We start from the raw sequence: 229,529 nt of genomic DNA, 5'->3' as shown, positions 1-229,529 counted from the left end.
CAGCGCGCCCAGGAATACCTTGCCCGCATCGAAGAAGAGCGGGATGTGCGCCGCAAGGAACTCGGTGTTTCCGACGAATTGCGCGATCTGCCGGGAATGACGAATGCCATTCTCGTTGCGGTCGGTGAAGACGGCGTCAAGACGGTCGAGGATTTCGCAGGCTATGCGGTCGACGAACTCACCGGCTGGCGCGAACGCAAGGATGGCGAAACGGTCAACTACCCCGGCATCCTGTCGCAGTTTGATGTCAGCCGCGCTGATGCGGAACAAATGGTCCTCGCCGCGCGTCTGAAGGCAGGCTGGATCACGGAAGAGGACCTTGCTGTGGAAGAGGCGGCGGAAGCCACCTCCGACGAAGAGGTTGCCGGCTGACCTTCGATCCCGAAAGTTGCATGACTATTCGGGAAGGGTCATGCGGGATTATCGAAGGGCGATTGAGGCGTGGAACCGGAAATGAACGACAGGACGTGCATCGTCACGCGTGACAGCGGTTCTGTCGACGACATGATCCGGTTTGTCGCCGGCCCTGACGGAACGGTTGTGCCGGATCTGAAGCGCAGCCTTCCCGGCCGGGGATGCTGGGTGAAGGCCGAGCGGCGCTATTTGGATGAAGCGGTCAAGCGCAAGCTGTTTCCGCGCGCATTGAAGGGTGCCGTCGTCGTCCCCGACGATTTCGGAGCGGTCGTTGATCGTATGCTCGCAAAATCCGCGCTTGGAAGTTTTGGGTTGGCGCGCAAGGCCGGGATTGTGGTAACAGGGGCGGCAAAAGTCGACGCCGCCATCCGCAACGGTACTGCCGCACTCGTTCTTCATGCCCATGAAGCGGCGGAAGATGGTGTTCGCAAGCTTGACCAGGCCCGCCGTTCGGTAGTTTATGCGGGCGGACCGGAAATACCCGCTCTTTCATTGTTCGAAAGCAGTGAAATGGATTTGGCATTGGGCGGGGTAAATGTGATACATGCTGCCGTACTCAAGGGAATGGCAGCTGCCGGGTTCGTTAAGCGGGCCTGGTTGCTTCAGCATTTTCGCGGTGGCCCCGAGGATCACGCCATCGCAAAAACGGCATTTGCCGCGAAGGAAACGGAAACGGAATGAGCGATACGAAATCGACAGACGACAAGACGCTTGGCGTCAATAAGAAAACCCTGACCCTGAAGCGGCCCGGCGTTGAACAGAGCACGGTGCGCCAGAACTTCAGCCATGGGCGGACGAAGTCTGTTGTGGTTGAAACCAAGAAGCGCAAGTTTAATCTTCCGGATCACAAGCCGGAGGTCGCGCCTCCTGCTGCCGCCGCGCCGGCTCCTGCACCTTCGCCCGCACCGGCCCAGGTTCGCCCGGCCGTTCAGCCTGCGGCAGCGCCGGTGAGCGCGCCTGCGGCTGCCCCGCGTCCGGCAGCGACGGCAACTGCCGCGCCGGTCGCTCAGCCCACCGCGCGCCCGGCCCAGCCGCAGCAGCGTCCTTCCGGCCAGCAGCAGCCGTACCGTCCCGCCGGCCAGCGTCCGAACGACCGTTCCGGCATGGTGCTGAACACGCTCTCGAGCGCCGAGCTCGAAGCGCGTCGCAAGGCGCTCGAAGGTTCGAAGGCGCGTGACGCCGAAGACCGCGCCAAAGCTGCGCTCGAAGCCACACGCCGTGCGGAAGAAGATGCATTGCGCGCCAAGGAGCGTGAGGAATCCGCCCGCCGCCAGGCCGAGGAAGAAGAGCGCCTGCGCCGCGAGGCCGAAGCCAAGCAGAAGGCCGAGGAAGAATCGCGCAAGCGCCAGCCCGAGCTAAAGACCGCCGACGATTCGGCGCTGAAGGCTCCGGCGCGCAAGACCAATGCTACCGAAGAAGAAGACGATCGCCGTGGACCAGCAGGTGCCCGCCGCGGTACGAGCGCCGTGCCGGCCAAGCCCGAAGTGCGCGCGCCGAAGGTTGTTCGTGGTGAAGACGAACGCCGTCGCGGCAAGCTGACACTGGGCGCTGCCCTTGACGATGAAGGCGGCCGCAACCGCTCTCTCTCGGCGATGCGTCGCCGTCAGGAGAAGTTCAAGCGCGGGATGCAACAGGAAACGCGTGAGAAGATCGCGCGTGAAGTCATTCTTCCTGAAACGATCACCATTCAGGAACTTGCCCAGCGTATGGCCGAGCGGTCGGTCGACGTCATCAAGTTCCTGATGAAGGAAGGCCAGATGATGAAGCCGGGCGATCTGATCGACGCCGATACGGCACAACTCATCGCCGAGGAATTCGGCCACACCGTTCGCCGCGTTGCCGAGTCCGATGTCGAAGAGGGTATCTTCAACGTTGAGGATGACGCTGCAGCACTGGAGCCACGCCCGCCGGTCGTCACCATTATGGGTCACGTCGACCACGGCAAGACCTCGCTGCTCGATGCCATTCGCCATGCCAACGTCGTCTCCGGCGAAGCCGGCGGCATCACCCAGCATATCGGTGCATACCAGGTTGAGCAGAACGGCCAGAAGATCACCTTTATCGATACGCCCGGCCACGCCGCCTTCACGGCAATGCGTGCCCGCGGTGCTCAGGCAACGGACATTGCGATCCTTGTTGTCGCGGCCGACGACAGCGTCATGCCGCAGACGATTGAATCGATCAATCACGCCAAGGCGGCCGGTGTTCCGATCATCGTGGCGATCAACAAGATCGACAAGCCTTCCGCTGATCCGCAGAAGGTCCGCAACGGCCTGCTGCAGTACGAAGTTTTCGTGGAATCGATGGGCGGTGAAACGCTTGACGTGGAAGTGTCGGCAAAGACAGGCGCCGGTCTCGAAAAGCTGCTTGAAGCCATCCTGCTCCAGGCGGAAATTCTCGACCTGAGGGCCGATCCGCACCGGACCGCCGAGGGCGTGGTCATTGAAGCCAAGCTCGAGCGCGGCCGTGGCTCGGTTGCCACCGTACTCGTCCAGAAGGGTACCTTGCATCCTGGCGACATCATTGTTGCCGGCAGCGAGTGGGGCCGCGTTCGCGCGCTGGTCAATGATCGCGGCGAGAACATGAAGGAAGCAGGCCCGGCAACACCGGTGGAAGTGCTCGGTCTGCAGGGTCCGCCCCAGGCAGGCGATCGCTTCGCGGTTGTCGAGAACGAAGCCAAGGCACGCGAAATCTCTGAATACCGTACGCGCCTTGCCCGTGAAAAGGCCGTGGCCAAGCAGGCAGGTTCACGCGGCTCGCTCGAGCAGATGATGAGCCAGTTGCAGGTGTCCGGCCAGAAGGAGTTCCCGCTCCTGATCAAGGGCGACGTGCAGGGCTCGATCGAAGCCATTTCCGGCGCGCTGGATAAGCTCGGGACCGATGAAGTGCGGGCCCGGATCATCCATTCCGGCGCTGGCGGTATCACGGAAAGCGATATCGCGCTTGCCGAGGCGTCCAATGCTGCGATCATCGGCTTCAACGTGCGTGCCAACAAGCAGGCACGTGACCTTGCCGAGCGCGAAGGCATCGAAATCCGCTACTACAACATCATCTACGATCTCGTGGACGATGTGAAAGCAGCCATGTCGGGACTTCTGTCGCCAGAACGGCGCGAGACCTTCCTCGGCAACGCGGAGATTCTCGAGGTCTTCAACATCACCAAGGTCGGCAAGGTTGCCGGTTGCCGTGTTACGGAAGGCAAGGTCGAACGTGGTGCAGGCGTACGCCTCATCCGCGACAACGTTGTCATCCACGAAGGCAAGCTCAAGACGCTCAAGCGCTTCAAGGACGAAGTTTCCGAAGTGCCGGCGGGCCAGGAATGCGGTATGGCATTCGAAAACTACGACGACATTCGCGCAGGCGATACGATCGAAGCTTTCCGCGTCGAGCACGTCACCCGCACGCTGTAAAAGCGTCTCTGTTAAGTTCGATGGGACCGCCGGAATGAAAGCCGGCGGTCCGTTATCGTTATTTGGATAAAATCGTTATGTCTCGTTTTGCATCATCGGGTCCCTCACAACGCCAGTTGCGCGTCAGCGAGCAGGTGCGCCACGCAGTTGCGCAGGTGCTCCAGCGCGGCGAGGTTCGTGATCCGACGCTCGAAAATGCCGTGGTTGCCGTCTCGGAAGTGCGCATGTCGCCGGACTTGAAGATCGCGACGTGTTTCGTCTCGCCCGTCGGCGCAACTGACAGCGAAGGCGTGATTACGGCGCTCAACAAGAGCGCGAAGTTCATTCGCGGACGCGCCGCGCCGTACCTCAAGCAGATGAAGTACATGCCGGAGTTCCGCTTCCGCATCGATACCAGCTTCGATAATTACGCGAAGATCGATGCGCTTTTGCGCAAGCCGGAAGTCACGCGCGACCTTCACGCCGATGATGACGATGATGGCGGCGAGCCCAATCCCGGCGATGTTCCCGGACATGACGGTAACGACTAAGATGGCAAGACAGCGCAAGAAGAAGGGCCGCCCGGTTTCCGGCTGGCTGATATTCGACAAGCCGAAAGGCATGGGTTCGACCGAAGCCGTCTCCAAGATCAAATGGCTTTTCAAGGCGGAAAAGGCCGGACACGCCGGAACGCTTGATCCGCTTGCCTCCGGTATGCTGCCCATTGCCCTTGGTGAAGCGACGAAGACGGTTCCCTATGTGATGGACGGAACCAAGATGTATCGCTTCACGGTCACTTGGGGTGCAGAACGCACGACCGACGACCTTGAAGGCGAAGTAACGCTGACGTCGGCCGATCGGCCGGACGAGGCTGCAATCAAGGCGATCCTGCCCAAATATACCGGCGTGATCGAGCAGGTCCCGCCAAAGTTCTCGGCAATCAAAATCGCTGGCGAACGTGCCTATGACCTTGCCCGCGGCGGCGAGGAAATTGAAATACCCGCCCGCGAAGTCGAGATCGACCGGCTCGAACTTATAGAGCGGCCCGACGATTCGACGGCAATATTCGAAGTCGAGTGCGGCAAGGGCACCTATGTGCGCTCGCTCGCACGCGACATGGGGCGCGATCTTGGCTGCTATGGCCATATTGCGGACCTGCGCCGCATCGAGGTCGCGCCGTTTGACGAACAGGATTTCGTGACCTTGGCCGAACTTGAGGCGGCGCATCCGCCTGTGCCCGAAGGCGAAGAGGTCGGCGAGCAATCCTATCAGGCAATCGCCGAGCGCTTTGCCGTGATGGATGCCTTTCTCATTGAGACAGGCGCTGCGCTCGATTGCCTGCCGCAGGTGGCGGTTTCAGACGATCAGGCGCACCGCATCCGCATGGGCAATCCGGTTATATTGCGCGGCCGCGACGCGCCGGTCGAGGCTGACGAAGCTTGCGTTACGAGCCGCGGCAAGCTGCTTGCGATCGGTTTCATCGAGCAGGGCCAGTTCAAGCCGAAGCGGGTGTTTACCGCTTAGCTTCTGGGTTTCGGCTGAGAATCATTTGCGGCTGGTAATTTGCCGCGTTTTCGACTATACGGCCCCCAGCGACAAGCATAGCTCTCGCTTTAACCGGCCCCCGCTGGACGACATCCCGGCCGTGGGCATCCTGTTTTTCCCTTCCAAAGAAAGGATATACGATGTCGATTACCGCTGAACGCAAGCAGGCAGTGATCTCCGAATATGCAACCAAGCCAGGCGATACCGGTTCTCCGGAAGTCCAGGTTGCGGTGCTGACGGAACGCATTGTCAATTTGACCGACCATTTCAAGGACCACAAGAAGGATAACCATTCCCGCCGTGGTCTGCTCAAGCTGGTCTCGACGCGCCGCAGCCTTCTCGATTATCTCAAGAAGGTTGATGAGACGCGCTACCAGACGCTGATCGGAAAGCTCGGCCTGCGCCGCTAACAGACTGGACCGGCGGTCGCTCCTTGCGCCGCCGGTTCTTTTCATCCCTCGCGGGTGAAACTACCATGAGACAGATCATGGGGCAGGATTGCTGGCAACTCGGCTTGGGGAGTTGCACGTTGTCTTGCCCGTGATTGGTCTGAAACGAAACGGAAGATCATCGCGGCACCAAAGGGTGCGCGTTGCCTTCCAATGAAGGACAAGACATGTTTAATCAACACAAGGTTGAAATCGAATGGGGCGGTCGTCCGCTCATTCTTGAAACCGGCAAGATCGCCCGTCAGGCTGACGGCGCGGTGCTCGCCACCTATGGCGAGACCGTGGTCCTTGCCACCGTCGTTTCCGCCAAGGAACCGAAGCCGGGCCAGGATTTCTTCCCGCTGACGGTCAACTACCAGGAAAAGACCTATGCCGCCGGCAAGATCCCGGGCGGCTATTTCAAGCGCGAAGGCCGTCCGAGCGAGAACGAAACGCTTGTTTCGCGTCTCATCGACCGCCCTATCCGCCCGCTCTTTGCCGATGGCTACAAGAACGACACGCAGGTCGTCCTCACCGTCATCCAGCATGACCTCGAAAACAATCCCGACATCGTCTCGATGATCGGCGCTTCGGCTGCTCTCACACTTTCCGGCGTTCCCTTCATGGGCCCGATCGGCGGCGCACGCGTCGGCTATATCGGCGGCGAGTACAAGCTGAACCCGACAGTCGATGAAATGGTCGAATCCAAGCTCGACCTCGTCGTTGCGGGCACAGGCGATGCGGTTCTGATGGTTGAATCGGAAGCGCAGGAGCTCGGCGAAGACGTCATGCTCGGCGCAGTCATGTTCGGTCATCGCAGCTTCCAGCCGGTGATCGACGCGATCATCAAGCTGGCTGAAGTTGCTGCGAAGGAGCCGCGCGATTTCGTCTCCGAAGACCTTTCGGCCGTAGAAGCCGCCGTTCTGAAAGTCGCCGAAGACGATCTGCGCGCCGCCTACAAGATCACCGACAAGCAGCAGCGTTACGCCGCCGTCGATGCCGCCAAGACCAAGGTCAAGGCGCATTTCTTCCCGGAAGGCGTCGAGGAGCCCGAATTTTCGGCTGAAGAGATTGCGACTGTCTTCAAGTCGGTTCAGGCCAAGATCGTTCGCTGGAACATCCTCGACACAGGCAGCCGTATCGATGGCCGCGATCTGAAGACCGTTCGTCCGATCGTCTCGGAAGTCGGTATCCTGCCACGCACGCATGGCTCTGCCCTGTTCACTCGTGGTGAGACCCAGGCAATCGTCGTTGCCACGCTTGGCACCGGCGAAGACGAACAGTATGTCGACTCGCTGACCGGCATGTACAAAGAAACCTTCATGCTCCACTACAATTTCCCGCCCTATTCGGTCGGTGAAACGGGGCGCATGGGTTCGCCCGGCCGTCGTGAAATCGGCCACGGCAAGCTTGCCTGGCGCGCCATCCATCCGGTGCTCCCGGCCAAGGAACAGTTCCCCTATACGCTGCGCACCGTTTCCGAGATCACGGAATCCAACGGTTCCTCGTCGATGGCAACGGTTTGCGGCACGTCGCTGGCCCTGATGGATGCAGGCGTTCCGCTGCTTCGTCCGGTTGCAGGTATTGCCATGGGCTTGATCCTCGAAGGCGAGAAGTTCGCAGTTCTCTCCGATATCCTTGGTGACGAAGATCATCTTGGCGACATGGACTTCAAGGTCGCCGGCACGGAAGGTGGCATCACGGCCCTGCAGATGGACATCAAGATCGACGGCATCACCGAAGAGATCATGAAGGTTGCCCTGGCTCAGGCCAAGGACGGCCGCGTCCACATCCTCGGCGAAATGGCGAAAGCCATCACCGAAGGCCGTTCGGAACTCGGCGAGTTCGCGCCGCGCATCGAAGTCATGAACATCCCGACCGACAAGATTCGTGATGTCATCGGCTCCGGCGGCAAGGTCATTCGCGAAATCGTCGAAAAGACCGGCGCGAAGATCAACATCGAAGATGACGGCACGGTCAAGATCGCCTCGTCCTCGGCCAAGGAAATCGAAGCCGCCCGCAAGTGGATCCATTCGATCGTTGCTGAACCGGAAGTCGGCGAAATCTACGAGGGCACGGTCGTCAAGACCGCCGACTTCGGCGCCTTCGTCAACTTCTTCGGCCCGCGCGATGGCCTGGTCCATATCTCGCAGCTCGCTTCCGAGCGTGTTGCCAAGACCTCAGATGTGGTCAAGGAAGGCCAGAAGGTCTGGGTCAAGCTCATGGGCTTTGACGAGCGCGGCAAGGTTCGCCTCTCGATGAAGGTCGTCGATCAGGAAACCGGCAAGGAAATCGTTCAGGAAAAGAAGCCTGCGGAAGAAGACGCAGAGTAATTTCTCGAGCGAACGCAATTGAAGAGCGCGCCCTTGTGGCGCGCTTTTTTCTTGAATGACCAGAATGGATAAGGCGATGACCGACGGCGCACTCAAGACGCTTTTTCTACCCTTTGAAAACGAAATCCTGCCGGTTCCCGAGGGCCAACGCTGGCTGTTTCTCGGCGCCGAGGCGAACCGCGACATTGCTCTCGCATGGCGCGATATCCTGACCTGCCTCCAGCCATTCAGACCGGATTTCATCGACCTTGAAAAGGCCGGGTTCAATACGATTCCGCGCCTTGAGGGCCCGCAGACATTTGATGGTGCGCTGATCCTGATCGGAAAGCACCGCGGCCGCAATGAAGCCTGGCTCGCCCAGGCTTTCACTCACGTCAGGCCCGGAGGCACGATCGTCGTCGCCGGCGACAAGAAGCTGGGTATCGACAGTTTCCGCAGGACGGTCGAGACTTTTGCGACGGTCATGGACCGCCTTTCCAAGCACCACGCCGTCGCCTTCTGGCTGACGCGCCCCGAAAAGCTGGCGAGCGACAACGTCGAAGCGCTGAAGCCGCTCCCTGTTCGAGTCGAAGACCGATACACCACAGCGCCGGGCATGTTCTCGCACATGGCAATCGACAAGGGGTCGTCGCTTCTTGCGCAGCATTTTGAAGGCCGCATCAGCGGCCATGTTGCGGATTTCGGTGCAGGCTGGGGTTACCTTGCCAGCGAACTTCTCGGCCACACCGAGAAAATGAAGTCGCTGGCGCTTTATGAAGCCGATTTCGAGGCGCTGGAAGCGGCACGGCAGAATGTGGTCGGGCCGGCCGACATCCCGGTGTCGTTCCATTGGCACGATGTCAACCGTGAAGCAATTGCAGATATCTACGACACCATCGTCATGAACCCGCCCTTCCATGCCGCACGCAGCGCCGATCCGACCATGGGGCAGGGGTTCATCGCGGCGGCGGCCAAGCGATTGAAGCCAGGCGGCCGCCTCCTTCTCGTCGCCAACCGGCAGATGCCCTACGAAGCCGGACTAAAGGCGCTGTTTCGCACGGTGACACCGCTGGAGGACAATGCCGGTTACAAGATCATCGAAGCGAAGAAGTGACATAAACAAAAAGGCCCGCCAGCGCATCGCCGGCGGGCCTTCGATAAACACTTCAAGCGCTAGATTATTCCTTGTCGTCGTCGGACTTCTTCAGTTCTTCCAGCGTCGGCATCGAGACGATGTTGTAGCCGGAATCGACGTAATGGATTTCGCCGGTCACACCGTTCGAAAGATTCGACAGGAGGTAGAGCGCCGAGCGGCCGACATCCTCGATGTCGACAGTGCGCCGCAGGGGCGCATTGCGCTTCTGGTAAGAGAACATGGCGCGGGCATCGCCGATGCCGGCACCGGCAAGCGTGCGCACAGGACCCGCCGAGATCGCGTTGACGCGAATACCTTCCGGCCCGTAGTCGGCGGCGAGATAGCGCACCATCGCTTCCAGCGCGGCCTTGGCGACGCCCATGACATTGTAGTTGGGCATGACGCGCGTCGAGCCGCCATAGGTCAGCGTCAGAATCGAGCCGCCCTCCTTCATGAGCTTGGAGGCGCGCTGGGCAACTTCGGTGAAGGAATAGGCGGATATGACCATCGTGCGGCTGAAATTGTCGCGCGTCGTCACATCGGCATAGCGTCCCTTGAGCTGCGCCTTGTCGGAAAAGCCGATGGCGTGCACGACGAAATCAAGCGCGCCCCATTCCTTTTCCAGCGTGTCGAATACAGCATCCACCGTGGCGATATCTTCCACATCGCAGGGCAGCAGGAATTTCGATCCGAGCTGTTCCGCCAGGGGCGCGACGCGCTTGCCGAAAGCCTCGCCCTGATAGGTAAAGGCAAGCTCGGCGCCATTGGCCGCAAGTTCCTTGGCAATTCCCCAGGCAATGGAATGGCTGTTCGCGACCCCCATGATGAGACCGCGCTTGCCTTTCATCAAATCACCCATGTTCAGAGCCTTTCCTGGCCACGCTGGCCGCATTCTGTTGCTCGGCTGACGAGACGATCCATTCGGCTCTCCCCTTAACCGTCGTAGCGCTGGAATACCAGCGAAGCGTTCGTGCCGCCAAATCCGAAGGAATTGGTGAGAACCGTGTTCAATTTGACATTGTCGATCCGCTTGCGCGCAATAGGCATGTCGCCGAAGGCGGGATCGATCTCCTCGATATTGGCGCTCTCGGCGATGAAGTCGTGGTTCATCATAAGAAGCGAATAGATCGACTCATGCACGCCAGTTGCGCCTTGCGAGTGGCCGGTCAACGACTTCGTCGCCGAGATTGGCGGGCACTGATTGCCGGACCCGAAGACCTCGCGAATGGCCTCGATCTCCTTGAGATCGCCGACCGGCGTCGATGTGGCGTGCGGATTGATATAGTCGATCGGTCCTTTGACATTGGCGATCGCCATGCGCATGCACCGGGCTGCGCCTTCGCCGCTCGGTGCGACCATGTCCGCGCCGTCGGAGGTGACACCATAGCCGACGAGTTCGCCATAGATTTTGGCGCCCCGGGCCTTGGCATGTTCGAGTTCTTCGAGAACGAGTACGCCAGCACCGCCGGAGATGACGAAGCCGTCGCGATTTTTGTCATAGGCGCGCGAGGCGACCGCCGGACGATCATTGAACTTCGAGGACATCGCCCCCATGCCGTCGAAGAGGACAGAGAGGGTCCAGTCGAGGTCTTCGCAGCCGCCGGCGAACATCATGTCCTGCTTGCCATACTGGATCATCTCAAACGCATTGCCGACGCAATGGTTGGACGTGGCGCAGGCGGAGGAGATCGAATAGTTGACGCCCTTGATCTTGAACCAGGTGGCGAGTGTTGCCGAAGCTGTCGAAGACATGGCTTTCGGTACGGCGAATGGGCCGACCTTCTTGCTCGATCCGGATTCGATGGTCTTCTCTGCGGCTTCGACGATGGTGCGCGTCGATGAACCGCCGGATCCCATGATGATGCCAGTGCGTTCGTTGGAGATCAGGTCCGCTTCGAGACCGGCATCGGCGATGGCCTGGTCCATGGCGACATGGTTCCACGCCGTCCCGCCTCCATGGAAGCGCATGGCGCGGCGATCGACCAGGGTCGATGGATCGAGTGTCGGAGCGCCATGAACCTGGCTGCGGAATCCATGCTTTGCATATTCTTCGGCAAAGACGATGCCTGACTTTGCAGTCCGCAGGGATTCCAGCACTTCCTGCGTGTTATTGCCGATAGAGGACACGATACCCATGCCCGTCACAACCACTCGCCGCATCGCGATCTCCTTGAAGGTGTTGCGCTGGCTGAAGGCTCAGGCAGCGCTTTCCTTGAACAGGCCAACCCGCAGGTCGGTTGCCTTATAGATAGTTTCGCCGTCGGCCTTTAGCCAGCCATCGGCAATGCCAAGGACGAGACGACCGCGCATGACGCGCTTGAAGTCGATACCATATTCGACAAGTTTGGTCTTTGGTGTGACCATGCCGGTAAATTTGACTTCGCCTGTCGAGAGCGCGCGACCCTTGCCGGGCTCGCCCAGCCAGCCGAGGTAAAAGCCGGTCAATTGCCACATGGCATCGAGGCCGAGACAGCCGGGCATGACTGGATCGCCGATGAAGTGGCAGGGGAAGAACCAGAGGTCTGGTTTGATATCGAACTCAGCGCGGATATAGCCCTTGCCGTTTTCGCCGCCTGTCTCAGAAATCTCAGTGATGCGGTCGAACATCAGCATGGGCGGAGCCGGCAACTGCGCATTGCCCTGACCGAACATCTCTCCGCGGGCACAGGCAAGAAGCTCCTCATACCCGTAGCTTGATTTCTGTTCTGGCATTCTTTCTCCCATCGACTGCTTTTGACGTTGGCGCATGGAAAGCAAGACGCTCCTGCGCATGCGGACCCTATCACAGACTGTTTCCGCCTGAAAACGCTCTCTAGAGCAATCCGAAGTCAAATGGAACCCTTGGCTTCGTTGTGCCTTCGGTGAAATCCTTATGACAGAAGATCGGCCGGAATCCGACATAGACGAATGGCCTAAATGCTGCCTATTGATCGATTTCGCAAGACAGCATATATCAAATAGTGCGGATCAGGGGCACTTTGCCCGTGGTGTGGTTTTGGATGTGGTTAACGGAGTGGCAGACGGGCCATGCATGTTTCTTACGAAATAGAGGCTGATGTTTCCTTGCAGGAGCGCTTGCGCTTTGCTGGTCTGAGGCCGACCCGTCAGCGCATCGCGCTTGCCAGCCTGATCTTCTCGAAGGGCGACAGGCACCTTTCAGCCGAGGAACTGCATGAAGAGGCGCAGGGCGCCAACGTGCCGGTTTCGCTGGCAACCGTCTATAACACCCTGCACCAGTTCACCCAGGCGGGAATGCTGCGCATCCTCGCCGTTGAAGGTGCAAAGACTTATTTCGACACCAATGTTTCGGACCATCATCACTTCTTCGTCGAAGGCGCCAACGAGGTTATCGATATTCCCGATGGTTCGGCGATGGTCGGGCACCTGCCTCCCGTGCCAGAGGGCATGGAAATCGTCAACGTCGATATCGTGATCCGCCTGCGCAAGAAGCGCGGCTAAACGATCTATCAAAACATCCTGCGCAGCAGCAGGTCGACGAAAGTGCCGGCCGCCGAGCTTTAAACCAGCCGTATCGGACCGGGATAGGCGAAACAAATACTCGTTTTTAATCGTCGAATTTCTCGTCCGGATAGGCGCCCCAGATGTCGGGCTGCTTTATCCAGCCGCTGGCGCCGCTGAAAACGACGCGGCAATAGGTGCCGTTACAGGCTTTCAACGTTCCAAGTACGCCCGGCTGGACCTTGGCGACAAGCGCGGACTGATCGTCGGCGCTGCGATAGACATTGAGCATGGCGCCGTCCTTGTCCCGCTGCCATGGCGCCGTCAGAGCCGTTCGCTTGCCGGAGAGCAATGACTGATAGACCCAGCCTTCCGTGCCTTCGGAATCGCGGATGCGTCGCCAGTTGTCGAATTCCTGGACGATCTCGACCGGGAGGCCAGACTTCAAGAATAGCCACGTCACCGCATAGTCGCGGCCCGGGCCAACGCGCAGATTGACGCGACCGGGCTTCAGGCTGACGAATCGGGGCAGGGGCAGACCGCTGGGCCCGACCTGCGCTGCCTGCGCCGGTGCGAAAGCCGGCAAGGTAAATGGCAGCCCCAGCGTCATGGCTGCAGCGAGGCTGGCGGCAGTCAGGAAGCGGCGAAAAGTTCCAATATTCAACAAGGTCGGTCCTTCGTCGTCCGGGCCTCAATCCGCGCGTTTTTCGGCAGAATGGCGGACGATCCCTATTTTTCTTTGTCTTTGATGCGCCGCCTTGATAGACAAGTGGAGGAGCGCAAAGAGCAATTGCAGTTTGCAATGACTTGGTTAAAGAGGTCTCAATAGCGCTGTCAAATGGGAGGGGAATATTGGTGAGCAAGAAGCCTCTGGTCGTCATAACTCGCAAATTGCCGGATCCCATTGAAACCCGCATGCGCGAGCTTTTTGAGGCCCGGCTGAATGTCGATGACCGGCGGCTGACCAAGGCGGAGCTGATCGAGGCGGTCAAAACGGCCAACGTGCTCGTCCCGACCATCACCGACCACATCAGCGAAGAGATTATTGCCGCCGCGGGACCCAACCTCCGCTTGATCGCCAACTTCGGCAACGGTACCGACAATATCGACGTCGTTGCCGCCGGCAAGCGCGGCATTACCGTTACCAACACGCCGAACGTTCTGACCGAAGACACGGCCGACATGACCATGGCTCTTCTGCTCGCCGCCCCGCGCCGCCTGGTAGAAGGCGCATCGATCCTTCTCGACGATGGCAAGTGGGAGGGCTGGGGTCCGACCTGGATGCTCGGCCGCCGCATCTGGGGCAAGCGCCTCGGCATCGTCGGCATGGGCCGCATCGGCACTGCGGTTGCGCGCCGGGCCAAGGCTTTTGGCCTTTCCATACATTACCACAACCGCAAGCCCGTCAATCCGCGTACCGAAGAGGAACTCGAGGCGACCTATTGGGAAAGCCTCGACCAGATGCTGGCCCGCATGGACATCATCTCGGTCAATTGCCCGTCGACCCCGGCCACGTTCCACCTGCTTTCGGCAAGACGCCTGGCGCTGATGCAGCCGACGGCGTTTATCGTCAATACGGCGCGCGGCCAGATCATCGACGAGCACGCACTTATCGAACAGTTGGAACAGCGCAAGCTCGCCGGCGCTGCGCTCGACGTGTTCGAGCACGAACCCGCCGTGAATTCCAAGCTGCGCAAGCTCGCCAAACAGGGCAAAGTGGTCATCCTGCCGCATATGGGCTCGGCGACCCTCGAAGGGCGCATCGACATGGGCGAGAAGGTGATAATCAATATCCGCACCTTTATCGATGGTCACCGTCCACCGGATCGCGTCTTGCCCGATCGCGTTTGACGGCGGAATTCAGGCAGCGACCGCGATATCGCCATCGACGGCGATCCGGACTTTCTCTCCATTCAGTCCTTCGAATTTCTCGCGGTCGAGTTCAACGGCGATCGGCGTCTGGTAGCCCATTTCCTGTGCCACGATGAGCCCGAGAAGGAGAATAGCATCCGGTTCGTGCAGAATGATTGCCGCAGGCGCAAGATCGACGGAAACCAGCTCAAGCAGCACGGCAGCGGCCGAAGAGGAACCGATTGTCCCGGGCAGGCAAAGAATCGTTCCGGCAATCGAGGCACCGTGCTCCGGATGGCGCACGTCTTCGATCAACCCCGTCTTGGGATTGACCCCGCCCCAGAAACTGATCGGCGCAGAAAGGACGAGTGCCGCGCCCTCAACTGCGGCGCCCGCAACAAGAACCTTCGCCTTCATGGCGCGGCTCCGAAACGCGGCCGACCCGCAACGGCGCTTTCCACACATTCGGCCATCGACCCATACAGCACGCCATAGCCGGTATTGCCGGGCGCATAGTGGGCGAACTTGCCGGAGTTGGTCATCAGCACGGCCCCTTCTGCCTCCGGCAAGATAGGCGTGACGACGACGCAGGTATCAGCAACGATGACAACGCCGGCGTCTTCGAGAGATTTGCGGCCGCCATTGGCTTCCAGCGCAGCCAATGCGTGGCGGCCGGTGCAGGCATAGAGCGGGATTTTGAGCTTGCGGCCGGCAACAAGCTGTTGAAGTTGGTTGAACTCCTCACCCGACAGATGCGGACTGCCGATGGCGACGGCATCGAGCCTGTCGGTGCCTGAAACAGTGGAGAGCCGCCGGCGCGAATCTGCGACCATTTCTTCGGTGACATGGATGGCCATCTCCGGCGGCTGATGCTGGAGCGCGGTGTCAAGATCGGGTGCTTCCGGCGTAACGCCCGACACGTGAAAAAGCCCGACTGCTCCGCCTGAAGCGGCCGCCGCGCCAAAGGCTTTCAAAGCGTCTTCGCCGGGATGGCGGGCAATCCCGGAAACGACGCCGACCGCGCCGCCAAGCTCACGGCCGTAGAGGCTGCCAAGAATGGGAAAGGCCACTTCGGAAGCCAGAAAGGCAGGGTCGAGACCCGACACATCGAACACAACGGTTGCGCGGCGGTTCTCCGGGAGGTGAAAGCCGTAATAGGGGGCGAAGCCGGCAATCGCGCAGGCGATGTCGAGAAAATCGCCATAGCGGTTGGTGCGGGCGCCAAGCACCGAATTGCAGAACACGACCGCATTGGATTCGCCCCAGGCGACGTCCGTGCCGGGGGCCGGACGATGGCCCGCCTGATAGGGCGCGCAGGTCCAGCTCGGCTCGCAGCCGAGCTTGCGATAGGCGTCCATCATGCGCCGCGCCATCACCCGCTCATGCGGCGGCAGCCGGTTCCTTGAACATCCGGTAAGGTCGATGGAGCCTACATTGAGTGTAGCGCGTACGGCGACTTTTGCCCTGCCTTCAACGAGCTTTTCGGCAAAAAGTGTTCCGGAGTCGCCGTGGTAAAGCGCACCGTCAATATGGGCTGAAGCGATGGGGATGAGGGAGGGGGCCCCCATCAGCCGCGCCGCTGCTGCAACGATCCGCATCGCCATGGCGGCGCCGTCACCGCCCGCACCTTCGGCAATCGATCGCTGTTCCGCAGTCAGCTCATGCGGCATCATCCGAACGCTTGCGCGCCTTGTACTTGATCGTTTCGAAACGCGAGGTCAGCGCATCATAGAGCAGGAGCCGTCCAATCAGCGGTTCACCAATTCCGGTAATGAGCTTGATGACTTCCGTCGCCTGCAAGGTGCCAATGACGCCTGGCAGAACGCCGAGCACGCCGGCCTCGGCACAGGCCGGAAGCAGTCCCGGTGGTGGCGGATTGGGAAAGAGATCGCGATAGGATGGATTGGCCTCGCCGGCAGGGTTCGCGGCATAGGGCATCAACGTCGTGACCGAACCGTCGAACCGTCCAAGCGCTGCCGAAATCAGCGGCCGCTTTTCCTCAAGGCAAATGTCCGCCAACAGATAGCGCGTATCGAAATTGTCCGATCCGTCGACGATGATATCGTAGCGGCGCAAGAGATCGGCGGCATTCTCCCTGGCGATACGCGTCTCATGGGTTTCGACGGTGACATGCGGGTTGATCGCGGCGATGGCCCGCGCGGCACTTTCGACCTTGGCCGATCCGACGAGGTCGGAGCTATGTATGATCTGGCGCTGCAGGTTTGAGAGCGAAACGCGATCATCGTCAATGATCCCGAGCGTGCCGACACCTGAGGCCGCGAGATACTGCAGCACCGGAGCGCCGAGGCCGCCGGCACCGACAACGAGCACCCGGGCACGTTTCAGCTTCTGCTGGCCCGGACCGCCGATCTCGCCAAGGATGATATGGCGCGCATAGCGTTCGATTTCAGCTTGGGAGAGGGCGGTGTTTTGCTCGTCGATCATTTTCTGCGCTGGCTATCCACTTTGCCGGTCAGCCTCCAATGCGATTGGTGCCCTTGGAGGCGCTCGTCGAGACCGACACTAGATCAAGAACGCCTCGAAATGCACGGCCGATTTGCACTCAGGCGAGAAATTTCAGCCCGCCGATGCCGGCAACGATCAAGCCGATGCAGACAAGACGGACGACGGTGGCGGGCTCGGCAAAAAGATACATGCCTAGAAGTGCAGTGCCGACCGTTCCGATACCCGTCCAGACCGCATAGGCACTGCCGACGGGAAGATCGCGCAGAGCCAGGCCAAGCAACACAACGCTGATGACCATGCTGCCGGCGGTAAGGATCGAGGGAGTAAGGCGGGTAAAGCCATCGGTATATTTGAGCCCGATGGCCCAACCGATTTCAAAGAGTCCCGCAGCGACGAGTATTATCCAGGCCATGACGACCTCCTTCACATATTTGCTCGGGCCGTCCCGGATTTGTCTGGAAGCGCCGGAAATCCAGCGGCGTTGAGGTCGTCCTCACGAGGTCTATTTAGGAAACGGCAATGTGAATGGCAAGCCTGTCGCGTGATGACTAATTTTGTTGTTTATGTTCAAGGCCGATGAAGGGCGGCAGCCAATTTAAATGGTATGTACTTAATTGAAGTGCCGGCTCGTGATGAGTTGGCGATATTGGCAACGAGGTATTTACATGGCTGTTTTGAAGACAAAATATTGCGTAAGCGCTTTGATCGTCGCTGGAACCATCTTGGCTGCATCGGAAAGTACCGCCATCGCGGCGGAACCCAACCTGGCGGCCGCACACTATCAGCAAGGCTATCTGTCGAAGAAGGATGTCACCCGCCTCCAGGATGAACTCCTGCTGCAGCGCGGCATCCAAACCTACCTGTGGGCGCTGCCCGCACTGAACATGTACGGCATGAAGGAAGGCTCGGAGAAAAAGTTCGGCAAGGGCTACAACATCCTGCCGATCTTCAAGAAGCGGCTCGACGCCAAGACGCTGATCACCACGCCCAATTCCGATGTCATCTATGCGCTTGGCTATCTCGACCTCAAGGAAGACGGTCCGATGGTGATCGAGGTTCCGCCGGGCCTGCAGGGCATCATCGACGATTTTTGGCAGCGGCCAATACCGTCGGAAGGGGAAATCGAGGGGAGGGCATGGGCCGGCGACGTCGGACTGCCCGGGCCAGACAAGGGCAAGGGCGGCAAGTATCTCATCCTGCCGCCGGACTATAAGGGCGAGATTCCACAAGGTTATTTTGTCTATCGCTCCGGCACATACGGCGTCTTTGTTTTCTGGCGTGGTTTCTTTAAAGATCCGAAGGCGCTCGAGGAGCCGGTCAAGGTGATGGAGCAGACCCGCATCTATCCGTTTGGCAAGGAAGAAACGGCAAAGAAGATGGAATTCCCCGATGCCTCGGGCGTCGCGGTAAACATGCTTTATCCGCAAGACGGTTCGGCTTTCGACATGTTCGCCCGCTTCATCGACCACGAATATGTCGATCCGAAGGATTTCGAGATGCGCGGCATGGCGGCGGCTCTCGGTATAGTCAAGGGCAAGCCGTTCAAGCCCGACGAGAGAACCAAGAAAACTCTGGACAATGCCGCCAAGACGGCCTCGCGGATGTCTCATGCTTTCGCATACGGCCCGGAGGCAGAGAAATACTATGACGATCGCCAATGGCTGAACCCGTTCTCCACGAATGCAGATTTCCGTGGCGACAGCTTCAACCTGCTCGATGCCCGGTCGAGCTTCTTTACCTATGCCTATTCCACCAGCCCCGGAATGGCGATCAACATGGAGAATGTCGGCGCAAAATATCCGAATGCCTTCAAGGATGCCGACGGCAACTATCTATCCGGCGACCACAGCTATAAGCTAACGCTGCCGAAGGACATTCCGGCCAAGATATTCTGGTCGGTGACGGTCTACGACCCGGTCACGGGATCGGGGCTCGACAACGGCCAAACGTTTCCCTCGCTCAATACGATGGACAAGCCGGTGCAGAATTCTGACGGCACAACGGATATTTATTTCGGGCCGAAATCGCCCGGCAATGGCAAAAACTGGGTAGCCACCGCCCCGGGCAAAGGGTTCTTCACGATTCTGCGCCTCTATGGTCCAACCAAGGCCTTCTTCGACAAGACGTGGAAACCAGGCGATCTCGTCAAGCTCAAATAGGAATGAACATGACGATGAGGGGGCGCTCCAAGGATCTTACCCGGCGGGCGCTCCTTGTATGCATGACGCTGATATCTACGCGGGGAGTTGCGATGGCTGACACGAAGGCACTTGAACTAATTGAAGCCGCGCATGGCGGCGACACGACGACCTTGCGGTCGTTGCTCGCGCAAGGCGTTGATCCCGACATGCGGAACGAACGCGGCGAAACGGCGCTGCTCGTTGCAACGCATGCCAACCGCATCGAGGCAGCACGCATGCTGATCGAGGCCGGCGCCGACGTGAATGCCAAGGACGGGATCGAGGATAGTCCCTATCTTTATGCCGGTGCTCGCGGTCACCTCGAAATTCTTCGCATGACGCTCGCCCATGGCGCGGATCTAAAGAGCATCAATCGCTATGGCGGCACGGCACTGATCCCGGCATCGGAGCGCGGTCACGTGGGAACCGTCCGCACGCTCATCGATGCCGGCGTTGATGTCGACCATGTCAACAAGCTCGGCTGGACAGCACTCCTCGAGGCGGTCATTCTCGGCGACGGCGGTCCCCGCCATATTGCAATCGTCAAGCTGCTTGTCGATGCGGGTGCGAACAAGGCGCTTGCCGATAGGGACGGCGTCACGGCGCTGCAGCACGCACGCGCGAAAGGCTATGCGCAGATCGTGGCCCTGCTGCAGTAAATGACATGCAGTTCATTGTGCTCGTCGCAGCTACCTCCTAGCGACCTCTTCGCCAGCCTGCACACCCCTGCCACCATCCTCGGGCCTGACCCGAGGAGCCATCGCGGATGTGCGTGAGCGCTGCCGCGGGAAATGGAAAAAATCCGTCTCCCTCTCAATCAATTGGTAACCAAGATTCTTCATTGTTCATGCAGGACAGTCGCGGATTGAGGACGCGGTTTTGTTGCCCGCAGCCTCAGTTTTGCCACGGTAAGCGTGGTTTTGCGCGGACTGTCGCGTGGGTTGAGCAGTGTGGGTACGAGTATCATGGCGTTTGCAGTCGGGGCGGGCGGAAAGCCTTCGCAAAAAAATGGCCGTCGTCGGGGTCCCGGACTAACCTCCGCCGCCTTTCTTGCAAGCCTCGGAATCATGACCGCGTTCGGCGCGATCATTCTTGCCGTTACACTGCACCATGCCGTCGCCTCGCGGTCCGAGGGCAACGCCCTCGCTGAAAGCTACAGGCCGGGTGAACGGGCGTTCGGCCCGAGCAGCATCGCGCTCGCACCCAACCTCGTCCCGGTTCGCGTCAATCCCAAATATCCCCGCGTTCCGGAACTCACCGGCACGGCCTGGCAGGCTACCGATATGGACGAGGGCTCGGTGATCTCGGCTACCGGCGAGACCGTTGTCATCACGCCGCCGAAGCCGAAGTTCGTTCTGGCGGCAACGGCGCCGCTTGAAGAGGATGCGTTTGGTGTCCGGGCTTCGGGCCTCGATACAATGCATGTCGCTTCCGTGCGTTCCTACAGCACCTTCGATGAGCCGCCTTCGCCGCAAGTCGCCTTGGCCGGTGCGCCCGCCGCTGCGGGTTATCCGTCAGACGGTCCGTTCAGCCTGGTATTGGCTGAAAAGGACCCCGGGCTTGACGATGCAGACGATGCGGCTGAAGTCCCGCTACCCGGCATCCGTCCCAACCGCCCGGCCCGGCTGGCCAAGCGCGCAACGCCGCAGCTTCTTGCCTATGCGCCGCAGGACAACGACATTCGCGATGTTGCGCCGTCCTACGAACCGCCGGCGGCCCGCCTCTTTGCCCGCAATCGCACCGCGATCTACGATATCTCGGCCAAGACGGTCTACATGCCCAATGGCGAGCGTCTTGAGGCGCATTCCGGACTTGGTCCGCTGCGTGACGATCCACGCTCCGTGCACAAGAAGATGCGCGGCGCAACGCCACCACATACCTACCGGTTGACGATGCGCGAGGCCCTCTTCCACGGCGTCGAGGCGATCCGGCTCAACCCACTCGATCCGAGCAAGCTTTTTGGCCGCGACGGACTGCTAGCCCATACCTACATGCTCGGCCCGCGCGGCGATTCAAATGGCTGCGTGTCGTTCAAGGATTACCGCCGGTTCCTTGCGGCCTTCAAGCGGGGTGAGGTCACGCAGCTTGTCGTCGTCGCCCGGATGCCGGCATCGACGACGAGCGTTGCCTCGCGGTAATCCGCTTCTTGCGGAAGCCGACCCCACGCCTGCCAACGCCCTTCTTCTGTACGGCACTCTAGAATACGGTATTCACCGATTGTCCGAGCGCCATCGCTCCGGCATACCGCGCTTGCGGGCCTTGCTGGAGCGGGTGAAACCGCGCGCCCTGAATATCCCGGAAACGCTGTTCAAGACCGTTCGAGCGATAAAAACCGGCACCACCCGCCAGCTCGAGAGCAAGCTCCACTGTCTTGATTGCATGTTCCGCCACCAGTGAACGTCCGATCATGACCTCGTTGACACTTTCGGCGGAAGGCGAATTGCGCTCGACAATTTTTACCATCCATTGATGTGCAAGCTGGGCGGCGCGCAGCGAGGTGTCCATGCGACCGGCGAGGTTCATGGAGGTCTCGGTCGGCTGCTTCTTCTTGGCAAGATGGATGGCAATGTCCCGCGCGCTTTCGGCAACGCCGAGATACACAGCATAGATCAGCGGAAATGCCGTTGTTGCGATGATCTGGAAAACCGGATGCCATTCGCCCGCCTTGCGCGAAAACGCGACGCCGGCGTCAGGCACAAAGAAGTCTTCGATCGCAACATCGTTGGAGCCGGTTCCTCGCATTCCGAGGGCTTTCCAAGTATCGACAACCTTGACTTCGGCTGACTTCATGGGAACGCCAAAGTGGATCACCTGAGCCGAACCGTCTTCCCCGCGAAGGATCGCGCCGGTCATCAGGATGTCCCCGGCATTGGCGCCTGATGTAAACACCTTGCGCGCCTTGATGCGGTAGCCGCCCTCGACCTTGGTTGCGTCGCCCGAGCCGCCGATCCAGTCCGAGCCCCCGCTCGACAACAGGATCAGCTTTTCAGCGGCAATCCGCTTCAGAAGGGGCTCGACGGCCAAAGCTTTCTGGTGGCGCCAGCGCCAGGCAGGGATCGCGACCTGATGCGTGTGCATCGAGAAAGCGAGCGCGGTCGACGAGCAGCCATGCGCGAGCACGCGCAGCATTTCGGCAAGCTCGCCAACGTCGGCGCCACCGCCGCCAAGTTCGTGGGGCACGCCGGCATGGACGAGGCCGGCCTCCTTGAGGAGCTTGTAGTTCTCCGCAACGAAAGTGTCGGTCTCGTCAAATTCCGCTGCCCTCGCAGCGAGAGCTGGTGTCAAAGAGTGCGCGATATCTACGGCACTCCCGGACGAAGCTTCGTCCGCAATGGATGATGTATGTGCCATGCTGTTCATAGGTCCTCCTTGGGGCTTCAACAGCCCATGCGCAAAGGATCCTCTCAACGCTGCAATTCGTCCAGTTCAGGAAATGTACTAGCCTATTCGGCTTCGCCCTTGGCCGTTTTCGCCCGTGCGCGCGGCGTGGCCTTCTTTGCCATTTTCTTTGCTTGGTTGAATTCGACGGCGGCGCGAATGAGCTTTTTCAAAGCGTCCTTGTCAACCTTGTCGCCCTCGTGGACGTCGATCGCGCGCCACACTTTGCCCCCGAAGCCATTGTTGAAAAGCTTATCTGGATCCGGAAGGCTTGCGCCGTGCGAGAATGTCAGCTTCACCTTTTCCTTGTGGGCATTGCCCACCGCAATGATCCCGTCGCGCTCCCATACAGGGCTACCCATCCACTTCCATTCCTCGACGATCTCCTTGTCGGCTTCAAGGAAAGTCTTGCGGAGGCTTGCGAGCATCTCGCCGCGCCAGTCGCCGAGTTTTTCGATAAGCTGGTCAATATGTTCCGAGGGATTCATGGGGTACTTGTTCCTCTTCCGGACCCGATTCGTGCAGGCAAGCCTATATTACTTGATCAAATCAGGGGACCCAGCCGGGCAGGGCGGCGGCCTGACGGATCCACGCCGCCAGTTCCTCCTCATTGATCGCGTCGTTCTCATGGATGTGAAAGTAGCGGGTGTTCTTGTCCTTGGATGCGACAGGCGGCATCGGGTGCAGCGACGCGCCGTGGAAGAAGGCGACCTTTATGTATTTGTCAAAGCAGTGGGCGCCGAGAAAGAATCCCTGACCCTCAATACCATAGAGCGGCGAGTTCCATTTCACCGCCTTTCGCACATCGGGAACGGTGCGAGCGATCAGCGCGTCCAGGCGTCGGCCGGCCTCGCTTTTCCAGCCGGGCATCGCCGCGATATAGGCCTGAACGGGGGCGTCGCCGTCAGCTTTCGCAATCTGAGGGTTTCCGCCCGACAAGAGCTTGGGCTCTGCGGGGGTGCCTTGGGGCTTGCGGGCAGGTGATTTGCCGGAGAGTTCCTTCGCTTTCTTCTTGACGGTCTTGCCCGTTTTCTTTTGGGCAACCGTACGCGGTTCATTCGAAGTATCGGTCATACGTCCAACCTTTCGAGCAGCGTTTAAAAGACAAGGCATAGTTTTATCCGCAGACTTGGGCACAAGGCAACGTTCCGACCCGAATGTCCAGCCGGTAGGATTCGACCGCGTTTTAGGGTATTCTTGCCTTAAGAAAAGGGTCAGGAAGACCGGTGGGAACAATGGAACAACGTGGAGGATACGGGCAGTTCTGTCCGGTTGCGATGGCGTCGGAGATATTGTGCTCGCGCTGGACGACGCTCGTGATACGCGAAATGCTGATGGGAACGACGCGTTTCAACGATCTGCGCCGCGGCGTGCCGCGCATGTCGCCTGCGCTTTTGTCCAAACGGTTGAAAGAGCTTGAACGTGCGGGGGTGGTAGAGGTCGTAACCAACGCCAACGGCACGACCGAATATCATCTCTCGCCCGCTGGCGAAGACCTGCGGGCAATCGTGCTCGGCATTGGCTCCTGGGGGCAGCGCTGGGTTGAATCGGAACTGTCGCTGCGCAATCTCGATCCCTCCCTGCTGATGTGGGACATGCGCCGCAACCTCAATCCGAAGCCGCTGCCAAAACGGCGCTGCACGATTCAGTTTCTGTACCCCGAACTGCCGGAAACGAGGCAGAATTTCTGGCTGGTTGTCGACGGCAGTTCCGTTGACCTTTGCGGCTTCGATCCGGGATTCGATGTCGATCTTCTGGTGACAAGCTCGCTGAAGAGCATGACGGCCATCTGGATGGGACTTTCGGCCGTCAGGCGCGAGGTCGAAGCAGGCCGCGTCGAATTCGACGGCGACCCCAGCATTGCGAGCGCCATGCAGCAATGGCTCGGCCTCAGCACATTTGCCCCACAGCAACGCATGGTCTCATAGGATTGGTGAAATCGCCGCAGCGCGGAAACCGCAAGCATGACTTGCGGCTTCCTTTGTTCCTTTCAGACGACAATCAGCCCAGCGATTTGATGATTTCGCGATAGGCTGCCTCCGGGAAAGCCTTCAGCGTACGCGTGCGCACAAAACCCTTCTGCCCAAGGCCCAGCGTAAAGCGCGCCATGACCGCGTCGTCGGGCGCCGTCATAATGCCGACCATGTCATATTCGCCCATCGTCAGAAAAAACTGATCGAACGAACCACCCATTTCCTTGAGCATTTTCTTCGCACCGTCGAGCCTGTTGGGCGAGTCCCCGGCGTTCTTGAGGCCAAGTTCGGTCCAGTTCAAGAGAACAACATATGTGGTCATCGCTAACCTCCCCCGCGGCACGGCTCGTGCCGGTGGCCGCGATTTTGCTCCCTCCGCATCCCCGTTCTAACTATAGTCCTGTTGGCGGGGTGGAACAATGCAAGGCCTGCGACAGACGCACCCGCAAAGACTTGATCAGTAGTCCATACCGCCGCCCGCAGGCATGGCTGGAGCCGCGGGCTTCTTGGGAATATCGGCGACCATCGCTTCGGTCGTGACGAGGAGACCCGCAACCGAGGCAGCGCCTTGCAGCGCACTGCGCACCACCTTGGCCGGATCGATCACGCCCATCTCGTATAGATTGCCATACCGACCGGTCTGGGCGTTCCACCCATATGCAAAGTCGCTGTTCTCACGCAATTTGCCGACGATCAGCGAACCCTCCGCCCCGGCATTCTCCGCAATCTGGCGCACGGGCATCTCGATGGCCCGCCGCACGATCTCGATGCCGACGCGCTGGTCCGCATTCTTGACCTGCAGCCCTTCAAGCGCATTGGCTGAGCGCAGGAGCGCAACGCCGCCACCGGGAAGTATTCCTTCCTCCACGGCCGCCCGTGTCGCGTGAAGCGCGTCGTCGACGCGATCCTTGCGTTCGCGCACCTCGACCTCGGTCGAGCCGCCAACCCGGATCACGGCAACGCCGCCGGCAAGTTTGGCAAGCCGTTCCTGCAGCTTTTCCTTGTCATAGTCGGATGTCGTATCCTCGATCTGGGCCTTGATCTGCACAATACGTGCATCGATATCGGCTTTCGAGCCGCCGCCGTTGACGATAATTGTGGTTTCCTTCTCGACGATCGTCTTCTTGGCACGGCCGAGCATGTCGAGTGTGACGTTCTCGAGCTTGATGCCGAGGTCTTCGCTAATCGCGGTGCCGCCCGTCAGGATCGCTATGTCCTCGAGCATTGCCTTGCGCCGATCGCCGAAGCCAGGCGCTTTGACGGCTGCAACCTTCAACCCCCCGCGCAATTTGTTGACGACGAGCGTGGCCAATGCCTCGCCCTCCACATCTTCTGCGATGATCAGCAGCGGACTTCCCGACTGGATCACGGCTTCGAGAATGGGCAGCATTGCCTGAAGGTTCGAGAGCTTCTTCTCGTGGATGAGGATATAGGGATCTTCGAATTCGACCCGCATCTTGTCCTGGTCAGTGACGAAATAGGGGGAGAGGTAGCCACGGTCGAACTGCATGCCCTCGACGATTTCGAGTTCGGTCTCGGCGGTTTTTGCCTCCTCGACAGTGATGACGCCTTCGTGCCCGACCTTCCCCATGGCGTCGGCCAGATATTGACCGATTTCTATGTCACCGTTGGCGGAGATGGTTCCCACCTGGGCAATTTCGGAATTGTTGGAGATTTTACGGGCATTGCGCTTCAGTTCCGCAACAACTGCTTCCACGGCGATATCTATGCCGCGCTTCAAATCCATCGGATTCATGCCTGCAGCTTCAGCTCTCGCGCCCTCGCGCACGATCGCCTGGGCAAGAACGGTGGCTGTCGTCGTGCCGTCGCCGGCAACGTCGCTCGTCCTCGAAGCGACTTCGCGCAGCAGCTGGGCTCCCATGTTCTCGAATTTATCCTCGAGTTCGATTTCCTTGGCGACGGTGACGCCATCCTTGGTGATGCGCGGCGCCCCGAAGGATTTCTCGATCACGACGTTGCGGCCCTTGGGACCGAGTGTCACTTTAACGGCATTGGCAAGTATATCGACGCCGCGCATCATGCGATCCCGCGCTTCGGCGCTGAATTTGACTTCTTTTGCAGCCATGGTCCTCACTCCTCCCTTTTACAAGTTCTGTAATTTTCCTTGAAAACACAGCGGAATCTGACAAGATTCACAGTGACGCATGAGTTGATCCACAAGGGAAATATTCATGACAACAAGCAGAGCATTCGAACTTCAGCTAAAAGGCTACGGTCTGACAACGGCCGAGATACATTATCGCCTTCCCGACCACCCGAGCTTTCTGCAGCTTTACATTTGGCAGGAATACGATCTTGCTCCGTCTTTCCCGGAATTGAAAGGCTTTCTTGATTTCTGGTGCAAGGACATCGAGGGGCCGCTGCACTCAGTCCGGATCGTCCACCAGCACCTGATTTCGCCGCGTGAATGGCGCGCAGTGGACGGCATCATATCCCTGCATTGACTGCGGCGCTCTTTGAAAGCATCAGCGCCGATACGAGCGCATCGGGCCTGTTCTCCCTGTTTAAAAATCCTCCGGACCATCTCGCCCGTCCACAAGCGAGATGATGGAAAACCATCAATATCCAAATGGACCGGGCTGCATACGGAAAGGTAATTTCGATGCACGGGCAATAAAAGGCCGGCGGGGCGCAGTTGCGGAGGAAAATCAAATGACGAAAAGCTATGCGCTTGTTGGCGACGCAGCGCGAGCCGCGGTACTGACCGACGTTGGCTTCGAGCACCGCGTCGAATCCGAATGGTTTTCCGCAAAAGTCGACCGCAAGGTCTTCAAGCACTTGATGAAGCGTTCAGACCTGGTCTCGCTGCGCCATTTTGGGCTCTGGCTCGCATTGCTTGCCGTATCGGGTGCCGGCGCTTTTCTGACATGGGGCACGCTTTGGTGCATTCCGTTCTTCGCCGTCTATGGTGTTCTCTACGCTTCCAGCGACCATCGCGCTCATGAACTCTCGCACGGGACGCCATTCAAGACGCGCTGGATCAACGAGGCGCTTTACCACCTCAACGGCTTCATGACCCTGCATGAGGGTTTTTACTGGCGTTGGAGCCATTCGCGGCATCATACAGACACGATCATCGTCGGCCGCGACCCCGAGATTGCAGTGCCGCGTCCGCCCGATATTCCAGGTATCATTCTCGATTTCTTCTTCCTGAAGTCCGGCCTGATCCAGATGGCGTCGATCCTGCGCCACGCCTGTGGCAGCCTGAACGAGGAAGGCCGTCACTTCGTTCCTGACAGCGAAAAGCCCAAGGTGTTCTGGTCGTCACGCATCTACGTTGCGATCTTCGTCGCGACCGGAGCCGCCTGCTGGTATTTTGCCTCGATCCTGCCTGCCCTGTACATCGTCCTGCCGCGCTTTTATGGCGGTCCGCTGGCGCAGCTCTTCAACATCACGCAGCATGCGGGGCTGGACGAGGATGTCTACGACCACCGGCTCAACACGCGGACATTCGAGACCAATCCTGTGTTCCGCTTCCTCTACATCAACATGAACTACCACATCGAGCACCACATGTTCCCTATGGTGCCGTTTTATGCCCTCCCGCAACTGCATGCCATGATCAAGGACCAGTGCCCTCCGGTCTATCCGTCCATCTGGGCCGTTTACCGCGAAATCATCCCGGCGCTGATCAGGCAGGTGAAGGACCCCGGCTATTTTGTCCAGCGGCCGCTGCCGGGAACGATTCGGGCTGCACCCGATATGCGCTTTGCCGCGCCCGCCGAGTGAACAATAATTTTGAGGAGAACTGACGATGAATGCTGTTTCGAAGACCTGGATCGAAGCGTGCGACGCCGATGACATCGACGAGGAGGATGTTATCCGCTTTGACCACGACGGTCGCACTTTCGCGATCTTCCGCTCGCCGGACGACGAGTATTATGCCACCGATGGCCTCTGCACCCATGAGAAGGTGCATCTTGCTGACGGGCTCGTCATGGACAACATCATTGAGTGCCCAAAGCATAATGGCCGCTTCGATTACCGAACCGGCGCGGCCAAGGGCGCTCCCGTCTGCGTGAACCTGCGTACCTATCCAGTCAAGGTCGAAGACGGGAAAGTCCTCATCTCCGTTGGTTAGCTTGCCGTGCGATCGGATGTCTTCTCGAAATTCTCCGGTCCATGCAGCGTGAAGTCGATCGTCGCACTATAGGGTGTCTTGTGTACGGGATGCTCGGCATAGCCGAAGTGGTGCAGCAGGACGTCGACCGCGAGCCGCGCCTGCTGCTGCGGGTTCTGGTCGATGGCGAGGGTCATCGTCCCCTCGCGCAACATTTTACACGATTGCGGGGTCAGCTCGTGCCCGATAAAGATGGGTTGGTGCTGCAGCGCGCTCTTGCGAAGGGCGAGTTCAACGGCGTCATTCGGAGCACCGGCATTATAGACGCCGACAATATCGCGGTGACGTTTCAGTGCATCGACCAGGAGCCGCTCGGAAATTTCAGAATCGTCGCGCCCCTCAAGACGCTCCGCCAGTGTAAGCCCGGCGCCGTGGACATCCATTGCATCTGTCAAACCCCGAATGCGGTCGGCATGGCCCCTGATTCCGAGGTCATAGCACAGGGCAATGACGCGACCCGGTTGCCGCGCAAACTTAGCCATGAAGTAGCCCGCCGTCCGCCCGGCAGCGTAATGGTCTATTCCGGCATAGGCGAAGCGCGCTGAGGTTGGCAGGTCGGAGATGACGGTGATCACCGGAATACCCGCTGCGGTTATGGCGCCGACGGCGCCGATGATCGCGGGATCCTCCTGCGCATAGATGATCACGGCATTGCAAGTCGTGGCGCGGATACGCTCGGCAATGTGTTCCGCTTTGTCGTCCTTGAGCAAGCTACGCTGAATGGTAACCGAGCGGTCGAGGCTGGGTGCAAGCTGCATGAACGCCTGGTTCATGCGCTTGATCAGGGGCAAATAGGGCCGCGCGAGTATTACCTCCAGGCGCAGTCCCTTATGATAGGTCGCGGGCAGGATGCGCTGCAAACCGAGCTGTCGCGCAGCCCGAATGATCTTCAAGGCCGTTTCCGGTTTGACGTTGCCGCGCTCATTGAGCAGACGATCGACCGTAGCGATACCAACTCCGGCAAGCTCGGCAACCTCGCTCAGTATGACCTTCTTACGCGCCATCAACCGCTCCGAGGCTGCATGGCGCTAGGCTGCCGGACGCTGTGGAATATCGAGGCCACGCTGCACGGCGGGCCGGGCAAGTCCGCGCTCCAGCCAGCCGGGGACATATTTCAGCCTGTCGAAATCAACGATTTCCCGCGCGCCGTAGAACCCGACAAGGTTGCGCACCCAGCCGAGCATGGAGATATCGGCTATGCTGTATTCGTCGCCCATGATCCATTCACGCCCGCTGAGCCGCGTTTCGATTACGCCGAGCAGGCGCTTCGATTCATCAACGTAGCGTTGGAGCGGCCGCTTGTCCTCGATCTCGCGGCCTGCGAACTTGTGAAAGAATCCGACCTGTCCGAACATCGGCCCGATTGCGGCCATCTGGAAGAAAACCCACTGGATGGTCTCGTACCGCAGGCTCGGGTCCGCGGGAATGAGCTTGCCGGTCTTCTCGGCGAGATAAAGCAGGATGGCGCCGGATTCGAAGAGGCCGAGCGGCTTGCCGCCCGGACCATCGGGATCGATGATCGCGGGGATCTTGCCGTTGGGATTGAGCGACAGGAACTCCGGCGTCCAGCTTTCATTCTTGCCGATATTGACCGCATGCGGCTCGTAGGGCAGCCCAAGTTCTTCCAGCGCGATCGACACCTTGACCCCGTTCGGGGTCGGAAAAGAATAAAGCTGCAGCCGGTCCGGATATTGTGCCGGCCAACGGCTGGCAATGGGGAAAGCGGATAGATCGGACATTCACGTCTCCTTGGGGGGATTTGATTCTGGAGCGGGTAGGCTAGCATGCAGGCGAACGCGCATCCACGTTGACGGGTTCCTGTGATTGTTCGGCTTTTCCGAAAACCAGTTCCGCCATCTGCCACCTACTTCGAACCGAGGCCAATCACCACTATCAAGTCCAACAACAGCGGCTGACCCTCAGCCCGCATCAGACATCAGGAGAAGAACATGAGCAGATTATCTGGAAAAGTGGCGATCGTTACCGGTGCGAGCGCCGGTATCGGTCGGGCGACGGCAAAGCTGTTCGCCAAGGAGGGCGCAAAGCTTGTCGTCGGCGCGCGGCGCAAGGAAGAGCTTGATGCACTGGTGCTCGAAATCGAGAGCGATGGCGGCGATGCCGTTGCCCTTGCCGGCGACGTGCGTTCGGAAGATTATGCCAAGGGCCTCGTCCAACTCGCTGCGGAACATTACGGCAGGCTCGACATCGCCTTCAACAATGCCGGCGTTATGGGAGAAGCGGGCCCAACAACCGGCGTTTCTGAAGCAGGCTGGAACGATGCCATTGCGATCAACCTGACCGGCTCTTTCCTTGCCGCCAAGCATCAGGTCGCGGAGATGCTGAGGCACGGTGGCGGATCGATCATCTTCACGTCCACCTTCGTCGGCTACAGCTTCGCATTCCCGGGCGTTGCTGCCTATGCCGCCAGCAAATCCGGCATTATAGGCCTCACCCAGTCGCTGGCCGCCGAGTACGGACCGCAGAATATACGCGTCAATGCGATCCTGCCAGGTGCGGTCGATACGGACATGTACCGCGAGATGAACACTACGCCTGAGTCAAAGGCATTCATCACCAACCTTCATGCCTTGAAGCGGGTCGCGACCGCGGAGGAACTGGCGCGCTCCGTGCTCTACCTGGCCTCCGACGACGCTTCGTTCGTGACCGGCACGGCCTCGCTGGTCGATGGCGGTGTCTCGATCACACGGACGTAATCTGCTCGACGTTGATCCTCGGGCCCGCACTGGTCAGGCTCGAGGGCCAAAATCAAGGCGGCGTGACAATCATCCAGGTGAACACATAGGCCTGGAGCATGACCAGAATGCCGACGAGGCAGGCCAGCACGATCGAATGCTTGAAGACAAAGCGCAGGATCGTCCCCTCATGCCCGTACCAGTTGGTAGCGGTGGAGGCGACGACGATCGACTGGGCATCGATCATCTTGCCCATGACGCCGCCTGACGAATTGGCCGCGCTCATCAGTATCGGTGAAAGACCGAGTTGTTCGGAGGTAATCTTCTGCAGATTACCGAAGAGCACGTTGGAGGCGGTATCCGATCCCGTCAGGGCGACACCCAGCCAGCCGAGCAATGTTCCGAAGAAGGGATAGAGTACACCAGTCGCGGCGAAAGCGAGGCCGAGCGTCGCATCGATGCCGGAGAGGCGGGTGAGCGTGCCGATGGCAAGCATCGCCGAGATCGTGATCAGCGAGTAGGCGCACAGCTTGATCGTCCGGCCATAGGCCGTGATCAATTCAAGTGGTTTGTAACCCATGATGAAGCCGGAAATGATGGCGGCGATCAGCATGCCGGATCCGGTAAAGGAGAGCCAGGTGAAGGCAAAGACTGCCTTTTCCGGCGTCGGGGTGGCAGCAATCGGCGCGACTTTCATGATCTGGTTGTTAAGGCCCGGCACCTCGTAGCTCAACGTTGCCCATGGATTGACCATGCCCTTGAACCAATCAGTACCCCAAAGCAGAAGCACTGCGCAGACGATGATCCACGGCGTCAGTGAGGCCCAGACCTCCTTTCGCGTCGGCTCACGTTTGGTTGTCTTCACCGGTGGAACCTGGCTTGCCGAGTCGTCGCGAATACGCAGCTTGGCCGAGGTCCAGATGACTTGCGGCTGCCAGATGCGAAGAAAGCCTATGAGGCAGGCCATGGAGATCAGGGAAGCGCCGATATCGACGATCCAGGGGTTGACGAAATTGGAAATCAGGAATTGCGGCACGGCGAAGGAAACGCCTGTGACGAGAATGGCAGGCCAGACTTCCTTCATGCCTCTCCAACCGGCAAACGCCCAGACGACCCAGAACGGTATGATCAGTGAGAAAAACGGCAATTGCCGTCCCACCATGGCGCCGAGCAGAAATGGGTCAATGCCGGTCACGCTCGACAGGCCGGCGATGGGTGTGCCGAGCGCGCCATAGGCGACCGGGGCGGTGTTGGCAATCAGCGACAGGCCCGATGCGGCAAGCGGCGAAAAGCCGAGGCCGATAAGGATCGCCGCGGTGACTGCGACGGGCGTGCCAAATCCCGACGCACCCTCGAAGAAGGCGCCGAAAGAAAAGGCGATCAGCAGGATCTGCAGGCGTCTGTCCCGGGTAACGCCGCCGATGGTGTTCTGCAGCGTCTCGAAGATGCCCTTCTCGACGGTGAGTCTGTAGAGAAATATGACGTTGAGGACGATCCAGCCAATTGGAAAGAAGCCGGTTACAACGCCAAGCAGCGATGCCCTGACCGACATGCCGGCAGGCATTGTGAAGATAAAGATGGCGACAAGATTGGCGACGACCAGGGCGATGATGGCGGCGATGTGCACCTTGACCTTATTCGAGGCGATCATCGCAAGCAGCACGACAACAGGTATCGATGCGGCGATAGTCGATAGAACGGCGTTATTGAAGGGGTTGTAAACCTGATTCCACATGTTGAATACGCTCCATGACGAATGTATGTGGCAGATGAATCGGTCTTGTCCCTAGTTGGTATGTCAAAAGTCCAATATTGCAAGGCGACTTACTCACAAAGCGTTTGATAAGTCCGGCGCCTTTCGCCGACCTCTCGGAGCAACTCAACACAATCCAGACGTGTGTTACCGTAACATACTTGCGTGTGAACGGGTTGCTGGTCACCAATGGAAGCAGAATGCTTTTGCTGTGATGCAGTTCCAACTCACGCAAATCTTCCACGCAGTTTCATGCCGCATCGGCGTCGCAGCTTGTGACGCGAAACCAGACGATCTCAGGAAAACCGGACGCAAGCCCATTGCATGGAACCAATGAATGGCGCGCGGACTTTCAACGGAGGCCAACATGAAAGTGAGAATAACAAGACACGTGGCTGCCGCGCTCATTGTTATGGGCGCATTGGTTCATGGCGCAGCAGCAGCTGACGCCATTACCGAGGAAGAGGCCACGACGATCGGCATAGATGCCTATGTCTACTTCTATCCCATGGTGACGATGGATGTGACGCGGCGGCAAGCAACAAATATCGAGGCTGGTAAAGTCATGGGGCGAGGGCCGGCCAACAGCTTCGTCAACGTTCCGGAATTTCCGACCGCCGACTACCGCGATGTGGTCAGGCCCAACTTCGACACGCTCTATTCCTCCGCCTGGCTGGACATGACCAAGGAGCCTATGGTCGTATCCGCACCCGATACCGGCGGGCGCTATTACCTCCTTCCCATGCTCGACCTGTGGTCGGACGTCTTCGCATCACCCGGCTGGCGGACCACCGGTACGGCCAAGGCCGATTACGTGCTGGTGCCACCCGGCTGGCAAGGCAAAGATCTGCCAGATGGCCTCCAGCGGATAGACGCGCCGACACCCCATGTCTGGATCATCGGCCGTACCAAGACCGATGGACCGGAAGACTACGACGCGGTTCACAAGATCCAGGCGGGCTACAAGATCACTCCGCTATCGCAATGGGGAAAGACTGCAGAAGCCGCCAAGGTGACGGTCGATCCCTCGGTCGATATGAAGACGCCGCCTAAAAAGACAGTCGACAGCATGTCCGCAAACGAATTCTTCGCCTACGCGGCCGACGTCTTGAAAATCAATCCGCCGCATATCACCGATCAGCCGATCATCGCACGCATGAAGCGGATCGGCATCGAACCCGGCAAGAGCTTCGACGCAGGCAAGCTCGATCCGGCCGTTGCAAAAGGGCTGCAAGACGTGCCCGCCCAAGCGCGAAAGCTTATGGAGTGGAAGGTGCCGACGCTTGCTCGCGTCGCCAATTATTGGTCGATGAATACCGATACGATGGGCGTTTACGGCAATTACTACCTCAAGCGGGCCATTGTTGCGCAACTCGGTCTGGGTGCAAACCTGCCTGAGGACGCGATCTACCCGCTCAATCTCGCTGATGAAAAAGGCGATCCTCTGACCGGCGCCCGGAATTACACCCTGCATTTCGACAAGCAATCACTCCCGCCGGTCGATGCATTCTGGTCGGTCACGCTCTATGATATGGAGGGCTTCCAGGTTGGCAATCCGCTCAATCGCTTTGCTGTCAGCAGTTGGATGCCGTTCAGCTATAATGCCGACGGTTCGCTCGATCTCTACTTCCAGAACAAGAGCCCTGGCGCTGACAAGGAAGCCAACTGGTTGCCCGCGCCTGCAGGTCCGTTCAACCTGACGATGCGGCTCTATGGGCCGCGATCCGAGGCCCTCACGGGAAAATGGAACCCGCCGGCCGTCATTGTCGCGCCTGCCTTGCAGCCCTTGGTGACGCAGTAACAGCAACTCTGCCCCGCGGCGCTGGCAACGGCGCCGCGCGTTTGTATCCCTGGAGCGCTTCTATTTAAGTGTGCAAAACTCTAAAACATCCCCATGAACTTCATTCGGCATCTCTTCGGTGTCTCCCGCAGCCTTTGGAAGGCGATCACGGATGAACTCCGTTCGGTCGGCCGCCCGGGGCCCCGGCTCGTCGACGAGCTTGAATGCGTCCTGTCGGTGCTGCTTGCAATTGTCTTCGCCCATGCGCTTGGGGCGCAATATGTCGGATGGGCAGCATTCAGCGGCTATGCCGTCATGCGCTCGCGGCTGTCGGAAAGTTTCATGCGCGGGACGCTGCGGATCACGGGAACGATAGCAGGCGCGATCGTTGCGCTTATCTTCGCGCCGCTTATCGCCGACAAACCATTGCCGCTCGCCATGGCTTTGGCGCTGATCGGGGCAACGACGCTCTATTTCGCGCTTGTCAGCCGGCGCAGCTATGCCTGGCTTTTTACGGGACTTACCTTCTGCATGATCCTGATCGAAGGCATGATGCAGCCCGCGAGTTCGGTCTTTCCCTTTGCCCGGTCGCGTATCGTCGAAATCCTTGCAGGCACATTTGCCTGCATCATCGTCAGCGCCTTGTCCAACTGGACCATTCGCCGCGCGCTGCGGCGAGACGAGCCGAAGACTGCGACGCCCCTCGCGACCCCGGCGGCAACGCTTTGGCACAAGGGCGCTGCGCTCCATGCGCTCCAGGCCGGGATCGCGCTGGCTTTCATTCCGTTCATCTGGCGGTGGACAGGCTTTGCCTCGCTCAGCCAGTCGAGCGTCACCATCATGGCCGTCATGCTGTTGCCCGTGGCAACGCTTGAATCAAGCGTATTGAATCCGGTCACCTCGAAGATCGCGATGCGCTTTGTCGGTTGCGCTGCCGGCGGCGTGCTTGCCATCGCGGTCCTGTTGAGCAGCCATCACTCGCCGTTGCTGATGACGCTTGCCCTTTGCGTTGCCGTGATCATCGGACGGCACGTCGAGAACGGCAATCCGGCGACGAGCTATATCGGCATCCAGTTCGCGCTTGCTTTCCTTGTCGTTCTCGTTCCCGACAACTACATGAATGCCGCGCCGGAGCCGGGTTTGAACCGCCTGGCTGGAATTTTGCTCGGTATTGTAATCCTCGAACCAGTTCTGCTCGCCTGGCATCTGCTTTTCGCTGATAAATCGCCGCCGAAAGTTGGAATGGCGACTGAACCCGACAACATGCCGAGGGAATAGCGATCAATTCGGCGCGACCGCACCGTGCGACACGTTGAAGAATTGCGCCCGTCCGCGAAGGCTGTCGAACAGCGAGGTGTCCGTGCCGGTCATGAATGCCTGGCCGCCAAGTTCCTCGATAATGTCGAACAGGGCCGCCCGGCGGCCCTCGTCGAGATGTGCGGCTATTTCATCGAGCAGCAGGATGGGCGCCATGCCGGCAAGCCTTCCAGTCAGGCGCGCATGCGCAAGGATAAGACCGATCAGCAGCGCCTTCTGCTCACCTGTCGAGCATAGCTCAGCGGGCATCGCTTTTGGCCGGTGGCGGACGAGGAGATCGGAGCGGTGCGGCCCGTCAAGCGTGCGCCCGGCAGCGCGGTCGCGGCTTCTGCCATCACGGAGCGCTCGCCTGAAAATCTCCTCCACATCGGTTGCCGCCTCAATGCCAATGCGCTGCTCAAGTGCGCCCTCGATGAGGCAATCGGCCTTGGGGAAGGGACTGCCGTCGGGCGAGCGTTCGATCATGTCATTGATCAGCCGCATCAGTTCGGCGCGCGCTGCGGCAATCGCTATGCCGAGTTCGGCCATCGGCGTCTCTATTGCATCGAGCCAGGCGTCGTCGGAGCGCTCTTCGGTAAGCAGTCGATTACGGCTGCGCATCGCCTTTTCATAATCGAGAACGCGCTTGCCATGAGCCGGGTCTATGGCGAGAACCATGCGGTCGAGAAAACGCCGCCTGTCGGCGGAGGGGCCAGTAAAGAGGCCGTCCATCGCCGGCACGAGCCAGAGGATACGCGCGTAGTCGAGAAGTTCATCGGCGCTTGCGGCGGTGACACCGTTGACGCGGACGCGCCGTCCGCTTTCGCCCGGCGCATTGCCGGCAAGGCCGGTTCCGACATCGACCGAGCCTTCCTCCGTTTCAATGGCGGCATGGATGGCAAAACCGTCAGGCGCTCCGTTGCGGGTTACATCCGTATAAACGGCGCGCCGCAATCCACGGCCAGGCGAAAGAAACGAAATCGCTTCGAGGAGATTGGTCTTCCCCGCACCGTTTTCACCCGTCAACACCACATGCGATGGCCCGAGCCGCAGCGAGAGGCTTTCATAGTTGCGAAAGTTGGCGAGCTTCAGCCGGCTGATCGAAACGCGGGCAGGTGGGAGACTATTTTCCATAGAGGCCTACCGCATGCCCCCTGGAAGGCCACTCGACCCCCGACTGCGCTTCCACGCAGAGGAGGGTGACGGGACTATAACAAGTTCACCCATTGGATGCTGCGGCGATTGCCCTAAACCCGCATCGGCATGAGGACATAGAGCGCATTTTCATCGCCCGTATCGCGCACCAGTGTCGGCGAACCGGCATCGGCCAACATGAACACCGCCTCGCTACCGGTCAACTGCGCAGTGATATCGAGGAGATACTTGGCATTGAAACCGATCTCGATCGGATCGGCGTCATAATCCGCTGCAATCTCATCGGTCGCACTGCCGGAGTCCGGGTTGTTGACGGTCAGCGTCAGCAGCCCATCGCCGATGGTAAGCTTTACGGCACGGCCACGCTCGCTCGAGATCGTCGAGACGCGATCGACAGCCGAAGCAAAGCTTTGCCGGTCGATCGAGAGCTTCTTGTCATTGCCCGAGGGGATGACGCGCTGATAATCCGGGAACGTACCGTCGATGAGCTTCGAGGTAAGGACGACCGATCCAATAGTGAAGCGGATCTTGGTCTCGGAGAGTTCGACAGTCACCGTAATATCCGGATCGTCGACGAGCTTCTGCAACTCAGCGACGGTCTTACGCGGGATTATGATGCCCGGCATGCCCTCGGCACCAGCGGGCGCTTCGAGTTCGGCGCGGGCAAGGCGATGGCCGTCGGTGGCGACAGCGCGCAGCTTCAGCTTGCCGTCGCTCTCGATGGCGTGAAAATAGATGCCATTGAGATAATATCGCGTCTCTTCGGTGGAGATGGCAAATTGCGTGCGCTCGATGAGGCTTTTCAGCGCGCTCGACGGCATGCGGAAGGTGTGGCTGAACGCGCCAGCGGTCAGCTCCGGAAAGTCGGACTGCGGCAGGCACTGCAGGCGGAAGTTCGAACGGCCGGACGTGACGGCCATGGAATTGCCATCCGTATTGGTGGCCAGCATCACCTCTGCGCCGTCCGGCAACTTACGGACGATGTCGTAGAGGAGGTGGGCCGGAACAGTCGTCGCACCGGATTGCTCGATTTGCGCGCTTGTTGCTTCCGTCACTTCGAGATCGAGGTCGGTGGCCTTCAAGGCGAGGCTGGCGCCGTCGGCATTGAGCAGGACATTCGACAGGATCGGAATGGTATTGCGCCGTTCGACCACGCGGTGGACATGATTGAGCGACTTCAGAAGGTTGGAACGTTCAAGAGTTACACGCATGATAAACCGGTCTCGCTGACTTCTATTCCGGCAGGAGGGCGGCGTATCTGCAATCCTCCTCCGGTGCGGGGCGCTTATTCCCCAGGGTCAAGCAAATTGGCAGAACTTCGCCTTAAAAAGCAAGCCTGCGGCAGGCATCAGCGTACCATACCGCAGGCTTTCTGTTGATAAGATGTGTCCTATTGGGCCTGTTCGTTGATCAGGCGCTTCAACAGTTCGAGTTCCTGCGAAAGTTTCTGGTCCTTGCCGACAATGTCCTCGATCTTGCGCACGGCATGAAGGACAGTGGTATGATCGCGACCCCCGAAACGACGGCCGATTTCCGGCAGGGAACGCGGCGTCAGCATTTTGGCCAGGTACATGGCGATCTGGCGCGGCTTGACGATCGTGCGTGTACGCCGGTTCGACAAGAGGTCCTGCTTCGATACGTTGTAGTGGCGAGCGACGATGCGCTGGATTTCCTCGATGCGGATGCGCTTGGCATCGCCCCCACGCATGAGATGGCTGAGGAGTTCATCAACGCGGTCGACGGAAAGGTTCGGTTCGAACGTCTGGCGGAACAGCAACTGGTTGAACGCGCCTTCAAGTTCGCGGCCGCTGCCGGTCACGGACTGGGCGACATGGTCGAGAATTTCCATGGAAATATCCAGCGAATGATCTTCGAGCTGGGCAGCAGCGAGACGGCGCTTGAGGATTTCGAGACGCATCGCATAGTCCGGCGAAATCATTTCCAGGGCAACGCCGCCCTGCAGACGTGAGCGCACGCGGGCATCGAGCGATTCAAGCTCGGAAGGCGGACGGTCGGCAGCAACGACGACCTGCTTGGCACTGTCGAGCAGCGTATTGATCAGGTGACAGAACTCGTGCTGGATCGACTTACCCTGCAGGAACTGCATGTCGTCAATGATCAGAAGGTCGATATCGCGAAGCTGTTCCTTGAACGAAAGCGCATTGTTGTCGCGGATTGCTGTCGCAAAGCGCCACATGAAATATTCGGCGGTGAGATAGACGACGCGGGCGCGCTCCGGACGCTTCAGCGCCTCTGCGGCGATAGCCTGCAGGAGATGAGTCTTGCCGAGCCCGACTGACGCATGAATGAACAGCGGATTGAAGCGGACGGCGCTGGCGCCGGCATCGGCGATGGTGCGCGCGGCAGCAAGAGCCACGCGGTTTGGCGTACCGTCGACGAATGTCTCGAACGTATAGCGCGGATCAAGTGGCGAGCCAAAAACCGAGTTCTGCGAACGATCGGCGAAATGCGCTGGAGCCTTCTTTTCCTGCGAGGTGGTGCCGACCGGGAAAACCGGCTTGTCACGGGCCAGCGCACGGGTCTCGGCACGCTGGGGTGCCTCGGCGTCACAGATCGGCCGGATGGCACGGCTGGCGCTGCGGAAGACGATCTCGACCTTCAGAACCTGCTCTTCTTCCTCGCGCCAGAGCGCGGTGATCATGTCGGAATAATGATTGTTGATCCACGAGCGCAGGAAGGCGGTCGGCACGGACAGCCGGACGATGCTCTTCGACGTTTCGTCGAGTTTCAAGCGGCCGAACCAGCTCGAATAGACCTCACTGCCGAGTTTCGCCTTGAGCTTGCTTTTGACACGCTCGAATATCATTTCGCTGCCGGCCGAAGCCATGTCTTTCCCCTCATCCACATGGAGCGGGACCATGGCATTTGTGCCGTTTTCCATTATTCCGCTGGTCATTGTCATCGCCTCATCCTGGTATTTCATTCGGGTCGTAGAGACGCCCGTGTTTTATATTTGCCGACGTGTCACCGTCAGGCAGTGATGACCGACGAGCCGCCCCAGTGGCCCGTCTGGTTAATGCCGTATCTAACAGATTGAGGATTTGGCGATTACGCAGTGTTGTCCTGAATAAGACTTGTTCAGAATGTCTGTCACAACCACGTTCGCATCCCTCTCGTTAGGCGCGTAAAGCCTTACGCCCGGCTCACGCCAGCGTCGCCAACCCGCTCGATTTATGAAACAACCCAACCCCGATGGGCTGAGTACTGACAAAAACCACTCGTTACGCAAACGGTCAAATCTGCGCCCGAACCCACAATTTAATAAGCCTGTTAAATGGGTTTTGCCCACCCCTTCGATGTCTTGGACCTTACAAAAACCTTTGCAGGAAGAGCAAGTCCGGCCCAAGGGTTTTTTGATGAATAAAAGGTTAATGGAATTTGATTTTTTTTAAGTGTCCCCGGCTCAACTTGGAAAAACCGTTCGGATTCAAGGCTTTTTTTGAGGCTCAGATTTTGTTGCACTGCGACCAGACCCACAGAAAAAAAATTTATAAATTTACGCTTGACAGCGGGTGTGGTCGGAGATTCCACCGGACGGTCCCGAGTTATAATTACTACCTTTTATAACTCGTTGAAAACACACACAAATTGATGATTGACGCTTTTTGTCCTAATCGATTTGTGACCACCAGATGTCATGGTTTTGATAAGCCACAATCTTTTCCCCGGGTAACGAATTTATTCCCAGAATCAGGCTCAAATAAAAAAACCCGGCTAAATAGATGCCGGGTTTTCAAATATAAATATGAAGGTCTGATTAAGCAGACATGCCCTTCAGGCGAGCCGAGAGGCGAGATACTTTGCGCGAGGCAGTATTCTTGTGAAGGACACCCTTCGAGGCAGCGCGCATGACTTCCGGCTCGACAGCCTGGAAGGCGATGGCGGCAGCCGCCTGGTCGCCGCTTGCAACCGCATCTTCGAACTTGCGCAGGAAGGTGCGCACGCGCGAGCGGCGGGATTTGTTGACTTCGGTGCGGGCTTCGATCTTGCGCGCCGCTTTCTTGGCCGAAGGAGTGTTGGCCATGATGCCTCTCTTTTCTGTCAGCTAATCGGCAGCCTGAAAGCAGCCGTCACAAAATAATAGGGTGGCCGAGGGGCCACCGAACGTTGGGGGGCTTATAGATGACGTTTGCTTTTGCGTCAACTTGGAATCGCTGATGAATTCGGGGATATTTTCGTTCAGCGATTTTTAAAGGACGGCGCCCGCTTTTCGGCAAAGGCCGCCATGCCTTCCTTCTGGTCCTCGAGGGCAAACATCGAGTGGAACACCCGGCGCTCGAAGCGCAAGCCTTCCGAGAGCGTCGTCTCATAAGCGCGGTTGACGGTCTCCTTGGTCATCATCACGACGGGGAGCGAGAAGGAGGCAATCTTCGCGGCCGCCTTGACGGCCTCGGCCACAAGGTCCGCCGCAGGAACCACCCGGGACACCAGGCCGCAACGCTCGGCCTCGGCCGCATCCATCATACGCCCGGTCAGGCACAGGTCCATTGCCTTCGACTTGCCGACCGAACGGGTGAGGCGCTGCGATCCGCCCATTCCCGGCATTACGCCGAGAGTGATCTCGGGCTGGCCGAATTTCGCGGTGTCGGCGGCGATTATGAAGTCGCACATCATGGCGAGTTCGCAGCCTCCGCCAAGCGCATAGCCAGCGACCGCAGCAATCAACGGCTTGCGCAGCCGGGTCACGCGTTCCCACTCGCTGAAATAGTCGCCGAGATAGGCGTCGGCGAATGCAAGCGTCTGCATTTCCTTGATGTCGGCGCCGGCGGCAAAAGCCTTTTCCGACCCTGTGATGACGATCGCGCCGATATCGTTGTCCTTGTCGAACGCTTCAAGTGCGCCTGCAAGGTCTGCGAGCAGCGCCGAATTCAACGCATTGAGCGCTTGTGGACGATTGAGCCGGATGAAGCCCACCTTTTCGCGCGTCTCGACGATGATGTTTTCATAGGTCATGGTTGATCCTCCTCAATCGCTAATGCTGGCACACGGGGCAATAGAAGGTCGAGCGCCCGCTTTGGACAATACGCGACACCGTGCCATTGCAACCCTTGCGCGGGCACGGGGCGCCTTCACGGTCATAGACCGAGAACGAATGCTGGAAATAGCCAAGTTCGCCATCGGCTTGCCGGTAATCCTTGAGGCTCGATCCACCGGCCTTGATCGCGTCAACGATGACAGCCCGGATCGCTGTCGCGAGTCGCTTTGCATCATCGGTCGGCGCTCCATCCTTGCCGGAAATGCTCCCTGCCGGCCGCATGGGCGAGAGTTCGGCGCGCCACAGCGCTTCGCAGACATAGATGTTGCCAAGCCCGGCTATCAACCTCTGGTCGAGAAGTGCCGCCTTCAACGGCGCCGCCTTCTTGTGAAAAAGCTTCGCCAGCAAGGCGCCGTCGAGGCGGTTTCCCGTCGGTTCGGTGCCAAGACCCTTGATCAGCGGATGGTTGTTGAGTTCGCCGGGCTCGGCAAAGAGCATGAAGCCGAAGCGCCGCGGATCATTATAGACGACGCGGCTCGTCTTGCCGTCCTTGGCGGCGAGTTGCAGCACCACGTGGTCGTGCAGCGCGTTCTTCGAGCGCTCATGGGCAAAATCGCCGGGCGTTTCCGCCGCTTCGCCTTGCTCGATGCGATAGGATCCCGACATGCCAAGGTGGCTGATGACGCCAAGACCATTATCGAGATGAAGGATGAGATATTTGGCGCGCCGTTCGAGCGCTTCGATGCGCCGTCCCGTCAAACGCTCGGCGAAGCGCTCGGGGAAGGGAAAGCGCAGGTCGGGGCGCCGCTGCTCCACGCCAAGTATGGTCGCGCCCTCCATGACGGGTTGGAGACCGCGCCGGACGGTTTCAACCTCAGGTAGTTCAGGCATCTGGGCTGCGCTCTCCCGTGCCCTTGAGGAAGCTCTTGCCGTGGAGGCCGGGGGCAACGCCGAGATGGGCGGCGACCGTCTCGCCAATATCAGCGAAGGTCGGGCGTACGCCGAACGAGCCTTTGGGCAGGTCCGGACCGTAGCAAAGCACCGGAACGCGCTCGCGCGTGTGGTCCGTGCCCTGATAGGTCGGGTCGCAGCCATGATCGGCGGTAAGGATCATGAGATCGCCCGGACGGAGCTTGGCGATAGCCTCGGGAAGGCGCATGTCGAAGGCCTCTAGCGCTGCCGCATAGCCTGCGACATCGCGCCGGTGGCCGTAGAGCATGTCGAAATCGACAAAATTGGTAAACACGAGGTCGCCATCCTGTGCGTCGTCCATCGCGACAAGGGTTTCATCGAAGAGCGCCATGTTGCCGTTGGCCTTGCGCACCTGACCTACGCCCTTATGCGCATAGATATCGCCGATCTTGCCGATGGCGATGACCATGCGGCCGGCATCGGTAAGGCGGTCCAGCAGCGTCGCCTCTGGTGGCGGCACGGAATAATCGCGGCGATTGCCGGTGCGCTCGAATGTTTCCTTCGCCTCACCGATGAATGGCCGGGCAATAACGCGGCCAATATTCAGTGGATCGACCAGCTCGCGCACGGTTTCGCAAAGCTTGTACAAGCGTTCCAGCCCGAAATACGTCTCATGCGCGGCAATCTGGACCACGGAATCGGTGGACGTATAGAAGATGGGCATGCCCGTGCGGATGTGTTCTTCGCCCAGTTCCTCGATCACGTCAGTTCCCGAGGCGTGTTTGTTGCCGAGGATGCCTGGAAGCTGTGCAAGCCGAACCGTGTCGGCGATCAAGGTTTCGGGGAATGTCGGGACGGTCTGGGGAAAATAGCCCCAATCGAACGCCACCGGAACGCCGGCAATTTCCCAGTGACCGGAAGGGGTATCCTTTCCCTTCGAGGTTTCTTCGGCCGCGCCCCACAAACCGACCGGGGCAGGGGCCCGCGATGATACCGGAAAAGCCGAGGCGATGTTGGCGGCGTGGAAGAGGCCGAGCGAGCTCATATTGGGAACAAGCAGAGGGCCTTGGCGCAGGCCCTCCTTGTCGGCCTCGCCGGCAGCACATCGTTCGACGATGTGCGCGAACGTATTTGAACCTTCGTCGCCGAAAGCCTTGGCATCCGGTGCGCCGCCGATGCCGAAGGAGTCGAGAACGAAAAGGAAAGCGCGAGCCATGCGATACTCCGAGTAAAATCAGACATCACAGATAGGTCAAACAGCGCGCCGTGACAAATCAATGGTGGCGGAGCGTCCTCAGCAGTTGGTGCAGGTAACCGCGTTTGAGCCCTGCCGGATGCGGCCATAGGTGTTCTTCGACATGTGAATTCCGATAACCGAAGCACCGGCGGCCGTGTTCGTCTGCCCGGTGATCGTCCAGGGGATGATCGGCACATAGGCAAGTTCGGCCTTCACCTGCACTACAGTGGTGCTGGGGATGCGCAGATTGGCGTCGAGCGTCACGGCGCTGCCAGCGTTGAACGGCCTTGACTCGGTCCCATTTACCACCCGCCGCGACCAGAGGACGGTCGCATTGCCGGCGGCGGATATATCGATGGAGGTTATTGTGATCTGCGGCGTATCCCGGCGATAGGGCAGCACCGTCGCCTGCCCGATCTTCATGATGTCGCCGAGCTGGGCAGTCGTGACAGTCGTTTGTTGCGTGACGAGATCGGCCACCATCGTCGCCGCCCGGCCGAGGTCCTTGTTGACGTTTACCCCCTCGGTCGTTTCGACCGTACCGAGGTAGAGCAGGATGAGGACAGGGGCAATGAGTGCGAATTCAAGCGCTGCGACGCCTCGCTTGTCGCCGATAAAGCGCTTCGCCATGTGGCCCAAATATTTCGTGGTCTTTTGTTGTTTTTGGTTGTTCATGCGTCACACTTTCGAAGCTATGCCGGAATTGAGCGTCAGACGAACGGTTCGTTTCTCCAGGTCGCGGTAGAGAACAGCAGAGTCCTCCCCGTTCCGTCGATTGTCTCGATACGATTGCGCATGAGATTGGTGAGGATTGGCCAGCGATAGAAAACGCGCAGCTGGTTGATCGTGCCTGCACCGCCGACATTGTTCATGAAACCCGTCGAATCGACGTCCCCATTCGGCTTTAGCGGGATGGTGACGGGAACGTTGGTGAAGTTCGCATAGGTCTTCAGGTCAACGACGAGGTTGGCGCAGCCGGCTTCGGGCAGGATAAGCTTTGCGCAGATGCGGTCGCGCAGCTGGTTCCCCGAGATATTTGCAGCCCTTAACTCGCCGGTACGCAAGCGCCTTGCGATTTCATCGGTAGCGTTTGCCATGACCTGCTGCGCCATGAAGGTCATTCCAACTTCGAATATGACGAAGATCAGCAGGAAGAATGGCAGCGCGATCATCGCAAATTCGATGGCAACTGTGCCGCGTCGGTTGCGCCTGAAGCGGGCAAGCAGTGCCACGAGCCGGCTTTGCCTGACGCGCCCTGTGCAGCGTAGGGCGGCAGAGGCCGCCGCGACACCTTCGTGCGATTGATTGTTTTTATCGTTGTAGAACATGGATGGAATTCCCCGACCACCTAAGGCAAGAAAATTCCTAGCATTCAGAAGTTAGAATCCCGTTCGATCCGCGGTGGAAATTGCAGTAAATTCCTTCACGATTTTTCAACCGTGAGTAGCGCCAGCTCAGTTGCCGCCGATTTTTTGATCGGATTCGGTTTCGGCAGTCGTCTTCTGCGCTGTTTCGCAATAGGGCGTACAGGAAAGTGTCTGGACGAAAGCGCGCCGATAGACGCGCGTCGTGTTGGCAACGCTGCGGCTCACCATGACCTGATCATCGACAATCGGGCTGCCATCGGCGTCCAGAATGACAATATTGGTCATGCCGAAGCCTTTCCCCGTCAAAATTACGGTGCGCGCATCCTTGACGACCGCATCGGCAATGGCGGGATCGCCGACGACGACCGTATCCGCCGGACGCGCGAGTCTCAATATTCTTGCCTGGTTCATGATCACATGGATGCCCGTATCGGCGCTCGCGGGGGCGGGGGCGAGCGCAATGGCGACAAGCGCCAAGGCGATGGTCAATCCGTACGCAGAAACAGTGTGGAATTTATTGCCGACCATGGATAAGAGCCCCTCGAAACGAATGCTTCTCAAACATGGCGTGGATTGGTGAAGGAAAGCTTAAACCCGCAAAGCTTTTGTTAATCATAACGGCGCAAGACGACGTACAAACGGTAAAATTTTATGCAAATTCTAACTATACGATTTACCTTTTAGTCACCTCTATTTCGAGTTGCCAAAGCTTTACTATTTTGTAACGGTGTTCCTTAAGATGAATGAAATTCGCTGCCACTAGCGTTCGATCAGGCGCAACCAGTGGTACGAGCGAGGACAGTCCAGATGACAGGCACGATGAATGCGATCCTCGACGTGTTCGCTCGCTTCCTGCACAACCGGTGCGGCGCTACGGCTATTGAATATACGCTCATCGCTTCGATCCTAAGCATCGCCATTCTGGCCGGCGCGAACGTGCTTGGATCATCGGTACAGACCCTTTACGGCTCCCTTGCGGACAAGGTTGCCCAGGCGCCAAACAGGTAAGGTCATGATTGAAGCCGCCATCCTCGTCATCTTTCCGTTTGCAATGGCCTTTGCGGGGATCTCCGATCTCCTGTCGATGACAATTCAAAATCGCGTTTCGCTCATCCTTGTCGTTTCATTTGTAATCCTGGCGCCGCTGACCGGCATGGGCTGGGAAGCCTATGCAATGCATTTTGCCGCGGGCGCTGCGGTTCTCACGGTAACATTCGGCCTTTTCGCGACCGGCACGATGGGCGGCGGCGACGCCAAGCTGATGTCAGCGACCGCGCTTTGGCTCGGCTGGAACATGGGCCTTGCCGAATATTTGTTGATGATGTCTGTGCTGGGCGGCCTGCTTACCCTCGCAATTCTCAACTACCGCAATTCCCATGCTGCCATAATATATGCGGACCGGATCGAGTTCATGCGGCGGCTTGCGCGCAAGGAAGAGGGCGTCCCCTATGGCATCGCCCTTGGCGGCGCCGGCCTCCTTGCATTTCCAAGCTCCCCCCTATGCCAATGGGTTATCGATCGCCTGGCGCACCTCTGATTGAGTTCGTATCCCAGGGCTTTTCCTGGATCTAAACCATTAGAAGCGTGCATTGTTAGACTGGGCGTCACCTTGTAGATTGGAACGACACCCTGGAGATTTGAACATGGCCCTAAAGCGGATGGACAATGTCGGAATCGTCGTCGAAGACCTCGAAGCGACGATCGATTTCTTTCGCGACCTTGGCCTCGAACTCGAAGGGCGGGCGACGATCGAAGGCGAATGGGCGGGACGCGTCACCGGACTGGGCGATCAGCACGTCGAGATTGCCATGATGCGCACGCCGGACGGCCACAGCCGGCTCGAGCTCTCGCGCTTCATTTCACCGCCTGTCGTCGCAGATCATCGGAAAGCGCCGGTCAACGCCCTGGGCTACCTGCGCGCCATGTTTACCGTGGACGATGTCGACGAGACGCTTGAAAGACTGAGTGCCCACGGCGCGCAACTCGTCGGCGAAGTGGTCCAGTATAAAGACTTGTATCGGCTCTGCTACATTCGCGGGCCTGAAGGGCTTCTCATCGGGCTTGCCCAAGAACTCAATTGAATACCAATACATACGGCGGGAGCGGCTGGATGACGATGGTCACGCGGCCCGCATCGACGTTTCAGAAGCCATGATCCATGTCGCCATGCGCGACGTTCTGCTGCGTCTTATTAGCTACTGACGTTCTCAAACTGACCCGCTGAGTATTCATAGATCGAAAGTCTAACGGTTAAACGCCGTTAAGCATAGATTTAAGCAATGCGTTAACCATAATTACACGATTGGCAAGTCAAAGTGCAACCGTGGGTAATCTTAGACAAAAGTCTAACGGGGTGCATTGAATGCAAAGAGCACGACTTGTCATTTTGACCGTCGCGGTCGCTGCCGCGGGCGCCGCGGGCTATATCGCGACGCAGATGAAGCCCGACGTTACCGTCGTACAGTCAGCACCCCAACCACAGATGAAATTACAGGATATTCTCGTTGCCACGGACAATCTCGGCGTCGGCACGGAACTGAACGGCCAGCTGCGCTGGCAGCCTTGGCCGGTCGATGCCCTTGCCGACGGATATATCAAGCGTGCCGACCGTCCGAACGCCGTCGAGGAACTCAAGGGCTCTACGGTTCGACTGCGCATATTCACGGGCGAACCGGTTCGTGAAGCAAAGCTCATCGGCAAGGGTCAGAGCTTCATGTCGGCGCAACTCCCGGCCGGTATGCGCGCTGTGGCGACGCAGATTGCCTCCGAGACATCGGCGGGCGGCTTCATTCTTCCCGATGACTATGTCGATGTCATCATGGTCCACGAGATCGAAACACAGGGCCAGGCGAAGCAATACATTACGGAAACCGTCCTTCGCAACATTCGCGTGCTGGCGATCGATCAGACGATCCAAGAGGACGAGAACGGTGAAAAGACCAAGCTGGGGTCCACCGCAACGCTCGAACTGACGCCGGAACAAGCTGAAGTCATCACCGTCGCGCAACAGATGGCGGCGCGCCTGTCGCTCGTTCTCCGCTCGGTTCAGGACGCCCAAGAACAGACAGGACCCGGCGCCGAATATCTCGTCAATTCGCCGGGCCGTAGCGGCAATGTGAAACTGATCAAGTCTGGAACCATGGTCGAAGTCATGGGGCGGAAATAAAAAAATGGGGCACGAAATCAACATCATGCAGCTCAAATGCGCATCCCCTATGTCGCCGCTGATGAAGGCGGCCCGCGTGCTGCTCGGCTGCAGCATAGCCGTTCTGCCATTGCAGAATACGGCGGCTGCGGAAGACGCTGTCGTAAGGCTCAACCAGAGCCAGACCGCTGGCAAGCGGATCAACCTTGGACTGAGCAAGTCGCTCGTCATCGATCTGCCGGCGGATGCCTACGACATTCTCGTTGCCAATCCTTCCGTTGCCGATGCCGTCACCCGCACGGCGCGGCGGATTTATCTTTTCGGCAAGATGGTCGGGCAGACCAACATCTTCGTCTTTGGGCCGAATGGCGAGCAGCTTGCAAGCTTCGATCTCGTTATCGAACGCGACGTGGCGGGGCTCGAGGAAAGCCTGCGGAAATATATTCCCGACTCCGACATCAAGGTCGAGTTGATGAACGACAACGTCATCCTCACCGGAACGGTTCAAACGCCGCTCGACGCCAAGCGGGCGAGCGATCTCGCCAACCTTCTCGTTTCCGGCGGTGAAGCAACGACGGGACAATATGCGATCACGGCCTCCGGCCAGGGCGGCACCAATGGCGGCGGCGGGTCGGACGTTGCCATCAGCGACCCGGACGAGGCGCGCCAGAAAAGCAAGATCGTCAATCTCATTCAAATTGCCGGTGACGACCAGGTTACCTTGAAGGTAACGGTGGCAGAAGTCAGTCGCACGGTAATGAAGCAGCTTGGTGTCAATCTCGTCGGCAAGACCAAGTCGGACGGAATATTCTTCAGCTCGACCAACATCGCGTCGCTGGCCGGCAAAAGCCTGACAACGTCAGGCGTCACCGTGCCGATATCGATCGGCAGCGCAACGATCGATTCCTACCTGAATGCCATGGAAGTGGCGGGGGTCATGAAGACGCTCGCAGAACCGTCCTTGACCGCCATCTCGGGCGAACAGGCGACGTTCAAGGTCGGCGGCGAATACAACATGATCACCGGCCAGACTTCGAATGCGCAGGGCGCCCAGTATCAGCTTACCAAGATCGAATACGGCATCGGCCTCGAGTTCCTGCCCGTCGTCCTCTCACCCGGACGCATCAGCTTGAAGGTACGGACCTCGGTTTCCGAACCGACACTTGAACAATCGATCCCGCTCGGTGCTGGCGTCAATCCGACCTACAACGGAACGACGAACAAGAACCAGGCCCAGAACCTCGCCACCAACATCATTTCATTGCGCAAACGTCTCGCCGACACCACCGTGGAACTGCCGTCGGGCGGCTCGATGATGATCGCCGGGCTGATGCGCGACGACAACCGCGCCGCGATCTCGGGACTGCCTGGAATTTCCAAGATTCCGGTCCTCGGGACCTTGTTCCGCAGCCGTGACTTCATTCGCAACGAGAGCGAACTCGTGATCATCATCACGCCCTATCTGGTGCGTCCGGTCGCCCGCACAGCGCTTGCAAGGCCTGACGACAATCTCAATCCAGCCAGCGATGCCGCCGGCATCTTCCTCGGCAAGGTCAATCGTGTCTACGGCACGAAGGAAGCCAGCCTGCCTGAAGGTCGATACGAAGGCACCATCGGTTACATTTACAAGTAAGCAGGGACGCGGACATGTCAGACACAACCACCATTCGTCGTATAAAGCCCGTCCTTGCATTGCTCGCCGTAACCCTGCTTGCAGGTTGCGCACCACGCGAGATGACGGGGAGCATTCCGGACGACTATCGCACCAACCATCCGATAATCATCTCGGAGAAGGAGCAGGTCGCCGATATTCCGGTCGGTCATGCTGATCGCAAACTATCGATTACACAGCGAAGCATCGTCGAACAGGTCATCGCCAATTATCGGGCCAACGGTTCCGGCATGGTTCACATCCTGTTGCCGGCGGGCTCGCCCAACGAACGCGCTGCGGCTGGCCTGCGCGACGATATCGCAGCAGTTCTGCGCAAGGGCGGGGTCAAGCCGTTCAACATAAACAGTGAGCGCTACAGCGCAGGCTCTTCAGATTCGGCGCCGATCAGGCTTTCCTATTCGGCAATGACGGCGTCCACGCATCCCTGCGGTCAATGGCCGAAGGATTTGCTCGAGACGGCCGATAATCGCCACTACGCGAATTTTGGCTGCGCCAGCCAGAATAATCTCGCCGCCCAGATCGCAAACCCTGCCGACCTTCTTGGACCACGGGCATCTTCGCCGATCGATGCGGAGCGCCGCAACATCGTGATCGAGGACTATCGCGGGGTTCCGTCCGACAGGCCGCATACGCCCAGCGCAGCAGAAGTCGATTACTCGTGGTGACCAACTCCCTGAAACGCGGAATCTGAAGATGAGTCTAGCCTTTGACATAGAAGACCCGGCAGGCGGAGGCACAGAGCGGTCAGCGGGCCTGCACGCCTATCGTCCGGTCCCGCGCATATCGATCGAAGCTTTTTGCGAGACCGATGCGGTCGCACGCCAGATCGCCAAGGCCAATGAAGACCGGCGCATGGCCAAGACCCATGCCCAGATTCATATGGGAGGTGTCGCGACTGCCGTTGAAATGTTCCAGACGGTGCCGACGCCCAATCTGATCCTTCTCGAAACCTCGGCAGCGCCGCGGGACATGCTGCAAAGCCTTTCCGCCCTGTCGGAAGTGTGCGACCCCAGCACCAAGGTCGTCATCATCGGTCATTTCAACGACGTCGCCCTCTACCGCGAGCTGATCAGGAACGGCATTTCCGAATATATGATCGCGCCGATCGAGCTGGCCGACATCATCGGCGTCATCGGCACGCTTTTCGTCGATCCGGAGGCAAAGCCGCTCGGCAGTGCGATAGCCTTCATCGGTGCAAAGGGAGGCGTCGGCGCCTCGACGCTCGCGCACAATATCGCGTGGTCGATTTCCTCGCTGTTCAAGAGCGAGGTCGTCATCGCTGACATGGACCTGCCCTATGGCACCGCGAACATCAATTTCGACCAGGACCCGGCACAGGGCATTGCCGAAGCCGTGTTTTCGCCGGAACGCATCGACGACGTCTATCTCGACAGGCTGCTTGCGCAATGCGCTGAAAATCTCTCGCTGCTCGCGGCACCATCGACGCTCGATCGCGTCTTTGACTTCCGCGATGACTCCTTTGCACATCTGATCGATGTCGCGCAGCGTTCGGTCCCGCATGTCATCCTCGATGTGCCGCACTCATGGAATGGCTGGACGCGCACGACGCTCGCCCGTGCCGACGAGGTCGTGATCGTTGCCTCGCCGGAACTTGCCAATCTGCGCAACACCAAAAACCTCCTCGACACGCTGAAGCAGCTTCGCCCCAATGATGCGCCGCCGCGGCTCATTCTCAATCAGGTCGGCGTGCCGAAGCGTCCCGAAATTGCGCCGCTCGAATTCTGTGGTCCGCTCGGCATCCCGGCGATGGCGACCCTTCCTTTTGAACCGGCACTTTTCGGCAGTGCCGCCAACAATGGACGGATGCTCGCTGAGACGGACGCGGCAAATCCCATTGTTCAGACCATCAACGAAATGGCCCATATCTTGACGGGCCGCATGACGCACAAAGCCAGAAAGAAGCCGGGACTGAAAGCCGTCTTCTCCAAGCTGACGCGCAAGAAATAGCGAGATCGAAGAGGCATCATGTTCGGCAAGCGCGGCGGAGGAAATCAACAGGTCCAGGAGTTTCGTGCCCCGGCGATGGAAGCGGCGCTGCCGCTCGGCAATATTGCGGCAGAGGCGTCCCGGTTGCCGCGCGATATATTGGAGCCGAAACGCCAACCGACTGAAGCCGCGAAGCCGATCGTCGTGCTCCGCGAGAAGAACGAGGCCTATTACGATACGAAATCGCAAGTCTTCACGGCGCTGATCGACACGATCGATCTTGCGCAATTGTCGAAGCTCGATCCCGATGTCGCACGCGAGGAAATTCGCGATATCGTTAACGACATCATCGCGATCAAGAACTTTGCCATGTCGATCTCCGAGCAGGAGGAACTGCTCGACGATATCTGCAACGACGTACTCGGCTATGGACCGCTCGAACCATTGCTCGCACGCGACGACATCGCCGACATCATGGTCAATGGCGCGCGCAAGACCTATATCGAAGTGCAGGGCAAGGTGCAGGAATCAGGTGTAAGATTCCGCGACAATCAGCAGCTTCTCAATATCTGCCAGCGCATTGTGAGCCAGGTCGGCCGCCGCGTCGATGAATCAAGCCCCATATGCGACGCGCGCCTGCCGGATGGCTCGCGCGTCAACGTGATTGCGCCGCCGCTCGCAATCGACGGGCCGGTCCTCACCATTCGTAAGTTCAAAAAGGACAAGCTGACGCTCGATCAACTCGTGCGCTTCGGTGCGATCTCACCGGCCGGTGCCGAACTGCTGCAGATCATTGGCCGCGTTCGTTGCAATCTCGTCATTTCCGGCGGTACCGGCTCGGGCAAGACGACGCTCCTCAATTGCCTGACGAATTATATCGACAAGGACGAGCGCGTCATCACCTGCGAGGACTCGGCCGAACTGCAACTGCAGCAGCCGCACGTGGTGCGTCTCGAAACACGGCCACCCAATCTTGAGGGCGAGGGCGAGGTCACGATGCGCGATCTCGTCAAGAACTGCCTGCGCATGCGCCCGGAGCGGATCATCGTCGGCGAGGTGCGCGGACCGGAGGTATTCGATCTGCTTTCCGCGATGAACACCGGTCACGATGGATCGATGGGAACGATCCACTCCAACAGCCCGCGCGAGTGCCTGAGCCGTATCGAATCCATGATCGCCATGGGCGGCTTTTCGCTGCCGCAAAGGACAGTGCGCGAAATCATCGTCGGCTCGGTCGATGTCATCATCCAGGCGGCGCGTCTGCGGGACGGTTCGCGGCGCATCACCCATGTGACCGAAGTCATCGGCATGGAAGGCGACGTCATCATCACGCAGGACCTCGTCGTCTACCAGATCACCGGCGAGGATGCGAATGGCCGGCTCATCGGCAAGCATGTTTCGACGGGTATTGCGCGGCCGCATTTCTGGGAGCGTGCCCGCTATTTCAACGAAGATCGCCGCCTCGCCCAGGCGCTTGATTCCATGGAAATCATGCAGGGATGACGACGCCGGGAGAATTCCACCATGTTTGGGCTTAGCCTTCCGCAGATCGTCTTCGTTGCCCTGGTAGCGCTTACCTTCGCTGCACTTGCCTATGTCTTCTTCTTCGATTCAATCGCCTCGCAGAAGCGCACCGAGGAACGGCTGAATTCCGTGAAACTCTCTGCCAGCGAAAGCATGGGCAAGTTTGTGGTTCGCGACAAGCTGGCAGAGGCGCAGAAGCGCCGGAGATCCGTTCAGGATACGCTCAAGGATATCGAGAAGCGTCAGAAACAGCGTGACAAGAACGCCAAGTCGCCGCCCTTGAAGATGCTGCTCATGCAGGCCGGGATGAGGGTGACTGTTCAGCGCTTTTATATCTACTCCGCAGTGGTTGGCGTTGTCGTCACTTTCGTCGGGCTTTTCCTCGGCTCGCCGCTCTATCTTGCCCCAGGCTTGCTGCTTGCCGGCATATTCGGCCTGCCACGCTGGTTCGTTTACTATCGCCGCGGCCGCCGGATAAAGGCGTTCCTCAAGGAGTTTCCGAACGCGATCGACGTCATCGTGCGAGCGCTTCGATCCGGCCTGCCGCTCAATGACGGTATTCGGCTCATTGCCCAAGAGGCGCAAGAGCCGGTCAAGGCCGAGTTTCGGCGCATGGTCGATGCGCAGCAGGTCGGGGTGAGCATCCCGGAATCCGCGATGCGAATGGCCGAATACATGCCTTGTCCGGAAGCAAGCTTTTTCGGGATCGTGATCCAGATTCAGTCGCAGGCCGGTGGCAACCTTTCGGAAGCGCTCGGCAATCTTTCCCGTGTGCTCCGCGATCGCAAGAAGATGGCGGCCAAGGTTCAGGCGCTGTCCATGGAGGCCAAGGCCTCTGCCTATATCATCGGTTCACTGCCCTTCGCGGTTGCTTTGCTCGTCTACCTGTCGAGCCCCGGTTACATCATGGTTCTGTTCACGACCGACACTGGTCACGTCATCATGGGCTGCGCAGCCGTCTGGATGTCACTCGGGATCCTGGTCATGAAAAAAATGATCAACTTTAAGTTCTGAGCGGAAAAGTCGAGGCCCATCAATGATCACCACCATCGCCAAAGCCATGCACAACCCCGCCTTCATCTTTGCGGTGCTCGTTGGCATATCGATATTTGCAACGCTCATGACTTTTCTGATGCCGATGTTCTCCGGCACCAGCCTGAAGACGCGGATGAAGTCGGTTGCCCTGGAACGCGACCAGATCAGGTCGCGCGAACGGGCCCGCATGGCTGCGGATGCGGAGACGCGGCGCAAGAATGGAGCGAGTTCATTGCGCGTGACCGAGCGGCAGGGTGTCAGGCAACTGGTCGAGCGGCTTGATCTCCAGCGCGCTCTTGCCGACGAGAATACCGTCAACTCTCTGCGTATTGCCGGCTTTCGCGGGCAGAACGCCCTCAATATCTTTCTTGCGGCCCGCTTTGGCCTGCCCTTTGTGACGCTCGGCCTGACCACATTGTGGATCTTCGGCATGGACGGCCTTGCCGCACAGTCGACCATGATACGGATGGCCGCCTGCTTCGCCGGTGCCTATGTCGGGTTCTACTTGCCCAATCTCTACGTCAAGAACGTCGGATCCAAGCGGCAGCAGTCGATCAAGCTTGCGTGGCCGGATGCGCTCGACCTGATGTTGATCTGCGTCGAATCCGGCATGTCGATCGAGGCAGCGTTCAAGAAGGTTTCCGAGGAAATCGGCGCGCAATCCGCAGAACTTGCCGAAGAACTGGTACTGACAAATGCCGAACTGTCGTTCCTGCCCGAGCGCCGGCAGGCCTATGAGAACCTCGCCAACCGCACCGGGCTCGAGCCGGTCAAATCTGTCGTCCAGGCGCTGACCCAATCGGAACGCTACGGTACTTCGATCGGCGGTGCGCTGCGCGTCCTTTCCGATGAAAGCCGCGACGCCCGCCTGATGGAAGCCGAAAAAAAGGCGGCGGCCCTGCCGCCGAAGCTCACCGTACCGATGATCGTCTTCCTGCTGCCGGTGCTATTCGCCGTGATCTTGGGGCCGGCCTTCATCCAGATTTCCGCCCAAGGCGGCATCTTTGGCGACGCAACACCGAAGTAAATCGAAGCGTTTCCATCAACGAAAAAGCCGCCCGGTTCGGGGCGGCTTTTTTTATTGGTTGGCCTGGTGGCACTCAGCCTTTCGGCTTTGCCTTATCCTTGTCTTTCAGCATGGTCCAGGAATTCTGCTGGGCCAGCATGGTGCGCAAATATTTCACATTGGCCTGCGCCTGCTGCGGCGAGAGCTCTTGGTTGGCGATGGTCTCGGCCTCGTCGAAGCGACCCTGAAGTCCGACCACGAGCGCAAGGTTCTGGCGGACGCGGCTGTCGGACCCCGGTGCCTTTACCGCCTGGCGCATGTAGTTTTCGGCACTGGCGAGATCGCCCGAGAGGACGTAGGACATGCCGAGATTGGAAAGGATCGAGGCTTCGTTGGGATTGATCTGCAGCGCCTGCCGGTACAGGTCGCGGGCTTCGCTTTCCTTGCCCAACTGGTCGAGGATAGCGCCTTGCGCCGACAAGAGCTTCCAGTCCGGATATTCCGGCGTCTGCGCCCGTCGCAACGCATCAAGCGCCGCTTCGAACTCGCCGGCGCTTGCCAGCGCCTTGCCGTATGCGGCGAGCACGTCCCGATCCTGCGGGTAGGCGATGGCGAGGCTGCGCATGACGGCAAGGGCCTGATCGCTGCGATTGGTCATCCTGAGGACCGCGGCAAACTTCATCGCCGTGACCTTGTCCTTTGGATTAGCCTGATAGCGCGAACCGAGGCTGGTCGATGCCTGCATCAACTGCTGTTCGTTCATCTGGTCGAAATCGCCGCTCGCGCTCGTTGCCGTCGCCGCTACAGCGGGTGAAATGGAACCTGTCGTCGTCTTGTCGGTCGTCGTGCAGCCCGATATGCCCGCCACGAGCCCCGCTATCGCCACAGAGAAAAGCATGCGGCGATTACGTTGAATAATGCCTGCGATTACCATAGTTTGCCCCGTACCCACGCAAATCAGCTGTGTTAACCCAATCCCAGGACTAGAAATATTCTGTTAACCCTAACGGACCGTTAACGACGCGCGGTGCAGCACAAGAATGACCAAGGAGAAATTCGCCGATGCCGATTGAAATCAAAGGCAAAATGCCCGATGGCAGCAAACCCGTCTGGCTGGTGCGAAGCGGCGGACTGAACGACGCGGGACTAGACGACCGTGCGCTGAACTGGGCCAAGGCAAACGGTTTTGATGGTCAGTCCGCGCGCCTGTTAATCATTCCCAACGACAAGGGTGAAGTTGCCGGAGCGTTGCTCGGTACCGGCAAAGACGATGCACGTCTCGTTGCCGGCAAGCTTGCAACGGGGCTGCCCAAGGGCAGCTGGCATCTCGCCAATGTCGTGGGTGAGCCCAACCTTGCCGCGCTCGGCTTTCTGCTCGGCGGATACAAATTCACAAAATATGGCAAGAAGGACGAGCTGGATGTGACGCTTGCCTCGCCTGCAGGGGCCGACAAGGTCGATGTGAGGCGTCTTGCCAATGCCGTCACCCTGGCTCGCGACCTGATCAACACGCCGACGAACGATATGGGCCCCGAGGCGCTGGAACAGGCAGTCCGCAAGGTTGCCGATAACTACAAGGCCTCAGTGAACGTCATCAAGGGCGACGCACTTCTCAAGCAGAACTTTCCCATGATCCATGCCGTTGGCCGTGCGGGGAGCGAGGAACCCCGCCTGATTGACGTCGAATGGGGCAAGAAGGATGCGCCGCGTGTGACACTTGTGGGCAAGGGCGTTTGCTTCGATACAGGCGGGCTCGATATCAAGCCGTCGAGCAGCATGCTTTTGATGAAGAAGGACATGGGTGGAGCGGCCAATGTCCTGGCGCTTGCGAGCCTCATCATGGATGCGAAGTTGCCGGTGCGGCTGCGCGTCCTGATCCCGGCTGTCGAGAATTCGATCTCGGCCAATGCATTCCGACCAAGCGATATCCTTGCAAGCCGCAAGGGTTTGACTGTCGAGATCGGCAACACCGATGCGGAAGGACGCCTCGTGCTCGCTGATGCGCTGGCGCTTGCGGATGACGAGGAACCGGAAATCCTGATCGACATGGCAACCCTGACCGGCGCAGCCCGCGTCGCGCTCGGACCGGACCTTCCGCCGTTCTACACCAATGATGAAACGTTCGCCGCCGAGGTCGCCCGGGCCGCAGACACCGTTGCCGATCCTGTCTGGCGCATGCCGTTGTGGCAGCCCTACGAAAGCAAACTGTCCTCCCGCGTGGCGGACACCAACAATGTCACCACCGACGGCTTTGCCGGATCGATTACCGCGGCCCTCTTCCTGCAGAAATTCGTCGGCAAGGCCAAGGTGTGGGCGCATTTTGATATTTACGGCTGGAATCCCGTCGAGAAGCCGCATTCCCCGGTAGGAGGCGAGGCCCAGGCGATACGCGCCCTTTACCATCTTCTGAAGCATCGTTATCCCAGCAAATGAACGGCTTGCCTGGGTCGGCCAAGGGGGTAGAATGGAACGGAACCGAAATGATCTCGGATACCGTCCATGTTCATCGAACTGAAGCCTATCCAGGCATTGACGCTGTGGAAGGAAATCGCGATCTCGGAGGTGCGCGATGATGCGCATGACCTTACGTTGCGGCAGATGGCCGTCTTGCTGACGGTCTATCTCGAGCCGCCGCCGCACACGATACGCGGCATGGCGGCGAAACTCGGCGTTACCAAGCCGGTCATAACCCGCGCGCTCGATACGATGGGCGGCTATGGTCTGGTTGACCGGCATCGCGATGAAAAGGACAAGCGCAACGTTCTCGTCAAGAGAACGGTAAAAGGTGCGCTTTATGTTGAAAAGCTTGGCGATCTCGTGATTGCCAAGGCAAGAGGATTACCGCTTTGACAGATCCAACAGTGTCGCTGGACAAACGACTGAATGCATATCGGCCCGACCGAGCCGATGAAAGCCTGCGTGGGCTGGTGCAGGCGGAACGCTTCGTTCCCGGCAAGCCCATGCGCATTGCGGACCCGGTGGTCGATGTGAGATCCGAGCCGCGCGGCGATGCCCCGATCACCACGCAATTCCTCTATGGCGACGACGTCCTCGTTTTCGACGACGACAATGGCTGGTGCTGGATACAGAATGAGCGCGACGGCTATGTGGGCTATGTGGTCGATACTAGCCTCGACCGGCGAACCGGCGATCCCACGCATATCGTCATTGCCCCCCGCACTTTCGTCTATCCCGGATCCGATCTGAAATTCCCGCGCACCAAAGCCCTGTCGATGGGTTCGCTTGTTACGATTACGGGCGGTGAGGAACGGCGGGGCACGTTGTATGCCATGCTGCCGAGCGGTGAGGCGATCATCGCAAAGCATCTGGTGCCGATCGACGAGGTTGCGGAAGACCACGTGGCCGTCGCCGAGACGCTGATGCACACGCCCTATCTCTGGGGTGGCGTTTCAGGCTTCGGCATCGATTGCTCGGGCCTCGTTCAGCTGGCATTGCTCATGACCGGGCAGGGCGTCCTGCGGGATTCGGACATGCAGGCAGCCTCGATCGGCGAGGCGATCGAACCGGACCCGGACTACCACAATCTCAGGCGCGGCGATTTCGTCTTCTGGAAAGGCCACGCTGCAATGATGGCAAGTCACTCGACGTTGCTCCACGCCAGCGGACATACGATGACCGTAACGCTTGAGCCATTGCGCGACGCGATCGAACGCATCGCTTATCTTTACGGCAAGCCGACCGCCGTTCGTCGCCTCACGTGATGTGCCCGCCACCTGCGCAGCGGGCACATCCCGTTCGCGCAATCAGGCGGCGGTGAGTTCGCTCACCTGCCGCAAGGTGCGGATGATCTGGAGGCAGGCCCGCGCCGCCTCCTGACCCTTCACGAGGAAATGCCGCGTAAAGAAATCGATATGCTGCTCGGTCTCCTGGAAGTGGTGCGGCGTCAGAACGGCAGACAGCATCGGCACGCCCGTTTGCATCTGCGCCGTCAAAAGCGCGTCGACGACAGAGCCGGCGACGAAATCGTGCCGGTAGATGCCGCCATCGACGACGAGCCCGGTACTTACGATGGCGTCGTAACGGCCGCTTTCAGCAAGTTTTTTGGCGAGGAGCGGGATGTCAAAAGAGCCGGGCACGTCGAAGACATCGAAGCGGGCTGGTGTCACACCTTGCCGGCGCAGTTCTTCCTCGAAGCCGAGGCGGCACTGGTCGACAATGTTTGCATGCCATCGCGCCTGCACAAAGGCGATACGCGGGGCTGGGTCTTGGGGAACGTTATTCTGGAACTGATCCATGTCTTTCTCCTTCGAGTGGACGTGAATCAGGGCACAACCAAAAAGGCGCAAGGCTGACACGGAGCCAGCCTTCACTTTCGATTGTTCTCTTTCATCCGGACTATACCGTCGGCTTCGGAATTGCACCGAAATCTGCTGACCCTCCCGGATGACCGGGAGGCGCTCGCGGGCTCGCACCAGACATCGGGTGATGCAAGGTGATTACCGCCGGTGGGGAATCTCGCCCCGCCCTGAGAACACTAACGGTTGCACCCTAGTGAATTGGTCCGGGTGGTCAAGCTCGAAGCTGCCTAGAGCAACACGGGTACTCTAGTATTGGGCCGCGCGGTCGACGATATTTTTCAACGGTTCGCCGCGTTCGAAGGATTCGATCTGGGCGACGATCTCTGGGACCAGCGCCTGCGGGCTCGAGCTTGCCGCCGCGTGCGGAGTGATCGTTACCTGCGGATGCGTCCACAGCGGGCTGTCCTTCGGCAGGGGCTCGCGGTTGAACACATCGAGCGTCACCGCCGACAGCATGCCGCGGTCGAGCGCCGCGAGAATATCGGGCTCGTTCTGCAGCCCGCCGCGTCCGGCATTGATCAGCGTCGGGGCGCCTAGCGGCCCGTGCTGCTTCATCTGCGCGAACATGCTCATTGAAAGAATGCTCTTGGTGTCGGGCGTCAGCGGCAGGAGGCAGACGACGATATCGACATCCTTGAGGAAGTCCTTGAGGCCATCCTTGCCGTAATAGGTCGTAATACCTTCCATGGTCTGCAGGCGGCGGCTCCATCCGCTGACGCGGAAGCCGAGCGCGCGCAGCTTCTGCGCCGCATCGCGGCCAAGCACGCCGAGCCCGAGAATGCCGACATTCACCTCGTGCGCCGCAGGCTGGCGCCGATCCTCGTGCCAGACGCGCTGGCCCTGCTGCTGGCGATAGCGCATCCCGAGCCGGTGATGGTCGAGCACCTGCCACACCACATATTCGCTCATGCGCATAGTCAGGTCCGGCGAGACGATTCTTACGATCGGCACGTCCGGTATCTGCTGGTCATGGAAGATGTGATCGACGCCGGCGCCGAGCGAGAAAATAACATCGAGGTTAGGCAAGCCGGCCAACGAGCCCTGGCGCTGTTTCCAGACAAGCGCGTAGCGGATCTTATCCTTGTCCGTCGAGTTGAGAACCAGTTTGCGTTTCGGCGCGGCCTTGGCAAATTCGGACACCCAAACGTCCGGGTCCCATCCCGTCACGGCCAAAAGGATCGTATCGGTTGCATTGCCAGTCATTCACTCACCGCTCCCTGTTCGGCAGTTTCTATCCTGAAGGCCGCCGCCATCAGGGCTCTCGTATAATCGGTCTTGGGCCGCGCAAAAATCTCCTCCGACGGCCCATATTCCACTGCCTTGCCATTGCGCATCACCAGCACCTCATTGGCAAGCGCCTTCACCACCTTGAGATCGTGGCTGATGAAAAGATAAGCCAGATTGTGCTTCTGCTGCAATGTGCGCAAAAGGTCGACTACCTGCGCCTGAACGCTCATGTCGAGCGCCGATGTTGGCTCGTCCAGCATGACGAAACGGGGATTGAGCACCATGGCGCGTGCGAGGGCGATACGCTGGCGCTGGCCCCCGGAAAACTCGTGCGGATAGCGGAAGCGGTTCTCCGGGTCGAGGTTGACCTCCTTGAGGGCGGCGACGACCCGCGCGTCGCGCTCATCGGCGGAGAGCTTTGGTTCGTGCACTTCAAGACCCTCTGCAATGATATCGGCCACCGACATGCGCGGCGACAACGACCCATAGGGATCCTGAAAAACGATCTGCAATTCGCGGCGCAGCGGCCGCATCTCGCGGAATGAATATTTGTTGATGTCCGTCTCGCCGAAGCGGATGACCCCTTCCGACGATATCATGCGCGACAGTGCCAGGCCGAGCGTGGTCTTGCCCGACCCGGATTCGCCGACAACGCCAAGCGTCTGGCCGGCGCGGATCGTTACGTCGATGCCGTCGACCGCCTTTACGTGATCGACCGTCTTGCGCAGGAAGCCCTGCTTGATCGGGAACCAGACCTTGATATTTTCGCCGCGCATGACCGGCGCCGCCGCAGCATTTGCCGCCGGCGGGATGCCCTTCGGTTCGGCGGCGAGAAGGTGGCGCGTATAGGGGTGCTGCGGGTTTTCGAATATCTCCCGCGTCGGCCCGGTTTCGACGATCTTCCCGCCGGTCATGACGCAGACGCGATCCGCAATCTTGCGCACGATGCCGAGGTCGTGGGTGATGAACAGCATCGACATGCCCTGCGCTGCCTTGAGATCGGCAAGAAGCTTCAAAATCTGCGCCTGCACGGTGACGTCGAGGGCGGTGGTCGGCTCGTCGGCGATCAGGAGCTTCGGCTTGTTGGCAAGCGCCATGGCGATCATCACCCGCTGGCGCTGCCCGCCGGACAATTGGTGCGGATAGGCGTTCATGCGCTTTTCCGGGTCGCGAATGCCGACTTCCTCCAGCAGCGCAAGCGTGCGTTGACGCGCCGCCTTGTCAGCCATGCCCTGGTGCAGCTTGAGGATTTCGCTGATCTGGTCCTCGATCGTGTGGAGCGGATTGAGCGACGTCATCGGCTCCTGAAAGATCATGGTGATATCATTGCCGCGCGTCCGGCGCAGCTCGTTCTCGCTGCTTGCAAGAAGATCCTTGCCGCCGAACAGAATTTGTCCTGACGGGTGCGACGCCGGCGGATAGGGCAGAAGCTTCAGGACCGACAGGGCCGTGACCGATTTGCCGGAACCGGATTCGCCGACAAGCGCCACGGTCTCGCCCTCGCCGATATCGAAGGATATGCGATCCACGGCAAGCGTCTCCTTGCCGCCCTGCGAGAAGGCGACGGAAAGATCGCGAACTGAAAGAAGCGGGGCCGTCATTTGAACGCCTTGCGCGGGTCAAAGGCATCGCGCGTGGCTTCGCCGACGAAGATGAGCAAGGACAGCATCAGTGAAATCACGATGAAGCCGGTAAGCCCGAGCCAGGGCGCCTGCAGATTGTTCTTGCCCTGTGCGAGCAATTCGCCGAGCGAGGGCGATCCAGGGGGCAGGCCGAAGCCGAGGAAGTCGAGCGAAGTCAATGTCGTGATCGATCCGTTGAGAATGAACGGCAGGAAGGTCAGCGTCGTCACCATGGCGTTCGGCAAAAGGTGGCGGAACATGATGGTCCGGTTGCGCACGCCAAGCGCCCGGGCAGCGTTGACATATTCGAAATTGCGGGCGCGCAGAAACTCGGCGCGAACGATGCCGACAAAGCTCACCCACGAGAACAGCAGCATGATACACAACAGGATCCAGAAGCCCGGCGGCAGGATCGAAGCCATGATCAGAAGCAGGTAAAGCGTCGGCACCGAAGACCATATCTCGATGAAACGCTGCGCGGTGAGGTCGAGCCAGCCGCCGAAATAGCCCTGCAGTGCGCCGGCGGTGACACCGATCACGGCAGACGCTGCCGTCAGGATCAGGCCGAACAGCACCGAGATGCGGAACCCGTAGAGCGCCCTGGCAAAGACGTCGCGCGCCTGATCGTCCGTGCCGAGAATATTCATGTTGCCGAAAACACAGTTTGGATCGTCCACGCCTTGCGGATAGCGGGCGCAGCGCTCCTCCGGCGTAAACAGCCAGAACGGCTTCGATGGCGCCGTATCGGGCAGTTCATTATTGACCGTCCGATAGGAATAGCGGACCGGTGGCCAGATCGACCAGCCATTGCGGTTGATCTCCTCCTGGATCACCGGATCGCGGTAGTCGGTCACGGCATAAAAGCCGCCGAATTTCTCTTCCGGATAATCGACGAGGACTGGAAACAGGATCTCGCCCTTGTAGGAAACAATGATCGGCTTGTCGTTGGCTATAAACTCGGCAAGGAGCGAAGCAACGAACAGGAACAGGAAGATCCAGAGGGCCCACCAGCCGCGCCGGTTCGCCTTGAAGTTCTGCCAGCGCCGGGCATTCAGCGGCGAAAGTCGCGGTCGTTTGACGGGGAGGGCTGGGGTCGTGCCGATAATATCGGTCATCAGACATCCCTCCGCTCAAAGTCGATACGCGGATCGATCCATGTATAGAGAAGATCTGAAAGCAGGCTGACGACGACGCCGACAAGGGCGAAGATATAGACGGTCGCGATCACCACGGGATAATCGCGGTTGATAATCGATTCGTAGCCGAGAAGGCCAAGTCCATCGAGCGAAAAGATCGCCTCGATCAGGAGCTGGCCGGTAAAGAAGATCGAGATGAAGGCGCTCGGAAATCCGGAAATGACAATGAGCATCGCGTTGCGGAAGACATGGCCGTAAAGAATACGGCGTTCACTGAGGCCCTTGGCGCGCGCCGTCGTCACATATTGTTTGCGGATTTCGTCGAGGAACGAGTTCTTGGTCAGAAGCGTCGTCGTCGCAAAGGCGGAAAGCAGCATGGCCGTCAGCGGCAGAGCGAGGTGCCATGCGTAGTCGATGATTTTTCCGCCCAGCGACAGCTGTTCAAAATCGTTCGATGTCAGCCCGCGAATTGGAAACCAGTCAAAGAAGGACCCGCCGGCAAAGAATACGATCAGCGCGATGCCGAAGAGGAAGCCTGGTATAGCGTAGCCGACGATGATGATGCCGCTGGTCCATATGTCGAATGACGAGCCGTCCTTGATGGCTTTTCGTATGCCGAGCGGTATCGAGATCATGTAGGAGAGCAGGGTCATCCACAATCCGAGCGAAATCGATACCGGCAGCTTCTCCTTGATCAAATTCACGACGCTGATATCGCGGAAATAGCTCTTGCCGAAATCGAAGCGCACATAATTCCATACCAGCAGACCGAACCGCTCAAGCGGCGGCCTGTCGAGTCCGAACTGCTTCTCGAGGCTGGCGATGAAAGCAGGGTCGAGGCCTTGGGCGCCACGGTATTTCGAATTGCCTTCGCCGAGCCCAAGCTGTTCCTGAGACTGGCCAAGGTCAGCGCCGCCGCCGCCGATGCGGTCCATTGCATTGCCTCCCTGACCGGTAAGCTGGCCGATGATGCGCTCGACCGGGCCGCCAGGGACGAATTGCACGATCACGAAGCAGACAAGCAGGACGCCGAAAAGTGTGGGAACCATCAGCAGGAGACGGCGGAGAATATAGGCTCCCATCAGGCAACGACTCCGCCAAAGATTAAATCGATAGACGAAACGCGCAGGACGTTTCCTTGATCTTCAAGCCTTGCCAATAGCCTTTGCCTTTGCTTCATCGAACCACCACAGCGACTCAACCGGAAAGCCGTAATCGGGCTTGGGCTCCTTGAAGCCGAACATGTCCCAATAGGCGACGAGGTGATTCGCTGAGTACCAATTTGGAATCCAGTCGCGTCTTATACGCAAGAGTCGATCGAGAACACGCATGACTGTGACCAAATCGTCGCGGGAACGCGCTTCGCCAACCTTCTCGATCAGTGCGTCGATAACGGGATCGGCGATTCCGGGAAGGTTATAGGAACCCGGCGCCGAGGCCGACCGCGAGCCGAACATCGATGTGAGCGATTCCGACGTCGGGGTCGCGTTCAGCATGACGGCCACACCGATAATGTCGAAATCGAAATCCTGAACTCGAAGCTGGTATTGAGCCGGATCGACAAGACGCAGGGAGGCATTGACGCCGATTGCCTGGAGATTGTTGATGAAAGGCGAATAAGAGCGGGTAAATACCTCCGCCTGGATCAGTATTTCGAGGTCGAGCGATTTGCCGGCACCGTCGACAAATCGGTTGTTCTCACGTTTGAACCCTGCTTCCTGTAGAAGCTCGACAGCGCGGCGTAAATTCTTGCGGTCGCGCCCTGAGCCATCGGTCGTCGATTGGATCACCGCTTCGCCGAAAACGCCCTCCGGCAGGCGATCGCGCAGTGGCTCCATTATGGCAAGTTCCTGCGGGGAGGGCATGCCGTTCGAACGAAAGTCCGACATCTCGAACAGCGACTGCGACTGCTCGTACATGCCATAGAACAGGTTCTTCCGGGTCCACGCGAAGTCGAAGCACAGCGCAATGGCCTCACGCACCTTCGGATCGCGAAAGCGCTCCCGCCGCTGGTTTACCGCCCATGCTTGCAAATGCGGGCGTTTCTCGTCGGGAAACTCGCGTTGGATCACACGCTTCTGCTGGATGGCCGGGAAATTATACTCGGTGACCCAAGTCTTTGCCGTGTGCTCCATGCGCCAGAATATGTCACCCTTCTTGAAGGCTTCGAACTCGGGCTGGCGGTCGCGGTAGAACTCGATCTTGATCGTATCGAAGTGGTTCAGTCCGCGCCGTACCGGAAGGTCCTTCGCCCAGTATTCATCGACACGCTGGTATTCGATGCCCTTGCCCGGTGCCATCCGGCCGACACGATAAGGGCCGGAGCCGAGCGGGGTCTCGAGCGTCGATGCATCGAACGCGCGGCCAGCAAACCACGCCTTTGAAAGAATCGGCATGTTGCTGGCGATATCGAGTATCGCGCGGTCGGAATGTTTGCCGGTAAAGGCGATGCGCAGCGTCTGGTCGTCCTCGGCGACGATCTCCTTCATCTCGGTCAGCAACAGCAGAAGCTCCGGATGCCCTTTCTCCTTGATCGACTGGAAACTGAAGACGACGTCGTGGGCCGTTAGGGGCGACCCATCGTGGAAACGCGCCGCGGGGCGCAGTTTGAAGGTGAATGTGTTGCGATCGGCCGTGACAGTGACGCTCTCCGCGACGAGGCCGTAGATCGAGTCTGGCTCGTCGAGGGCTTCCTCCATCAGCGTGTCGTAGCAGATTTCCATGCGCGGCGGCGCATCACCCTTGGCCGAATAGGTATTGAGCGTGTTGAAGGTCTGTGGCGACTGATTATAGAGCCAGTTCGCCGGAGAAAAGGCGAAGGTCCCGCCCTTCGGCGCATCCGGGTTGGCATAGTCGAAGTTTTTGAAATCCTTCGGGTATTTCAACTCGCCAAATGCCGATAGACCGTGCAGCGGCACGTCGGTGGCAATCTCGGCGAGCGCGATGCGTGGCGAAAAAGCGGTCAGAAGTGTTGCACTCGAAATCTTCAGAAGATCGCGCCGGTTGAGCTGCGTCATTCGGCGCGCGCTTTCAACGCCTGCTCCTTGGCCGTGTCGATCCACCATGAGAACGGGTCGATACCTGCATAGTCCGGCTGTTTTGCCGGCATGCCGAATTTGTTCCAGTAAGCGATCTTGATGCGATCGTCATACCATTGCGGGACGGCGTAGTAGTTCCACAACAGTACCCGGTCGAGTGCGTGGGTGGCGGCGACGAGTTCATCCCGGTCCTTGGCAAAGATGATCCGGTCGATCAGCTTGTCGACGGCCGGATTCTTGATGCCCATATAGTTGCGGCTGCCCGGTGTGTCGGCAGCGCCCGAACCCCAGAAATCGCGTTGCTCGTTGCCCGGCGACAGGCTTTGGGCAAGAACGTTTGGCGTGATCATGTCGAAATCGAAATCATTTAGCCGAGCAGTATATTGTGCAGCATCGACAACACGTAACTCGGCGTCTATGCCCAGCTTACGCAGGCTGCCCAAGTATGGGCCGAACGTGCGGTCGGCCGAAGGATCATTTGCCAGGAATTCGATGGTGAATGGTTCGCCGGTCTTGGCATTGACGAGCTTGCCGTTCTTCTGCTTGTAACCCGCGTCGCGCAGGAGCGTGACCGCCTGGCGCAGATTGTCCCGCTGCGACTGGGGCGTAGCGTATACGGGCAGCTTGAACTCCTTGGTGAAAACTTCGTCCGGCACGTCGCCCTTCACTGTTTCGAGGATTTCAAGCTCCTTGCCCATCGGCAGCCCGCTCGACGCGAGTTCCGACCCGGAGAAATAGCTGTTTATGCGCTTGTATTGCCCGAAGAACAGGTTCTTGCTCATGCTCTCGAAATCATAGGCCCAGGTCAGAGCCTCACGGACGCGTGGATCCTTGAACTTGTCGCGCCGGGTGTTCAGCAGGAATCCCTGCATTCGCCCAAATGAACGTAACGGAAACACGGCCTTGACCACTTCGCCGCGCCGGAAGGCCGGAAAATCATAGCCGCGCATCCATTTGCCTATACTGGCCTCCGAACGGTAGTCCTCGAAGCCTCCCTTCTTGAAGCCTTCCCACGCGGCATCCTGGTCGCGGAAATACTCGTAGCGAATACGATCGAAATTGTTGCGGCCGACATTCACCGGCAAGTCCTTGCCCCAATAGTCCGCCACGCGGCTCCAGACGATGGTATTGCCGGGTGAGGCGCTCTCGATCTTGTAAGCGGATGAGCCAAGCGGAATTTCTGTCGTTGGCTTGCTTATATCGCGCTTCTTACCGCTCGCGTCGTTACCCTCCCACCAATGCTTGGGCAGAATGGGGAAATCGCCCATGATGCTTGGCAGTTCGCGGTTGCCGCCGCTCGAAAAGGTGAACGTCACCTCGTGGTCGCCGGTTTTCTCCGCTTTGGTCACATCGTGATAATACTTATTGTACGACGGGCTTTGGGCCTTCAGCGTGTCGAAGGACCAGATGACATCGTCCACGGTGATCGGCTGGCCGTCATGCCACCTTGCTGCCGGGTTCAGCCGAAATTTTACCGAGGAATAGTCATCCGGATAGGCGATAGCCTCGGCGATGAGCCCGTAATTTGTCGCTGGCTGATCGAGGGATTGGCTGAGCAGCGTATCGTAAAGCAAGCCGCCGCCGACGGTAGCAGGCAGCCCCGCTGCTGGCGTTCCCTGCACGACAAAGGGGTTGAGACTGTCAAACGATCCGTAGGCGGTCTGGTTGAGCGTGCCGCCTTTCGGGGCATCGGGATTGACGTAGTCGTAGTGCTTGAAATCGTCGCCATATTTCGGTTCGCCGAGGATACTCACAGCCTTTCTCCATTCGGTTTCCGCAGCCTGGACACTCTGATGGGAAGCGACGGTGAAAGTGGCGAAAAGGGCAAGGCTGGCAACGAGGGGGCGAAATCGCAAATCAGGTCTCCACGGATTCTCTATAGTCATAAGTCTAAGAGAAATTGCGGCGGAGAACAGGCCTTCACGTTAAAAACACGCGCAGTTGATGCAAAAAAGCCGGGCGCAGGCCCGGCTTTTCTAAAGCAATAGTGACGGATTTAGTTCTTCGGTGCTTCCGGAGCAGCGGGAGCGGCGCCGTCGGCCGGCTTCTCCGCAGCGGGCGCGGCAGGAGCGGCAGGTGCTGCTGCGTCGGCAGGCTTGGCGGCATCGCCGCCTGCAGGTGCGGCATCAGCGGTCGGAAGCGGCTTCGGACTGTCGGACAGCGTGCGCAGATAGGCAATGAGGTCGGCGCGCTCATTATCTTTCTTGTCGCCGGCAAAGCCCATTGCCGTGCCCTTGATGTAGCCCTTCGGCGACGTCAGGAAGTGGTTGAGATGGTCGAAAGTCCACTTTTCCTGTCCGCCCTTGGAGAAATCCTTGATGGCCGAGGAATAGCTGAAGCCTTCATGTGTCGCGATTGGGCGATCGACGATGTCCCAGAGGTTCGGACCGACCTTGTTCGGGCCACCCTTTTCGCCGGTGTGGCAGGCAGCGCAGCGCTTGAAAACGGCTTCGCCGCGGGTTGCATCAGCTGAAGCCAGCAGCGTCGCGATCGGCACGGCTTCTGCAGCGGGTGCAGCAGCGCCGGCTTCGCCTTCACCACTGGCCTCGGCGGCCTGGATGATGAAGCCGGGCTTTTCTGGCGCATGCGAGTCGAAAATAGAATCGGACAGGATACCTGCCGTCATGACAACGAACACGGTTGCCAGAAACGCCATGGCATATTTGTTGAACGGGGTCGATTCCATCGTCGATCAGTGCTCCACTTGTGTCCTGTTCAAGTGCGCTCAATATCAAGTCCACTCTGACGCTTGCCTGGAGCAATTGCAGGGCTCGATGTTCAGCACACTTGCGGAGGTTCTCAATATCTGGTCAATGCAGTGCGCTGCATTTCTTGACAAGAGTCCCCTCGTGATCGCGCGGAAACTAGGTCTTTTGCTGAAGACTTGCAACACATATAAGGGCGCTTCTGCCTGAGACTTTTTGACACCTTAGACCGTGTGCAACGATGAAAATATTGACCCTGATCCCTGCCCGGATGGCCTCGACCCGGCTGCCCAACAAGCCACTGGCCGATATTGCGGGAAAGCCGATGATCGTGCATGTCGCCGAGCGCGCGATCGCCGCCGGTCTCGGGCGAACCGTCGTTGCGACAGATAGTCCCGACGTCAAATCGGCCATAGAAGCGCACGGCATCGAGGCGATCATGACGCGGGCCGACCACGAATCGGGTTCGGATCGCATCCACGAGGCGCTTCTCGCTCTCGATCCTGACGGAAACGTCGATGCAGTTGTCAATGTCCAGGGCGATCTTCCAACCATCGATGCCGATATCATCAGGCGCTCGCTTAAGCCCCTGCAATCCGGCCCTGCCGATATCGCGACGCTCGGCGTCGAAATCCGCCGCGAGGACGAGAAGACCAATCCGAATGTGGTCAAGATCATCGGTTCGCCGATTGGTCCCGACCGGATGCGGGCACTCTATTTCACCCGCGCCACAGCGCCGTGGGGTGAGGGGCCGCTCTACCATCACATTGGGCTCTACGCTTATCGGAGATCTGCGCTCGAGCGGTTTGTCAGCCTCGGGCCTTCGCCTCTGGAGCGCCGGGAGCGTCTTGAACAGCTGCGCGCGCTCGAAGCGGGCATGCGCATTGACGTCGAGATCGTCGATTCGGTGCCGCTCGGCGTCGATACGCCGGAAGATCTCGAACGGGCGCGCGAAATCCTCACTTCCTCAAAAGGCAGATAATAATGGCAACGACCAACCGCATCTCGTTCCAGGGCGAACCCGGCGCAAATTCCGATACGGCCTGCCGCAACATGTTTCCCGACATGGAACCACTGCCGTGCCCGACTTTTGAAGATGCGTTCAATGCCGTCGAGAGCGGCGCCGCCGACCTTGCGATGATTCCGATCGAAAACACGATCGCGGGGCGCGTCGCCGATATCCATCACCTGCTGCCGGAATCGCGGCTGCACATCGTCGGCGAATACTTCCTGCCCATTCATTTTCAATTGATGGTGCTGCCCGGCACCAAGCGCAGCGACATCACTTCCGTGCACAGTCATATCCATGCGCTCGGCCAGTGCCGCAAATATATCCGCAAGAACAACTGGAAGCCGGTGATCGCCGGCGACACGGCCGGCGCAGCCCGGCTCGTTGCCGATGTAAAGGACAAGACGATGGCGGCGCTCGCCCCCCGCCTTGCCGCCTCTTTGTACGGCCTCGATATTCTCGAAGAGGATGTGGAGGACACGGAAAATAACGTCACGCGCTTCGTCGTTCTCAACAAGACCAAGAAATGGGCCCCGCGGGCCTCTGATGAACTGATGATGACAACTTTCGTCTTCCGCGTGCGCAACGTTCCCGCGGCGCTTTACAAGGCCATGGGCGGATTTGCGACGAACGGCGTCAACATGACGAAGCTCGAAAGCTACCAGATCGACGGAAAGTTCACCGCGACGCAGTTTTACGCGGATATCGAGGGTCATCCGGACGACAAGAACGTGGCACATGCGCTTGATGAACTCGAATTCTTCTCGAAGGAAGTCCGCATCCTCGGCGTCTATCCGGCCGACACCACCTTCCGCAGTTCGCAGGCCGAGGAAGAGTAGTTAGCCTTCCCAGTTTTCAATCGTCAGTCCGCCGATGCGCTCGAACTCGCGGACGTTTCTGGTAACGAGGACGAGCGAGCGGGCGCGAGCTTGTCCTGCAATGAGCACATCGTAGGGGCCAATCGGCGTTCCTTCGCGTGAAAGATGGGCGCGAAGCGCACCCGCCGACCGGGCATCCTCTTGGCTGAATTCCAGGATTTGAAACTGCAGGATTTCTATGTCCGCAAGATTTTTTTCCCGCCGTTCAGATTTATAGGCCCCGAAGTAGAGCTCATGGGCCACGATCGCTGAAATGGCGATATCCTGCGGCGAATGTCGTATCATTTTGGAGCGAAATTTATCGTTGAATTTGAGAAGTGCTATGACCGCATTCGTGTCGAGCAAATACTTCATTTAAAGAAGTCCAGATCAGGCCTTTCCTGGGCTTCAGGTTGTTCGCTCGCCGCTTGCTCGAAATCTTTGTCCACGTGCCCCGACAGTGCGCTAAGCCACGCCCAATCATTCCCGATTGGTTCGAGGATTACCGCATTTCCCTGCCTGCGAATTCTCACCTCTGAGGTCTCGAAGCGAAACTCCTTCGGCAAGCGCACGGCTTGCGACCGCCCCGACCAGAAAATCTTCGCTGTGTCCATGTCAACCTCCAATGAGATATGACAAAGATATATACCATCGTGGGGATTTTCAATGCAGACTTTGATATAAAGCGTTCAACCTTCCACCCAGCTGCGGATGAGATGAGCGGCGATGGCGCCGGGAGGAGGGGTGATCAGTCCGCCCGGATGGGTCCGGTCGAGCATCGACACCACCTCGTCGCGTGAGAACCAGCGCCCGTCCTCCAGTTCGGCCCGGTCCAGGATAAACTCATCCGAAAGCGCCTCGGCATGACAGCCGATCATCAGGGAGTAGGGAAATGGCCAGGGCTGGCTCGCGTGATACAGCACCCGGCCGACCTTGAGGTTCGTTTCTTCGAAGGTTTCGCGTCGCACGGCGTTTTCGATCGTCTCGCCGGGTTCGATAAAGCCGGCCACGCAGGAATACATGCCCGGACCAAAATGCGGCCCGCGCGCCAGGAGGCACTTGTCGCCACGCACCACCATCATGATCGCCACGGGATCGGTCCGGGGAAAGTGTTGCGCCTCGCAGTTGGGGCAGGTTCGCCGGTAGCCGCCGTCACGCATGAGGGTCGCTGTGCCGCAGCGCCCGCAGTATTTGTGATTCTCGTTCCAGGTCAGGAGCGAAACCGCTTGCGCCATGGCGCCAAGTTGGTCGGGCGGGATGATGCCCTGCGTATAAACCGAGCGGTAGTCGATTGCCTGGACCGCCTCGGGCAGCGCGGCGAAATCAAAAGCGCTCGGCGCAGCGAGAACAGGCGCGCCGTCCTGCAGGCCGAGATAAACCGTGGAAGACTGCGCGGGCAGATAGGACGCTGCGTCCTTTTGTGTAAAGAAAGCATTGCCGTCAGCCACCAACACCTTGCCTTGCCCGATCAGGAGCATCCGTGCATCGGCATTGGCAAGCGCAACATCGACTGCGTCGTCGCTGCGCTTTTCAGCGTGGCGGTTGATCCGGTTGCCGGCAAATCCGACGAAATGGCTGGGTTCCTTTTCCGGGATATCGAAAAGGCGAAACGACATGCTTGGAGCTCCAGAAACGGACCCGGGGGACAGGGCATTGATGATGTTGACGGATTAAATAGCGTTGAGTATGGCGCTGGCAAAGGCCCGGGCATCTTTTTCGCCGTAGGGCTCACGGGTGCCATGGCCCCAGACCGGGCCAGGCCAGGCGGGATCGCCACTGTTGCGGGCAATCACATGAAGATGCAGTTGACGCACGATATTGCCAAGCGCACCGGTGTTGATCTTTTCGCAGTTCACAACGGATTTCAGGGCTTGGGCGGCAATGCCCGCCTCGAAAGTCAGAATGGTCTGGTCGAGCGGGGTCAATTCATGAATCTCGCATATCCCCGGCCGCTGCGGCACGAGGATGAGCCACGGCCAGCGGCGGTCATTCATAAGGCGCAGATCGCAGAGGCCCAGCCTTGCAATTGAATAGGTGTCTGCTGCAAGTTTGTTATCGAGAACGAAAGTCATGATCGATAAGAGATAACAGTTTTTTCGCGGTTTCGCTTGCTTTTTGCGCGCGGATTGACGATATGAGCCTCGGGAGGTTGGTGGTGGACGAGCCACTCGCCAACCGGGTCAGGTCCGGAAGGAAGCAGCCCCAACGAGCCAGGCACGGGTCGCCGTGCCAGCCTCCCACCTTTTCCTGTCACCTTGCCTGTGTCAAAGCCGTCCGCGGCATTGACGCTGCGGCGCATGCGGTTAGACTTCGTGAAGGGCAAGGGTCGGGAGCCTTAGCGCAGGAGCCAAACAGGACGCGATGGATACAAGAACGCCAGACAGCGCCTATCGCGTGCTCGCCCGCAAATACCGCCCGCAGAATTTCAACGATCTGATCGGCCAGGAGCCGATGGTCCGCACGCTGACCAATGCGTTCGAGACAGGGCGTATTGCCCAGGCCTGGATGCTCACCGGTGTACGCGGCGTTGGCAAGACGACGACGGCGCGCATTCTGGCGCGCGCGCTCAACTACCAGACCGCCGATATCGACAAGCCGACGATCGACCTCACCGTTCCGGGCGAACATTGCCAGGCGATCATGGAAGGCCGCCACGTCGATGTCATTGAGATGGACGCGGCGTCGCACACAGGCATCGACGACATTCGTGAGATCATCGAGCAGGTGCGCTATCGCCCGGTCTCGGCGCGCTACAAGGTCTACATCATCGACGAAGTGCACATGCTGTCGAACCAGGCCTTCAATGGCCTGTTGAAGACGCTTGAAGAACCGCCGCCGCATGTGAAGTTCATTTTTGCAACGACTGAAATTCGCAAAGTGCCGATTACCGTGCTTTCGCGCTGTCAGCGGTTCGATCTTCGACGCATCGATACCAGCGTCCTCGTGCGTCACCTGCAGAAAATCGCCGACCTTGAATCGATTGCCGTCGATGACGTGTCGCTCAGCATGATCGCGCGTGCCGGCGAGGGTTCGGTGCGCGATTCATTGTCGATCTTCGATCAGGCCATTGCCCATGGTGCGGGCCGTGTCGAGGCGGAAGCCGTGCGTTCGATGCTCGGCCTTGCCGATCGCGCCCGCATCATCGATCTCTTCGAAATGCTGATGCGCGGCGACGTCGCTTCGGCACTGAGGGAATTTCGTGCCCAGTATGATGTGGGCGCCGATCCTGCCGTGGTGCTGACGGACCTTGCGGATTTCAATCACCTGGTAACGCGCATACGGTTCACGCCCGATGTCGCCGACGACATTTCGCTTTCGGAAGACGAAAGGCTGCGCGGCAGGGATTTTGCCGAAAAGCTGTCGATCCGCGTCCTCTCGCGCACCTGGCAGATGCTGCTGAAAGGGATCACCGAGGTCGAGGAATCAAGCCGTCCTGTCCAGGCGGCAGAGATGTTGCTGATCCGCATTGCCCATGCCGCCGATCTTCCGACGCTCGACGAGGCGCTAAAGTCCCTTGAGGACGGCGGCATTCCGGCATCGCCGAATCGCAGCGAGGGATCACGTCCGGGAAATGGCGGTGCGCCGACCGCGCGCGCAGGCCAGGTGGATGCGATGGCAACGCAACGTGGTGTCGTCACTTCCAATGGCGGCGCGACGATGCGGCTTGTCGAGCCTGCCCCGAAGTCCGAACCGAGCGTCGCTCCTCCGGTAGTTGTCGAGCAGCCGCAGTCTCCAGCCGTAGCCGTTGAAAGCATCGAAGATATCGTGGCGCTCGCCGACAAGCACCGCGACATGCAATTCAAGATCATGGTCAAGAATTGCGTACGGCTTGTCAGCATGAAGCCCGGGCGGCTCGAAATCAACCTGACCGAAAACGCTCCAAAGTCCTTGCTGACGGATCTTTCGCAAAAGCTCAGCGAATGGACCGGTATTCGCTGGATGGTGTCGCTGTCGCGGGAACCGGGAAACGCTACGGTCAACGAGACAGAAACGGCCAAGCGCGATACGCTGCTCAGCGATGCGCGCTCCGACCCGGATGTCGCGGCGATCCTTGCAAAATTTCCGGGCGCCAAGATCATCAACGTGCGCATTACGGCCCCGGCTGGACAGATGGATGATGCCGTCGCAGCGGGAGATGATACGCTCGCACCGGTCGAAGAAGACGATTGACGAACAGGAGTTTTTCCCCATGCGTGACATTATGGGCATGATGAAGCAGGCCAAGGAAATGCAGGCCAAGATGGCTGCCATGCAGGAAGAGATCGCGGCTCTGGAGGCCGAAGGTCATGCTGGCGGCGGCCTTGTCACCGTCAAGCTTTCCGGCAAGGGCGCGATGACGGCGCTCAGCATCGATCCGTCCCTTTTCAAGGAAGACGATATCGAAGTCATCGAAGACCTCATCATTGCCGCGCACAACGAGGCAAAGTCGAAAGTCGAGGCGATCATGGCTGAAAAGACGCAGGCTTTGACGGCCGGCCTTCCGATACCTCCCGGTTTCAAGCTTCCGTTCTAAGGGCAGTCCACAACTGGAAGCTTATTGGAAAGCGAGATCAACTCGGCTATATTGAGTTTGGAGCGGGAACGAGCTTTCGCCCGTCCCCTTTTGCTCTATCTGGATTGAACCCGGACGGTCCATGACCAGCTCGTCCGGGTTTTCTTCAAGATAAGGCTGATACTCCACGGAAATTTCCGCATCGTTTCACTCCAAGTTCGAAAGCAAGGCTGTTGCCGCAGTCGGGGAGCCCATTCTCCCGATGCGCCGGCTGGTGCGGCGCTGCTGCTTTCGCCTTCGAACCGCGGCATCATCGTGGTGTAATTTCGAGATGGTAACGAATGCAGGGTTGTATCGCTTTTGGCATTTGAGCCGTCGAGGTTGTGCGCCCGCCAATTCCATAAATCGTCAAATTGCTCTAAACCGACGCTATGTCGAAACGAATCGCCGGTCCCGAAATCGAACGCCTGATCCAGCTCCTCGCCAAGGTGCCGGGGCTAGGGCCACGATCGGCGCGCAGGGCGGCGCTGCATCTCATCAAGAAGAAGGAAGCCTTGCTCATCCCGTTGGGTTCGGCGATGCAGGACGCCGCCGAAAAGGTGCGTGTCTGCTCGACCTGCGGCAATGTCGATACCGCGGATCCGTGCATGATCTGCACCGATCCGCGTCGTGAACGCTCGACGCTAATCGTCGTCGAAGACGTCTCCGACCTCTGGGCGCTCGAGCGGGCGGGTTCGATGAACGTGCGCTACCACGTGCTCGGAGGACGACTTTCCCCACTTGATGGAATTGGCCCCGATGATCTCAACATCGCCTCGCTTGTCGGGCGGGTCGCTGAGGGCGAAATCAAGGAAGTCATCCTCGCCGTCAATGCCACGGTGGAGGGACAGACCACCGCCCACTACATCACCGATCAACTGGCCGGCTTCGATGTGCGGATTACCCGTCTTGCCCACGGTGTTCCGGTGGGCGGCGAACTCGATTATCTTGATGAAGGAACCCTGGCCGCAGCCTTGCGGGCCCGAACGTCGCTATAGGAGACGACTTGATCATGCGCCCATGGATGAATGCCCTCTGGGCGCTGATCGGACTGATCGTTATGCTTTACACGCCGGCAAGCCTCGCTGCGTCCAGGCCTCAGGTAGAAGCGCAGTATCAGCAATGGCTGGACAACGATCTTTGGCCGGATGCCAAGGCCAAGGGGATATCGAGGGCGACATTCGACCAAGCCTTCAAAGGCGTGACGCTTAATTTCGACCTGCCCGACCTTGTCATGCCCGGAGAGAAGCCGCAGACACCGCAAAAGCAGGCGCAGACCGAATTCGGTTCGCCCGGAAAGTACTTTAACGACAAGACCGTCAACAACGTAACATCCGGCGGGACGGCGCGTGCTGGCCAATATGCACGGATATTGCAATCGGTCGAAAAGACATACGGCGTGCCGGGCGAGATTGTCCTCGCCATATGGGGCCGCGAAAGCGGCTTTGGCAGCGTCAAGATTCCGTATAATGCCTTTGCCGTCCTGGGGACCAAGGCCTTCCTCGCAACGCGCAAGGACATGTTCCGCAAGGAACTGCTTGCTGCGCTTGAAATCGTCGAGAAAGGCTATATTGGCGCCGGCAGCATGAAGAGTTCCTGGGCAGGAGCCCTTGGCCAGCCGCAATTCATGCCGACGTCCTACCTTGAGCATGCCGTTGATTTCGACGGCGACGGCAAGCGCGACATCTGGAACTCGGTGCCCGATACGCTGGGGTCGATCGCGCACTACCTTGCCCAATATGGCTGGCAGCGCGGCCGTGACTGGGGCTATGAGGTGACCGTCCCCGAGAGTGTCAGTTGCGCACTGGAAGGTCCCGACCAGGGCAAGCCCTTCAGCACCTGGGGAAAGCTTGGCATCAAGCGTGTCAATGGCAGGCCATTTCCTGCGGCGGAGGCCAAGGGCGAAGGGTTTCTGCTGATGCCGGCCGGAAGGCACGGCCCTGCATTCATCGTCACAAAGAATTTCTACGTACTCAAGGAGTACAATATGAGCGATCTCTATGCGCTGTTCATCGGCCATGTAAGCGACCGCATCGCGAATGGCGCCGCGAACTTTACCGCAGGGTGGGGCGATGTCGGCGGGCTCTACCGGTCCGACATTGCGGCCCTGCAACGGGCGCTGGAGAAAAAGGGCTACGACGCTGGCGGCGCCGACGGATTTCCAGGGTTCAAGACGCGCCGCTCGATTGGCGATTGGCAATCGAAGCAGGGCATGGCGGCCACATGCTTCCCCGACAAGGCGCTGGTTGCTGCGATCCGCTAATGCCATCGCACATTGCCGGTCTGCCGTTTGACAGCCGTCCTCAAGGAGCGTCAAATCGCTTGCCTGAACAGGAGGTGCGGCCATGGCAGCCAATGAGCGTTCCAAGCACATCACCGAGGGCATAGCGCGGTCGCCCAATCGCGCGATGTATTATGCGCTCGGCTATGAAAAATCAGACTTCGCCAAGCCGATGATCGGGATCGCCAATGGCCACTCGACCATCACGCCCTGCAATGCCGGCCTGCAGCCGCTCGCCGACGCGGCCGTGGCCGCAGTAAAAGCGGCAGGCGGCAATCCGCAACTGTTCGGCACGCCGACAATTTCCGACGGCATGGCCATGGGCACCGAGGGGATGAAATATTCGTTGATATCGCGCGAGGTTATCGCCGACTGCATCGAGACGTGCGTCAACGGCCAGTGGATGGATGGCGTGCTCGTCATCGGCGGCTGCGACAAGAACATGCCGGGCGGCATGATTGCCATTGCCCGCACCAATGTCCCGGCAATCTATGTCTATGGCGGTACGATCAAGCCCGGCAGATGGAAGGGCAAGGATCTTTCCATCGTCTCGGCCTTCGAGGCGGTGGGCTCATACATGGCCGGCAAGATGAGCGAGGAGGATTTCGAGGGCATAGAGCGTCATGCCTGCCCGTCGACGGGCTCATGCGGCGGCATGTATACGGCCAACACGATGAGTTCGGCCTTCGAGGCGCTCGGCATGTCGCTGATGTATTCGTCGACCATGGCGAATCCCGACGCGGAGAAGATCGACAGCACGGCGGAATCAGCGCGGGTGCTTATCGAGGCGGTGCGCAAGAATATTCGCCCTCGCGACATCATCACCCGCAAGTCCATCGAAAATGCGGTCGCATTGATCATGGCGACAGGCGGCTCCACCAATGGCGTCCTGCATTTTCTAGCCATTGCCCATGCTGCGGAAGTCGAATGGACGCTCGACGATTTCGAGCGCGTGCGCCGCAAGGTTCCGGTCCTGTGCAACCTGCGTCCCTCCGGCCAGTACATGGCGGTCGACCTGCACAAGGCCGGCGGCATACCGCAGGTCCTGAAGCTGTTGCTGAATGCCGGCCTGTTGCACGGCGAGTGCCTGACCATCACGGGGCGCACATTGGCCGAAGAACTCGCCAATGTTCCGGACGCGCCCCCCGAGGGCCAGGACATCATCCGGCCGATCGCCAAGGCACTCTACAGTGAGGGCCATCTTGCGATCCTCAAGGGCAACCTTGCAACGGGCGGAGCGGTCGCCAAGATCACCGGCCTGAAAAATCCGGTCATCAAGGGACCTGCACGGGTCTTCGACGACGAGCAATCGGCAATGGACGCCATACTCTCCGACAAAATCAAACCGGGGGATGTCCTCGTGCTGCGCTATCTTGGCCCGCGCGGTGGTCCAGGCATGCCGGAAATGCTGGCGCCGACATCGGCGATTATCGGCCGGGGCCTCGGAGAAAATGTTGGTTTCATTACGGATGGGCGCTTTTCGGGCGGAACCTGGGGCATGGTGGTCGGGCATGTGACGCCGGAAGCCTTCGAAGGCGGCACCATTGCGCTTGTCGAGGAAGGCGACACTATCACGATCGATGCGCACAAGCAGTTGCTGCAACTCGAGGTCAGCGACGACGAAATCGAACGCCGCCGCAGCAACTGGAAGCAGCCACCGCCGCGTTATACGCGCGGTGTCCTCGCCAAATTCGCGCAATTGGCGAAATCGGCAAGCGAAGGCGCGGTAACCGGTTAGCAGCCACTGTTCCTTGCCGGAATACAGTCTGTCAAAGCGGCGCCGGTAGGAAACGCGCGCACGACGTGCAATCTTGGTCTTTTCAAAAGAAGATCAGGATTTAGCACATGCCGGCATTGGTGAATGGAGAATGGATCAAGGGCGATGTTGCCGCCAGCGAAATGAAGGATGGCGCGTTCCATCGCGAGGCGACGCATTTCCATAGCTGGATTACGCCGGATGGCGCGGCGGGCCCGTCCGGCCAACCCGGTCTGCCTGCCGAACCCGGACGCTATCAGCTTTTTGTCTCTTACCTCTGCCCCTGGGCGTCGCGCACACTGATCTTCCGCAGTTTGAAGGGCTTGCGCGAAATCATCCGCATGTCCGTCGCGGAGCCGGCAATTGGCGAAAATGGCTGGACCTTCGCGGACCCGCAGGACGCAGGGCCGAAGGCGCCGCCCATTCGCTATCTGCACCAGCTCTATACGGCGAGCGAGCCCAACTATACCGGCAAGGTTTCCGTTCCGGTGCTTTGGGACCGCAAGGAAGGGCGGATCGTGAATAACGAGTCAGCCGACATTATCCGCATCCTCAATACGGCATTCAACGAACTCACCGGCGACCACCAGGATTTCTATCCCGAACCTCTCCGCGCGGAAATCGACCGCTGGAACGGGCTCGTCTATGACAATGTCAATAATGGCGTCTATCGCGCCGGCTTTGCCAAATCGCAGGCGGCTTATGAAGATGCCGCCAGAAGCGTGTTCAAGGCCCTCGACAAGATCGAGGCACGTCTTGCCGATCATCGCTATCTCGCCGGGCAATATCTTACTGAAGCGGATTGGCGCCTGTTTGTAACGCTTGTGCGGTTTGACGCTGCCTACCATGGCATCTTCAAGTGCAACATTCGGCGGATCGCGGATTACCACAACCTTTCCAACTATATGCGCGAACTGTACCAATGGCAGGACGTGCGCACGACTGTGAAGATCGACCACATCAAGGCCGGCTACTATTCGATTGCCCACATCAACCCGACACTCATTGTTCCGCTTGGGCCGGACCAGAATTTCGATGCGCCGCACGACCGCGAGCACCTTTTGGGCAAGGGAATTTTCAAAGGATCGTAAGCCAAACCGCTTGCCATTTCCACTCATATGTGAAAATATTATTCACAAGAGAAGATATGGGAGGCAATCATGGGACGCAACTGGCGCAATCCGCACGTTGAAAGCGTGCGGCAATGACCGGCCTTACGCCGACAGTCGGCGTTTCCTCGACGCATCCAAGAAACATGCCGGAGGCCCATGCCGCGCTGCCCGTATGGAACGCGGAAAACTGGTATTATGAGGATTGGCCTGTTGGTCAGAAGATACGATCGCTGCGGAGGACAATATCCGAAAGCGACAGCCACCTCTTCAACGTCCTCGTCACCGACATCCATCCCTATGTCCAGGACCAGATGTTCGCGGAAAGCGAGGGCATGTTCGGCAAGCGTCTGGTCGCAGGTGCCTTCGTCTTTTCCGCTGGCCTCGGCCTGGTAGCCACCAATTGCGTCAACGCTTTTTCGTACGGCTATGACAAGCTGCGGTTTATCAAGCCCGTCTTCCTGAACGACACGATCTATACGATCCGCACCAACCTCGACAAACGGCCGCGCTACAAGGACCTTGGCCTTATCCGCGCCAGCTATGAAGTCTTCAAGAATGAGGGCGAGCTCGTCCTCTACTGCGAACACCTGCAAACGGTGAAATACAAGAATCCTGCTGATTTTGTTGGAAAGACCGAAAAATAATGACTGCGAACGAATTGCCCCTGACAGGCCTGCTTGTCGTCGATATGAGCCAGTTTCTGTCGGGACCCTATGCCTCCCTGCGCCTGATGGATCTTGGCGCGCGTGTCATCAAGATCGAGCGGCCCGATGGGGGCGACCTTTCACGGCGCCTTTATCTCAGCGACACCGAAATCGGCGGGGATTCGACGATTTTCCATGCAATCAACCGCGCCAAGGAAAGCCTCGCGATCGATTTGAAGAACGAGGCTGACCTTAAGGCGCTGAAGGCGTTGCTCGCGCGTGCCGATGTGCTCATCCAGAACTTCAGGCCCGGCGTCATCCAGCGGCTGGGCCTCGATTATGAGGCAGTAAAGGCGATCAACCCACGTCTGGTCTATGCCAGCATCAGCGGTTACGGCGAGGAGGGGCCATGGGTGTCGCGTCCCGGTCAGGACCTGCTGGCGCAGTCGCGTTCAGGCCTGATGTGGCTCAACGGCGATGAAAGCCAGGGACCTGTGCCCTTCGGCCTCGCCGTCGGCGACATGCTTGCGGGGGCGGCGATCGTGCAGGGTATCCTCGCGGCCCTGGTGCGGCGGGGGATCAGCGGCGAGGGCGCCCATATCGAGACGAGCCTGATGGAATCACTGATCGATTTCCAGTTCGAGGTGCTGACAACACACCTCAATGATGGGCGCCGATTGCCGAAACGCTCCGATTTCCGCAGCGCGCACGCCTATCTTTCGGCACCCTATGGCGTCTATCAGACGAAAGACAGCTATCTCGCGCTCGCCATGACACCGTTGCCCAAGCTCGCGGATCTCCTTGGTCTCGATGCGCTTGCTCCCTACCGCGATCAACCTGCAACCTGGTTTACGGCACGTGATGCGATCAAACGCATTATCGCGGAGAAGCTGGCGACCGAGCCAACCGATCACTGGCTCGCCATACTCGAGCCTGCGGATATATGGTGCGCCAAGGTGCTGAACTGGGAAGAACTCCTGCAAAGCGAAGGGTTCAAGGTGCTCGACATGCTGCAGACGGTCGAGCGCGACGACAATGTGTCGATCGAGACAACGAGATCGCCGATCCGCGTCAATGGCAAGCGCGCCAAGTTCGATCGGGCTGCGCCACGGATCGGCGAGCATAGCGACCGCATTCGCAAGGAATTTGGGCTGTGAGCGGCATTGTTCTCAAGGGGATGACGTGGAGCCATCCGCGCGGCTATGACCCGATGGTGGCTTGCTCGCAGCTGTGGAAAGAAAAATCCGGCGTAACCGTCGAGTGGGAAAAACGCTCGCTGCAGGATTTCGAATCCTTTCCCGTGGATGAGCTTGCCCGCGCCTACGATCTGATTGTGATCGACCATCCGCATGTCGGGCAGATCACCGCGGAGAACTGCCTCCACCCGCTGGATGTTCCGGGCCGTGAGGCGGAACGGGACGCGCTCATTGCCGGCAGCGTCGGACAATCCTACCAGAGCTATTGCTGGCAGGATCGCCAATGGGCGTTCCCGATTGATACGGCGAGCCAGGCTTTGGCGTGGCGCCCGGACCTGCTCGACCGGCCGCCAACGACATGGGCAGAGGTGATGCGGCTCGCCCGCGAAGGCAAGGTGCTGCTGCCGCTGCGCCCGCCGCATACGCTGATGACGTTCTATACGCTCTGCGCCAATCTGGGTTCGCATTGCTCGACCACATTCGGTGACCTCGTAGCACCATACGCAGGAGCCAGGACATTCGCGATGATGCGTGAGATTTCAGCACTGATCGATCACGCCTGCTTCGACATGGATCCGATCGCCGTGCTCGAGCGGATGGGGCTACCGGAGGCGGACATTGCCTGTTCGCCACTGATTTACGGCTATGTCAGTTATGCGATCGAAGGTTTCAGGCCCTCGTTGATTGCTTTCGCTGACATCGCAGATGCGGGTGGAAATGGTCCCATTGGATCCGCGCTTGGCGGTACCGGCATTGCCGTTTCAGCATTTTCTGCGCATCGCGATGCCGCGACCGACTTTGCCTATTGGATCGCAAGCGGCGACGTTCAGCGCGGTCCCTATGCCGCGGCCGGCGGGCAACCGGGCCACGCAGCGGCCTGGGAGGATGCTGCGGTAAATGCCGCAACGACCGATTTTTACGCCGCAACCCGAAAGACGCTAGAATCTGCCTGGGTCAGGCCCCGGCACAATGGCTACATGGCATTTCAGCAGAAGGCCTCCGACCGTATCAATGCTGGGCTCATGAATGGACATGAGTCGGCAGCCGTCGTGGCGGATCTGAACCGACTGTTCCGGGAGAGCTTCTCGACTTAAGGGCTACATGTTCCGGCGCATTTGGCCCGCGCGCCCATAAGCGCCAGGGCAGATGCCGATGCCGCGCTGGCAATCGACCGGGCTTGACTGGGCCACATCCGGCGGCCGCGGCGACCAGGACGCATAGGTTCCACCGCCGCAGGCGCTCAAGACGAGACTGCTGAGCAAAGTGGCAAGGGTCATGAATTTCATTCTCGGCCTCGGCTGCAAGATTCCTCGCAGCCTGATAGCCGGAAACTGCGTTGAAAGTCAAAGTTGCAATTAGTAGCGCCCTCTACCCAAGGTGGGCTTGAAGGCATTATGCGACGCGCTGCTCGGCGCCATCCTTGGTTCCGCTGACCGTTGGATGCGAGTTCACCGCAATCACAACCGCCAGCGCGGCAAGCGAATTGATATCGCGATTGCCGCGGTTGAAAGCCGTCATTACTGTTTCGGCAATGACCTTCGCCTCTTCATCCGAACTGGACTTGACCACGAGCGTCGCAGCGGCCTTGTCGTAGGCTGCTTGCATGATGTCCCAGTCATCTTGAGAGTACATTGGATTCAGAGGGTTATCGAAAGCCATGGAGGTGTTCCTCTTCATTATTATTGCTCCAGCGACGGCGAGAATCGTAATCGCTGGATTGTGGCATGGCAAATCGAAACGGATTTTCAGGTTATTTAAAGGGCTTACCGCAGAGCAGCAATGAAATGCGCGCTGCGAAATGTGGCAGACGCGCTCATTCAATCGAATTCATTACAAGGGGAACCGACGCTAAAGCGTCGGCTCGGCTTCGCTGCGCTCACGGATGGCACGCGACAGGCGCGACCAGCGCGGGCTGAACCATGGGGTCAGCAACGACACTTTATCGAAGCGCTGGCGGTTGAAGGAAGGGTCGTGCTCCTCGAACGTCCAGACCTTGAAATTGGTCAACTCATGCGGTCCGAACGTATGGATCAACGGGATATCGGCAGCGTCGCGGCCGCGTGCAACCACGATGCGCCCGATGCGACGCTGGTTGTGACGGGCGTCGAACGTGTGCCACCTGTCGCCGAGGAAAACCTCGATCCAGGCGTTGAAATCCATTGGCGCCGGGTCGGCCGGCACGCCGATATCGCCCATATAGCCGTTCACGTATCGTGCCGGAATATTCATGCAACGGCAAAGCGCGACGGCAAGGTGAGCGAAGTCACGGCAAACGCCAACCCGTTCCTCATGTGCCTGGGCGGCGGTGCGTGTCGAGCGGGCAAAGCCATAGCTGAAGGTGAGCCGCTGGTTGACGTAGTCGCAGATCGACTGAACGCGGGTCCAGCCCGGCTTTATATGGCCGAAAAGGTTCCACGCGAGCTGGCTCAGTTCGTCCGTCTCGCAGTAGCGGCTGGCGGAAAGGTAGGCGAGGCATTCGGTCGGAAGCTTGTCGACCGTGATCTCGGCAGCATCTTCATGAACCGGATCCGGCAGGCCGTCGTCTTTGACCACGGCATCATAAGTCAAGGTGAGATTGCCAGCCGGAGCCAGAAGGCGGATAGCGGTATTGCCAAACAGATCCTTGAATTTTTCAAGCTTCAGATCCGGGCTGGCCACCGGTCCATTCTCGCACTTGATGTCGGCAGTCCGCGCCGATTCGAGATTGAGATAGGTGGTCATTGGAGTGGGCTGGTTGCACCTAATGGCAATCTCATAACCGACACGTATCAACATTGGCATATCCTTTAATGTTTGGAGGACAACGCCGCTTTTCCGTTAGAGTTCCGCGTCCAATCATTAAAATACAATGGCAAGCTGAAGAGCGAATGCGGCTCGGATTCCGGCCCCGCCGGTCATATTCAGCATTTATTGACCATAGACCCATAGGATTTGAAACAAAAGCCTTCCGACCCCTTTATAGGGTCATGGATGTCGAAGCATGGAGTGAAAATGATGGCGCCAGCTTCAGAGCCGATTGGAAGTATTATGACTGGAAAACGAGTGGCTAAGCCTCATCCTACGGCAAGCGTCGTCCGCGACCAGCTTCAGCGCCCGGAATTCCAGCACGCTATCCGCACCACCAGCGCCGCCAGGGTCGAAAAGAAGATGCCTAAGCAATTCCTCGACTTGCTGGAGCAACTCGACATCGCCGAAACCCGCAACAAGAAGCGCAGCTGATCGCTTAGCCCTGACGATAGACAAGGTTACCGTGCATGTCCGGATGGGCGATGCGCCCGGATTTCGTGTAATTGATAAAGCTGCCAAACCCCAATGCGAAGACAAGGAAAATGGCAAATACGATGCCAAGACGTTGAACAAGCATGACAAAATTTCCCCAGTGACCTCTTGAAAATAGACAAGGGCATCTGAACGCTGGCTGAACCATCCATTCACCTGGCGGTTCAAATGATTGCCGAATTCTTCCCCCGTTGCGCGCACCGCACGTGACGCTGAAACGCCGCTGATCTATGCTTCGCGCAAAATTGTATGATCCATCGCTTTTAAAGCACGCAGGCAAGGGAGGTTCCGGCATGAGCAAGCCATTCGACGCCATCGTCATCGGGGCAGGACAAGCTGGCCCATCGCTTGTCGGCCGGCTCACCGGAGCCGGGATGAAAGTGCTGATGGTCGAACGCAAGCTGTTCGGCGGCACCTGCGTCAACACCGGGTGCATGCCGACCAAAACCCTCGTCGCTAGTGCCTACGCTGCCCACCTTGCCCGGCGCGCCTCCGACTTCGGCATATTGGTCGGCACCGAAGTTGGTATCGATATGAAGCGGGTGAAGCAGCGAGCCGACACGGTCTCCTACAACGCGCGCACTGGCGTCGAAAAATGGTTGCGCGGCATGGAAAACTGTACGGTGATCGAGGGCCACGCGCGCTTCACTGCCCCACGCGAAATCGCAATCGGCGGAGAAACGTTCACTGCGCCCCGCATCTTCCTCAATGTGGGCGGACGGGCAAACATACCTGACATGCCCGGGATCAACGACATCGAGTACCTTACCAACACCTCCATCCTTCAACTGGATGAGGTGCCCGAACATCTGGTCGTCGTCGGCGGCAGCTATATCGGTCTCGAATTTGCTCAGATGTACCGAAGATTTGGCGCCAAGGTAACGGTGGTGGAAAAGGGACCGCGCCTTGTCAGCCGCGAAGATGAGGACATTTCCGACACCATCAAGGATATTCTCGAGGCCGAAGGCATCGCCATGCGGCTCAATGCGGAGTGCATCTCGTTCAAGCCGCATCCGAACGGCGTCGAGGTCGGCGTGGATTGCACAAACGGCGCGCCGAGCGTCGTTGGGTCGCGCGTGCTGATGGCGATCGGCCGCCGTCCCAACACGGATGACCTTGCCCTCGACAAGGCGGGCGTCGCCATGGACGAGCGCGGCTTTATCAAGGTCGATGATCATCTTGCGACAAACGTCGATGGCATCTGGGCGATCGGCGATTGCAACGGACGCGGAGCGTTTACCCACACGGCCTATAATGACTATGAAATCGTCGCGGCCAATCTTTTGGACGGTGAGAACCGGAAGGTCAGCGAGCGTATTCCAGGTTATGCACTTTATATCGATCCGCCGCTTGGGCGCGTCGGCATGACCGAGAGCCAGGCCCGCACGTCTGGCCGACCCCTCCTCGTATCAAAGCGTCCGATGACGCGTGTCGGGCGCGCTTTAGAAAAGGATGAAACGCTGGGTTTCATGAAAGTGGTCGTGGACGCCGAAACGCAAAAGATCCTCGGCGCTGCGATTCTCGGCACCAGCGGCGACGAAGCGATCCACGGTATACTCGACACGATGAATGCCGATGTCGGCTATCCGCAGCTGAAATGGGCGGTGCCGATCCATCCAACAGTGTCGGAACTTATTCCGACACTGCTTGGCGACCTGAAGCCTGCTTGATAGGGCATCTGCAGCTTCGGCAAGGTCATTCCATGACGGCGCTGTGGTCCGGCGGGGCTGCATCAGAACCGGGCTTGCGCAGCAGCATGACCAACGGAATGGAAATGATCGACATGATCATCAATAGCTTGAAATCGTCGATATAGGCGATGATCGTCGCCTGCTCGGTGATCATGCCGTCGAGCGCGGCGCGGCCGGCGGCTTTCATCGGGTCGAGATGCTGCATCACGGCAGGTGCATTGAAGGCGTGGTTGAACGGCGTCACATAGGCGGCGATGGAGGCGTGGTTGATCTGGACGTTCTCCGTCAACAGCGCCGAGACAATGGCGATGCCGACGCTCGATCCGATATTTCGCGATAGGTTGTAGAGACCCGTGCCCTCGCCGCGCATATGGGCGGGCAGGGTGGCAAAGGCGATGGTCGTCAAGGGCACGAACAGGAAGCCGAGTCCGGCACCCTGGATGAAGCCGACCGAAATGATCGTCCATTGTGAAATATCGGGTGTCCAGCCAGTCATGTCGTACATGGCCCAGGCGGTGAGCGAAAAGCCGAAGATCAGCAAGGCACGCGTGTCGATCTTGCCGATGAGGCGCCCGACGATGAACATCGAAATCATCGTGCCGACGCCGCGCGGGCCCATGACGATGCCGGCGGTAATGACGGGATAACCCATCAGCGTCTGCAGATAGGGCGTCATCAAGGCGAGCGAAGCGAGGTAAGTGACGCCGATGACGAAGATGAAGAACATGCTGACGGAGAAGTTCCGGTCGAGAAAAAGGCGGGGATTGACGAAGGATTTCTTCGCCGTGAACGTATGCACGAGCAAAAGATAAAAGGCGCCGGCGCTGATCAGCGCCTCAACCTGGATTTCGCCGGAGGAGAACCAGTTCAGCTGCTCGCCGCGGTCGAGGAAAAGCTGCAGCGTGGCAATCGCAAGGCTGAGCATGCCGAAGCCGAACCAGTCGAGCTTGGCGCCGATGTCGCGCTTGGTCTCGGAGACGAAGGCGACGATGCCGAAGAAGGCGAGCATACCGATGGGCACGTTGATATAGAACACCCAGCGCCAGCTGATATTGTCGGTGAGCCAGCCGCCGATGACGGGGCCAAGCACTGGACCGACCATGACCGAGACGCCGAAGAGCGCCATCGCCTTGCCGCGCTCGTGCACTTCGTAGATGTCGAGGAGAATGCCTTGGGAGAGCGGCACCAGTGCGGCGCCGAACAGGCCCTGCATCAGGCGGAAGACCACAATTTGCGGCAGCGTCTGGGCGAGCCCGCACAGGACCGATGCAACGACGAAGCCGACAATCGCCGTCAGGAGCACATTCTTGCGGCCGAAGCGCGCCGCGAGGAACCCTGAAGGCGGCGTCATGATGGCGGCGGCGACGATATAGGACGTCAAAACCCAATTGATCTGGTCGGCGCTCGCCGAGACGCTGCCCTGGATATAGGGCAGCGCAACGTTGGCGATCGTCGTATCCAGCGCCTGCATGATGACGGCGAGGATAACGCAGGCCGTGATTGCCCCGCGGTTCGCCACCACGGGGACCGGACCTGAAAGCGCGACAGTGTTAGCCATGGCTCTTGCTACCAAAGCCCCCAAAGAGATCTGAGATGAATTTAGGTATGCCGCGGGCGTGGCCGGTTTCGACGTCAGCGGTGACGCTCATGCCGACGCGCAGCGGCGGCTTGCCGGAAAGATCGTCGATACTGACGAGCATGGGAATGCGCTGGACGACCTTCACCCAGTTGCCCGAGGTATTCTGGGCAGGCAGAAGCGAGAAGCTCGAACCCGATGCCGGGCTGATGCTGGCAACCTTGCCCTTCCACTCTACGCCCGGATAGGTGTCGACACTGATCGTCACCGGCTGCCCCTCGCGAACATAGGTGAGTTCGGTTTCCTTCGGGCTGGCCGCAACCCACATATGCGTGGTCGAGACCAGGCTGAACCCGGCCTGCGATGCCTGCAGATAGGCGCCGACCTGCAGCGCGGAAACATTGGTGACTATACCGTCAAACGGCGCGCGCACGATGGTGCGGTCGAGGTTGCGCTGGGCATTGTCCACAGCCGACTGAGCCTGAAGATAGGACGGATTCTGTTCGACCGGCTGGTTCGGGTCGTTGCCGAGCTGTGCCAGCGTGGCAGCAGCTTCCGCCTTGGCGACGTCCACTTTCTGCTGGGCGGCGTCGAGGTCGTGCTTGGCCTGGTCGTAGGCAGCTTTGGAGACCGCCGCCGTTGCGGTCAAATCCTGCTGCCGCTGCAGCGTCTTATTGTAGAAGGGGATGTCGGCTTCTGCCTGCGTGATTTCCGCGAGCGATTGCTTGTAGCTCGCCTCGAGGTTCAGGATTTGGTTGCGGACGACACCAAGCTGGGCCTTCGCGCCGGCAAGGGCGATTTCATAAGCGCTTGGATCGAGCCGGAAGAGCACGTCGCCTTGTTTGACCACCTGGTTGTCGTGGACCTCGATCGACTGCACCATTCCCGAAACATCGGTCGAGACGCCGACCATATCGGCCTGCACATAGGCATTGTCCGTGGACATGACCTGGCCGCCGGTAACGTAGAAGTAGCCGCCGACGATTAATGCGAGCGGCAGCACCGCGAACAGGAGCGGCCGCTTCAGGCTGCGGCGCGGCCGGGCCGCTGCTGGCGGCGCTTCCTTGGTCACCGGGATTGCTGGCGTCTCGATTGTCGTGTCGCGCTTTTCAAGGACTGTCTCGCTGCGCTGTGAAGGAGCAGGGGCCTGATCCGAATTGGCGGGAATGCGCATGGAAGGTGAACCATCAGCCATGATTTTTCTCTCTATCATCGACCGGCGTCTGGCATGCGTCGATCAAGTTCGTCTTCATAAGGGTAAGGGTGCGGATGAGGTGATCGCGGTCTTCCACCGAAACGCCGGCGAGTGCCTCGCCGCGCGTGGCTTCACCAATCACGCGCATGTCGGCGAGAAGCGGGCGGGTCTCGTCGCGCAGGAAGAGCAGCCATATGCGCCGATCCGTCGGATGCCGGCGGCGCTCGACCAGGCCGCGCTCTTCGAGCTTGTCGAGAATGCGGACAAGCGTGATCGGTTCGATTTCGAGGATCTCGGCAAGGCCCGCCTGGTGGATACCTTCGTTATTAGCAAGGTATGCCAGCGTCTGCCACTGCGACCGCGTCAATCCGAGATGCTTCGCACGCTGTTCGAAGCGCTTGCGCAGCAGGCGCGCGACGTCGTGCAGCAGGAAGCCAAGGGTCTTTGTGTTGTTCATGGGTGTGAAAGCATTTCATAAGGGTGCTTATTACATTGGTGCATATAACAATGATGCTAGGCAATAAAAAGATGACAGCTTGCCCCAGCCTGCAAAAATTTGGGCTTTGCCCTCAATTTGTTGTGAAGGCGCCCCGGGGCTCGGTTTGACGGTCACTCCTGGTGGAGTTCTAGTAGCCATGTCTGCCCGATAAGGTCGTGGCCGAACGAATGGTGCTTCTCCTCATTGATCAACCGGAAGCCGGCAGCTTCGTAGATGCGGCGTGCTGAAACCAGTACGTCGTTGGTCCAGAGCTTGAGTTGGCGGTATCCCTTGGCCCGCGCCTCTTTAATGCACATTGCAACGAGTTCCCGGCCAATGCCCAAGCCACGTGCGGAAGGCTCCACATAGAGCAGCCGCAGCTTGGCAACGCCTTCTTCGTCGCCTTTGACGAGGAAGATCGACCCGGCGATCGCGCCATTATGTTCCGCCACCCACGCAGCCTCCCGCTCCGGATCGAACTGCGCGACGAACTTGCCGAGGATGTCGCAAACAAGCCCCTCATAGGTCCAGTCCCAGCCATATTCGGCATGATAAAGCGCCATCTGCCGGTGGATGATCCAGCCGATATCGCCCGGCCGCAGGCCACGGTAGGTGACGGCATTTCGCTGCGCCTCGCTTGAATCGAGAAGCGCATGTATATGGCGCATCGCCGCGACGAGCTGCGTGCGCGCGTCCGCCGCGAGTGGCGCGAGCAGCCCTTCGATCTGTTGTTGCGAGCCGAGGTCCAGCGCGGCGAACGCTTTCTTTCCTGCCGGAGTCAAAGCGATCAAGCGGTGCTTGCCGTGTGCGGGACTGACGCGCACGCCAATAAGCTTGCGCTTGGCAAATCGGGCGACGATCCGGCTGAGATGCGCCTTGTCCATCCCCAGGCTGCGACCGAGCTCGGCGGCCGTCTGCTCGCCATTATTGGCGAGTTCGTAGAGCACGCGCGCCTCGGCCAGCGTATAGTCGCTGGCCAGCAGGTGCTTGTCGAGAAGGCCGATCTCCTTGGTGAAAAATCGGTTGAATTGGCGGAATTCTTCGATGGCATTCATGGCTGGACCTCAATGTTGTCGGTGACAACATATAATGGGTCGTCGGCTTTAGGCAAGTGAGTTGCAACCGGAGGTATGCGGCATTGTCGTTCAACCGGTGATATGTTTAGTTTCGGTCCAAAAGGCGTGAAAGTGGCAAGCGTGGAAACAATCACCGATAAACCTCGGACCAGTGAGCAGAAGCCGCCGGTCGAGACCGAATTGAAGCTGCTCGTGGCAGTCGAAAGGTTCGCTGCCTTCCGCGAAAGTGCCTTGCAGCGCCTTTCCGCCCGGAACAAGGGGATCATCCGCCGGCTCGACGCGATTTACTTCGACACGCCAGATCATGCATTGTTCGACGCGGGACTGACGCTACGCGTCAGGCGCACCGGCCGGAGCTTCACCCAGACGGTCAAGCGCATGGCTTCCAACGGAGCCCTGTCGCGCCACGAATGGGAAACGCCAGTCCATGCGATGGCGCCCGATCTGGGTTCATTGCCGCTTCTGGAAATCGGCCCCCCGTTCGACAAGCTCGATCCGCAATTGCTCGTTCCAGCATTCGCCACCAATGTGCGCCGGCACGCGCTCATGGTCGACGTTCCGGGCGCCCAGATCGAGGTCGCCTTCGATGACGGGAAAGTCGAGGCAGGCGCCTGGCAGCAGCCGATATCGGAAGTGGAACTCGAGCTGAAGCAGGGGCGCCCAGCGGCACTTTATGAACTTGGCCTCAGCCTCATGGAAACCGAGCCGCTCCGGCTCGGCGTCCAGACGAAATCGGATCGTGGCTATGCACTCGCCTGCATTAAGACGCCCAAGGCGTTCAAGGCAACGCAGTCCGGGATCGGCCGCGACGATATTGTTGACGATGCCATCGCGGCTCTCCTGGGCAATTGCCACCAGCAGATTCTCGCCAATCTCGTTCCCGCCGAGCTCTCCGAAGTGCCGGATGGCGTTCATCAGTTGCGGGTGGGACTGCGCCGGCTGCGCACATTGCTTTGGCTGCTGCGCCACGAAATCGGCGCCCCGGCACTGGCTTCACTCGAAGCCGAAGCCAAGCAGCTTGCCAGCAATCTTGGACCTGCCCGCAATTGGGAGGTCTTCATCTCATCGACCATCGCCAACCTCGAGACGGTCGAACTCGAAGATATCGACTTTTCCGGCCTGAGGATGGCTGCGCATCCATTCAGGGACGAGGCCTATGTGAAGGTGCGTGAAGTGCTCGCCTCGCCGGGCGTCAATCGCTTCCTGCTTTCACTTGGGCTGGTGATCGAGCAGCGCAACTGGCGCAATGACATAAGCGCCGGAACGCTTGGCATCCTGTCGGAGCCGGTGGGCAAGCTTGGTGCGCGCGTCCTTGGCCGCATCGAGCGCAAGGCGCTTAAGCTTGGCCGACATTTCCGCCATTTGGAGCCCGGGCAAAGGCACAAAGTACGAATCACGCTGAAAAAGCTGCGCTATGCACTGGAGTTCTTCCTGCCGCTCTATGCCGGTCATGGAGCGACGGGCAAGTATCTGAAGCGCCTCTCGCATTTGCAGGATTCCCTTGGCGCCGAAAACGACATCGCGACGTCACGCGAACTGCTGCACCAGGTCAGCGAGGCAACGACCGATCCCGGCGTTCACCGCGCGATTGGTGCCGTGGCAGGCTGGCAGCGCTGCTATCAAATCAGCAAGGCAGATCAATTGCTGAGCGACTGGAAAAACTTCGAGCGTCAGCCTTTGTTTTCGGATTAGGTCTCATTGCGATGGACCGCTATTGCCGGCAGCAAAGCCGGTCCAGGTGGAATCGATATTCAGCCATGTGTTGGCCGGCTGCAGCGACTTGAAACCGACGCTGCGCGGCAGGGGTGCCGACCCGCGATCAAAGCTGTTGCGATAGAGAATGGTATTGTATTTGCGCGAACTGCGCGGCGGCGCTTCCTTAAAATTTCCATCATAGGTCCACATCAGGCGGAAGCCGTCGATGAACCCGAAGGGAAGGTTGGTGAACCTGTTCTTCTCGAACACCGTGCCATTATAGTCGGCGCCCTCGTAGCTCCAGCTTTCATATTCGACGCCGATATGGGCAAGCCGATCGAATGTGTTGTTGCGGTAGATATTGCCGAGACCGCCCCAGACCCCGGCTGTTCCTGCATCCGTGAATGTCGTTCCGACATAGAGCCCACTATTGCTATCGGAGATGTTGTTGTTCGAATATTGCAGGAAGTAGGGGCTGAGGCCCGACGTTGACGTCAATGCGACGGTCATCATGGCGTGGCGCATTTGCGAAATCCGGTTGCTGTCTACCACTGCATCGTAAACATTGCCGTAGAGCAGGACAGCCGTCGAATCCGAGTCGTGCTCGGCATAGCTCGCGCGGCCTTCGAATCTGTTGTTGTAGATGGCGATCTGCGATGCGGTGGCAGCGAATGCAAACCGGCTCGACCGGTCTGGAACGACGTTCCAGGGTCGGTCCAACATCGCCGTATTGGCTTTCACGTCAACGATATGACGACGTTGCCCTGCGCCAGCGCCGCCGACGATCACTAGATCGCGGCCGCTCCGCTCATCGGGTGCAGCCAACGCGGCGAACGTGACGCTGGTCGGCGACGCTCCGATGAAGCCATCCTTGAGCTCACTGCCGACCATTTCGAAGCAGATCTGTTCGCCCTTGTTGCAATCGACGGTGTTGCAGTCGTGCGGCGCGGCATTGTGGGAGCGATTGCCCTCCCAATACATGTTACGGAGGTTGCCGAAATGCCCCTGCGCGACGAAGAAACGGCCAATGCCGTGGCCGTCGTCACGGGTCTCATCGGCGTTGGCAAGATCGTTGCCGATCATCGAAAAGTCGCGGCCGCCCCAGAGCGCAACAACCGATTCGCCATAGCCGGTCATGCGGAACCGGTTATTGGTCATGAACAGCTGGTTGCTGCTGCCATAGAATGATCCATTTTCGATGAGCTCGGAACCATCGATGTAGATGCCGGACGAACGGTCCGTTTCCAGCGCCGGAATGTTCCATGCAATGAGCCGCACCGATTGCAGCCGCAAGTTGGAGACGGCGCCGAGGTTCATGAGCGGCTTCGAGCCGGTATTGCCATTGGCGTCGAAGGTCAGCCGCTCGAACTGCACATTGCGCTCCGCCTGGTCGATCATGCTCGCGCCGATATTGGCATCGAGCCTTATGACGGTCTGGTCCATGCCGTCGCCAAGCCAACGGACAGTGTCCGGCGCGCTCAGCGCGGAAGACACGCGATAGGTCCCGGCCGGAAGATGCACCGTTGCGGGCGCCCTTGCTGCAGCAGCCTCAAGCGCCTCCTTGATAGCGCTGGTATCGTCGCTGGTGCCATTGCCTGTCGCGCCAAACGATTTGACATCAAGGATGCGCGCTTTCTGCCCCGCCCAGGGCGACTTGCCGAGTACCCGCAGCGGCAGCGGCCCACTCCAGCCGAAGCGGCCGCCATGGCCGTTGTGGGCCCAGACCTCGTAGGAGCCAGCCGCGAGATCCGGGACCTTGAACTCGACCCGGAAGGGGTTGACGGATGTGGGGGCGACAAACAGGCCGGCTGCATTCGCAGGCTTGATGTAGATGAAGGCCGTCGACGTGCCGTTCATATGCGCAAGGTTGCGTCCGTAGAGCGAAATGGCCGTCCCTGCCGTCGTATTGTCCGGGCCGAGCCACCAGGCTTCGGTACGGTTGACGGCAAAGGGCTTGCCGCGCGCGCCGTCGTATTCCGGCCAAACGAGATACATTGACCATGCCGGCAGGGAGGCGGGGAGCAGCAGCGTTGCTGCGCTCGCATCGGCGCGCAGCGGCCTGGACGAGGAGAGGGTGCCTTCGATTGCAGTGGGCGCCTGCGCGAAAATTCCAAAGCCGGTTTGCTTGTCCAGCCCGACACCCGTCATCGAGATGATTTCATCGGGTCCAGCGGTCCGCGAGATTTCGGCAATTGCGGGCGGGCCCGCCCCGGCGGCGGCAAATACCGGTGGCGCAAAACGATCTATTTCGGATGGCAAGGTCGGTTCCGGGTTCGGAAGGGGAAAGCCAAAATCCGCCGGTTCTGCGTTTCCGGTGCCGGCCGCTGCCGATGCAGCGTTTCCAGCGGGGGCCGCAGCGGCGCCCATCAGGCCCAACACCAATACGGAACCCGCAATCAGCGCCATGATCGACCGTGGAAAATGGCGCATGCCGAACTCCGCCCCCTGTTGTTCGTGCATGAAGCCAGAGCACGCGGCGATTTGATAGAAGGCGCTCGATAAATTGAACGTGATTATCGTGTGCAACAGAAGCGCGGCGAGGAGAAACTGGTGCCGCTTGCGTGACTCGAACACGCGACCCCATCATTACGAATGATGTGCTCTACCGACTGAGCTAAAGCGGCAGGGAAGATGCTTCCCGATCCCTGAATTCGGCAGAGACGGTCATGCCGAAGGATGACGCGCCTGATACCCGCATTGCGCGCCGAATGCAAGCCTTGAGATCGCCGCTTTTTTGGGGCGTTCGAATAAGCGCGCGCGATTCCGCCATGTGATGCATGCAACAAGGCGCACATTAGAATTTTTCTATTTGCCGATAGACAAGTGCGTAGGAGCGATTAATCTCTTCTTCGCGCAGATGGGTCTCGGGAGAAGGTCGGTCTGCCAAGTCAACGGTCTGGGAGGAACCTATGGCGAAGGTTGAACTGGTCGTGAACGGGCGCGCTGTTAAAGGCGAAGCCGAAGACCGAACGCTGCTCGTGCATTTCCTGCGTGAAAATCTTGGATTGACCGGCACCCATGTCGGCTGTGACACGTCGCAATGCGGTACCTGCATCGTCCATGTCGATGGCAGGGCGGTCAAATCCTGCACGATGCTGGCAGCGCAGGCGTCGGGCTCTACGGTCACCACCATCGAAGGGCTCGGCCTCAATGGCGAGTTGCATCCGTTGCAGGCCGCCTTCCGCGAGCATCATGCGCTGCAATGCGGCTTCTGTACGCCGGGCATGCTCATGAGTTCGGCGGACCTGATCCGGCGGCATCCAGACGGCCTCGACGAAGCCACAGTGCGTCTCGAACTTGAAGGCAATATTTGCCGCTGCACCGGCTACCATAACATCGTCAAGGCCGTGCTCGACGCATCGGAAAAAATGGGGAAGGGCGCCGAAAAGGCTGCCTGATCAGCGGATTCAAGTGTAGCAGCGGCGTCGCCCCGGAGCGCTATCATCACTCCAGCCAGGCCGCCTGCGACAGGGAGAACTAACCATGGGCGTTGAAGGTATCGGAGCACGGGTTCTTCGCAAGGAGGACAAGAGGTTTATCACCGGCAAGGGCAAATACACCGACGACATGGTCGTCCCCGGCATGAAGCACGCGACGTTCGTGCGCAGCCCACACGCCCACGCCAGGATCACCGGCATCGATGTCGATGCGGCGAAGGCGATGTCCGGCGTCGTCGCGGTGCTGACGGGCAGCGAGCTCAAGGCCGACGGCATAGGCAACCTCATCTGTGGGTGGATGATCCACTCCAAGGACGGCACGCCGATGAAAATGGGCGCCTGGTCGCCGCTCGCAACCGACAAGGTGCGTTATGTTGGCGACGCTGTCGCCATCGTCATTGCCGACACAAAAGGCGAGGCCCGCGATGCTGCCGAGGCAGTCGAGGTGACCTATGAGGAATTGCCTGTCGTCGTCAACGCGCTCGACGCGATGCAGCAGGGCGCGCCGGAGATTCATGCGGAAGCGCCCGACAATCTGATTTTCGACTGGGATCTTGGCGACGAAGCAGCAACGAATGCGGCCTTCGCCAAGGCGGCACACGTCACCAGCATGGACATCGTCAATAATCGCCTTGTGCCAAATGCGATGGAGCCGAGGGCAACGCTCGGCGTCTACGATTCCGGTGAGGATCACTACACCTGCTGGACGACCTCGCAAAATCCGCACGTTGCCCGCCTGGTGATGAGTGCATTTTATAATGTCGCGCCGGAAAACAAGCTGCGTGTGATTGCGCCGGATGTCGGTGGTGGTTTCGGTTCGAAGATTTACATTTATCCCGAAGAAATCACCTGCCTGTGGGCATCAAGGAAAACCGGCGTTCCCGTCAAATGGGTGGCTGACCGCACCGAGAGCTTTCTCACCGATGCGCATGGGCGCGATCACGTTACCCATGCGGAAATCGCCTTCGACAGCGACCACAGGATTCTCGGCCTCAAGGTTGCGACGATCGCCAATCTCGGCGCCTATATGTCGCTATTCTCGAGCTGCGTCCCGACCTATCTCTATGCAACCCTGCTCTCCGGGCAATACGCCATTCCGGCAATCCACGCCAATGTGAAGACCGTCTATACCAATACTGCGCCCGTCGACGCCTATCGCGGCGCGGGGCGGCCGGAGGCGACCTATGTGCTTGAGCGCATCATGGAGACAGCGGCCCGCGAACTTAAAATTTCCCCCGCCGAACTGCGGCGCAAGAACTTCGTGAAATCGTTCCCGCACCAGACGCCGGTGATCATGTGCTACGACGCCGGCGATTTCGATGCGACGCTCGACGCGGCCATGAATGCCGCCGATTATGCCGGATTTGAGAATCGCCGGCAGGAGGCAGCAAAACGCGGCAAGCTGCGCGGCATCGGCATGAGCTGCTATATCGAGGCTTGCGGCCTAGCGCCCTCTTCCGCTGTCGGCTCGCTGGGTGCGGGCGTCGGGCTCTGGGAGAGCGCGGAGGTGAGGGTCAATGCTGTCGGCACGATCGAGATATTGACCGGATCACATTCGCACGGCCAGGGCCACGAAACCACCTTCGCCCAGCTAGCGGCGGAACGGTTCGGCGTGCCCATCGATAGTGTTTCCATCGTCCACGGCGATACGGACAAGGTGCAGATGGGCATGGGCACCTATGGTTCGCGGTCGGGTGCCGTCGGCATGTCGGCGATCGCCAAGGCGCTCGACAAGGTCGAAGCCAAGGCCAAGAAGATTGCCGCCCATTTGCTTGAAGCTGACGAAGCCGACATCGAAATCAAGAATGGCGATGTGCGCGTTGCCGGCACGGACAAGAGCGTGCCGTGGTTCCAGGTGGCGCTTGCCGCCTATACGGCGCACAACCTTCCATCCGGCATGGAGCCGGGCTTGAAGGAAGGCGCATTCTACGATCCGGCGAATTTTACCTTCCCCGGCGGTTGCCATATCTGCGAGGTCGAGATCGATCCCGAGACCGGCACGACCGAAATCGTCCAGTTCGTGGCTGCCGACGATTTCGGAAACATCATCAATCCGATGATCGTCGAGGGGCAGGTGCATGGCGGTCTTGCGCAAGGGATAGGCCAGGCATTGCTTGAAGCCACGCACTACGATGCGAGCGGGCAGCTTCTGACGGCAAGCTACATGGACTATACGATGCCCCGCGCCGTCGACCTGCCATCCTTCACCGTCACGAACACCGTGACCGCCTGTCCTTCCAACCCGCTCGGGGTCAAGGGCTGCGGGGAAGCAGGCGCCATAGGCTCGCCTCCTGCCGTCATCAACGCTGTAACCGATGCCATCAACAACAATAATCTGGCCATGCCGGCGACCCCGCAAAATGTCTGGGCTGCACTGCAGGCGGCGAAATAAGGACGCACGCCATGTATGAGACACAGTATCATCGCGCCACCTCCGTCGAAGGCGCTGCCCGGCAGATGGGTGAGGCCGAGGACGGCAAGTATCTTGCCGGCGGCATGACGCTCATCCCGACGATGAAACAACGCCTGGCGTCACCGAGCGATCTTGTTGATTTGCGTCGCATCGAAGCGCTGAAGGGCGTGAAGATTACCGGCCGCACCGTCCGTATCGGGGCGGTCACAAGCCATTATGACGTATCGACGAACGTGGAACTGGCAAAAATCTGTCCGGCGATCACCAGCCTTGCCGGCCATATCGGCGATCCGCAGGTTCGCAATATGGGGACGATCGGCGGGTCGATCGCCAATAATGACCCGGCTGCCGATTATCCCTCGGCGCTTCTCGCGCTGGATGCGACGATTGTGACGAACCGCCGCTCGATAGCCGCAGCGGACTATTTTACCGGCCTCTTCGAAACAGCGCTGGAACCCGACGAAATTATCACGGCGGTCGAATTCACGGCGCCGGACCGGGCCGCCTACAAGAAGTTCCCCAACCCCGCGTCGCTCTACGCAATGGCAGGTGTGTTCGTCGCCAAATCCGGCGATACGGTCAGGGTCGCGGTGACGGGCGCCGGCGAGAACGGTGTGTTCCGCCTCGAAGATGCCGAAACGGCGCTTGCGGCGGATTTTCACGCATCGGCGCTGGACAATTTGACAGTCGATCCGAACGGATTGCTGTCCGACTTGCACGCCTCGGCGGAATACCGTGCCAATCTTGTGAAGGTGATGGCGAAGCGCGCCGTTGCCGAAATCGCCAGCCGGCCGATGTAGGCTGCTTGGCTTCAACCCATTGGGGTCGTTGCGGCGGTTGCCATATTCACCCGGCGCAGAGTTTCGCCTTCGCCTCGTGGTATTCCCGCTCCAGCCGCGTAACAAGTTCGCCGGCAGGAACGATCTCCTTGATGGCGGCGATGCCCTGGCCGCAGCCCCAGATGTCTTTCCAGGCCTTTGCACCTGTCGTTGCCGCTTCGAAATCCATCTTCGACGGATCGGCTTCCGGCAGATGCTCGGGGTCCATTCCGGCCTTCGCGATCGAGGGCTTGAGATAGTTGCCATGGATGCCGGTAAAGTAGTTGGAATAGACGATGTCCGTCGAGGTCGAATCGACGATCATCTGCTTGTAGCCGTCGATGGCCCGCGCTTCGTCTGTGGCGATGAATGGCGAGCCGATATAGGCGAGATCCGCGCCCATGGCCTGAGCGGCGAGAATTGCGCCGCCATTGGCGATCGCGCCCGATAGCAGCAGCGGACCGTCGAACCATTCGCGGATTTCCTGGACGAGGGCGAATGGCGAGAGCGGGCCGGCATGCCCGCCGGCGCCTGCCGCAACGGCGATAAGCCCGTCAGCGCCTTTGCGGATTGCGGAATTGGCGTGGCGGTTGTTGATGATGTCGTGGAGGACAATGCCGCCATAGGAGTGGATCGCGTCGTTTACCTCGGGCACTGCTCCCAAGGAGGAGATGACGATCGGAACCTTGTATTTGACGCACATGCCGAGGTCATGTTCGAGGCGCTTGTTGGAGCGATGGACGATCTGGTTGACAGCGAACGGCGCGGCGGGGCGGTCCGGGTTCTTTTCGTCGTGATTGCGCAACTCCTCGGTTATCTCTGCGAGCCAATCGTCAAGCTGCGCCTCGGGTCGCGCATTGAGCGCCGGAAATGAGCCGACGATGCCGGCCTTGCATTGCGCGAGAACCAGTGGCGGATGCGAAACTATGAACAGCGGCGCACCAACGACCGGAATGCGCAATTTCGACTTGAGTACATCCGGCAAAGCCATCGACCACTCCCAGAAAATTTTGACGTTTGCGTAAACGTAACTCTTTTACCAGACCTGAAATATTCGGCAAGCGAAACCAGAACCATGTGATCGAGCCGCACCGCTGCAATTGGTGATCTTGATGAATAAGCGTCTGTTCTTGTCGCTAGGCACCTCAACCCTTTTATGGGGTGTATCTGGGGCTCTGCGGCCTGTACCCTCCAGGCAGCGGGCGAAGTGCCATCATTGCGCCGTCAAAGTCTTGAATAAGCAGTCGAATGCGCTATGGCTAGCCATTCATTACGAAATGATTTGAAGGAAGCGGCTGTTGGAAGCGATCGAACAAGCGATCCGGAACGCATTGGCGAAAGCCGACGCGAGGAACCCTGCCATTCGTCAGAAAATCTACGAATCAGCATGGGGTGCGCATGAGCGCTCGCTCGCGGCCAATGGCGCGCTCGAAGAGAGCCAGCGCGACGACCGTCGCGAAATGCTGAAGGCGGCCATTACGCGGATCGAGGACGAAGTGCAGGCAACCGGCGCGATTACCCCGCCGCCGGCGCCCGAGCCCGTTGCGGAGCCGCGCGAACCGATGTTCGTCGCAAATCCGGCGCGCCAACACGGGGTCGATGAGCGGATCGAGCCATCGATCGACATGGACCCGCCAGAGGTGGAAGGGCCCGCTCTTGCGTCCGAGGAGCCGAGATCCGATAATTATCGGCTGGGCAAGACACGCCGGAAAGTGCGTCGCGACGCCGAGCGGCGCAAGGCGAGCGGCTTTTCCAAGGCGCTGATCCTTTTGGCCCTGCTGGCTGTGGCCATCGGCCTTTTCTGGGTCGTCGCTTCCGGCATTATCAAGCCGGTTCCGAACATGGGGGCATCGAACACCACGAGCGCGCCGGCCTCCAGCAACAGCCAGGAGCCGATGAAGGAAGGCCAGATGTCGGCGACGGGCAACTGGATCGAGGTGTTCAATCCCGCTGACATGTCGCAGGTTGCCCTCGAAGGCCGCGCGACGGCGACGATCGCCGGCGACCAACTGGAAAAATTCGTGCGCATCCAGTCGCCGGAGGATGCCGATACGATCAGCTTCAAGGTCGGACAGGGCGTACTCGACCAACTCGCCGGCAAGACCGCCGTCTTCGATATCATTGCCAAGACTGACGACGGCAAGAGCTCGCAGATTGCGGTGAGTTGCGATTTCGGCAGTCTCGGCGATTGCGGACGCAAGCGCTTTGATGTCTCGGATGCGAGCAAGGAATATCTGGTGCAGGTGCAATTCCCGCAGGGCAATGCGCCTGCCGAAGGCGGCGTGATCAAGATCAATTCGGATGTCACGCAGTCAGGGAAATCCGTCAATATCATCGCTATTCGCGCCCAGGTCGCCAATTGAGCAAGCTGGCGCGGGCGTTTCTTTCGTCCGGCGATCTGATCGCGGATCGTCGTGCTTCCTACGCGGACATGCTGTTCGACGGTGGCGAGCATGCGGCCGCCGCCGACCTGATGCGGCAGGCGCTTGAGATTGTCCCCGAATGGGGGGCGGGATTGTTCCGCCTCGGCGAAATGGAAGAAGCTGCCGGAAATGGCGATGCTGCGGCCATCGTCTGGAAAAGGCTGGTCGAACTTGACGTCGAAGACCGTTTCGGGGCCGGCCTCAAGCTGGCCGCTTCCGGCCGGGGCGACATCCCGGTTACGCCGCCTACCGCCTATGTCGAAACACTTTTTGACGCCTATGCGCCAACCTTCGAGAGCGCACTCCTCGAAAAGCTCGAATACAGGGTGCCGGGGCTTCTGGCAGCGGCGGTGGAAGACGCCGCGCCCGGCAGACGCTTCGCCTCGGTGCTCGACCTCGGCTGTGGCACAGGTTTGATGGGCCCTTTGCTGCGTGCCAGGTGCCAACATCTCGTCGGGATCGATCTATCCGAGGTCATGCTGCAGCGTGCCGCGGAAAAGAACGTCTACGACAGCCTCGCCAAGGGCGACGTGAACGAACTCGATGTTCCAGCAAATGAAGCTGATCTCATCATCGCCGCTGATGTCTTCGTCTATGTCGGAGCGCTCGACCGCGCCTTCGCGAAGATTGCCTCTGCTCTTGCGGCAGATGGGCTGTTTGCCTTCTCGGTCGAGACGCATGACGGCGATGACGGGTTGGTGCTGCAGCAATCGCTGCGCTACACGCACTCCGAAGCTTACGCGCGCCGGCTTCTGGCGGTCCATTCGATGACGCCGGTGAGCATTGACCGCCAGACGATCCGCATGGATCGCGGCGAGCCCCTTAGCGGGCTCATTGTCGTTGCGAAACACCTTTGATCAATCCTTGCGGAAGACAAGGCGCCCAGCCCAGCCGGTGACGACAGCAAGAAACACCGCAAAGAGGCCATAGAGCAGGCTGTGCTGGTTGGCGGCACGGAAGATGCGGAATTCCAGTCCGGCCTTGACGATGTTGAGGCTGGTCGAGCTTTCACGCAGGAACTCGCCGTTGCGGAAGAGGTAGGCGCGCGCCACGTGCTTGCCAACGGGCACATTGGCCGGGAGCGACAGCGTCGCGCGAAACAGCGTCGAGGATAGAAACTGCACATCCCCCACACGCTGGTTGTAGAGCAGCTGTTTCTGTTTCAGTCGCGGCAATTCCTTGGTGAACTCCCGCAACGATGCGCTCGAATCGAAACCCTCCGGCATCGGTTCGTAATAGATGTTGTTTACGCCAAGGCTGAGTTGGGCGAAGATCTTCGGCGTCGTGATGTCCTGCAGGCTGCGCGTCGATGCCAGTGAATAGGATGCGGGAATGTTCTGGAACGAAACGGATTCCGTATTTACCCAGATGCCGAAATACCTGTCCTTGCGCCGGACGACAAAGTTCCGGGGAGGACCCTCAAGAATGACGACCACATCGTAGCGGCCCTGCCGCTGGATGAGCGGATCCGCATTGTCGAGCGCGCCGAAGACGGTAAGGTCAGTGCCCCGAAATCCCGACGTGATCGAGATCGTGTCGGTGGAGAGTCCGATCTCGATCGTTTCCTTGCTGGCCGGGACCGGTTGTTGCGCTTGGGCCGCCCGGCCGGCAACCAGGCACAGCATCATGAGCGGGATCATGGCAAGGCGCATTATGAGCCTCCCGAGACCAAGGCGAGCGTGACCGAATAGATGTCGTCCGGCGTAACGAAGAGTTCGATGGCGAGGCGAAGACCGACTGCCAGCACCAGCGTTGCAAGCAGTGCGCGCAGCTGTTCGCCCCTGAGCTTCTGGCCTATGCGTGTGCCATATTGTGCGCCAACGACACCGCCGCTCATCAGCAGCATCGCGAGAACGATATCCACCGACTGGTTGGTCGTCGCCTGCATGACTGTGGTGAACGCAGTCACGAAAACGATCTGATAGAGCGAGGTCCCGATGACGACATTGGTCGGCACCTTAAGGAGGTAGATCATGGCGGGGACCATGATGAAGCCGCCGCCAACGCCCATGATCGAGGAAAGAAAGCCAATGGCGCCGCCAAGCACGAGCACAGGAATGATGCTGACATAGATCTTGGAGGCGCGAAAACGCATCTTGAACGGCAGCTTGTGCACCCAGTTGTGCTGGCCGGGCCGCTTCAACGTCGCAAGCTGGCCAGCGCGGGTGCGGCGCATCGCCTTGATGCTTTCATAGAGCATCAGCCCGCCGATCGTGCTCAGGAACACGACATAGAGCAGCGAGACAATGAGATCGAGCTGACCGAGCTGGCGCAGGAGTACGAAGACATAGATGCCTATCGCCGAGCCGACGATACCGCCGACAACGAGCAGCGACCCGAGTTTCACGTCGAGCGAGCCGCGCTTGAAATGTGTAAGCGCGCCACTGAAGGACGAGGCGATGACCTGGTTGGCGCCCGTGGCCACCGCGACGGCGGGGGGGATATTGTAGAAGATCAGCAGCGGCGTGATCAGGAACCCGCCGCCAACGCCGAACATGCCCGACAGAAAGCCGACCGCCGCGCCCATGAAGAAAAGCACGAAGATGTTGACCGAAATCTCGGCTATTGGCAGGTAGACGCCCAATTCAAACCCCGGAACCATTGCGGTGCTACGCCTGCGGCGTGACAGCACAATGACAGTAATTCTTTAAGGTTTCTTGCCCACTTGCGGGCTCACGTCAAACTTTGACTTAACGGCGCACATTGGGCCGGTTCAAATGCGAAGATTGCGTGTCGCTTCGTTAAAACGAAGCGCATTTCCGGTTGACTTGCAGGCCGCTTGAAACGCGGTCCCCTCCCGGTCGAACCGGGAGGGGAAACGCAGTTCAGATCTGCTTGTTTTTCTGCAGAAGGTTCCTGACGAAATCCTTGTCGATATTGCCCGTCGGCTTCAAGCCGTTGTCCTTCTGGAAGGCCATGATCGCATCGCGTGTCTTCGTGCCGATCTTGCCATCCGAGCCGCCTGCATCATAGCCGTTCTTGTTGAGGATCAGCTGAACGTTGCGGATGGCCTTCTCAATGTCGAGCGCTCCTGAGGTCACCGAGCCGGTAACAGCTGGGGAATCGCGCCATTCCGCCGGAACATTGGTGGCATTCGCGTCGGGATTGAGAGGCTTGGCGTTCCAGTGCTCGACGGCAGCCCGGGCTCGCTCGAGCTGCTCGGGTTTCATGACTTTCGCTACATCCTCACGCTTCTGTGCGGCGTCGACATCACCGGCATTGGCTGCGAGCGAGAACCATTTGTAGCTTTCTTCGAGGTTCTGGGGCACGCCCATGCCTTTGGCGGAAAGGATGGCAAGGTTGAACTGGCTGTCCTTGACGCCGAGTTCCGCCGCCTGGGCAAACCAGCGCGCGGCTGCCTCGTTGTCAGGGACGCCATCGGCGCCGCCCGCAAAGAGCACCGCCAGATTGTGCATGGCGCTGGCATTGCCCTTTCCGGCCGCCAATTCGTAGTAGGACTTCGCCTTGGCAAGATCGCGCGTGACCCCAAGGCCCTTTTCGTAGAAGTTGCCAAGCCGGTATTCGGCCGGCGCAAAGCCACGCTCCGCAGCGCGGTCAAACCACTCGATGGCCTTGGCGTAGTCGCTTTCGACGCCTCGACCTTCCATGTAGCGGTTGCCAATCTCGAACAGTGCACGGCTGTCGCCCTTGGTCGCAGCGTCGCGCAGCGGCTCAGGTCCCGCCTCGACCGGGATGAACGGCAGCACGGCGGAGGACGCACCGGTTGCCGGCACGGTCGCGGGCACCGGATCGATCATGCGCTCGGAATTGATGACGCCGGCCACCGGGTCCTGGGCGGGCGCAGGCTGCGACACTGCCGACGCATTGTTTTCGGCAGGTGTTTCGGGCGCAGCGTTGGTGTGAGGCTCCGCCTGTGGCTGCTCCTGCGTGATCGCGGGCTCTTCCGGCGTAGCTGGCTCCGGTGCCTTGGAGGCGAGGTCCGTTCCCGGATGATCGACGAAGGCATTTTTCAGCTGCAGACCGGCTATCGCGATCATGATTGCACCAATCGCGAGCAGGATGGGCTTGCGCTGACGCGAGAAGATTCCGGTCTTGGTCGTGCCGTCGGTCGCGCCGTCGCCGAATGCGATGCCGCGTTTCTGATTTTCGGCCTCTGTGGCTGCTGCCTGCGCTGCGCGGCGGGCCGCCGTAATGAAATCCGCCTTGCCGCCGGCGATGTCAGTCGCAGCCGACATGTCGCGCCGTTCGTCACGGACGCGTTTGAGGATGGAATTGAGGTCGGGCATGCCAGACCCGGGCTCGAGCGGGCGGTTGAGAATGTCGGCGTCGATCTCTGTCGCCGGCTCTTCCTTGACGTCGTCCGATAGGTCGAGTGAAGGTTCCTGTGCCGCTGCCTCGCGCTTGCCGCGTACCTTGAGGCTGCGTGTAAGGCTGCCGAACAGTGATTTACGCTCCCGCGGCGTTTCCGTTGCAATTTCCGCGTCGACGATTTCGTCAGACGCAGGCTGTTCTTCCCGGGCGGATACAAGCGGCGCATCGAAGGCAGGCGCACTTTCTGCGACAGGCTCCTTGGTGAACGTTGCTGTTTCGGCCAGCGGCGCGTCCGGAGCGACGACCGCCGTGCTTTCGGCAGGTCCGAAATTCTTGTAGATCGGAACGGCGCCGCTTTCGAGCGAAGCCAGGCGATCAACGATCTTGAGCAGCGTATCGTGAATGGCCTCGAAGGTGCGGCCGTTGCGCTCGTCGGACCGTCGCGCCAGCTTCTCCAGCGTCTTCAGGTCGTCGGCGAGCTCGCGCGCGATCGAATTCTCATGATCGCTGCCGAAGTTCGCTGTATTGCGGATTGCCTCGGCCGCCGCATTGCGTGCTGCCTCGACGACCAGATCGCGATTGCCGGCGATGGCGACTTCGATGGCTTCGAGGCGCGGCGAAATCTTCGCGATTTCAGCATCGCGATCGTTGGATTGGGCGAGACGTTCGGCAAGACCGGCGATCTGCAGTTCGAGACTGCGTATGGCGTCCTTGGTGCCGTCTGCTTGCGGCAGGTTCTCGGCAAAGTAGCGGGCCATGTCATCGAAGCGTGCTTCGAGATTGTCGGTCAGGCGGATATCATTGTGCTCGACGAGCGTATGATGCTGGTCGAGGCGGCGGGTGAGTTCCTCGAAGCGCTGATCCATCTTCTCGATGAAGGCCGGGTCAACCGCCGCCGGCTGGGGCGCGGCATCGAGCTTGCTGATGATCTCCAGTACGCGGCCCTCCAGGTCGCGGAAGTCCGAAATGCTTATTGCGGCGGGCGCACTCTGCAAATGCCGCGCCACGGCCGAAAGCTGTTCGGCAAGAATGTCGAGGTTCTGCGTCGTCGTGCCATGCTGCTTGTTGAGTTGCTCGATATGATGCGCGAGTTCACCCATCCGCTTGAGAATAACGTCTGAGGTTCTGTCGTGCGTGGCTGACTCGATTGTCGAGGCAAGCGACGAAATACGTGCCTCGACGCGTTCGAACGCATCGGCCCCGGCATATTGCAATGCTGCCGGCCGCGCAGTCGCGACGATGGCGCGGCTGATCTCGTCGAGGCGCTCGTCCATCTGTTGCATGAACTGCGTCGGAATGCCCGAGCCGTGGCGACGCGACATCTGCTCGACGGCCCCGGTGAGGAGGTTGAGCTTTTCCTCGACGTTGTGCAGCGGCAGCATGTGCGAGGGCGCATCGACGGTGCGATGGATTTCGTTGAGGCGGCGTTCCAGGGAACCGAGCGCAGCCTCGGCCTCATTCGCATAATAAGTGCTGCGGCCATAGGGCGCGCGCTCATGCGTGGTCGAATGGCGCAGCCGGTTCATGGTCTCGCCATGAAGCTCTCCGCGCGAAGTGGTCTCGATATCGTCGCGCATCTCGTCGCGCAATTGCTTCAATTGGGCGGCGATGGCGGACAGGTCGTGCTTCTCTTCCGAAGGTAGGCTCGCGGAAGAGGTTGCAGGTTGTGCTGCCTGCGCGATGCGTTCGGGCAGGGCCGATTGTCCTGCGCGGGAGGCGAGGGCGGCGAAACGATCGGCGATGTCGGGCGTTTCCTCGCCGACCTCCGGCTGCATCGAGCCGCGCAACTGCGCTTCGAGGGTTTCTAGGGTGCGGTTGAGGCTGTCGAGCGACGTCGCATCGCGCCGTGCGCGGTTCACATTGACCTGTTCCATTAATGACCTTTGGTTTGTCATGGATGTCTGCTGCCCGAGTTGACGCGCCGGCCTGGCGCTTCCAGATTCGACTGGGCGGAAAAAGGTGGCCTTGGTCTGCCGAAAAGCGAATGCGCCGCAAGACGATCATTCGGGCCAATTCGGAAAGCCGGGACCTTTGCCCCACACAGTCCGACAAGCCGTGAAAAACCAACCACACATAGACACGGATCACCGACACGTTGACATTGGCGAAACGTGGTAAACAACTCGTTAAGATAAGGCGCTAAAAGGTTAAAAATCTGCTCTGCTGCTGTCGCGGTTGCGGCCTTGTTTGCAACTGGGAATTGTACGAGGTGCGACCAAGTCTTGGCGCTGCCTGTGAACTTCGACAAACTTTGACGTTTACGGAAACGTCAAAGTTTGCTAGACAAAGATAAATATGGCGGTGCCGCGTGTGGACGCCGCATCTGCTCGTTTACGTTTTGGAGGAAACCTGATGCCGAGTTACCGCGCGCCCGTTGAAGATACGTTGTTTGTCCTGAACGATGTCCTGGGATTTGAACGCTACAACAACCTCCCGGGTTTTGCCGATGCGTCGCCGGATATCGTGGAAGCCATCCTTGGCGAAGGCGCCAAACTCGCCGAGAACACGTTGTTTCCAGTGAACCAGATCGGAGATCATGAGGGTTGCGTGCGCCACGACGATGGTTCGGTCACGACGCCCAAGGGCTTCAAGCAGGCTTTCGATGCCTATCGCGAAGGTGGCTGGGTTGGGCTTGCGGTTCCGCAGGAATTCGGCGGCCAGGGCCTTCCCTATACGTTGCATGTCGCCGCCGGCGAATACATGGCATCCGCCAACATGGCGCTGGTCATGTATCCCGGCCTCACCCAGGGCGCGATTGCGGCTATCGTCACGCATGGCACCGACGAGCAGAAGCAGGCCTACCTTCCCAAGATGACCGACGGCATCTGGACCGGCACGATGAATCTCACCGAACCGCATTGCGGAACGGACCTCGGGCTCTTGCGCAGCAAGGCGGTACCGAACGGCGACGGCTCGTACAAGATTTCCGGCCAGAAGATCTTCATCTCGGCCGGCGAACACGACATGGCCGAGAATATCATTCACCTCGTTCTCGCCCGCATCGAAGGAGCGCCGGAGGGCGTGAAGGGCATTTCGCTGTTCATCGTGCCGAAGTTCATTCCCGATTTGAAAGGCAATCCGGGCGAGCGCAACGGCGTTTCCTGTGGCTCCATCGAAGAAAAGATGGGCATTCACGGCAATTCAACCTGCGTCATGAATTATGACGAGGCGACTGGCTACCTCCTCGGCGGGGAGAACAAGGGCCTGCGCGCCATGTTCACCATGATGAACGAAGCACGGCTCGGCGTCGCGCTCCAGGGTCTCTCGATCGGTGAAGTCGCTTACCAGAATGCCGCCATCTATGCCCGCGACCGTATTCAGGGCCGCGCGCTGACCGGCCCCAAGGAGCCGGACAAGAAGGCTGATCCGATCATCGTCCACCCCGACATCCGCCGTATCCTTTTGACGATCAAGTCGTTCAATGAAGCGGGCCGCGCCTTCATCCTCTGGTCTGCGCTGAAATCCGACGTCGCGCATCGCTCGGGCGATGAGGCCGAGCGCCAGCTTGCCGATGACATGCTCGGCCTGATGACACCGGTTCTCAAGGGTGTTCTTACCGACAAGGGCTTCGAACATGCCTGCATGGCACAGCAGGTGTTCGGTGGCCACGGCTACATCGAAGAACACGGCATGAGCCAGTATGTGCGCGACGCGCGCATCGCCATGATTTACGAGGGCGCGAACGGCATTCAGGCAATGGATCTGGTCGGACGCAAGCTCGGCCTCAATGGCGGCCGCGCCGTCATGGCCTTCTTCAAGGAAGTCGGCGACTTCTGCGAGGAAAATCGCAGCGACGATAATCTCGCCTTCTTCACCAAGCATCTGAAGAAGGGCTTGAACGACCTGCAGGCCGCCTCCATGTGGCTGATGCAGAATGGCATGGCCAATCCGGACAATGCCGGCGCGGCATCGACCGATTACATGCACCTCTTCGGTCTTGTCAGCCTCGGCTATATGTGGGCCCGCATGGCCAAGGCGTCGCATGCGAAGCTCGCGGAAGGCACCGAGAACAAGGCCTTCTTCGAGACGAAGCTCGCCACCGGCAAATTCTTCATGGAGCGGGTGATGCCGGAGACATCGGCGCATCTTGCCCGCATCCAGACCGGAGCGGATACGATGATGGCGCTGCCCGCCGAAGCATTCTAAGCTGCCGGTGAACGCTTTTCCGAGCCGCGCCTCACGCGGCTCCTGTAACCGAAATCGGGAGGTTAGTGATGGGTCTGCGACCGGAAGAAGTATTGGGTGTTCCGAAGCCTGCGTGGAAGACCGATGATGTCGTAATGCTGGAGGATATGGCCACCAGGTTCCTTGAGGCCGAGGTGGTGCCCCATTACGACCGCTTCGAAAAGCAGGAGATCTTCGACCGTTCCATCTGGGAACTCGCTGGGCAGAATGGCTTGCTTTGTGCTTCGATGCCGGAAGAATATGGCGGCGCCGGCGGCACCTACGCCCATGAAACCGCAATCCTCGAAGCGATCAGTCACGTCGGTACCGACGGTTTTGGCATTGCACTCCACAATTCCATCGTTGCGCCCTATATCCTCCACTATGGCTCGGAAGAGCAGAAGCGGAAATGGCTGCCGAAAATGGCGACCGGTGAGCTTATCGGTGCCATCGCAATGACGGAACCGGGAGCAGGCTCCGATCTCCAGGGCGTCAAGACCAGCGCCAAGAAGGACGGAAACCACTACGTCATCAATGGATCGAAGACGTTCATCACCAATGGCCAGCTCGCCAATCTGATCATCGTCGTCACCAAGACCGATCCATCGCAGGGCGCCAAGGGCACGTCGCTCATCGTTGTTGAAACCGATGGCCAGAAAGGCTTCGAGCGGGGCCGCAACCTCGACAAGGTCGGCCTCAAGTCCAACGACACTTCGGAGCTGTTTTTCAACGAAGTGCGCGTGCCGACCTCCAACCTTCTTGGAACCGAGGAGGGGCAGGGCTTCGTCCAGTTGATGCAGCAATTGCCGCAGGAGCGCCTGCAGATCGGCGGTTCGGCCATTGCCATGGCCGAACGCGCGATCGCGTTGACGATCGATTATGTGAAGGAGCGCAAGGCGTTCGGCAAGTCGGTCATGGAGTTTCAGAACACGCAGTTCAAGCTCGCCGAACTCAAGACGGAGGCGACCATCGGCCGGGTTTTCTACAATCATTGCGTCGAGCGGCATGTGAACGGCGGTCTCGACCCCTTTACCGCATCCATGGCGAAATACTGGCTGAGCGATCTGCAGAACAAGGTCGTCGACGAATGCCTGCAACTGCATGGCGGCTATGGGTACATGAACGAATTCCCGATCGCCCGCATGTTCCGCGACGCGCGCGTCCAACGGATTTATGGCGGCACCAACGAAATCATGAAGCTTTTGATCGCCCGCAGCCTATGAGCCGCGGGTTCGAACAGGGAGAATGAAATGACTGAGGCATATATTTACGACCACGTGCGCACGCCGCGCGGCAGAGGCAAGAAGGATGGCAGCCTGCACGAAGTGCCCGCCGTCCGCCTTGGCGCCCATGTTCTCGAGGCGCTGCGCGACCGCAACGGCCTCGACACCGGGCTGGTCGACGACATTATCTATGGCTGCGTCGATCCGGTCGGCGAAGCGGGCGCCGTCATTCCGCGCTCGTCGGCTTTTGAAGCCGGCTATGATTTCAAGGCGCCTGGCATGCAGATATCGCGCTTTTGCGCCTCCGGCCTCGATGCGGTGAATTTCGGCGCTGCGAAGATCGTGCAGGGCGCGGACGATATCGTCATCGCCGGCGGGGTCGAATCCATGTCGCGCGTCGGCATGGGCATGTCCGGCGGTGCCTGGTATATGGATCCGTCCGTAGGGCTCCCCGGCTATTTCATGCCGCAGGGCGTTTCCGCCGACCTGATCGCGACCAAATACGGTTTCAGCCGCGACGATGTGGATGCCTATGCCGTCGAGAGCCAGAAGCGTGCAGGCGAGGCCTGGAAGAAAGGCTATTTCAAGAATTCGGTGCTCGAGATCAAGGATCAGAACGGCCTGACCATTCTCGATCACGACGAACACATGCGCCCGTCGACCGATATGCAGGCGCTCGCGGCACTCAACCCCTCCTTCGTGATGCCCGGTGAAATGGGCGGCTTCAATGCGGTCGGCATTCAGGCGCACCCCGAGGTCGAGACGATCAACCATGTGCACCATGCGGGCAATTCCTCCGGTATCGTCGATGGCGCGGCCGGCGTTCTCCTCGGCTCGAAAAGTGCCGGCAAGGCGCTCGGCGCCAAGCCTCGCGCCCGCATCCGCGCCTTTGCCAATATCGGTTCCGACCCTGCATTGATGCTGACCGGCCCGGTGGATGTGACGCACAAGCTCCTGAAGCGCGCCAAGATGAAAATCTCGGATATCGACCTCTTCGAACTCAATGAAGCCTTTGCCGCAGTCGTGCTGCGCTACATGCAGGCATTCGACATCCCCCGCGACAAGATCAACGTCAATGGCGGGGCCATTGCCATGGGCCATCCACTCGGTGCAACCGGCGCGATGATTCTCGGCACGGTTCTCGATGAACTCGAACGCCGCGATCTCAATGTCGCCCTCGTTACCCTGTGCATCGGTGCGGGCATGGGCACGGCAACGATCATCGAACGCGTCTGAGGGAGAACGGACTTATGAGCTACATCAACTTCAAATTCGACGTCGACGCGGACGGCATTGCACTCGTCACCTGGGACATGCCTGACAAATCGATGAACGTCTTCACCGAAGAGGTGATGAAGGAACTCGATCAGATCGTTGATCGCGTTACCAAGGACGATTCGGTCAAGGGCGCGGTGATCACCTCCGGCAAGGATACCTTTTCCGGCGGCGCCGACCTCACCATGCTCAAGCGCATGTTCCAGATGTTCCAGGCCGAAAAGGCAAGGGACCCGAAGAAAGCGGTCGAACTGCTGTTCGAGAACACCGGCAGGATGGGCGGGCTCTTCCGCAAGCTCGAAACCTGTGGCAAGCCCTGGGTCTCGGCGATCAACGGCACCTGCATGGGCGGCGCATTCGAAATGTCGCTGGCCTGTCATGGCCGTGTCGTCTCCGACGATCCGTCGGTGAAGATGGCGCTGCCGGAAGTCAAAGTCGGTATTTTTCCGGGTGCCGGCGGCACGCAGCGCGTCCCGCGCCTGACAAACCAGCAAGATGCCCTGCAGATGATGACCACTGGCTCCAGCCTCACCGCATCGCGCGCCAAGGCCATGGGCCTGGTGCACGAGATCGCTCCGGCCAAGAAGCTTGTCGAGGCAGCAAAGAAGATGATTAAGGGCGGCCTGAAGCCGGTTCAGCCCTGGGACGAAAAGGGCTTCAAGCTTCCAGGCGGGGCCATCTATTCGCCGGCAGGCGCCAATCTGTGGCCAGCCGCAACTGCGATCCTGCGCCGTGAAACCTACGGCAATTATCCGGGCGCAGCCTCCATTCTCAAGGCTGTCTATGAGGGACTGCTGGTCCCGTTCGATACGGCCTTGAAGATCGAACAGCGCTATTTCACCAAGATCCTGCAATCGACCGAAGCCGGAATGATGATCCGCTCGCTCTTCGTCTCGCTGCAGGAACTGAACAAGGGCGCGCGCCGGCCGGTGGATGTGAAGCCCACAAAGTTCAAGAAGGTTGGCGTCGTCGGCGCCGGGTTCATGGGTGCCGGCATCGCCTATGTCACCGCCAAGGCCGGCATTCCAGTGGTGCTTCTCGACCAGAGCCTCGATGCCGCCGAGAAGGGCAAGGCCCATTCCGCCGATCTCGTCACCAAGGACGTGCAGCGGGGCAAGGCGACAGCCGAGGAAAAGGAGAAGCTTCTCGCCTTGATAACGCCGTCTTCCGACTATGCCGATCTTGAAGGCGCAGACCTCGTCATCGAGGCGGTGTTTGAAGACCGTGAGGTCAAGCGTGTGGTGACCGAGAAGGCCGAGGCCGTACTGAAGCCTGCCGCGGTATTCGCATCCAACACCTCGACGCTGCCGATCACCGGGCTTGCCAAGGTCTCGCAGCGCCCGAAGAATTTCGTCGGGATCCATTTCTTCTCGCCCGTCGACAAGATGATGCTGGTCGAGGTCATTCTCGGCAAGAAGACCTCGGACAAGGCGCTTGCGGTGGCGCTGGATTACGTGCGTGCCATCAAGAAGACGCCGATTGTCGTCAATGACACGCGCGGGTTCTACGTCAACCGCTGCGTGCTGCGCTACATGGCCGAGGCCTACAATATGCTGATCGAGGGCGTGCCGCCGGCGATGATCGAAAACGTCGCGCGCATGGCCGGCATGCCGGTCGGGCCGCTGGCGCTCAACGACGAAACGGCCATTGATCTGTCGCAGAAGATCCTGAAGGCGACGCTCGCCGATCTCGGGCCGAAGGCGATCGATCCCCGCCACGTTGAACTGGTCAATACCTTAGTCGACAAGTACGACCGCCGCGGGCGCAAGAACGCCAAGGGCTTTTACGACTATCCTGCGAAGCCCGCAAAGAAGCAGCTCTGGCCGGAACTGAAGACGCTCTACCCGCAGCAGGACCCGGACAAGATCGATATCGAGGTGCTGAAGCAGCGCTTCCTCGTTGCGATCGCCCTGGAAGCTGCCCGCGTGATGGAGGAAGGCATTGTTACCGACCCGCGTGAAGCGGACGTCGGCTCGATCCTCGCCTTCGGGTTTGCCCCTTATACGGGCGGAACGCTCTCCTATATCGACGGGATGGGCGCTGCCAGGTTCGTCGAGATCGCCAAGGGGCTGCAGCGAAAGTACGGGGCCCAGTTCAAGGCGCCGAAACTCCTTCTCGACATGGCGGAAAAGGGTGAGACCTTCTACGAAAGGTTCAATCCTTATCCGGTCGAGGAGAAAAAGCAGGCTGCTTGACGGCGTCTGCATGAATCTGAAAAGAGTGGGCAGCTTATGCCCACTTTTCTTTGGATAATAAGAAAGTTTTCCGTAATTCCCCTCGACTTTTCCAAAATTCGTTCTTAAAACACCTCTGAAGGTATTTTTTCCTTTTATCCGAGACCCAACATGTTCTCACATGACCGCATTTGGGCGGCCATAGACGCATTGGCAGAACGCCATTCGCTTTCCGTTTCAGGATTGGCGAAGCGCGCGGGGCTTGATCCGACGACCTTCAACAAATCAAAGCGTTTCGCGGTCGACGGGCGGGCTCGCTGGCCCTCGACCGAATCCCTCGCCAAGATCATGGAGGCCACGGGTGCCTCGCTCGATGAGTTCATGATGCTGGTCGTGGGCAAGGCCGTAAGGGCGGGCGGTACGGCCATCCGTTCGATACCGCTTCTCGGCTTTGCGCAGGCCGGCGCCGGCGGCTTCTTCGATGATGGCGGCTTTCCGGTCGGGCAGGGTTGGGACGTGGTCGAATTTCCCGTGGGCTCCGGCGACTCCGTCTATGCACTGGAGGTGTCGGGGGATTCGATGCTGCCGCTTTACCGTGACGGCGATACGATCATCGTCGCGCCGGGTGCTGCGGTTCGCCGCGGCGACCGCGTCGTGGTTCGCACCAGGGACGGCGAAGTCATGGCCAAGATTCTGGCCCGCCAGACCGCCCGCACGATCGAGTTGCAGTCGATGAATCCCGAACATCCCAATCGCACCTTTGACGCGGTCCATATCGACTGGATCGCGAGGATCCTGTGGGCAAGCCAGTAGGACTGATCCGCATGCGCCAGCTGCCGCTTTATATCCTGACGGTTCTGGTTGCCCTGACGCTTGTTTACGCCTTCGTTGCCCCATTCAACGGCGCGCTGGAGACTGCGCGGCCAGCCAGCGGCGACGAGCCAACGGTAACGACCGAGAATTTCGAATTGCCAGCGGAAATGCAGGACGCGCAAAGCGATGAGGCAAGCGCGGCGCCGGATGAGCCAAAAGCAGCGCCGAAGGCGGCCCGCACGGTCAAGCCGGACCTGATGTCACCTTCGATCGGTGACGCAACGCCATTGCAGAGGGTCGCGCCGCGCCAACCCTTGAGCGAGCTCGGCCAGGCCCTGCCGCCAAAACCGCCCGCGCCACCGGAACCGCCGCCATCGCTCAGACCCCCGCCACCGCCGGTGCCGGTAGACGATACGGCAAAGCCGACCTTGCTCTACCGGCCCGTGGCAATCGCGGCCGGTTCGCTCGAAGTTTCGGGCTATCGCATCACGCTCGACGGTATCGAGGAAATCAAGCCGAACGAGACTTGCACCAGCGAGGGTACGACCTGGCCCTGCGGCATGGCGGCCCGCACTGCATTTCGCAACTGGCTGCGCCAGCGTGCGGTCGAATGCGACGTGCCGGGCCAGCCGCCCGAAGCTGTCATTGCGACCCATTGCCGGCTCGGTGGTGTCGATCTTGCGCAATGGCTGGTCGAGAACGGCTGGGCTCGCGCACCGGATGGTTCGCCCCAGTCGGAAACGATGAAGAAGGCGCAAGAGGCGAAGCTCGGCATATTCGGCAGTCCACCGCCGGCGTTGCCGATTACGCAGGAACTGCCGGTGCCTGCGTTCGGGGATAATTTACCGCCGGAGGAATTGGCGGCGCCTGCCGTCCCTGCGCCGTTGCCGGTCCCGGGCGCGCCGTTCCCGCCGCCACCGCAGCAGTAGGGATCCAAGGTCGATCAAGCCGTGAGGCCCCCGGGTAAAGACTTGCGGCTCGATTTGTCCTTAGGACCCTTGTGAGGAAATGGGGCAGCCATGAGGGGGGTGTCGTAATTGCCACCCGCCGCCTATCAACCCTCGTGGCAGACAGCCTCGATATTGTGCCCGTCGGGATCGCGAACGAAGGCGCCGTAATAGTTGGGATGGTAGTGCGGACGCAGCCCCGGCGCGCCGTTGTCGGTTCCGCCGGCGGCAATTCCCGCTTTATGGAAGGCATCGACGATGTTCCGGCTGCCAACACGAAACGCTACGTGGACCGTTGGCCTGTTTGGTTCGCCGCTGGCGATCCAGAAATCCGGCTTGCCGCCTTCACCAAAGCCCGCAACGTCCGAACTGCCGGTCACGGACGCCGGGAATTCAAGGATCAACTCATACCCGATTGACGCGAACAACTGGCGATAGAACGCCTTGCTCTTTTCGAAATCGCTGACTGAAACTCCAGTATGATCAAGCATAGAGGACTCCCGCTGGTTTGCCCCTGACTACGACAGATCGCCGGCCAGGGCCTTTGCAATGAGGGCACGCGTTTCCGGGATGCCATAGAGGGCGACGAAGGAGCCGAAGCGCGGGCCGCGCTCCTGGCCGATCAGTACCTCATAGAGCATCTGGAAGAACGACACCGAGACGCCTGGACCACCTTCCGGGCTCTTCTTGGTGTGGTCCTGATAGCGCTCGATACTGCGCGCGACATCGAGAATGGCGTTCTGGATGTCGGTCCCGTCGGCATCGTCCGCGAGCGTCGCGAGTTTCTCGTCCATGGCTGCGAGGGCGCCGCGTTCCACCTCGTCGGGCGCGCGGAATTTCTTGGTCGGCTTGACGAAATCATTGAAGTAGCGGATCGCATAGCCGACCAGCGCATCAAGTTCAGGATTGTTTGCCGGAGTCACATTCCTGGCATGGCGCGAAATGAAACCCCAGAGCACGCTGCTGTTTTCGGCATTGGAGGCGCTTACGAGGTTCAGCAGCAGTGCGAAGGGCACCGGCAGGTCCACGGTCGGCGGGTTGCCGTCATGGAGATGCCAGACAGGATTGTTCAGCCGGTCCTTCCAGCTTTGACGCCCATAGGCCGAAAGATAGGTGAAATATTCATCAACCGCCTTGGGAATGACGTCGAAATAGAGCCGCTTTGCCGTGCGCGGCTTCTGGAACATGTAGAGGCCGAGACTTTCGGTCGGGGCGTAGGTCAGCCATTCGTCAATGCTGAGGCCGTTGCCCTTCGACTTCGAAATCTTTTGGCCGATCTCGTCGAGGAAAAGCTCGTAGACGAAATGTTCGGGGGCCCGGCCACCCAGTATCTCGCAAATGCGGTCATAGATGATCGCATTTGTCTGGTGGTCCTTGCCGAACATCTCGAAATCGACGCCGAGCGCTGCCCAGCGCATGCCAAAGTCAGGCTTCCATTGCAGCTTGACATTGCCGCCGGTGACGGGGAGCGTGGTCTCCTCGCCGTTCTCATCATCAAAGGTGATCGTGCCGTTCCCGGCGTCGATCTTCTTCATCGGCACATAGAGCACACGGCCGCTTGTCGGCGAAATCGGCAGGAACGGGCTATAGGTCGCCTGGCGCTCTTCGCCGAGCGTCGGCAGCATGACCTTCATGATATCGTCATACCGCTCGGCGGCACGCAGCAAGACTGCGTCGAAGCGGCCCGCTTTGTAATATTCCGTCGCGCTCGCAAATTCATAGTCGAAGCCGAACGTATCAAGGAACCGGCACAGCATGACATTGTTGTGGTCGGCAAAACTCTTGTAGTCGCCGCCAAACGGGTTAGGCACTGCCGAGAGCGGCATGTGCAGATACGGCGCCAGAAATGCTGGATCCGGCACATTGTCCGGTATTTTGCGCATGCCGTCCATGTCGTCGGAGAAGCAGAGAAGCTTGGTCTTTACCTTGTCGCCGGTCAGAACGCGGAAAGCATGGCGCACCATTGAGGTACGCGCCACTTCGCCGAAGGTGCCGATATGCGGCAGTCCCGAAGGGCCATAGCCGGTCTCGAACAACACCGTTTCAGGAAAGCCGGATTTGGCGTAACGCTTGATGATCTTCTGCGCCTCTTCGAACGGCCATGCTTTGGCCTCTGCTGCCGCCGCGATCAATTCGGGGGTCAGTTCGATTTCGGTGTTTAGGCGCGGGTTCATTCGTTATTCCTGTTAACGCTTGGATTTGATGAAACGCTCTACGTCCGCGGGTCGTCCGCGTCAATCGCACTGGCGGCACGGAGGCGCAATCGGCAATGATTTCGGGGTTAAGAGGTTCGATTAGTAGAAATCGACGGGAAAGTACCGAAGATAAAGTTCGGATGTGATGCCTTTTTCCTCGATCGCCTTCAGTGCGAAATCGAATGCATCGACAAGTTTTTGATTTTCGAGCGTGGCTGCGATCATCATTCCTTCACCCAAGAACTGCGGCGCAATGTAGGGGCCACCGACAAAGGCGCAGCAATCCTTTGCCTCGGGGCTGCCGATCCAGAAGGAAAGGTCCGAGCCGTCGCCAAATACGGCATCTATCTTCTTGGCCTGCAGATCCCTGAACATGAGTTCGCGCGTCGGAAAACCAACCCAATGGCTGTTTGGAAAATAATCGGCAAATATCGCCTGGTGCACTGAACCCGCAATCACGCCGATGGTCTTTTGCTTGAGTGTATCGGCCAAGGGTTCGGCAAAGGAAGTTTCCTTGAGCGCCATGAAGCGCGCGGGCAGGCGGATATAGGGAGCCGTAAAGGCAAACTCCTCGCGCAGGGCGGCGGTTGGTTTCAGGCCGGCGATGATCGCCTCGGCTTCGCCGCTTTCAAGCGTCGGTTGCAACTCGTTCCACGGACGAGCCTCAATCTGGCAGATGGCGGTCACGCCGAGCTCGTTGCAAAGTGCCCGCGCCAGATCGACATTGAATCCCGAGATGCGCCCCGTCGCATCGACGAAGTTGAACGGCGGATAATCGACGGTCGTCACGAAGCGAATGCGCTCGACGGTCGAAAGGTCCGGCTTGGCGACATGCTCGCGTCCATCCCAGTAATGCGGAAAATCGGATTGCGCGGCCATAGCTGGCAGCACTGCCAAAATGAAGGCGGCGAGAAACGAGGCAATCTTGCGGAAAGGCATGCGATACCGTGGTGCGATTTGATTTGGGCCAAGCTAGCACGATCTCATCACCTCAAAAAGCGCAATTGGCTGGCGGGCCTTCGCAAGCAAAACCTGAGGGGTATATTGACTATTCTCACGCATTGATCTCTATTACTTGCACTATATCGCACATATTACTACCATAAGTATACTTCAATTTATACATTCAATCTATAATTGAAAGAATTAATCATGGTATTATTGTATATATTGCGAATTTCATCGCGAAACGAGATCGGTCGGCCTGATCATCGGCCTTTACTTTAGGCGGGCGCCGCAATGCGGCAGATCGAGGCTGCCCTCGCTGCAAGACTATGCCAGGCGGGAACGGCGAAACACGCCATTATCGCAGCCTTCCGCGAAGCGGTTTCCAACCGCACCTCACTGCTCGAAGAAGTTGCGGCATCCGGGATAGCGGACGAGGCGGCAATAGGCCGGGCCATAGCGGTGGAACTCGGGCTGAGCTTTGCGGCAATTCCGGAGGGAGCGATAGTCATCGGCAAAAGTTCGGCTGTTGCACCGGATCTGCATTCACGCCGGCTGATGGTGGTGACAGCAGAAGGCGAACTTTTGCATTTTGCGGCCCCGACGCTTACCGAGATAGGCGACCTGAAGCACAGCCTGTCTTTCGATCCGGCCGCGAAAGCCCGTACGAGAATAACAACGCCAACACAGCTGCATGAATTCATCCGTTCCTACCGCGAGCGCGAACTGTTGCTGAAGTGCGTGAACAGGATGGAGATCGGCGGGCTTGAGCGTACGTCCCGGGTGGTCCTGAGCGGCACTCAGGGGATCATCCTGGGCATTGCGATAAGCCTCGGCATGATCGGACTGATTTTCCATCTTTCCACCCTCTGGGATGGCTATCACTATTTTTCGTTGCCCTTCTTCTTTGCATGCATCGCGCTTCGCTTCCGTGCAGCGGGCAGGACTGGCGAAATTCTCGCCGAAACCGGCTGTCTTGCACAACGACATGGTGAACTTCCATTCTACACCGTCATGATCGCACTTTATAAGGAAGCGGCGGTGGTGCCCCAACTTGTAAGGTCGATGCAGCGGCTCCATTGGCCAAAGTCGAGGCTTGAAGTCCTTTTTCTCTGCGAGGCAGACGACACGTCAACATTGAAGGCTTTGGCAGACCAGACCTTACCTCCGGGTTTCAAGATCGTCCCCGTTGCCAATTTCGGCCCACGAACCAAGCCAAAGGCGCTCAACTATGGGCTGCAACTGGCGAAGGGCGATTTTGTCGTGGTCTACGATGCGGAAGATCGGCCGCATCCCGACCAGCTTGTGGAGGCCTGGCGCCGCTTCGACATATCCGACGTGAGGCTCGCTTGCCTGCAAGCGCCGCTGATCATTTCGAATGCAGGCAGCTGTCTGCTGGCGCGGCTGTTCGCCTTCGAATATGCGGCCCATTTCGGCGGCCTGCTTCCATGGCTGGCCCGCCACGGCTTCATTCTGCCGCTCGGAGGAAGCTCCAATCATTTCAGGCGCAACTGCCTTGAAGCGGTGCGCGGCTGGGATCCATACAACGTCACCGAGGATGCCGAGCTCGGCGCGCGATTGGCGCGCTGTGGCTACGATGTGGGTGTGATCTCCCGACCAACCCTTGAAGACGCGCCGGTTCGCGTCGATATCTGGCTGCGGCAAAGGACGAGATGGCTGAAAGGTTGGGCGCACACATGGCTCGTTGAAATGCGCAATCCGAGAGCTTTCCTGCGCGAGGTAGGATTGCAACGCTTCATGGTGTTCCAGACGCTCGTTGCGGGGATCATCGTCTCATCGATCGTCTATCCGTTCATGCTGCTCTGGATAGGCTTTGGGATCGTCCACATCGCGCGCGATGACGCCTTTACCTGGCACAATGCGATACTCGCCCTCGATCTCGTGTGCGTTGTCATGGGCTTCCTGTCATTCCACAGGCTCGGCCAAAGAACACCGGTCGCCGCCTCGATTTCTGGATCGATCCTGCAATGGCTGCCGCTCTATTGGCTGCTTACTGCCATGGCGGCATGGCGTGCCATTTGGCAGCTCGGCAGAGCGCCCTCGCTTTGGGAAAAGACGCCGCACGACCCTTCAGGGACATTATTGCCGGAGAAAATCAGCCCGCGCCCTCACAGAAACTCATGGCCGGAGCCGATGATCAGCGCGTCTTCATTGCCGACCACATCCATGTCCCGGCCCTTATATGGCAGGCTCAAGAGAATTCTGCGGATGACGGCGATGCGGGCGCGCCGCTTATCGTTGGACCTGACAATCGTCCATGGGGCATAGGCCGTGTGCGTGCGTGCCAGCATTTCGTCGCGCGCCTTCGTGTAGTCGTCCCAGCGCTTGGCCCCTTCGATGTCGATGGGCGAGAACTTCCAGTTCTTCAATGGACTGTGCCTGCGGTCGTGAAATCGCTTCAGCTGCATGAGCTGACCGATATCCAGCCAGAATTTGAAGAAATGAATGCCATCCGCAACGAGAAGGCGTTCAAATCCCGGCACTTCTTCCAAAAAGGATTCATGCTGCTCGGGCGTGCAGAACCCCAGCACTTTTTCAACGCCGGCCCTGTTGTACCAGGAACGGTCGAACGTGACGAACTCGCCTGTCGTCGGAAAATGCGAGATATAGCGCTGGAAATACCATTGACCGCGCTCGATCTCGCTGGGCTTGGGCAAAGCCACATTGCGGGCCGAGCGCGGGTTCATATATTGGCGCAGCGTGAAGATCGTGCCGCCCTTTCCGGCGGCATCACGCCCCTCAAACGCGCAGACGACACGATTGCCGGTGTCCTGCAGCCAGTACTGCATTTTGACGAGTTCGATCTGCAGCCGCTCGACAGTCTTCTCGTATTCGTCGTTCGGCATCTTGTCTTTATAGGGATAGCCCCCTGAAGCAAGTTCGCCGTCATCGATCCAGTCCGGCAGTTTGGGATCGTCTATATTGAAAGTGCGTTTCTTGCCGTCGATCTTGAGTTTGAGAGTGGTGTCTACGCCCGCTACGGGTTTATCGGTTTTCTTTTTCGAATCTTTACCCACAGCAATCGTCCTCAATTGACACAATGGCATGTTATTGAGAGAGCGTTGTATCGTCCAGAGCCAAAAAAGGACGCCGGGCCAGGAGTTTAGTGCATGAGCATTTTGGGGCAGGAGGGCCGTACGTTTCGCCAAAAGGCTGTCGAGCGTGTGATCCAGGCACGCTTCGTGCTCGGCGCCGCCGCCTTCATTACCGCTCTTGTCCTCAGCACTCAGGCGACATGGTGGCTGAGCTTTGCCGTCCTCATGCTCGTCCTCCTGGCGGTCGTTGCGCTTTCTGCGACGCTGCCGCGCAGCGATGTACCGGCGGAATCTCCCGCCAGCGATCCGGCAATTTTCCGTCTGTCCGGCCAGCAGCTTGCCGCGCAATTGCCCGACCCGCTTATCATCTTCGACCATGGCGGGACGATCCTTTACGTCAATCCCGTCGCCAATGGCGCCTTCGGGCCGCTGGCGCGCGGCGGGGCTCTGCTCCTGCATTTCCGGGCCCCCGAACTGCAGGCGCTGGTTCAGTCAGTCATGGCCGATGGCGTCGCCCGGTCGGTAGACTTTGCCGAACGGGTGCCGGTCGAGCGCTGGTATCGAGCGACGGTTCTCCTCCTCGACCGGGCCGGTGGCAAGGACCGGCAATATCTTCTATCATTTCGCGACCAAACCGAAGCGCATCGCCTTGAACGCATGCGCAGTGACTTCATCGCCAATGCCAGCCATGAGTTGCGCACGCCCCTCGCATCCTTGACCGGGTTTATCGAGACGCTGCGCGGGCCGGCCCGCCGCGACGAGGCGGCGCGCGACAATTTCCTCGAGATCATGCAGAAGCAGGCGGAGCGCATGGCCCGCCTGATCGATGACCTGTTGTCACTGTCGCGCATCGAGATGAAGGCGCATATCGCGGTCAAGGACCAGGTGGACCTGACGACGCTGATCAATCATGTGGTGGATTCGTTGCGCCCGCTTGCGGATGATCTCGGCGTCGACATCGAACGCAAGATCGATCCCGATCCCGTCATCGTGCTTGGCGACAGGGATGAACTGACGCAAGTCTTCCAGAACCTTGTCGAAAACGCCTTGAAATACGGCCAGTCAGGCGAGCGCATCGTCGTCGAGCTCAAGCGCGGCGACGATGGTATCAAGGCCATGGTCCAGGATTTCGGCCCTGGCATACCGGAGGAACATATCCCGCGGCTGACTGAACGCTTCTACCGCGTCAATCTTGAAACCAGTAGGGCTCAGAAAGGCACCGGCCTCGGACTTGCGATCGTCAAGCACATACTGACGCGGCATCGTGCACGCCTGGTCGTTCGCTCACGGGTCGGTGAGGGCTCGACCTTCACCGTTGTCTTCGGCCCTCAGAAGGCCTGACGCCAACCGCTCGTTGAGCTTGGTGCACGGCAAACAAAAAAAGGGCGCCGAATGGCGCCCCAGTCAGAAGGAGCAAGATTAGCGGACGCGCCTGCGATCGGACGCGGGCTGATAGGCTAGGCGGGAGTGATAGCCGCAATAGGGCCCGGACTCGCCGACATCGTTGCCGCAGAAATTGAAGTCCGGCTGCAGCGGATCTCCCATCGGCCATTTGCAGGTACGCTCGTTGAGCTGCACCAGTTCGAGGCGCCGCGAGATCGGCACGACGACGTCCGTGACAGTCTTCATCACCGGCACGAGTTCAGTGCTGTATTCGGTCTGCAAAGCGGTCGCGCCGATGCTGCGGCTGACGACGCGGGTCGCGACATGCCCCGACGAACCGCCGCTGCGCGATGCGCCGGATGACCCCGTGTTGATCTTCTTGCTGCGTGTCTGGGTGGACGTGGTCTTGCCCCGCCCGGACAGCTTCAGCCTGTGAACCTTGCCGATGACCGCATTGCGGCTGACACCGCCCAGCTGTGCTGCGATCTGGCTTGCACTCAGACCTTCGGCCCAAAGTTTCTTCAGCTGTTCTACGCGCTCATCTGTCCAGTTCATCGTTTTCCTAGCTCCATATGGGGCTTGTTTATGTAGACTCCGGACTGAATCCTTCCTCGCATCTGGATTGCTCCAGATTGGTTCGATACCATATCTATTCAGATGACGAGGACGCCGTACGAAATCTAGCTTTTTCGATTACCAAGCTACAATATGCGATGACTCTGTGACAAGAGTCGGGCGCCGATCCCAGGGGTGCTTTTTTGGGTTTTCCCCAACTTGCGCGATAGACTGTTGCAGAAATGACGAATTGCAGAGTCGGTGGCAAATATTCCAGCGGATACGCGCAGAAGTTGTAGTTAATGGATCGGCTCATCCGGTTCGTGTTGGTGATGAATGGGATCAAAAGTGTTCATTTGACAATTGGGGTTCGAATGACGATATTACTGGCATATGGCCGCCCTCAAAATGGCATTGTGGGGCGGCTTTTTGATTTCAACACGGCCGTTTCTTCTTTGTAATCAGCAGTTTCGGCAAACAGGGTATTGGAGGCCCGTAACGATATGACGGACGCAATCGCGCAACCGCTTTACGACACTTTTGCTCGTGCGGATCTGCGCTTTGAGCGAGGTGAGGGTGTGTGGCTGGTGACCGAAACCGGCGAGCGCTATCTCGACTTCGCCGCCGGCATTGCCGTTAATTCGCTCGGCCATTCGCATCCCCATCTCGTCGAAGCGCTGAAGAGCCAGGGCGAAAAACTGTGGCACGTCTCCAACGTCTACGAGATCCCCGGCCAGCGCCGTCTCGGCCAGCGTCTTGTCGACGCGACTTTCGCCGACAAGGTGTTCTTTACCAATTCCGGTGCGGAAGCGCTTGAATGCGCGATCAAGACCGCGCGGCGCTACCACTATGTCAACGGCCATCCCGAACGGTTTCGCATCATCACCTTCGAAGGCGCGTTCCATGGCCGCACGCTGGCAACGATCGCGGCTGGCGGCCAGGAAAAATACCTCGAAGGTTTTGGACCCAAGGTCGAGGGTTTCGACCAGGTGCCTTTCGGTGACGAAAAGGCCTTGAAGGCTGCAATCGGGCCGGAGACTGCTGCCATTTTGATCGAGCCGATCCAGGGCGAGGGCGGCGTACGTCCCGTCCCGGATGAAGATCTGCGCGCTCTGCGCAAGCTCTGCGACGATGAGGGTATTTTGCTGATCCTCGATGAAGTTCAGACCGGCGCCGGTCGAACCGGCAAGCTGTTCGCCCATGAGTGGTCGGGCATCAGGCCGGATATCATGGCGGTCGCAAAGGGCATCGGCGGCGGCTTTCCGCTTGGCGCCTGCCTTGCCACGGCCGAAGCCGCAAAGGGCATGACCGCCGGCGTTCATGGCACGACCTATGGCGGCAATCCGCTTGCCATGGCTGTCGGCAACGCCGTGCTCGACGTCATCCTGGAAGAGGGCTTCCTTGAACACGTGCAGAAGATTGCCCTCACGATGAAGCAGGGCCTTGCGTCCATTGCCGACCGCTATCCGGCAGTCATTTCGGAAGTGCGCGGCCGCGGCCTCTTGATTGGCCTCAAAAGCGTCGTTCCCAATACGACGCTGGTCCAGGCATTGCGCGACGAGCATTTTCTGACGGTCGGCGCCGGTGACAACGTCATTCGCCTGCTTCCACCTCTGGTTGCATCGGAAGAAGAGGCGCGCGAGGCGCTTTCACGCATCGAGGCGGCGGCTGAACGCCTATCGGTTGCCGCCAGGCAGAAGAGCGCGTGAGGGACGGGCCATGACAATCAAGCAGGACCTCCGGCATTTTACCGACCTTTCAGCGCTCTCGTCCGGCGATCTGCGCACGATCCTTGACGACGCCCGCGAACGCAAGACGCGGCTCAAAGCCGGCAACATTGAAAAGCCATTTGCCGGCAAAGTATTGGCAATGATCTTCGACAAGCCGTCGACGCGCACACGCGTTTCCTTCGATGTCGGCATGCGCCAGCTCGGCGGCGAAACCATCATGCTGACCGGTTCGGAGATGCAGCTTGGCCGCAGCGAAACCATTGCCGATACGGCAAAGGTGCTGTCGCGCTATGTCGACATCATCATGATGCGCACGACGACGCATGACCGCCTGACCGAAATGGCGCAAAACGCCACGGTTCCCGTCATCAATGCTTTGACGGACGACACGCATCCCTGCCAGATCATGGCGGATATCATGACGTTCGAGGAACATCGCGGGCCAGTGCAGGGCAAGACGTTCGCCTGGACGGGCGACGGCAACAATGTACTGCACTCGCTGGTCGAGGCGGCAGCCCGTTTCGATTTCAATCTCAATATCGCAACGCCGGACGGCAGCGAACCCAGCAGCAAATATCTTGACTGGGCCCGCGGCGCCGGCGGCAAGATCAAGCTGACCACCGATCCGGTCGCTGCGGTCAAGGACGTCGATTGCATCGTCACCGACACCTGGGTGTCGATGGGACAGGAAGGGCGTGCCCGCGGCCATAACGTGTTCATGCCCTATCAGGTCAACGATGCATTGATGCAGCATGCCAATCCCGACGCTCTGTTCATGCACTGCCTGCCCGCGCATCGCGGCGAAGAGGTAACCGACTCCGTCATCGACGGACCGCATTCGGTGGTCTTTGATGAGGCGGAAAACCGGCTGCACGCGCAAAAGGCAATTCTCGCATGGTGTCTTGAAGGAGGACGTTCCAGTGTCTGATACCGGAATTCGTTCCGACGAATATGTATTTGCCGGCGACGACGCCGTTGTGCCGTTTCAGGTTGCGGATCTCGATGCCCGCGGCCGTGCGGTGCAATTGGGGCCGACGCTCGATGAGATCCTCAATCGCCACGACTATCCCGAACCCGTTGCAAAGCTGCTCGCCGAAGCCATCGTTTTGACCGTGCTGCTTGGTACCTCGCTGAAGTTCGACGGCAAGTTCATCTTCCAGTCGCAGTCGGATGGACCCGTCGACATGCTGGTCGTCGATTTCCGCACGCCAAATTCCGTGCGCGCCTATGCGCGTTACGATGAGGAACGCCTGGCGGAGGCGATTGCCGGGCACCGTACCGCCCAGGAAGAATTGATCGGCAGCGGCACGCTCGCGCTGACTGTGGACCAGGGCGAATACACACAACGCTACCAGGGCATCGTCGCACTCGACGGCTCGAACCTCGAAGAGATTGCCAAGACCTACTTCCGCCAGTCGGAGCAGATTCCGACCGATGTGCGCCTCTCTGTCGCCAAGCTCGTGGAGCGAGGCCCGGACGGCAAGCCTGTCGAACAATGGCGCGCCGGCGGTCTCATCGTGCAGTTCCTGCCGGAATCCGAGCTTCGCATGCGCCAGCGGGACCTGCCGGCCGGCGATGCGCCGAGCAATGAGGAGGACGAGTTTTTCGAGGATGACGACTGGGCCGAAATCAAGGCGCTGGTCGCGACGATCGAGAGCTCTGAACTGACCGATCCGCAGGTTGGCGCGGAACGTCTGCTCTATCGGCTGTTCCACGAGCGCGGCGTCCGCGTCTTCGATGCGGTCCGCGTCAACGACGACTGCTCCTGTTCGCGCGAGAAGATTGCCGGCGTGCTCTCAGGCTTCACGGCCGAAGAGATCGAGGACAGTATCGAAGACGGCAAGATCAGCGTCACCTGCGAATTCTGCTCGACGCACTACGAGTTCGATCCGGGCGAGTTCCTGCCGAAAAACTGACCGATCCGGCGGTCAGACCCGCATCGAAGCCGTCATTTCATGGATGACGGTGACGGCGATCAGAACAACGACGAACCCGCCGATAATCAGCCATAACGGCCATGGCTTTGGCGATTTCTTGGCAAAGAGGCCGACAATCAGTCCGGGGACCAGGGCAAGGCCGAACAATCGGCTGGCGGCGTCGGAGGCGCTGGTGAAACTCGGTAGGGTATAGCCGAGGAAATAGGCGCCGATCGCCAGTACGAAGACGATAGCGGAGCAGGTTAGGGCCTTCAGATAGGGCGCGTTGGTGCGTTCGGTTTCGGCCATCAGTTCAAGGTCCGCAATTGATCGGGAAGGTCGAGCGAGAAGGCCGGAATTTCGATATCGAAGCGCTCGCCTGACGTCGTCTGCATTGAATAGCGCCCGACCATGACCCCTGATGTCGTCGTCAGCGGACAGCCGGATGAATATTGGAAGGAGTCGCCCGGATCGAGAATGGGTTGCTCGCCGATGACGCCCGGTCCGCGGACCTCCTCGATATGGCCGTTGCCATCGGTGATCCTCCAGTAGCGGGCGCGCAATTGCACCGTCAGATCCGAGTCATTGGCAATGGTTATCCGGTAGCCCCAGACATAGCGATTTTCCTCCGGGTTGGATTGCTCCTCCAGATAGAACGGCTCGACGGTCACTTCGATATCGCGCGTTGTCGCCTTGTACATGCCTGCTCTCGATTTCACTCCTTGATATCGCCACTCACGGCCGATGCGTCAACCATTACTGGTCACGGATCGAACTAAAACCTTCGTCGGTCACGGTTCCTTTGTTAGGATCGAGGATGCAAAAGGAGCCAGTCATGATGACCCTGGAAGCCTTCGCCGCCATGGCGCACTCATTTCCGGAAAGCACGCAGAGCAGCCACTTTGGCACGACCGATTTCCGTGTGAGCAACAAATCTTCGCCACCTTGCGTCCGGAAAAACTGCGCGGGGTTCTGATGCTGACGCGCGACGACCAGGCCATGATGCGCGAGACCTCTGCAGACATGTTCGAACCGGTGCCGGGCGGCTGGGGCGAGAAAGGTGCGACCTTTGTCATTCTCGCCATGGCCGAGCCCGATGTCGTGCGCCATGGCGATGGCGTGGCGGAAGGCCGCGCCAAAATCAGTGTCGGCGCGCCACCAGCTATAGCCAGGTCCTAGCGCGATGCGTTCAGTGCCGCATCGAGATCATCGATGAGATCATCGACGTCTTCGAGACCGACGGATAGCCGCAGCAGTCCATCGGATATGCCGAGCTCGGCACGAGCCTCGTCCGTCAGGTTCTTGTGCGTCGTCGTTGTCGGATGGGTGATAAGGCTCTTCGAATCGCCGAGATTGTTGGAGATCTGGATGATCTCGAGTGCATTCTCGACCGCAAATGTGGCCTTCTTGCCGCCCTTGACCTCGAAGGCGATCAGCGTCGAGCCACCGCTCATCTGCTTGGCAACGATGTCAGCCTGTGGGTGATCGGCGCGGCCGGGATAAAGCACTTTCGAGACGGCCGGATGTCCGGCAAGGAAGTCGGCAATCTTCGCCGCATTGTTCGTCTGCTGGTGCACGCGCACGGCAAGCGTTTCGAGCCCTTTGAGCATTACCCAGGAATTGAACGGGCTAAGCCCGGGGCCCGTGTGGCGGAAATATTCGTGCAGGTTTTCGTCGATCCACTGCTTGTCGGAAAGGATCATGCCGCCGAGGCAGCGGCCGTGGCCGTCAATATGCTTGGTCGTCGAATAGATGACGATGTGGGCGCCGAGTTCAAGCGGCTTTTGAAAGAGCGGCGTTGCGAAAACATTGTCGACGATCAGCTTGGCGCCAACAGAGTTCGCGACCCTGGCGACGGCGGCAATATCGATGACTTCGAGCGTCGGATTCGTCGGGCTTTCGAGGAACATCACCTTGGTGTTGGGGCGAACTGCCTTTTCCCAATTCTCGATCCTGGAGCCGTCGATCAGCGTGAAGTCAACGCCATAGCGCGGCAGCATGGTCTCGATGATGTAGCGACAGGAGCCGAACATCGCCCGCGCGGCAAGCACGTGGTCACCGGCTCGCACCTGGCAGAGGATTGCGGCAGCAACGGCGGCCATCCCCGAAGCGGTGGCCCGCGCATCTTCCGCGCCTTCAAGGGCGCACATGCGCTTTTCGAACATGTCGGTCGTGGGGTTCGCATAGCGCGAATAGATGAATCCGGGCTCTTCGCCCTTGAAACGCGCCTCGGCTGCTTCTGCGGACGGATAAACGAAGCCTTGCGTCAGGAACAAGGCTTCGGAGGTTTCCCCGAAGCCGGAACGCAGGGTTCCGGCATGGACGAGCTGGGTGGCGGGACGCAGTTTGCGGGTGGTATCCTTGGTCATCGCTGTCTCAATCTGCCAGAAAACTGGCCAATAAAAAACCGGCCTTGCGGGAATCGCAAAAAGGCCGGACGAGACCGGGCCTCTTTTAGCAAATTATTTTACGTGGCTGCAAGCCGGCCGGCCAAATCACCACGGGATAAAAGTGCTTTAATCCTCTTGGCCGCTTGCGTCAATCGGGTGAGGCGCTAAAGCTTTTCGTCTCTTTGTATGGATGGTCGACATGGCGAGACGAGAAGCGGGCATATTGGCCGATAGCGGCATCAGGGCGCTATTTGAGGCGCGAGCACTCAAGACCGAGCGCGAATTCGACGTCGACCAGATCCAGCCGGCGAGCCTCGATCTGCGCCTCGGCAAGCGGGCCTACCGCGTACGCGCGAGCTTCATGCCGGGCCCGGGCACGCCGGTCATCGACAAGCTCGACCGCCTGAAACTGCACGAAATCGATCTGACCGAGGGCGCGGTTCTCGAGACCGGCTGCGTCTATATCGTTCCGCTCCTGGAAAGCCTGGCGCTTCCTGCCGAGGTTTCAGCCTCGGCCAACCCGAAGAGTTCGACCGGGCGCCTCGATATCTTCACACGGGTCATCGTCGATGGCGCGCAGGAGTTCGACAAGGTTCCGGCCGGCTATCATGGCCCGCTTTACCTTGAAGTCAGCCCACGCACCTTCCCGATCGTCGCGCGCACCGGCTCGCGCCTGTCGCAGATCCGCTTCCGGACCGGGCGCGCGCAACTGGAGGAAACCGAGCTTGCGGAACTCCACGCCGCCGAGACGCTCGTCGCCTCCGAAACCCCCAATATTTCCGGAGGCGGCATCGCCCTTTCAATCGACCTCACCGGCGATCAGAATGGCCTCGTCGGCTATCGCGGCAAGCATCACACAAGCGTCGTCGATGTCGACCGGCGCGGCGTCCACGATCTTTTCGACTTCTGGGAGCCGATCCATGATCGCGGCGCCCGGGAACTCGTGCTCGATCCCGACGAGTTCTATATTCTCGTCTCGCGCGAAGCGGTCCACGTGCCGCCGCTCTATGCCGCCGAGATGACGCCATTCGACCCGCTCGTCGGCGAATTCCGCGTGCATTATGCCGGTTTCTTCGATCCGGGCTTCGGCCATACGGCAGCGGGCGGCACTGGCAGCCGCGCCGTACTCGAAGTGCGCAGCCATGAAGTGCCGTTCATTCTCGAACACGGACAGATCGTCGGACGCCTGATCTACGAGCATATGCTGGAGCGCCCGCGCGCCCTCTATGGAACTGATCTCGGCTCCAACTATCAGGCGCAGGGCCTGAAGCTCTCGAAGCACTTCCGCTGACGGCGGAGCCCGCTCGCGACCCCTTGACAAAGACCGCTGTCAGCGGTCACTGATAGTGAAATGCGGGTGTAGCTCAATGGTAGAGCAGCAGCTTCCCAAGCTGAATACGAGGGTTCGATTCCCTTCACCCGCTCCACCAATCTTTTCAGATACTTACCGTCATTTTCGCGATACGCTGCTGAAGCCTATGAGGCTTGGGCCGAGGAGGGATCGAATACCAAGACGGTACCGGCGATCCACAACGCCGCTTTCGAAGCGCTCGACGGCAATCGTCCGGCTGATAGCCGATATCCAACTCGATATTGTCGATAGCTCGTCGCAGGTGCAACGCTTGATGACCGCATTGGCCAAGGCGCGGCGGGCGCGGCGCCATACGCCGGTGCTTGGCCCTGCGGCTTGGGTGCTCGATCACCCAACAGGTGAAGGACAGCAAGATTGTGACCGACGAGGTTCGCAAATCGAAACTGGCGGCGTCAGCATCGCCAATTCGTTTGAGTGGGTCTCGCGCGTGTTCAACAGATAGCAAGTCGGGATCGCTACATTTCGCTTTTCGATGAAGGTCGGCGAGTCCGCCATACGACCAGAAGGTAAAGACCACCCACCCACAATGCGCACGGCGCAAACAGTGTGATGATAGCCGTGAGTTCGTCCATGGCTCGTCCTCCTCAACAAAATCAATGTGTCGTAGAGAACCGATGCGATCAAATGGAAATAGTACTTCTTCGTGCAATTGCCTTTGGGTGTTGCTTTTGTGCAAGCTTTAAGAAGGCAGGGGCCTTAAAAAAAGACTAACCCAACACATCAATCGCCAAAAGTATATCGGCGTAAAGCGCCTCAATTTCGCCTCGGCGCCTACTCCTAGGCGGGCCAGAACATGGCGCTCCGATGAAATTTCTCCATTGTATCCGTGATGAGATGATCGCGGAAAGAAATTACGTTAGTCTCGCTAGGAATCGTTTTGGCTGGTCATGCAATTTTTCGGTCCTCTCATTTTCAAATAAATTTGCATCGCTCACGTCTTTTCTCGCCTCGTCCATTGTGGCCCTTGTCAATTTGACCCCGCAACAACAGGGTCCCTGATTTACAAAGCAACGACCTTCGTCTAGCGATGGTTATAATTGTGAAGCAGGGTGCATGCAGAGTTGATGGTGTTGAAAACCGCAAAAAAAGCAGCAATCATTCTTAAAACCAAGGGCGCCCGGGGCTTTTTGGCGCAATTTCTGAGATACTTGGCTTCCCACATCGAGAACGCCCGCAATCCGCTTACGTGGCTGTTTCCCAATGTGATGTCGTCCTCTGGTACGAAATTGGGTAACATTGGAGCATTGGATCAAATCGGGGCAGTTATCGCGCGCCCGATCACGGACGAAACAAATCCCGTCACCCATGTCGGACAAGGACAAATCCCCAGCCGCATAATTTTTGACAAGGTGGCAGTGGTTGTTCATATCTTTTATCCGGAGGTCGCAGAGAACATTTTTCAGCATTTGAAGAACATTCCTGTGCCCTTTGGTCTTTTTGTTACAACGGACACTGAGGATAAAAGACGGAGCCTCGACCGCGCGATCTCGGCGTCCGGGCTGCACCCTATCGAGGTGGAAATACGGGTTGTTCCTAATAGGGGCCGCGACGTCGCTCCCAAATATATCGCATTCAAAGATGTATACGAACGATATCCCGCCTTCATCCATCTTCATTCCAAGCAGTCGCTTCATGCTGCAGGCGCATATGCGACTTGGCGGGACTACCTTCTGGGGAACCTCATTGGGTCAAAGGCGATAGCCACCGATAACCTCACGCTTCTATCGTCGGAAAATGTCGGCGCGGTCTATCCGGAACATGCAGATTTCATCAAGAACGTTATCAACTGGGGATACGACTTCCCGATCGCGAAAGAGCTGGTCGCAAAAATCGGGCTGAAGCTCGATGTATACGGCACGCTCGAATTTCCTTCTGGATCAATGTACTGGGGAAGGTCTGACGCGATCCGGCCGTTGCTCGATCTCAATCTAGACTATGCGGATTTTCCTGAGGAGGCTGGTCAGATAGATGGAACGCTTGCTCACGCAATCGAGCGAACGCTCCTACTTTTCATTGAAAAATCTGGTCATACCTGGAAAAGGATAACTGCGGAAGAACCTAAGTCGTCAAGGGTTGATCGAGACGAGAGGGGGTTCTCGCCCCTTATAAGTTCAGAGAGTCAGTTCCCGGGCATAACGCAGGTTACTCATCGGGAAACGTTGCGCCTAACCGTCACCCCGACATGCGAAGAGCGAGAACGTCTCAATTTGCTTGTCCCAACGATCTCGCCGGCGCACATATTTGGCGGCATCGATACGGCCTTAAAGATATTCTTGGAGATTGCCGGCGCCGCACCGAATTCGGACATTCGCGTTATCGTTACTGAAAGCCAGGTCGATCGAGACGGCGATGACTTTGTGCTTCCGGAAGTCTTAAAGAGTTTTGATGTTCAGAAACTTGGTCACGAAAAAAGGGGGCACAGGGTTGTCGTTGATGCGACAGATCGGCTTTACGAGCCTTTGGAATTGTCAGAACGAGACATTTTCGTGGCTACAGCCTGGTGGACCGCTGTGAACGCCTACCGCCTGCAGGACTTTCAAAAGGCGTTCTTCGGCAATGCTGCGAGAGTAATATACATTATCCAAGATTTCGAACCCGGCTTTTACGGCTGGTCTACAAAATACGCACTAGCCGACGCGACGTATCGGAGAGACGACGATACCGTTGCAATCTTCAATTCGGAAGAGCTCGCCACTTACATGGAAAAGTATTACCACCATCAGAAAAAGGCGGTGATCCCATATAGACCGAATGCGAAGATCGACGCCTCTCTCAACAGTGACGCAGTAAGAGAGAAGATCATTCTTTTTTATTCGCGGCCGTCAGCTGTCAGGAACTGCTTTGAGGCCGGAATCGATGGTCTTCACCTTTGGCGGCGCAGAAACCCAACTCAAGCGGCAGCATGGAAAATTTATTGCATCGGAGAGGCCTTCGAAAAGCATCGGGCTGGCCATCTCTACAATATCACAATCACAGGTAAAATGCCTTTAGCGGATTATGCCGATCTCTTGAGCAGAGCTTCGGTCGGACTCTCACTCATGATATCTCCGCATCCCAGTTATCCACCGCTCGAGATGGCGTACGCTGGCATCAGGACCATTACAAACTCTTATGAGTGCAAAAACCTATCTGAGCGAAGCGATTTGATCATCAGCATTGATAGCGTGACACCTGAGGAAATTGCCGAAGCAATAGAGGCTCAGGTTAACATTGCTGAACAACAAATGGTCGGGCGTCAATCGGCGATTAAAAATCCCATACGGGACCTAAAGACCGGAATTCCACATTTCGAGGCGCTAGATGTCATGGCGATGGTGAATAAACCCGCACCCTCAATCGAACGTCTCCGACATTCTGATCTATCAGTCGAGTTCGGTCTGGTCGATACCCCGCCGCGTCGCTGAACAAATTCGAAGATAGCAAAGTCAGCAATCTGAGCTGATGAATGATGACGCCAACAAGGCAACAAGCGGCGACTGCTACCATGTCAATACCGACGCAACGCAAGAGGTTGGAACGACAGCACGTGAATCACGTCGCGTCCGGCAAAAAGCGCCGTCGGTTCACTATTGCCACCAATCAACGTTGAGAGGATTTGAAAGTGTTGAAAAAGGTCGCTCCACAGCTTAGACCATAATCTTCGCTCAAGGGAGCCGTTACAATAGTGCATCAGTTCAGTCCCGCGGTTGGGGGTATAGACGATATCCAACTCGTGCGCCGCGTGCGGCAGGCTTATAAGGCAGCCCACGCAACGTTTTCCGATTACGGTGAATCGCAGTGGGGCACTCTCGATAGTTGGAAATCGGCAATCCACAGTCTCGTCGTCCGGGGAACCGACGACGATTTGACTGATGCCTTGCGCAATCCAGCTACAACCGAATTATTCTATGGGTTCGATCTGATCGGCGCATCGCGCACCCAGGCTCTAAACAATGATTCGGGATTTCGAGACCATCAGGCTATGCTAGTGGCTCATGCGATTGAAGCGCTTGCTTCAGCCGTCGGTGTGGCAAGGGTAAACAATCCGGAAGCGCCGGACCATTATCCGCCTGAACAGCACACGAGCGATCAATTGATTGATCTGATCAATCCCATCGTTCGCGCAGAATTCCCGAACCCGTTTCCCAACGAGTTCGGCCTTAGCTTGAAAGCAGGGGTTGCAAACCTTCGAGCCGTCTTTGCGATCTACCAGCAATATCGGACATTGCAGATGTTGCGGATAGGCAATGGCAGTTCAGTCCTTGAGATCGGCGCTGGCCTTGGCCGCACGGTCTATTACTGCCACCAATCGGGCGTGAAGGACTACACTATCATCGACCTTCCGATGACCAACCTGGCTCAAGGCTATTTCCTCGGCCGGACGCTTGGTGCTGAGAACGTCTGCCTGTTCGGTGAGGATTACCGCCCCGGTGCGGTGCGTATTCTCCCGCCAGCGTGCCTAAGCGACGTGAAAGCTGATGTCGTCGTTAATGTGGATTCGCTGACGGAGATGGACCGATCAGCCGCCGATACCTACGTGAAGCACGCGCTGGAAACGGCTAAGGTTCTCCTGTCAATCAATCACGAGGTGAACAGCTTCACGGCTAACCAAGTCATCAAGGCCCATGCACCTTATATTGAGCTGATGCGCTATCCGGCTCCCATGCGAGCGGGATACATTGAGGAAATAGCGTTCATCCGCTGACAAAAAGGGCTCGCTTCGGCGAGCCTTTTTTTACGATCAGATCGAACGCAGCATAATGATTTCGGCAGCTTCCCGCCAAATGTCGTCTCGGTAAGTAGTTCCCTATTTTCTCGGCGAGGACGTTACACCAGCCGGAGTGACGTCGGAGTCCGCCCAACCCGTGAGTGTCCCCCTTGAAGACTACGGGATTTTTAACTGGACCATTGCTTCAGATCGGTCTCGTATGGAGTGGCACCGTGACGTCTCCAATCAGGAACCAGGTAGGTTTATCGATCGCCCACAGTCGTTACCGGTACGCGCCGAACGCTTGCTTTACGCCGCCGGACGTTGACCAGTTAAACTCTTCTGGGAGCCAGCAAATGAACTTAGACGCAGCGTGGCGAGGAAAGGCAGAGCGATCGTAAGGATCATCAGAGAAAATGCTTTTTCATTTCACCACCGGGCTTCTGATCTTCAACTAAACTAGCAATAGTCCATGGGACGCCTGATCGGACGTCTTCCGATCTAATTTTCGGCCCTCACCTGTTGCACACGGTACCGATAATGGGAAATTCTCGGTATGCTGCCCTTGGATTATCCGGGCGCTTTTTTGCGTTTTGCGGTAGTCCGACGCGTTGTTAAATGTATGGGATGAAGCAGTTTACACGTTTTTTTACAAAGACTTCAGCCAGTTTAAACGATGGTATCTCACTATCAAACGCTCTGCGCCTGCTCATGCATTCTTACTTGCTTATTTTTACGTCGCTCATTACGACACGCTAGCATTCGACTTAGTGTGGATCGTTGGAGTGGCAAATGAAATTCAAACTTCTCGCACCTTCCGAATACCAGGATAGGACGGGCGAGAGGTTTATTACCAACCGCAGCGGCGAGATTGAAGTTGAACACCATCACCGTTACCTATTTGCAACCCAATTTTGCAAAGGGAGGGATGTCCTCGATATAGCAAGTGGCGAAGGTTATGGTAGCTACCTGCTCTCGCAAGTCGCAAAATCAGTTATTGGTATTGACATCGACCCTGATGTGGTTTCGCAGGCGCGACGAGCGTACGGTTCGGCCTCGCTAGTTTTTGACGTTGGCTCTTGCCAGTCTATTCCCCTTGTGCCTGGCAGCGTTGACGTCGTGGTCTCATTCCCAACACTCGAGCACATTAATCAACATTCGGCATTTCTTGACGAAGTGAAGCGAGTACTTCGTCCCGAAGGGCTTTTTGTGCTGTCGACTCCAAATCGCCAAGTCTATTCTTCTCCAGGAAAGCAGAATCCTTTTCAACAATTCGAGCTTTCACATCAGGAATGTGAGACGCTGCTTTCGAAACACTTTACTCATAAAACCGTCGGGCTACAAAAGGCCACAAGCGGCTCTGTAATTGTCCCAGCCGCGAAATGCGACCTTGTTTTGGAGGTATTCCATAGGTCCAACGAGTTAACGTACGAACTAACGGATGTCCCACCCAACGCGCCTTATCTTATCGGCCTCGCCTCCGATTCACCGTTACCTTCCATACGCTGGGGTCTCCTCGATAATCCTGATTTCCTTTATGGGAGCCAACTACGTTTGATGGAAACAGAGGCTCTGTTACAATCAGAAGTGGGACGCCTTGGGAAAGAGGTGACTGAAGTTAATCAAGCGTTTGAAAAAGGTTCAAAAAGCAACTTGCTCAATCAAGAGCACGATCGGTTACGGCGAGAACTTCAAACGGAACGAGCGAAAACCGATGCAGCTCTGCAGCACATCGCGGAACTTGAATTATTTAGTCAACAGACGCAATCCCAGCTCCACCAAGTTTATACTTCAACGTCTTGGAGAGTCACGCGTCCGATACGAGCGCTGAAAAGCATCGTGTCGGCTGGCTTTTCAACTTTACGGACGCCGCCGAATGTTGAAAGCAGTAAACGTTCGGCGGCTGCCGAAAGCGTAAAACTCTCAATATCTACAGCTGCCCAGTCTGACCAACGCCCTATACTATTATTGACAACTCACGATTGCTCCCGAACTGGAGCGCCCGTAATGTGCTTAAATCTCGCACGCGAGTTGTCCAAACGTGATGACTTTAGATTGTTAGTCGTCGCAATCAATGGCGGGGAACTCTCACGCGAATTCGCCGAGCTTGCCCCATTATATGTATTGTCTGAAATTAGAGATTCGAGTTCTCCCACTGCAACGTTTAAGGCAATCCTGCGCGATTTGGACGGGCCGGTATGGGGAGCAATCTGTAATACAATCCTTTGTGCTGAACTTGTTGAGGCGCTCGACGACGTTGACATTCCAGTGGTTAGTCTAATTCACGAACTCTCCACCAGTATCGATCAATTCGGGCGGCAATTGATTGACAAAATAAACATGCATGCAAGGCACGTGGTTTATGGTTCGTCTTACGCCCGTGACCAAGTCATCCAAGATTTCGGTATCGGCACAGCGAAAATCCATATCGTTCCGACGGGGCACAATGTGCCATTTTTTTCCGCACAGCAGCGGGATGTCGTACGCTCGCAAGTTTTAATAAATGCCGACTCGTCGAGAGACAATGTCTTGGTGGTTGCCTGTGGCACGGTCGACCATCGAAAAGGCCCGGACGTTTTTTTGCAAGTTGCGTCATCCGTCCTCCGTCTGCGGCCTGATCTACCCATCCATTTTTTATGGATTGGCTCAGCAATCAACCGAGCATATGGGTCGTGGATTGCGCATGATGTTTCACGTCTCGGCCTCCAAGGGCGGGTGGAGTTCATGACCTCGCGCGTCGACGCCGACGTTTTTATATCAGTTGCGGATATATTCTTGCTTCCATCTAGGGAAGATCCGTATCCATTAGTTAGCCTGACGGCGATGGCCTCAGCGGTTCCCGTCATCGCATTTTCCGGTGCGGGAGGTGCCGCCGAAGCGCTCGGGGAGGCTGGTATCATCGTTCCCTACTTGGATGTCCCTGAAATGGTGGCAGCCGTGATCAAACTAGCCGAGCATCCATTGCGAAGAAAATTTTTGGGTGAGGTAGGTGCGGCGCGCTTTATGGAAAACAATGATATCAGGATTTTTACTGATAGGATTATGGGGTTATTGCTTCAGATCCCTGCAGGGCCGTAAAAGTATCTAGCTTGCCTTTCCTCTCGTCGCAAAAACCCAAGCCTGCATCATGAGAAAATTAATAACCGGGATTAGGAAGCTGATAGCGGCAAACGCAACCCAACTTAGAGAAGCTGGATAGTGCTTTGAAATAGCGTTTACTCCCGCGATTATTGACAGGCAAACACCCTGCATTACGCAAAATCGAACCCACTCGGACATGGCGTTTCCTCTCGATCGGAAAGTGAAACGCCGATGTCCGAAGAAAGAAAATGGTAAAATCAATGCGTAAGCAAAATATGCAGAAAGTTCGCGTTGGACACCTATAATATACACTAATGCGTTGGCCAGTATGAAGTAGGCTACCGTGTTGGCGCCACCAACCAGACCGAACCTGATCAAACGATGCACCTTATTCGCAGCCGTGAGCATTACGGACGGCCGGATACAAAATACTGGGCGCCTATAGGAAGGGCGCCGAGAAGGTCGTCCAACGACCGGGGCAACCCCTTCATTGCGGGTACCGAGAGGATGTATCTTCCCTCCACATCTTTGAGACCGGCCGATTTAAAATGGGTGGTCGTCTGTGATTTTGTCAGGAGAACTGCATCAGCATCGAACGGGCAGGTATTTACCGCACGCCTTGTGAATGGATTGTACGGATTGTGTTCAAAGATCACAACCAATCCCCCCGGCCGCGTAACACGAACCATTTCCCTGCTAAAGCTCGGCCACTGCTCCGGCGGAACATGGTGCATTACGCAGATGGCAAACGCGGCGTCAAATGAATTATCTGGAAAGGGCATTCGAAGACCGTCATAGTGACGGTAGTCCACGTCGGTGTTGTTCGCCCGACCTTCCTCAAGACACTCTTCGGATAAGTCGATGCCGGTGATTTTTCGAACTTTCCCACGTAATAGGGGATGATAGGTTCCCACGCCGCATCCAACATCTAAAATAGAAAGAGACAGGGGATCTCCCAGTCGATCGCGGAGTAGATCAACAAGCCTTACGGCCTTTACTTTTGTGAAGAAGTCGACGTCCAATCCAGAGAATGAAATCGCTTGATTAACGGTTTCCTTGTAGGTCGTCCTATATGCGTCAAATTCGCTCTTGTCGCTCATCACACTTTCCAGCCATTTAATTCGCCTCTTACTTAACACTCAAGATTTACAACGCAAGATATTGACAACCTCATCCAGGGCGTATTCACGTTGCCCCGAATTGGAGAGTTGCCTTGTTTGCCGCACGCCCACGTTGGGTTTACACCCTTATCTTGCTGTCGATTGCCATCCTCTATATCGCGTTTTGCACATATTTCGTAGCTCACGAAGACCCGATTTACGTGTGGGATTTCGGCGAATTTTGGAGAATGTACCAGCGACTTGGAGCCGGCTTGGGCACCCCCGGTTGGCTCGGCGGTGTAGCGAATTCTATATCCACCGCCGATTATAATATTTCCGGCGCACTGCCTCTCATTCCATCCTATCTACTATTTGGGGGCGGCCGCGCACCATATGTCGCGACCATAGCGGCTTTATACAGCATGCCTGCAGTAGTAATAGCCTCCTACATCGCGGCAGAGAGCGCGTCATTGGAGAATACTTACGCCAAAGGAGCAACGCTGTTGATAGCGGCATCGACTTTGCCTCTACTCGCACCCACCCTGCGCGGTATGTGGGATATCGCCGGGCTAATACCTCTTGGCATCGCGACAATTGTGATATTGAAAACTGCCTATCTCACAAGAGCTACAATTCGCCAACTCATCCTCGTCGGCGTCTCATTGTGGGCCGCATTTCTTTTGCGGCGATGGTATGCCTATAGCGTGATGTCTCTAATGGTTGTGACGCTGTTTTTTGCAATGGCTAGCAGCAGACGGGACCTGTTAAAATTGGGAACCGTACTGTCACTTGTGGTCAAATTTGCAATTGTCACCAGCGTGTTTTGTGGCTTGGCGCTTTATACCCAATTCGGTCTTATAAGCAGAATCCTCGTCACTGATTATGGTGAGCTATATGCAGCTTATCACAAATCGTTCTCTGAAAATCTCGCTATGGCTCTCGAACGGACGGGAATATTGAATTGTATCGTGATCGGCATCGGATTTATTTCGGCCGTGATTTTTAGAGTCCCAGCCGTACTGTTTTGCGGGATCGTCGCGACCACTGTATACTTTCTTTTCACCAGAACGCAGTTGATGGGTGTCCATCATTTTCTGCCCGTGGCATTCTGGTCGTTTCCCGTCCTGATATTTGGAATAAAATCTGTCGGGTCGATAATTAGGCTTCACGATAAGTCGATACTAGGCCTATGTGCTGTGTTTTCGATAACCATTTTACTTGGAGCGACCCTGTTTCCTCGTGTGTTTCCTGAAGCATTTTACCCAACTGAAGTCAGGCCGCTAACTCTTGATAATCGCGATGGTTACGAGAAACTTCTGCGTGCTATACATGAAAATCGAAAAGACACTGACCAAGTGAACACTTTTGGGTCAAGTTTGATCCTGTCAGACGACCTCTTGCGGAGTCTATCTCCGGACTTAGCAGATTACGTACCCTTTACGCCACACGTTGCGTCGACGCATCCATTCAGATTTGAGCATCTACGTGCCCAGTATCAGATAGCAACCGTCCCTGCGTTGACACAACTTGCACCAGGCACTCAGAGACACTTGCAGGTCCCGAATGATTTAATAGTCGAGGGCAGAGGATTTGGTAGCGGCTACTCGAAAATTGGGGGCCCATATCGTCTGTCAGTGGGTGTTGACGCATTTTTGTATAAAAGAAGCCGAGCTATGACGGCCGAAGATATGGCTCAGTTGCTCCCTGTATTGCTTGAGGTGAATCCATCATGGCGTGCAATGTTCTTTGAATCGATGGAACCGAGGCTTGCACTTAGAACTGAAATCTTGGGCGATAAATGGGGCAGGGTTACCCCGTCCGGGAGCAACTCGGTCTCCCTTCATCCAGGGGAGACGACGGGGACATCCATAACGGTCCCGCTACATTTCCTGGAAAGCAAGCAGCCGAAATCTGTATCCTTTTCTATGCCTGCAGAGGCATTGACGTCATGTCCAAATGCAGACGGTGTGTCGATCTCGGTTTCTGTAGACGGGCACCTGACTTGGGAAAGCGTTCTCTTACCTGGACATACACAGGCGACGAATATTCCAGCTGGCGAGAGCTTGTTTATTGGGGTTAGTAAGATTGGTAACCCTTATTGTGACACTGTTGTTGCTGAATTTTCGATGTGAGCGATTAAATGAATCAAGACTTTCGCAGCGTGTCGGTCATTGTGCCAGTGTATAAAAGTGCCGAAATTCTTCCGGCACTTGTTGATCAAGTTTCTATTGAGCTGTCACGCATCGCCCCCGAACGATTTGAATTAATTCTGGTGAACGATCGAAGCCCTGATCAAAGCTGGAAGGTCATAAAGTCATTATCCGAGGGAAGGCCTTGGCTGAAGGGAATATCCTTACGCAAAAATGCCGGCCAGCATAACGCGACAATGGCCGGCCTGAATCATGCGACCGGAGATATCGTCATCGTTATGGATGATGATTTGCAGCACCCACCGGCTGCGTTGAGCCAGCTTGTTGAGAAGATTAAGCTTGGAGCTGATGTTTGCTACACCAGCTATCGGGACCGAAAGCATAGCGCGTTCAAGACATTTGGGAGTAAAGTGAACGATGTAGCCGCGCGGCTACTGCTCAAAAAACCAAAAGACTTATACCTCTCTTCGTTCAAGGCCATGAGCTCTGATTTGGTGGGAGAGATTATCCGCTATGATGGACCCTTCACATACATCGACGGCCTTGTCTTGGCCTCAACTGACTCAATCGCAGTTGTAGAGATTGACCATGGCAGTCGTGCAGCTGGTGAAAGCGGATACACTTTCAAGAAGTTGTTCTCACTGTGGCTGAAGATGGCCACTCGCTCCAACGTACCTCTTCGGATTGCCACGGCCGCAGGATTCTTTCTCTCCGTCGTCAGCATGGTTTTGTTCGCAGCTGTTATAGTGGACAGGTTCTTTTCCGGGGCTAACCAGCCGGGCTGGGCATCGACAATCGCGACGCTGCTATTTGTTAGTGGAGTACAAATGTTCTTTCTAGGAGTGCTTGGGGAATACGTAGGGCGGATCTACTCACGAGTGAACCATGAGCCTCAGTTCGCCGTAAAAGAGGTCGTCAACTTCGGAGAATCCGAGAGAATTCGTTCAAGATGACACCAAGAAGCCTCGCCGTTTTGACTCGGTTGGTATCGTATCACCAAACGCCAAGCCGGCGATGTCAACCACCATCTCGGCATCGGGCTGTAGTTCGTCCACTTCTACATTGATGACGTTTCTTGGGTCACTTATGCATATGGCGCACGTGAACGCTGTTGCCTTCGTACTGCCCGTCGCCGGGAATTCAAGACGAGCAAAATATCATTCAGCCTCTGGATGGGAAGTAGCTTGGATCGTCTGTCGAGGCAACCGACCTTCTCCAACCCAACCTCAATGTAGGACGCAAGCGCACATAATTACTGCAATTTACGTTGAGCACTTACCGCTTCGGGACGAACCGATATGCAGTGTAGGTATCGAAGGCTAGCTTTTGGTCGACTTCATAATCCGCTGCGAACAGGTCTTGAACATATGCCAAACTCATCGGAGGGCTTATTGAGGGGATGATGACCCATCCTTGACGATTGAGTTGAAGTCTTGCCCTGTGTACGGCAAGCTTTTGCACTTCGCTTGGAAGCCCTGCGTATGTTGTAGCGTTGTTGTATGATGTCCACTCTTTTTGCGGGCTAGTCAAAACGATGTTGGCGTATATATCAAACGCGGTAATGCCCTCGCCATATTTTGATGTAATGAAGTCAATTGCGCGACCACGATCAGTGCTTGCCGGATCTTCATAGTAATTCTCTATAACACTGTCCAATTGCGTCCCGTTGAAGGTCAAAAGGGTGTCGAACCTGTTGATTGGAGATGCATGTTGCGCCACACATATCCAACTTAACGAAAGCGCCAGTAGGCTCGCTGCCGCAGTTCGGACGAATTTCGAAGTTTCGTTTAAAACAAGAAATATCCAGATCAACCCGTGATACGGGAAGAGCGACAGAATATTTGAATCGTGGCTCCTTCCAATATAGTAGACCATTGCCCCGTAGCTAAGCAACATGACACAGAACAGAGTTCTGAAATCCCGATTGATGCCACTCGTTCGATATAGTGACCCAAGAGCATATAGAGAAAGCGCAAACGAAAACGTTATTAGCAGAGCCGGTCCAACTATATTGACAGGAAGCGACCCAGGAACGTTTGACGCAAAAGCCAAGAACATTTGAATGTCCGGGAGCACTTTATATATCGCGTAATACCCCGCTAAGAATACGGCGAACGTAACTATCGCCACAACCGCCAGGATTAGCATCGATCGGCCAAGGTCCCGGACGATCTCCCCCTTTGAAGCGTTATTGGGCGTTTTCAGAAGCAAGTATTGGGGCCACCAGATGAAAGACACAATGAACAACGATTCTACGGACCAGACCGCTCCGAGACCCCACAGGATATGTAGGCGCCAGCCGCGCTTCTCAGCATAGTTATCTCTCGACAAGTCCAAGAGAATAATTGCAGCGGAAAGCAATGCCGCGGGGAAGTATCGCGCTCCTCCAAGCGACGGGAAAAAGTTCGCGAACGTTGGGCTGCCTGCCCAGAGAAAGCACGTTGTAATCGTAACCAAAAGCACGGAAATCCACACCATGGGGTTATATCCAACGGCGCGATTGGCGATCACCAAGCCAATAACACTGATGCTCACCCAGTAGACCAATTGCAAGACGCCGACCACGATAAACATGCCGGCAACCCAGCCTAATCCCGATGCTGCAGCAATAAAAATGGATGGCCCAAGCCCATACTGTGATGGGAAATCTCTGTAGATTGCCAAACCAGACGCAAGGCTTTTGGCAGAGGCGATATAAGCCCCCCAATGATACCACATCGACTCAAAATACATTGTATGAAGCGGAGCGTCAGCGTCCGCCGTATAGGGTCCCGACGAGAAGTTTAGAATTATCGCAGCCACTAGGAACATGGCCGCGACAATCCAGCATAGATAGGATTGCTCCCGTCTTAGTTTGCAATGTCCTGCAAATATCATCAGAAACAGAGCCCAGAAAATCCCGACGACTAACAGACGAACCGGACTAACCATGGTGTTCCGCAGAACGTATGTATCAGGCTCAAATAGCGTTGCAAAAAACAATAAAGACAACGAGACACCGATTGCTCCTTGCCAACGCATGAGTGTGCGATTGCCGAACCAAGGTTGTGTTTCCGTCTGCCTCCACATCAATATGAACGGGAAGATCGCAAGGCTTGCTCCAAGAATTGCGTAGATTGCTAATTCCAGTGCTTCGCGATTCGTGGCCAATTGATATCTCCGGTTGGTTATTGGCCCGCTATAAATTACGCTATTTCCGAGGGCAATGTTTGACTAGGCGAATTCTAATTGTTTGCTCTCTAAGCATCTGGAACTCAAGTTCATAGGAATGATAGGGAACGAACCACGCCACCGGGGGGAAAGCAGTTTCTAGTCAGGCGGTCGCTTGCGTTATTTTCGGTGGTATTGCATGTGGAACTGGGGCCAAAAAATAGAAGTAGAGAGATGGCAAGATTTGTAATTACCGGTGGTACAGGTTTCGTGGGAGCTTCCTTGGCCAATGCATTGCGTGCACTTGGGCATGAGGCAATATTGGCGTCGCGCGGGCGCCATTTGCATGCCGAATCCCAATATTGGGTCGAATATGACCTTGTGGATGCTGCGACGGTTGCAAATATCGTTGAAGCGAAGCCAGATGGAATTTTCCATCTGGCCTGGTCCACTACTCCAGGATCGGCGGAGAACGATCCGGCCGCCGACGCCAAGACCAATCTTGGCGGCTTGCTAGCGCTCTTTCAACAGGTGACGGCGAAGTTGTCCGTGCCTGTCGTTTTCGTGTCGTCAGGGGGCACTGTATATGGCAAAGCAAGAACGCTGCCGATCACGGAAGATCATCCTCTCGATCCAGTCAGCATCTACGGTATTACAAAGCTTGCGGCGGAAAATTACGCATCCCGGTTCCGGCAGTTACAGGGTCTAGATGTCCGTATTGCCCGCCTGAGCAATCCATTCGGCGTATCGCAATCGATTGCCAAGCTGCAAGGCGCTGCAACTATTTTTGCCCGACAGGTTGTGCTGGGTGAGAAGGTGACTATTTGGGGCGACGGTAGCGTCGTTAGAGACTACATCGACGTGGCTGACTCCGCCAGCGCATTGATTGGAATTATGATGGCTGAAGTCACCGACGAGCATAGCATTCCCACATTCAACGTGGGATCTGGAGAAGGAGCAAGCCTGAACGAACTGTTGCGGATTATCGGTGATGCAGCAGGGCGCGAACCGAACGTCTCGTATGTCGGCGGGCGTGCCTTCGACATTCCTGCCAACATTCTGGACATTTCGAAGATTAAAAAAGCCACCGGTTGGCAGCCGCGCCAGAACATGAAGAACTCGATCCAGGAGATGGTGCAGAACTTAGCGGAGCGCTTAGACTCCCAGTGACGTCGGGCCCGGCAATGCTCGGCGCAACGTCATTTTAATCTTTCGAATGTTCAAGCTCCTCCTTATAAAGATGCTGATAGGCCGAGACCATTGCTTCAACCGAAAACAATGATGCGGCGCGCTTTTGATTTTCGAGACCAATTCGAGCGCATCTCTCTTTGTCTTCGAGCAAGTCAATGATGATCTTCGCGGTGTCCTCGACACCTGTGCCAAAAAACTCATCAGATCCGGCGATTTCTGGAAGAGCACCAATCCTATAGCCAGCAATAGCCAGTCGCTTCGACATTGCAAACGGAGCGACCTGTCCAAAACTTTCCGCCCAGACTGGAGCAATGAAAATAGAAAATCGATTGTACCAGTCGGGGAGTTCTTCATAGGGAACGTAACCAGTAAAGCGGAAATTTTGTCGGACCCCTTGTGCGTATGTCCTATTTATCCAGGCCTCAAGGAAGCTTCCCCCGCCGATAATATAAACCCGAGTGCGTGGACGACGCTTCACGACCTCTATGAATAAGTCGATGGCATCAATCGTCAGCTTATCCTTTTCGAGCCGATAAACCATGCCAATCGCGTTCTCAGCATCCTCTCCATCGTACGGATGAGAAAAGCGAGTCAAGTCTATTCCGGGGTAGACCACCGTAGCGAGCTTGTCAGACAGCTTACCTCCAAACTCCTTGCGAACATATTCGCTCACGAAAACGTATCGGTTAATCCGCGGTGAAATTAAAGGATCGATAGGCGTGTTGATGTTTTCGACGATAGGAAGATTTGGGAAGTCTTCAAGTTGCTCCATTACGGCCTTATACCAGAGGTCATCTGTCAGGCCCCAATAATGAATATGGACGAGATCCGGCCGCATTTCTTTCAAGAGCGACTGGAGGACTTGCATATTCGAGTAGGTGACTTGATGCACTGTCAGCCCAACGTGCTGCCCTGCCGGCCAAAGGGCCAAGGTTACGACCTCGTGTTGGAACTGATCTGACAGATGCTCGACGATGTCGATAATTAACTGGGTGGATCCACCGACGTGAACGTTGGGAATCACATGCAGCACCTTTGGCAGCGATGTCGGATCTTCGGGGAGATTTTTCGGCCGAACGACATAGGGAGCTACAAGGCCCTGCAGCGTACCGGTTTTCGCCTCTTGCTTGGCCCTATAGGCCTCATCAACGAGCAGTTCATAACGATTTTGCTTCGCGTTCCATTGAGGCTCGCATGCTGTCTCGTATGCAACAGGTTTGTGAAGTGGGACCGCAGGAGCGGACGAAGCGGCCGCAGGGCGCTTTTGCTTCAGAACAGCCCTTAGGTGCCGAATATTAGCGAGAGCTGCTCGCAAAGACGGAGCATGGCTAGCGAGGCGGCTTGCAAGTCTCCAGCGCAATGAGGTTTCGATTGTGTGGAGGCGGGAGCGCAGCGCCGCACGTTCCTCGACCAAACCCTCGTAGCGCTGTTGGAGGGACGCCGCTTCGGTGGAGATTTTATCCCGTTCCTCGACCAAACCCTCGTAGCGCTGTTGGAGGGACGCCGCTTCGGTGGAGATTTTATCCCGTTCCTCGACCAAAGCCTCGTAGCGCTGTTGAAGGGACGCCGATTCAGTCGAGATCCTATCACGTTCCTCAACGAACTGATCGTGGGTAGAGCGCAAGTGCTCATATTTCCCCTGGAGTGACGCTGCATCAGCAAGTAATGCTCGTTCCAATTCCGCGGATTGCTTATTCTCCGTGTAAAGCTTTATCTCGTGCTGATGTCGAGTAGCGATCTCACGAACTCGTTGCCTAATAAAGTCCGTTTCGTTGTCGTAGAAGAAAACCGGTTGCACTCTATCAAGAGGCGACATGCTACACAGAGCTATCCAAGCTGCAGGTGTTTTCGCTTTCGGACTCACATTCGTGTACATGGGAGCTATTCTGGCTGCAGGATTCGAAGCCCCGTTATCGCTAGAAATCGTAAGCGTAGAGCCGGACAGAATTTTTTGGTCCAGAATTATAGTATGTTTAAAGTTCGCTTTTAAAACATCAGAAAACTCGTCTAGTTCCATCTCTTTCAAGTGAAAGGGATTTTCGCCGTACAGTTCTGTGGTCTTCGGATTGGGCGTAGAGATAATCAACAAGCCTTGCGGCTTTAAAAGGCGCCGGAAATTTTTCAACAGCCTTTTCTGATCAAGCTCATCTAGATGTTCGATAACCTCAAAGCAAGTAACAAGATCGAACTGCGCATCAGAATAGCTGTCGCACAGATCGTCTACTTTGACAAATTCGAGGTTGAAGCGACTGTGTTCAGTTCGCGCGTATTCGAGAGCTCCGTCATCGATATCCACAGCGACGACATGATCCGCCACTTCAGAAAGTGCCTTCGCTCCATATCCGCTGCCACAGCCAAAATCGAGAACCCGCCTGTCGATGGAATACTGTTGGGCGAACATGTACCGCGGCAAGTGCTCGTAGGCCGTCAGTTCTGACCATGTCCCAGGAACATAACGTTCCTGCATGAAGCTGGAAAAATCGCTTCCCGTGGCGATCACTTTAAGACCAGCAAAACCTGCTAGTTTTTCGTTTCCCCGGCGATCTTCATCGTCGAAGCCCCGAACGGGGGCGATGTTCAACGGATGCTGCCCCTCCACATCGATGTCGCGAAAACGCAACCGCCTTAACAGCGTTTTGAACGTAAGGCCTGAGTAAGATATCAGATGGGAGGGCGGGGGTCTCAATTCCCATGCAATTGGATCGGCCAGTGCGGTCCAGGAACGGGCGTTGGCTGTGGTCACTGCGACCACCGTATCAGGACCGATCTGTCCTTTTGCGAACATCTCGTAGAACAAGGGATAAGGATCGCTCAAATGCACGATCACTTCAAGTATCAGAACTAGGTCGAATTTGTGAGGCGGAATTTCCTCGATTGTCTCCGTGATGAATATGCCTTTATGGCGTTGCTGGGCAATCTCGCGGGCATGGGGAGATGGCTCAACCCCGAAGCACTGCCATCCGCGTTGTTGAGCAAGCGCCAGACGAGTACCATAGACGCAGCCGATATCCAGGATCGATGGATTAGGATTCTGTTCCTCTACCTTGTCGATTAGTGGGACAAGCCATTCCGGCGCCTCATCATTGTGCACATCGCGCTCGCTGCCAATGAACAACTTGTTGTCGCGAGGAGGTGGTGCCACAAACTCCGTCGCGCAGGTATGACAGCGAAAGATTGTGTAGCCCTCAACTTCTACAACTTTCTCATTCACTGTCTGCGCGCAAATGGGGCAGTCATAGGACATTTCTAGACACCGATTGATTAAGAAGTTGCAAGTTCTGCTGACGTCCGAAGTAATCTCTCATAGTGACCAAATTCCTGGTCGGTCCTTCCGCTTAGCAATTCTTTAGCGCCACCGATTCGCTTTTACTTGCTCATACACGCTTACAACTTCCTGGGTCATCATCAAAGAAGTTCGATCATAGGTTGTCCGAAGGCTATTCGCCCGGACCAATCCGCGATTCTGCAGAAGCTTTGCGAGGAGGCGCTTCAAGCTGTTCGCATCCGATCTTTTGAAGGACCATCCGGAGATACCTTCCTCAATGAACTCGGTCAGGCCTTGGACATCCGATACGATGACTGGCGTATGCGACGCTAAGGCATTTAGAAGAACTAGAGGACTATTTTCATACCACGTCGATGGGATGGCCAGCAGATCAAAACTGCTCATTATCTCAGCCATCTCACTTGGTGGAAACGTGCCCCGGAATTGAACGTTGGAGCCTGCTATAGATCGCAGCTTTTGCATATAAGCAACGTCCTGATTGGCCGGTCCATAAATATCGAGTCGGGCCTGGGATGTCGTAAAGTCCCGGACCGCTGATACTAGAAGATCAACACCCTTGTGTGGGGCGATCTGGCCGATATAGCCAATGCTGATCGGGCTCTGGGGATCCTTGATAGGCTTTGGGCGCCTAATGATATCGACTCCAAATCGGCTGAGATGCAACTTCTTCCGATCAAATCCGTTAGCGCCGTAAGCCTCAAGGAGGAAACGTGAGGGAGCAATCATTGCGTCGTAGTGGGTATATGCGCGCTTCAGGACATCCGGTCTAACAACTATATCATGGATCGCTTGCCCTCCATCCCCGACCGGATCGAATTTCAACCCATTGGCTACGCTTAGCGCTAAGCCGGAAGCGGCCCAGCCCATCGGGACGTTAGCAACCTTCCGCGCTATCGGATGATTGGCAGCTTTCAGATAACAAGCAATGCAGTTACTGCGAAGCAGGTTCGGCCCGGCGCACAAGGAGCCGCTCGCCGACTCGAGCTTGTTGTTAAAACAGAAGCCATAAAAATCAGTCAGCGTGGCAACCAAGGGGATGTTGCCGCGCACGACTTCCTCCAGAAGCACTGCCGTGTGGTTTACGAGATGAGTGACATGAACAACATCCGGTTTGGTTTCCTCCAATATCTGCCGGAGATATGGACGCGTCTCCTCTTGGAAATACGTTTCGGCGATGCGCGAGTGTGGGACGTGGTTCTTGTCGAAGGCGATAACTTTAACGCCGTCATAGGTGTACGCGGTAATCACCTGATCATTTGACTGCTCTCCTTGAAAGATTCCGCAAACGACCGTTACTTCATGACCAAGATAGATGAGATTCTTGGCCAATTGGAGTGTGTAGGTTTCAGTTCCATAGAAATGATCTGGGAAAAAGCAATGTACAAAAAGGACTACTCTCAAATCAGGCTCCTTCTTGGGAACAATGACCCGTCCTTGCATCCCTCGCAGATCAACGTGTCAAGCGTGTGGAGCACTGCGCGGACGTTCGTCCTGCTGGCATCGCGTTCCCTATCGAATACCCTATCAGATTTGTCAATGTTCAATTCTACATTCAGAGTGCATCCCTACGAACACGACCGCGATCGCGTCTATAAGAAGCGCGTCATCTGACGTCCGGTGAAGGAATGAAGAGTGATAACGACACGATCGGCGCGATGATCGCCTACCGCAATACCTTGTGTCCCCTTGTTATGCCAGAAACTGCAGAAAACCGATCTCGAGCAGCTGGCAGCCACGCTCGGACGAAAATCATGGCTCTATGCGCCCGATTTGGTGCGAAACTTCGATGCTCGAACTGCGACGCGACATCGGCCGATCTTGCATTGCGCCTTATGGCGGGGTGCGTTTTAATCGCGTAGTTCGGATGGACATCAGTACGCTACCGGAGCTCTGTGGCAGAAGCGAGTAGGGCAACCATCGCGATGTTATTTAGGTGGCTCGTCGAGACGATCGAGGCGTCCAAGGTCCCCCGCCTCCTTAACAAACCTCTCACGCCATTCGTTTGTCCGTTCGTCGCGCTGAACGACCATTCGTGGTTTCAATTTCAAATTTCGATTCAAACTCTCAGATACAAGATCGCCGACCTTCGTGAGATAATGCTTTGGGTTAACTGTAAAATTCTCATACAATATATGGACAACGGGTGCGTTATTACGCGCAAAGTATAAAGACCATCGCGCTCGCGCTGTGATTATTTCCTGCAAGCACCTTTGAATTTCAACGATACTGAATATCGGCTCCTTCTCGGATGGCATGTGACCGTGAAACTGCCCCGACTGGCGCGCCCGCGACAAAGATATTGCCTGACTCAAAAGGTCTGCCCGAGTGAGCCTGACAAAACTTGGATTAGGAAACGCTTTTGAAAACTTAAGCGTTGGACTGATAAGGTCGAAATGCCACGAGTGCAGTTTGACGGCAAAGCAACCGTTCGGGGTGACGCCGACGCGATGAGCTATCTGTATCTGCTCGGCAACTTCGCTCGGGTAGTCTTTAACGAACGTACGCATCCAAGGCGTATTGAAGTACTCCGAAGGGCGCCCAAGAACGCCGGTCTGCCCCATCATCTCACAGAACAATTCGCTACCCGATCGCTCCTCGGAGGCCACAATGATTGTCTTGGTTGGGTTCGCCGCTCGGGGATGATTTTGAAGCCAGGACTCTAAAGTGAGCCCTCCGATCTTTCCGAGATGTGGATGCCAATCTTCTCCGGGTTTGGGACGATTCTTCAACTGCGTAAACAAACGTGGGATCAGGGCTGCCATGCAAAATATCTCAGCTACTGTTGGCAATTAACGTGTCCGCGAGAAACGTCGGCACATCAAGAAACACACCTATCAGCGCTACTGAGGTCGGGCCACCCTCGTGCCTTGCCCGGTCGCCGGCGGGTATCTCGATGCACCTCTCGCCCCGGACCCGGTACACGACGGCCTACGCAAAGGCAATCTAAAGTTGTGCACCAAGAGAAATTTCGGACAGCGCGTTTACCAGGGCAATTTTGGATGATTTTTAAGGAGACGAAGATCGACCCACTAGATAATGGGTTCAGGAAGGTCTGGCAGTATAAGTTCTTGAATATGCACATACCGATCCAGCTTCCCAAGCTGAATACGAGGGTTCGATTCCCTTCACCCGCTCCAAAATCCTAAATAACCTCTAGTCGCGCGCCGCAGTCGAATTGCGCACCACCAGCGAAGCTTCCAGCAATTCGTCGTCGATGGGAAGCGGGCTGGTGCCGGTCGTCAGCGCCACGGCGCGCGCGGCAATCTGTTCGACGGGCTGGCGGATCGTTGTCAGGCGCGGCGTGATGAGTTCGGCCAGCGGAATATCGTCGAAGCCGACGACGGAAATATCCTGCGGCACTTTCAGGTCGAGATCGTTGGCGGCGCGCATCAGACCGATCGCCTGCTGGTCGCTGGCCGTTGCAATGGCGGTTGGGCGCTCGCCCGGCGCCCGGTCGAGCAGCATGCGGCCCAGCGTTTCGCCGGATGCATAGTCGAAATAGCCTTCGAGAATTTCCGGCGTCACCCCCTCGGCGGCAAGGGCGTCGACGAAGCCGTTGCGCCGCTCGCGTGAAACGGGCGCTTCGGGAGGGCCGGCAATATAGGCGATGCGCCGGTGGCCAAGGGTAAGAAGATGCCGTGCGGCAAGGCCGGCGCCGGCGGCATGATCGACAGAGATCAACGGATAGCCCGCAAAGCGCCGGTCCACGGCAACGGTTGCCACATTGCTCTTCCAGCCCTCGGAAGCGCCAAACTGGGTCGGAACCACGATCAGCCCGGTCGGATAGCTCTTCAACAGGCTCTCAATCTGGTTGAGCTCGATCCTGGGGTCTTCATTGGTGATCGACAGCAGCACCGAAAATCCCGAACGTGACGCGATCGCCTCGACATGCTTGGCAAGTTCGGCAAAGAACGGGTTGGTGATATCCGGGATGACCAGGCCGATCATATCGGTGCGGCTGCGGCGCAGGCCGCGCGCCACGCCGCTCGGTCGAAAGTTGAGTTCGCGAATGGCTGCAGTCACTTTCTCGCGCAGGGCCGTGCCGACGGTCTCGTTATTTGCAAGAACGCGCGACACCGTTCCGACCGAAACATTGGCGCGTGCCGCAACGTCCTTGATGTTCACCACTTTCGCGTGCGTCTTGTGTTTGGTCCTGTCGGGCGCGTCGGATGCACTCATGCTTTGGTCAGTCTTTCGCGGTATTTGTCGAGTATCACAGCGAGGATTATCACAAATCCGGTTATCATCTGTCGCATAAAATCACTGAGGCCAAGCAGAATAAGCCCATTGGCGAGAACGCCGATAATGCAGGCGCCAAGCAGCGTTCCGACGACGCTGCCGCGCCCGCCGCTGAGGCTCGTCCCGCCAATGATGACGGCCGCAATCGCATTGAGTTCGAAGCCGATGCCGATGATCGGGCTCGCGATATTGAGACGGGCCATATAGATGATCGCGCCGATGCCAACCAGCGCTCCGCAGATAGTGAAAGCGGCAATCTTGTAGAAAGAGATGTTGTGGCCGGCGAGCCGTGCCGCTTCTTCATTGTTGCCGATACCATAGAGCACGCGGCCAAAGACGGTTTTCGCCAGCACGAACCAGGCGATGGCGACAAGCAGCAGCGCGATCAGGAAGAGCACCGGCACGCCGTAGATCGTGCGCGAGCCGAAGGCATTGAACGCTGCGGGAAAGGAGTAGATCGTCGAAGCGTTCGTTACCTGCAGGGCCGCGCCGCGCGCAATATTGAGTGTGCCGAGCGTGACGATGAAGGACGGTATCGCCCAGTAGGCGCTGATGAAGCCGTTGAAAAGGCCAAAACCGATCCCGGCGATCACAGCGCTGATAACGGCAAGCGTGACGGCAAGGGCCGGGTCAAGCCCGGGCAAGGTCATTACGGTGCCTGCGACGACGGCGCAAAACGAGAGCACCGAGCCGACTGAAAGATCGATCCCGCCAATGAGGATGACGAAGGTCATGCCGATCGAAAGGACGAGATTGATCGTCACCTGTGTCAGGATGTTGGTGATATTGCTTGCCGTGAGGAAGTGCTGGGTCGTCACCGAAAAGACGATGATGAGCACAACGAGCGCAAGGCCGATGCCCGCCTCGCGCAGGACCGTCTTCGATACTGCGGCAAAATCGGCTCGCCCGGCAGGGCTGCGGTCGATATCAGTGCTGTCCATGGCGGCGTTCATCCTTATAGGCGAGATTCAATATATGCTCTTCTGAAAAGTCCCTGCGCGCGACCTCGCCGGCAATCCGATGCTTCGACATGACGAGAATGCGGTCGCACAATGTTATCAGTTCGGGCAGTTCCGACGAGACAATCAGAAGGGCAAGACCTTGCTCGGCAAGTCCGCGCAACAGCGCATAGATCTCCGCCTTCGCACCCACGTCGACGCCCCGCGTCGGCTCGTCGAGCAGAAGCACCCTGGGCTTGTTGGCCAGCCACTTTGCCAGCACCACCTTTTGCTGGTTGCCGCCGGAAAGCGTGGACGCAGCATCACGCGGACTTCCATATTTGAGCCGCACCTCGCCGCCGAGGTTTTGGGTCAGGCGGCTCTCCTTGTTCTTGTCGACGAGGCCGAGGCGCGAGACATCTTTCAGGCTCGCCAGCGTCACGTTGGCGGCGATCGGCATGGAAAGAATCAGGCCTTCTTCCTTGCGGTCTTCGGTGACGAAGCCGATACCGTCCGCGATCGCATCGCCTGGATTGCGATAGGAACGCGGCGCGCCTTCCCGCTGCAATTCTCCCGAGACGGCGACATCCGCGGCGAAGATCGAGCGCAGGAGTTCGGTGCGTCCGGAGCCGACGAGCCCGGCAATGCCGAGCATTTCGCCATAGTGCAGATCAAAGGATACGCCCTCGGCATATGGCGAGGCGGGGTGGCGCAGATTGCGCAATGACAGCGCCGTCTTGCCGCCGGTATCGACGGTCTTTTCAGCTGCCATGGCTGCGGCAAGTTGCCGGCCGACCATGTTGCTGACCAGTTGCTCGGGCGTCGTCGCGGCAATATCGGCGGTCATTACGGAGGCGCCGTTGCGCAGCACAGTTACCCTGTCGCAAATGGCGAAGACTTCCTGCAGATGGTGCGATACGAAGACGATGGCAACGCCCTTTGCCCTGAGGCCGGCGATGATGGTGAAGAGGCGCTGCGTTTCTCGCTCGGTCAGCGTTGCTGTCGGTTCGTCAAGGATAAGGATGCGGCTCTCCCCCATCAACGCACGGGCGATTTCCACAAGCTGCCGGTGCGCCACGCCGAGCGATTCAACCGGCCGGCGCACGTCGACGTCAGCAAGCCCGATGGCATCAAGCGCTTTGCGGGCCTTGGCGTAAAGGCTGGTATAATCGACCATGCCGAAATGCTTTCGCGGCATGTCTTCAAAACAGATATTCTCGGCGACGGAGAGGTAAGGCAGGAGATTGAACTCCTGATGCACAACCTGAATACCTGCCGATTTCGCATCGCCGGGCGCGTGCGGATCATACGGAGCCCCGGCGAGTTCGATCTCACCAGCATCGCGCTGGACGATCCCGCATAGAATTTTGATCAATGTGGATTTGCCGGCGCCATTCTCGCCGACAAGAGCATGGACCTCGCCGGCCCGCAGAGCGAAACTGACGCCGTCGAGCGCAACGACCCCGCCAAACCGTTTGCGTACGCCGGAAAGATGGAGCAGGGCTTCGGCGTCCGCGATTGGGCGGATACCGTCAGGCATCGTCTGATTGTTTTCCATGTTGGGCCGCCTCTGTCTCCGGCCGCACCCGATCAGGGCGCAGCCGGAGTTCCAGAACTTTTTACTTCACGTCGTCAGACGTGACGAGCTTGATATCGGTCTTGACCCAACCCTCGAGCGGCTTGCCGCCCTTGAGCACGCCGAGCGCCTTGTCGACGGCGTTCGCAGCCATTTCCTGGCCGAACTGATCGACGGTGGCGAGCATCTTCTTTTCCTTCAGCAGCGGCTGCACGGCGGGAATATTGTCAAAGCCAACCACTTCGATTTTGCCGGTCTTGCCGGCAGCATCGATTGCCTTGACGACACCGAGCGCCATGGAATCATTGGCCGCCATCACACCCTGGATGTCGGGATGGGCCGTCAGCATGTTGGAAAAGAGGGTGTTGGCTTCCTCGGTTTCCCAATGTGCGGTGCGCGAATCGAGAAGGTCGAGCTTTCCGGCCTCAACCGAATCCATGAAGCCGAGCTTGCGCTGCGCTGCATTGTCCGCGCCGGGGTTGCCGTCGATGATGACGACCTTGGCGCCCTGGCCGAGCTTCTTGGCGAGAGCATCGCCCGCAAGCTTGGCGCCGCCGCGATTGTCGGGTCCGACGAAGGCGAGTGTCAGCCCTGCTTCCTGCTTGGCCTTCTCGTCAAGGGAAACGTCGAAATTGACGACGGTAATGCCGGCGTCGACCGCGCGCTTTAGCGGCGGCACCAAGGCACGCGAGTCGGCGGGGGCGATGACTATCGCATCGACCTTTTCTGTAATGAAGCTTTCGACAGCGTTGATCTGCGTCTCGATATCGGTCTCGGACTGCATGCCGACAGCCTTGAGCGTGTAGTCGCCGCGCTTGGCCTCATGCGCCTTGGCGCCTTCGAGCATGTTCTTGAAGAATTCGTTGGCGAGAGACTTCATGACGAGCCCGACGACGGGCTTGTCGTCTGCATGACTTGCAATCGGAACCATAAGCGTTCCAGCGAGCAGACCGGCCGCAATAATCTTGGAAAATCGCATAATATTCCTCCCAGAATAAGACGTGGTTTCGCCAGGTCCTCCGACAAGGCGATGAAACGTTTCACCGGATTCTCAGCAAAACAATTTCTGTACGGAAATGGGCCATATTGCTTCAAGCTTGTCAATATGAAACGTTTCATTGCTGCAGCGCGTCAATTTTATGAGCCAAGTGAGAGGAGTTGCATAGAAGACGGGTTGCACGACCGCATCGCAATCGCAAAACAGTTTCTACCGTCTTCATCGCTACAGCGCCATGTTTGCGTGACAAGCGGTTGCCGCGACACGCGATGCAGAGCATGGGTTATTCACCACCTTGAACGCTATTCCGTATCGCCGTATGTCATTGCCAGCGCAGACAAGTATGGACCGGAGAAAACATGTCGGATGGAGTGAACCGTTTCCTGGGCGATACGCCCGCCCGTGTTCTCATAAAGCTCATCATCGTTTCGCTTGTCGTCGGTGTGGTCATGAGTGCATTCGACTGGTCTCCGATGGATATCCTCTACGGCATCGAAAATTTCTTCCGCCGCATCTGGAATCTGGGCTTCGGCGCGATCGAACGCTTCGCAGGCTATTTCCTGCTTGGCGCAGTCGTCGTCATTCCGTGCTTCATCCTGTTGCGGCTTTTGAGCTATCGTCGCTAAAACTGCCAAACCGTGTGGTTGAGCCTTTTCGGGGCGCGAAGGAGCCACATTTCACCGATATCGGCTAAACCCGTCGTGAGGAAAGCTCCATGGAAGAAACAAAATTGCTAATGCCGCGTCGTCATTTTCTCGGCCTTGCCGCCGGCGTTGCGCTCCTGCCGCTTGCCGCATGCCAATCGACGCCACCGCAACCGCGGTTGACCGGCAAGCGCGCGGGCGTTTCGGCTTCAGGCAGCGCCAATCTGCGGGCAATACGGTCGTCAAGGGGGCTCGGTCCGCTTGCTCCGTCGTCGGCATTGGAGCAGGCGGCCTTGCAGCAGGCGGGCTATATGGCGAGCGCCGGACGCATGAGCCACACGACGAGCTGGAACCGGGACTTTGCTTCGCGCATCCGCGGCGCGGGCATTCACGGTCCCGCTGCGGAAAATATCGCCAGGGGCCGGATGGATATGGACCAGGTCTTTGCGCAGTGGATGAACTCACCGCCGCACCGTCGCAATATGCTCGACCCGCAATTCAGCCATTTCGGACTTGCCTACGCTGAATCTGGTGCAGAAAGGTATTGGGCGCTGGTCCTTGGCGTGTAGTCCCTGGGTGCTGGAATGCATCATCCTTGATATGACTGGTAAACGCAGCGAACCAGTGGCATAGAGCTTGGACAGCCTTTCAGGCTTGCAATCTCGGTGCCTTCATGAATATCGATGTGCCTTCGTCTGCCGGTTCAAAGGTCGTCCGCCCCTTCGAGGTGACGAACCGGCTGATGCTTGCAATAACGATTCCGGTCATGCTCGCATCGCTGACGACGCCGCTGCTCGGCCTCGTCGATACTGCTGTCATTGGCCAGGTCGGCAATCCGCATCTGCTTGGCGGCCTTGCCATTGGCGCCCTGGTCTTCGACTTCCTGTTCTCGACGATGAACTTTCTGCGCGCTGGCACGACAGGTCTTGTTGCGCAGGCCATGGGCCGCCACGACGATGTCGAGCAGCAGGCGGTATTCTGGCGTGCTCTCGGCATTGCCGTTGTCGCCGGCTTGATCTTCATCGCGGCCACCCCGCTGATCCTGCAGGCGACCGTCAGCTTCATGAATCCCGATCCGGCTGTCAGCGAGGCCATGTCGACCTATGTGTCGATCCGTCTCCTTTCGTCGCCCATGGCACTCGGCAACTTCGTCGTATTGGGACTGCTGCTCGGGCAGGGCAAGGCCATGCAGGGCCTTTATCTGCAATTGCTGCTGAATGGCGTCAATGTCGTGATGACCATCTGGCTCGGTCTTATCATGGGTTGGGGCGTCACGGGCATCGCCTGGGGGACGGTTCTTGGCGAGACGTCGGCGTTGATCGTCGGCCTTTCGATGATCTACATGCAGTTCCGAAGCATTGCCAATCCATCGCGCAAACGCGTTCTGGATGCGCATGAAATCCGTCGCATGTTCGCGGTCAATCGCGACATCATGCTGCGCTCGTTCTTCCTGCTGATCGCCTACGCCTATTTCACCCGGGCGGGCACCCAGGCGGGTGCGGTGACGCTGGCGACCAATGCGGTGCTGATGAACTTCCTTCTGATTTCAGGCTATCTGATCGACGGCGTCACCACCGCTGCCGAACAAATCTCCGGTCGTGCTGTCGGCGCGAATTACCGACCCGCCTTCGACCGGGGCGTAAAGCTCTCATTCCTGTGGGGAATGATCCTTGCATCGGTCATGGCACTCTTTTTCCTGATCTTTGGCGACAGTATCGTCGCCTTCCTGATCAAGTCCGAAGAGGTTCAATCGATGGCCGCGATCTATATGCCCTGGGCCGCCCTTGCGCCCGTCACCGGCCTTCTCGCCTTCCACATGGACGGCGTCTTCATCGGGGCGACCTGGTCGCGCGATATGCGCAATATGATGATACTGTCACTCGCGGGCTATTTTGCCGCCTACTACGTCTTGCCGATGTACCTCGGCAATCACGGCCTCTGGCTGGCGCTCCACCTTTTCCTTGGCCTGCGCGGCATCTCGCTTCTGTCGATCCTGCCGAGCCGGGCGCGCCTGCAATTTGCCGAGTAAGATAGAAATAGCGACACGCTCTAGTGGAATTTTCGCTTCTCGATCGAGAACGATTCAACGCAAAGCATTCAGATACAACCACTATCGGCAAGAGATGCCCGAAGCCGATGCAAACATTGTGCTGGCCTATATGGAAAGCAGTTTGACGTTGCTGGAGTTTGTGAGCCCCAAACATGATACATTTGAACGAGATGCTGCGAGGGGCATACTATAGCATGCAATCGATATAACAATGAGTGATGGCCACTATGTCCTGAATGGAACATCGAGGGAATTCTCCAGAAAATAAAGCCTCACGTTAAATGTGTGCTTCGTTCTCTCCTGATGCTCAAACATCATTAGAATATAAACTGCTATATCATAAAAAACGGTTCTATCCACAGAATTGTAGTTCAATATATTTACTGTAATATTGCCAGTGACTTTCATCAAACAATTAAAAAATGATTCTTCGTCTTGTCCATAACAATCTGGAAATCCCAATGCAGATGAAATAACTTCATGAAAATCAGGTACGCTTTCTATAATATGAAAATTAACATCAACGACTGTCACCTCTCTCCTCCTTCGATTTACCAAATTGCAGTCACTCTACGCGCAGGCTATTGTATAGGATGCAAGATTGTCCCAGAACGAATCTTGATTGGCCGACCTATAAAATATGTCAACCAGAAACGATATATATATGTGTTATTCTTACTTACTTATGTTCTGGCAAGTCATTACCAAAATAAAGATGTATTCTAAATTGACGATTTGTTTTCTCTTGATACTCAAACATCAATAAAATATAAAAGGCGATGTGATCGCGGGTAACCTTGTCGATTGAGTCATAGTTAAATATATTGACCATGGTATCATCTAATATATCTGTCAAACAATCCCAGAACGCATTGATATTTCGTCCATAATAATACGGAAACTTCAGCGACGTCGATATAATGTCCTCAAAGTCCGAGAGACTTTTTACGTTCCTAAAATCTATTTCGATGACTGTCATGGCTTGCCGACTGTGCAGGGACAATGTGGGAGCGATTTGGCCTTTTGGTCAATAGAGGAGTTCAGCCTTCGACTTGGTAGCACATGCGATAGATAGGATGAATGTGCAGAGCTTGAAAAAGTGGTCCAACGAATGGAGAAAACGATAAAATGTTGCGCATTCTTTCCGTCACATGCTTGCTTCTTTCATCAGTGGCTGCAATGGCCTCATCAACGACCGATGAATTCCGAAACGCCAGAATGCAGGTCTTTTCGGTACCTTTTGGGTCTTTAGCTATGGACAATTGGTCATATCGAAATCATCGAAAATTGATGCAGCTTATCGAAGGATCATGGATTTCATTGGAAGACGGCGATCTGAGTGATGACGCAGAAATTGCGGCTAAATGTAACAAAGACTCGCTGACTTTTGCGAAAATCTCAGATTTTTCTTTTTCTAGAACCAGGACGCACCCAGAAACGGAACTGGAAGGCAAAATTAAAGACGTTTACATTTATAGATCTGGAATATCTTATAACATTCGCGTTGATATTGAAAATACGATCGCCTTTTATGACGATCACTTCAAGAAAGAAGCACAAAACTCCAAGCGCGAAGATTTTACTATCTACGAGGAAATGCTTCTAAAAAAAGCAAATAGGCAATCGACTATAATGATGTTGTCGTCCAATGTTTTCGTCGAAGTGAATTCCGACACGGGATATCCGATGTTATTTGGCCGCTGCCTTTGATCACCCGCGGTTTGACACATCCCCTCGCCCCGCCCTTTGGCGGCCGGGCGGCAAGTGCTCGCCGCAATACCGCTCCAGTCCATATCGCTTTTCAAATCCGAATGAACCCCACGATCTACAACAGGGATGCATGCAATAGTGCTCGACGATGGCTGCAGGGGCTTTGTCCACGGTGCGGGTGGCCAGGCCTTGCTCGATCTTCTGCCACGGCTACTGTTTCCTCGGAATGCGTTCGACACGGCCGCTGCGAAGATCCTCGACCAGGACGACATATCGCTCCCGGATTGTCCAGCCTCATCGATCTGGTGCGCTGATCGTGGCGCCATTCCTGCGGATCGCGCTTGCCGACCTCGTGGATGAAAGCGCAGGAACGCGGCTTCACCGCGCGCCGCTGGATGACCTACAAGCAAGCGGAAGAACTCGGTGCGCAAGTGCGCAAGGGCTCTAAATCCGTCCAGATCGTGCACTTCAATTTCAAGGAGACCGAGGCAGAAAACGCCAAAGGCGAAACCGTCGCTTGCCGTATTCCCATGATCAAGACCTATTGCGTTTTCAACGCCGACGAGATCGCAGGATTGCCGGAGCAATATTAGGCCGGCAGAGGTTCGCCTGCCCATTCATTGACGTCGCAATCGCGCAGTGCCGCGATGGTGGTGATACGGTCACGCTTCAATCTTGCCGAAAGGTCCTTGACGATGTCCCCGGCAAGTCCTGGTCCCGCATAAATCATGCTCGTATAAAGCTGAACGAGATCCGCGCCGGCACGTATTTTCGCAATCGCAGTCGCCGCGCTGTCAACACCGCCAACGCCGATCAACGGCAAATCGGACCCGACGCGCTGGCGCATCTTGGCAAGGACGATCGTCGAGCGATTGAACAGTGGAGCGCCAGAAAGGCCTCCAGTCTCGCGCGCATTCTTCGTCCCTTCGAGGCCGCTTCGCGACAGCGTAGTATTCGAAATTATCAAGCCGTCGAGTGGATGAAGCGCGATCTCGGCGGCGATATCGTCGAGGCTCGCCTCTGGAAGATCGGGCGCGATCTTCAGAAAGACCGGTCGGTGCACGCCCTTTTGCGCGTCGCGCGCTTCGAGCACCTTGCCAAGCAATTCGCGCAAGCTTTCGCGCGCCTGCAGATCGCGCAGTCCCGGCGTGTTCGGCGAAGAGATGTTGACGGTGAAATAGCTGGCGACTGACTGAAACTTGCGGATCCCGGCAACGTAGTCGGCGATCCGGTCCGTCGAATCCTTGTTGGCGCCTATGTTCACGCCGACAATGCCGGCATGCTTGCGCCGTTCGGTAAGCCGCTGGAAAGCCGGGTCGTGGCCCTCATTGTTGAATCCGAGGCGATTTATCACCGCGCGGTCTTCGATAAGGCGGAAAATCCGCGGCTTGGGATTGCCGGATTGCGGCAGGGGGGTCAGCGTTCCGACCTCGGCGAACCCGAATCCGAGCTTCAACAGGGCGTCCGGCACTTCGGCATTCTTGTCATAGCCTGCCGCCATGCCGAGAGGATTGGGAAAGCTGAGACCTGCCACGGTGACCCGCAGCGCTGGATCGATCAATGGCGCGCAACCGGGGACGATGCCGCTTTTCAAAGCTTTGATCGAAAGCCCGTGAGCATCTTCCGGATCGAAAGAGAACAGGACCTTCCTGCCGATCGCCTGGAACAGCCTGTTCATTGTTGCATCTCCGGAAATTGATGCCCATCAGGCCCGAGGGGCAGGGGCTTTACCCATTCGACCGCCTCGAGCGGCAGCGATGCATAAAGGTGCGGAAAGAGATCGCCTCCGCGCGAAACCTCGTATTTGAGCGCATCGCCCAGCCGGTCGGTCGCAACCGCAATGAGCAGAAGGTCGTCCTGGCCGGCGAAATGCTTGGTCGCGGTCTCCACGGCCTGGGCGGCTGTCGAGAAATGAATGAAACCGTCCGCATGATCGATGGGCGCGCCGTCAAAGACACCCTTTGCTTCGGCGGCCTGCCAAAGGGTGCGCGGCGCAATCTTGTATATCAGGTGAGTCATGGAAATTCTTAGTAGTCGCAAAACCCGTCCGCGCAAAGTCCGGAGTCGAACGTTTGAGCGAATTCTGTGCCTGGTTCAGATTTTCGGCGTATTATTGCAATAGGTTTGCAGCATGCAAACATGGAGGTCCGTCATGGCACCCTTTCGCACGATGCTTATTGTTCTTGCACTCGCTCCGCTGGTCGGCCAGCCGGCCCGTGCCGAGGAGAGCCCGGGCTATACGCTGGAGAAGACTGCCGACGGCTTCGTGCGCATGAACAACAAGACGGGTGAGATGTCGATCTGCCAGCAGCAATCGGCACAACTCGTTTGCAAGGTCGCTGCGGAGGAACGTACGGCCTATGAGGAGGACATAGCCGATTTGAAGGGCCGGGTCGCCAAACTCGAGGATACAGTGGCCGCCATGGGCAAGATTCCGCCGATCGTGCGCGACGCGCTGCCTTCAGACGAGCAGTTCGAAAAGAGCCTCGGCTACATGGAAAAATTCATGCGCCGTTTCATGGGTATCGCCAAGGAGTTCGGCTACAGCCCCGAAGAGAACAAGCCAGCGCCCGACACCTTGGAGAAAACCTGAATCATCCTGACAACCATCTGTCAGGAGTGGCGGGTTTCTGGCAGGGGGCCGTTCTTGATATGTTCAAGCTTTTGTCGGACACTGCCCGCTCACAACTATTCTTCCGGGAGCGATGAGATGACTGCAGTGCCAACACTGATTGGAGAGGTATCGATCAGGCTCTTTGTACGTCATGGGGACCAGCAGAAGGCGCTCGATTTCTATGAGAACGTCTTCGGCGCCAAAATTGTCGGACGGCCTTATCTGCACAATGGCGAACTTATCGCTGCGGAAATCCGCATGGGCGCATCGTTCCTCATGATCGTCGGTGCCAACCCGAAGCGCGATGCCGACGCATCGCTCGGCGGTCCGCGCTCGGTCCATGCCATCGGAGCGACGCCGGTCATGCTCGATATTCATGTCGACGATGTGGACCGCGTGCTGCACCACGCCCTCGCAGAGGGTGGCAGGATACGCAACGCCGCCGAAACGCTCGATGGCGGTGATCGGGCGGGCGTGCTGGTTGATCCGTTCGGGCATTTGTGGGTGCTGAAATCGCGGCAGAAGCACCTTGCCGCCTGAAGTGCCGGCCCCATGGCGGGGCCGGCCGTCATTTTCTAGCTAGCAAACCGCTTCGTCGCGTGGATGAGTTCGTGGACGATGCCGGGCTCGCTGACGGCATGGCCTGCATCCTCGACAATACGCAAATCCGCTTCCGGCCAGACCTTTTTCAGGTGCCAGGCGTTGAGCAGCGGCGTGCACATGTCATAGCGCCCATGCACGATGACGCCCGGAATATCGCGGATCAGATGTGCGTTGCGCAGCAAATGGTCGTCCGTTTCGAAAAAGCCGCGATTCTGGAAATAGTGGCATTCGATACGGGCGAAAGCGATGGCAAAATGATCGTTGGAAAACGCCTCTTCACGCGCAGGATCCGGAAGCAGCGATAGCGCCGATCCCTCCCAGCGCGCCCATAGTTTGGCTGCCTGCAATTGGACGGCCGGGTCGGCATCGGTCAGGCGCCGGTAGTAGGCTGCGATCATGTCATCGCGCTCGTCTTCCGGTATATGCGCCTGGTAGGCCTCGAAACGATCGGGATAAATTATGCTCGCGCCGTTCGAATAGAACCATTCGATCTCGAAACGGCGGATCATGAAGATACCGCGCAAAATCAATTCGCTGACGCGGTCCGGATGTGTCTGGGCGTAGGCGAGCCCGAGCGTCGAGCCCCACGAACCGCCGAAGACCTGCCATTTGTCGATGTTGAAATGATTGCGTATCTTCTCCATGTCGGCAACGAGATCCCATGTCGTGTTCTCGTTGAGCTCCGCATGCGGGGTCGATTTTCCGCAGCCGCGCTGGTCAAACAGAATGATGCGATATCTTTCCGGATCATGCAGGCGGCGCATCGTCGGATTGATGCCGCCACCGGGTCCGCCGTGTACCATGATCACCGGTTTGCCATTCGGATTCCCGCATTCCTCCACATGAATCGTGTGAAGCTCGGAGACCTGCAGCATTTCCTCCGATGTCGGTTGAAGTTCTGGATAAAGAATGTTTGTGATCATGCGTCCCACTTTCAAGAATTTCATCCCCACGGCAAATAATTGCGCGGGAATGCGGTTTTGCCAAGGCATTTCAACCGGATCGCCTCACCTAGGCGGATAACAAAACTTTGGCGTGTACCGAATTGCTCTTGATATATCAGTCGTTTCAGATTTAGTCGTTAGCATTACGGCTTTTGGATTAAGACTGCTGCAATTTCAGCAACAAGGATTTTTTAAATCATGAACTACCGATTTCTTATTGTGGATGATCACCCCCTCTTCAGGGGAGCCTTGCGGTTGGCGCTTACTTCGCCAAGAAACAACACCGAGATTATTGAAGCTGGCGATATCGAGACTGCAAAATCTCTTATCCAGGAAGAAGCCGATCTTGATCTTCTTCTGCTTGACCTTTCGTTGAACGGTGTCGGTGGGCTCACCGGCTTTGTCGCGCTGCGCTCCCTGCAGGCATCGCTTCCGATCGCCATCATCTCGGCGACCGACGATCCGGTTACCATCCGGGCGGCCCTCGAACTCGGCGCATCGGGCTTCATTTCCAAGTCGTCGGGGCCGGACGTTATCAAGGAAGCAGTGCAGACGATCCTTGACGGGGGTATCTGGTCGCCGCTGGCCGATGGTGACGACGACGTGCTTGATCCGGAGATGATCGAACTTATTCGCTGCATCCGCAAACTTACGCCGCAGCAGGCCCGTGTATTGAGCATGATGGCTGATGGCATGCTCAACAAGCAGATCGCCCATGAACTGAACGTTTCGGAAGCGACGATCAAGGCGCACGTCTCCGCCGTTCTCTACAAGCTCGGCGTCGAGAGCCGCACGCAAGCCGTCATCCGGCTGGCACGCTTCAAAGAAGAGTCGATGCCCAGCCAGTCTCTTATGTAATCAAGTCGTTATTCCGCTGCGATTGCCTGGCGGAAATGCGAAAGCAACGCCCGCAGCGCTGCGGGTCGGACAGGCTTTTGGATGACGGCGATGTCCTCGGCGTTGGCTTGATCGCGGGTGGCATTCGAGCGATCTGCCGTAACCAGTGCCGCCGGTATATGGCGCTGGAAGTGTTCGCGTGTGTAGGCGACCATTTCTAGTCCGTTTTCATCGCCCAGATTGTAGTCCGCCAAAATGACGTCGGGAACGCGTGGATTGTCCTGGCAATAGGCTTTCAGCGCCTCGCCGCTATCCAGCATGACGACATAACAACCCCATGTTGCCAGCAATTCCTGCATGCCGGCAAGCGAGTGCGGGTTGTCATCGATGCACAGCACGGACAATCCCGACAGGGGTGCCGCAGGCCGAATGGTCCGGACATTTTCCGCAGCCGGAGGCGCGGCCGCCTTCGAGACCGGAATTGTCACCGAGAACATCGATCCCTTGTTCGGCGTCGATTGCACTTGCACGGAAAGGTCGAGGATTTTCGCGATGCGCTCGACGATGGAAAGCCCGAGGCCAAGCCCGTCCGAAATCTTCATGCCTTCGGCGAGGCGGGAAAACTCGCGGAATATGTTTTCGAGTTGCGACTTGGGAATGCCGATGCCGGTGTCGAACACCTGCAGTTCAATCCTGTCGCCGCGCCGACGGGCGCCGACAAGCACCTTGCCGCTGCGACAATATTTGATCGCATTCGAGACAAGGTTCTGAACGAGGCGGCGCAGAAGATTGCGGTCGGTCGCCACGACCACCGAACTCATGACCACGTCCAGCGTCAGGCCCCGTGCATGCGCCGTCGGCGAAAAATCGCGGACGATCTGTTCAAGCAAAGAATCAAGGCGGAAGACGGATACAACCGGTTTGAGCGCGCCCGTATCCAGGCGCGAAATGTCGAGCAGGGCGTTGATGATGACCTCCACTGCCTCAAGCGACGAGTCGACATTGCTGACGAGTTGCTTTTCGCGCGAATTGCCGAGGCGCTCCATCAGCGAGGAAGAATACAGCCGCGCCGCGTTCAAGGGCTGGAGAATGTCGTGGCCGGCATCGGCAAGGAAACGCGTCTTGCTGATATTGGCTTCTTCGGCCCGTTGCTGTGCCTTGGCGAGTTGCTGGTTGGCGAGCGTGAGCTCATTCGTGCGGTTGCGAACACGCTGTTCCAGAGACTCATTTGTCTGCCGCAACAGATGGTCGGCATTTACCGCTTGTGTGACATCCGTCAACGTCGTGACGATGCCGCCGTCCGGAATGGAGTTCGAGCGGATTTCGATTGTTTGGCCGGTATCCGTCAGCGTGATGCGCCACGGCGCCGTCGATTTTGCAAGATCGTTGAGGAGCGCCGTGTCGGCGGCGCTTCCGAGATCGCCGCGCTCGTAGAGATAATGAACGATGCTGCGAAACGGGGTGCCCATGCGCTGCAGGTCCCTTGGCAGATTGAGCAATATACGGAACTGGGCGTTCCAGCAGCTCAGCCGATATTGCGGGTCGAACACGCAAATCCCCTGATCCATCTGATCGAGCGCCGTTTGCAGCAGATATCGGTTTTGTGCCAGTGCATCGGTTGCATGCTCGAGGAGGATCTGGGCGCGGCGTTGTGCGGGACCTGTCGGCCCCATGGCGAGCGACAGGATCATGCGGGCCGAGGGCGAGCCGACAATGCCGGAGAGCAGTTGTTCGGCGAAATGTACCGTCTTGAAATCTGCTCCATCCTCGTCGTCGAGCAGAATGCCCTCCCGCTTGTGAAAGGACACGAAAGCCAATTCAGCTTGCTCATTGCCGATATATCTTGAGACAGTCGCCTTGAGCTGCCCGACGGTGATGGAGGGCTGAAGTGTTCCGACCGGCGTCGACAGCGGGGCTTTATCCGTGATGAATACCGAAGCCTGAATGCGCTCAAGCGGCGTGGCGCTGCGCGATAGTGAGCCGGCGATATAGCAAACGATATTGGCGGCAAGGCTGAAGAAAAGGCCTTGCACGTAGCTTGCCGCCTCGACGCCGAAAAGCGCCTGCGGCTTGAGCGCTGCAATCCCAAGCGGACCGTCGGTCAAGAGCGCGGAGCCTGGATCGATCAGCGTCGGGATGACCATCGTATAAAGCCAGACGCTGAATCCCGCGATCATGCCCCAGTTTGCGCCGCGCGCTGTGCCCCGGCGCCAAATGAGGGCCCCCACGAATGGTGGCACCAGCTGGATGACCGCGACGGCCGAGATCAGCGCGAGTTCGGAAAAGTCCATCTTCCAGGATACGAAATACTGATAGGCCCAGGCTATCCCGAGAATGGCGACGAGGGACCAGCGCCTGATCCGGGGAATGACCTTGGTATAGTCCTTTAGCTCGGCTGGATTGCTGGCAGCCGGGCGCAACAGCAGCGGCAGCATCAAATCGTTTGTGATCATGATCGACAGTAATATCGATGGCGCAATGATCATCGTCGTTGCAGCCGGAACGCCACCAAGAAACGCAATCCCGGCGAGCATCTTCTGCCCGGCAACGATCGGCACGCAAATGAAGTAAAAGTCCGAAGCAGCCTCGGGCGGCAGGGAAATCGTCCCGGCCACGGCAATGGGGATGACAAAGACGCCGCCGATCAGCAAGAGGAGCGGTGTGAACCAGCGCGCAAGACGCATTTCTCCGCCACCCCGGTGCTCGACGATCGTCAGATAGAACTGGTTGGGTAAAAGCAGCACCGTCGATGCGCCGATCAGCATTAGGGCAAAAAGGTTGGCAACGGAAATGCCGGTGGTGAGAAGCGGAATGTCCTGCTTCTGGGCCATCGCCTTTGCGAAGAGTTCCGCGGGTGATCCGAACAGGAACGTCGCGGTAGCAATGCCGACAAGCAGGAAGACGCAGAGCTTGATCGTGGTAGCTACGGCAACCGCCTTGATGAAACCATCGTAGCGGTCCTTCTGCTGCGGACCGCGAGCGGCCACGAAAACGGTGTAGACGGCGATCCCAAGCTGGACCAGGGCAATGATCATGTGGTGGTGATCTGCGCCTTCGTTCATATGGTTGGAATAAATATCGATCATCTGGTGGATCGCGGCAAACTGCAACGCAATGTATGGGATGAGCCCGATCGTCGTGATCCCAGTAACCAGCGCTGCGACGGAAAAGCTCTTGCCGTACCGTGCGCCGACAAAATCGGAAATCGATTTGATGCCTTCCGATTTGGCGAGCTGGCTCACTTTGCCGAGAACTGGAAATCCCAACGTGAACATGAGACCAATGCCGAGGAAGAGCCCGACAAATTCGATCCCGTTCTTGGCGGCGTAACTGGCGCTGCCGTAGTAGAGCCAGGACGTGCCGCTTGCAGCAAGGCAGATCGAGTAGACAAAGGGCCGCGGCAGACGAAAGCGGCTGGGAAGCCGGTTCGCGCGCCTTACCACGATCGACTGGAACGCGAGGTAAAGCACAATGATAAGGACTGCAATATACAAGCCCGACATGGGCTTCACCTTCCGTTACTTTGCTTCGGCACGCTCCGCGTTCAGGCATTTTCGGCTTGCCCGCCGATTGCCCAGGCCGTTAATACTGGTAGAAGAAATCGAACGCTCTATCAATAATTTCAAAACTTCTGTTACAGTTTTCAGGTTATGGCAAATGCGATGACCGTTGGTTTGGATTAACACATAATACTGGAGAGTGGTACATCATGCTGAAAGAATTCAAAGAATTCGCCTTGAAAGGAAACATGGTCGATCTCGCCATAGGTGTGATCATCGGTGCTGCCTTCGGCCGATTGGTCGAGTCGATCGTCGCCGATATTTTCATGCCGATCATAGGCCTGCTCACACGCGGCACCGACTTTACCAACCTGTATCTCCAGCTTTCCGGCGACGCGCAGCCGACCCTCGCGGCGGCCCGGCAGGCTGGCGCGACCATCGCTTATGGAAATTTCATCACTCTGCTCATCAACTTCCTGATCGTGGCCTGGGTCCTGTTCATGGTGGTCAAGGCAATGAACCGCTTCAAGAAGAAGGAAGCCGCCAAGCCTGCCGAACCGTCGAAGGAAGAAGTGCTTCTCACGGAAATTCGCGACCTTCTCGCCCAGCGCACCTGACAGGTGTCGCCGAAGGGTTGCCCTGAGGGCAGCCCTCCGATCTCGGGCCGTTGTCGCCCGTCATCCCTATATTTTTGCCGTAATGCTGCGCCCAACACCCAAGGCGGTCAGGTTGCGGAGTGTCGAAACCGAAGCCTCTCCCGCCATAACGGTGGCGGGAGCCCATCACTTGCGATGATGGAAACATCACAAATATCCACGTGCGAAACAGAATTCGTTGTTATAGGTCTGCGGCAGGCAGACTGGAGACACGAATAAATGAACCTCGTTCAGCAATTGCGGCATGAAGCAGCGGTGGCGCCTGAGAGCGGCATCGTTGCCGTCATGAATCATGGTCGTCGCCAGGAGGGCGTCATCCCGCTCTGGGCCGGCGAGGGCAATCTTCCGACGCCCGATTTTATTCGCGATGCCGCATCGACAGGCCTTGCCAACGGCGAGACCTTTTACACCTGGCAGGCCGGCATACCGGAACTGCGCCAATCGCTTGCGGCGTACTACAAACGCCATTTCAATGCGGATCTGCCGGTCGAGCATTTCTATATTACCGGATCGGGCATGCAGTCGATCCAGCTTGCGATCCAGGCCACGGCCGGCGCGGGCGACGAAGTCATTTATCTCTCTCCGGCCTGGCCTAATTTTGCCGCCGCCGCGGGCATTGCCGGCGCGACGCCGGTAGCGGTGACGCAGGACTTCACCGGCAACGGCTGGGGATTCGATCCCCAGAAAATACGCGATGTCATCACGCCGCGAACCCGGGCGCTATTTATCAATACGCCTTCCAATCCTTCTGGCTGGACCGCCGACATCGATACGCTGAAGGAAATCCTGAGCATTGCCCGTCAGCACGGATTGTGGATCGTTGCCGACGAAATTTACGCGCATTTCTATTACGGCGCCCGCCGCGCGCCCTCCTTCCTTGACATCATGGATCCCGATGAGCGCATCATCTTCGTCAACAGTTTCTCCAAGAACTGGGCGATGACGGGGTGGCGGGTCGGCTGGATGGTAGTTCACCCCTCGCTTGGCAAGACGATCGAAAATCTCATCCAGTATTCGACGTCGGGCGTTGCCCAATTCATGCAGCGCGGCGCCGTTGTCGCGCTCGATCAAGGCGACGACTTCATTCGCATGCAGGTCGAGCGCGCCCACAAGGCACGCGATATTCTCTGTGCCAAGCTCGCGGCGACGGGAAGGGTACGGTTGTCGCCGCCCGCAGGCGCGTTCTACCTGCTTTTCGGTATAGACGGCATCAGCGACTCCTATCGCGCTGCATTTGATATTGTCGATGAGGCTAAAGTCGGCCTTGCGCCGGGCACGGCTTTTGGCGATGGTGGCGCCGCCTTTCTACGGCTCTGTTTCGCCCGACGGATCGATCAGGTCGAGGAGGCGGCCGACCGCCTCGCAGACTGGATCCGGAAACGTTGACGCCGAACCCCGTTCATCTCGACAAGATCAAAGCTACCCTTCTTTCATTGCTGATAGCCACGGCCGGCGGCTTGACCGCCTGGCTGATCGACCTGCCGATTCCGTTCCTGCTCGGTTCGACCATAGCCGTTACGGCCGCCTCGCTGTCGGGGATAAGAATTTATATTCCGGACCGGCTGCGCGGCTTCGTTTTCTTTTCGCTGGGAATTCAGGCAGGTTCGGGCGTCTCACCCGGCATCCTCGACCAGATGGTGCTGTGGCCGGTGAGCTTCCTGATGCTTTTCGTGGCGCTCGTTCTCGTGACGTCGCTGACTTACCTCATGCTGCGCAAGGGTTTCGGCTGGGACGGCCCAACCGCGCTCTTTTCGGCGCTTCCGGGCGCGCTCTCCTTTGTCCTCGTCGCGGCGATGGGCACCTCGGCGAACATGGTGAAAATCACCGTCATCCAGTGCGTGCGCCTGTTGCTTCTCATCGGGTTCCTGGCGCCGCTTCTCGCTATCATCGCAAGGAATGCGCCACATGTCGTCGTTGCAGTCAATTATGACTGGACCATTCAGGAGGCTATCATCCTCCTCGTCTGCGGCGGCGCCGGCGCCTTGCTCGGCTATTACAGCCGCATTCCTGGAGGCATGATGCTCGGCGCCCTTCTTGCCAGCGGTATCCTGCATGCTACGTCCATCGTGACAGCCGCCGTGCCACGCTCGATTGCCGATATCGGCCTTGTCGTGCTCGGCGTGCTGATAGGATCGCGGGTCGGCGCAGAACATAGAGCCCAGTTGGTGCGCTATCTGCCGGCGGCGCTTCTTGCCTTCCTGATCGGAACGGCGGCGTCCTTCGCTGCCGCCCTGGTCGTCTGGCTGCTTCTCGACATTCACCCGGCACAGATAGCGCTTGCCTTTGCGCCGGGTGCGCTCGAGGCGCTCACCGTGATCGCCTTTTCCCTCGGCGTCGATCCGTCCTATGTGGCTTCGCATCATGTGGTGCGGTTTCTGATGATCGCCTTCTCGGTGCCGTTTCTCGCCCGCCTTGTCGCGCGCTGAACCACAAACAAAAACCGGCGCTCACGCGCCGGTCCACTTGCGTGCAACCAGATGCAATCAGCCGCCGGCCTTTGACACAGCGAGCGTTACGACCCGCTCGCTCGTTTCGATGGCGGGTTCGCTGTCCTTGGAGAAAGGAATGCCAAGCGCGGTCCACACCTCGACCAACGCGTCCTTCAGCTCGACGACGAGTTCGTTGGAATGGAACGGCGTCGGGGTGATGCGCAGGCGTTCGGTGCCGCGCGGGACGGTCGGATAATTGATCGGCTGGATATAGAGGCCGTGTTTCTGCAGCAGCCGGTCGCTGGCCTTCTTGCAGAGTTCAGGGTCGCCAACGAGAATCGGAACGATATGCGTTTCCGATTTCATCACGGGCAGATTGGCCTGGGCGAGAACGTCCTTGGTCAACTTTGCCTGGCACTGGTGCATGCGGCGCTCTTCCTGCGACACTTTGAGGTGCCGGATCGATTGCGTCGCTGCGGCTGCAATTACAGGAGGCAGTGCGGTCGTGAAGATAAAGCCCGGTGCATAGGACCGGATAGCGTCGATGACAGTCTTTGGGCCGGCAATATAGCCGCCCAGCGTTCCGAACGCCTTGGCGAGTGTGCCCTCGATGACGTCGATACGGTCCGACAGGTTCTCGCGGTCGGTGATCCCGCCGCCCCGGTTGCCGTACATGCCGACAGCATGAACCTCATCGATATAGGTCATGGCGTTGTATTCGTCGGCAAGGTCGGCGATTGCCTGAACGGGGGCGATGTCGCCGTCCATCGAGTAGATGGATTCGAAGACAATGAGCTTGGCGCGCTCCTTGCCCGCCGCTTTCAACAGCTCTTCCAGATGAGCAAGGTCGTTGTGACGGAAAATCTTCTTTTCCGCGCCCGAGCGCCGCACGCCTTCGATCATCGAGGCGTGGTTCAGTTCGTCGGAAAGTATGAGGCAATTCGGCAAGAGCCGCGCGATCGTCGAGATCGACGCTTCGTTCGACACGAAACCGGAGGTGAATACGAGGGCTGCTTCCTTCTGGTGAAGGTCGGCCAGCTCATGTTCGAGTTCAACCAGCGGATGGTTATTGCCGGAGATGTTGCGGGTGCCCCCAGCGCCGGAGCCCATACGGCTCGATGCGTCATGGATCGCTGCAATCACGTCCGGATGCTGGCCCATGCCGAGATAATCGTTTGAACACCAGACCGTAATTTCGCGTTGCGTACCTTCGTCGCGCCAGATCGCGCGCGGAAAACGACCCACGATCCGTTCCAGATTGGCAAAGACCCGGTAGCGCTTTTCAGCGTGCAACTGGTCGATCGCGTCTTCAAAAAACCGACGATAGTCCATGAATTGCTCCTGTATCATGAACGTAGTACCGTTTTTGCCTGGCAAAATCCATTGTGAGTTGAGGGTCAATTTGCCACGGTTTAAACGAAACTCTAACCCCTAAATATTGAAGCCGGCAAAAATTGTGGAAGACACCGCGTGATGTCGGGCGCAAAGTCGCGGCGCCGGGAACGGGCATTCACCTTACTCACATTTTGTCGGTTCCCTTTATCCGCATACCACGTAAGTTGCATCACATTGGCTCGATGATTAGCTTTCAACGGCTGACTCGATGCGACAAGATCAACTCTGGGCAACAGAATGGGGACCAAGGGGCTGTGTCAATGACCGTGCTTGTGACCGGCGGCGCTGGATATATCGGCAGCCACATGGTCTGGGAATTGCTCGATGCTGGCGATTCCGTCATCGTGCTGGATCGTCTTTCAACAGGATTTGAGTGGGCTGTGCCGCCCGAGGCGAAACTGATCGTCGGCGATATCGCCGATCAGAGCCTTGTTCGCCAGACGATCGAGCGCAACTATGTCGACGCGGTGATCCACTTCGCCGGATCAGTGGTGGTGCCCGATTCCGTGCGCGACCCGCTCACCTATTACGAGAACAATACCTGCAAGTCGCGGGCCTTGATCGAGGCTGTGGTAAAATCGGACGTGAAGAACTTCATCTTTTCATCCACCGCGGCGGTCTATGGCGACGCGGGCATGAAGCCGGTCACCGAAGATGCAGCGACCCATCCGGAATCGCCCTATGGCCTATCCAAGCTGATGACCGAATGGATGCTGCGCGATACCGCCGCCGCCCATGATTTCCACTATACGGCGCTGCGCTATTTCAACGTCGCCGGTGCCGATACCAAGGGACGCACCGGTCAATCGACGCGCGGTGCCACCCATCTGATCAAGGTTGCCTGCGAGACTGCGCTCGGCAAGCGCCCGTACATAGAAATCTTCGGACACGATTTTGCAACGCCGGATGGCACTTGTGTGCGCGACTATATTCATGTCAGCGACCTCGTGGCGGCACATCGCCTGGCGCTGGAGCGCCTGCGTTCGGGTGGCAGCAGCATGGTGGCGAATTGCGGCTACGGACGCGGCTTTTCCGTTAAAGAAGTCATCGAGAGTGTCGAGCGTGTGCATGGCAAACCAATCGATGCAAGGTTGACGGTGCGCCGTCCCGGCGACGCGGCCTCCGTGGTCGCCGACAGCAGCAAGGCGCGCCTCGACCTCGGCTGGAAGCCGAAGCTCGACAATCTCGATACGATCGTCGAGTCGGCGATGAAATGGGAAAAGGCGCTGCAGCACCGCAACAATAAGGGCTGAAGACGACGTATCAATCTTCTTTCTGCTCCTTCTTCAGCGGCAGCATGAGGCGCAGCGTGAGAAGCGTCAGCACGGATATGATAATCGCGACATCGTAGCTTTCGAGCCCGACCGAAACGCCGATGGCGCCAGTCGACCAGATGCTCGCCGCGGTCGCCGTGCCGCGTACCGAGTTCTTGCCCTGCAGGATTGCCCCGCCTCCGATAAATCCGACGCCGGTGATAAGACCCTCAACGATGCGCGCCAGCGCTTCGGGATTGTCCGTCATCAGGCGCTCGGCGCCTTGCACGAATCCGCAACTCGCCAGCGCTACCAGCGGGAAGGTCCGCAGGCCGGCGCTTCGCTCCTCCTGTTCGCGCTCCCACCCGATGGGAAAGGCAAGGATATAGGCCACCGCCAAAGCAAAGGCATGTGGGAAAAGCGGCAGGGTATTCAGGTAATGAAACGTTTCGAACAAGCGCTGTCTCCAACCATTATGAACGTTGAGCACAACGCCAGGTAGTGGTCAGCGGTTCCCAGAGATCGTACGACGCGCAGGCCTGCGGCGCCGCGACACATTGCCATTGAAGTCTTAAGGCTTGAAAAGGGGAACCTTCTTCTTGGGGAACGGTTGTTCTTTCAACGAGGCACTAGTTGGAGCTTGATTGATGGACGGCCGAAACCGTACCTACGAAAAAGAACTCTCGCAGATTTTGAGACGGCAGATTTCCCAGTCGTCCTACAGGTCGGCGATACGAGCTGCAGGTATCTACAAGGTTGACGAAACCGTCCCGGAAAGTCTTCTCGACCAGCTGAGGCGTCTTGATGACGCCGAGCGGACCTTGCGAAAGTCCTGACCAAATAAACTTTGTACAAAAAAAGAGGCGGGCCAAAAGCCCGCCTCTTTCGCGATCAGCGCATTACCCTTAGGCGGCAAGCGCCAGGTCGCTGGTAAGGTCGAGAGCCGACGATACGGCCTTGGCTTCTGCATCAGGACCCATCGCGACGCCCTCGATGCGGATGACTTCGACATCGGTCATGCCGAGGAAGCCAAGCGCAGTCTTGAGGTAAGGTACCGCATGATCGAATGCTGCTGCCGGACCGCTGGAATAGACACCGCCCGAAGCGATGACGATATAGACCTTCTTGCCTGTGACCAGGCCCTTGGGGCCTTCAGCGCCATAGCTGAACGTCTTGCCAGCGCGGGCGATATGATCGACCCAGGCCTTTAACGTTGAAGAAATGTTGAAGTTGATGAGGCCTGTGGCGATAACGATGCTGTCGGCGGCAAACAGTTCATCGACGATGGCATCCGATACGCCAACGACGCTTTGCTGACGCTCCGAACGGGATTCGACCGGGGTGTAGATGCCCGACGAATAGTCCGCATCGATATGCGGCAGCGGCTGGCTGGCAAGATCGCGCTTGACGATGGCGCTGCCGGGCGTCTTTGCCTGCAGCTTCTGGGCAAGTTCGGTAGCGACGCGCGTCGAATGCGAAGCGGCACCGCGGGGGCTCGATGTAACGAGAAGAATGGAAGACATAGCCTAAGTTCCTTCAATTGATATTCTCGGGTGAGAACTGATGGCTGTAATTTGGTGCTCGACATCCATTTAGAAAACTGGGAAAATATCGATCATTTCTATCTAATAGATCGATAGGTCAGGCAATGCAGGCAAATCCGACGCTCGACCAGCTTCAGGTGTTCGTGACAGTTGCGGAATCCGGCAGCTTTTCGGCTGCAGCGCGCAGGCTCAATCGCTCGCAGTCGGTGATCAGCTATACGATCGCCAATCTCGAAGCGCAGCTGGAACTGCAATTGTTTGAACGCGGCGGAACGCGCGAGCCCCGCCTGACGGAAACCGGCAAGGCCATGCTCGAGGACGCGCGGCGCATGGTCTCCGTGCTGCAGAGCCTGCGTTCGCGTGTCGAAGGGCTGAAAATGGGCCTCGAAGCCGAGGTTGCCGTCGCCATAGACGTGTCATTGCCGTCGCCGGTGATGACCTGCGTGCTCAAGGCGTTCCAGGAACAGTTTCCGACAGTCAGCCTGCGCGTTCATGTCGGCGCGCTCGGCATGGTTTGGGATCTGGTCCTGAAGAAACAGGCGGATTTCGGCATAGCCGGTCCACCTCTCAACGCCCCTGACGAACTTGTGCTGGTGCAAATCGGCCAGACGGCCATGACACCCGTTGCGGCACCGAGCCACCCGCTTGCGCTTTATGAGGGGCCGGTCCCGCTTTCCTTTATTCGCGATCATACGCAACTGGTCATTACCGATCTTAGCGAACAGACCAAGGGGCGTAATTTCGGCGTGTTCGCCTACAAGATCTGGCGCCTGACGGACGTCGGCACCAAATATGATCTCACCGTGGCCGGCCTCGGTTGGGGCGGCCTGCCGAAATGGATGGTGAAGGATGATATCGCCGCCGGCCGGCTGGTGCAGCTCGATCTCGAGCCCTATCCGGAAACCGAGTATCCGCTCTTGGCTATCTACCCTGTCGACCGGCCGCTCGGCCCGGCCTCAAACTGGCTGATCGATCGGTTCAAGCAGGAATTGGGGCGGTTTGGGAGCTGACTGAAGTCGCATGGGTCCCGGCGCCCAGGCCATCCCCGGGCTTCAACCCCAGAATTCTCAATAGGGAGCAAGTCCAGATGGATCCTCGGGCTCTTGTCCCGAGGATCCATGACACTTGGCTGAGACATTGACGCATTGGTTCGTCAAAAGACTGGATCCTCGGGGAAGCCCGAGGTGAGGGTGGAGAAGCAGGGGAAAGCGTCAATGGAACCGTGGGAAAGGCGATCCGCGTGTCAGGGCGCGCCCAGCGGCGGCATCCCTCAAATCAGCTTGTCCATTGTGATCGGCAAATCGCGCACCCTTACGCCCGTAGCGTGATAGACCGCATTGGCGATGGCCGGCGCGACCCCGACGATGCCGAGTTCCCCCACCGCCTTGCCGCCGAGCACCGAGGCATGCGTATCGGGTATGCCGACCGAAATCACCTTGAGGTCCGGAATGTCCGCGTTGGTCGGCACGAGATAGTCCCCGAGATTGTTGTTCATCACCCGCCCGTTGCGCGCATCGACAATGCCTTCCTCAAGCAAGGCCTGGCCGATGCCCATGATGATCCCGCCCTTCCACTGGCTTTCGGCGAGCTTCGGATTGTAGAGCCGGCCCGAGTCCAGCGCCGAGACCATGCGCGCCACGCGAACGGTGCCGAAATCGGCATCGACCCGCACCTCGACGAAGTGAACGCACCAACTGTGCAGCGAGTAGTCACCATCGGTCGGCGACAGCATCGTCGTGATGGTGGTGAAGTTGCGGAAGTGATCTTTCTCGTTGCGCAGGTTCTCCGGCAACGTATCGCGCAGAGCTTCGATCCGCTCGCGGCCCGTCCGCTGCATGATTTCAGCAATGCCGACGCCGGCGCCGGTATCGCGCGGTGACGATATTACGCCGTTCTCGACAATGAGCGTATTCGCCTGGAGGTCGCGGAACGGCGAATTTGGATCGTTGATGGCGAGACCGGTCAACTCGTCGCGTGCGGCGAGCGCCGCCTTGTGCACGGCGCCGGTGATCAGGTTGGCGAACTGCGAACCGCCGGCGACCGGCGCCCGGGGCAGCGACGAGTCGCCGAGCTTGACGCGCACTGTCTCGACTGGAACGCCGATTGCCTCCGCAGCCGTTTGCGCCAGGATAGTATAGGTGCCCTGGCCCATGTCGATGCCGCTGCTGGCGACCTCGACCGAACCGTCGCCAAGGATACGCACCAGTGCTTCGCCTGGGGTGCGTCGTACGGGGTACGTGCCGGCTGCGACACCGTAGCCGATGAGCTGATTCCCTTCGCGCATCGAGCGCGGCTTTGGCTGGCGCTTGCTCCAGCCGAAGGCCTCCGCTCCGGCCGTATAGGCTTCGCGCAGGCGGCGGGTCGACCACGGCTTCCTGGCATGCGGGTCTTCCTCGGCGTAGTTGAGAAGGCGGATTTGCACCGGGTCGATCCCGACTTCATAGGCGAGTTCATCGATCGCGCATTCAATGCCGAAAGCGCTGGGATTTTCGCCGGGCGCACGCAAGGCGCCGGGCTTCACCGTGTTGACGGGAACGACGTTCTGGCGCGAACTGAAATTCGGCGTGGCATACATGATCGACGTCACCGAGCCGAGCGGCTCGACTTGAACGGCTTTCATCGAAGTTTCGTTAGCACCTGTCTGGACGATGGAGACAAGCTTGCCGTCGCGCGTTGCGCCGAGTTCGATCGTCTGGCGTGTCGCCGGCCGGCCGCCATAGGCCGCAAAGGTCTGCGCCCGCGTGACCGCGAGCTTCACCGGACGGCCGAGCATGCGCGCAGCATTGATGGCAATGGCGCCATGTTCGAGGGCGAGCGCCTTTGATCCGAAGCCGCCGCCAATATAGGGCGAGCGCAACTCAACGTTCTCGAAGGGGATGTCAAACCACTCCGCATAGGTCCGGGCCATGCCGTCGATCCACTGGCTGGGCTCCCAGACCGTCAGCCTGTCGCCTTTCCACTCCGCAATGAGCCCATGCGGTTCGATCGGCACATTATACTCGCGCGGGGTCCGGTATTCATGCTTGATGCGGATAGGGGCGTTCGCAAGCGCGCCATGCGCGTCGCCCCATTCGATTGTCATCCGGTCGAGTGGCATTCCCTCCCCGGCCTTGGGATCATCGAGGCCCGCGATCGCCGGCGCCTCTTCGTAGTAAACCTTGACCAGCGCCGCTGCCGCCGTTGCCTGCTCGAAAGTTTCGGCAATGACAGCTGCGATATGCTGGCCGGCAAAGGTGATGTTACGGGCCAGCGGTTCGTAGGGCGCATCGGAAGGCGGCGTGTTGAGCCAGTCGGTTGCCGATTTGATCGGCAGCGCATTGTCCGGGGTCATTACCAGCAGTACGCCCGGCGCGCGTTCGGCGGCATTTGCGTCAATGGAAACGACGCGGCCCGACGCGATCGCGCTTTCGACGAGGACGGCGTGTACCATTCCTTGCGGATGGTGCTCGAGGGCATAATCGGCAAGGCCGGTTATCTTTGCCGGGCCGTCGATGCGCGACAGACGTCCGCCCAAGGCGCCGTCGGCGGCGTCCCCACGCTTTGCTCTGGTTTCAACGATGGTCATGCCGCAGCTCCAATCTTGAGGATGGCGCGTTCGACGACGCGCGGGGCAAGTTCGATCTTGTAATGGTTGGCGCCATGGTCGATCGCGCCCTCGACGGCCAAACGGCTCGCCTCCTTGATAGCGTCGTGCTCGAAGGCCGTGCCGCGCAAGGCGTCCTCGACGGCCCGCGCGCGCCACGGTTTTGTGGCGATGCCGCCAAGGGCGATGCGAATGTCGGTGATGGTGCGGCCATCCCCGCCAAGTTCGATGCCGACGGCGGCGCTCGCCGCGGCAAATTCATAGGATTGCCGGTCCCGCACTTTGAGAAAGGTCGAGCGCCGCGCCGCTGGCGAAGCCGGGATCGAGATCGCGGTAATGATTTCGCCGGGGCGCATTGCGTGTTCCTTGTCCGGCGTTGCGCCCGGCAACAAGAAGAAATCATCGATGGGCACCTGGCGGTCGCCGAGATGCACAAGAGCATCGAATGCCGTCAGTGCCACCGCAAGATCGCCAGGATAGGTGGCGATGCAGGCACTGCTGCCGCCGAGCACCGCATGCGAGCGGTTGACGCCGGTCAGTGCGGCGCAGCCGCTACCGGGGTTTCGCTTGTTGCAATTGGGAAATGTAGCCGGATCGCGAAAATAGGCGCAGCGCGTGCGCTGCAGGAGGTTGCCGCCAATCGTTGCCATATTGCGAATTTGGGCCGAGGCCGCCTGCCAAAGAGCCTCGGAGATTGCCGGGAACTCGCCCTTGATTGCCGGGTCCTCGGCAACGCGGCTCATGCGTGCGAGTGCGCCGATCGTGGCGCCTTCGCCGTCGATGCGCACCACATCCAGGCCTTTGAGATGGCTTATATCGACAACGCGCTCCGGCTCGGCCACGCCGCATTTGGCAAGGTCGATCAAGGTGGTACCGCCGGCAAGCAGCATTGTCGCCGGCATTGCCGCGGCGCTCAGCGCCTCGTCAATCGTAGCGGCGCGAACATAGGAAAAATCCCTCATGACAGTTCCTTTGCAGCTTCGCGCACGGCATCGACGATGTGCGGATAGGCGCCGCAACGGCAGAGGTTGCCGGACATGTATTCCCGGATTTCATCGTCGGAGCCGGCATGACCCTCGCGAATGCAGGCGACGGCGGACATAATCTGTCCGGGCGTGCAATAGCCGCACTGGAAGGCGTCATGCTCGAGAAACGCGGCCTGTACCGGATGCAGCGCGTCGCCGGGCGCGGAAAGGCCCTCGATCGTTTCGATCTTGCTGCCTTCGACCTGTGCGGCGAGCGTAAGGCAGGAGAGGACGCGTTCGCCGTCCACATGCACCGTGCAGGCGCCGCACTGGCCGTGATCGCAGCCTTTCTTGGTGCCGGTCAGTTCCAGATGTTCGCGCAAGGCGTCGAGCAGCGTCACGCGCGCCTCGACTGTCACTTGCCGCGACTTGCCGTTAATGTCGAGATTGAGGCTGATTTGATTTGTCATCGGCGTCTTGACTCCGTTCTGATGACAGTAAGTCCCGAGGGTCGCCGGACGTTCCACGAGCAAAAGCCCAAAAAACATGACACGACGGGTCCAGATAGGGTATTAGTTCAGAGATAATGCTATAATCGGAGGTGCCTCCGTTTTTGAAACATAGCGGTTGGCCGAGGGTGGTTCAAGCCCCAGCTTTGTATTTTTGGAGTTCGACAATTGGGAAAGGGAATATCCCCGCCGGAGAAAGCGATCGAGACAAAGGCACCGAGGCCGCTGCGCGCCGATGCCAGCCGCAATCGCGACAAGCTGGCCGAGATTGCCGGCCATGTCTTTGCCGAGCGCGGCGGCAACGCTTCGCTTGAGGAGATTGCCCGGCAGGCCGGCGTCGGCATCGGCACGCTCTACAGGCATTTCCCGACGCGCGAACATCTGGTGGAGGTCGTCTACAGGCGGGAGGTCGAAGGGTTATGCGCCGCCGCGGACGAACTCGCAATCCATAACGCGCCGGATGCGGCGCTCGGCGAATGGATGCAGCGTTTCGTCGATTACATCGCCGCCAAGCGCGGCATGGCCAATAGCTTGCGCATTCTATTCGACGGCAATTCGCAAGTTTTCGCCAATACGTCCGGCATGGTCGCGGGGGCCTTGCGCAAGCTTGTAGACGCGGCGGTGGCCGATGGCTCGATCCGCAGCGACATCAACAGCGCCGACCTCCTGCAGGCGCTCTCAGGCATATATTCGGCGCCGGACACCCCTGAATGGCGCGAACAATCGCGCCGCCTCGTCTCTTTGCTGATGGACGGATTGCGCTGGGGTTCGAAGAAGGCGCGGTTGTAAGCGCTTGAAATCCTATTTGATCGCATTCGGGCGGTTCCTGCCACACTCGGGCCGCAAACGCACGTTGAGTTGACATAGGGTCGCATATCAGGAGGTGGAATATGAAGCAGCTCAAGTTCGGTCTCGTTGCAACCGCTTGTCTAGGGTTGGTTTTGGCAGGAACGGCCACCGGCCAATACAATTTGGTGGGACAAGCTTTCGCCGACAAGGGTGGCAATGGCAATGGGGGCAACGGCGGCGGTCATGGAAATGGCGGCAAGGGCGGCAATGGCAAGGGCGACAGCGGAGATCACGGCGGCAAGTCGTCGAGCCAGTCCAAGACGTCCGGTCACGCCAAAACAGCCAGCTCCAATGATAGATCTCCGGTTCAACACGACAAGTCCAAGTTGCAGAAGGCTTCGGTCAAGGTCAGCGATGATTTCGTCGTTGACGATGATGACGATAACACGCTTGGCGCGTTGAATGCGGCGCATGCTTCGGCGCGGGCGCGGGAACGGGCGGCGCCAAATTCCTCGGTTGGCAAGATTGCAACTTATGAGCGAAACCGAGAAGCAGCCTTGGCATTGGCAGACCCCGTTATGCGCGATCATGCGCTCGATGACGCCGTATCGCGGCTCGAGTCGGATTTCGGACGCACCCTGACGGACGACCAGATTGGTCAGGTCAATGCATTGCTGGATGCCAGACAGTAGACTTTTTGGTTCACCGAGGGTGAACCCTTGGACAGCGGCCAAGGTCGCTGTTCGCGCCGAGCCGTCGCTCCGGACATTCTTCGGTCCTTACTCAATATGTTGCATCTGGCTGCGCCCATCCAACGGGCCGGCGGCAACCCATTGTAATCAAAGCGACGTTGTCGTTCGTCCCTAGCTGTTCCAATCCCTCATAATCGACACGCGGTAGCTTTCCAGCGACTGCAATCGTCAACAAGTTTCTAAGCCAATAAAGGAGGGAAGGATGTGGGAGTTGATGAGCGATTCGCTGGTGCTGCGAGAGAGGATTGAACTCTCGACCTCTCCATTACCAATGGAGTGCTCTACCACTGAGCTACCGCAGCCGATTTGCGAACGCGGCGGACTTCTGCCATATCATTGGTGAAATCGCAAGCAAGCAATCGCATTCTTTTTGCGCCCGATTATTCATAAGGCGCCTAAGCCACGTCTGCTTGTGGATAAATTGGCACCTTATTCGTCCGGGATATGTGGGACAGGACATGAATTCGTCGTCGAAAAACCCGAATCGCGAACAATTAAATCGCGAGAAGCGGCGCTCGGATGAGCTTCGCGCCAATCTTGCACGGCGCAAGCAACAGGCGCGTTCGCGCCGCGCCGGCGCCGCCGACGACCGGGACGAGGGGATTGTCGCGGCCGCGGAAAAACCTGCCGGTTCCTCCAAAGGGGACCATGATTGACCGGAAACCGGTCATAAGCCTTTCTTGAACCATTCCGTGGGATGGTTTACAGCAACCGGCTCCGCATGGGGCTCAAACGTTAGGACGGGGACTTTCCCGCGAAAGTGATAGATATGGATCGCATCAAGATTGTTGGCGGTAACAAGCTCAACGGCGTCATTCCGATTTCCGGCGCGAAGAATGCGGCCCTGCCGCTGATGATCGCCTCGCTGTTGACCGATGATACGCTGACGCTCGAAAATGTCCCGCATCTCGCCGACGTCGAACAGCTGATCCGCATCCTCGGCAATCATGGGGTCGACTATTCCGTCAATGGACGGCGCGAGCGCCAGGACGGCGCCTATTCCCGCACCATTCATTTCAGCGCCCGCCATATCGTCGATACGACGGCTCCCTACGAACTCGTCTCGAAAATGCGCGCGAGCTTTTGGGTAATCGGCCCGCTGCTCGCCCGCATGGGCACCGCCACCGTGTCGCTGCCGGGTGGATGTGCCATCGGCACGCGTCCGGTCGATCTTTTCATCGATGGCCTGCGGGCGCTCGGCGCCAACATCGAAATCGAGAACGGCTACGTCAAGGCGACTGCGAAAGGCGGCCTTGTCGGCGCGCGCTTTGCCTTCCCGAAGGTTTCCGTCGGCGCGACCCACGTCCTGATGATGGCGGCGACACTCGCCAAGGGCGACACGATCATTGAAAATGCCGCGCAGGAGCCAGAAGTCGTCAATCTTGCGGACTGCCTCAATGCGATGGGCGCCAAGGTCAGTGGCGCCGGGACGGCGACGATCACCATCGAGGGCGTCACCAGCCTTTCGGGCGCGCGCGTCCGCGTCATCCCTGATCGCATCGAGACCGGCACCTATGCGATGGCCGTTGCCATGACCGGCGGCGACGTCATCCTTGAAGGCGCCGACGCGAACCTCCTGCAGGCGGCCCTGACGACGCTTGGCCAGGCAGGTGCAGAAATCTCCGAGACCAATTCCGGCCTGCGCGTCGTTCGCAACGGCCACGGCATCATGCCCGTCGATGTGACGACGCAGCCGTTCCCAGGTTTCCCCACCGATCTGCAGGCGCAGTTCATGGGTCTGATGACCAAGGCGAAGGGAACGTCGCACATTACCGAGACGATCTTCGAAAACCGCTTCATGCACGTCCAGGAGCTGGCGCGCCTCGGTGCCAGGATTTCCCTTTCAGGCCAGACGGCCAAGATCGAGGGTGTCGACCGGCTGAAGGGCGCACCCGTCATGGCGACCGACTTGCGCGCCTCCGTATCGCTGGTCATCGCTGGCCTTGCCGCCGAGGGTGAAACGGTCGTCAACCGCGTCTATCACCTCGATCGCGGCTTCGAGCGGCTCGAGGAGAAGCTCACCCGTTGCGGCGCCGAGGTCCAGCGCATCAGCGACTAGGCTTCGCGGTCGGTGGCGCAGGGTCTTGATCTCAACCCGATCTGGATTCTGGCAAGTCTGTAATTCCATTTGTCCGCACTTTCCTCTAACAGGAAAGGGTGCGCGGCGCCGGGACGGTGCCGCGCCTCTGGTAAGCTGTGCATAGGGTAGACATGGACACTTTGAAACTCATCGCGCTCGATGAGGAAGATCTGCAAATTCTTTCCGCGCATCTGCAGGATTCCGTGCTCAAGGTGAGCGATATCGATTACCTTGCCGCCGAGAAAAAGCTCGTTCTCGCCGTCAATCGCTTTGTCTGGGAACTCGCCGCCGATGGCAAGCGCCATCGCAGCTTCGAGCGTCGCCGGACGGCCGTCCTTTTCGATCGCGTCATGAGCGTCAAGGCCACGGGGATCGATCGCAAGTACAAGGATGACATCCTGTCGCTGCTGGCGATCCGCTTTATCGTCGGCGACGCGCCCTCGGGCGAGGTCGAGCTGACCTTTGCCGCCGGCAAGGCCCTGCGGGTCGAAGTCGAGGCCATCGAGGCGCAACTCACCGACCTTGGCGGCGCTTGGGAGACCCCGTTCAAGCCCGACCATGATGCCTGACCGGCAAAGGAGCAATTGACGTGGCCATTGTCCTCAAGCAGTCGCAACCGGATTTCGAGGCGGCGTTTTCTGCCTTCCTTGCCACCAAGCGCGAGGTCTCGGAAGATGTGGACCGCGCGGCTGCCGAGATCATTCAGCGCGTGCGCGCCGACGGTGACGCGGCGCTGATCGAATATTCCCGGCGTTTCGATCGCATCGATCTCGCAACGCATGGCATTGCAATTTCGCCGGCCGAGATCGATGCCGCGGTTGCCTCGGCGCCGGCAGTGACCGTGGAAGCGCTGACGCTCGCGCGCGACCGTATTCACTCCCACCACGCGCGCCAACTGCCCAAGGACGATCGCTACACGGATGGGCTCGGGGTCGAACTCGGCTCGCGCTGGACCGCTGTCGAATCGGTTGGGCTCTATGTTCCAGGCGGCACCGCGAGCTACCCGAGCTCGGTGTTGATGAATGCCGTTCCGGCCAAGGTCGCCGGCGTCGAGCGCGTCGTCATGGTTGTGCCGTCCCCGGATGGCAAGCTCAATCCGCTCGTCCTCGTTGCCGCGCGGCTTGCGGGCGTTTCGGAAATTTATCGAGTCGGTGGTGCGCAGGCGATTGCAGCGCTCGCCTATGGCACCGAGACGATCGCGCCTGTGGTCAAGATTGTAGGTCCGGGCAACGCCTATGTGGCTGCGGCCAAGCGCCGTGTCTTCGGCACGGTCGGCATCGATATGATCGCTGGTCCATCGGAGGTGCTGATACTTGCCGACAAGGAGAATGATCCGGAATGGATCGCGGCTGACCTTTTGGCCCAAGCCGAACATGACAGCGCCGCGCAGTCGATCCTCATCACCGACGACGCCGCTTTCGGCGAAGCTGTCACTGCAGCGGTCGAGCGGCAACTCCTTGCCCTGCCGCGCCGGGAGACCGCGAGCGCGAGCTGGCGCGATTTCGGCGCCGTGATTCTGGTAGACGATCTCGGAGGCTCGCTCCCCCTCGTCAACCGGATTGCCGCGGAACACCTCGAGATTGCCACGGCCGAGCCGGAAAAATTGCTCGCAGGCGTACGCAATGCCGGCGCGATCTTCGTTGGCCGTCATACGCCCGAAGTCATCGGCGATTATGTCGGGGGCTCGAACCATGTGTTGCCAACAGCGCGGTCGGCACGCTTTTCGTCCGGGCTTTCAGTGCTTGACTATATGAAGCGAACCTCCATCCTGAAGCTTGGCGCCGATCAGTTGCGCGCACTGGGCCCGGCCGCAATCGAGCTTGCGCGCGCGGAGGGACTTGATGCGCATGGCAGATCGGTAGCGATTCGGTTGAACCTTTAGGACGATAATGACAGCAACGGGCGATACCGATGCACGGCTGATCGATGTGGAACTGGACGAGACGATCGGCCGTTCGACACCGGATGTCGAGCATGAGCGCGCTGTTGCGATCTTCGATTTGATCGAGGAGAACAGTTTTCGTCCCGTAAACGACGAGGGTCCCGGGCCGTACCGTCTCAAGTTGTCGCTGGTCGAATCGCGGCTGATCTTCGCGATCGCGCGCGAAAACGGCGACGATGTCGTTACGCACATCCTGTCACTGACGCCGCTCCGCAAGGTGGTCAAGGACTACTTCATGATCTGCGAAAGCTATTACGAAGCCATTCGTTCGGCGAGCCCGAGCAAGATCGAAGCGATCGACATGGGGCGGCGCGGCCTGCACAATGAGGGCTCGCAGACGCTGATGGATCGCCTGAGCGGCAAGATCGAGGTGGATTTTGATACCGCGCGCCGCATCTTCACCTTGGTTTGTGTGCTGCATTGGCGGGGATAGGCGAACAGACGCCCGTCGCTCCGGACCAGTTGCCGGACGATGAAGGGCCCGTCAAATCCGCGATGCCTGGCGCGGTGCTGTTCATCTGCGGCCAGAATTCGATCCGCTCGCCCATGGCAGAGGCGCTTGCGCGCAGCCTCCTGCCTTCTTCTGTCTATGTTGCCTCCGCAGGCGTCGAGAAGGGCGAGCCCGATCATTTCGTCGATGAAGTTCTGGCGGAGATCGGCCTCAAGCGCGTTGCTGTCCAGCCGCGGACCTTCGAGGAACTTGAGGATCATTATTTTGACCTTATCATTACATTGTCGCCCAAGGCGCACCATATGGCACTTGAGTTGACCCGGACGACGTCAGTGCATGTGGAATATTGGCCGACGCCCGATCCGACGCTCGTCCGCGGGCGCCGCACCCAGATTCTCGATGCCTATCGCGACGTGCGCAACAACCTGAAACGCCACATCGAGGAACGTTTCAAGGCGGCGAACTGACCCGTCAAACCCTTGCGTGCATTTGCTGAACTCCGTTGTTCACAAATGGCGCGCAATACTATAGGTTCCGCCCAAAATTGCGGTCGAGCACGACCACAAATTGCCCTTTCGGAGATAGAACTACGCATGGCGAAAGAAGAAGTACTAGAATTTCCCGGCCTCGTGACGGAACTGCTGCCCAACGCGATGTTTCGCGTCAAGCTTGAAAACGATCATGAAATCATTGCCCACACGGCAGGCCGCATGCGCAAGAACCGCATCCGCGTTCTCGCCGGCGACAAGGTCCTTGTCGAAATGACTCCCTACGATCTGACCAAGGGTCGCATCACCTACCGCTTCAAGTAATCGGCCCGGACCCGTCCGCAGGAAATGCCTTGATGAGCGATCAGCCAAAATTCGTTCTTGCGTCCGGTTCGCCGCGTCGTCTTGCCCTGCTGGGCCAGATTGGCATCGAACCTGACCGCCTGCTGCCTGCCGACGTGGATGAGACGCCGCTGCGCGCCGAACACCCGCGCTCGCTGGCACGCCGCCTGTCCCGCATCAAGGCCGAGCGGATCGCCGAGGAGTTGAAGGGCGATGCCGAGTTCGGTGAAGCCTATATCGTCGCCGCCGATACGGTGGTGGCCGTAGGACGGCGCGTCCTGCCGAAGGCCGAAATCCTTGATGACGCCACCGCCTGCCTTCGCCTTCTCTCCGGCCGCTCCCACCGCGTCTATACCGGGCTTTGCCTGATCACGCCGAAGGGCAAGCAGCGCCAGGACCTCATCGAGACGCGCGTCCGCTTCAAGCGTCTTTCCCGCGAGGAACTGGAGAGTTATCTTGCGTCAGGCGAATGGCGCGGCAAGGCCGGCGGCTACGCCATCCAGGGCCTCGCCGGAGGTTTCGTCGTCAAGCTGGTCGGCTCCTACAGCAATGTGGTCGGCCTGCCGCTCTACGAGACTGCGAGCCTCTTGCATGGCGAAGGCTACCCCGTCTATGCCAATTGGCAGAATTCAGGTCATTGAGGGGATCGGATCCCGTGACTGACGAAAACAAGAGCACAGCCAAGGTCATGCCGCTTCGGCCGACGCGTCCTTGCCCCGAATGCAAGCGCCCGTCGCACCGCGAACATTATCCCTTCTGTTCGGCGCGCTGCCGCAATGTCGACCTCAACCGCTGGTTGACCGGCGCCTATGTGCTGCCGGCGGTCGAAAGCGCCGACGACAGCGACGGCGAGGATTGATCAGAGCTTTATGATGCGCTGTGTTGCCGGCTGCGACAGAACGATGTTGACGGCGCGAAGGGCATTGATGCTGTCGGCAAGCGGCATGAGTTCAGCGCCCGTTTTGCCGGCCCGTATGGCTGCCATGACCGCCATTGTCTGAAATTGCAGACCTGTGCCTGAGAAGGGGTGATCTTCGACAGCCCGCCCGGGAATAGGCAGCCGGGCGAGGAGGTTGCCGAGGACGCCGCGCGTTGCCGGCAGGGGCCCGAATGGCGGCGTCAGCGCAAAGCCATGAAAGGTGGTCAGGCTGCGCGCGCCGGTAAATGGCGCGTCGATCCGGATCGCGCCTTTGGCGCCTTCAATGACGAAGTGATTGGCTCCATCCTCATCGAGGCCTGAGGATAGCCTGGCTTCCGCCTCATCGTAGTGCAGAGCAATTTCGCAGCGCATATCCACGCCGTTGGGCGCGGCGTGCCAGAGGCCGGAGACCTTCTGCGGCTGGCCCAGGAAATGCATGGCGAGCGAAACGCAATCGGTGCCGAAGGTGAGCCCGGCGCCGCCGCCGAGCGAGCGGTTGAAGAACCGGCTTTCGGCGTCGAAGGCGTGCAATACCGACAGCTCGGCTGTGATCCGCCGTACCGCACCTATTTCGCCGGCATCGACCTTCTTCTTGGCCGCAATCACAGCGGGCAGGAAGCGCGCCGAGGCCGCTTCCATTGCAAGGATATTGCCGCGTGCGGCTTCGCGCTGGATAACGGCGGCTTCCGTGTGCGAAGGGGCGAGGGGTCTATCGATCAGCACCGGTTTGCCCGAACGCAGCGCCTTCAGCGCCTGCGCGAGATGCAGCGAGTTCGGGGTCGCGATGTAGATAGCGTCGATGGCGGGATCTGCGATGAACGAATCAAGGTCGGCATAGGCGGATGCGCTGCCGAAAGTCTCGCGGAATTTTTCAGCGCTGGAGAGCATTCTCGAATGATTGGCGATGAGCGCCGCATCGGGAAGCAGCGAAAGATCGGACGCGAAACGGCGGGCGCTCTCCCCGCTGCCAATAATTCCCCAGCCAAAGGCCCCAGCCTTGGCGGACCTCTCCCCCATCTCGACCATGTGTTGCGAATCCCGTCTCCGATGCCATCAACAAACGCATCAATGCATGCCCTTTGCAAGAGGCAGAAAAACGGCAAAAAATTCGCGAGTTGATGCTGGACAGGATGATTTTTAGTGTTATAACCCACGCGCTTCTGACGGAAAGCCAACCCCGTCCACAAGCTTTGCCGGACAACGGAAAAAGCCCTGAAGTGCCCAGATAGCTCAGTTGGTAGAGCAGCGGATTGAAAATCCGCGTGTCCGTGGTTCGAATCCGCGTCTGGGCACCACAATTTCCCCAATGATTACAAATAGTTACGCCCTGCGTGACCATATAAAGAAACGTGCATGTCGCAGTCATGTTGCATAAAATTATCAAGCATTTTCAATGGTGCAGAAATTTACCGGCAATTCCGTGCGACATGCTTGCGACATGGAAGGCAAGAAAAACCGGCAGCGGTTCGCCGGTAGTTTTCCACCGGTTTCCCCCGAATCGCGTTCCTTGGCCTGCTGTGGCCGAATGCGGCGGCATCTGGTAGCGCAGAGAACCATTCATAGACACGGTTTGACCGACGTAGCCTGTTTGCATCGCTCACCAACTTGTTCGCGCAGAATTGTCCAAAACTTTTAAAAGGAGGAAGGATAGGCAACTACATGCATGTTGAACTATCGTTCTAGCATGAGATTCCTTCCCCACGGTCCTTCAATCCCTGACGACCTTTTGATGGCCAGAGACCGCGGCGGTGTCGTATTCTTTTGCGGCGCTGGCGTTTCTCAGGCGCATGCAAAGTTGGATAATTTTATTAACCTCGCGAAGCGGGTTATAGATTCCCTAGGCCCTGCACTTGACAGCCCAGCTCGTAAGCTCCTGCGTTCCGCGACGCGGATAAAGCCTATCAAAGGCGTTGGTGGGTTCGTTGCAACAGACCGCATCTTCTCGTTGCTAGAGCGAGAGTTTGAAACAGCGGATGTCCAACAAGCAGTGGCAGCCGCCTTGAAACCAGCAAACGATGTTGACTTGACGGCGCACCGCTTGCTGCTTGATCTAGCTGGCGCAAGCACCGGTGATATCAAGTTGGTTACAACAAACTTTGACCGACTCTTCGAGGCATACAATCCCAATATAAGGTCTGTTGGCCCTGCGGATTTACCTAACCTTAGGCGTAATGACGTTAGCGGCGTCGTCCATCTTCACGGCCGCGTTGCCCCCTGTTATTCGCAGGCCGACCATGACGGTCTCGTTCTGTCCAGCTCTGATTTCGGCCGTGCCTACCTCGCAGATGGGTGGGCGACCCAGTTCATCCAATCCCTTTTATCAAAATACCAGATCGTTTTCATCGGGTATTCCGCGGAAGACCCGCCGATGCAATATTTGCTTGAGGCCCTCAACGTCTCCACCTTCAATGGTAAACGTATGTACGCCTTCCAAGCCGGGGAAGGCAGCACAGCGACGGCACTCTGGGAACACAAGGGTGTGGAGGCGATTGCTTATGATCCATCTGACGGACACGCTGCTTTATGGGGAACGATTGATGCATGGGCAGAGCGAGCACGCGATGTCGACGGCTGGTATGACAGAGTTCTGACCCAAGCATCCGTCGGACCGAAATTACTTGAACCTCACGTACGCGGCCAAGTCGCCCATCTAGCCTCCACGCTGGATGGCGCTCACCGGATTGCAAGCGCGGAAGTCTCGCTCCCAGCCATTTGGTTGCAAGTGATGGACCCCCAAAAACGCTATCAGACGCCGGAAAGGAACTATGAAGAAGATGGAGAAGGGTACAAAGATGATCCCTTCGATGGATTAAATCTTGATTCCGACGATACTCCAGCACCGCCGGACCCAGACCTCGCCTACAACGAACGCGAAATACCGGAGGGCGCATGGGACGCTTTCAGGCATTCTCCAATGGATGGCGACGAGGGAATGGAAGGTGCATCTGGTTGGCTTCGTGGAAGAGATGCGTCGCGACCTGGTCGATTGGCTCCACGCATTTTGCAACTCGTGCAGTGGCTCAAACGGATTGCCCACGAGCCAGAAGCGTTACTATGGGCACTAGAGCAGAAGGGTTTGCATCCCGTTGCGCGTGGGGCGATAAACGATGCGTTGAATTGGGAACATGCCCGCTTCAGTTTGGAGGTTGCGGCCGGCTGGCGTTGGTTATTCAGAGTTTGGGACGATAATCGAGTTGCTCCAGACGACCAACTCTTCGCTATAGAACGCCAAGTTGCTCAATGGGACTGGTCGCCGGATCTTGTGCGTCAACTCGTACTAATATTCAAACCTAAGTTAGCGATAAGGGCGGCGCTTACTAGCGAATACGATGGTTTGAGTACGGGTTCGCACCTTATCTCACTAAACGTCGAGTATCCTCGCCCCCACACTTTACCTGAGATCCCCGCCAGGCTGTTACCACTAGCTGTGGTGCTCTTTCGCCAACACTTGGAACTAGCAAAGACGCTCAGTTCTGAAATTCCAGGCGGCGGTGGGATGATATATCTCACCACAAGCCGCGCGGATGATGATGCTGGCGAACTCAATTCGGATACATATGGCATCACTGGCCACATTATCACCTTTCAACGCCTGATGCGGAGGTTAATTCAACTAGATCACAATGCAGCTATTTCCGAATACAGCTGCTGGCCGAATGACGACGCACGCATATTTGCACGTATGAGGATTTGGGCTGCGAGTACAACAAGCCTGTTAAATGCCGAGCAGGCCGCGAACGTGTTTCTGGAAATGACTGATCGTGTTTTTTGGGGGGCTCAACACCAGCGTGACTTGCTTTTCGCCTTGCGTGACCGATGGAACGATTTTTCGGATATCGATCGCCAGAACATCGAACGAAAGATACTCACGACGTCGTTTCCATGGCAGCCGGATCAAGACGCTACGAGTACGAGGAGATATACTGCGGCGGCGCGGCTCGATCGAATAAGATGGTTGTCATCGCAAGGCATCGTTTTCACATTCGACGTGGATACTGAAATTGATAACCTTTTAACGATCGTACCTGATCGCCTTAATCTTAACGTCGAATCTGTGGTGCGTTCAGATGCACCGCAAATGCATTCAATCGGCACCGACATTGACCCCGCCAGATTGATTCCTCTTCCGCTCGAAGATATTTTACGTAGTGCCGCCGACGCTGGGACGATGGATTTCGAAGCTCGAGTACAACGAGAGCCGTTTGCAGGTCTTTCCGATGAACGCCCGGCCAGAGCGTTGGCCGCTCTATCGCACGCACTTAAGAAAGGTGATGTACCGGCGTGGGCTTGGACAACGTTTCTCCGAACGAAATCGCGTGAGGAAGATTCCCTGCGACTCATTCATGTGATCGTTGAGCGTCTGAAACAAGTTCCCACTGGTAAATTTGGCTCCCTTGTTTACCCAACGGCAGATTGGTTGGCACGAATGGCTCCGCGCTTGTTCAAAGAGCAGCCCAATGCCATCGATGCGCTATGGGCAAAACTACTATCAGCTTGCCGAAGTGCGGCGGCGGCCGACCGCTTGCGCGGTCCGGACCATAGGTGGGTTGATGAAGCGCTGAATTCGCCTGTTGGTCGGTTGGTGGAAATGCTTTTTAACGATCCAACTCTTATGGGCCTGCCAGCTGGAAGCAAACTCCCTAGAATGTGGACGCGTCGCCTTGAAAGTCTTCTGAATCTTCCCGGCGACCTTAGCCGATTGGCGCTTGTTTTGGCGTCCTTTCGTGTCAATACCCTGTACAACGTGGATCCTGAATGGACGACGACCAATGTTGTCCGGTTTCACGACGATGGGGGCAATGATGGAAATGCGTTTTGGGATGGCATGCTCTGGAGGGCATACCTGCCACCACCAGCTCTATTTCAACTGATTAAGCGTTCGATGATCAAACGAACCACTATTGCCTCCCACCGTCGTTCTCAAACTAACATTCTCGCCGGAATGTTGCTCTTTGCGTGGGCGCCCCGAAGAGGGGACAGGCGTCTGCTCAATGATATGGATATGCGCGAGGCTCTAATCCATGGAGGAAATGAATTCGCTACCCAGGTTCTCTGGAATCTCAAGCGTCTCCTTAAAGAAGATCGATCAGGCAAGCGCACGGTTGTGCCGTTTTTCAAGAACGTATGGCCCCGTCAAAAAGCTTTGCGCAATCCTGTGCTGTCGGGGCGTCTGGCAAACTTTGCTCTTGGTGCTGGAGATGCACTTCCGGCAATTCTTCCTTTTATACTACCGCGATTGGTCCCCTCAGAGAGCTTCGACAGTTATTCCCTTTCAATCCGAGCGAAAGACGATGTCATCGCATCCCATCCGGTTCAAGTGTTGGATGTTCTAACAGCATTGCTGGGCACCGATCCAGGGCGATGGCCGCCAGGGGTAACCAAAATATTGGATGCCTTATCGACAATTGAGGCTACGATAGGCGACAATCGGCTCGCCATACTTTTCCGTCGCTTGGGAAGGGCCTTCCCAAGCACAAAGGCTGAATAGCATCTCCTGCCGTCGCAAGAAATGACAAGCGTCGAGCTTGGCATCGGCGTGGGTGGTGATGCTTTTCGCCAGCATTGATGGTCAACCATGTCGATGTCCGTGTTCATCGTTTCTCGCCGATCTCGCGCAGAAGTCGCGCCGCATCCTTGGTTTTGATAGTCGAAGGCGGCACCGCCGAACGTAGCAAATCGACTTCGCTTTTCAGGGCAACAATTTCATGCCGCAGACGGGCGATCTCGCCGCCTTGTTCAGAAACCATTCGCTCGACGTCGATCCTGAGTTCGCGGCTTGAAAGGGTCACGCTGCGCCGATCCTGCGCGGAATCGCCGATCTGCTTTTCCAACTCGTCCAGCCGTTTGCCGAGTTCGCGGCGCAGATTTCCGATTTCCTCGCCCACGACCTCAACCATGAGTTCGACATCCGGATGAAGCTTAGATGCCGGATATTTCTTCAGAAGATCGGACTTCGACATGGTTTTCAGGTCGCGCTCGAAGGCGGCTTCATCAATGCTCATTGCAGTGTCTCCCGTTTCAATGCTTCTACTTCGGCACGCAAGGCCGCGATTTCCCGCTGGCGCAGCCTACGTTCGTTGCGAATGGCAACTTCGAGAAGGCGCAGCCCGTTCAGCATCATCTGAGCCAACTGTGCCAGCGGCGGCCGTGACGGCGGTGGCGGTTTGGTGTGGATGCTCATGTGGAGGCCCTTTCGAACAGGAGGCGCGCGCCACCTCGTTGATCGCCAAGTCCGACTGTTAAAGGTCGAGAGATGGTCGCACGCCAACCGTTAGTGCGGTACCAAGATACCACAACTGTGGTGATTTAGGATATACTCAGATGACGTAAAATCCTGTCAAAACGGGAAGCTGAGCGAGTAGCCGCGAGGGCAAGAGTAACCGGTGCCAATGAACCAGATACCGACGATATAATGGATGGGCTGTTGGTATGCACGGAAATCTCGATGCAGCGTCGTGGGAGAAACCGCATTAGCGGGAACCAACCGCATTGCTACGTCCTATTGAGGCGAATAGCGGTTATTACCAATGACCGCTTTGCTCCAAAAGCCGTACTATGATAACGGAGCCTGCCGTTGTTATTGGGAGGCTAAGAATGGGCAAAAGAATAATTCTCTACGCGCGATATTCGATACTGGCGTGCGGCGCGAGTTTTTGAATCAAGACCAAGTGCATACGACGTGCTTCTTTTGGCCGCCCTGGCCCGGCGAGGGACTTATTGTAGAATTCTCCCCCAGAAATCATCCATTCATGCTTGTGCACCATCGTGACAGATAACTATGATTTTTGCAGGGGAATGAGTCGTCCTCCGTTCGGTGGGCAAGTGGGGGAAATGGCAAACATATTACATTCGCGTAAGAAGCAAGTGGATGCATCGCCATATGCATCATCCTTGATCGAAGGACATCGCGACTTCGGGTATTCGCTGGAAACCGCAATTGCGGACATCATAGACAACTCGATTACTGCCAATGCAAAGCAAGTAAATATCGTTGTCGATACAGTCTCTGATGACCCTGCGTTGGCAATCATCGATGACGGAAACGGGATGACCGAGTCTGAGTTGATCGATGCGATGCGATTAGGGTCAAAGAACCCGCTTCACCAACGCGACGCAAAAGACTTGGGACGGTTTGGCCTCGGACTCAAGAGCGCCAGCTTTTCGCAGTGCCGGAGGCTCTCTGTCGCGTCGGTCCGTGATGGCACTCTTACAACTGCTATCTGGGATCTCGACGAGATCGGTCGCAGAAATGACTGGAATCTTGACCTAAACGAAGACATCGATGGACCGCCAGGTGTGGAATTCCCGACAGAGCACGGTACCGTCGTCGTTTGGAAAAAGCTGGATCGTCTTTCCGGCGGCATTGTCGGCGATGCAGCCAAGCGCGGCGAATACCTCAACGCTGCACTGTCCAACGCCGAACGATATATTCGGCTTGTATTTCATCGGTTTCTTTCAGGAACACGGCCCAAGCTTCGCATCACTCTCAATGGTCGACGGCTGAAGCCTATCGACCCGTTGGCCAGCAGCCATTCTGCGGCCCAGATTGGGCCGGAGGAGGTCGTTCCTTTGCCGAGTGGGAACGTCGTCATTCAGTGCGTGACGCTGCCACACCACAAAATGATGATGGAAGCTGATTGGATTGAGGTGGGTGGCCCCGATGGGCACCTGCGTTCTCAAGGGTTGTATGTGTATCGCGGCAACCGACTAATTATTGCTGGTGGATGGTTGGGTCTTGCCAGACAAACTGAGCTAACAAAGCTTTGCCGCGTCCGGATCGATATTCCCAACTCGATGGATGCGCTGTGGAAGATCGATGTCAAGAAGGCGTCCGCACAACTCCCGCCTGCGATTGGCTCTAGGTTGCGGCGAATTATAGAAGGCTTCCTCGGAACTTCGAGGCGAACCTATCAAAGACGTGGTCAGCGGTTAGTCGATCCGGAGAGGCATCCGCTATGGTCGCGGTTGTCGCAAGATGGCAAGATCGTATTTCGCCCCAACTTGGAACATCCCGCATTCGCTCGCTTCGCGAGCGAGCTTCCCGAGCAGTTTCGCGCCGGTTTCGAGACGTGCCTCCAATTGCTCGGCTCGGGTCTTCCAATCGAAGCACTCCACGCGGACCTGCTCGGCAATGCGGAGGCATTGGAGCAAGATGAGGCGGACGAACGCCAAGTCAGGGAGATGGTCAATGCCGTTGGCGGTACTCTACTGGACGCAGGGATAGCGAAGGATCGCATCAAAGACGTGCTTCGTGCACATGACTTTTTCAGAAAAACTTGGACGACAGCCGAGTCTGTCATTGATCAGTACATTGGGGATTTTGAATGAACTCCGCGCAAGAAAACCTGCTTAGCGTCATTGAGAGTGCCCTTTTTGACCAGCCAAGGAAGACTGAAGAGGAGTTGCGCCAACTAGCGAGCGGACTTAGCGTTGCATTGATGGCGGGATTGACACCGGCGGAAGTCGAACAAGTCGTTCGTGTCGTTGAGGAGAAGAGCGGCATCCGTGCGGGACTCGGTGCGATCATTGACGACGGTCAGTTCGTTCCTTGGCTCGACGATGCAAAATCCTCAATCGACCCCCACTACTGGAGCCGATATAGAAAACTTCTCGTCCAGCAGGGTATGCCGCGCGATGTGGTCTTATCCTTGGACAAGGTCACCGACAGCATTCTCAGTCGAACGGGAAATCCCAATCTTAATCAGGCATGGGACCGGCGAGGGATGGTTGTCGGTCACGTACAGAGCGGCAAGACGGCCAACTATACCGGACTTATCTGCAAGGCGGCAGACGCGGGTTACAGACTGATCGTCGTCATTGCAGGAATACATAACAACTTGCGCAATCAAACGCAGGGGCGTGTAGACGAAGGTTTCATTGGCCGCGACACCGGTCGACAACTGCCGGGGTCAAAGTCGAATAAAAATGTCATCGGGGTCGGAAAATTCGACCCTTCACGCACACCTGTAAGTCTTACGAACACCCTCCGCGATTTCCACAAGGACACAGCCTCGACGAACACCAGCGAAATTGATTCCTACAAGGTTCCCGTCGTCCTCGTTATCAAGAAAAACCATCGTACACTGACGAACCTGCTTGAGTGGTTGCGCGACAACAACGCTCGCGGCGATAGCGAGATGATCGACCAGCCAATGCTTCTGATCGACGATGAAGCGGACAATGCTTCAATCAACACGAAATACAAGGATGATCTTGTTACCAAGATCAATGGGCAGATTCGTGATCTTTTGAAGATGTTTCATCGCAGCTGCTATGTGGGGTACACAGCGACTCCATTCGCGAACATATTCATCGATCCGGACCAAGATGATGAAATGTTCAAAGAAGACCTTTTTCCACGAGACTTCATTGTCGGTCTAGACGTACCCACCAACTACTTCGGCGGGAAAAAGATATTTTTAGACGGCATTGATGAAGATGGGAACGGGGCTTGGCTTCGCAGCATCAAGGACAACGAAGACATCCTTCCCATCAAGCACGCTATCGACCAGACAATAGATCACCTGCCGCCCTCGCTTGTGTATGCACTTCGTGCTTTTCTCGTTGCCAGGGCGATCCGCAATCTCCGGGGACAGGCCGCAAGCCATTGCTCGATGCTGGTCAACGCAAGCCGGTTTACACGTGTTCAGAGCCTGATCCGAAACCGCCTCCACGAGGCGCTTGAGAGAATTCAGAATTCCGTTCGTATCAACGGCAGCTTGAAGGAGCGAGCGCTCGGCGATTCCGAAATCGCCGCTCTGCGAGAGGTTTGGGAAGCCGAATACAGTGAGGCATGGGACGATTGGGGATCTATTCAGGAGAGCCTGCTGGATGCTATCGCTTCGGCGAAGGTAGTCGAGGTAAACAGCAGGTCGAATGATCTAAATTACACCGGTGGTGGAGAACGTGGGAAGACGGTTGTTGCTGTCGGTGGCTTTTCTCTGTCTCGCGGCCTTACGCTGGAAGGGCTTACAGTCACCTGGTTCCTCAGAAACTCCATGATGTATGACACACTCATGCAGATGGGCCGGTGGTTTGGTTACCGTAGTGGTTACGAAGACCTTTGCCGTATCTGGATGCCGGACGGGGCCATCGCGTGGTACTCCTTCATCGCGAATGCCACCGAAGAACTTCACCGAGAACTGGAAATCATGGAACGTGCGAAGGCGACGCCTAGCATGTTCGGTCTCGCAGTTCGCAGTCATCCTTCCGCTCTCATGATTACTGCACGTAACAAAATGGGGTCGTCGGAAGAGATCACGACGATGGTAGGATTGGCCAACAAATTCGTGGAAACCGCGCGAGTTTCGTTGAAAGACATCGAAGCGAACAAGACACTGGCCAGGCAATTCCTACTCGGGCTCGACAAGGCTGGCTTCACTCAGGAAAAGGCCGAAGCGTTCGAGGGCGGGTTTCTGCAGAAGCATGTGTCGGTGAACCAAATTGATGAATTTCTTGCTGGCTGGCGCAATGCCGACGAAAGCGTGACGACGACACCCGGACCCATCCGCAACTATATTCGGGTTCGAAGCAGCGACGAGATGCAATATTGGGACGTGCTCGTCACCGGTCTGAAATCGGGTGACAGCGACAACGCGCTCGGCTGGACCATACGTCCTATCAGCCGCTACGTAGAACTCTCCGACCTGAAGAACGGATTCATGTCGTTCAGCGGCCAGCGTATGAGGGTTGCCTCACGCGGGATCGAAAAGGCCGGTATCAATGCGACGGTTGTAGCTGCCCGCGAAGATAGGTACCGCTTGAAAGAGAACATTTCAGATGACACCCGCGTAAATTATCCGGACTCCATCTATCGCGAGGTCAGGGAGCGTCCGCTGTTCATACTGCATTTGGTGAGACCTAAACCGCCAGCGGGTGAAGACACCGATGACAGGGCAAAGGCGCTTGAGGGCTTGACAGCCGTAGCCTGGGGCATGAGTCTCCCGGCGTCCAATCACGCCAGCGAACGCGTGGCGTACGTTGTGAACACGCGCAAGATGATTGAGCTATTCGGTAGTGATGAGCAGGACGAAGATGGGGACGATGATGGCGAATGATCCGTGGGAGCGGCTCTCGGTCGGGGATGCACGACGCGTCAATGGAAGCGGACGCTTTGATTTTTTCTGGATCGTTCTGGAAGACTTCGTTCCTGCGCTTGCGCTCAAGCTTGGAACTGAGGAATTGCCAGATTACCAGGTTCCAAAACTTCGTAGCCTCGATTTGCGCTATCGGCTGCTAAATGGCGGGCAGGCATTAGTGCTCTCGCTTACGGACCGCTCACTCTCGGATACTTTCGTCACGCTATGTCTTGACGTCGTCCGAGCCGGGGAAGCCGGGAACGAAGTCGATCAGGCAGTTTCACTTGCTCTCCATCGCACCAGGAGATGGCATTATCTGCTGCGTGGAGGGGTGTCGGACGAGTTGAGCGTCGAAGAACAGCGTGGGCTTGTCGCCGAATTGACCTTCCTGCGGTCAGTCGTCGAGGCGAAGGGACCTGAATTCGCGGTTGAGGGTTGGAAGGGCCCCGAAGGCGCGTCGAAAGATTTTGAGTTCCCGAGGGCATGCGTGGAGGTCAAGGCCCGACGAGCGGCAGCCAAGCCATACATCGCGATTTCCTCCGAAGACCAACTGGCTGATGTACCGGGTGCGCGTCTGTTTCTGAACGTCACGGATGTGGCCTCGGCCGCAAAGGGCGAAGGTCTTACTCTTCATGAACGCGTAGGAATGATATCGGCTCTGCTAACGCCTTCCCCTTTTGCCCTTTCCCGATTTGAAGATTTACTCGTATCCGTCGGATATGACGCCACTCATCAATATGAAGACCGTCGATGGGCAGTCGGAGCAGACCGCGTCTTCGAAGTATCCGAAGGGTTTCCTCGTCTCGTTTCTCCGATGCCGGTCGGTGTGGCCAATGTTCGTTATTCAATCGCGTTGAGCGCTTGCATGCCGTTCGAGTTCGGCAGCCCGGTCCTCGACGAGATAAGTTGAAGGTACAGCGAAATGAGTGATCTGCAGGATTTCCATCAACAGTTGATCGCGGATGTTCAGGGTAACGCTGATGCCTTGGGACGAGTCACATCTGAGGCGTTCTTCGAGCAAACCGGCACGTACCTGACGGAATCGGGAGAAACAGAGGAAGCAAACTGGTCGCATTATGCCGATGATCCGATCAGCCCGAAGGTTCAGGTGCATGGGTATGGTGGTGATCCGAGAGATGGAGACGGTGTCCTGTCACTCATAATCTGTGACCTTCACGTCGGTCCGACATTTCGAATAGCTAATGCCGACCACGTAAAAAAGCTTTTCAAGCGCCTCTCCGAGTTCCTGAAGGTGTCGCGAAGAAAATCGTTCCGAGACTCGCTGGAAGAGACCAGTCCTGGTTACGGACTAAGTGACCTGATCGCGACAACATGGTCCGATGTTGAAAAGATCAAGCTTATTGTCGTGACCAACGCCGAGTTCCGTGCCAAGTCGGACGGCGTCCCTGCAGGTAGCATAGACGACAGAGAGGTTACCTATAGCGTATGGGACCTGAAGCGACTGAGCCGCTACGCTGAACAGGGTTTGACACGTCAAAGTTCGGAAGTCGATTTCGTGAAGGACTTTGGAGGCGGCGTACCGGTTCTGAGAGCTTCGGCGGGCGAGGATGCACTGGAAACCTATATCGCGGTCATACCGGGAGATCAGCTTGCGAAAATTTACGATAAATGGGGCCCGAAGCTTCTGGAATCGAATGTCCGAAGCTTTCTTCAGGCCCGTGGAGCGGTCAATAGAGGCATTCGGGACACGATCTCGAAAAGCCCAAGCATGTTCCTTGCTTACAACAACGGGTTAAGTGCTACCGCCGACGCCGTGGAGTTCGAGCAGACGCCTGAAGGCCTCTCCATGATCAGAGCAGAGAATCTCCAGATCGTGAACGGCGGTCAAACTACTGCCTCCATTCACGCCGCCAGGAAGGCTGCCTCCGAACAGTTGAGACAGGTCTTCGTGCAGATGAAGCTGAGCATCGTTCCGCACCACCTGTCGGAGACGGTGGTACCACTTATCTCCCAATACGCAAACAGTCAGAACAAAGTTGCTGCGGCGGACTTCTTTGCCAATCATCCATTTCACATTAGGATTGAGGAGCTGTCGCGCAGGCTCCTCGCTCCGGCTGGTGGAGGCGGTTATCGGGAGACCAAGTGGTTCTATGAAAGAGCGAGAGGGCAGTTCGCTGATGAACGTGGCCGCCGGACAGTCAGCGAGCGCAAGGTTTTCGACGCAGAATTTCCTCGGCATCAGTTTTTCAGCAAGACGGACCTCGCGAAGTACGAGAATACGTGGAGCGGTTCGCCGCACGATGTCAGCAAGGGCGCGCAGAAGAACTTTTCCGAGTTCGCCAAGCAGATTGGATCGGCTTGGGGAAAGGACGGTTCGACATTCGACGAGGACTGGTATCGACGTCTCATTGCGAAGGCCATCATCTTCAGGAAAACAGAGGCGCTGGTGTCAGGCGCGGACTGGTACCAGGGCGGATACCGTGCAAACATAGTCACCTACGCCATCGCGAAACTCGTTAAGGACGCTGAGAAGTTGGAGCGCGTAGTTCATCTGGACGCCGTATGGCGGCAACAGGCAACCAGCTCCGAACTGGACAGTGCTCTTCTGGTGGCTGCAGAAGGGGCTCAAACAGTGATCACTTCCCCGCCGGCCGGGATCAGGAACATGAGCGAATGGGCGAAGAAGCAGGCATGCTGGAAAACGCTCAGTGATCGCACTGTGTCATATAATGACAACGTTGAACGAGTTCTTGTTGCTGCTGACGAAGCCGCGTCGGAGGTTCGGGATGCTCGGGCTGATCGATCTTTGACAACCAGTGCCTCCGCCGAGATGCGCGTTCACCAGCTAGGAGCGGCATTCTGGAAGGAAGCTTACATTTGGGGCCACAAGCATCGGAAGCTCACTCCACGAGATATCGGCATCATGGAGACATGTGCTGCCATTCCACGACGTATGCCAAGCGACCGTCAGTGTGTTCTCGCAATCACCATTTTGCGCAAACTGGTCGATAGCGGCTTTACTCACCCGGCTCTGGCTGTTGATGAGGCCGTTGCCGACTAGACATACTCGAACACTGGAAGGATTGCCTTGGCAATTTGCACGGCCAGATATGGTGGCACGGCGTTTCCTACCTGCGTGAACTGTTCGGTCCTGTTTCCCATGAACCGGTAGTTGTCCGGAAAGGTCTGAAGACGGGCAGCCTCGCGCACTGTCAGAGACCGGCACTGTTTGGCATCTGGGTGAATAAAGTAGTGTCCATCCTTAGCGATATGGCTCGTTATCGTGGTCGATGGGGCGTCTCGTCGTTGAACCCGAAAGCGGTCAGCAAACTTCCCGCTTTTCCAGTTGGCGTGAGCGGGAGCGATCTCAGGTGGAAATTGGCTGGCTTTTGGACTGGACCCCTCGGCGATGGTAAAGCATGCCGCGTACATGTATCGAGCCAGGTCACTAGGCATGTGCCCGCGAGTTTCATGGTTTGGAATTGCATGAAGCTTCGGGTCGTCAAGGAAGTCTTTAAGCGATTCCGAAAGATCAGTATCTAAACAGTTTCGAAGATTGGACTGCCTGGGAAGGCCAGTAAGCTGCTCGACCTGTGCCGCAACGTCTTCAAGGGTAGTCATATATGCACAGAAGTTTTCGCCGGGATAAGAGTTGGAAATTGATTTCAAGAGCGCTGCGGCGTCTTCGACTGCTTCCCGCAAAGCTGCCGGACTGTCGTTTCTACTCAAACCGGTGCGCAGGGCAGGTAGAGCCCCAATCATTTCGTTGACCGTGATCTTGCGGTCGTGTTTCCTGAGTTTTGGTATCGCGTGAGAAGGAAGGCGCTCAGCTATGTCGGCCCTTATTCCACAGATGATCACGCGATGGCGCGCTTGAGGCACGCCAAAGTCTTCTGCCTTAACCAGAAACCGGCGGGGGCTGGCGATCTGTGTACTATTTTCGGCAAGGCCAAAGAGCCTGTATCCGGGTCCAGCCTGCTTGAGGTCAGCCACAACCTGTCCAAAGATTGCCAATCCCTCGACTGTCGAGGATAGCATCCCCTTCACATTCTCCATGACGAAAACGGCTGGAGACAACTCATTCAATACGCGGCAATATTCTTTATACAGAAAGTGTCGGTGATCTTCTGATGCAATGTAGGATTTAGTACCCGCATTCCGCGCACGCCCTACCAGCGAATACGCTTGGCATGGAGGACCACCAATCAAAAGCGTCCGACCATGGGATTGCTGTTTAACTTCGTTGATCGCAGTAGACAGGATTGAAGTCGTCTCAGTCTTACCCAACTCAGCACAAATTGCCTCGGTCTCTGCAGCGCGCCATTGTTCAGGATAAAGCGCGGACCAGGCAGGCTCCTCCTTCTTGCATTCGATCCAAGCGTAATATTCCGGCGGGAACGTTTGGAAATGCCGAAGGAACGCCCTCAGACGCAATGTGCGATGTGCGGCCTTGTCTTTCTCGATGGAAATGCTGATTTTATATGGGTGATCCGGCGAGGTGCCCAATTGGCAGGCGGAAAAGCCTTCGCTCAGCCCACCCGGACCGGAAAAGAGATCGACGATTTTAATATTATCATTCATGACAAAGCTCCGGCGACCTCTTTTCCAGGTAATCGGCAGGAGTGCAAGTCAAAAAAATATGGATATTGTCGACAAGCCTACTCGCTCGCGGATGATGAGTGGCATCAGGGGAACGAACACCGCTCCTGAGCGTGCGCTCAGGCGTACCTTGCATGGGCTCGGCCTAAGGTTCCGCCTCCATGGTAAGTTGCTGCCAGGCAAGCCGGATATCGTTTCGCGACGCTACCGAGCACTAATTTACGTACATGGATGTTTCTGGCATCGCCATACCGGTTGCCGTTTCGCAACAACTCCCAAGACGCGAGAAGAATTCTGGCGCACGAAATTCGAAGGGAATGTCCGGCGTGACGCGAAAGTTCGAGACGAGGCCTTGCGACTAGGCTGGCGTGTAGCGACGGTTTGGGAATGCTCTCTTCGAAAGCCGGGCCAGATCGAGATATCCGCTTCGGCCGTGATGGAATGGCTCAAATCCGGCTGCCAGACGCTGGAGATCGGCGCGCCAATATCAGAAGTGATTGAATGTTCCTCCGCATGACCGCCTGCGGTTTGAGGGGGCCGAGTCTTTTTGAATGGGTAGAATATGCACTCAGCAAGTGTTGACCGTAGAAATTCAGACTAATTTTTCTGGTGGGTTTCGTTCTGACCATGCTGAGTCTTCGAGATAGTCGGATTGGACACCTAGATGATGCCGTGTCAGTCGGACTTCTCTAAATTTCGGTAAACCGGGAGGTGTTCCCAGAACTCTCGGCAGTAGCCTTCACTCCGCGCGATCATGTCGGGGTAGGGATTAACAAGGCCATCCCAAAGATATCCCATATCACCAACAATGCGGACTGTTTGATCTGCCAACGATACTAGGTCGTTTATTGTTGCGTCGATTATTGGACCCGATGCCTCGAATTTCTGTCGATCTCTACTTAAGAGGACGCGGTGGGCAAAGTGCTCGCTACGAAGCACCCGCAGATGTGCATGTGCATCGTGCTCCTTAGCTGTCTTGTATGCGGCCGCAAAAGCAGCATATTCGGTATCGAGCGCTGGAGCGTTTGCAATACCCATCTTCTTATGCCAATCGTCCCGTTTTTTCTTGACGTCGGCCAGGGATGGAAACCTTGCCATCAAAATTGGCAGCGAAATCGCGTCTCTGGAAAGGTCCCATGCGCGGGCGCAATAGAGGATAAGTGATTGCTCGACGCCTGCTTTTGCCACTTGCCAAGCATAGCCGGAGGTCGATCCATCAAGACGATCCTTGATTACGGGGTTATCGATATTAGAGCGGATGAAAGCTAGTTGGCTCGCGGCTTGATCCGCATCTTGGCGAAGCGCATTCATCTTCGTATCGATCTCGGCTTCATTCATCCTGCATTCCTCCACTTCCTTCGCCGCCAAGTACGGCTGAGAACTGTTAAGTCCTATTTGACAGCATCCGATCTCGCATTTTGTTGTCCGCACCGGCCAATAATCTCGTCACCACATTCGCCGACCAACGTAGGTGGGTGAAAGGGAGAAATCTCCAACGGGTTAGCGATCTCCCGAGGCGTCAGTTTGGGGTTATTGAGTTTCAAGCTGGAAACGTAATCGGCGAGCCTGGTCGCAGTGTCGCGCTTGTCTATTTTGGGCCTGTACCTTTTCCGCGGTTCGTTCATAGCCGTCCAGTTCCTAGTTAGAAATCGGACGGTAGTTGAGTCGCCAAGCGGATTAAATGATTTTCAGCCCGTTATACGGGAAAGCCAACGGCCCTATTTTCACGCGCAGGTACGGACAGCTCCGGCCTTCAACAGTTCGGGCCACTTTGGACCAAGTGTTTCGCGAGCCGAAACAGCCTGGCTTGCGCCCGGATCACTGTCCTTTAGCATCTTGATTGCCAGACCTTGATCGTGGCTTCCTGACACGATGGTCGGGCCCGGTACGTAGGAGGTTGTTCCCTGATAGGTAGCCATGTTGCCATAGGCAGTCGCGGTACCATAGGTTTGGTATTGTCCCGGCATTTGCGTGACGTGGATATTACTCGAAGCGTTTGCTCCTCCTATTATGTAACGGTCATAGCCAGCCTTCAGTGTTGCGATGGCAGCTTGCTTTTGGGCTACCTTGCTGCACCGACCCCACCACAGGCTGGTGCTGCGGAAGTTTGTACAATTGCTGTGTCCGCCGATGTTCTAATAGTCGTGCTCGATGCACACGCCCCGAGCAGCACGCACGGTAACGCAATCCCAACAATTCTAATCATACTATCCTGCCAGAATGGCGGGTCGAATACAGCAGCGGACATGCTTTCGCACAACTACCAAAATAGAGCTATCGGCGGCTTATTAACCAAGATCAGATACGAGAAGTTGATCTGAGACTTCCAACGGAGAGCATATGACTAAGCGTATGTCACACACCGCTTGCTTTGCACATTTTGGGACCACGCCACGGAATGTGCAATGGAGTTGGTCCGCAAGAAATGAGGAAACAAAGACCGTAGCCGTCACCCTGTGGCAGCATGAGTTCGTAAAAGGTATATACGAACGCGGCCCCCTCGACCCCACCAAGCGCATGCGACCAGGTCACCCGGAATTGATGGACAACTTAAAGTGGGCCCTAAATCACTGTGAAGGTCGAATTCGCGTGATCATTGCTATTGCGAAAGACAAACTCGCCGAAACAAAACAGATCGCGGAATGTGCGCCTACCAAAATGGTAGTCTACGTTACTCACCTCGATGAAATGTCTGGCGCCTTTCGGCTTGAAGCCCGCCTGTAGCTCGGATATGTCCTTCACAAATCAAATATTAGCACACTGCAACGGCGTTTTACGGAGTTAACGGATGGCTGTGGGCGCTACAGAATGTGAATTGTGGGCTAACAGGGCATGGGTCGCCGTTACGATTGAGGATGTCTTATCCAAGTTCAACGGCCGCATCATGCGTTGCATGGAATGCCATGGGTCCGTAAGGCCCCACAAGGAAGGCGTGAATGGAAGCGTTGCTCATTTCGAGCATAAGGACGCGCATCGCGGCTGCTCGTTCAGCATCAGTTTTGATGGGACCCGTCGCGTGCACCCGAAACCGGTGCGCGTATAGGGCACTGGTACCCATGTGATGAAGCCATACTTAGGTGCTCATCGAGATTCTTAAGGAACTCTCGACAATCGCAGATCGAATAATCTGTCGACGGCCTCGTCGATCGTGGCGCGAGGCAGATCATGGCTTTCTCCGATAGCATGTGCACGTCGTCTGAAATTAGCGTCTGAGCCGCAGACTGGAATCGCTCGGACGACATCAAAGGCTCGTTGGCGCTCCAAATCGCTGCCGAAGCCTTTTTCAACTCCAACAGTCTTCAGCAAATCTTGAAAGTTTTTCGGATTGAAGCCATTTTCGACAGCCCACCGCCAAGCAAAACTGAATGTCCAATTTCTGTCGCGCGGCCAGCGCCTGACGAGATTTTCTGCCATCGCTCGACGACGATTCGCGTCTGATGATGCGGTTACATCTCTTGGGAGACGAGGCGATTGGAATTGCTGTGCCACGACGAACCTGCCACTCTTGCGATGACTACATCTTGCCCACCTAATTTACCACGTGTCCTACGCATTTACCGCGGTGTTTTTGTGTTTGCGAGCAAGTTTTGTGGCGTTATCGCTTAAACTTTGGGGAGCGGGCGTTTTCGCAGCTGGGCGACTGACGCTATGGCGAACCGGTGAAACCTCGCTATTTTGTAAAGAGGCTCTTCGGTTTCTCGGCAAGAAAAGCCGAAGACAAGCCGACGATAGGCGTGGACAAAATGGGGGATGTGGCCCCTTGTTTTCGTTGCCTTTTTGCCCGATCAGGCGATTTTCGAATTGCGGAATATGAAAAGAAAGCCCGCGTGCGCTCCCAATGGCGCCAGGGGCCATCCAGTCAACCTACCCCCCGGCCCATTTCCTTGCTGCATCCAGGTGTTTGCTAACGAAACAATCGCATTTGCCGGATGGATTGGTCTCAATCCTCATCATTTGTTGAGCTTTCGCTGACAACGCGATGTTCTTTGAGAATGTCGATAAAAACCAGCGCATTCATATCGGTCGACACCAGCGGGGGCGGCGTTTCTTCGACTTTGATCGGCTTCGGGGGATCGAAGCGGTCAAACATGATCTCGATGGTCTCTGCCGCCTCGCGGTAAACGTCACACTGGGCGTTAAGGCTGGCGACACCGTCCTCGACTGCTTCGGCCAATTTGGCGATCTCGTCGCTTATCGGATCGAAGATCATCGGATCGATTGCATCACGCAGTTTCTCCTCTGCTGCATCGGTCCATGCCTTTCTAGCAATCGCCAACCGCTCATCGAGCGTATGGTCGTAGAATGGGGAAATAGCCGCCAACGCGATCTCACGTAGTTCCGCAGCCTCCAATGCGTCGAGTTCCGTTTGCTCACGGCCATGCCGTTTTTTCCACGCATCAGCTCTACCACCGGCCTTTAACGGAGAAGATGGCAGATTATAGCGGACGGCCTGTTCGACCGTCAGCGCGGCTGCATGCACTTCAAAAGCCAAATCATGATAGCGCATAGCCTTGAATGCTTGCAACTTGCGCGCGATGTTGACTGGCATGCCCTGACCTACCGGATCGAAGTCGGAGAAGCAAAGTACGATCATACGCCTTCCGTCTTCTGCGCCGTGCTTCGCCATCTGGTAAATGAAATCATTGCTGATTTCACCGGTCGGCAGATACAGCGAAGCGTGGTACCGCGCGGCCAGCTCGCCCAGAACCGGTTCAAGACTGCTCTTTTCTCCAAACAAGACGATGTGAAACGGTTGGCGGTAAGAGGGGAAGTTCTCGATGTTAGCAAGGTGTATTTCCGCGCTGTCCCCTGCCGCCATCTGAATTGATGGTGTGCTGGCATGGACGTCCGGCTTCAGATCAAAAAGGACGTCACTCGCCTGACGGATCACGGGCGGTGCATTACGGTGGTCGCTTATGCGGTCGAATGAGATATAGCCGAGCCAGCGAGCGGCATTGACGGCCTTCACTATGTAGCGCCAGCACTCCTTGTCGTTGATGAAGTGCTTGCCGTCGTGGCGCATAAATGTGCCGGATTTGGATAGCTTATAGTGAATACCGCGGTTGTGGCGGCGGTCGTCAAAAGCAGGATCGGCCAGGATATCCGCGAGCCAACGGCCCATTTCATGATTGGTCGGGCTGTCGCCGATGGAAAATGGATCCTTGTCCTTCGACATCACGATCAAATCATCGCGCTTGCGCCCGCTCGCCTGCTCCAGTTCATCAAGCATGGTGCCAAGAACACCCTTGTCATGCGGGATGACGATCTTCTTTTTCTTGATCGGCTTCGGTGGTTTAATGATCTTAAAGATTGGCGGTCTGGTCTCTTCAAGGGTATAGAGCGGTGGCTGGTAAGCGCGTTTCAGTGTCTTGGCGATCACTTCGCTGATGGCAGTCGTGAAAGGGGTAAAGTCCACGGCCTTGCCTTCCGAGATGATCGGCAATTCGGGACATGTGATAGCAACATTGATCTCAAAATTGCAGGGACCACTCAGCACATCGTCGACCGTCAGATAACGGTTCCCAATGTTCAGACCGATGCTGGCGCCCTTTGATTTAGGCGTTACCGTACCGTAGGAGTGCGATTGCAATGCAGGCGTCCGATTGCCGAAAATCACTCCGATTTCTACTTCTCCAGAGGTGCGGCGATCCTTTACCGGGCGTCCAACCGTCCATGCCTCGATGATCACCGGAAGTTTGGCGCCGCCATGGGTCCAAACATAGTTATTGAAAGCGTAGATACCTTCGGACGGTCCAGGATCGCCAGCTTCGCGCGGCGGCGGTTCCTCTGAACGCCAGCCATCGAAGTCCTCCACGGCCCTCAGCGGCTGGCGTCTGTTCCTCTCCTCGCGATAATTTGCACTTACACGGCCAATTGCGGGATTGATCTCTTCAATGGGTGGGCGGTGATCGTTCATGGCCACCGCCCTTGAATGGGCCAGTGATGGCGAAGCTCAAGCGCAAGCTCTCGCGCTTCCATGGCTTGTTTAGCATTCAGCCCGTAACGCTTGCGCAGCGTCTGGATCAGGGTCATGCCGGTGAGCGGATGGTGCGCGAGCCACAGGGCGGCGCTGCTGACGCGGAAGTCCACAATAGGCATCTCGTTGATCGGAACTTGCATTTCGGAACCCTTTGCTGTGGTCCCGCACTGGCAATTGTCGAATGAGCCGGTTTGCGTTAGGATGGATCATTCCTCTGAAATGGAATGGTTACTCCTTCGACAAACCGGCCCCCAATGACGCCACTGCGGGGGTCGATTTGCATTTTGGTGGTTCCTTCGGCACTTTCATTTCGACGCCTGCCGGTTACTCGGCGGCAACTTCCCCAGTTTCAATGATGCTGTTGAGCAATACGGTTTCGCTTGCCACCCATTTGCCACCGATTTTTTTGGCGGGAATGGCACCGGATTCGAGCAGGAAATAAGCGCGCCTCGCAGAGACACCGATGCACTTGCCAATGTCGGCTGCTCCCCACTTCAAATCGTTGGCATCCCGTTTCAGCAGTATCTGGCGCATGGTTTCCTTTCCCTGCTTGGTTTGGTAATTTTCAGAATACCAAGGAAAAAACAGTGCGGCAACAGTAAAGGGTTGCAACCGTGGATAAAGCATTGCAAGTTACGGGAAGCGTTACAAGGAGCCGACCAAATGCAAGATGTTGAACTGACGTGGGAGCGACCGCTGGACGGGGTCGAGATCACCATGCACACGGACATAGAAGGCTTTCTCGCTATGCCACGCTCGGAGCGAACGACGCCCGTCATGTACACGGTGCGCAACCTTGAACACCCCGTGGTCACTGATTTTCTCAATGCCAAGCACGATGCCGACCTGGCCGACTTCTTGGCGACTCACGGTATGCTGCGCGCAAAGCCGCGCGAGAAGGTCAAAACCATCCGCCAGGCGCAGGCAAGATTGACGGATCTGATCATGGCGCAACCGCGTCCGGATCTGATCGCCGAAATTAACGGCAGGCTCGAAACCGTCCAGTTCAAACCGGCATTTGATTATTCCGGCCCGCGCCAGTCGCTGCGCATGGTTCTGCACCCCGCCGATTTGCTCGGCCTCATGGAATGGGAATGCGCATTTACCCACGCGGTCGGTGCGAAGGCGCGCACCTGCAGCCATTGCGGGCGTTACTTTCTGACCGGACCGGAAACCGGCAGACGCAGCCATGCCGAATACGACAGCGACAATTGCCGTATCGCCGCTTCCCGCGCCCGCTCTTCGAAGGAGGACTGAACGTGTCAATCCGCAAGAGGGAATGGGTAACGCAGTCAGGCAACAAGAAGGAAGGCTGGATCCTCGATTATTTCGACAATGCCGGTATCAGGCGGCAGAAGGGTTTCGCCACAAAAAAGGCGGCTGAAAGCTTTTCGGTCACCGCCAAGCACGAAATCAAGTTGGGAACTCATACCGCTGATTCGGCATCGATTACCGTGTCGGCAGCGGGCGAACTGTGGATCACCACCGCCGAGAACAATGGACTTGAACGCAGCAGCGTCGCGCAATACCGGCAGCATCTCGACTATCACCTGACGCCGTTCCTTGGCAAAACCAAGCTGAACGCGCTGTCGGTACCGCTCATCCGTCAGTTCGAGGACGACCTTTCAGCTGCCGGACGCTCGGCGGCGATGGTTCGCAAGGTGAGGGTCAGCCTCGGTTCGCTGCTCGCCGACGCGCAGGAGAGAGGCCTCGTCGCCCGCAACGTTGTCCGCGATCTGAAAGGCGGCAGGCACAAGGGCAAGGAGCGCCGCGCCGAACGGCGGCAGAAGGGCAAGCTGAAGGTTGGCGTCGATATCCCGACGCGGGAAGAAATCAAGGCGATCATAGGTGCCTTGCAGGGTAGGTATCGTCCGTTGCTGCTGACAGCGATATTCACCGGTTTGCGTGCCAGCGAACTGCGCGGCCTGCGATGGGTCAATGTCGATTTCGAAAAGCGCGAGTTGCACGTTGTCGAACGCGCCGACCGGTACGATGAAATGGGCCAGCCCAAATCAGAGGCCGGTGAACGGTCGGTCCCCATTCCTCCAATCGTGGTGAATACCCTGAAGGAATGGAAGCTGGCCTGTCCGAAGCGCGCGACCGGTCGAAAGGATGCGGACGGCAATGCGATCATGGAATTGGATCTGGTCTTTCCGAACGGTCGTGGTCACGTCGAATCACGCGCCAACATCGTTCGTCGGGGATTGTGGCCGACTCAGGTGCGGGCAGGGGTTTGCGTCGACAGTGGCAAGCTGGACGAGGACGGCAATCCGGTTCTGATCGCCAAGTATAAAGGCTTGCATGCGCTCAGGCATTTTTACGCCAGCTGGTGCATCAACCGAACGCAGGACGGTGGTCTCAACCTGCCTCCGAAGTCAGTACAGGAACGCATGGGACATGCTTCGATCACGCTGACATTGGACACGTATTCGCACCTGTTTCCGAGAGGCGACGACGCTGACGAAATGGCTGCTGCGGAAAACGCGCTTCTCGCGTGACTGCGACATGAGTGCGACATGCTGGCCATTTCTTCAATGAAATCAACGATGAGTGCCGGACTGAAAATCCGCGTGTCCGTGGTTCGAATCCGCGTCTGGGCACCATTTCTCTCTCGTTATCGTTCTAGATGAATGCGTTAGAGCGCAATTTTGTCTCGCCGTATTTCATTCATCAGAAAGTGGGGCGCTTGTTTCAATTTCTGACGGTGTCTTGAAGCGACCAAAGAAAGCTCGGCTAGCAGCTTCTGGCATTTAGCTACCACGTTGCTGCCGTGCTGCATTCGGTAGATAGGTTTTTTCAACAAGTTAACCATATTGTGGAACTGATCCGAGGTGCGGCAAACGAAAGACAGCAAGGCGGCACTGAAGCCTATCTAACGATCCAACGTTCGATCAGTGTGCGATTTGCGGACATAATCTGGCGCCATTGGTTCAAGGCGTCGTAAGGAAAGCGGCCTTTGATCAAAAGTTGCAAATCACTTAGGTAAATATAGTATATGCAAGTCGGATTGAGCGTGTCCGGAGAGCATTCCAAGCGAATTTCCTCGAGCGGGTCAGCCAGGCGGACGTAGTCTTCCGTCTTGACTGCGGGGTTGCTTCCGGCTTCGAGATCGATGACGCGCAGCAGTCCATTCACTTCGGGTCTCAGAAGAAAGCGGTTGTCGTAGACCCCCAACCAGGTGAAAAGCCAGCTCGAGGGCAACTTATGCTTGGCATAATCTGCGTCCGTGGCCCGCTCAACAAAGAGTGCCTGGACGATATAGTCATCGGGACCGGGTTTCGGATGCCCATCCTCCTGAATCCGGAAATAGGCCAACCCATAAGGGTCTTTTTTCGGCGCCCTTAGATCGGGCATCCAGAAGTTAAAGCTAAAGACATCCCGCAACGGCTGGCAGTTCACTTTTTCGGGAAGGGCAAAACCGTAATAGCCGTAAGGTATTGCAAATGCCGGGCCATCCACGAGCTTGAATTTGACCAGGTAGTCGGGATCGATCGGTAAGGAGCGCGTCTTCGTGTCGTTGGGCGGGACCGGCTTGCAAGGATATTCTTCAGATAAGGCGGCCGTCGCCCATACGAGCGTGACAATAGCAAATAGCATTCGTCCACATCTGGACGCTGCAGCCACGATATCGTGCCTTCTATTCTCCAAGCGGCCAAAACCTTTCGAATGTCTCGTCAAGTCGCTTTCTTAAGTCTGCGGATGTCTGGATTCTAAAGACTAGTCCGCTTGACCTTCGCCCAGTGTCGGAATCCACAGGGTTCGCGTCATATTTCCGGCTTGCTTCGATGGGTATCAACGCTCCAGCTTTTGTATCGATAATGAGAAAATACGTCGTTCCAACGGGTTTTATTGACGCGAGATTAACCTCGCGGCATTGCACCGACATCAGGCACAAATCGTGGCTCAATTGGTCGCACTCGGTTGTTTTAAAAGTCTTTGAGGCTTCAATCTGGCGGAGTGCTTCTGTGAACTTTAGGCGGCGACTTTCGGCAAAATAATCCTTGGGGACTGGACCAAACATAAACGACGCGAACTCGGCTTCAAGAAAGCGTGCGAAGACCTCTTTGGTCGGAGTGTCGTAGGTCCGACAAAGGATTTGTTTCCCGCCCAGTTCTTTGAGTGCCGTCGACCTATCGCCACACGCCGATAGCACGATGCACGCTGCTGCAAGTGGTAAATAAAGAAAGCGCCCACGCGATCGAACCGTATATGCAGAATCCATCGACCAGTCCCCATGGGCGCCAAGGGGATCCATGCATAAAAGGTTGCGAAGTAACAATTCTACTTTGTGCTAACTGCCTTTATGACTCCCCTGAAAAGGCCGCGTCTGGGCACCACTTGTCTTGTGAAATCCCCGATTTACGAACCAATCCACGCCAATGTCGTGGCAAAACCGAGTGTCTCCCCGCGAATGACCCTATGACCCGCTGCCCCAGTGCTATGCGGTGCCGCGCAAATCCAGCATGAAACCGCGTTCGACGAGGTCTTCGGAACCGCTAAAGCGCAGTGACCCGGGGTAGGCGAGCGAGAAGTCTTCAGAAAAATGAGGGGAGGCGAGAATGGCGCCGTAATGGGCGCCGCCATCGGCATGGCCGCCAACTTCGACGATCTTGCGAAATTCGTCGATGGAGTCGGATGAAAAGCGGTAGTGCAGCAGGACACCCGTGATCGGCGTGAAATTTCGCATCGACGGTGCCGGTCCATGGATGCTTCCGAGGCGGTAATGCGTTGCGTCATCGACCCACAGCAATGGAAACTTCGACAGGCGCATGTCGCGGCCAAACAGACGTTGCCGCGGGCCGCCACGCAGCGCACTGCCGTAGCGCTCATGCTTGACCGTGTAGCCATCCCCGTCAAAGTGGGATGAGACCTCGAAAGGCCATTTGCTGCCATCATCGACGAAGACGCCGCTGCTGAGCGCGCCCGCCGGATAGATGTCGATCATCGGGCAATGCGCCCGCGACATGCCGGCGCGTTCGAGATCGCCGATAAAATCGCGGATCGAGCGGCTCTCCGAGCCCGGAAAGACTAAAAACTCGTCGGCGTCGAGCGACAGGTACCAGCGATTGCGGCCATATATGTCGAAGAAAGCATCGCGCCAGTCCTTGCCGCGATCGGTATCCTTGTACTCGAACTCCGAACTGAACAGATCGACGTCCGGCTGGTTGGAAAGCGCCGCGGTCGTACCATCCACCGAGCGGTCGTCGATGACGATGAAGCGGGTGACGCCGAGCGAGCGGTAATAGCGCAGGAACGAACGGATGTAGTTGTTGGCGTTCCTGACGACGCAGATCGCCGGTATATCGTGTTCCAACAGCGGATGGTGCGGCCCGGATTGCCGCACAAGCTTCGGGTCGTTGACGCGATCCCCGATTTTGGATTTCGCGTGCCGAAAGTAGGATTTCAGCTTCCGGACGACAGGCACGCTCCCCTGCTTGTGCCAATCGGCAGTGCGTTTGACGGGGTATTTGAAACTCATGCTGGTCCGATCCTCTGTCCCGCCTTCAACTACGCGAAACCAGAAATTGCAAGCGCAATCTTTATCGGTGGAACCTTTGGATAGTTGCAGGGTTTCCCTTTGCGCACGAAAGAGCCCGAAAGCTAACTGCCGGATCCGGTAAATCTTTCGCTCGTTCTCAAGCGCTTGGATGGGCAAAGTTTTACAATCATGCGAAAGCTTGCGGTTGAAAGAAACCGGTTTCACTTTGGGAAATGAATATTTGCGGTTGCAGTATTATTGTCATATAAACCCGCCATTGTCGGGTAGAGCCGCGCTGCCACTGATTTAGTCCCAGCTGGCCCTTAAGGGGCGAACATGCTGGGAAATCAGGGCGGTTAGGAGAAATTCACCAAAGAAATTGGGCTGGAATCAGGGAAACCTTAATTCCTATTTATTAGACTTTTGTCGTAGAGACCCTATAGTGAACTACTTCAAGCTATAGTAGAGTTAGCTTATAAGAAGCATGGCAACAACTACGGCGACAGGGCAACGGCATACAGAAAAGCAAATAAAATCTGGGGTTTAGCATAGAATGAAACTGACGGTTTTTGGAGAGGCGACTGTTAGTCTGGGCGGCCAGCCTGTGCCGCGCGTCCCCGCAAATTTCCTTCGCATCGTCGTCTATCTGCTGCTCGTCAATGCCAGCCATTCCGTCTCGCGCGGCAAGCTCTCGCAGGTGCTCTGGTCCGATACTGATCAGGCCCATGCATCGATGAACCTGAGGCAAAGTCTCGCCCGCATCCGCAAGTTCCAGGAACAGTACGGCCTGAACCTTATTCAGGGCGATGCAACCTACGTCTACCTCAACCTGTCGCAGGTGAAGGCGGAGTTGTTGAGCATCGACCTTCTCGAATACATCAACAATGCGCGCCGGGGCGATATCGAATCCGTCCTTGCCCTTTGCGAGCTCTACAAGGGCGACCTGCTAGCGCCCAACGAGCCGCAGAATTCCGATTTCGACGAGTGGCTCGACATCGAGCGCGTGCGCCTGCGCGACGACATGATCACGATGCTGCTCGGCATGGTCAACCAGCCTGTCGGCGTCAGCATCGATGAAAAGCGCCAATGTGCGCGCAAGCTCATCGAGATCGACCCCTACCAGGAGGTCGGCTACCGCACCCTGATGCAGACCGCCTCGCAACTCGGCCTCATCGCCAAGGTGGAGCGCACCTTCCGCGAATGTACCAAGCGCCTGCGCGACGATCTCGACGTTGATCCCGAAGAAGAAACCGTCGAACTTTACCAGCAACTCCTGCCCAAGCTTTCGCCCGCAACGACCCGCAGCCTGATCCTCCCGCTTGCGCCACAGCCCTCCAACGGCAATGGCCTGGAAATCCAGACCCCGCGTGCAATGCAGGCGAAACATCAGATCGAACAGAACAAGCAGGTGGGGCTGCCGCGGCTGATGGTGCTCTATATGCACCACAATGCCGCCGATCCCATGGAGCAGCTTGCCGCCTCGCTGGTCGACGACATCACCATCGGCCTTTGCCGCCTGCGCACAATCTCCGTGCTCGCGCCCTATACCTCGGCGCGGGTAGTTACCGAATCGCCGATCGAGAGTTTCGGTGGGCTGAACGATCAGTTCGGCGTCAACTATGTGGTCGACAGCAAGATCACCCGGCGCGATGGCTTCTGCTTCCTCTCGGTCAAGCTTGTCGATGTGGCGACACAGGAAATCGTCTGGGCCGAGAAGCAGAAGTTCGATTATGTCCTGCCCGAGCAGCAATATCGCCAGCTTTCGATCCGTATCATCCTCTCGGTCGTCTCGGTCATCGAGAAGTCGGAACTCGACCGCTACAATCGCCTGATCCAGGATCCGAACGCCTATTACTGGTATCTGGTCGGCAAGCGCGATATCGACAAGTTCGATCTCTCGAAGCTGCGCCAATCGCGCCAGTCGTTCAAGAACGCGCTGACCGCCTCGGCGGATTTCGTGCCGGCGCTGAGCGGCATTGCCCGCACGATGCAAAAGGAATGGCTGATGCTGGCGCGCAGCGACAAGGACATCCTTATCGAAGGCGAAAAGGTTGCAAAGCGCGCGGCTCCCACTGATCCAGACGATGAACGGCCTCTGCGCGAACTCGGCACCATCAGCATGTATCTGGGCAAATTTGACGATAGTCTTGAGTATTTTGATCAGGGATCAACAATAAATCCCCAGCACGCAGACCTTCTGGCCGACTATGCCGATGCGCTGACGCATTATGGTTGGTTAGAGCAGGCTGTTGAGAAAATCCACCAGGCTATCGCACACAACCCTCTGGCCCCGGACTATTATTATTGGGTGGGAGGTGGTGCCTTGCACAACTTGGAGCGTCACGAGGAAGCTTTGGCGCTGTTGCAGCAGATGCAAAATCCGCGTGCGGCAGCAAGGTTGATCGCTGCATGCTGGGCAATGCTTGGTGAGCGCGAGAAAGCGGAGGAATACAAAAACTACGCCCTCGAGGACAGTCCGAACTTCAAAATTGATGACTGGATTGGTGGTTTGGGCGTGAGGTTGCCCGAGCAGCGAAAGAGATACGAAGCTGCACTCCGGGAAGCCGGGTTTCAATAGGTTTTTAGTCCAACAACAGGAGGATCGCTCTGAATGGCCAAATATTTCATTATCGGTGAGACGGGAAGCAACGACCTTTGGCTGGTCGATGTAGATAATCGCAGCGTTGAACCAGTAACGGACGCGGCACTCCAAAAGGCAGGTGCTGCAGACCCTGGGTTTATCGGAGTTGTAGACAAGGCTCGCAGAAATGGAATCACTACCATAAAGGGAGTTAGCATAGCAATCGCAACAAATAGTCGATCCGAAGCAGAAACAGAGTCTTTTTTCGTTGACCCGGATCCCCGTAAAAAATAAGTAAGAATCTTTGCTAAAAACGATCGCTAAGTAACAGTTCTTCTTGATCTGTTTCAGAATCGTCATACCTTTGCCATGTGGGCTCTCCTTCATAGAAAGGTTATTCGCATGGCAAAGTTTTATATCGTGGACGACGTGGATTCTAACAAGCTCTGGCTTGTAAATACGGAAACCCAAACTGCTGAGTGTCTTGATCGTGATTTGATCGGTTCGCTGGGATTGGCCGGTCAGGAGTTTCTTTCTTCAATAGGCGGATTGTTGAACGACCGCATTGCTGCAAACGACGGCCGTAGCGATGTGTCTGATCGCGCTTTTTCGTTCGACGGGCGGAGTGATCCGTCAGATCGTATGCTTTCCTGCGACGGCCGCAGTGACGCGTCCGATCGTGCTTTTTCGTTCGACGGCCGCAGTGACGCGTCCGATCGTGCTTTTTCGTTCGACGGCCGCAGTGACGCGTCCGATCGTGCTTTTTCGTTCGATGGCCGCAGTGACGCATCCGATCGTGCTTTTTCGTTCGACGGTCGCAGCGATGCGTCTGATCGTGCGTTTTCCTTCGATGGCCTTTCCAATGGGTTAGATCGATCGATCTCTACACATCACGCAGGGTTGAACTGACGAAAACGGCATTCGGAGTTGATTTGTGTTGAATGCGTAATGTACGGCCAGATGGAGTTGCAATGAAACCATTGGCCGGGGTTCGCGATCGGTTGGCGGCTGACGAAGCAAGGCTTCGCACCGCCTTCCGCGCCGGCGAACCATCCTCCACGCGCCTGATCGATGCGGATGCGACGGTAAATCGTTTGCGTCCGCATTTTTCTGGGCTCGGCATCGTGCGCATGGCCGAGGTCACCGGCCTCGATCGCATCGGCATTCCCGTGTGGATGGCTGTGCGGCCCAACAGCCGCACCCTCGCCGTCAGCCAGGGCAAGGGCGTCACCGCGGCCCACGCCCGCGCCTCGGCGGTCATGGAAGCGGCGGAAATCGCCATAGCCGAAAACATTCCGGTGGCTTCCTTTGCCGCCAGCCGCCGCGCCTTGCGCGATGCTGGCCACGAAGTCTTTGACGGGCGCATGCTGCTGATGCGCGGCGCCGATGAGGCCGGCCCCGACGAGACGGATCATTGGCTCGAAGGCTACGATCTTCTGAAGGACAGGCCGGTTTTCGTGCCGCGCGAACTGGTGACGCTCGATTTCACGGCGGAGCGGCAGTCCTTCCACTATTGCCAGTCGACCGACGGCCTTGCTTCCGGCAATTGCCTGCTCGAGGCGGTGATTCACGGGCTTTGTGAGCGTGTCGAACGTGACGCCACCGAACTGTGGCGCTTCCAGCGCGATGCCGGCGTTCATGCGCGCTGTGTCGATCCCGCGGTTTTTGCCGATGCCGGCATCGACTGGATGGCCGAGCGCATCGCGGCGGCAAATTTCGTCCTGCGGCTCTTCAACACGACATCCGATATCGGCCTGCCGGTGTTCATGGCGACGATCAGCCCCGCCACCCAGCACGGAACCTACCTGCATTTCGACCTCGCCGCCGGCTATGGCTGCCATTTGTCGCCGCGCGTTGCCGCCATGCGCGCCATCACCGAGGCGGCGCAGACCCGCATCACCAATATTTCCGGCGCGCGCGACGATTTCGACCCGTCGGAATATCACCAGCGCCTCGCACCCGACCTTGCCGTCTACATACATGCGACGCCTTCGGACCATTGGCGTTTCGAGGAGCCGGAGCCGCATGCGCGCGCCAGCCTCGAAACCTATCTCGAACCGCTGCGTCGGTCCGGCATCGGCAGCGTCATCGCCGTGCCGCTCGGCGGCGAAGCCTATGGCATGTCGGTCTGCCGTGTGCTCGTCAATGAGCTCGAAAGTCCCGCCGGCACGCGCAAGCACCGTTTCGGCGGGCGTGCGCTCAACGCCATGCTGCGGCAGTAGGAGGGGCGATGCAGGTTCTTTTTGCAGGTCCGAGCCTGTCCGGCACCAAATTCGTGCCGCTGAAAAGCGGCCAGGACAGGGTTCTCCCTGAATATGGCCTGACGTGCCGCGGCCCGGCGAAATGCGGCGACATCACCCATGCGGTCGATCAGGGCTTCCGGGTGATTGCGCTCGTTGACGGACGCTTCGAGGATGTCGCGGCCGTCTGGCACAAGGAGATTCTGCACGCCCTCTCGGCCGGCGCGACGGTTTACGGTGCGGCGAGCATGGGCGCGCTGCGCGCCGCCGAGTGCCACCCCTTCGGCATGATCGGCATTGGTCATGTTTTCGAGCGGTATGCCCATGGCGGGCTCGAGGACGATGCAGCGGTCGCTCAGGTGCATGCGCCTGCCGAATTCGGCTATCTTGCCTTCAGCGAAGCCATGGTGACCGTCGACGCCACGCTCGACGCCGCACTCGCCGCGGGCTCCATTCATCGGGACGAGCATGAGCTGATCCGCGCCAGGGCGGATGCAGTGTTCTTCAAGGAGCGCAGCTGGCGGCGCATCTTTGACGCCGTCGCTGCGGATATCGAAAATCCGGCTGACCGGCTGAAGCCGCATATGCGCAACATCAAGCGCGAGGATGCGGAAGCGCTTCTCGGCATCCTCTTGGAAGGCAAGCCTTCGGCTCCTGGAGACGTTTCTCCTGAATTTGCCGGATGGCGCTTCAACGCGACGACGCAGTGGCGCAAGCTTCGCGGCTGAAGGCTTCTATCTCCTGAAATGATAACTGGCGCAGTTCAAAGTGTCCGGGACGACACCGCCGGAAGCCGATGGCGCATGAATGAATTCGGTCTAATTGCGCCTAGACCCAATTAATTATCCGAATCTGCGACTTTAGTCGCAAAAACGCGGTTTGAGTCACGCTTGCGTAACGGGAGCATTCATAGTCTCAACCCGTGGTCGCAAGTTTAACGCATGAAAACAAAACAAAAAAGCATTCAAGCGTGTGTGGGAGCAAGCGGGCAGTCAGTGGGGGACCTACGCCGGAATTCTATAGTATGCCAGTCAGAATTTCGGCGTAGCACCCCTGTCCCAGACCATAATCACTTCGATTCCATTCCAATCCCGACAGCGGGAAAATGCGCGTACCTCAGGTGAACGCAGCAAATGTTGTGCGCTGAGGATTGTGATTGAAGATTTCCCTATTTCGACTGTTCGTCTTCATCGCCGGCTGCAAGCCATTGCACGAGAATGGCCACGGACATAGGTCCGAGGTTCGGGATGAGCGTCAGGTCGAGCTGGCGCGCCCAGGCGCGTTCCGGCTCCCAGTCGGGAGCCATGTTCCATGGCGTGCCGCCATATTCGATCCACAAGGCATTGACGATCCGTGAATGCACTGTCTTGGATGGGCAGAAGTTTTGCAGGCGGTTACTCATGATACCCTTGGCATAATGTTGCGTGAAATTGCATTTTCTGTTCACTCGGTGGGCTTTAGGCCCGGTCGACATTCGCCGCGGAACGGGAAGTGCAACGACTGAACGCGTTGTCACGCATGGCCGGGTAAATTCCGGTCAGTACCACCAAGGACCCGTCAACGAGTCCGGCAACCGATGCGATAGCGCGCCGTGTCTCGTCTTGATCCTGGCGTCGTATCGTCGTCTTTTTCCGCCGCTGTTTGTTCAGCGGTTCTGGCATGTGTGTCACGTTGCAGGCCCCCCAAAATGACCCTTTTCATTCTTGCCTGCGTCCTCCCCCACGGCGACGCAGACCGTTGCTTTATTCGTAGCCGCAGATTTAAGCGGCTAGGCGTTTCTTCTTCCACAAAAAGAAGCGTCTCTGGCTTTTTAGTGTACAAATCAGGAGAATTTTCGGATTTATATTTGAATATTGGCGGTTAGTCTTTATATTTCACGATTTCCTCAATCATTGTACCAAGAATAGGGTATAGTATATTGATATTTCGTCAATAATTAATAATGATTAACGGTGCCGTAAACGCTATAGCAATAACTACTAGAAATGATGCAAAACGAGGTTCCCTGCCGCGTCGGCGACATGGGCCGGTGCATCGAGAATCACGATGGATGGGACTGGGGCGCTTCTCATACCGGTATCCTGTAGAGCTTGATGAACGCCCATATATCCCGATTAACTTCAATGATGGCGTCGATTGTTGCCTGGATGCGCTGAAGCTCCTGGTCGTCAAGAGCTTCGACCTTGCCGTATTTGAGGTTGTCGTCCATGTCGACGATGCGCATCAGCTGCGTCGATGTCAGCACGCCAGCCTCATCGAACGAATAGATGCAATGGTTGTATTTGTTCCGCAGCCGCTGTTCGCGCGACATACGCCCGGTGATCTCGAGCACTGCGGCCTTGGTTTCAGGCGGCGTCGAACTAATCTTCGCCAGCCGCTCGATCAGATCGATGCGGGCACGCGTGGTGTTCAACGTCAGGAAGATGACGGTCGCCGCTTCCTTGTTGGTGTCCAGCAGGTGGGCAATCAGGTAGATGAACAGGCTTTCGGTGTTCGTCCACGTGTAGTTCAGTTTGCCCACCAGCATCAGTACGTCATTGATGCGGGACATTTGCCTTGCCTCGGATTAGCTCAGACGGCCTGGCTCATCACATATGTGCTCTGCGGATGCTGGAGTGGTGCGCTATACCCTCTAAAAGGGGGCCGGGCCTCCTCCTGATCGATACTGTCGCGATAGATCGCGGCAGCCTGGGTCCGGTTATGGACGCGCAGCTTGCGGATGAGATTATGGACGTGCACCTTCACCGTGTGCTCCGACAGGGCCAGCCGATCCGCGATGATCTTGTTCTGCAGTCCTTCGGAAAGCAGTTCGAGGATCTGATGTTCGCGAATGGTCAGCGACTTCATCGGTCCGGCCGCGCTCTTCGCCTGGCCGTTCGCACCTTGCGACTTGGCAGGCGCTGTCTTTTCCATCGAGCGAACGATGGTCGACGGATAGTATTCACCCCCATTCAGCAGCAGCCATACGACTGCAAGCCAGATATCGAGCTTCAGGCTGAAGGGAAGCAATCCCTGAACCTGCTTGCTGTCGAAGAGTGTATTGTATTCGTGAATGCCGGTGCTGTTTTCATCGATCATCAAAGTGATCGAAGCATGCGGAAAGCGATGCTTGCAACGTTCGACGCTATCTGCGAGATCGAAGGCGAAGCCGGCATGAATAAGGACGAGACCTGTGTTCTCATCCGATTCTTCGGTTTCGTTGAGCTTGCTCGAAAGGCGGATCTTCAGATCAGGGAAGGTGCGTTCCAGTGATTGAACCAATCCCTGGAAAACCACTCCAGCTTCGGCATAGATAAAGATGCCGTTTCTGAATTTAGAGCCGTCTTCATTCTTCGCCCCCTGATGTACATGGTCCGACCTGGTATGCGATATTGTTGCGCTCATAATAAGTCCCTACGCCCTTTTAGTGAGGGAAGTATTTTCCCTCCGGATTTGTTTGCTCTTATTGTTTTTTTATTCGGGTGAGTTCGTTTATTTAGTGTCGTTCTGCTCCCTGCGCCTCAACTATCCCTGTTGATTAAGGAAGGATTAATAAATCGTGCGTGACACGGCCGTGACCGCCGAAAACTCAATAGTTTGTTGTGCCTAGCAGGATGGGCGCCGGAAGGCGGAACTAGTGCGCAAAGGGCCACCTCGACAATAGGGACTAAGACCCGCTGGACGCCCTAATCCATGGCTCGCTCCACCTCTAAAAAGCTGCTCCGCGACGATGCTGAAAAGATTGCACTTTTTGATGAGCCGGCCAGCACCTTAGGTTGTGTGAAGTGGTAATCCCACCCCTAAACAGAATTGGTAGCTTAACCTTGCGTGGCTTTAGGGCTAACCTTACAAGGCTTGCGCGACGTTTGTGTGTGGGGAAAACGCAAGTAAAAACTCTCGTGTAAAAAACAAAATCTATACCATTGGCAATAGCAATCCAGAAACACGCTGGTTTGTTATCATAATAACCGACGTCTGTTAAAATAAAAGACCAATGCGAGCTCGCATAAAAACCTCGTTGGAAATGCATAGAGGTTCTTGCTAGCTCCGAAAACAAAACATCGGAGGGCTTTTTATGAGTAACAGTAAGAACAACACCTACAATTTCCACCCAGGCGGCGATCC

General features: G+C 57.7%; 204 protein-coding genes, 5 tRNA genes, 1 other RNA gene, 3 pseudogenes and 2 riboswitches (2 of these 215 running past the window's edge). Of the genes and pseudogenes, 115 read left to right on the top strand and 98 right to left on the bottom strand.

The window, feature by feature from the left end; translation table 11 throughout:
- The 8 genes from nusA to BLR72_RS17535 all read left to right on the top strand — a co-directional run.
- Nucleotides 1-372 carry the end of a transcription termination factor NusA gene (gene nusA / locus BLR72_RS17570; protein WP_027230474.1) on the top strand. 1,233 nt of this gene lie to the left of the window's left edge, so only the last 372 of its 1,605 coding nucleotides appear in the window; its start codon lies off the left edge, out of view; its stop codon occupies nt 370-372.
- An 81-nt stretch (nt 373-453) separates the two neighbouring features.
- Nucleotides 454-1,095, top strand: coding sequence for an RNA-binding protein (locus BLR72_RS17565; RefSeq protein WP_091950635.1), 642 nt, complete (start codon nt 454-456; stop codon nt 1,093-1,095).
- The gene (gene infB, locus BLR72_RS17560) at nt 1,092-3,824 is read left to right on the top strand and encodes a translation initiation factor IF-2 (RefSeq protein ID WP_091950633.1); all 2,733 of its coding nucleotides are present in this window, start codon (nt 1,092-1,094) and stop codon (nt 3,822-3,824) included. The genes BLR72_RS17565 and infB overlap by 4 nt, the downstream gene beginning before the upstream one ends.
- A gap of 77 nt (nt 3,825-3,901) precedes the next feature.
- On the top strand, nt 3,902-4,354 hold the full coding sequence (rbfA, locus tag BLR72_RS17555; protein WP_027230472.1) for a 30S ribosome-binding factor RbfA: 453 nt from the start codon (nt 3,902-3,904) through the stop codon (nt 4,352-4,354).
- A 1-nt stretch (nt 4,355) separates the two neighbouring features.
- The gene (gene truB / locus BLR72_RS17550) at nt 4,356-5,327 is read left to right on the top strand and encodes a tRNA pseudouridine(55) synthase TruB (protein WP_091950631.1); all 972 of its coding nucleotides are present in this window, start codon (nt 4,356-4,358) and stop codon (nt 5,325-5,327) included.
- A 161-nt stretch (nt 5,328-5,488) separates the two neighbouring features.
- The gene (gene rpsO, locus BLR72_RS17545; RefSeq protein ID WP_027230470.1) at nt 5,489-5,758 is read left to right on the top strand and encodes a 30S ribosomal protein S15; all 270 of its coding nucleotides are present in this window, start codon (nt 5,489-5,491) and stop codon (nt 5,756-5,758) included.
- A 206-nt stretch (nt 5,759-5,964) separates the two neighbouring features.
- Nucleotides 5,965-8,109 (top strand): polyribonucleotide nucleotidyltransferase, encoded by a 2,145-nt coding sequence (gene pnp, locus BLR72_RS17540; protein WP_091919943.1) that lies wholly within the window; start codon nt 5,965-5,967, stop codon nt 8,107-8,109.
- A 76-nt stretch (nt 8,110-8,185) separates the two neighbouring features.
- Entirely contained in the window at nt 8,186-9,202 is a 1,017-nt protein-coding gene (locus BLR72_RS17535) for a class I SAM-dependent methyltransferase (protein WP_091950847.1), read from the top strand.
- Between the two features lie 64 nt (nt 9,203-9,266).
- Here BLR72_RS17535 and fabI read toward each other — a convergent pair whose 3' ends face one another.
- The 3 genes from fabI to fabA all read right to left on the bottom strand — a co-directional run bounded on the left by fabI (nt 9,267) and on the right by fabA (nt 11,935).
- Nucleotides 9,267-10,082, bottom strand: a complete 816-nt coding sequence (gene fabI, locus BLR72_RS17530; RefSeq protein ID WP_027230467.1) for an enoyl-ACP reductase FabI — start codon at nt 10,080-10,082, stop codon at nt 9,267-9,269.
- A gap of 74 nt (nt 10,083-10,156) precedes the next feature.
- Entirely contained in the window at nt 10,157-11,383 is a 1,227-nt protein-coding gene (gene fabB / locus BLR72_RS17525; RefSeq protein WP_027230466.1) for a beta-ketoacyl-ACP synthase I, read from the bottom strand.
- Nucleotides 11,384-11,419: 36 nt separating this feature from the next.
- Nucleotides 11,420-11,935, bottom strand: coding sequence for a 3-hydroxyacyl-[acyl-carrier-protein] dehydratase FabA (fabA, locus tag BLR72_RS17520; RefSeq protein ID WP_027230465.1), 516 nt, complete (start codon nt 11,933-11,935; stop codon nt 11,420-11,422).
- A gap of 315 nt (nt 11,936-12,250) precedes the next feature.
- On the opposite strand from fabA, the gene irrA reads away from it, so the two are divergent.
- Nucleotides 12,251-12,682, top strand: a complete 432-nt coding sequence (irrA, locus tag BLR72_RS17515; protein ID WP_027230464.1) for an iron response transcriptional regulator IrrA — start codon at nt 12,251-12,253, stop codon at nt 12,680-12,682.
- A 106-nt stretch (nt 12,683-12,788) separates the two neighbouring features.
- Here irrA and BLR72_RS17510 read toward each other — a convergent pair whose 3' ends face one another.
- Nucleotides 12,789-13,292, bottom strand: a complete 504-nt coding sequence (locus BLR72_RS17510; protein WP_091950845.1) for an SH3 domain-containing protein — start codon at nt 13,290-13,292, stop codon at nt 12,789-12,791.
- A gap of 239 nt (nt 13,293-13,531) precedes the next feature.
- Between BLR72_RS17510 and BLR72_RS17505 the strand changes: the two genes are divergently transcribed.
- The gene (locus BLR72_RS17505) at nt 13,532-14,533 is read left to right on the top strand and encodes a 2-hydroxyacid dehydrogenase (RefSeq protein WP_091950844.1); all 1,002 of its coding nucleotides are present in this window, start codon (nt 13,532-13,534) and stop codon (nt 14,531-14,533) included.
- A 9-nt stretch (nt 14,534-14,542) separates the two neighbouring features.
- Here BLR72_RS17505 and BLR72_RS17500 read toward each other — a convergent pair whose 3' ends face one another.
- The 4 genes from BLR72_RS17500 to sugE all read right to left on the bottom strand — a co-directional run bounded on the left by BLR72_RS17500 (nt 14,543) and on the right by sugE (nt 17,411).
- The gene (locus tag BLR72_RS17500; RefSeq protein WP_091950629.1) at nt 14,543-14,950 is read right to left on the bottom strand and encodes an aconitase X swivel domain-containing protein; all 408 of its coding nucleotides are present in this window, start codon (nt 14,948-14,950) and stop codon (nt 14,543-14,545) included.
- Entirely contained in the window at nt 14,947-16,206 is a 1,260-nt protein-coding gene (locus BLR72_RS17495; protein WP_280140138.1) for an aconitase X catalytic domain-containing protein, read from the bottom strand. Before BLR72_RS17495 ends, BLR72_RS17500 begins: the two co-directional genes overlap by 4 nt.
- Nucleotides 16,193-16,978, bottom strand: coding sequence for a molybdopterin-synthase adenylyltransferase MoeB (moeB, locus tag BLR72_RS17490; protein ID WP_091950627.1), 786 nt, complete (start codon nt 16,976-16,978; stop codon nt 16,193-16,195). The genes BLR72_RS17495 and moeB overlap by 14 nt, the downstream gene beginning before the upstream one ends.
- A 118-nt stretch (nt 16,979-17,096) precedes the next feature.
- On the bottom strand, nt 17,097-17,411 hold the full coding sequence (sugE, locus tag BLR72_RS17485) for a quaternary ammonium compound efflux SMR transporter SugE (protein WP_027230456.1): 315 nt from the start codon (nt 17,409-17,411) through the stop codon (nt 17,097-17,099).
- Nucleotides 17,412-17,664: 253 nt separating this feature from the next.
- Here sugE and BLR72_RS17480 point away from each other — a divergent pair, with 253 nt between their 5' ends.
- From BLR72_RS17480 to BLR72_RS17470, 3 genes are all read left to right on the top strand, one after another.
- A complete protein-coding gene (locus BLR72_RS17480) occupies nt 17,665-19,158 on the top strand; it encodes a DUF1254 domain-containing protein (RefSeq protein ID WP_091950626.1) in 1,494 nt (497 codons plus the stop codon).
- A 92-nt stretch (nt 19,159-19,250) separates the two neighbouring features.
- A complete protein-coding gene (locus tag BLR72_RS17475) occupies nt 19,251-19,838 on the top strand; it encodes an ankyrin repeat domain-containing protein (protein WP_348271830.1) in 588 nt (195 codons plus the stop codon).
- A 408-nt stretch (nt 19,839-20,246) separates the two neighbouring features.
- Nucleotides 20,247-21,317 carry a DUF2778 domain-containing protein gene (locus BLR72_RS17470; RefSeq protein ID WP_244506741.1) on the top strand — a complete coding sequence of 357 codons (1,071 nt, stop codon included), beginning with the start codon at nt 20,247-20,249 and terminating at the stop codon, nt 21,315-21,317.
- Between the two features lie 58 nt (nt 21,318-21,375).
- On the opposite strand, the gene BLR72_RS17465 is transcribed toward BLR72_RS17470, so the two are convergent.
- From BLR72_RS17465 to BLR72_RS17455, 3 genes are all read right to left on the bottom strand, one after another.
- Nucleotides 21,376-22,530 carry an acyl-CoA dehydrogenase family protein gene (locus BLR72_RS17465; protein WP_091950838.1) on the bottom strand — a complete coding sequence of 385 codons (1,155 nt, stop codon included), beginning with the start codon at nt 22,528-22,530 and terminating at the stop codon, nt 21,376-21,378.
- A gap of 92 nt (nt 22,531-22,622) precedes the next feature.
- Complete coding sequence (locus tag BLR72_RS17460; RefSeq protein WP_091950622.1) at nt 22,623-23,045, bottom strand: DUF1801 domain-containing protein; 423 nt, start codon at nt 23,043-23,045, stop codon at nt 22,623-22,625.
- 61 nt (nt 23,046-23,106) lie between these two features.
- Nucleotides 23,107-23,631, bottom strand: a complete 525-nt coding sequence (locus BLR72_RS17455) for a DUF1801 domain-containing protein (RefSeq protein ID WP_091950619.1) — start codon at nt 23,629-23,631, stop codon at nt 23,107-23,109.
- A 161-nt stretch (nt 23,632-23,792) separates the two neighbouring features.
- Between BLR72_RS17455 and BLR72_RS17450 the strand changes: the two genes are divergently transcribed.
- Nucleotides 23,793-24,485: a winged helix-turn-helix transcriptional regulator gene (locus BLR72_RS17450; RefSeq protein WP_027230452.1), complete on the top strand. Its 693-nt coding sequence runs from the start codon at nt 23,793-23,795 to the stop codon at nt 24,483-24,485.
- 73 nt (nt 24,486-24,558) lie between these two features.
- Here the strand turns inward: BLR72_RS17450 and BLR72_RS17445 are convergent, their stop codons facing one another.
- Both BLR72_RS17445 and groL read right to left on the bottom strand, forming a co-directional pair.
- Nucleotides 24,559-24,852 carry a GYD domain-containing protein gene (locus tag BLR72_RS17445; RefSeq protein ID WP_027230451.1) on the bottom strand — a complete coding sequence of 98 codons (294 nt, stop codon included), beginning with the start codon at nt 24,850-24,852 and terminating at the stop codon, nt 24,559-24,561.
- A 135-nt stretch (nt 24,853-24,987) separates the two neighbouring features.
- Complete coding sequence (gene groL / locus BLR72_RS17440; RefSeq protein WP_091950617.1) at nt 24,988-26,616, bottom strand: chaperonin GroEL; 1,629 nt, start codon at nt 26,614-26,616, stop codon at nt 24,988-24,990.
- 106 nt (nt 26,617-26,722) lie between these two features.
- Between groL and BLR72_RS17435 the strand changes: the two genes are divergently transcribed.
- The 3 genes from BLR72_RS17435 (at nt 26,723) to BLR72_RS17425 (ending at nt 28,632) form a co-directional block, all read left to right on the top strand.
- Nucleotides 26,723-26,995: an usg protein gene (locus BLR72_RS17435; RefSeq protein WP_027230449.1), complete on the top strand. Its 273-nt coding sequence runs from the start codon at nt 26,723-26,725 to the stop codon at nt 26,993-26,995.
- 208 nt (nt 26,996-27,203) lie between these two features.
- Nucleotides 27,204-28,280, top strand: a complete 1,077-nt coding sequence (locus BLR72_RS17430; RefSeq protein WP_091950615.1) for a fatty acid desaturase family protein — start codon at nt 27,204-27,206, stop codon at nt 28,278-28,280.
- Between the two features lie 25 nt (nt 28,281-28,305).
- Entirely contained in the window at nt 28,306-28,632 is a 327-nt protein-coding gene (locus BLR72_RS17425; RefSeq protein WP_091950613.1) for a MocE family 2Fe-2S type ferredoxin, read from the top strand.
- On the opposite strand, the gene BLR72_RS17420 is transcribed toward BLR72_RS17425, so the two are convergent.
- Both BLR72_RS17420 and BLR72_RS17415 read right to left on the bottom strand, forming a co-directional pair.
- On the bottom strand, nt 28,629-29,675 hold the full coding sequence (locus tag BLR72_RS17420) for a LacI family DNA-binding transcriptional regulator (RefSeq protein ID WP_091950611.1): 1,047 nt from the start codon (nt 29,673-29,675) through the stop codon (nt 28,629-28,631). The two genes, BLR72_RS17425 and BLR72_RS17420, sit on opposite strands and share 4 nt — an antisense overlap.
- A 24-nt stretch (nt 29,676-29,699) precedes the next feature.
- On the bottom strand, nt 29,700-30,410 hold the full coding sequence (locus BLR72_RS17415) for a glutathione S-transferase N-terminal domain-containing protein (protein ID WP_027230445.1): 711 nt from the start codon (nt 30,408-30,410) through the stop codon (nt 29,700-29,702).
- A 210-nt stretch (nt 30,411-30,620) separates the two neighbouring features.
- Here BLR72_RS17415 and BLR72_RS17410 point away from each other — a divergent pair, with 210 nt between their 5' ends.
- Nucleotides 30,621-31,385, top strand: coding sequence for an SDR family oxidoreductase (locus BLR72_RS17410; RefSeq protein WP_091950609.1), 765 nt, complete (start codon nt 30,621-30,623; stop codon nt 31,383-31,385).
- Nucleotides 31,386-31,437: 52 nt separating this feature from the next.
- On the opposite strand, the gene BLR72_RS17405 is transcribed toward BLR72_RS17410, so the two are convergent.
- Nucleotides 31,438-33,099: an L-lactate permease gene (locus tag BLR72_RS17405; protein WP_091950607.1), complete on the bottom strand. Its 1,662-nt coding sequence runs from the start codon at nt 33,097-33,099 to the stop codon at nt 31,438-31,440.
- Between the two features lie 430 nt (nt 33,100-33,529).
- Here BLR72_RS17405 and BLR72_RS17400 point away from each other — a divergent pair, with 430 nt between their 5' ends.
- Together BLR72_RS17400 and BLR72_RS17395 are read left to right on the top strand one after the other, a co-directional pair.
- On the top strand, nt 33,530-34,918 hold the full coding sequence (locus tag BLR72_RS17400) for a DUF1254 domain-containing protein (RefSeq protein ID WP_244506748.1): 1,389 nt from the start codon (nt 33,530-33,532) through the stop codon (nt 34,916-34,918).
- 93 nt (nt 34,919-35,011) lie between these two features.
- Nucleotides 35,012-36,175, top strand: a complete 1,164-nt coding sequence (locus BLR72_RS17395; protein ID WP_091950605.1) for an FUSC family protein — start codon at nt 35,012-35,014, stop codon at nt 36,173-36,175.
- 3 nt (nt 36,176-36,178) lie between these two features.
- Here BLR72_RS17395 and recF read toward each other — a convergent pair whose 3' ends face one another.
- The 10 genes and pseudogenes from recF to BLR72_RS17345 form a co-directional block, all read right to left on the bottom strand.
- Nucleotides 36,179-37,327: a DNA replication/repair protein RecF gene (recF, locus tag BLR72_RS17390; protein WP_091950603.1), complete on the bottom strand. Its 1,149-nt coding sequence runs from the start codon at nt 37,325-37,327 to the stop codon at nt 36,179-36,181.
- Between the two features lie 113 nt (nt 37,328-37,440).
- Entirely contained in the window at nt 37,441-38,559 is a 1,119-nt protein-coding gene (gene dnaN, locus BLR72_RS17385; RefSeq protein ID WP_091950601.1) for a DNA polymerase III subunit beta, read from the bottom strand.
- Nucleotides 38,560-38,738: 179 nt separating this feature from the next.
- Nucleotides 38,739-40,196 (bottom strand): annotated as a pseudogene (gene dnaA, locus BLR72_RS17380) (chromosomal replication initiator protein DnaA); the annotation flags it as partial.
- A gap of 930 nt (nt 40,197-41,126) precedes the next feature.
- Complete coding sequence (gene rpsT, locus BLR72_RS17375) at nt 41,127-41,393, bottom strand: 30S ribosomal protein S20 (protein ID WP_027230438.1); 267 nt, start codon at nt 41,391-41,393, stop codon at nt 41,127-41,129.
- Nucleotides 41,394-41,548: 155 nt separating this feature from the next.
- The gene (locus BLR72_RS17370; protein WP_091950600.1) at nt 41,549-42,322 is read right to left on the bottom strand and encodes an enoyl-CoA hydratase; all 774 of its coding nucleotides are present in this window, start codon (nt 42,320-42,322) and stop codon (nt 41,549-41,551) included.
- Between the two features lie 19 nt (nt 42,323-42,341).
- Nucleotides 42,342-43,235, bottom strand: a complete 894-nt coding sequence (gene mutM, locus BLR72_RS17365; protein WP_091950598.1) for a bifunctional DNA-formamidopyrimidine glycosylase/DNA-(apurinic or apyrimidinic site) lyase — start codon at nt 43,233-43,235, stop codon at nt 42,342-42,344.
- Nucleotides 43,228-44,472, bottom strand: coding sequence for a phosphopentomutase (locus BLR72_RS17360; RefSeq protein WP_091950596.1), 1,245 nt, complete (start codon nt 44,470-44,472; stop codon nt 43,228-43,230). The genes mutM and BLR72_RS17360 overlap by 8 nt, the downstream gene beginning before the upstream one ends.
- 78 nt (nt 44,473-44,550) lie before the next feature.
- Entirely contained in the window at nt 44,551-45,168 is a 618-nt protein-coding gene (locus BLR72_RS17355) for a TadE/TadG family type IV pilus assembly protein (protein WP_091950594.1), read from the bottom strand.
- A 35-nt stretch (nt 45,169-45,203) separates the two neighbouring features.
- Nucleotides 45,204-45,821, bottom strand: a complete 618-nt coding sequence (locus BLR72_RS17350; RefSeq protein WP_091950593.1) for a TadE/TadG family type IV pilus assembly protein — start codon at nt 45,819-45,821, stop codon at nt 45,204-45,206.
- 126 nt (nt 45,822-45,947) lie between these two features.
- Nucleotides 45,948-46,388 (bottom strand): pilus assembly protein N-terminal domain-containing protein, encoded by a 441-nt coding sequence (locus BLR72_RS17345; RefSeq protein ID WP_027230434.1) that lies wholly within the window; start codon nt 46,386-46,388, stop codon nt 45,948-45,950.
- Between the two features lie 279 nt (nt 46,389-46,667).
- Between BLR72_RS17345 and BLR72_RS17340 the strand changes: the two genes are divergently transcribed.
- The 10 genes from BLR72_RS17340 (at nt 46,668) to BLR72_RS17295 (ending at nt 56,210) form a co-directional block, all read left to right on the top strand.
- On the top strand, nt 46,668-46,868 hold the full coding sequence (locus tag BLR72_RS17340; RefSeq protein ID WP_228017117.1) for a Flp family type IVb pilin: 201 nt from the start codon (nt 46,668-46,670) through the stop codon (nt 46,866-46,868).
- Nucleotides 46,869-46,872: 4 nt separating this feature from the next.
- Nucleotides 46,873-47,397, top strand: coding sequence for an A24 family peptidase (locus BLR72_RS17335; RefSeq protein WP_091919898.1), 525 nt, complete (start codon nt 46,873-46,875; stop codon nt 47,395-47,397).
- 106 nt (nt 47,398-47,503) lie between these two features.
- The gene (locus BLR72_RS17330; protein WP_091950591.1) at nt 47,504-47,941 is read left to right on the top strand and encodes a VOC family protein; all 438 of its coding nucleotides are present in this window, start codon (nt 47,504-47,506) and stop codon (nt 47,939-47,941) included.
- A 281-nt stretch (nt 47,942-48,222) separates the two neighbouring features.
- Nucleotides 48,223-49,026, top strand: a complete 804-nt coding sequence (gene cpaB, locus BLR72_RS17325) for a Flp pilus assembly protein CpaB (protein WP_027230430.1) — start codon at nt 48,223-48,225, stop codon at nt 49,024-49,026.
- Nucleotides 49,027-49,087: 61 nt separating this feature from the next.
- The gene (locus tag BLR72_RS17320; protein WP_091950833.1) at nt 49,088-50,638 is read left to right on the top strand and encodes a type II and III secretion system protein family protein; all 1,551 of its coding nucleotides are present in this window, start codon (nt 49,088-49,090) and stop codon (nt 50,636-50,638) included.
- 14 nt (nt 50,639-50,652) lie between these two features.
- Nucleotides 50,653-51,342, top strand: a complete 690-nt coding sequence (locus BLR72_RS17315; RefSeq protein ID WP_091919896.1) for a CpaD family pilus assembly protein — start codon at nt 50,653-50,655, stop codon at nt 51,340-51,342.
- A gap of 28 nt (nt 51,343-51,370) precedes the next feature.
- Nucleotides 51,371-52,645, top strand: a complete 1,275-nt coding sequence (locus tag BLR72_RS17310; RefSeq protein WP_091950589.1) for an AAA family ATPase — start codon at nt 51,371-51,373, stop codon at nt 52,643-52,645.
- 18 nt (nt 52,646-52,663) lie between these two features.
- A complete protein-coding gene (locus BLR72_RS17305) occupies nt 52,664-54,127 on the top strand; it encodes a CpaF family protein (RefSeq protein ID WP_091950588.1) in 1,464 nt (487 codons plus the stop codon).
- Between the two features lie 21 nt (nt 54,128-54,148).
- A complete protein-coding gene (locus BLR72_RS17300; protein WP_091950586.1) occupies nt 54,149-55,162 on the top strand; it encodes a type II secretion system F family protein in 1,014 nt (337 codons plus the stop codon).
- Nucleotides 55,163-55,184: 22 nt separating this feature from the next.
- Nucleotides 55,185-56,210 carry a type II secretion system F family protein gene (locus BLR72_RS17295; protein WP_027230424.1) on the top strand — a complete coding sequence of 342 codons (1,026 nt, stop codon included), beginning with the start codon at nt 55,185-55,187 and terminating at the stop codon, nt 56,208-56,210.
- 73 nt (nt 56,211-56,283) lie between these two features.
- On the opposite strand, the gene BLR72_RS17290 is transcribed toward BLR72_RS17295, so the two are convergent.
- Complete coding sequence (locus BLR72_RS17290; RefSeq protein WP_244506739.1) at nt 56,284-57,087, bottom strand: tetratricopeptide repeat protein; 804 nt, start codon at nt 57,085-57,087, stop codon at nt 56,284-56,286.
- Nucleotides 57,088-57,251: 164 nt separating this feature from the next.
- Between BLR72_RS17290 and BLR72_RS17285 the strand changes: the two genes are divergently transcribed.
- From BLR72_RS17285 to BLR72_RS17275, 3 genes are all read left to right on the top strand, one after another.
- Nucleotides 57,252-58,622, top strand: coding sequence for a leucyl aminopeptidase family protein (locus BLR72_RS17285; protein ID WP_091950584.1), 1,371 nt, complete (start codon nt 57,252-57,254; stop codon nt 58,620-58,622).
- Nucleotides 58,623-58,688: 66 nt separating this feature from the next.
- Entirely contained in the window at nt 58,689-59,039 is a 351-nt protein-coding gene (locus tag BLR72_RS17280) for a MarR family transcriptional regulator (RefSeq protein WP_027230420.1), read from the top strand.
- Nucleotides 59,036-59,911, top strand: coding sequence for a C40 family peptidase (locus BLR72_RS17275; protein WP_175492389.1), 876 nt, complete (start codon nt 59,036-59,038; stop codon nt 59,909-59,911). The genes BLR72_RS17280 and BLR72_RS17275 overlap by 4 nt, the downstream gene beginning before the upstream one ends.
- A gap of 42 nt (nt 59,912-59,953) precedes the next feature.
- On the opposite strand, the gene BLR72_RS17270 is transcribed toward BLR72_RS17275, so the two are convergent.
- The 8 genes from BLR72_RS17270 to BLR72_RS17235 all read right to left on the bottom strand — a co-directional run bounded on the left by BLR72_RS17270 (nt 59,954) and on the right by BLR72_RS17235 (nt 70,217).
- Nucleotides 59,954-60,445 (bottom strand): 6,7-dimethyl-8-ribityllumazine synthase, encoded by a 492-nt coding sequence (locus BLR72_RS17270; RefSeq protein WP_091950581.1) that lies wholly within the window; start codon nt 60,443-60,445, stop codon nt 59,954-59,956.
- Between the two features lie 79 nt (nt 60,446-60,524).
- Nucleotides 60,525-60,687: riboswitch (FMN riboswitch) on the bottom strand.
- A gap of 67 nt (nt 60,688-60,754) precedes the next feature.
- Entirely contained in the window at nt 60,755-61,711 is a 957-nt protein-coding gene (locus tag BLR72_RS17265; RefSeq protein WP_027230417.1) for a 2-hydroxyacid dehydrogenase, read from the bottom strand.
- Complete coding sequence (locus tag BLR72_RS17260; protein ID WP_091950579.1) at nt 61,708-63,336, bottom strand: ABC transporter ATP-binding protein; 1,629 nt, start codon at nt 63,334-63,336, stop codon at nt 61,708-61,710. Before BLR72_RS17260 ends, BLR72_RS17265 begins: the two co-directional genes overlap by 4 nt.
- Complete coding sequence (locus BLR72_RS17255) at nt 63,333-64,472, bottom strand: ABC transporter permease (protein ID WP_091919884.1); 1,140 nt, start codon at nt 64,470-64,472, stop codon at nt 63,333-63,335. The genes BLR72_RS17260 and BLR72_RS17255 overlap by 4 nt, the downstream gene beginning before the upstream one ends.
- Nucleotides 64,472-65,575, bottom strand: a complete 1,104-nt coding sequence (locus BLR72_RS17250) for a microcin C ABC transporter permease YejB (protein WP_091919882.1) — start codon at nt 65,573-65,575, stop codon at nt 64,472-64,474. The genes BLR72_RS17255 and BLR72_RS17250 overlap by 1 nt, the downstream gene beginning before the upstream one ends.
- A 63-nt stretch (nt 65,576-65,638) precedes the next feature.
- Entirely contained in the window at nt 65,639-67,510 is a 1,872-nt protein-coding gene (locus BLR72_RS17245; protein WP_091950577.1) for an extracellular solute-binding protein, read from the bottom strand.
- On the bottom strand, nt 67,507-69,387 hold the full coding sequence (locus BLR72_RS17240) for an extracellular solute-binding protein (protein ID WP_244506738.1): 1,881 nt from the start codon (nt 69,385-69,387) through the stop codon (nt 67,507-67,509). Before BLR72_RS17240 ends, BLR72_RS17245 begins: the two co-directional genes overlap by 4 nt.
- Nucleotides 69,388-69,527: 140 nt before the next feature.
- The gene (locus BLR72_RS17235) at nt 69,528-70,217 is read right to left on the bottom strand and encodes a c-type cytochrome (protein WP_091950574.1); all 690 of its coding nucleotides are present in this window, start codon (nt 70,215-70,217) and stop codon (nt 69,528-69,530) included.
- Between the two features lie 260 nt (nt 70,218-70,477).
- Here BLR72_RS17235 and BLR72_RS17230 point away from each other — a divergent pair, with 260 nt between their 5' ends.
- Together BLR72_RS17230 and BLR72_RS17225 are read left to right on the top strand one after the other, a co-directional pair.
- The gene (locus BLR72_RS17230; protein WP_091950572.1) at nt 70,478-71,218 is read left to right on the top strand and encodes a 3-deoxy-manno-octulosonate cytidylyltransferase; all 741 of its coding nucleotides are present in this window, start codon (nt 70,478-70,480) and stop codon (nt 71,216-71,218) included.
- Between the two features lie 2 nt (nt 71,219-71,220).
- Nucleotides 71,221-72,084, top strand: coding sequence for a prephenate dehydratase (locus BLR72_RS17225; RefSeq protein WP_027230409.1), 864 nt, complete (start codon nt 71,221-71,223; stop codon nt 72,082-72,084).
- Here the strand turns inward: BLR72_RS17225 and BLR72_RS17220 are convergent, their stop codons facing one another.
- From BLR72_RS17220 to BLR72_RS17205, 4 genes are all read right to left on the bottom strand, one after another.
- On the bottom strand, nt 72,085-72,477 hold the full coding sequence (locus BLR72_RS17220; protein ID WP_091950569.1) for a type II toxin-antitoxin system VapC family toxin: 393 nt from the start codon (nt 72,475-72,477) through the stop codon (nt 72,085-72,087).
- Nucleotides 72,474-72,716 carry an antitoxin gene (vapB, locus tag BLR72_RS17215; protein ID WP_091950568.1) on the bottom strand — a complete coding sequence of 81 codons (243 nt, stop codon included), beginning with the start codon at nt 72,714-72,716 and terminating at the stop codon, nt 72,474-72,476. Before vapB ends, BLR72_RS17220 begins: the two co-directional genes overlap by 4 nt.
- A 75-nt stretch (nt 72,717-72,791) precedes the next feature.
- Nucleotides 72,792-73,718 (bottom strand): NAD(+) diphosphatase, encoded by a 927-nt coding sequence (nudC, locus tag BLR72_RS17210; RefSeq protein WP_091950566.1) that lies wholly within the window; start codon nt 73,716-73,718, stop codon nt 72,792-72,794.
- A 54-nt stretch (nt 73,719-73,772) separates the two neighbouring features.
- Nucleotides 73,773-74,177, bottom strand: coding sequence for an HIT domain-containing protein (locus BLR72_RS17205; protein WP_091921432.1), 405 nt, complete (start codon nt 74,175-74,177; stop codon nt 73,773-73,775).
- Nucleotides 74,178-74,246: 69 nt separating this feature from the next.
- Here BLR72_RS17205 and ffs point away from each other — a divergent pair.
- The 10 genes and pseudogenes from ffs to BLR72_RS17155 all read left to right on the top strand — a co-directional run bounded on the left by ffs (nt 74,247) and on the right by BLR72_RS17155 (nt 84,716).
- Nucleotides 74,247-74,343: signal recognition particle sRNA small type (gene ffs / locus BLR72_RS17200), an RNA gene on the top strand.
- A gap of 117 nt (nt 74,344-74,460) precedes the next feature.
- A pseudogene (locus tag BLR72_RS17195) lies at nt 74,461-76,272 on the top strand (DNA polymerase III subunit gamma/tau); the annotation flags it as partial.
- A 19-nt stretch (nt 76,273-76,291) separates the two neighbouring features.
- Entirely contained in the window at nt 76,292-76,615 is a 324-nt protein-coding gene (locus BLR72_RS17190) for a YbaB/EbfC family nucleoid-associated protein (RefSeq protein ID WP_027230406.1), read from the top strand.
- 410 nt (nt 76,616-77,025) lie between these two features.
- The gene (gene recR / locus BLR72_RS17185; RefSeq protein ID WP_027230405.1) at nt 77,026-77,631 is read left to right on the top strand and encodes a recombination mediator RecR; all 606 of its coding nucleotides are present in this window, start codon (nt 77,026-77,028) and stop codon (nt 77,629-77,631) included.
- A 14-nt stretch (nt 77,632-77,645) separates the two neighbouring features.
- On the top strand, nt 77,646-78,896 hold the full coding sequence (locus BLR72_RS17180) for a lytic murein transglycosylase (RefSeq protein WP_091950562.1): 1,251 nt from the start codon (nt 77,646-77,648) through the stop codon (nt 78,894-78,896).
- A gap of 82 nt (nt 78,897-78,978) precedes the next feature.
- On the top strand, nt 78,979-80,652 hold the full coding sequence (gene ilvD / locus BLR72_RS17175; protein ID WP_091950560.1) for a dihydroxy-acid dehydratase: 1,674 nt from the start codon (nt 78,979-78,981) through the stop codon (nt 80,650-80,652).
- A gap of 107 nt (nt 80,653-80,759) precedes the next feature.
- Nucleotides 80,760-81,761 carry a glutathione S-transferase family protein gene (locus BLR72_RS17170; protein WP_091950558.1) on the top strand — a complete coding sequence of 334 codons (1,002 nt, stop codon included), beginning with the start codon at nt 80,760-80,762 and terminating at the stop codon, nt 81,759-81,761.
- Nucleotides 81,762-81,874: 113 nt separating this feature from the next.
- Nucleotides 81,875-82,426, top strand: coding sequence for a MaoC family dehydratase (locus BLR72_RS17165; RefSeq protein WP_091950556.1), 552 nt, complete (start codon nt 81,875-81,877; stop codon nt 82,424-82,426).
- Nucleotides 82,423-83,583: a CaiB/BaiF CoA transferase family protein gene (locus BLR72_RS17160; RefSeq protein WP_091950555.1), complete on the top strand. Its 1,161-nt coding sequence runs from the start codon at nt 82,423-82,425 to the stop codon at nt 83,581-83,583. The genes BLR72_RS17165 and BLR72_RS17160 overlap by 4 nt, the downstream gene beginning before the upstream one ends.
- A gap of 20 nt (nt 83,584-83,603) precedes the next feature.
- Nucleotides 83,604-84,716, top strand: coding sequence for a type 2 periplasmic-binding domain-containing protein (locus BLR72_RS17155; protein WP_091950831.1), 1,113 nt, complete (start codon nt 83,604-83,606; stop codon nt 84,714-84,716).
- Nucleotides 84,717-84,719: 3 nt separating this feature from the next.
- On the opposite strand, the gene BLR72_RS17150 is transcribed toward BLR72_RS17155, so the two are convergent.
- From BLR72_RS17150 to BLR72_RS17140, 3 genes are all read right to left on the bottom strand, one after another.
- Nucleotides 84,720-84,908, bottom strand: coding sequence for a hypothetical protein (locus BLR72_RS17150; protein ID WP_027230398.1), 189 nt, complete (start codon nt 84,906-84,908; stop codon nt 84,720-84,722).
- Between the two features lie 106 nt (nt 84,909-85,014).
- On the bottom strand, nt 85,015-85,299 hold the full coding sequence (locus BLR72_RS17145; RefSeq protein WP_139202551.1) for a hypothetical protein: 285 nt from the start codon (nt 85,297-85,299) through the stop codon (nt 85,015-85,017).
- A gap of 171 nt (nt 85,300-85,470) precedes the next feature.
- Nucleotides 85,471-86,397 (bottom strand): transglutaminase-like domain-containing protein, encoded by a 927-nt coding sequence (locus BLR72_RS17140; RefSeq protein ID WP_091921429.1) that lies wholly within the window; start codon nt 86,395-86,397, stop codon nt 85,471-85,473.
- A 267-nt stretch (nt 86,398-86,664) separates the two neighbouring features.
- On the opposite strand from BLR72_RS17140, the gene BLR72_RS22540 reads away from it, so the two are divergent.
- A complete protein-coding gene (locus BLR72_RS22540; RefSeq protein ID WP_153666449.1) occupies nt 86,665-86,841 on the top strand; it encodes a hypothetical protein in 177 nt (58 codons plus the stop codon).
- A 4-nt stretch (nt 86,842-86,845) separates the two neighbouring features.
- Here BLR72_RS22540 and BLR72_RS22535 read toward each other — a convergent pair whose 3' ends face one another.
- Nucleotides 86,846-86,986, bottom strand: coding sequence for a hypothetical protein (locus BLR72_RS22535; RefSeq protein ID WP_153666448.1), 141 nt, complete (start codon nt 86,984-86,986; stop codon nt 86,846-86,848).
- A 208-nt stretch (nt 86,987-87,194) separates the two neighbouring features.
- Between BLR72_RS22535 and BLR72_RS17130 the strand changes: the two genes are divergently transcribed.
- On the top strand, nt 87,195-88,571 hold the full coding sequence (locus BLR72_RS17130) for an FAD-containing oxidoreductase (RefSeq protein ID WP_091950829.1): 1,377 nt from the start codon (nt 87,195-87,197) through the stop codon (nt 88,569-88,571).
- Nucleotides 88,572-88,596: 25 nt separating this feature from the next.
- Here BLR72_RS17130 and BLR72_RS17125 read toward each other — a convergent pair whose 3' ends face one another.
- The 4 genes from BLR72_RS17125 to BLR72_RS17110 all read right to left on the bottom strand — a co-directional run bounded on the left by BLR72_RS17125 (nt 88,597) and on the right by BLR72_RS17110 (nt 92,896).
- Nucleotides 88,597-90,150, bottom strand: coding sequence for an MDR family MFS transporter (locus BLR72_RS17125; protein ID WP_091950549.1), 1,554 nt, complete (start codon nt 90,148-90,150; stop codon nt 88,597-88,599).
- Nucleotides 90,143-91,363 (bottom strand): HlyD family secretion protein, encoded by a 1,221-nt coding sequence (locus BLR72_RS17120; RefSeq protein ID WP_091950547.1) that lies wholly within the window; start codon nt 91,361-91,363, stop codon nt 90,143-90,145. Before BLR72_RS17120 ends, BLR72_RS17125 begins: the two co-directional genes overlap by 8 nt.
- On the bottom strand, nt 91,356-91,820 hold the full coding sequence (locus BLR72_RS17115) for a MarR family winged helix-turn-helix transcriptional regulator (RefSeq protein WP_027230392.1): 465 nt from the start codon (nt 91,818-91,820) through the stop codon (nt 91,356-91,358). Before BLR72_RS17115 ends, BLR72_RS17120 begins: the two co-directional genes overlap by 8 nt.
- 152 nt (nt 91,821-91,972) lie before the next feature.
- Nucleotides 91,973-92,896 (bottom strand): bifunctional helix-turn-helix transcriptional regulator/GNAT family N-acetyltransferase, encoded by a 924-nt coding sequence (locus tag BLR72_RS17110; RefSeq protein WP_091950545.1) that lies wholly within the window; start codon nt 92,894-92,896, stop codon nt 91,973-91,975.
- 141 nt (nt 92,897-93,037) lie between these two features.
- On the opposite strand from BLR72_RS17110, the gene BLR72_RS17105 reads away from it, so the two are divergent.
- Nucleotides 93,038-94,609, top strand: a complete 1,572-nt coding sequence (locus BLR72_RS17105; protein ID WP_175492388.1) for a CYTH and CHAD domain-containing protein — start codon at nt 93,038-93,040, stop codon at nt 94,607-94,609.
- 3 nt (nt 94,610-94,612) lie between these two features.
- On the opposite strand, the gene BLR72_RS17100 is transcribed toward BLR72_RS17105, so the two are convergent.
- Together BLR72_RS17100 and BLR72_RS17095 are read right to left on the bottom strand one after the other, a co-directional pair.
- Entirely contained in the window at nt 94,613-97,186 is a 2,574-nt protein-coding gene (locus BLR72_RS17100) for a glycosyl hydrolase family 28-related protein (protein WP_244506737.1), read from the bottom strand.
- Nucleotides 97,161-97,236, bottom strand: a tRNA-Thr gene (locus BLR72_RS17095). Before BLR72_RS17095 ends, BLR72_RS17100 begins: the two co-directional genes overlap by 26 nt.
- 285 nt (nt 97,237-97,521) lie before the next feature.
- Here BLR72_RS17095 and BLR72_RS17090 point away from each other — a divergent pair.
- From BLR72_RS17090 to BLR72_RS17080, 3 genes are all read left to right on the top strand, one after another.
- Nucleotides 97,522-98,010 carry a (2Fe-2S)-binding protein gene (locus BLR72_RS17090; protein ID WP_091919843.1) on the top strand — a complete coding sequence of 163 codons (489 nt, stop codon included), beginning with the start codon at nt 97,522-97,524 and terminating at the stop codon, nt 98,008-98,010.
- Nucleotides 98,011-98,095: 85 nt separating this feature from the next.
- Complete coding sequence (locus BLR72_RS17085; RefSeq protein ID WP_091950542.1) at nt 98,096-100,441, top strand: xanthine dehydrogenase family protein molybdopterin-binding subunit; 2,346 nt, start codon at nt 98,096-98,098, stop codon at nt 100,439-100,441.
- An 11-nt stretch (nt 100,442-100,452) separates the two neighbouring features.
- A complete protein-coding gene (locus BLR72_RS17080; RefSeq protein WP_027230364.1) occupies nt 100,453-101,262 on the top strand; it encodes an FAD binding domain-containing protein in 810 nt (269 codons plus the stop codon).
- Between the two features lie 46 nt (nt 101,263-101,308).
- Here BLR72_RS17080 and BLR72_RS17075 read toward each other — a convergent pair whose 3' ends face one another.
- Nucleotides 101,309-102,271: an NAD(P)H-dependent flavin oxidoreductase gene (locus BLR72_RS17075; protein WP_091950540.1), complete on the bottom strand. Its 963-nt coding sequence runs from the start codon at nt 102,269-102,271 to the stop codon at nt 101,309-101,311.
- Between the two features lie 307 nt (nt 102,272-102,578).
- On the opposite strand from BLR72_RS17075, the gene BLR72_RS17070 reads away from it, so the two are divergent.
- Both BLR72_RS17070 and BLR72_RS17065 read left to right on the top strand, forming a co-directional pair.
- The gene (locus tag BLR72_RS17070) at nt 102,579-103,643 is read left to right on the top strand and encodes a hypothetical protein (protein ID WP_091950538.1); all 1,065 of its coding nucleotides are present in this window, start codon (nt 102,579-102,581) and stop codon (nt 103,641-103,643) included.
- Nucleotides 103,640-104,560: a methyltransferase domain-containing protein gene (locus BLR72_RS17065; protein WP_348271829.1), complete on the top strand. Its 921-nt coding sequence runs from the start codon at nt 103,640-103,642 to the stop codon at nt 104,558-104,560. Before BLR72_RS17070 ends, BLR72_RS17065 begins: the two co-directional genes overlap by 4 nt.
- On the opposite strand, the gene BLR72_RS17060 is transcribed toward BLR72_RS17065, so the two are convergent.
- The 3 genes from BLR72_RS17060 to BLR72_RS17050 all read right to left on the bottom strand — a co-directional run bounded on the left by BLR72_RS17060 (nt 104,561) and on the right by BLR72_RS17050 (nt 109,870).
- Nucleotides 104,561-105,355: a TIGR02186 family protein gene (locus BLR72_RS17060; RefSeq protein ID WP_027230360.1), complete on the bottom strand. Its 795-nt coding sequence runs from the start codon at nt 105,353-105,355 to the stop codon at nt 104,561-104,563. It lies immediately after the preceding gene.
- Complete coding sequence (locus BLR72_RS17055; RefSeq protein ID WP_174207786.1) at nt 105,355-106,305, bottom strand: sulfite exporter TauE/SafE family protein; 951 nt, start codon at nt 106,303-106,305, stop codon at nt 105,355-105,357. Before BLR72_RS17055 ends, BLR72_RS17060 begins: the two co-directional genes overlap by 1 nt.
- A 223-nt stretch (nt 106,306-106,528) precedes the next feature.
- A complete protein-coding gene (locus tag BLR72_RS17050) occupies nt 106,529-109,870 on the bottom strand; it encodes an SEL1-like repeat protein (RefSeq protein ID WP_091950536.1) in 3,342 nt (1,113 codons plus the stop codon).
- 457 nt (nt 109,871-110,327) lie between these two features.
- Between BLR72_RS17050 and BLR72_RS17045 the strand changes: the two genes are divergently transcribed.
- From BLR72_RS17045 to BLR72_RS17020, 6 genes are all read left to right on the top strand, one after another.
- Nucleotides 110,328-112,121, top strand: a complete 1,794-nt coding sequence (locus BLR72_RS17045; protein WP_091950534.1) for an acyl-CoA dehydrogenase C-terminal domain-containing protein — start codon at nt 110,328-110,330, stop codon at nt 112,119-112,121.
- A gap of 68 nt (nt 112,122-112,189) precedes the next feature.
- On the top strand, nt 112,190-113,362 hold the full coding sequence (locus BLR72_RS17040) for an acyl-CoA dehydrogenase family protein (protein ID WP_091950532.1): 1,173 nt from the start codon (nt 112,190-112,192) through the stop codon (nt 113,360-113,362).
- Nucleotides 113,363-113,389: 27 nt separating this feature from the next.
- The gene (locus BLR72_RS17035; RefSeq protein WP_027230355.1) at nt 113,390-114,598 is read left to right on the top strand and encodes an acetyl-CoA C-acetyltransferase; all 1,209 of its coding nucleotides are present in this window, start codon (nt 113,390-113,392) and stop codon (nt 114,596-114,598) included.
- A 14-nt stretch (nt 114,599-114,612) separates the two neighbouring features.
- Nucleotides 114,613-116,832 carry a 3-hydroxyacyl-CoA dehydrogenase NAD-binding domain-containing protein gene (locus BLR72_RS17030; protein WP_091950530.1) on the top strand — a complete coding sequence of 740 codons (2,220 nt, stop codon included), beginning with the start codon at nt 114,613-114,615 and terminating at the stop codon, nt 116,830-116,832.
- Between the two features lie 150 nt (nt 116,833-116,982).
- Nucleotides 116,983-117,624: a LexA family transcriptional regulator gene (locus tag BLR72_RS17025; protein WP_027230353.1), complete on the top strand. Its 642-nt coding sequence runs from the start codon at nt 116,983-116,985 to the stop codon at nt 117,622-117,624.
- Nucleotides 117,609-118,553 (top strand): thermonuclease family protein, encoded by a 945-nt coding sequence (locus tag BLR72_RS17020; RefSeq protein WP_091950529.1) that lies wholly within the window; start codon nt 117,609-117,611, stop codon nt 118,551-118,553. Before BLR72_RS17025 ends, BLR72_RS17020 begins: the two co-directional genes overlap by 16 nt.
- A 125-nt stretch (nt 118,554-118,678) precedes the next feature.
- On the opposite strand, the gene BLR72_RS17015 is transcribed toward BLR72_RS17020, so the two are convergent.
- From BLR72_RS17015 to BLR72_RS17005, 3 genes are all read right to left on the bottom strand, one after another.
- Nucleotides 118,679-119,062, bottom strand: a complete 384-nt coding sequence (locus BLR72_RS17015; RefSeq protein WP_091950527.1) for a VOC family protein — start codon at nt 119,060-119,062, stop codon at nt 118,679-118,681.
- A 27-nt stretch (nt 119,063-119,089) separates the two neighbouring features.
- On the bottom strand, nt 119,090-120,745 hold the full coding sequence (locus tag BLR72_RS17010; RefSeq protein ID WP_091950525.1) for a lysine--tRNA ligase: 1,656 nt from the start codon (nt 120,743-120,745) through the stop codon (nt 119,090-119,092).
- Nucleotides 120,746-120,865: 120 nt separating this feature from the next.
- Nucleotides 120,866-121,705, bottom strand: coding sequence for a transporter substrate-binding domain-containing protein (locus BLR72_RS17005; RefSeq protein ID WP_091950523.1), 840 nt, complete (start codon nt 121,703-121,705; stop codon nt 120,866-120,868).
- Nucleotides 121,706-122,005: 300 nt separating this feature from the next.
- On the opposite strand from BLR72_RS17005, the pseudogene BLR72_RS22900 reads away from it, so the two are divergent.
- Nucleotides 122,006-123,529, top strand: a pseudogene (locus BLR72_RS22900) (glycosyltransferase); the annotation flags it as partial.
- A 311-nt stretch (nt 123,530-123,840) separates the two neighbouring features.
- Here BLR72_RS22900 and ppk2 read toward each other — a convergent pair.
- On the bottom strand, nt 123,841-124,749 hold the full coding sequence (gene ppk2 / locus BLR72_RS16995) for a polyphosphate kinase 2 (RefSeq protein ID WP_244506736.1): 909 nt from the start codon (nt 124,747-124,749) through the stop codon (nt 123,841-123,843).
- Nucleotides 124,750-124,842: 93 nt separating this feature from the next.
- Between ppk2 and phoR the strand changes: the two genes are divergently transcribed.
- Nucleotides 124,843-126,108, top strand: a complete 1,266-nt coding sequence (gene phoR, locus BLR72_RS16990) for a phosphate regulon sensor histidine kinase PhoR (RefSeq protein WP_091950518.1) — start codon at nt 124,843-124,845, stop codon at nt 126,106-126,108.
- Between the two features lie 78 nt (nt 126,109-126,186).
- On the opposite strand, the gene BLR72_RS16985 is transcribed toward phoR, so the two are convergent.
- Nucleotides 126,187-126,705, bottom strand: a complete 519-nt coding sequence (locus BLR72_RS16985) for a GcrA family cell cycle regulator (RefSeq protein ID WP_091950516.1) — start codon at nt 126,703-126,705, stop codon at nt 126,187-126,189.
- 503 nt (nt 126,706-127,208) lie between these two features.
- Between BLR72_RS16985 and BLR72_RS16980 the strand changes: the two genes are divergently transcribed.
- The 3 genes from BLR72_RS16980 to BLR72_RS16970 are packed head-to-tail and all read left to right on the top strand — an operon-like array spanning nt 127,209 to nt 130,351.
- A complete protein-coding gene (locus BLR72_RS16980; protein WP_091950514.1) occupies nt 127,209-128,414 on the top strand; it encodes an aspartate aminotransferase family protein in 1,206 nt (401 codons plus the stop codon).
- Nucleotides 128,415-128,424: 10 nt separating this feature from the next.
- Nucleotides 128,425-129,363 carry an ornithine carbamoyltransferase gene (gene argF / locus BLR72_RS16975; protein WP_027230345.1) on the top strand — a complete coding sequence of 313 codons (939 nt, stop codon included), beginning with the start codon at nt 128,425-128,427 and terminating at the stop codon, nt 129,361-129,363.
- Complete coding sequence (locus BLR72_RS16970) at nt 129,356-130,351, top strand: Hsp33 family molecular chaperone (protein ID WP_343051173.1); 996 nt, start codon at nt 129,356-129,358, stop codon at nt 130,349-130,351. Before argF ends, BLR72_RS16970 begins: the two co-directional genes overlap by 8 nt.
- A 12-nt stretch (nt 130,352-130,363) precedes the next feature.
- Here BLR72_RS16970 and BLR72_RS16965 read toward each other — a convergent pair whose 3' ends face one another.
- Complete coding sequence (locus tag BLR72_RS16965; protein ID WP_027230343.1) at nt 130,364-130,660, bottom strand: hypothetical protein; 297 nt, start codon at nt 130,658-130,660, stop codon at nt 130,364-130,366.
- Entirely contained in the window at nt 130,660-131,052 is a 393-nt protein-coding gene (apaG, locus tag BLR72_RS16960; protein WP_091919813.1) for a Co2+/Mg2+ efflux protein ApaG, read from the bottom strand. The genes BLR72_RS16965 and apaG overlap by 1 nt, the downstream gene beginning before the upstream one ends.
- A gap of 274 nt (nt 131,053-131,326) precedes the next feature.
- On the opposite strand from apaG, the gene BLR72_RS16955 reads away from it, so the two are divergent.
- The gene (locus BLR72_RS16955) at nt 131,327-131,530 is read left to right on the top strand and encodes a hypothetical protein (protein ID WP_091950510.1); all 204 of its coding nucleotides are present in this window, start codon (nt 131,327-131,329) and stop codon (nt 131,528-131,530) included.
- Here the strand turns inward: BLR72_RS16955 and BLR72_RS16950 are convergent.
- Nucleotides 131,527-132,720, bottom strand: coding sequence for an O-succinylhomoserine sulfhydrylase (locus BLR72_RS16950; protein ID WP_091950824.1), 1,194 nt, complete (start codon nt 132,718-132,720; stop codon nt 131,527-131,529). The genes BLR72_RS16955 and BLR72_RS16950 overlap by 4 nt on opposite strands.
- 63 nt (nt 132,721-132,783) lie before the next feature.
- Nucleotides 132,784-132,863, bottom strand: a riboswitch (SAM riboswitch).
- A gap of 77 nt (nt 132,864-132,940) precedes the next feature.
- Between BLR72_RS16950 and BLR72_RS16945 the strand changes: the two genes are divergently transcribed.
- The 5 genes from BLR72_RS16945 (at nt 132,941) to BLR72_RS16925 (ending at nt 141,878) form a co-directional block, all read left to right on the top strand.
- Nucleotides 132,941-134,032: a 2'-deoxycytidine 5'-triphosphate deaminase gene (locus BLR72_RS16945; protein ID WP_027230339.1), complete on the top strand. Its 1,092-nt coding sequence runs from the start codon at nt 132,941-132,943 to the stop codon at nt 134,030-134,032.
- 62 nt (nt 134,033-134,094) lie between these two features.
- A tRNA-Gly gene (locus tag BLR72_RS16940) sits at nt 134,095-134,168 on the top strand.
- A gap of 1,009 nt (nt 134,169-135,177) precedes the next feature.
- Nucleotides 135,178-137,517, top strand: coding sequence for a rhamnosyltransferase WsaF family glycosyltransferase (locus tag BLR72_RS16935; RefSeq protein ID WP_091950508.1), 2,340 nt, complete (start codon nt 135,178-135,180; stop codon nt 137,515-137,517).
- A gap of 308 nt (nt 137,518-137,825) precedes the next feature.
- Nucleotides 137,826-138,797, top strand: coding sequence for a putative sugar O-methyltransferase (locus BLR72_RS16930; RefSeq protein WP_139202550.1), 972 nt, complete (start codon nt 137,826-137,828; stop codon nt 138,795-138,797).
- A gap of 795 nt (nt 138,798-139,592) precedes the next feature.
- Nucleotides 139,593-141,878, top strand: a complete 2,286-nt coding sequence (locus BLR72_RS16925) for a glycosyltransferase (protein ID WP_091950505.1) — start codon at nt 139,593-139,595, stop codon at nt 141,876-141,878.
- Nucleotides 141,879-142,288: 410 nt separating this feature from the next.
- Here BLR72_RS16925 and BLR72_RS16915 read toward each other — a convergent pair whose 3' ends face one another.
- Nucleotides 142,289-142,981, bottom strand: a complete 693-nt coding sequence (locus BLR72_RS16915) for a class I SAM-dependent methyltransferase (protein ID WP_091950501.1) — start codon at nt 142,979-142,981, stop codon at nt 142,289-142,291.
- Between the two features lie 113 nt (nt 142,982-143,094).
- Between BLR72_RS16915 and BLR72_RS16910 the strand changes: the two genes are divergently transcribed.
- Together BLR72_RS16910 and BLR72_RS16905 are read left to right on the top strand one after the other, a co-directional pair.
- Nucleotides 143,095-145,113, top strand: coding sequence for a hypothetical protein (locus BLR72_RS16910; protein ID WP_091950500.1), 2,019 nt, complete (start codon nt 143,095-143,097; stop codon nt 145,111-145,113).
- An 8-nt stretch (nt 145,114-145,121) separates the two neighbouring features.
- Nucleotides 145,122-146,084: a glycosyltransferase family 2 protein gene (locus BLR72_RS16905; RefSeq protein ID WP_091950498.1), complete on the top strand. Its 963-nt coding sequence runs from the start codon at nt 145,122-145,124 to the stop codon at nt 146,082-146,084.
- A 322-nt stretch (nt 146,085-146,406) separates the two neighbouring features.
- On the opposite strand, the gene BLR72_RS16900 is transcribed toward BLR72_RS16905, so the two are convergent.
- Entirely contained in the window at nt 146,407-148,281 is a 1,875-nt protein-coding gene (locus BLR72_RS16900; protein ID WP_091950496.1) for a hypothetical protein, read from the bottom strand.
- Nucleotides 148,282-148,515: 234 nt separating this feature from the next.
- Here BLR72_RS16900 and BLR72_RS16895 point away from each other — a divergent pair, with 234 nt between their 5' ends.
- The gene (locus BLR72_RS16895; RefSeq protein WP_091950494.1) at nt 148,516-149,451 is read left to right on the top strand and encodes an NAD-dependent epimerase/dehydratase family protein; all 936 of its coding nucleotides are present in this window, start codon (nt 148,516-148,518) and stop codon (nt 149,449-149,451) included.
- Between the two features lie 34 nt (nt 149,452-149,485).
- Here the strand turns inward: BLR72_RS16895 and BLR72_RS16890 are convergent, their stop codons facing one another.
- From BLR72_RS16890 to BLR72_RS16860, 7 genes are all read right to left on the bottom strand, one after another.
- Nucleotides 149,486-152,716 (bottom strand): methyltransferase domain-containing protein, encoded by a 3,231-nt coding sequence (locus tag BLR72_RS16890; RefSeq protein WP_091950492.1) that lies wholly within the window; start codon nt 152,714-152,716, stop codon nt 149,486-149,488.
- Between the two features lie 102 nt (nt 152,717-152,818).
- Complete coding sequence (locus BLR72_RS16885; RefSeq protein ID WP_091950822.1) at nt 152,819-154,159, bottom strand: glycosyltransferase family 4 protein; 1,341 nt, start codon at nt 154,157-154,159, stop codon at nt 152,819-152,821.
- A 524-nt stretch (nt 154,160-154,683) separates the two neighbouring features.
- Nucleotides 154,684-155,520, bottom strand: a complete 837-nt coding sequence (locus tag BLR72_RS16880; protein WP_091950490.1) for a Stf0 family sulfotransferase — start codon at nt 155,518-155,520, stop codon at nt 154,684-154,686.
- A gap of 391 nt (nt 155,521-155,911) precedes the next feature.
- On the bottom strand, nt 155,912-156,937 hold the full coding sequence (locus BLR72_RS16875) for a LacI family DNA-binding transcriptional regulator (protein ID WP_210183738.1): 1,026 nt from the start codon (nt 156,935-156,937) through the stop codon (nt 155,912-155,914).
- Entirely contained in the window at nt 156,934-157,938 is a 1,005-nt protein-coding gene (locus tag BLR72_RS16870) for an ABC transporter permease (RefSeq protein ID WP_091950489.1), read from the bottom strand. Before BLR72_RS16870 ends, BLR72_RS16875 begins: the two co-directional genes overlap by 4 nt.
- The gene (locus BLR72_RS16865; RefSeq protein WP_244506735.1) at nt 157,925-159,493 is read right to left on the bottom strand and encodes a sugar ABC transporter ATP-binding protein; all 1,569 of its coding nucleotides are present in this window, start codon (nt 159,491-159,493) and stop codon (nt 157,925-157,927) included. The genes BLR72_RS16870 and BLR72_RS16865 overlap by 14 nt, the downstream gene beginning before the upstream one ends.
- A gap of 61 nt (nt 159,494-159,554) precedes the next feature.
- The gene (locus BLR72_RS16860; RefSeq protein WP_244506746.1) at nt 159,555-160,442 is read right to left on the bottom strand and encodes a sugar ABC transporter substrate-binding protein; all 888 of its coding nucleotides are present in this window, start codon (nt 160,440-160,442) and stop codon (nt 159,555-159,557) included.
- 425 nt (nt 160,443-160,867) lie between these two features.
- Here BLR72_RS16860 and BLR72_RS16855 point away from each other — a divergent pair, with 425 nt between their 5' ends.
- The 3 genes from BLR72_RS16855 to BLR72_RS16845 all read left to right on the top strand — a co-directional run bounded on the left by BLR72_RS16855 (nt 160,868) and on the right by BLR72_RS16845 (nt 163,181).
- A complete protein-coding gene (locus BLR72_RS16855) occupies nt 160,868-161,134 on the top strand; it encodes a DUF6460 domain-containing protein (RefSeq protein ID WP_027230335.1) in 267 nt (88 codons plus the stop codon).
- Between the two features lie 89 nt (nt 161,135-161,223).
- Entirely contained in the window at nt 161,224-161,721 is a 498-nt protein-coding gene (locus tag BLR72_RS16850; protein ID WP_091950485.1) for a CAP domain-containing protein, read from the top strand.
- Between the two features lie 104 nt (nt 161,722-161,825).
- Entirely contained in the window at nt 161,826-163,181 is a 1,356-nt protein-coding gene (locus BLR72_RS16845; protein ID WP_091950483.1) for an MATE family efflux transporter, read from the top strand.
- A gap of 246 nt (nt 163,182-163,427) precedes the next feature.
- Here BLR72_RS16845 and BLR72_RS16840 read toward each other — a convergent pair whose 3' ends face one another.
- Nucleotides 163,428-163,736, bottom strand: coding sequence for a barstar family protein (locus BLR72_RS16840; RefSeq protein ID WP_175492386.1), 309 nt, complete (start codon nt 163,734-163,736; stop codon nt 163,428-163,430).
- Between the two features lie 594 nt (nt 163,737-164,330).
- Here BLR72_RS16840 and BLR72_RS16830 point away from each other — a divergent pair.
- Entirely contained in the window at nt 164,331-164,912 is a 582-nt protein-coding gene (locus tag BLR72_RS16830; protein WP_139202549.1) for a hypothetical protein, read from the top strand.
- Between the two features lie 356 nt (nt 164,913-165,268).
- Entirely contained in the window at nt 165,269-165,505 is a 237-nt protein-coding gene (locus BLR72_RS16825) for an ArdC-like ssDNA-binding domain-containing protein (protein ID WP_091950475.1), read from the top strand.
- Here BLR72_RS16825 and BLR72_RS16820 read toward each other — a convergent pair.
- On the bottom strand, nt 165,502-166,590 hold the full coding sequence (locus BLR72_RS16820) for a quinone-dependent dihydroorotate dehydrogenase (protein WP_091950473.1): 1,089 nt from the start codon (nt 166,588-166,590) through the stop codon (nt 165,502-165,504). The genes BLR72_RS16825 and BLR72_RS16820 overlap by 4 nt on opposite strands.
- The gene (locus tag BLR72_RS16815) at nt 166,587-166,931 is read right to left on the bottom strand and encodes a DUF952 domain-containing protein (RefSeq protein WP_091950471.1); all 345 of its coding nucleotides are present in this window, start codon (nt 166,929-166,931) and stop codon (nt 166,587-166,589) included. The genes BLR72_RS16820 and BLR72_RS16815 overlap by 4 nt, the downstream gene beginning before the upstream one ends.
- Nucleotides 166,932-167,064: 133 nt before the next feature.
- On the opposite strand from BLR72_RS16815, the gene BLR72_RS16810 reads away from it, so the two are divergent.
- Nucleotides 167,065-167,505: a hypothetical protein gene (locus BLR72_RS16810; protein ID WP_091950469.1), complete on the top strand. Its 441-nt coding sequence runs from the start codon at nt 167,065-167,067 to the stop codon at nt 167,503-167,505.
- A 117-nt stretch (nt 167,506-167,622) separates the two neighbouring features.
- Nucleotides 167,623-168,066 carry a VOC family protein gene (locus BLR72_RS16805; RefSeq protein WP_091950467.1) on the top strand — a complete coding sequence of 148 codons (444 nt, stop codon included), beginning with the start codon at nt 167,623-167,625 and terminating at the stop codon, nt 168,064-168,066.
- Nucleotides 168,067-168,101: 35 nt separating this feature from the next.
- Here BLR72_RS16805 and pip read toward each other — a convergent pair whose 3' ends face one another.
- Nucleotides 168,102-169,052: a prolyl aminopeptidase gene (pip, locus tag BLR72_RS16800; RefSeq protein ID WP_091950465.1), complete on the bottom strand. Its 951-nt coding sequence runs from the start codon at nt 169,050-169,052 to the stop codon at nt 168,102-168,104.
- Nucleotides 169,053-169,271: 219 nt separating this feature from the next.
- Here pip and BLR72_RS16795 point away from each other — a divergent pair, with 219 nt between their 5' ends.
- On the top strand, nt 169,272-169,931 hold the full coding sequence (locus BLR72_RS16795) for a response regulator transcription factor (RefSeq protein WP_091919797.1): 660 nt from the start codon (nt 169,272-169,274) through the stop codon (nt 169,929-169,931).
- Between the two features lie 8 nt (nt 169,932-169,939).
- On the opposite strand, the gene BLR72_RS16790 is transcribed toward BLR72_RS16795, so the two are convergent.
- Nucleotides 169,940-173,413: a hybrid sensor histidine kinase/response regulator gene (locus BLR72_RS16790; protein ID WP_091950463.1), complete on the bottom strand. Its 3,474-nt coding sequence runs from the start codon at nt 173,411-173,413 to the stop codon at nt 169,940-169,942.
- Between the two features lie 206 nt (nt 173,414-173,619).
- Between BLR72_RS16790 and mscL the strand changes: the two genes are divergently transcribed.
- The 3 genes from mscL to BLR72_RS16775 all read left to right on the top strand — a co-directional run bounded on the left by mscL (nt 173,620) and on the right by BLR72_RS16775 (nt 176,492).
- Nucleotides 173,620-174,027 (top strand): large conductance mechanosensitive channel protein MscL, encoded by a 408-nt coding sequence (gene mscL / locus BLR72_RS16785; RefSeq protein ID WP_027230325.1) that lies wholly within the window; start codon nt 173,620-173,622, stop codon nt 174,025-174,027.
- Between the two features lie 258 nt (nt 174,028-174,285).
- Nucleotides 174,286-175,452, top strand: a complete 1,167-nt coding sequence (locus tag BLR72_RS16780) for a pyridoxal phosphate-dependent aminotransferase (protein ID WP_091950461.1) — start codon at nt 174,286-174,288, stop codon at nt 175,450-175,452.
- Nucleotides 175,449-176,492, top strand: coding sequence for an AbrB family transcriptional regulator (locus BLR72_RS16775; RefSeq protein WP_175492385.1), 1,044 nt, complete (start codon nt 175,449-175,451; stop codon nt 176,490-176,492). The genes BLR72_RS16780 and BLR72_RS16775 overlap by 4 nt, the downstream gene beginning before the upstream one ends.
- 57 nt (nt 176,493-176,549) lie before the next feature.
- Here BLR72_RS16775 and hemA read toward each other — a convergent pair whose 3' ends face one another.
- Nucleotides 176,550-177,827, bottom strand: a complete 1,278-nt coding sequence (gene hemA / locus BLR72_RS16770) for a 5-aminolevulinate synthase (protein WP_027230323.1) — start codon at nt 177,825-177,827, stop codon at nt 176,550-176,552.
- A gap of 323 nt (nt 177,828-178,150) precedes the next feature.
- On the opposite strand from hemA, the gene galE reads away from it, so the two are divergent.
- Nucleotides 178,151-179,143, top strand: a complete 993-nt coding sequence (galE, locus tag BLR72_RS16765) for a UDP-glucose 4-epimerase GalE (protein WP_091950457.1) — start codon at nt 178,151-178,153, stop codon at nt 179,141-179,143.
- Nucleotides 179,144-179,153: 10 nt separating this feature from the next.
- On the opposite strand, the gene BLR72_RS16760 is transcribed toward galE, so the two are convergent.
- Nucleotides 179,154-179,600, bottom strand: coding sequence for an MgtC/SapB family protein (locus BLR72_RS16760; RefSeq protein ID WP_051614557.1), 447 nt, complete (start codon nt 179,598-179,600; stop codon nt 179,154-179,156).
- A gap of 190 nt (nt 179,601-179,790) precedes the next feature.
- On the opposite strand from BLR72_RS16760, the gene BLR72_RS16755 reads away from it, so the two are divergent.
- A complete protein-coding gene (locus tag BLR72_RS16755; protein WP_027230320.1) occupies nt 179,791-179,979 on the top strand; it encodes a hypothetical protein in 189 nt (62 codons plus the stop codon).
- 69 nt (nt 179,980-180,048) lie between these two features.
- Here the strand turns inward: BLR72_RS16755 and BLR72_RS16750 are convergent, their stop codons facing one another.
- Entirely contained in the window at nt 180,049-180,666 is a 618-nt protein-coding gene (locus BLR72_RS16750) for an FMN-dependent NADH-azoreductase (RefSeq protein ID WP_027230319.1), read from the bottom strand.
- Nucleotides 180,667-180,791: 125 nt separating this feature from the next.
- Between BLR72_RS16750 and BLR72_RS16745 the strand changes: the two genes are divergently transcribed.
- Nucleotides 180,792-181,697: a LysR family transcriptional regulator gene (locus tag BLR72_RS16745; protein WP_091950455.1), complete on the top strand. Its 906-nt coding sequence runs from the start codon at nt 180,792-180,794 to the stop codon at nt 181,695-181,697.
- Between the two features lie 260 nt (nt 181,698-181,957).
- Here the strand turns inward: BLR72_RS16745 and BLR72_RS16740 are convergent, their stop codons facing one another.
- From BLR72_RS16740 to BLR72_RS16730, 3 genes are read right to left on the bottom strand one after another with little or no spacing between them, the layout of a single operon-like run.
- A complete protein-coding gene (locus BLR72_RS16740) occupies nt 181,958-184,252 on the bottom strand; it encodes a xanthine dehydrogenase family protein molybdopterin-binding subunit (protein WP_091950453.1) in 2,295 nt (764 codons plus the stop codon).
- The gene (locus BLR72_RS16735) at nt 184,249-185,232 is read right to left on the bottom strand and encodes an FAD binding domain-containing protein (RefSeq protein ID WP_091919779.1); all 984 of its coding nucleotides are present in this window, start codon (nt 185,230-185,232) and stop codon (nt 184,249-184,251) included. The genes BLR72_RS16740 and BLR72_RS16735 overlap by 4 nt, the downstream gene beginning before the upstream one ends.
- Nucleotides 185,229-185,705, bottom strand: a complete 477-nt coding sequence (locus BLR72_RS16730; RefSeq protein ID WP_091919777.1) for a (2Fe-2S)-binding protein — start codon at nt 185,703-185,705, stop codon at nt 185,229-185,231. The genes BLR72_RS16735 and BLR72_RS16730 overlap by 4 nt, the downstream gene beginning before the upstream one ends.
- A 207-nt stretch (nt 185,706-185,912) precedes the next feature.
- On the opposite strand from BLR72_RS16730, the gene BLR72_RS16725 reads away from it, so the two are divergent.
- Together BLR72_RS16725 and BLR72_RS16720 are read left to right on the top strand one after the other, a co-directional pair.
- Complete coding sequence (locus tag BLR72_RS16725; RefSeq protein WP_051614554.1) at nt 185,913-186,533, top strand: TetR/AcrR family transcriptional regulator; 621 nt, start codon at nt 185,913-185,915, stop codon at nt 186,531-186,533.
- A gap of 101 nt (nt 186,534-186,634) precedes the next feature.
- Nucleotides 186,635-187,225 (top strand): hypothetical protein, encoded by a 591-nt coding sequence (locus BLR72_RS16720; RefSeq protein ID WP_091950451.1) that lies wholly within the window; start codon nt 186,635-186,637, stop codon nt 187,223-187,225.
- A gap of 287 nt (nt 187,226-187,512) precedes the next feature.
- Here BLR72_RS16720 and BLR72_RS16715 read toward each other — a convergent pair.
- A tRNA-Thr gene (locus BLR72_RS16715) sits at nt 187,513-187,587 on the bottom strand.
- Between the two features lie 156 nt (nt 187,588-187,743).
- Here BLR72_RS16715 and BLR72_RS16710 point away from each other — a divergent pair.
- The 9 genes from BLR72_RS16710 (at nt 187,744) to yacG (ending at nt 193,447) form a co-directional block, all read left to right on the top strand.
- Nucleotides 187,744-187,941, top strand: a complete 198-nt coding sequence (locus BLR72_RS16710; RefSeq protein WP_091950449.1) for a hypothetical protein — start codon at nt 187,744-187,746, stop codon at nt 187,939-187,941.
- A gap of 113 nt (nt 187,942-188,054) precedes the next feature.
- A complete protein-coding gene (gene murA, locus BLR72_RS16705) occupies nt 188,055-189,344 on the top strand; it encodes a UDP-N-acetylglucosamine 1-carboxyvinyltransferase (protein WP_027230313.1) in 1,290 nt (429 codons plus the stop codon).
- Nucleotides 189,345-189,496: 152 nt separating this feature from the next.
- Nucleotides 189,497-189,934 (top strand): DUF2948 family protein, encoded by a 438-nt coding sequence (locus tag BLR72_RS16700; protein WP_091919773.1) that lies wholly within the window; start codon nt 189,497-189,499, stop codon nt 189,932-189,934.
- Nucleotides 189,935-189,954: 20 nt separating this feature from the next.
- Entirely contained in the window at nt 189,955-191,247 is a 1,293-nt protein-coding gene (gene hisD, locus BLR72_RS16695; protein WP_091950447.1) for a histidinol dehydrogenase, read from the top strand.
- 7 nt (nt 191,248-191,254) lie between these two features.
- The gene (locus BLR72_RS16690; protein WP_027230310.1) at nt 191,255-191,740 is read left to right on the top strand and encodes a UPF0262 family protein; all 486 of its coding nucleotides are present in this window, start codon (nt 191,255-191,257) and stop codon (nt 191,738-191,740) included.
- Nucleotides 191,741-191,802: 62 nt separating this feature from the next.
- The gene (locus BLR72_RS16685) at nt 191,803-192,225 is read left to right on the top strand and encodes an arsenate-mycothiol transferase ArsC (protein ID WP_091950817.1); all 423 of its coding nucleotides are present in this window, start codon (nt 191,803-191,805) and stop codon (nt 192,223-192,225) included.
- 126 nt (nt 192,226-192,351) lie between these two features.
- Nucleotides 192,352-192,570 carry a translation initiation factor IF-1 gene (infA, locus tag BLR72_RS16680; protein ID WP_008122731.1) on the top strand — a complete coding sequence of 73 codons (219 nt, stop codon included), beginning with the start codon at nt 192,352-192,354 and terminating at the stop codon, nt 192,568-192,570.
- 32 nt (nt 192,571-192,602) lie between these two features.
- Nucleotides 192,603-193,229, top strand: coding sequence for a Maf-like protein (locus tag BLR72_RS16675; RefSeq protein WP_027230308.1), 627 nt, complete (start codon nt 192,603-192,605; stop codon nt 193,227-193,229).
- A gap of 14 nt (nt 193,230-193,243) precedes the next feature.
- On the top strand, nt 193,244-193,447 hold the full coding sequence (gene yacG, locus BLR72_RS16670; protein WP_091950815.1) for a DNA gyrase inhibitor YacG: 204 nt from the start codon (nt 193,244-193,246) through the stop codon (nt 193,445-193,447).
- On the opposite strand, the gene BLR72_RS16665 is transcribed toward yacG, so the two are convergent.
- The gene (locus tag BLR72_RS16665) at nt 193,448-194,533 is read right to left on the bottom strand and encodes a Gfo/Idh/MocA family protein (protein WP_091950445.1); all 1,086 of its coding nucleotides are present in this window, start codon (nt 194,531-194,533) and stop codon (nt 193,448-193,450) included.
- A 193-nt stretch (nt 194,534-194,726) separates the two neighbouring features.
- Here BLR72_RS16665 and BLR72_RS16660 point away from each other — a divergent pair.
- Together BLR72_RS16660 and BLR72_RS16655 are read left to right on the top strand one after the other, a co-directional pair.
- Nucleotides 194,727-194,802: transfer RNA gene (locus BLR72_RS16660), tRNA-Phe, on the top strand.
- Nucleotides 194,803-195,236: 434 nt separating this feature from the next.
- On the top strand, nt 195,237-198,995 hold the full coding sequence (locus tag BLR72_RS16655; protein ID WP_175492384.1) for an SIR2 family protein: 3,759 nt from the start codon (nt 195,237-195,239) through the stop codon (nt 198,993-198,995).
- 103 nt (nt 198,996-199,098) lie between these two features.
- On the opposite strand, the gene BLR72_RS16650 is transcribed toward BLR72_RS16655, so the two are convergent.
- Both BLR72_RS16650 and BLR72_RS16645 read right to left on the bottom strand, forming a co-directional pair.
- Nucleotides 199,099-199,509: a hypothetical protein gene (locus BLR72_RS16650; RefSeq protein WP_091950441.1), complete on the bottom strand. Its 411-nt coding sequence runs from the start codon at nt 199,507-199,509 to the stop codon at nt 199,099-199,101.
- Entirely contained in the window at nt 199,506-199,688 is a 183-nt protein-coding gene (locus tag BLR72_RS16645; RefSeq protein ID WP_091950439.1) for a hypothetical protein, read from the bottom strand. Before BLR72_RS16645 ends, BLR72_RS16650 begins: the two co-directional genes overlap by 4 nt.
- 650 nt (nt 199,689-200,338) lie before the next feature.
- On the opposite strand from BLR72_RS16645, the gene BLR72_RS16640 reads away from it, so the two are divergent.
- From BLR72_RS16640 to BLR72_RS16625, 4 genes are read left to right on the top strand one after another with little or no spacing between them, the layout of a single operon-like run.
- Nucleotides 200,339-201,835: an ATP-binding protein gene (locus BLR72_RS16640; RefSeq protein WP_091950437.1), complete on the top strand. Its 1,497-nt coding sequence runs from the start codon at nt 200,339-200,341 to the stop codon at nt 201,833-201,835.
- Nucleotides 201,832-204,564, top strand: coding sequence for a Z1 domain-containing protein (locus BLR72_RS16635; protein WP_091950435.1), 2,733 nt, complete (start codon nt 201,832-201,834; stop codon nt 204,562-204,564). Before BLR72_RS16640 ends, BLR72_RS16635 begins: the two co-directional genes overlap by 4 nt.
- Entirely contained in the window at nt 204,551-205,495 is a 945-nt protein-coding gene (locus tag BLR72_RS16630; RefSeq protein ID WP_210183737.1) for a PD-(D/E)XK motif protein, read from the top strand. The genes BLR72_RS16635 and BLR72_RS16630 overlap by 14 nt, the downstream gene beginning before the upstream one ends.
- A gap of 12 nt (nt 205,496-205,507) precedes the next feature.
- On the top strand, nt 205,508-207,607 hold the full coding sequence (locus BLR72_RS16625; RefSeq protein WP_091950431.1) for an AIPR family protein: 2,100 nt from the start codon (nt 205,508-205,510) through the stop codon (nt 207,605-207,607).
- Here BLR72_RS16625 and BLR72_RS16620 read toward each other — a convergent pair.
- Nucleotides 207,604-209,127 (bottom strand): DNA cytosine methyltransferase, encoded by a 1,524-nt coding sequence (locus BLR72_RS16620; protein ID WP_091950430.1) that lies wholly within the window; start codon nt 209,125-209,127, stop codon nt 207,604-207,606. The two genes, BLR72_RS16625 and BLR72_RS16620, sit on opposite strands and share 4 nt — an antisense overlap.
- On the opposite strand from BLR72_RS16620, the gene vsr reads away from it, so the two are divergent.
- Nucleotides 209,126-209,662: a very short patch repair endonuclease gene (vsr, locus tag BLR72_RS16615; protein WP_348271828.1), complete on the top strand. Its 537-nt coding sequence runs from the start codon at nt 209,126-209,128 to the stop codon at nt 209,660-209,662. The two genes, BLR72_RS16620 and vsr, sit on opposite strands and share 2 nt — an antisense overlap.
- 158 nt (nt 209,663-209,820) lie before the next feature.
- On the opposite strand, the gene BLR72_RS16610 is transcribed toward vsr, so the two are convergent.
- Nucleotides 209,821-210,483, bottom strand: a complete 663-nt coding sequence (locus tag BLR72_RS16610; protein WP_091950428.1) for an AbiU2 domain-containing protein — start codon at nt 210,481-210,483, stop codon at nt 209,821-209,823.
- Between the two features lie 386 nt (nt 210,484-210,869).
- Nucleotides 210,870-211,112, bottom strand: a complete 243-nt coding sequence (locus BLR72_RS22730) for a hypothetical protein (protein WP_244506734.1) — start codon at nt 211,110-211,112, stop codon at nt 210,870-210,872.
- 373 nt (nt 211,113-211,485) lie between these two features.
- Here BLR72_RS22730 and BLR72_RS16595 point away from each other — a divergent pair, with 373 nt between their 5' ends.
- Entirely contained in the window at nt 211,486-211,869 is a 384-nt protein-coding gene (locus BLR72_RS16595; protein ID WP_091950424.1) for a hypothetical protein, read from the top strand.
- A 369-nt stretch (nt 211,870-212,238) separates the two neighbouring features.
- Here BLR72_RS16595 and BLR72_RS22315 read toward each other — a convergent pair whose 3' ends face one another.
- The 4 genes from BLR72_RS22315 to BLR72_RS16580 all read right to left on the bottom strand — a co-directional run bounded on the left by BLR72_RS22315 (nt 212,239) and on the right by BLR72_RS16580 (nt 215,752).
- On the bottom strand, nt 212,239-212,559 hold the full coding sequence (locus BLR72_RS22315; RefSeq protein WP_139202548.1) for a hypothetical protein: 321 nt from the start codon (nt 212,557-212,559) through the stop codon (nt 212,239-212,241).
- 526 nt (nt 212,560-213,085) lie between these two features.
- The gene (locus BLR72_RS16590) at nt 213,086-215,062 is read right to left on the bottom strand and encodes a hypothetical protein (RefSeq protein ID WP_091950422.1); all 1,977 of its coding nucleotides are present in this window, start codon (nt 215,060-215,062) and stop codon (nt 213,086-213,088) included.
- Complete coding sequence (locus tag BLR72_RS16585; protein ID WP_091950420.1) at nt 215,059-215,265, bottom strand: hypothetical protein; 207 nt, start codon at nt 215,263-215,265, stop codon at nt 215,059-215,061. The genes BLR72_RS16590 and BLR72_RS16585 overlap by 4 nt, the downstream gene beginning before the upstream one ends.
- A 184-nt stretch (nt 215,266-215,449) precedes the next feature.
- Nucleotides 215,450-215,752 (bottom strand): hypothetical protein, encoded by a 303-nt coding sequence (locus BLR72_RS16580; RefSeq protein ID WP_244506733.1) that lies wholly within the window; start codon nt 215,750-215,752, stop codon nt 215,450-215,452.
- A gap of 36 nt (nt 215,753-215,788) precedes the next feature.
- On the opposite strand from BLR72_RS16580, the gene BLR72_RS16575 reads away from it, so the two are divergent.
- The 3 genes from BLR72_RS16575 (at nt 215,789) to BLR72_RS22530 (ending at nt 217,728) form a co-directional block, all read left to right on the top strand.
- The gene (locus BLR72_RS16575; protein WP_091950416.1) at nt 215,789-216,382 is read left to right on the top strand and encodes a hypothetical protein; all 594 of its coding nucleotides are present in this window, start codon (nt 215,789-215,791) and stop codon (nt 216,380-216,382) included.
- Between the two features lie 2 nt (nt 216,383-216,384).
- A complete protein-coding gene (locus tag BLR72_RS16570; protein WP_091950414.1) occupies nt 216,385-217,623 on the top strand; it encodes a tyrosine-type recombinase/integrase in 1,239 nt (412 codons plus the stop codon).
- A 24-nt stretch (nt 217,624-217,647) separates the two neighbouring features.
- Nucleotides 217,648-217,728 (top strand) — tRNA-Phe (locus tag BLR72_RS22530).
- Nucleotides 217,729-217,993: 265 nt separating this feature from the next.
- Here BLR72_RS22530 and BLR72_RS16565 read toward each other — a convergent pair.
- The 3 genes from BLR72_RS16565 to BLR72_RS16555 all read right to left on the bottom strand — a co-directional run bounded on the left by BLR72_RS16565 (nt 217,994) and on the right by BLR72_RS16555 (nt 220,604).
- Complete coding sequence (locus BLR72_RS16565; protein WP_091950412.1) at nt 217,994-218,722, bottom strand: hypothetical protein; 729 nt, start codon at nt 218,720-218,722, stop codon at nt 217,994-217,996.
- A gap of 40 nt (nt 218,723-218,762) precedes the next feature.
- Nucleotides 218,763-219,347 (bottom strand): hypothetical protein, encoded by a 585-nt coding sequence (locus BLR72_RS16560; protein ID WP_139202547.1) that lies wholly within the window; start codon nt 219,345-219,347, stop codon nt 218,763-218,765.
- Nucleotides 219,348-219,563: 216 nt separating this feature from the next.
- Nucleotides 219,564-220,604: a glycosyltransferase family 2 protein gene (locus tag BLR72_RS16555; RefSeq protein ID WP_091950409.1), complete on the bottom strand. Its 1,041-nt coding sequence runs from the start codon at nt 220,602-220,604 to the stop codon at nt 219,564-219,566.
- Between the two features lie 553 nt (nt 220,605-221,157).
- Between BLR72_RS16555 and BLR72_RS16550 the strand changes: the two genes are divergently transcribed.
- The 5 genes from BLR72_RS16550 to BLR72_RS16530 all read left to right on the top strand — a co-directional run bounded on the left by BLR72_RS16550 (nt 221,158) and on the right by BLR72_RS16530 (nt 226,153).
- On the top strand, nt 221,158-223,182 hold the full coding sequence (locus BLR72_RS16550) for a BTAD domain-containing putative transcriptional regulator (RefSeq protein ID WP_091950408.1): 2,025 nt from the start codon (nt 221,158-221,160) through the stop codon (nt 223,180-223,182).
- A 33-nt stretch (nt 223,183-223,215) separates the two neighbouring features.
- Nucleotides 223,216-223,479: a hypothetical protein gene (locus tag BLR72_RS16545; RefSeq protein WP_027230304.1), complete on the top strand. Its 264-nt coding sequence runs from the start codon at nt 223,216-223,218 to the stop codon at nt 223,477-223,479.
- 108 nt (nt 223,480-223,587) lie between these two features.
- Nucleotides 223,588-224,094 carry a hypothetical protein gene (locus BLR72_RS22310; protein WP_139202546.1) on the top strand — a complete coding sequence of 169 codons (507 nt, stop codon included), beginning with the start codon at nt 223,588-223,590 and terminating at the stop codon, nt 224,092-224,094.
- Between the two features lie 62 nt (nt 224,095-224,156).
- Nucleotides 224,157-225,407, top strand: a complete 1,251-nt coding sequence (locus BLR72_RS16535; RefSeq protein ID WP_175492383.1) for a YcaO-like family protein — start codon at nt 224,157-224,159, stop codon at nt 225,405-225,407.
- Nucleotides 225,408-225,415: 8 nt separating this feature from the next.
- Nucleotides 225,416-226,153, top strand: coding sequence for a TfuA-like protein (locus BLR72_RS16530; RefSeq protein WP_091950402.1), 738 nt, complete (start codon nt 225,416-225,418; stop codon nt 226,151-226,153).
- Nucleotides 226,154-226,593: 440 nt separating this feature from the next.
- Here the strand turns inward: BLR72_RS16530 and BLR72_RS16525 are convergent, their stop codons facing one another.
- The 3 genes from BLR72_RS16525 to BLR72_RS16510 form a co-directional block, all read right to left on the bottom strand.
- On the bottom strand, nt 226,594-226,827 hold the full coding sequence (locus tag BLR72_RS16525; RefSeq protein WP_139202545.1) for a hypothetical protein: 234 nt from the start codon (nt 226,825-226,827) through the stop codon (nt 226,594-226,596).
- Nucleotides 226,828-227,493: 666 nt separating this feature from the next.
- Nucleotides 227,494-227,976 carry a hypothetical protein gene (locus BLR72_RS16515; RefSeq protein ID WP_027230299.1) on the bottom strand — a complete coding sequence of 161 codons (483 nt, stop codon included), beginning with the start codon at nt 227,974-227,976 and terminating at the stop codon, nt 227,494-227,496.
- Nucleotides 227,977-227,996: 20 nt separating this feature from the next.
- The gene (locus BLR72_RS16510; protein ID WP_091950398.1) at nt 227,997-228,809 is read right to left on the bottom strand and encodes a helix-turn-helix transcriptional regulator; all 813 of its coding nucleotides are present in this window, start codon (nt 228,807-228,809) and stop codon (nt 227,997-227,999) included.
- Nucleotides 228,810-229,479: 670 nt separating this feature from the next.
- On the opposite strand from BLR72_RS16510, the gene BLR72_RS16505 reads away from it, so the two are divergent.
- Nucleotides 229,480-229,529, top strand: partial view of a hypothetical protein gene (locus BLR72_RS16505; RefSeq protein WP_091950397.1) — the 5' portion only. The gene runs 847 nt beyond the window's last position; only the first 50 of its 897 coding nucleotides appear in the window; it begins with the start codon at nt 229,480-229,482; its stop codon lies off the right edge, out of view.

Source organism: Phyllobacterium sp. YR620 (assembly GCF_900104165.1).
GTDB lineage: Bacteria > Pseudomonadota > Alphaproteobacteria > Rhizobiales > Rhizobiaceae > Phyllobacterium > Phyllobacterium pellucidum.
Note: the sequence above shows the minus strand (reverse complement) of the source record. Positions and strands in the feature narration are given on the sequence as shown.

What these genes read in the sequence shown, in the direction of transcription:
- BLR72_RS17410 (WP_091950609.1), top strand. Translation starts at nt 30,621, where the DNA reads ATGAGCAGATTATCTGGAAAAGTGGCGATCGTTACCGGTGCGAGCGCC.
- BLR72_RS16805 (WP_091950467.1), top strand. Translation starts at nt 167,623, where the DNA reads ATGACTGCAGTGCCAACACTGATTGGAGAGGTATCGATCAGGCTCTTT.
- BLR72_RS16535 (WP_175492383.1), top strand. Translation starts at nt 224,157, where the DNA reads ATGAAACCATTGGCCGGGGTTCGCGATCGGTTGGCGGCTGACGAAGCA.
- BLR72_RS16545 (WP_027230304.1), top strand. Translation starts at nt 223,216, where the DNA reads ATGGCCAAATATTTCATTATCGGTGAGACGGGAAGCAACGACCTTTGG.
- BLR72_RS16685 (WP_091950817.1), top strand. Translation starts at nt 191,803, where the DNA reads ATGCCTGGCGCGGTGCTGTTCATCTGCGGCCAGAATTCGATCCGCTCG.
- BLR72_RS16845 (WP_091950483.1), top strand. Translation starts at nt 161,826, where the DNA reads ATGAATATCGATGTGCCTTCGTCTGCCGGTTCAAAGGTCGTCCGCCCC.
- BLR72_RS16780 (WP_091950461.1), top strand. Translation starts at nt 174,286, where the DNA reads ATGAACCTCGTTCAGCAATTGCGGCATGAAGCAGCGGTGGCGCCTGAG.
- BLR72_RS16825 (WP_091950475.1), top strand. Translation starts at nt 165,269, where the DNA reads ATGAAAGCGCAGGAACGCGGCTTCACCGCGCGCCGCTGGATGACCTAC.
- BLR72_RS17155 (WP_091950831.1), top strand. Translation starts at nt 83,604, where the DNA reads ATGACGTGGAGCCATCCGCGCGGCTATGACCCGATGGTGGCTTGCTCG.
- BLR72_RS17010 (WP_091950525.1), bottom strand. Translation starts at nt 120,745, where the DNA reads ATGAACCCGCGCCTAAACACCGAAATCGAACTGACCCCCGAATTGATC.
- BLR72_RS22310 (WP_139202546.1), top strand. Translation starts at nt 223,588, where the DNA reads ATGGCAAAGTTTTATATCGTGGACGACGTGGATTCTAACAAGCTCTGG.
- BLR72_RS17265 (WP_027230417.1), bottom strand. Translation starts at nt 61,711, where the DNA reads ATGACTGGCAATGCAACCGATACGATCCTTTTGGCCGTGACGGGATGG.
- rpsT (WP_027230438.1), bottom strand. Translation starts at nt 41,393, where the DNA reads ATGGCCAACACTCCTTCGGCCAAGAAAGCGGCGCGCAAGATCGAAGCC.
- BLR72_RS16870 (WP_091950489.1), bottom strand. Translation starts at nt 157,938, where the DNA reads ATGGACAGCACTGATATCGACCGCAGCCCTGCCGGGCGAGCCGATTTT.
- BLR72_RS17235 (WP_091950574.1), bottom strand. Translation starts at nt 70,217, where the DNA reads ATGGAATCGACCCCGTTCAACAAATATGCCATGGCGTTTCTGGCAACC.
- BLR72_RS17280 (WP_027230420.1), top strand. Translation starts at nt 58,689, where the DNA reads ATGTTCATCGAACTGAAGCCTATCCAGGCATTGACGCTGTGGAAGGAA.
- BLR72_RS16855 (WP_027230335.1), top strand. Translation starts at nt 160,868, where the DNA reads ATGTCGGATGGAGTGAACCGTTTCCTGGGCGATACGCCCGCCCGTGTT.
- BLR72_RS17025 (WP_027230353.1), top strand. Translation starts at nt 116,983, where the DNA reads ATGTTCTCACATGACCGCATTTGGGCGGCCATAGACGCATTGGCAGAA.
- BLR72_RS16555 (WP_091950409.1), bottom strand. Translation starts at nt 220,604, where the DNA reads ATGAGTTTCAAATACCCCGTCAAACGCACTGCCGATTGGCACAAGCAG.
- BLR72_RS17430 (WP_091950615.1), top strand. Translation starts at nt 27,204, where the DNA reads ATGACGAAAAGCTATGCGCTTGTTGGCGACGCAGCGCGAGCCGCGGTA.
- BLR72_RS17035 (WP_027230355.1), top strand. Translation starts at nt 113,390, where the DNA reads ATGACTGAGGCATATATTTACGACCACGTGCGCACGCCGCGCGGCAGA.
- vsr (WP_348271828.1), top strand. Translation starts at nt 209,126, where the DNA reads ATGACAAAGCTCCGGCGACCTCTTTTCCAGGTAATCGGCAGGAGTGCA.
- BLR72_RS16560 (WP_139202547.1), bottom strand. Translation starts at nt 219,347, where the DNA reads ATGGATTCTGCATATACGGTTCGATCGCGTGGGCGCTTTCTTTATTTA.
- BLR72_RS22730 (WP_244506734.1), bottom strand. Translation starts at nt 211,112, where the DNA reads ATGCCGGGACAATACCAAACCTATGGTACCGCGACTGCCTATGGCAAC.
- BLR72_RS16830 (WP_139202549.1), top strand. Translation starts at nt 164,331, where the DNA reads ATGTTGCGCATTCTTTCCGTCACATGCTTGCTTCTTTCATCAGTGGCT.
- BLR72_RS16820 (WP_091950473.1), bottom strand. Translation starts at nt 166,590, where the DNA reads ATGAACAGGCTGTTCCAGGCGATCGGCAGGAAGGTCCTGTTCTCTTTC.
- BLR72_RS17190 (WP_027230406.1), top strand. Translation starts at nt 76,292, where the DNA reads ATGCGTGACATTATGGGCATGATGAAGCAGGCCAAGGAAATGCAGGCC.
- BLR72_RS16875 (WP_210183738.1), bottom strand. Translation starts at nt 156,937, where the DNA reads ATGAGTGCATCCGACGCGCCCGACAGGACCAAACACAAGACGCACGCG.
- BLR72_RS16895 (WP_091950494.1), top strand. Translation starts at nt 148,516, where the DNA reads ATGGCAAGATTTGTAATTACCGGTGGTACAGGTTTCGTGGGAGCTTCC.
- BLR72_RS16735 (WP_091919779.1), bottom strand. Translation starts at nt 185,232, where the DNA reads ATGAGGGATTTTTCCTATGTTCGCGCCGCTACGATTGACGAGGCGCTG.
- BLR72_RS16515 (WP_027230299.1), bottom strand. Translation starts at nt 227,976, where the DNA reads ATGTCCCGCATCAATGACGTACTGATGCTGGTGGGCAAACTGAACTAC.
- BLR72_RS17470 (WP_244506741.1), top strand. Translation starts at nt 20,247, where the DNA reads ATGACCGCGTTCGGCGCGATCATTCTTGCCGTTACACTGCACCATGCC.
- groL (WP_091950617.1), bottom strand. Translation starts at nt 26,616, where the DNA reads ATGGCTGCAAAAGAAGTCAAATTCAGCGCCGAAGCGCGGGATCGCATG.
- BLR72_RS17305 (WP_091950588.1), top strand. Translation starts at nt 52,664, where the DNA reads ATGTTCGGCAAGCGCGGCGGAGGAAATCAACAGGTCCAGGAGTTTCGT.
- BLR72_RS17245 (WP_091950577.1), bottom strand. Translation starts at nt 67,510, where the DNA reads ATGACGCAGCTCAACCGGCGCGATCTTCTGAAGATTTCGAGTGCAACA.
- BLR72_RS17060 (WP_027230360.1), bottom strand. Translation starts at nt 105,355, where the DNA reads ATGCGCCTTGCCATGATCCCGCTCATGATGCTGTGCCTGGTTGCCGGC.
- BLR72_RS16790 (WP_091950463.1), bottom strand. Translation starts at nt 173,413, where the DNA reads ATGTCGGGCTTGTATATTGCAGTCCTTATCATTGTGCTTTACCTCGCG.
- BLR72_RS17080 (WP_027230364.1), top strand. Translation starts at nt 100,453, where the DNA reads ATGTATGAGACACAGTATCATCGCGCCACCTCCGTCGAAGGCGCTGCC.
- BLR72_RS16795 (WP_091919797.1), top strand. Translation starts at nt 169,272, where the DNA reads ATGAACTACCGATTTCTTATTGTGGATGATCACCCCCTCTTCAGGGGA.
- BLR72_RS16630 (WP_210183737.1), top strand. Translation starts at nt 204,551, where the DNA reads ATGATGGCGAATGATCCGTGGGAGCGGCTCTCGGTCGGGGATGCACGA.
- BLR72_RS16915 (WP_091950501.1), bottom strand. Translation starts at nt 142,981, where the DNA reads ATGAGCGACAAGAGCGAATTTGACGCATATAGGACGACCTACAAGGAA.
- BLR72_RS17255 (WP_091919884.1), bottom strand. Translation starts at nt 64,472, where the DNA reads ATGACCGATATTATCGGCACGACCCCAGCCCTCCCCGTCAAACGACCG.
- BLR72_RS17310 (WP_091950589.1), top strand. Translation starts at nt 51,371, where the DNA reads ATGAGTCTAGCCTTTGACATAGAAGACCCGGCAGGCGGAGGCACAGAG.
- BLR72_RS17085 (WP_091950542.1), top strand. Translation starts at nt 98,096, where the DNA reads ATGGGCGTTGAAGGTATCGGAGCACGGGTTCTTCGCAAGGAGGACAAG.
- BLR72_RS17115 (WP_027230392.1), bottom strand. Translation starts at nt 91,820, where the DNA reads ATGAACAACACAAAGACCCTTGGCTTCCTGCTGCACGACGTCGCGCGC.
- BLR72_RS17075 (WP_091950540.1), bottom strand. Translation starts at nt 102,271, where the DNA reads ATGGCTTTGCCGGATGTACTCAAGTCGAAATTGCGCATTCCGGTCGTT.
- BLR72_RS16710 (WP_091950449.1), top strand. Translation starts at nt 187,744, where the DNA reads ATGAATTCGTCGTCGAAAAACCCGAATCGCGAACAATTAAATCGCGAG.
- apaG (WP_091919813.1), bottom strand. Translation starts at nt 131,052, where the DNA reads ATGTACAAGGCGACAACGCGCGATATCGAAGTGACCGTCGAGCCGTTC.
- BLR72_RS17315 (WP_091919896.1), top strand. Translation starts at nt 50,653, where the DNA reads ATGTCAGACACAACCACCATTCGTCGTATAAAGCCCGTCCTTGCATTG.
- BLR72_RS16720 (WP_091950451.1), top strand. Translation starts at nt 186,635, where the DNA reads ATGAAGCAGCTCAAGTTCGGTCTCGTTGCAACCGCTTGTCTAGGGTTG.
- BLR72_RS17170 (WP_091950558.1), top strand. Translation starts at nt 80,760, where the DNA reads ATGCCGGCATTGGTGAATGGAGAATGGATCAAGGGCGATGTTGCCGCC.
- BLR72_RS16890 (WP_091950492.1), bottom strand. Translation starts at nt 152,716, where the DNA reads ATGTCCTATGACTGCCCCATTTGCGCGCAGACAGTGAATGAGAAAGTT.
- BLR72_RS17220 (WP_091950569.1), bottom strand. Translation starts at nt 72,477, where the DNA reads ATGAAGTATTTGCTCGACACGAATGCGGTCATAGCACTTCTCAAATTC.
- BLR72_RS17005 (WP_091950523.1), bottom strand. Translation starts at nt 121,705, where the DNA reads ATGCCTTTCCGCAAGATTGCCTCGTTTCTCGCCGCCTTCATTTTGGCA.
- BLR72_RS16580 (WP_244506733.1), bottom strand. Translation starts at nt 215,752, where the DNA reads ATGCTTTATCCACGGTTGCAACCCTTTACTGTTGCCGCACTGTTTTTT.
- BLR72_RS16650 (WP_091950441.1), bottom strand. Translation starts at nt 199,509, where the DNA reads ATGAGCATTGATGAAGCCGCCTTCGAGCGCGACCTGAAAACCATGTCG.
- BLR72_RS17130 (WP_091950829.1), top strand. Translation starts at nt 87,195, where the DNA reads ATGAGCAAGCCATTCGACGCCATCGTCATCGGGGCAGGACAAGCTGGC.
- BLR72_RS17500 (WP_091950629.1), bottom strand. Translation starts at nt 14,950, where the DNA reads ATGAAGGCGAAGGTTCTTGTTGCGGGCGCCGCAGTTGAGGGCGCGGCA.
- BLR72_RS17330 (WP_091950591.1), top strand. Translation starts at nt 47,504, where the DNA reads ATGGCCCTAAAGCGGATGGACAATGTCGGAATCGTCGTCGAAGACCTC.
- BLR72_RS16620 (WP_091950430.1), bottom strand. Translation starts at nt 209,127, where the DNA reads ATGAATGATAATATTAAAATCGTCGATCTCTTTTCCGGTCCGGGTGGG.
- BLR72_RS16530 (WP_091950402.1), top strand. Translation starts at nt 225,416, where the DNA reads ATGCAGGTTCTTTTTGCAGGTCCGAGCCTGTCCGGCACCAAATTCGTG.
- BLR72_RS17480 (WP_091950626.1), top strand. Translation starts at nt 17,665, where the DNA reads ATGGCTGTTTTGAAGACAAAATATTGCGTAAGCGCTTTGATCGTCGCT.
- BLR72_RS16980 (WP_091950514.1), top strand. Translation starts at nt 127,209, where the DNA reads ATGACGGACGCAATCGCGCAACCGCTTTACGACACTTTTGCTCGTGCG.
- BLR72_RS16950 (WP_091950824.1), bottom strand. Translation starts at nt 132,720, where the DNA reads ATGACCAAGGATACCACCCGCAAACTGCGTCCCGCCACCCAGCTCGTC.
- BLR72_RS17395 (WP_091950605.1), top strand. Translation starts at nt 35,012, where the DNA reads ATGAACTTCATTCGGCATCTCTTCGGTGTCTCCCGCAGCCTTTGGAAG.
- vapB (WP_091950568.1), bottom strand. Translation starts at nt 72,716, where the DNA reads ATGGACACAGCGAAGATTTTCTGGTCGGGGCGGTCGCAAGCCGTGCGC.
- moeB (WP_091950627.1), bottom strand. Translation starts at nt 16,978, where the DNA reads ATGATCGACGAGCAAAACACCGCCCTCTCCCAAGCTGAAATCGAACGC.
- pip (WP_091950465.1), bottom strand. Translation starts at nt 169,052, where the DNA reads ATGATCACAAACATTCTTTATCCAGAACTTCAACCGACATCGGAGGAA.
- fabI (WP_027230467.1), bottom strand. Translation starts at nt 10,082, where the DNA reads ATGGGTGATTTGATGAAAGGCAAGCGCGGTCTCATCATGGGGGTCGCG.
- BLR72_RS17425 (WP_091950613.1), top strand. Translation starts at nt 28,306, where the DNA reads ATGAATGCTGTTTCGAAGACCTGGATCGAAGCGTGCGACGCCGATGAC.
- recF (WP_091950603.1), bottom strand. Translation starts at nt 37,327, where the DNA reads ATGGAAAATAGTCTCCCACCTGCCCGCGTTTCGATCAGCCGGCTGAAG.
- truB (WP_091950631.1), top strand. Translation starts at nt 4,356, where the DNA reads ATGGCAAGACAGCGCAAGAAGAAGGGCCGCCCGGTTTCCGGCTGGCTG.
- BLR72_RS16810 (WP_091950469.1), top strand. Translation starts at nt 167,065, where the DNA reads ATGGCACCCTTTCGCACGATGCTTATTGTTCTTGCACTCGCTCCGCTG.
- fabA (WP_027230465.1), bottom strand. Translation starts at nt 11,935, where the DNA reads ATGCCAGAACAGAAATCAAGCTACGGGTATGAGGAGCTTCTTGCCTGT.
- BLR72_RS17350 (WP_091950593.1), bottom strand. Translation starts at nt 45,821, where the DNA reads ATGTTCTACAACGATAAAAACAATCAATCGCACGAAGGTGTCGCGGCG.
- BLR72_RS16850 (WP_091950485.1), top strand. Translation starts at nt 161,224, where the DNA reads ATGGAAGAAACAAAATTGCTAATGCCGCGTCGTCATTTTCTCGGCCTT.
- BLR72_RS16905 (WP_091950498.1), top strand. Translation starts at nt 145,122, where the DNA reads ATGAATCAAGACTTTCGCAGCGTGTCGGTCATTGTGCCAGTGTATAAA.
- BLR72_RS17180 (WP_091950562.1), top strand. Translation starts at nt 77,646, where the DNA reads ATGCGCCCATGGATGAATGCCCTCTGGGCGCTGATCGGACTGATCGTT.
- BLR72_RS17495 (WP_280140138.1), bottom strand. Translation starts at nt 16,206, where the DNA reads ATGATGCCGCATGAGCTGACTGCGGAACAGCGATCGATTGCCGAAGGT.
- BLR72_RS16945 (WP_027230339.1), top strand. Translation starts at nt 132,941, where the DNA reads ATGGCGAGACGAGAAGCGGGCATATTGGCCGATAGCGGCATCAGGGCG.
- sugE (WP_027230456.1), bottom strand. Translation starts at nt 17,411, where the DNA reads ATGGCCTGGATAATACTCGTCGCTGCGGGACTCTTTGAAATCGGTTGG.
- BLR72_RS17445 (WP_027230451.1), bottom strand. Translation starts at nt 24,852, where the DNA reads ATGACCACATATGTTGTTCTCTTGAACTGGACCGAACTTGGCCTCAAG.
- BLR72_RS16700 (WP_091919773.1), top strand. Translation starts at nt 189,497, where the DNA reads ATGGACACTTTGAAACTCATCGCGCTCGATGAGGAAGATCTGCAAATT.
- BLR72_RS17250 (WP_091919882.1), bottom strand. Translation starts at nt 65,575, where the DNA reads ATGGGAGCCTATATTCTCCGCCGTCTCCTGCTGATGGTTCCCACACTT.
- BLR72_RS16935 (WP_091950508.1), top strand. Translation starts at nt 135,178, where the DNA reads ATGGTGTTGAAAACCGCAAAAAAAGCAGCAATCATTCTTAAAACCAAG.
- BLR72_RS17400 (WP_244506748.1), top strand. Translation starts at nt 33,530, where the DNA reads ATGGGCGCATTGGTTCATGGCGCAGCAGCAGCTGACGCCATTACCGAG.
- BLR72_RS17110 (WP_091950545.1), bottom strand. Translation starts at nt 92,896, where the DNA reads ATGAATGCCATCGAAGAATTCCGCCAATTCAACCGATTTTTCACCAAG.
- BLR72_RS16925 (WP_091950505.1), top strand. Translation starts at nt 139,593, where the DNA reads ATGAAATTCAAACTTCTCGCACCTTCCGAATACCAGGATAGGACGGGC.
- BLR72_RS16575 (WP_091950416.1), top strand. Translation starts at nt 215,789, where the DNA reads ATGCAAGATGTTGAACTGACGTGGGAGCGACCGCTGGACGGGGTCGAG.
- ilvD (WP_091950560.1), top strand. Translation starts at nt 78,979, where the DNA reads ATGGCAGCCAATGAGCGTTCCAAGCACATCACCGAGGGCATAGCGCGG.
- BLR72_RS16750 (WP_027230319.1), bottom strand. Translation starts at nt 180,666, where the DNA reads ATGTCTTCCATTCTTCTCGTTACATCGAGCCCCCGCGGTGCCGCTTCG.
- hemA (WP_027230323.1), bottom strand. Translation starts at nt 177,827, where the DNA reads ATGGACTATCGTCGGTTTTTTGAAGACGCGATCGACCAGTTGCACGCT.
- galE (WP_091950457.1), top strand. Translation starts at nt 178,151, where the DNA reads ATGACCGTGCTTGTGACCGGCGGCGCTGGATATATCGGCAGCCACATG.
- BLR72_RS17340 (WP_228017117.1), top strand. Translation starts at nt 46,668, where the DNA reads ATGACAGGCACGATGAATGCGATCCTCGACGTGTTCGCTCGCTTCCTG.
- BLR72_RS16880 (WP_091950490.1), bottom strand. Translation starts at nt 155,520, where the DNA reads ATGGCAGCCCTGATCCCACGTTTGTTTACGCAGTTGAAGAATCGTCCC.
- BLR72_RS17510 (WP_091950845.1), bottom strand. Translation starts at nt 13,292, where the DNA reads ATGACGCTGGGGCTGCCATTTACCTTGCCGGCTTTCGCACCGGCGCAG.
- pnp (WP_091919943.1), top strand. Translation starts at nt 5,965, where the DNA reads ATGTTTAATCAACACAAGGTTGAAATCGAATGGGGCGGTCGTCCGCTC.
- BLR72_RS17450 (WP_027230452.1), top strand. Translation starts at nt 23,793, where the DNA reads ATGGAACAACGTGGAGGATACGGGCAGTTCTGTCCGGTTGCGATGGCG.
- BLR72_RS17050 (WP_091950536.1), bottom strand. Translation starts at nt 109,870, where the DNA reads ATGACAAACCAAAGGTCATTAATGGAACAGGTCAATGTGAACCGCGCA.
- BLR72_RS16625 (WP_091950431.1), top strand. Translation starts at nt 205,508, where the DNA reads ATGAGTGATCTGCAGGATTTCCATCAACAGTTGATCGCGGATGTTCAG.
- mutM (WP_091950598.1), bottom strand. Translation starts at nt 43,235, where the DNA reads ATGCCTGAACTACCTGAGGTTGAAACCGTCCGGCGCGGTCTCCAACCC.
- BLR72_RS16860 (WP_244506746.1), bottom strand. Translation starts at nt 160,442, where the DNA reads ATGGTTCCGATTGCAAGTCATGCAGACGACAAGCCCGTCGTCGGGCTC.
- BLR72_RS17290 (WP_244506739.1), bottom strand. Translation starts at nt 57,087, where the DNA reads ATGCTTTTCTCTGTGGCGATAGCGGGGCTCGTGGCGGGCATATCGGGC.
- BLR72_RS16745 (WP_091950455.1), top strand. Translation starts at nt 180,792, where the DNA reads ATGCAGGCAAATCCGACGCTCGACCAGCTTCAGGTGTTCGTGACAGTT.
- argF (WP_027230345.1), top strand. Translation starts at nt 128,425, where the DNA reads ATGACAATCAAGCAGGACCTCCGGCATTTTACCGACCTTTCAGCGCTC.
- BLR72_RS22315 (WP_139202548.1), bottom strand. Translation starts at nt 212,559, where the DNA reads ATGGCAGAAAATCTCGTCAGGCGCTGGCCGCGCGACAGAAATTGGACA.
- BLR72_RS17015 (WP_091950527.1), bottom strand. Translation starts at nt 119,062, where the DNA reads ATGCTTGATCATACTGGAGTTTCAGTCAGCGATTTCGAAAAGAGCAAG.
- BLR72_RS16590 (WP_091950422.1), bottom strand. Translation starts at nt 215,062, where the DNA reads ATGAACGATCACCGCCCACCCATTGAAGAGATCAATCCCGCAATTGGC.
- BLR72_RS16985 (WP_091950516.1), bottom strand. Translation starts at nt 126,705, where the DNA reads ATGAACTGGACAGATGAGCGCGTAGAACAGCTGAAGAAACTTTGGGCC.
- BLR72_RS17460 (WP_091950622.1), bottom strand. Translation starts at nt 23,045, where the DNA reads ATGAATCCCTCGGAACATATTGACCAGCTTATCGAAAAACTCGGCGAC.
- phoR (WP_091950518.1), top strand. Translation starts at nt 124,843, where the DNA reads ATGAGCATTTTGGGGCAGGAGGGCCGTACGTTTCGCCAAAAGGCTGTC.
- BLR72_RS16730 (WP_091919777.1), bottom strand. Translation starts at nt 185,705, where the DNA reads ATGACAAATCAAATCAGCCTCAATCTCGACATTAACGGCAAGTCGCGG.
- BLR72_RS17465 (WP_091950838.1), bottom strand. Translation starts at nt 22,530, where the DNA reads ATGGCACATACATCATCCATTGCGGACGAAGCTTCGTCCGGGAGTGCC.
- dnaN (WP_091950601.1), bottom strand. Translation starts at nt 38,559, where the DNA reads ATGCGTGTAACTCTTGAACGTTCCAACCTTCTGAAGTCGCTCAATCAT.
- irrA (WP_027230464.1), top strand. Translation starts at nt 12,251, where the DNA reads ATGCATGTTTCTTACGAAATAGAGGCTGATGTTTCCTTGCAGGAGCGC.
- BLR72_RS17270 (WP_091950581.1), bottom strand. Translation starts at nt 60,445, where the DNA reads ATGGATCAGTTCCAGAATAACGTTCCCCAAGACCCAGCCCCGCGTATC.
- BLR72_RS17420 (WP_091950611.1), bottom strand. Translation starts at nt 29,675, where the DNA reads ATGGCGCGTAAGAAGGTCATACTGAGCGAGGTTGCCGAGCTTGCCGGA.
- BLR72_RS17260 (WP_091950579.1), bottom strand. Translation starts at nt 63,336, where the DNA reads ATGACGGCCCCGCTTCTTTCAGTTCGCGATCTTTCCGTCGCCTTCTCG.
- BLR72_RS17030 (WP_091950530.1), top strand. Translation starts at nt 114,613, where the DNA reads ATGAGCTACATCAACTTCAAATTCGACGTCGACGCGGACGGCATTGCA.
- BLR72_RS17165 (WP_091950556.1), top strand. Translation starts at nt 81,875, where the DNA reads ATGACCGGCCTTACGCCGACAGTCGGCGTTTCCTCGACGCATCCAAGA.
- BLR72_RS16585 (WP_091950420.1), bottom strand. Translation starts at nt 215,265, where the DNA reads ATGCAAGTTCCGATCAACGAGATGCCTATTGTGGACTTCCGCGTCAGC.
- rbfA (WP_027230472.1), top strand. Translation starts at nt 3,902, where the DNA reads ATGTCTCGTTTTGCATCATCGGGTCCCTCACAACGCCAGTTGCGCGTC.
- BLR72_RS17335 (WP_091919898.1), top strand. Translation starts at nt 46,873, where the DNA reads ATGATTGAAGCCGCCATCCTCGTCATCTTTCCGTTTGCAATGGCCTTT.
- murA (WP_027230313.1), top strand. Translation starts at nt 188,055, where the DNA reads ATGGATCGCATCAAGATTGTTGGCGGTAACAAGCTCAACGGCGTCATT.
- BLR72_RS16645 (WP_091950439.1), bottom strand. Translation starts at nt 199,688, where the DNA reads ATGAGCATCCACACCAAACCGCCACCGCCGTCACGGCCGCCGCTGGCA.
- BLR72_RS16955 (WP_091950510.1), top strand. Translation starts at nt 131,327, where the DNA reads ATGCTGACGCGCGACGACCAGGCCATGATGCGCGAGACCTCTGCAGAC.
- BLR72_RS16815 (WP_091950471.1), bottom strand. Translation starts at nt 166,931, where the DNA reads ATGACTCACCTGATATACAAGATTGCGCCGCGCACCCTTTGGCAGGCC.
- BLR72_RS17535 (WP_091950847.1), top strand. Translation starts at nt 8,186, where the DNA reads ATGACCGACGGCGCACTCAAGACGCTTTTTCTACCCTTTGAAAACGAA.
- BLR72_RS17225 (WP_027230409.1), top strand. Translation starts at nt 71,221, where the DNA reads ATGGCAACGACCAACCGCATCTCGTTCCAGGGCGAACCCGGCGCAAAT.
- BLR72_RS16865 (WP_244506735.1), bottom strand. Translation starts at nt 159,493, where the DNA reads ATGGAAAACAATCAGACGATGCCTGACGGTATCCGCCCAATCGCGGAC.
- BLR72_RS16640 (WP_091950437.1), top strand. Translation starts at nt 200,339, where the DNA reads ATGGCAAACATATTACATTCGCGTAAGAAGCAAGTGGATGCATCGCCA.
- BLR72_RS17475 (WP_348271830.1), top strand. Translation starts at nt 19,251, where the DNA reads ATGGCTGACACGAAGGCACTTGAACTAATTGAAGCCGCGCATGGCGGC.
- BLR72_RS16565 (WP_091950412.1), bottom strand. Translation starts at nt 218,722, where the DNA reads ATGCTATTTGCTATTGTCACGCTCGTATGGGCGACGGCCGCCTTATCT.
- BLR72_RS16525 (WP_139202545.1), bottom strand. Translation starts at nt 226,827, where the DNA reads ATGAGTAACCGCCTGCAAAACTTCTGCCCATCCAAGACAGTGCATTCA.
- BLR72_RS17040 (WP_091950532.1), top strand. Translation starts at nt 112,190, where the DNA reads ATGGGTCTGCGACCGGAAGAAGTATTGGGTGTTCCGAAGCCTGCGTGG.
- BLR72_RS17140 (WP_091921429.1), bottom strand. Translation starts at nt 86,397, where the DNA reads ATGTTGATACGTGTCGGTTATGAGATTGCCATTAGGTGCAACCAGCCC.
- BLR72_RS17300 (WP_091950586.1), top strand. Translation starts at nt 54,149, where the DNA reads ATGTTTGGGCTTAGCCTTCCGCAGATCGTCTTCGTTGCCCTGGTAGCG.
- BLR72_RS16965 (WP_027230343.1), bottom strand. Translation starts at nt 130,660, where the DNA reads ATGGCCGAAACCGAACGCACCAACGCGCCCTATCTGAAGGCCCTAACC.
- BLR72_RS17230 (WP_091950572.1), top strand. Translation starts at nt 70,478, where the DNA reads ATGAAAATATTGACCCTGATCCCTGCCCGGATGGCCTCGACCCGGCTG.
- BLR72_RS17320 (WP_091950833.1), top strand. Translation starts at nt 49,088, where the DNA reads ATGAAGGCGGCCCGCGTGCTGCTCGGCTGCAGCATAGCCGTTCTGCCA.
- cpaB (WP_027230430.1), top strand. Translation starts at nt 48,223, where the DNA reads ATGCAAAGAGCACGACTTGTCATTTTGACCGTCGCGGTCGCTGCCGCG.
- infA (WP_008122731.1), top strand. Translation starts at nt 192,352, where the DNA reads ATGGCGAAAGAAGAAGTACTAGAATTTCCCGGCCTCGTGACGGAACTG.
- BLR72_RS17295 (WP_027230424.1), top strand. Translation starts at nt 55,185, where the DNA reads ATGATCACCACCATCGCCAAAGCCATGCACAACCCCGCCTTCATCTTT.
- fabB (WP_027230466.1), bottom strand. Translation starts at nt 11,383, where the DNA reads ATGCGGCGAGTGGTTGTGACGGGCATGGGTATCGTGTCCTCTATCGGC.
- BLR72_RS16635 (WP_091950435.1), top strand. Translation starts at nt 201,832, where the DNA reads ATGAACTCCGCGCAAGAAAACCTGCTTAGCGTCATTGAGAGTGCCCTT.
- BLR72_RS17120 (WP_091950547.1), bottom strand. Translation starts at nt 91,363, where the DNA reads ATGGCTGATGGTTCACCTTCCATGCGCATTCCCGCCAATTCGGATCAG.
- BLR72_RS17055 (WP_174207786.1), bottom strand. Translation starts at nt 106,305, where the DNA reads ATGGTTCCGGGGTTTGAATTGGGCGTCTACCTGCCAATAGCCGAGATT.
- BLR72_RS17455 (WP_091950619.1), bottom strand. Translation starts at nt 23,631, where the DNA reads ATGACCGATACTTCGAATGAACCGCGTACGGTTGCCCAAAAGAAAACG.
- BLR72_RS16675 (WP_027230308.1), top strand. Translation starts at nt 192,603, where the DNA reads ATGAGCGATCAGCCAAAATTCGTTCTTGCGTCCGGTTCGCCGCGTCGT.
- mscL (WP_027230325.1), top strand. Translation starts at nt 173,620, where the DNA reads ATGCTGAAAGAATTCAAAGAATTCGCCTTGAAAGGAAACATGGTCGAT.
- BLR72_RS17565 (WP_091950635.1), top strand. Translation starts at nt 454, where the DNA reads ATGAACGACAGGACGTGCATCGTCACGCGTGACAGCGGTTCTGTCGAC.
- BLR72_RS17090 (WP_091919843.1), top strand. Translation starts at nt 97,522, where the DNA reads ATGGCGAAGGTTGAACTGGTCGTGAACGGGCGCGCTGTTAAAGGCGAA.
- BLR72_RS16595 (WP_091950424.1), top strand. Translation starts at nt 211,486, where the DNA reads ATGACTAAGCGTATGTCACACACCGCTTGCTTTGCACATTTTGGGACC.
- BLR72_RS17370 (WP_091950600.1), bottom strand. Translation starts at nt 42,322, where the DNA reads ATGACCTATGAAAACATCATCGTCGAGACGCGCGAAAAGGTGGGCTTC.
- BLR72_RS17345 (WP_027230434.1), bottom strand. Translation starts at nt 46,388, where the DNA reads ATGGTCGGCAATAAATTCCACACTGTTTCTGCGTACGGATTGACCATC.
- recR (WP_027230405.1), top strand. Translation starts at nt 77,026, where the DNA reads ATGTCGAAACGAATCGCCGGTCCCGAAATCGAACGCCTGATCCAGCTC.
- nudC (WP_091950566.1), bottom strand. Translation starts at nt 73,718, where the DNA reads ATGTCGTTTCGCCTTTTCGATATCCCGGAAAAGGAACCCAGCCATTTC.
- BLR72_RS16755 (WP_027230320.1), top strand. Translation starts at nt 179,791, where the DNA reads ATGGACGGCCGAAACCGTACCTACGAAAAAGAACTCTCGCAGATTTTG.
- BLR72_RS17360 (WP_091950596.1), bottom strand. Translation starts at nt 44,472, where the DNA reads ATGGCTCGCGCTTTCCTTTTCGTTCTCGACTCCTTCGGCATCGGCGGC.
- infB (WP_091950633.1), top strand. Translation starts at nt 1,092, where the DNA reads ATGAGCGATACGAAATCGACAGACGACAAGACGCTTGGCGTCAATAAG.
- BLR72_RS16740 (WP_091950453.1), bottom strand. Translation starts at nt 184,252, where the DNA reads ATGACCATCGTTGAAACCAGAGCAAAGCGTGGGGACGCCGCCGACGGC.
- BLR72_RS16655 (WP_175492384.1), top strand. Translation starts at nt 195,237, where the DNA reads ATGGCCAGAGACCGCGGCGGTGTCGTATTCTTTTGCGGCGCTGGCGTT.
- BLR72_RS16510 (WP_091950398.1), bottom strand. Translation starts at nt 228,809, where the DNA reads ATGAGCGCAACAATATCGCATACCAGGTCGGACCATGTACATCAGGGG.
- BLR72_RS22535 (WP_153666448.1), bottom strand. Translation starts at nt 86,986, where the DNA reads ATGCTTGTTCAACGTCTTGGCATCGTATTTGCCATTTTCCTTGTCTTC.
- BLR72_RS17415 (WP_027230445.1), bottom strand. Translation starts at nt 30,410, where the DNA reads ATGTCCGATCTATCCGCTTTCCCCATTGCCAGCCGTTGGCCGGCACAA.
- rpsO (WP_027230470.1), top strand. Translation starts at nt 5,489, where the DNA reads ATGTCGATTACCGCTGAACGCAAGCAGGCAGTGATCTCCGAATATGCA.
- BLR72_RS16550 (WP_091950408.1), top strand. Translation starts at nt 221,158, where the DNA reads ATGAAACTGACGGTTTTTGGAGAGGCGACTGTTAGTCTGGGCGGCCAG.
- BLR72_RS17405 (WP_091950607.1), bottom strand. Translation starts at nt 33,099, where the DNA reads ATGTGGAATCAGGTTTACAACCCCTTCAATAACGCCGTTCTATCGACT.
- BLR72_RS17435 (WP_027230449.1), top strand. Translation starts at nt 26,723, where the DNA reads ATGACAACAAGCAGAGCATTCGAACTTCAGCTAAAAGGCTACGGTCTG.
- BLR72_RS17045 (WP_091950534.1), top strand. Translation starts at nt 110,328, where the DNA reads ATGCCGAGTTACCGCGCGCCCGTTGAAGATACGTTGTTTGTCCTGAAC.
- BLR72_RS17145 (WP_139202551.1), bottom strand. Translation starts at nt 85,299, where the DNA reads ATGAAGAGGAACACCTCCATGGCTTTCGATAACCCTCTGAATCCAATG.
- BLR72_RS16690 (WP_027230310.1), top strand. Translation starts at nt 191,255, where the DNA reads ATGACAGCAACGGGCGATACCGATGCACGGCTGATCGATGTGGAACTG.
- BLR72_RS17355 (WP_091950594.1), bottom strand. Translation starts at nt 45,168, where the DNA reads ATGAACAACCAAAAACAACAAAAGACCACGAAATATTTGGGCCACATG.
- BLR72_RS17285 (WP_091950584.1), top strand. Translation starts at nt 57,252, where the DNA reads ATGCCGATTGAAATCAAAGGCAAAATGCCCGATGGCAGCAAACCCGTC.
- BLR72_RS16665 (WP_091950445.1), bottom strand. Translation starts at nt 194,533, where the DNA reads ATGGTCGAGATGGGGGAGAGGTCCGCCAAGGCTGGGGCCTTTGGCTGG.
- BLR72_RS16610 (WP_091950428.1), bottom strand. Translation starts at nt 210,483, where the DNA reads ATGAATGAAGCCGAGATCGATACGAAGATGAATGCGCTTCGCCAAGAT.
- BLR72_RS17125 (WP_091950549.1), bottom strand. Translation starts at nt 90,150, where the DNA reads ATGGCTAACACTGTCGCGCTTTCAGGTCCGGTCCCCGTGGTGGCGAAC.
- BLR72_RS17150 (WP_027230398.1), bottom strand. Translation starts at nt 84,908, where the DNA reads ATGAAATTCATGACCCTTGCCACTTTGCTCAGCAGTCTCGTCTTGAGC.